We start from the raw sequence: 230,686 nt of genomic DNA on the forward strand, positions 1-230,686 counted from the left end.
TGCGACCACCTCGTCCTCGCGACGGGAACGCCCGTCCTCGACCGCGGGCTCTACTTCGCGAAGCTGAGCGCGCATCGCTCCTACGCCGCCAGCTTCACCGTGACCGACCAGCTGCCACCGCACCAGTACCTGAGCGTCGACGCGCCGTCCCGTTCCATTCGCACCGCGCAGACCGCGGACGGCGTGCAACTGCTCGTCGGAGGCAACGGTCACGGGGTCGGTCGTGAACCGTCGCCTGCGGCACGGGTCGCGGAGCTGACGACGTGGACGAAGCGGTACTGGGCGGGCGCGGAACGGACGCACGTGTGGAGCGCGCAGGACTACGAGACGCCGCACGGAGTGCCGTTCGTCGGGCTGCTGCCGCGCGGTCGTGGGCGCATCTCGATCGCGACCGGCTACGACAAGTGGGGAATGACGAACGGCGTCCAGTGCGCGATCACCCTCGCGGCGCAGATCCTCGACACAGGCCTCCCGGACTGGGCAGCGACCCTCCACCATCGCTTCACGCTCCCGATGGCGATCGCTCGCGGCGTGGGGATGAATGCCGCGGTCGCGAAGCATTACGCGACGGGCTACACCAGGGCCCTCGGTCGTCCGCTCAAGCCGACGCCTCCCCGCGAGGGCTGGGGCACGGTCGGGCGGGTCGGGTTCCGACCGACGGCGGTGTCGACGGTCGACGGCGTCACCTGTCGAGTGTCCGGCGTCTGCCCGCATCTGGGCGCCGTCGTCTCGTGGAACGACCAGGAGCGCAGCTGGGATTGTCCGGCGCACGGGTCGCGTTTCACGGCCGACGGCAAGCTGCTCGAGGGCCCCGCCACCAGCGGCCTCCCCCGGCGGGGCTGACCCGCCGCCCGTCCCGAACGCCCGTGGTGGTTCACAACTCAGGAGCGCTCCGGCGTGTCGCGCCCGGCCGGCGGCGTGTCGGCGCCGACTCGCCGCAGCCGTCCTGAGTTGTGAACAGTGCGAGGGATCCGATGCCGAGCCGCTGCCGGGAAGGACCACACCACCAGGGGAAACATCGTCCCGTGGTGCTACACGAGATAACTCCGTGAGTCGATTCATAAGGAGGCGCGAACGGCGAGGCTTGAAGCACATCAACGAGCTCCGCCACAAACGGAGAAAGGAACACACCATGTCCGCCCAGAACACCCCCGAGACCTCCTCCAGCTCGATCGTCGCCGAAGGGACCGTCACCGCAGCCACCGGCACCGCGACGGACGTCCTCGAACCGACGACCACGGGCGCCGACACCGGAGCGATCACCTCCGACCAGACCACCCAGGTGATCCACCCGCAGCACTTCGACCACCCGGCGTACGGCAACAGCACGTACAACCCGTACAGCCAGCCGGCCGCACCGAGCAAGACGCCTCGCACCGCAGCCGACCGCGACAACACGACGCAGACGCTCGGCATCATCGGCTTCGTCCTCGCCGTTGCCGCGGTCATCACCCCGTCGTTCGTGCTCCTGCCGATCGCATCGCTCGTGCTCGGTATCATCGCCCTCGCCCGCAAGCCGCGCTCGAAGGCCTTCGCCCTCACCGCCGTCATCATCTCCGGCGTGATGCTCCTCGGCGCGATCCTGTTCGGTGTCGGCGCGGTCGCCCTCTTCGGCCTCGCGGCGATCTCCGGCTCCGTCTTCTAACGACTCGGCCACCTTCTAACGACTCAGCCACTTCCCGATCGCAGCACGAGAACGCCGGCCCCGGAACCTTCCGGGGCCGGCGTTCTCGTGTGTCCGGACGCGAGTGCGAAGCAGCTGGGGGCGACGCAGCTGGGTGCGAAGCAGCTGGGGCGAAGAGACGGCGACGCGATGCTGCCGCGCGGTTCCGTTCAGCCGCGAATGGGCAGCGTGACGGTGAAGGTCGTGCCGTCAGGCGTCGATGCGACGTCGAGCGTGCCGTGGTGCGCCTCGACGATCGACAGCGCGATCGCCAGTCCCAGACCGGTGCTCCCCGCGGTGCGCCCGCGGGAGGCGTCGCCGCGCGCGAATCGCTCGAACAGTTCCGGGAGGAGTTCCGACGGGATGCCAGGGCCGTCGTCCACGATCGTCAGGCGGACGGTCGCGGTGACCCCGTCGGCGAACGCCTCGTCGGGGCACTGACCGATGCCCGCCGTCCGGAGCGTCGCGGTGACGGAGCTACCGGCCGGCGTGTGCACGGACGCGTTCGACAGGAGGTTCACGACCAGCTGGTGGAGGCGCTCACGGTCTGCCCGAACGATGACGGCGGAGTCGGGGACGTCCGCGATCCACGTGTGCGACGGCGCCGAGGCGCGCGCATCGCTCACGGCCGTCTCCACGAGATCGCTCAGGTCGACGTCGTCGAGGTGGAGGTCCTGGCCCTCGTCCAGCCGGGCGAGGAGGAGCAGCTCGCTCACGAGCGAACTCATCCGAGTAGCCTCCGACTCGATGCGGGCGAGCGCGTGCTCCGTCATCGGCGGCAGTTGCGCGCTGTCTTGCCGGGTGAGTTCCGCATAGCCCTGGATGGCGGCGAGCGGCGTACGGAGTTCGTGGCTCGCGTCGGTGACGAATCGGCGCATGCGCTTGTCCGTCGCGGCACGGACCGCGAGCGCCGCATCGACGTGTTCGAGGAGCCGATTCAACGCCTCACCGACCTTGCCGATCTCGGTGCGCGGATCGCGATCCGGCTCATGGATGCGCATCGCGATGCCCGTGTCGCCCTTGTCGAGCGGCAGGGTCGACACCTCCACGGCCGTCGCGACGACCCGATCGAGCGGCCGGAGCGCCAACCGGACGACGACGATGGTGCCGGCGATCGTGACCGCGAGAGCGAGCGCGGCGAGGATCGCGATGACGATCGTCTCCTGCAGGACGGCAGCCCGGGCCGTCGCGAGTGAGACTCCCGCGACGAGGACCTCCCCGTTCGGCTTCTCCTGCATCGCCACGCGGTACCCACCCAGACCGGACAGCTCGATGCTCTGCCGTTCGCCCGGCGCCGACACGGCGGCCTCGATCTGCGCAATGACCTCGGGGCTGAGGGCGACGGCATCGGCGTTCGAGAACAGCGCGGAGTCGACGACGACGCCCTCCTCGACGAGCGCGATGATCGTGCCGCGTCCGTGCCCGACGAAGTCGATGAGTTTCTTGCTGAAGCCCTTCCGCGGATCGATCGGCCCGTTGGGGCCCTGGGTGCTCCCGGGCGTGGGGGTCGCCGTGGATGTTGGTGCGGGCACGGTCGTCGGCGTCGGCACGCTGCTGCCCGGCGTCGCGGGATCGGTCGGGCTCGGCGTGCTGCCGGTCGGAACTGGACGTCCACCGGCGCGGTACTTCGCCACGGAGTGGTCGAGGGCGGACAGCGAGCCAGACAACTGGGTGTCCACGACGGCGGTGATCGAAGCGTTAAGCGTGACGATGCTGACGACGCCGACGAGCACCAGGACGACCGCGACGAGACCGCCGATGCTGGCGACGAGCCGTCGGCGGAGCGACCACGGGCGGCGACGGCGAGTCGGCTGCGCCGTGGTCAGCGTGCCCGTGGTCGCCGTGCCGGGTGTCTGGGTCGCGGGCGCTGGTTCTCCGACCGTCCGATGCGCCCGCGCATCGTCAGCGGAATCGCCGCCCGGCGGCATCGCATCGGGTGTCATTCGACGGCCCTGAGCACGTACCCGACGCCACGGACCGTGTGGATCATCGGTGCGCGATCGGCGTCGATCTTGCGGCGCAGGTAGGAGACATAGAGGTCGACGATGCTCGCCTTCCCGGCGAAGTCGTAGTTCCAGACGCGATCGAGAATCTGCGCGCGGCTGAGGACGCGACGCGGATTGTGCATGAAGAATCGCAGGAGCTCGAACTCGGTCGTCGTGAGCGTGATCGGATCGCCGCCGCGACGGACCTCGTAGCTGCTCTCGTCGAGGAAGAGGTCGCCGACCGTGAGTCGGGAGTCCTCCTCGGACACGGTGTGGGCGGCGCGGCGGAGGAGGCCGCGCAGCCTGGCGACGAGCTCCTCCAGGCTGAAGGGCTTCGTCATGTAATCGTCGCCGCCGGCGGTCAGGCCGATGATGCGATCGTCGACCGAGTCCCGCGCCGTGAGGAACAGGGTCGGCGTCGTGTTTCCGAACTGACGCAGCTGGCGGAGGACGTCGAGCCCGTCGATGTCGGGGAGCATGATGTCGAGGACGACCACGTCCGGCCGTTCGTTGCGGTAGAGCTGAAGCGCATCACGACCGGTGCGGGCGACATCGATGACCCAGCCCTCATAGCCGAGGGCGAGCGACACCAGATCGGTGAGCACGGACTCGTCGTCGACCAGGAGGACACGGATCGGCGAACCGTCCGAGCGGTACATCCTGGGCAGCTTCGCGAGCACCGCGCGGCGTCGTCCGGAGTCCACGAGGTGTTCGGGGGTGGACGAAGGCATCCTTCATTATCCGTTGGTGGGCGCGGTCAGACCAGGTGGGGCGACGATTCATGCCGGTCTCATATGTTTGCATGTCGGGTCCATGAGCTCGCGGCCTACGGTTCCGGCATGTCCCCCACGAGGCCGATCCCCCATCCTGATGGTTCCGCCCGCCCCGGCAGTTCGGGTGGTCCAGGTCGTTCCGGCCGTTCGATCCTCGCCATGGCCGCGCTGCGGGCGCTCGTCAGACGGCGGCGCGCGAGCGGTGAGCGGTTGGGGGAACCGTTCGACGCGCCATCGATCAGCACCCCGCGGCTGACGCTGCGACCGCACCGCTTGACCGATGCGCGCCAGTGGTACGTGATCCAGTCCGACCCGTCGGTCGTCGAATACTTGCCGTGGCCGGTGCGGACACGGGCGGAGTCGTTCGAGCACCTCGCCCATCGGACCAGGCACACGCGGTTGTCGCAGGCCGACGACTTCCTGGCACTCGCCGTCGAGTTGGACGGGCGACTCATCGGCGACGTGTCAGCACACCTGCGCGACGTCCATCCGGCACGGCGGTCGGCGGAGATCGGATGGGTGTTCGACCCCGCGTTCAGCGGCCGCGGGTACGCGGCTGAGGCTGCATCGGCGCTCCTCGATCAGTTGTTCGATGTGGTGGGTGCGACGATCGTGCACGCCGTCGTGCATCCGGAGAACGTACGATCGCTGGCGCTCGCCGCGCGGCTCGGCTTCGAGGAGGGCGTCGGGACGGAGCGGGCGGCGGCGAGGCACTCGAGCAGCATCGTGCTCGGGGTGACGGCGGCGGGGCGAGTGGGAGCGGGGCGTGTCGAGCTCAAGCATCTGGAGCGTCGGGCCTCGTAGGGCTGCTCGCACGGCACGAGGAGAACCGCTCGAGAGAAGGACGTTACGCGTGCATTCGTCCTTCTCTCCCGCGGTTCTCCTTCTCTCGCGCGGGCGCTCAGGGGGCCATGTCGAACCGTTGCGCCCGAACGACGCGCAGCGACTCGATCGCGATGAGCCCCAGGTACGCGATCAGCATCACCGGGAGCAGCCACGGGGACACCCACGCAGGCACGTCGATCCATGTCGCGACAGCACTGATCCCGAGGAGGAGCGACGTCGCGATCGCCAAGTGCTCCATCATCCGGATGGTCTCGACGAGCGCCTGCATGGTCGGGCGGGGTCGCGGGGAGAGCTGCGTCGTCGACGTGCTGCTCATGGTCGATGACGCGCCCCTCACGCCTGCGCGAGCGGTGAGCGGGATCGCAGCGGCGGCGATCCAGAGCACGACGAGGACGACCGTGCCGACGACCGCGGGCGTGAGGAAGAGCACGAACGACCTCGGCGCCCAGCGATCTGGCTGGAAGGCGGCGTCGAAGTGCACCGGCATCGGGTCGGGAACGGATGGGTAGAGGAGCACGCCGGTGACGAGGGTCGCGATCATGATCGCGAGTCCGACCAGGAACGGCCAGCGACGCGGGCGAGGGACCGCCGGCTCGCTCGCCGCGTTCGGATCGAGACCTGCCCCGCCATCGCCGGTCGCTGCGGAAGCACCGCCCGGATTCATCGGATTCTGCCCGGTTCCCCAGTTGTTCCCCATCCATCGAACCTAACAAGATCGGCCACCGCATATACGCACCACCTGACGGCTGCGGGTCCTTACGCCGCCATCACACCGCCTGTGCTTGTGTGTTCCACATCGATGTCGTTCGAAGGAGACCGCCGTGCTGCTCGCCCAAGTCCTGCTCCTGATCGGCGCGGTCACGATCGCCTTCACGCCCATCGCCGCAGCGCGTGGAATCCTTCCGATGAACCGGATCATCGGGTTCCGTGTCCCTGCCGTTCTGGCATCGGAAGACACCTGGCGGGAAGGGCATCGTGCGGCGATTCGGTCATCGATGGTCGGCGGCTGCGCACTGCTCGTGGCGGCTCTCGCCTCGTTCGCGATCCCCGAAGTGGGCGCACAGCGCCTCGTCATCCTGACGTCGTGCATCGTGCTCACGGGGACCATGCTGTGGGGCACACGGCAGGCGGTCGTCGCGGCGAAACGGGTCGCTGCCGACGTGGGCTGAGGGCACCGGCTGACGGCGCGCACCGCACGAGGAGAACCGCACGAAAGAAGGACGCTTCGCGTGAAGCGATCCTTCTCTCGTGCGGTTCTCCTTCTCTCGTGCGGCGTCAGAGCGCAAGCAGTGGCGAGCAGGTGGACCGCGACGTACCGTGAGGCATGGGGAAGAGCGGGAAGAGCGGCATGGGCACGCTGCATGTGCTTGCGCGAGCGAACGAGATCTGGATCCGTCTCGTCCTCCCAATCGGTCTCGGCACCTTCTCGGCAGTCGCGTTCGCGACCTATCTGACCCATCCAATGCTGCACGCCGAGGTGCATTCGTGGTTCACCGTCGGGTGGGGAGTGTTGATGCTCGGGTCGATCGCGCTCCTCGCCGTCACCAACTCGAAATGTGCCCGAACGAAGTGGCGCTGGTGGCAGCATCTCGACGGGGACGATGCGTCACCTGCGAGCGAGAGTCACCGGTGTCGTGATTGACTCGGACGATCGAGCGCCCCTCAATCGCCGCGCTCATTCGTCGCCGTCACTCCCGACCATCGCTCCCCCACCGCCACTCCTCCACCGCCCATCACCTGCCACTGCCACTGCCGCCGAAAGGTCCGCCATGCTCCTCGCTCAGATCATCCTCGTGCTGGCGGGGCTGCTCATCATCGTGACGCCCGTCGCGGCCAGCCGTGGCGTGCTGGCGCGCAACAACGTCCTCGGCGTCCGCCTGCCTGCGGTGATGGCGTCGGAGCGCGCATGGGAGGAAGGGCATCGGGCGGCGATCCCTTCATCGATCGTTGGTGGCGCGGCGACGATCGTCGGGGCTGCGCTCGTGTCGTTCGTCGTGACGGAGGAAGGCCGGATGGCGGTGTTCGTCGCGTCGTTCATCATCCTCACGGTGTGTGCGGCGTGGAGCGGCTGGCGGGCGACGAGCGCGGCTCGCCCATTCGCAGCCGAACCGGACGGAGCTGCCGACGGCACGGAGCAGACCGGCCGATGACGATGGTCACCGTCAGAGGGCGCCGGCCCAGTCGGCGATCAAGCGGACACCCGTTGCGAACGCGGGGTCGCTCGGACGGTTGAGGAACGCGTGCTGCGTTCCGGGGAGCAGATGGTAGTCGAGCTCGACTCCGGCCGCCTCGAGCTCGCGTGCGAACTGGTCGCTCGAGGCGCGGATCGAATCGCGGTCGGCGTCGAGCATGAGCGTCCGTGGGAACTCGCCGACGGGATGGCCGCCCGGGAATGCGAACGGGTCCGACATCGCCTCCGGGGTGCCCGCGTAGTTGCGCGTCATGAGGTTGAGGAGCCGCGGCGCATGCGTGTATCGACGACGGCCGGTGGGCCGAACGAGGCCGGCCGGCGGGGCCGGGAAGACCGCATGGAACAGGCCGTAGGCGAAGAAGACGCCTCGCACGGGCTGGCCGTCACCCATCGCGGCGAGGCGGAGGACGGTCGCGGCGGACAGGCACGCGCCCGCGCTCGCACCGCCGAGGATCACGCCGCCGGGGTGTTCGCTCTGGACCTGGCGAACGACGGCGACGACGTCATCGAGCGGGATCGGATACCGGACCGCAGCCGTCGACCGTGCCCCTCCCGCCGATCGGGCCACTCCCGCTGACGCCGTTGCCGATGACGCTCGCGTCCGACGACCGGACGCCACCAGGCCGGGCGGCGGAACGAGTCGATACGCGATGGTGACGACGGAGAAACCGTCGGCGGCGAGCGCGCGGGCGACGGCATCGGATTCGAGGAGGTCGAGCCCTCCGGCGAAGAACCCGCCGCCGTGCACCCAGACGATCGGTGCAGAGGAGGCAGACGGGGTACCCACCGGGGGCGTGTACCGGCGGATGGGCACGGGGCCGTGCGGACCCGCGATCGAGTCGTCGGTCGCGGTGACTGCCGGGCGTGCCATCGGGCCAGACTACGGCTTCACGCGGCGTGATCGCATCGCTGCGGTTGGTTCCGTCCGTACCGTCGCCGCAGCAGAAGTCACCGCCAAGTTTCTTCGGCAGCCGCCGACATCACGCGGACAGCGGCGCCGTCATCTGGACGCGCGGACCGTACTCGTCCAACCGCAGGTCGTCCTCGACCTGGACGAGTTGACGATGGAAGTCCGTGTCCGGCTCCGTCTCGACGAACCCGCAGCTCCGATAGAACGAGGCGTTCCACGGGACGTCGGCGTAGGTGCGGAGGGTGATCGAGGCGTACCCGCGATCGCGCGCTTCCGCCATCGCCGCTGCCACGAGAGCACGACCGTGGCCCTTCCGGCCATGCGCGGGGAGCACGGCGAGCTGTTCGAGATGAGCCAGCCCGTCGAGTTCGAGCACGTGGACGAAACCGATCGCCGGGCCGCCGTCGGACTCCGCTGCGACCAGAAGGAACCCGGGCATCTCGGCACGCTCCTCGCCCGATGCGGCGGGCGGCCAGTCCGTCGCGGCGAACCGGTCGATGAGGAGCGAGTCCGCCTCCGTCTCGATCGCTTCGACGTGCGGGACGTCGGTGTCGTCGGCCGGGCGGATGATCGTTGCCATGCTGCAAGCCTAAGTCGCTGCGCTCGCCCGTGCGTGCCGGCCGTCGCGATTCTGCGGTCTGCGAAATCGCCGTCACGACCGATCCCGGAACCGTAGCGTGAAGGCATGGACCTGAGCCCCGACCTCCTCGAGATCGCCCCGAATCTGCACCGTCTGCGCATCCCGGGCGGCGGGGCGCACCTGCTCAACAGCTATCTCTGGGTGGGGCCGGCCGGCGTGACCCTGTTCGACACGGGATGGGCCGACAGTGCTCCTGTGATCGAAGCGGCGCTGCTCACGCTCGGCCGCTCACGAGACGATGTGGATCGCATCATCCTCAGCCATTTCCACGAGGACCACGCCGGTGCGGCCGCCGAGATCGCCGCTTGGTCCGGCGCGATCGTGCTGGCAGGTGCTGCCGATGCGGCCAGCGTTCGCGGCGAGGTCGATGGGCCGCTCCCCCACTACACGGACGGCGAGCGGGCGATCCACCCGGAGCCGACCGTCGCCCCACGTGCCGCTGCCTGCCGGGTCGATGTCGAGCTCACCGATGGTGACGTGATCGACTTCGCGGGCGGGGCGCACGTGCTGCACGTCCCCGGGCACACGCCTGGAAGCATCGCCCTGCACCTGCCGGCAGTGGACCTGCTGCTCACGGGCGACACCATCGCCGAGTTCCATGGAGACGTGATCCTCGGCGTCTTCAACACGGACCGGTCCCTGGTGTGGCAGGCGGCCGCCAAGCTCGCTGCGACTGGCGCTGGCCGAGCGGGATTCGGCCACGGTGAGGCGGTGCTGAGCGATGCTGCGACGAGGATCGCGCAGGCGAGCGACCCGTTCGCAGCAAAGGAGCTCTAGCCCTATTCCGACAACGGCATATGGAGGTGCGCGAGTCCGCTCTCCGGATGTCAGCACGCGATGCCCGTCGCCCCTGTCCTCCGAGCGCGGGGATCGAGCGTTGGTGAGTGCGTAGCGCGAAGCGCTCGCGTACGCGCAGGTTGCAGCCGTGAGCGCGGGTCTGACCGCACCCGCGCTCGCGGCACAGACCCGCGCTCGAACCGAAAGCGCAGCAGGGGCGGCCTGGACGAGCCTCAGCGCACGAACCATCCGACGACGGCGAGGATCGCGAGCACCGCACCGGCGGCGAGCAGCGTCCGCGGATGCCTGCGACCGAACACGATCACGACTGCGGTGATGATCGTGGTCGCGCACATGGCTGGGAACGCGGCCACCAGCATCGTGAGCCCGAAATCGCCGGAGTCGCTCGGGAAGAAGAGCGGCACCGCGATGGCGAGAACGATGGCGACCGCCAAGGTGAGCAGCGGCGTGACGGCGATGAGGTGGCCACGGGACCATCCCCGACGGGTGAACCACCAGAGCAACGGGTGCAGGACCGCGGCAAACGGCAAGACCGACGCGGCCCACACTGCGAGCATCCACAAAAGATCGAGTCCGAACAGGTTCGCGCCGGCGAAGGCGGAACCGAAGGCGACGACCACAACCCCCGAGGCCACGACGACGAGGGATCCGCTCAGATACAGGACGCCGTCGGTGACGAAGGACCGCACCGCGGAGGGGCGGTCATCTCTCAGGTTTCCGGCACCATCGGAAGCGATGGCCGAACGACCCGAAGTACTCATGCGCTCCAGTATGGCGGGATTCATGGCAGAACCCGGGTGAGCAACCGATTTCTGTCTCGAACGCCGCTCGGCGATCGATACGCTTCGGAGGTGCTCCCTGAAAACCTGCCCATGTTGTCCCTCGTCATCATCGTCTCGATGTGGTTGTTGATCGTCGTCGTGAGCTTGATCGTCCTCTACCTGATCATCCGCGGCGCCGTGCTCTCGGCCCTACGCAAGCACAGCCGCGAAACGGCCGAGGGTCGCGTCGGCTGACGTCGTACTCCTGTTGAGCAACCTCGTACTGGGCAGTGCGATGCGCTCGCGCGAGCGCGGATCCGTACCGCGGGCGCGGCCCGGACCGCACCCTCATTCGCGGCGTGACCCCGCGCTCACCGCTTGCACGTGAAGTCGGCACGGGTGAGGGCGCACGGGTGAGGCCGCGGCGAGCAAGGGACCTTGGTCGGTCGACGAGCGAGGGCCCTTGGTCGGTCGACGAGCGACGGCCGGGGCTCAGTCCCGGCCGCCTCGCAACGACCGGATCCGACGACACGCGACGAGCACGCCGACCACCACGAGCACGAGACCGATCGCGGCCGTCACGACGCCCGCCCAGAACTGGCCGCTGTCCGTGGCGACCAGCATCTTCAACAACCCGACGGCGAGTGCGATCAGCGGAGCGATCACGATGAGCCACTCCCGCATGACGGGCACCGGCCGTTCGATACGAGCAGGCTGGACGACATCGCCCGACACCGAGCCTGGCTGCGGAGCGGTCGAAGCGTTCGGCGCGGGAGAAGCACCGTTCACCGGCTCCTCTGCGGTACCGTCCGCTGAACCATCCATCGCAGGCTCCTGAATCACAGTGCGACCATAACCCGGCCGAGCTGCGCGACCGCTGGGCTTGCGCATCGGCGATCTCGTCCGGAAGGCCTTCCGCGCCAGCTGCGGAACGATGCCACCACGCCACCGCTCGCACGCCGGGGACCGCCTGCGACGCGCGAACCGTCCCGCCGAGTCGCTCTTCGAAGCACCCGCCGCGGGAGTACGCTCGCGTCAGCATCGTCCGCCCAGGCGATCGCCCCGACCCGACAGGACTCCCGATGGCAGGCACCGCTCCGACCTCCGCTCCCACCGGCACACTCGACGGGTGGGCGCGATCCACCTTCACCGGCGGCGGCATCACGCACGACCGATTCGAGAAGGGTTCCGGGCCCGGCGTCGTCCTGATCCCCGAGATCCCGGGCATCACGCCGGAGGTGCTCGGGCTCGCGGAGCATCTCGTCGACGAGGGCTTCACGGTGTCGATGCCGTCGCCGTTCGGAGTGCCAGGCAAGCCGTCGACCGTCGGCTACACGCTGGGAACGGTCGCGAAGATCTGCGTCACGGCGGAGTTCAAGGCGTTCGCGACCGATGCACGCCGCCCGTTCGCCGACTACCTGCGGGCGCTCGCCGTCGATCTCGCCTCGCGAACGCCCGGGCACGGCGTCGGTGTGATCGGGATGTGCTTCACGGGCGGGTTCGCGCTCGCTGCGGCGATGGACGACTCGGTCCTGGCCGCCGTCCTCAGTCAGCCGGCGGCACCGTTCCCGATCAGTCGCGCGCGACGTCTCGACCCGTCGATGTCCACAGCCGAGTTCGACCGGGTGGCCGAGCGCGCGGACGCTGGCTCGGTGTGCGCACTCGGTCTCCGGTTCAGCGAGGACGCGGCCGCGCCCCGCGAGCGTTTCCGGACGATCGCCGACCGGCTGGGCGATGCATTCGAGGTCATCGAGCTGGACTCCTCCCCCGGCAACGCGGGCGGCTTCTCGAAGGGCGCGCACTCCGTCCTGACCGACGAGGTCCGCGAAATCGCCGGCCAACCCGCGTTCGAGGCGCGGGCCCGCACGGTCGCCTTCTTGCGCGAGCGGCTCGTTCCAGCGACGTAACGCTCGCTTCAGCGGAGCTCGAAAAACACCGAGTCGTCCGTCCGCCGAACCTCACGAAATCCGACGTTCAGCAGGACACGCTGCGATGCGATGTTCTCGACAGCCGTGTCGGCTTCGATGATGTGCGCGCCAGTTCTGAATGCTGCGTCTGTCAATGCGCGAAGCGCTTCGGCTGCGAGCCCGCTCCCGCGTACCGACTCGACGAGCCCGTAGCCGAGCTCGGCCCTCCCTTCCTCATCGGGCGGCCCGAAGAATCCGATGCCGCCGATCGAGAGACCTTCAGGGAACGTCTGGATTGCGTAGAGCGTGAAGAAGGGATGAGGGTCCGTGAGGACGGCAAGTCCGCGGAGCGGTCCCAGTTCATCTCCAAGCGGGTACTCGGGGTGCCAACGATCGTGCGCTGCCGGCGTCTGCGCGATGATCCGCTGCGCCTCAACGGGGGTGATCGGATGCAGGATGAGTCGATCGGTCAGGATGTCCACCGTCACAGCATCGCAGTCTTGTCATGAGACTCAGGACCCCTGTACGTGGTTCTCCACAGCTTCCGCCGAATCGACATGGGGAGCGAGCGCGCGGTTAGGCTCGGGAGATGAGTCGAGCACGGAGACGCGTGACAGGGCTGGGGATCGCGATCCTCGGATTCATCGTGGGGCTCGCGGGCCTGTTCTGGTTGCCGTCGCTCATCGGCGTGGTCCCCGCGAACTTCATCGGCAACACCATCGGGCTCCCCGTGATGCTCTTCGGTCTCCTCTTCGCTCGTCAGAAACCGTGGACCGGCGGGCGCATCACCGCCGAACGATTCCGCGCCCTGCTTACGGTGAGCATCGTACTGATAGCGGCCGGCGTCACGGTCTTGGTGATCGCCGAGCCCTTGATTCTGCGCTTCGGCGGCAGCGCGCTCACCGCGATCGGGCTCGGTCTCTGCATCACCGCCGTCTATCGCCGGAACGGCACACGGTATGCCGATGCTGAGGCATCGGCGATGACAGCCTCCCGAGCGGCGGCCTCTCACGCGGACGCAGCCACGGTCGAGAGGTCGAGCCCTCAGCGCTAAGCGCCATTCCCACGCAGAGCTGAAACTTTCACAAAAGGTTCAATATGATACTCAATATGAAAGCGTCAGTTCCGATGATCAGCCCTCTCCTTCGCTCGGACACGCAAGGGCACCTCCTGGCGCAGCTCCTCCTCACCCCCGAGCGGAACCGGACACTCACCGAACTCGCCGCCGCAGTCGGCACGACGATGCCGACCGTCCATCGAGAGGTCGAGCGGTTGATCGAGTCAGGCTTCGCGACGGAGCGTCGATCGGGCCGGAATCGCTACATCAGCGCGAACACGGAGCACCCGCTCTACACGCCTGTGCGACAGATCATCGAGTATGCGTACGGACCTCGCGCCGTCCTCCCGCCTCTCCTTGCGCCGATCGCGGGCGTTGATGAAGCATATGTGTACGGGTCCTGGGCCGCTCGGTTGTCAGGAGAGCCGGGACCAGATCCGGCCGACATCGACGTGCTGGTCATCGGACGCCCTGACCGATCCGCGATCTACGATGCTGCGGCCGAAGCATCCGAGCGCTTGAGCCGAGACGTGAACATCCGATCCGTGAGCCGCGCAGGCTGGGATTCCGAAGCCGACGCCTTCATCCGAACGCTGAAGAGCCGACCGCTCGTCCCGCTCGACCTCGGAGCACTGCGCTCAGCGGGGGCTGCATGATCCGTTGGGAGCAAGGCAGGGCCGAGGTCGACGACCTTCTGACCAACCGACGCCTCGAACGCGCCACGGCGAATCCCGAACACGCCCGACACATTCTGACGCAAGCGCGCCGACACGTGTCATCGGCGTCCGCCCTCCGGGAGAGCGACCTCGAGCTCGCTTTCAGCGCAGCCTACGACGCTGCTCGCAAAGCCCTCACAGCGCTCCTCGCCGCTCAGGGGCTGCGACCAACGTCCGCCGGCGGCCACGTCGCGGTGTACCAGAGCGCGCTTGCCCAGTTCCATCCGCCGATGGGCCGCACGATCAAGCCTTTCGATTGGATGCGTCGAACCCGCAACGACACCGAGGATCCCAGCGCAGACACCCCGACGATTGAGGCGGAAGACCTGGATGAGGCCGTTCTCGCCGCCACTGCGATCCTCGAGCTGTCGGAACGACTCATCGAACAGCTGCCGCCGTACGGTCGGTGACTTCTCCTCCGCTGAAACGCACGCCGCCTCATTCGAGCACGGCGAACGCCTCCAGCTCGACGAGCACATCCGGCTCGAACAGATAGTCGACACCGATGAGCGAGACCGGCGGCAACGGCTGCGGAAGGTCCAGCTCATCAACGACCCGACCGATGCCGGCGACCAACCGCCACCACCGCGACCGACCGCTCGGCCGACGAGACGCCTCAGACGGCGAGACGCCCGCCGTCGACGGGAAGAACCACGCCGTGGATGTGGCTCGCCGCATCAGAGGAGAGGAACACGATCGCGTCCGCAACCTCGGCTGCGAGGCCGACGCGTCCGGCAGGAGCGCCCGCCGCCTGCTGGTCGAGGCCGTCGCCCATCGCCTCGGTGCCCTCGGTCCGGGTCGGTCCGGGGCTCACCGTGTTGACGCGCACACCGCGGGGACCGAACTCGGCCGACCAGGACTTCGTCAACAGCTGCAACGCCGCCTTGCTCGATCCGTAGAGCGACATCTCGGCCATGCCGAAGGTCGCGACCATGGTGGAGAGGTTCACGATCGCGCCGTGACCGCGTTCCGCCATCGCAGGCGCAAGAGCGCCGACCAGGAAGTACGGAGCGCGTACGTTGACGGCCATCACGGCGTCGAAGGTGGACGCGTCGACGGAGGCCGTCGGACCGAACGGGAACACTCCCGCGTTGTTGACGAGGATGTCGACGTGACCGTTGCCGAGGCGACTTGCCTCGGCGGCGAGGGAGCGCACGCTGTCGAGGTCGCTCAGATCGGCGGCGACGAAGTCCGCGGCCCCTCCGGAATCGCGGATCGTCGCCACGACGTCTTGCCCGCGCCCGGCATCGCGACCACTGACGATGACGTGGACGCCGCCCGCCGCGAGCTTGAGCGCCGCCTGTCGACCAATGCCGCTCGTGCTGCCGGTGATCAGGGCGGTCTGGGAGGTGAAATCGTACTGAGCCATGATGAGCTCGTCCTTTCGATTGGAGTGAACACTCCAATGATTGATCGATGAAAATGGAACAGCAACTCCAAAACGACGTAGGCTGGGAACATGACCAACGAGACCGCAGTCGAGCACGTCGAGCTCGCCGTCGGCGGACGCCCCCTGACGGCCAAAGGCCGATCGACCAGGGCCCGGATCGTCGAGGCCGCGTCACGGCTGGTGCTGGAGAACGGCGTCGAGCACACGACCGTCGACGACATCCAGCGCGAAGCCACCGTGAACGCATCGCAGCTCTACCATTACTTCGCGGATAAGAACGAGCTGATCCACGCGGTCATCGATCACCAGACCGAAGGAGTGCTCGCCGTCCACCGACCGGCACTGACGAGCCTCGACGACTTCGAAGGCCTCCAGGCTTGGCGCGAGCTGGTCGTCGGGCTGGTCCGCGGCCAGGAGTGCGTCGGCGGCTGCCCGATCGGGTCGCTCGCGAGCAACCTCGCCGAATCCGATGCCGCGGCGCGGAAAGTTCTGCAGGAGTCGTTCGCCAGATGGGAGGAACTGTTGCGCGACGGACTGTGCGCGATGCGCGACAACGGCACCCTCGGACCGCAAGCGGACCCGGGCACGCTCGCCCTCGCGCTCCTCGCCGCCGTCCAGGGTGGCCTGCTGCTCAGCCAGACGCGGCGCGACACCGTCGCGCTCGAAGCCGCGCTGGACACGGCGATCGCACATCTGCGCACCCTCGCGCCTCAGCTCGGCTGACCGGACTCCGCACGTTCGAGCCGACGACGCTCCCGGATGAGCGACGCGATCCGCTCTCGAAGCTGGATGCGAACGCCCCCTCCGTCGAACGGCACCGCACCTCTCAGCCGAAGCGCCGCCCGGCACGAGCCGGACGGCGTTTCGACTCCACAGAGGAACAGTCCTAGGCGGCAGCCTCCTCGAGCACCTGCTCGGCGCGCTCCGGGCTCCCCTCGGCGAGGCCGCGATCGATGGCCTTGCGAGACGCGAGCCACAGCACGATCCCGACGACGAACACGATCGCCTCGCTCACCGTGAGCGACCAGATGATGCCAGCCAGCCCGAACCACAGGTTGCCGAGGAACACGATCGGGATGAACAGGACGCCCTGCGACATCGACATCACGATCGCCGGAACCGACCGCCCGGCCGCCTGGAAGAACGAGGTGATGAGTCCCGTGAAGCCGTTGACGATCATCGCCACGAGCTGCGCCGTGAGGATCGTGATGCCGATGCCGAGCACCGAGGGATCAGAGGAGAAGGCCGAGAAGACCTGCTCGCGGAAGACGAACACGAGCGTCGAGGAGACGAGCACGATGACGCCGACGGTCAACGCCGATGCGCGCAGCGAGGACATCAGACGGCCACGGTCGCCCTTGCCGTACGAGTAGGCGAGCAGCGGGAGCACACCCAGAGTGACGCCCATCACGAGGAACTCGGGCACCTGAGCGATCCGGACCGCGACGCCCATCGCCGCGAGGGCGCTGTCCCCATAGGCGACGGCGAGGTTGTTGAGCACGAGCGAGGTGACGATGAGGAACGCGGACTGGAACAGTTCGCCGACGCCCACACCGAAGACGGGCTTCAGGACCGTCGGAGAAAGCGTGAACCAGCGGGGCGCGAGGTTGATGTGCTCGCTGTTCCGCTGCAGCCACACCATGAAGTACACGACGACGCCGAGGTTCGCGAGCCCCATCGCGAGTGCCGCGCCGGCGACGCCCCAGTGGAGGACCAGGATGAACAGGATGTCGAGCACGACGTTCAGGATCGTGGACGCGATCAGGCCGATCATCACCTGTCGTGCCGCCCCCTCGGCGCGCACGATCTGTTCGAGACAGAACGCGGCGGCGAGGACGGGGACGAAGGCCAGCATGACACCGACGTACGCGCTCGTCGCGGGCACTGCGGCGGCATCCGCACCGAGCACGGTGACGAGCGGCCCCAGGAAGATCAGGCCGATGACGCCGAGGACGGCACCCGTGATCACCGCGCCCCAGACGGCGAACGACGAGACGTGCTTGATCTCGCCGGCCTTCGCCGGATCGTGTTCCGCCGCACCCAGGAGGCGCGAGATGAGCGCGCCACCACCGACGCCGAAGACGCCGCCGATCGCCATCACGAGACCGAGCAACGGCGTGCCGAAGGTGATCGCGGCGAGCAGGGCGCTGTCGTGCTGCGAGCCGATGAAGCCCGCGTTGATGACGTTGTAGAGGGCGCCGACGATCATCGCGGACGCCATCGGCACACAGAGGTGGATGAGAGCCCGGAAGATCGGTGCTGAGGAGAGGTACCACCGGTTGGTGCCGACGGCATCTGCCTTCGCGGGTACGTCGGCGAGGCCAGCGGACGTATCGGCGAGGCCAGCGGATGGCGCCCCCGCCTCGGCGGGGGAGACTGACGAAGCTGTGGACGTTTCAGAGGTTTCAGGGTTCGAGGTGCTCATGACTGCTCCTTTCCGGGCAGGTTCGAGCGCGCGCCGACGAACGCCGGCACGGCGAGGGGAGGTTCAGGATGCGCGCGGCGTCAGATGCCGGGCGCGGGAGCGGTCATCCGCGAGTCGGTTGTGGCAGGACCGCGGTGACTTTCGTGAGAAGGGCGAGCAGGGTGTCCCGCTCGTCCTGGTCCAACGGGGCGAGGATCGTCTCGTCGGCTGCGGCCATCGCGTCTTCGAAGCCCGCGATGAGTTCGGCGCCTGCAGGTGTGGCGTAAACGCGCTTGCTGCGCTCGTTGCCGCCCTCCGTCCGACGCTCGATGAGGCCTCGTCGTTCGAGTCCCTGCAGGAGGCTCGACACGCTCGCGGCGCTCGTGCGGCTGATCTGCGCGATGTCGCGCTGGATCGCACCGGGATTCTGCACGAGGTAGCCGAGCACGAAGGCCTGCTCGTGGCTGAGGTCGCGTTCGCGAATCCAGTCCTCGCCGGCCTTCCGCTGCGCCCAACCGATCCAGCGGACCAGTTCGAGACTGCTCGTGAAGGTGATCTCCCGTTCGTTCATAATCAGAACTCTAACTGTTTGAGTTCTAACTGTCAACGCTCGAACTGAAAAGTTGTTCATGGATGGGCATGCATGGCCGACTTGCTTCGACCCGTCCCACTTGTATAGTTAACATGTTATTTGATTGACCGGGTTTTCTCCCTCCTGAAGAGCAAGGTGTGCGCCGATGCATAACGACGATTCCGACGTCGAGGGTCGCCTGACCAGATTCGTCAGAGACCGACTCGGAGCCGCGCTCTACCGCGAGCAGATCCCTCTCCGGATCACCGCATGGGAGGTGCCCGGCGAGCCTGTCCCCTTCAGCGAAGCGGTCGCCGCCGACGCTGCTACCGAGTTCGTCCCGTTCACGCTCGACTCCGAATGGGGCAAGCCGTGGGGCACCACGTGGTTCCACCTCACGGGCCAGGTCCCGGCAGCCTGGCGTACTCCGGAAGCCACCGCGGACGAGCACACGAGCACCGAACTCGTGATCGACCTCGGCTTCAATTGGCACCGCGCCGGCTACCAGGCCGAGGGCCTCCTCCACACGGTGGACGGCGTGCCCGTGAAGGCGATCAACCCGCTCAACCACCACTACGGCATCGATCACCTGACAGACGGCCGCCTGGACCTGTACCTCGAAGCCGCCTCCAATCCGGACTTCGACGTGGAGGAGTTCCTCTTCCAGCCGACCGCGATGGGCGACAAGGAGACGGCGGGCGACGCTCCGCTCTACCGGTTCCGCTCAGCGTTCATCGGGCTGCTCGATCGCGAGGTCTGGGAGCTGCAGGCGGACATCCGCGTACTCAGCGGGCTCCTCGGCGAGCTGCCGAAGACCTCCAGTCGGCGCGCGACCATCCTCCGGGCGCTCGAGGACATGCTCAACGCCGTCGACCCGCTCGACCTCCACCACACGGCGAGCGCCGGTCGCGAGCGCCTCGCACCCGTCCTCGCCAAGCGCGCCAACGAGAGTGCGCACACGATCGTCGCCATCGGCCACGCCCACATCGATTCCGCATGGCTGTGGCCCATCCGCGAGACGATCCGGAAGTGCGCGCGCACATTCTCGAACGTCTTGGACCTCATGGACCGCTCCCCCGAGTTCCGCTTCGCCGCGTCCTCGGCCCAGCAGTTCGAGTGGATGAAGCAGTTCCACCCGCACGTCTACGCGCGCATCCGCGAGAAGGTCGCGACGGGCCAGTTCATCCCCGTCGGCGGCATGTGGGTCGAATCCGACACGAACCTGCCGGGCGGCGAAGCACTCGTGCGGCAGTTCCTCTTCGGCCAGCGGTTCTTCACGGAGGAGTTCGGACGGCCGTGCGAGGAGGTGTGGCTGCCGGACTCCTTCGGCTACTCGGGATCGCTCCCGCAGATTGCGATGTCCGCCGGCGCCAGATGGATGCTCACCCAGAAGATGTCCTGGAGCCGCACGAACGACCTCCCGCACCACACCTTCACGTGGGAAGGCATCGACGGCTCGCAGATCTTCACGCACCTGCCACCCGTCGACACCTACGTGGCGGAGCTCACCGCAGCCGAACTCGCGCATGCTGAGGCGAACTTCCGAGAGAAGGGGCGGGCCACGATGTCACTCGTCCCGTTCGGCTACGGTGACGGCGGCGGCGGCCCGACGCGGGAGATGGTGCAGACGGCGAACCGGCTGCGATCACTCGAGGGCTCGCCGACCGTGGAGATCGCCTCCCCGGCCGAGTTCTTCCGCCGCGCGGAGGCGGAGTACCCGAACCCGCCGATCTGGGTCGGCGAGATGTACCTGGAGTCGCACCGGGGCACCTACACGAGCCAGGCTCCGACGAAACGCGGCAACCGCGGGAGCGAGCACCTCCTGCGCGAAGCCGAACTGTGGGCGACGACCGCAACCGTCCGGACCGGCGTCGCGTACCCCGCCGAGGAGCTCGCCGAGCTGTGGAAGACGGTCCTGCTGCTGCAGTTCCACGACATCCTCCCCGGCAGTTCGATCGCCTGGGTGCACCGCGACGCCGAACGCAGTTACGCGTCCATCGCCGAACGGCTGACCGCGATCATCGACCGCTCGCTGCGCACCCTGGTGGGCGACGGCGATGTGCCGATGCTGGCGAACGCTGGGCCGCTCGCGCTCGGCGGGCAGACGGCGGCGACCGTTGGTCCGACCCGGGATGCCGCCGCCGGCCCGACCGCGGTCGGCGCCGCCGTGCCGGAGGTCTCGGTCCTCATCGAGGGCCCGCTCACGATCCTCGACAACGGGCTCGTCCGGGTCGCCGTCGACGAGCAGGGGCTCATCCGCTCACTGCGGACGACGAACGCCGGACGCGGGGCAGAGACCCGCACCGCCCGCCTCGGACGCGAGTCCATCGCGGGCGGCGCGGCCGGCAACCTCCTCCAACTCCACGTCGACACCCCGAACGAGTGGGATGCGTGGGACATCGACCGCCACTACCTCGCCAGCAGCGAGGACCTCACGATGGTCGACGCGATCGAGGTGGATCAGACGACTGACGGGCAACGAATCGTGATCACCCGCTCCTTCGGCGCATCGACCGCCGTGCAGACGATCGGGCTGCGTCGCGGATCACCGGTCGTCGACGTGACCGCGGAGATCGACTGGCATGAACGACAGAAGCTCCTGAAGCTGACGTTCCCGTTCGCCGTCAAAGCCGATCGCGCAGCATCGGAAGTGCAGTTCGGCCACGTCTTCCGGCCGACGCACCAGAACACCTCGTGGCAGTTCGCGCAGTTCGAGACGCCTGCCCACCGCTGGGTGCACGTGGGGGAACCGGGTTTCGGCGTCGCGCTCGCCAACGACGCCACCTACGGGTACGACATCCACCGGCACACCCTCCCGTCGTCGACGTCGAGCACCGTGGTCCGTGCATCGCTCCTGCGCGCGCCCCTCTACCCGGATCCGGAGTCCGATCAAGGCCGGCACTCGTTCGCCTTCACGATCCGACCCGATGCCACGATCGCCGATGCCGTCGCCGACGGGTACGCCCTCAACGTGCCGCTGCGCGCGGTGACGGGGTCGACTGCCGTGGCGCCGCTCGTCACGGTCTCGGAACCGGGGATCGTCGTCGAGTCGGTCAAGCTCGCGGAGGACGGGTCCGGCGATGTCGTCGTGCGGCTCTACGAAGCGCTCGGCGAGAACGGTGCGGCCGTGCTGCGGACGGATGAGCGGCTGGGGCGGCCCTCGGTCGTCGACGTCCTGGAGCGGCCCGTCGATGCTGCGGCGGGGCTCGTCGAGCAGGTGGACGATCGCGATGGACAGGCCGCGGCGACCCGCATCGCCCTCCGCCCGTTCCAACTGCTCACACTGCGATTCCCGTTCGTGAGCGCCGAATGGGGTACTTTATGATGTTAATTACCCGACGAAGCCGATCGTAACCGAGGGAACCTCCAATGCCTCCCAGCGCGCCTCCCAAATACGAGCAGATCAAAGCCGACCTGCGCCTCCAGATCATCCGCGGCGACTACACGCCCGGCCAGCCGTTCGTCACCCAGCAGCAGATCTGCGATGCGTACTCGGTGAGCATGCTGACGGCCGCTCGTGCGCTCAACGAGCTCGAGGTCGAGGGACTGGTCACGCGCCGTCGCGGCAAGGGCACCTTCGTCGCCGAGGCCAAGACGCTCTCGCGCACGCCGGCCGGGCACACGATCCAGTGCGTCGTCCCGAGCCTCACGAGCGGACACGTGTCGAACTTCGTCCGTGGCGTCGAGTCGATGTGCACGGACCGCGGCTACCACCTGCTCCTGTCCGACTCGCACGGTCTCGAGGACCGGCAGTCGCAGGCGCTCGTGCGAGCGAGCATGGGCGGCGTTGACGGCGTCATCATCTACCCCGTCGAGGGTTCGGCGGATCATGAGGCCGTCTCGCAGCTGCGGCGGAGCGCCGTCCCCATCGTCTTCGCCGACCGCTACTGGCCGGAGATCTCGCTCGACGCGGTCCTCCTCGACGACTTCGCGATCGGCTACCAACTCACCCAGGCCCTCATCGCCCGCGGTCACACGCGCATCGGCACCCTCTGGGGCGAGATCACGGCGACCTCCGTTCGTGACCGCCTCTCCGGGCATCTGCAGGCGCTCCGCGAGCACGGCCTGCCGGTCATCGGCGAACTGACCGCGCTCCGGTCCTCCTACCCGGCCGATGCGCGTGCTGGTTCATCGGTCCTCAAGCAGATGTTGAAGGCCAAGCCGACCGCGCTCCTCTGCGCCAACGGCTTCGTCCTCGCGACGGCGATGAACGAGCTGGCCGAGTCCGGCTTGCGCGTCCCGGAGGACATCGAGCTGGCCGGGATGGACGAGGCGGGCCCGTACGACACATTGCCGCTCACGGTCGCTTCCGCATCGCTCCCCTCCTACGAGATGGGCCGTCGTGCGGCCGAGATCCTCCTCGATCGCATCGCACAGGCCGATCCCGACGGCGAGACGGAGCACATCGTCCTCCCCGTCGAGATCCACCTGCACTCCGCCGCAGTGGCGGCCGCGGGCGCGTAGAGCACCTCGCCCGAGGGCCAAGTCCCTCGCACTCGGCGATTCGGTCGTCGCCGACGAACATGGCTGGTTCCGCAACGGGGAGCGGACGCCTGGCAACGAGTCGTTACTAAAGCTTAATATTCTTCGTGATGAGTCCTTCGTAGATTGAGGAGATGAGCGCGCAACGGTGTGCGCCACAACGAAGGGAACATCTCATGTCCTGGAGGAAGCAAGGGACTGGAATCGGCATCGCTGTTGCGCTGACGTCATCGTTGGCACTCGGCGGTGGATCAGCCGCCCTGGCACAGGGAACGGGTGAGGTGGCGTCACCTGAAGCAGCGGCATTGGACGCGCTCAGTCTGCTCCGCGGCGACGGCACGCACGACTCGACAGAGGAGTCGAACAGCTACGTCGACTCGGTGGAGGGACTGGTTGTCCCCACCGGCGACGGCGGGGAACCGCTCCGGGTCGCACCAGCGCAAGCCGGCTCCCCCGCGTTGGACCCCTCCGGCCTGCTGCTCTATGAACAAAGCACATCGTTCTCATACGCCTTCAGCGATGCCGCCCTTGGACGCACTGCTGGCTACTCGATCATGTTCGACGCCACTGCTCCATCGGAGTTTCGGTACGCGATTCGGATCGGCGATACCGATGCATCCTTGGAACTCGCCGAAGACGATTCAGTACACGTGCTCGGCCCAGACGGAACAATGGCGAACATCGTGCTTCCGCCCTGGGCCGTCGACGCGAACGGTCATTCAGTCCCGACGAGCTACAGCGTCGAGGGAAATGTGCTCGTACAACACGTGAATCACGCCGGCGCTGCATATCCGGTCGTCGCCGACCCATCCTTCGGTTGCGACGCTCTCTGGTGCACCGTGCTCCTGAACAAGAGCGAGAATTCTGACGTTGCCGACAACGCGCTCAACGCCGGAATCCTCTGCAGTTTCACTGGAGCGTTCGTGCCGATCTGCGCGGCAATGATCGGTCTTGTCTGGGCGAAGGCGAACGAAGCCCGCAGCTACGGAAAGTGCGCAGGAATTCGGTGGTGGAGAATCAACGGCGCCTTCATGCATCCCGTGATCGAGCACTGTCCGTGAGTCGATCAGAGCACCCGATGTCCTCCTGGCAGACCGAGTTCACTCTGGCTCTCCGTCGTGGTCCGTTCGCCTACACGTATTGGATCGTCGTCTCGTGCTGCGCCGCCGTGGTCATCGGCTCCTTCTGGGCTTCGACCCAGTTCCGGTCCGTCTCGAGTGCGATTGTGTTCGCTGTCATCATCGCGATGAACGTGATTCGCTACTGGATTGCCGTCACGCGGAGCAGACGCTTGGATGTGGCGGACCGGGACGCTGAAGGGCCTGCTTGAACGCGACGCCTACCGGGTCGGCGGCGGAACCCGGCCGAAGTCCAGTTCGATGACCGGGATGAGCACATCGGGGCGACTCCTCGGCAGTTTCAGCACCGTCGAACCCGCCGGCCCGGCGGCGACCTCGTGCGGCGCCGCGTCGTGGACAGCCGGCACGACGTCGTATCGGACCTCCACCCCGTCATGGACGAAGCGCGCGAATTCCAGCGGCGAAGGAAGCCCCGTGAACACGAGGTGCCCCGTCGGCCAATCGAAGATGTGCACGAAGACGCGTCCGTCCCGCTCCGTCACTCGGCATCCCTCCGGCGCCACGATCGAACTGACGCCGGCCCCTCGAATCGAGGACTCGTGCAGCTCCATCCACGCACCCACCTCGTGCAGGAGGTCATTGGCCCGCTTCTCGATGTCCCCTCTGCCCGTCGGCCCCACGTTGAGGAGCAGGTTCCCGCCCTTGGACACGCTGTCGATGAGCAACCGGAGGACCTGACCCGCATCGAGCCAGTTCTGGTAGGTGGGCGCGTACCCCCACGATCCGTTGAGCGTTCGGCAGGCCTCCCAGAGCTGCTTCTCACCGTTCACGATGTCGCCCGTCGGCTGCACTTCCTCCGGCGTGATGAAATCTCCGGAGCCCGCGAGATCGAGGCGATCGTTGATGAGCACGTCAGGGGCGAGCTCGCGGATCCGAGCGAACAGACGCTGAGAGTCCCAGAAGTCGGCTCCCTTGCCCTGCTCGACGACACGGTCGCCCGGGTAGGAGAAGTCGAACCAGAGCACGTCCGGCGCAAAGGTCGTGATGAGTTCTTCGACCTGCCGGTGGAGGTACTCGACGTACTGATCGCCCGGTCGTGGCGCGATGGTCGCACGGTCCTTCCAATCCGGGTGGAATCCGTCGAGCGGGAAGTCCGGGTGATGCCAGTCGAGCAGCGAGTAGTACAGCCCCACCCGCAGTCCCTCCGCACGGCATGCCGTGACGAGTTCGTCGACCAGATCCCGCCCTGCCGGCGAGTGCGGGGCGGAGAACTCGGTGTGCTCCGAATCCCACAGGCAGAAGCCCTCATGATGCTTGCTCGTCAGGACGACGTACTGCATGCCGGCCGCCTTGGCCGCCCGAGCCCACTCCTGGGCGTTGAACCGATCGGCCTCGAAGTGGTCGAAATACGTCCGATACTCGTCGGCGCCGATCGATTCGTAGTTCTGCACCCACTCGTGCCTGCCCGCCACCGAGTAGAGGCCGTAGTGGATGAACATGCCGAAACGCGCGTCGCGGAACCATGTCGTGCGGTCGAGGTCGGTTGCTGTCATGTTGCACATCTCTTTCGATCGGGCCGCACGGCGTCTCTGGCGTCTACGGCGTGTCTGTTGCGGTCAGCGCTACGGGGCTGCGGTCAGCACTGCGGGGTCGGTGATCGCGATCGCCGACACCCCGCGCAGCTCGTTGCCGTCGAGGCGCAGCTCGCGAACGTCGTTGAGCGCGAGGTTCGCCTCGATCTGCCCCGTCGGCACGGCGCGGGATCCTGTCGGCGACGCCATCAGCACATTATTCGTGAAGCTCAGCGATTCGACGTTCTCGGCCTCCAGCACTCGGCCGTGGGCGAGCGTGAAGCGATTGTCCCGCACCTCCAGCCGACCGTAGACCGCGGTCGTCGGCAGACCGATGGCATTGGTGACCTCGAGCACGATGGCGGGGCCGCCCGACTCGATGAACTCGTTGCCCTCGATGATGACCAGCGGGCTGGGGCCCGTCTCGAACCATTCGCCCGCATCCGAACTCAGGAAGACGGACGGCATCGCGGCACGCTCGAACACGTTGTCGGTGATGCGAATCGTTCGTCGACTCGTGGCCAGGACGCACCGGACGGGCGAGTTGCGGAAGACGCTCCCACGGATCTCGACGTCAGGGGTCAGCGTCGTGTTCTCCAACACGATGCGCCCGCCGGCCCTCGCGTGCGACAGGACGGCATCGGGCAACGGCCGCGCGAACCGCAGCACCGTCTCGAGCAGGCTGCCGGTCGAGCCGACACCGCCCCGGCCATCCGGGCCGTCGGCGATCGCCACGACGAGGTCGGTCGCCAACGACTCCTGGGACTCGCCGGAGAGGGCCGCGACGTGGTCTCCCGTCCGGAACTGGGGAAACCCGCCGGTCTCGTCGTGACGGAACGACACTCGCACCGTCGTCTCATCGATCAGCTCGTCGACGACGAGGAACGTGCCGTGGATGTTGATCGGGTCGTCGTGAGGATTGTCGAACAGGCAATCGCTCACGAGCACCCGACCGCCGACGCCCGAGAACTGCAGGAAGTCGGCGAAGCCGGCCGTGTACCGGCCCTCGCTCCGCGGCGCCTCGAACCGGACGCGGTCGACCGTGAGGTCCGAGCTCAACTGGGCGACCAGGCCGAAGCCGTGGAGGTAGCGGACGTCGAGGTCGCGGAACGTCACGTCCTCCGCGTCGATGACGACGATGCCGGGGTGATCACGAGTGGTCTCGCGCATCTGGTAGACGAGCCCCTGGTCGGTCGGCTCGGCCGCCTCCGGGCCGTAGCCGAAGCGGATCCGTCCGTCGCCGAGCTCGGCCACGGACGTGACATCGGTGAAGACCGGATTGTCCGCACGGTACGACCGACCCGCCACCGGATCATGGATCTGCGTGTAGGCGAGTGCGTCCCAGCCGGTCCAGTAGGGCGTTCCGTCGAGACTCGGCGCGGATCGCCACTGGATACGACCGGCGGCGCCCGGAAGCGTGTCGCCGAGGGTGAACGGGTTCGACGCCGGGACCGACAGCACACGGAACACGCGCCCGTTCTCGATCCCGCTCTCGACGACCGTCAGATCGATGACGGTCGGCACGTCGAAGTCGATGCTGAAGCCGTCGATCACAACGCGTGCGCTGTCGAGCACCCCGATCGTCGTCTGACGCCCGGAGAACACGAGCGCAGAGCCGTTGCCCCGCAGTCGGACATCGGTGAGCCCGTCGATGAGCACACCGACCGACTTGAACCGGTGGTCCTGGTCGACCCCGACCGTGTTCGAGACGTACAGCTCGCGGACCTCCGCGCCCTCCGGACGGAAACGATAGGTCCCGGTTGGGAAGTCGACGACGCTCGACACCTGCCGCCGCGCTTCCAGGAGAGCCGCCCGGACGGCGGGCGCCGAGTCGTGCTCTCCGGTCGGATCGGCGCCGAAGTCGAGGACGGAGACGACGGTGGGCTGTGCGGTGGTCGTCATCGTCGACTCGGCTCGCTTTCAGATCTGGATGGTGACAGGTCAATGTGCGGGTGTTCGTGCTATTCACTACCGGTCGCCAGCACGCGCCATACATCTGACGTTACCTGCTCCAGCAGATTCGCGCAGCCGAGCGAAAACCACTAGCTCGGCCATTGTGCCCTCCAAAGCCCCAGAAACGCGGCATTTTCTTGCAGTGGGGCAAGTAGACATCGGATCAATGGGTGGGCGAAATCCCAGAGCTGTGTAATGATGTGCTGACAAACAGTCATAGATGGAGAGGGAGTCACAGATGGCGCTCAACGTTGAGCAAGCGCCCCCGCTCAGGGTCGGCCCGGAGCATCTTCCGACCAAACGCCCCCGACTGAGCGGACGAGCCAGAGCCGCGCGAAGCCTCAGGCGTCACTGGCAGCTGTACCTGCTCATGATCGTGCCCATCGCCTACTTCATCATCTTCAAGTACGTGCCGATGACGAACGCGGTCATCGCGTTCAAGGACTACAACCCCGTCCAGGGCATCTGGGGCAGCCCGTGGGTCGGCTGGAAGCACTTCGAAGCGTTCATCTCGAACCCGGCCTTCTGGCGGCTCCTGCGGAACACCTTCATCCTCGCGGCCTACGTCCTCATCGCGAGCTTCCCGATCCCGATCATCCTCGCCCTCGCGCTCAACGAGGTCAGGCACCGCTTCTTCAAGCGCTCCGTGCAGATGATCACCTACGCGCCCTACTTCATCTCCACCGTCGTCATCATCTCCATGACGATCCTCATCCTCTCCCCGCGCATCGGCCTCCTCAACAAGGGTCTCAACATGTTCGGCATCGCGTCCGTCGACTTCCTCGGCGACGCGGAGTTCTTCCGCAACATCTACGTCGTGACCGACATCTGGCAGACCACCGGGTACTCGGCCGTCATCTACATGGCCGCGCTGGCAGGCGTCGACCAATCACTCTACGAAGCCGCCCGCGTCGACGGCGCCTCCCGCATCCAGAAGATCATCCACGTCGACATCCCGGCGCTCCTCCCGACCGCGACGATCATCATGATCCTCGGCGTCGGCAACATCATGGCGATCGGATTCGAGAAGGCGTTCCTGTTACAGAATCCGCTGAACCTCTCCCAATCGGAGATCATCGCGACCTACGTCTACAAGACCGGCCTCCTGAACGCCGACTTCAGCCTCGCGACCGCCATCGGGTTGTTCAACTCGGTGATCAACCTGTTCCTCCTGCTGATCGTGAACGCCGTGGCGAAACGCGTCACGGGGAACGGGCTCTGGTGAGCGACATGACCAATCTCACGACCAACTCCACCAACGTCCCCGACGAGACGACGACTGCGGCCATCGTCGTCGGCACCGCGCGCGGGCCTCGCGGCACCGGACGGTCGAGGCGCGACATCGCCCGGGCAGAACGCTCCGTCCGCATCAAGGACAACTCCACCGACCGCGTGTTCATGGTTGCGGTCTACATCCTCCTGACGACGTTCCTGCTCGCGGTCCTGCTGCCGATCCTGAACATCGTCGCTTCCTCCCTCAGCAGCCCGGCCGCCGTCTCCTCCGGCCGAGTCCTCTTCTGGCCGGTCGACTTCTCGCTCCGCGGCTACGAGGTCGCCCTGAGCGACCCGCAGGTGCTCACCGGCTTCGCCAACTCCGTCTTCTACACGGTCGCCGGAACCTTCGTGAGCGTGGTCCTCACCGTCGCGATCGCCTATCCGCTGTCCCGCAAGAACCTCTGGGGACGCGGACCAGTCACGGCCGGCATCATCTTCACGATGCTGTTCGCCGGCGGGCTCATCCCCGCCTACCTCGTCGTCCAGTCCCTCGGCATGCTCGACACCAGGTGGGCGATGATCCTCCCGCAGGCGGTCGGCGTATGGCAGGTCATCATCGCCATGGTCTTCTTCCGCAGCTCCATCCCGGAGGAGCTCTTCGAAGCCGCCGAGCTCGACGGCGCCGGAGACCTCAAGGTCCTGTGGCGCATCGTCCTCCCGCTGTCGAAGCCGCTCATCGCCGTGATCGCGCTGATGTACGCAATCACGCAGTGGAATTCGTACTTCGACGCGCTCCTCTACCTCAGGAGTTCCGAGCTGTATCCGCTGCAACTGGTGCTGCGGAACATCCTCATCCTGAACAACTCGGCCGGCGGCGACATCGCGAACCAGATGGAACGCCAGCAGTTGGCCGACCTCCTCAAGTACTCGCTCATCGTCGTCTCCACCGTGCCGATGATGATCGTCTACCCGTTCGTGGCGAAGTTCTTCACGAAGGGCATCATGATCGGCGCCGTCAAGGGCTGATCAGGGCGACGCCGGGCGATTCGCCGGAGCCGTCCCTCCCCGTTCGTCGTTCCACCCGACCCACCCGATCCAACAGATCCACCACCCGCACCACTCCATAGCAATCGACTCAACGAAGAGGAGCACCTCCCATGCGTCCGAAGTTCACCAAGCTCGCCATCGCGGTCGCCGCGCTCGCGGTCACGGCGGTGGCGATGTCCGGCTGTTCGCCAGCGGCATCCGACAACGGCAAGTTCACCGTGTTCGCCCCGCAGGGCGCCGACGGCAAGCTGTCGAACAACGCGTTCACGAAGATCGTCGAAGACAAGTTCGGTCTCGACTTCGACTTCCAGACCACCACGTACGACAACGGTGCGGCGAAGGAGAAGCGTCAGATCTCCCTCGCGAGCGGCGACTACCCCGACGCGTACATGCTCATCTCCTGGGTCGACACCTTCTCGCAGTCGGAGATCCTGAAGTACTCCAAGCAGGGCGTGATCGTCCCCCTCGACGACCTGATCGAGAAATACGCGCCGAACATGTCGAAGGCGCTGGAATCCGACCCGGAGCGCCTCAAGGCGATGACGGCTCCAGACGGTCACATCTACGGCGTCTCCAGCTGGAACGACTGCTACCACTGCTCGTACCCGAACAAGTTGTGGATGAACTCGGCCTGGCTGAAGAAGCTCGGCCTGTCCCAGCCGACCACGACGGAGGAATTGCGGACCGTGCTCCGCGCGTTCAAGACGCAGGACCCGAACGGCAACGGCATCGCCGACGAGATCCCGCTGAGCGGCTCGACCGTGAACTCGATCATCCCCTACCTCATGAGTGCGTTCACCTACGCTCCGATCGGCGGCGACAACAAGCCCGCGCCGATCGTGCTCAAGGACGGCACGGTCTCCATGCAGGCCACGACCGAAGACTGGCGTGCAGGCCTCGAGTACATCCAGTCGCTGTACGCGGAGGGACTCATCGACAACGGTGCGTTCACGCAGAACTCCGATGCGCTCAAGGCGCTCGGCGACAACGCGGACGCCGTCATCGTCGGCGCCGCGACGATGACGCACCCGGCCATCCTCACGAGCCTCGGTCAGGACGACGGCCGCGACAAGCAGTACGACGCCGTCCCGCCGCTAACCGGACCGAAGGGCGTCAAGACCGCGACGTTCCAGTCGTCCATCGATTCCAACGCGACGTTCGTCCTCACGAACAAGTCGACGGAGGAGGAGCGCATCGCCGCCATCAAGATGATCGACTACCTCTACACGCTCGATGGCCAGCTGGCCGGTCAGTTCGGCGCAGAGGGCGTCGGTTGGAACCCGCCGAAGGCCGGCGACGTCGCGCTCGACGAGTCGCTCGAACCGCAGTTCTCGCGCGTCTCCGGCAGCAACCGCAGCGGCGAGGTCGCGTGGGACGCACTCGCGCAGTACTACAGCCCGCAGTCGTTCCGGAACTCCGAGGCCGTCTCGACGGACATCTACGACTCGAACGGCTACGAACGCCGCCTCTTCCAGGCGACCAAGGAGTACGACGGCACGGCGCCGAAGGACGAGGTCTTCCCGTTCAACAGCCTCTGGCCGGACAACGATACGTCCAGTGAGCTCGCGACGCTGCAGACGAACATCGCCAGCTACATCACGCAGGCGAACGCCGAGTTCGTGACCGGACAACGCAACGTCAACGACGATGCCGCGTGGAAGTCCTACGTGAAGGACCTCGACGACCTCGGCATGGCGCGCTACCTCGAGATCTGGCAGACGATGTACGACGCCGGCAAGTAGCACGACGACCCACCGCACGGAACCGCGGGAACGGGACGGCTCATGGAGCACCGTCCTCTTCCCGCGGTTCTCGTCGTTGGGGGGGGTGGTGTGCACCTCTGACTCGCTCACTCCCGAGCGACGACCGGGCGCTCGGAACCAGAACAGCGGGACTGCGGGGCACTTCGACAAGCTCAGCGACCGGGTGAGGGAAGCCGTCCCCGAGCGGGGCAACGAGTCCGGTCCCTGAGCCTGTCGAAGGGTGGAGTCGAGGGCGACGCTCAGCGCGCGGGTGGGGAAACGGGTTGCTCGGCGACCCACGCCTGACCCCACGAGTCCATCTCTCGAACCAGCCCGCGCAGCGTCTGACCCATCGGGGTGAGCGAATACTCCACCCGCGGCGGCACCTCCGCGTAGACCTCCCGGTGCACGAGGCCGTCCTCCTCCAGTTCACGCAGCTGCCGGGTGAGCACGCGGTCGGTTACCTCGCCGACGGCTCGGCGAAGCTCTCCGTAACGCAGCGTCCGGTCCAACAACTCCTGGATGATCGTGAGCTTCCAGCAGCCGCCGATGATGCTCACGGTCGTCTCCACCGAGCAGATCGCGATCGCTGCCGCCGTCTTGTCTCGCATGACACTATCCAATCGGTTAGTACAGGACAAAGATGTGCATACTTATGCTTTTCGTAGCGCCCTGCTTGACTTACGGTACGACGCGGATCCGAGATGAGCAACCCGCTCCTGATCCGCCGGCTCACGAGCTCAGCAGCCGCCGCCCGCCGTCATCGTCTCGATGACACGGCGGTCTTCGGCGTGCCCGGCCCGGCCGAACACACACAACGAAGGAAGAACAGCATGACGAAGCGCGCAACGGTGATCTGGGCGCACCCCCGTACCGATTCGCTCACCGCAACAATCACGTCTGACGTGATCGAGGAACTCACCGCGCAGGGGTTCGACGTCGACGAGGTCGACCTGCACCGGGTGGGATTCGACCCGGTCCTGTGGGAAGCGGACGAGCCCGACCTTGACGACGTGGACAAGCAGTACACGCCCGAGGTCATGGAGCTGGCCGCACGCACGAAGGCGGCCGACGCGCTGGTGTTCGTGTTCCCCGTGTGGTGGTACTCGATCCCCGCCGTCATGAAGGGGTACATCGACCGGGTCTGGAACTACGGCCTGTTCTACGGCGAGGGACGCCGGTCCGGCATCGCCGCTGCCCGATGGATCGGCCTCGCCGGGGAGAGCGCAGAGGCGTTCCGCAAGCGCGAGTACGACGACATGATCGCGCGGAACCTCAACGTCGGCATCGCCGGGCTGTGCGGAGTCGGCGACAGCCGGGTGGTCCTGCTCCACGACACGCTCGGCGAGGGCATCGACGACCTGGACGCCCACTACCTCGCGCTTCGCGAGCAGGCGCGCGGCGTGGCGCGAGAGCTCGCCGTCTCACTCGCCTCTGAAGAGGACGAAGCGCTCAGCCCGATCGGTTCGTGAGCGGTCCCGCGGCATCCGGGCCGCACGGCTGAACGCCGCCCCTCGGACCACGGGTGGGAACCCGCGGCCCGAGGGGCGGCGATCTGCTGGACGCCTCCGTCTACGGCGCGAAGACCACGAGGAGCTGCGGCGCATCCTTCGGATCGGCCGGCGTGAACTCGGCCGGCCGGAAGGCGCGGTACGAGGTCGACGTCGGCACGAGCGTGTCGAGGCGGATCCGGAACGAACTGAGCGACTTGCCGGCCGCGAGGTCCGCCTTCACCCACGCCGTCACATCGACCTGCCGGTGCGTGCCCGTCGACGACGGCGTGCCCGAGATCGGGAACGGAGCCGTCGCGAGCGCAGGACTGGCGAAGTCGGCTGCACTCGGGGCCGCGACTGGCCCGAGGTGCTCGAGCACGATGGGCGCCGCGTTGCCGGACTCGAACTCGGTCAGGTCGAGCACGACCCGCGTGACGTCGCCGGCCCGCGCGGCCGTGAGGTCGAACGAGACGACCGGACGGTACTCCGTGTTGGTCCCGCCGACCCTTGCCGCGTTGCCCACCTGGAGCCGACCGTTGGCGTTGTTCACCTCGGCCGGACCATCTGACCGCGTCGTGGCGTCCTGAGTGGGAACGGACGGGATGGCGACCTGATCCGGGCTCACGAACGCCGTGCCGAGCGGCACCACCGTGCCGCCCACCGTGAACGTGATCGGCAGTTCGACGTCGTACCCGCTGTCGTTCGTGATCGTCACCGGCACCTCGCGCCGCTCATCCGCGGCGAGCGAGACCATCGTCGGATACGCGGACACGGTCACGCCAGGTGCGGTCGGGATGGCGAGCGTGCCCGTCACCGCGTGATCGGTCTGGTTGTGGATCCACACCGAGTGGTGGTTCGCGGTGCCGTCGAACCCGTTCCGGATCACCCGTGACGAGAGGTCGCGGATGATCGTGAGCGGCAGCGGGATCGTCGAGGACACCGTGACGCCGCCCACCTCGAACGAGTACGCCACGGTGAGTTCCTGCCGGTTGCCGATCATGTCGCTCGGGCCGGGGAACATGTCCGAGACGTTGTAGAGACGACCGTCGCCGACCGATGCGGGAACCACGATCGATGTGTCGGGATGGCTTCCCGTGAGCGGCACGTCCGCCGCATCCCAGGTGTCCGGGTACTGCACGGTCCAGTCCACGTCGGTGACGGCCGCGGAGCCCTCGACATCGAAGTACAGCGCGGTCGTCTCGCCCGCCGTGAGCGAGTAGTCCGACGCTCCCGCCGTCACTGCGAGGCCGAACGCCGCCTCGACGAAACCCGCCCAGGCTCGTTGCAGACCCGACGCGTCGACGCCCGTGAGGTTCGTCGCTGCGAGCAGAGCAGGGATGCCTGCGACGATCGGTGCAGCATTCGTCACGGTGTCGGCGGCACGAGTTGCCTCCGAGGCGTCAGCGGCATCGGCGGCCTCAGCAGCAGCACCGACAGGCGTCGCAACAGCGACGAGCGACTGCAGGCCGTCCCGGGCCGCGGCGAGCGCGGTCTGCTCGGGTGAGCCCTCGGTCGCATCCAATCCGGCGAGCGCCGCGAGGATCGCATCGAGCACGGTCTGCGCTTCAGCCACGAGGTTCACGGCACGCGCGGCCGTGGTGGACCCGGCGTCGTTCGTGCCGAACACCCGACCCACTTGGCTCGTGTACGCATCGCCGTCGGCTTTCGTCGGGAGGAAGTAGTGGCCTTCGAACAGTTCGTTCCAGCTGCCGATGATCGACATCTTGAGCGGGTTGCCCGAGGACAGGTTCGTCTGCGGGTGCTCGTCGAGGTACGCCTTCGCCTCACGCAGTGAGTTCCCGAACGCCTCCGGGGTCTTGTCGATCGACCACTTCGGATAGTCGGGATGCACGATGTTGTCCCACCCCTGCGTGATCATCGGGACGTAGTCGACGGCCGGATCCTTGTACTTCGCGTAGTAGTCCCACACGTAGTCGTGGTTGTCGCGGATGAGGTTGTCGTAACTGTTGTCCGCATCGGGCACGCGCTTCATGTCGTGCCAGGCGTAGGCGGTGAAGAAGTCGTAGAGCCCGTCGTAGTCGTGGGCGCTCACGTACTCGCCCGCGAACCCGGGCTGTTGGAGACCGCCGCCGATGAGGACGTCGGGGAATCCTGCGGTCGCGGCTTTCGCCTTGAGCACGTTGACTGCTGCCGTCATCACCGCACGCTCCTGCGGGACCTGGGCGAGCTCGTGCGGATTGAGGTTCGGACGGGTGCCAGTGCTGAAGTCGGTCGTGAACCGTTGCACGTCGTAGATCTCGATGACGGGTTTGCCGTCGATCTTCACGTACGAGGGATCCTGGAACAGCTCCACCCACTTCGTCGTGATCGTGTCCCACTCGGCCGCGCGCACCGTCTCGTACTGCGCCTGCGTCATGTCCTTCGTGCGGAGGGCACCGATGTTGAACGGGCCGCCGTCGATGTAGTTGACCATGAACTGCATGCGCTCCTTCTCGGCCGAGGTGCGGAACAGGTTCATGCCCGTGTGCAGGCCGCCGAGTTCGCCGCCGTCGCCGATCGTGGGGCGCTCGGGGTACCAGTCGAAGACGAAGTAGTCGAGGCCGTTCGCACTGGCATCGACGATTTGCTGATCGATGACGGGCTGCGTGTCGTCGTACCAGCCGTACGTCGGTTCGAGTTCCGGATGGTCCGGGCGCCAGTCGGTCCCGTCGAGGTAATCGAAGTGGAAGTTGTCGCCGCTCCGCCACCCGCTGAAGTAGTTGGCGCCGATGAAGTAGTCATCGCCTGTCGGACCGGGGTGGGCCGCAGGGGTCGTGGTCTCTGCCGCGAGCCCGGTCGCCGCGGAAGCGACTTGCGCTCCTGCGGCGGCGGCCGGGCTGGCGACGGCTGCACTCGCCGTCACCGTGGTCGCCGCGAGGACGGCGATCACTCCGATTGCGAGCGGTGGGGCGAGGGCGGGGAATCTTCGGAACAACGTCATCGTCTGGTCTCCGGTTCGTGTCGCGGCGGCGTGGGGCCGCCGGCCGTACGGCCCCCGCAGCATCGCGGGGGCCGTGCCCACATCGGTGTGGGCCGCCCTCCTCGCAGCGCGAGAGGGCTTTGACAAGTTAAGATGCTAATACCTATACTGACGAGCGACAAGGAAACGATCCGCTGCATTCGACGGTTCGATCCACCCGAGCACGACCGGGCTCCGCACGCCGGAGCGTCACGGTTCACGCTGCACTCGAAGAGGAGAAACAGTGGTTGTTCTGCAGCCCACGGAGGAGGTCGCCTCCGTGCTGGAACGCGTCAGGTCAGCAGGAGACGACACTCCACCAGCCGTCCCCCGCAAGCGACGGATCCCCTGGGGCGTCTACATCGCTCTCGCGCCGCTCGCCCTCACACTCATCGCGTTCCAGTACTTCCCCGCACTCAGCGGCATCTGGCACTCCTTCTGGGACTGGAACCCCGGGTTCACGTCGACGTTCACCGGGTTCGACAACTACATCCGCATGTTCGGCGACAGCCTCTGGTGGCAGTCGTTCGCGAACCTCGGCATCATCTTCGTGTTCAGCGTCGTCTCGTGGATCTTCCCGCTCATCGCCGCGGAACTCCTCGTCTCGCTCAAGAGCCAGCGCGCACAGTTCGTCTACCGGACGCTGCTCATCGTGCCGATGGCGTTCCCCGGCGTCGTGACAGCGCTCGTCTGGTCGTTCCTCTACCAGCCGAACTCGGGCGTCTTCAACGAGATCCTGCGCAGCATCGGCCTCGCCGACCTCGCCCAGAACTGGCTCGGCGACCCCCGCACGGCCCTCCTCGCGCTCCTCTTCATCGGCTTCCCGTTCGTCGCCGGCCTGCCGTTCCTCATCTTCTACTCGACCCTCCAGAACATCCCCAAGGAGATCTTCGAGGCCTGCTCGCTCGACGGCGTGGGCCGCATCCGCCGTTTCTTCACCATCGACGTGCCGCTCATGGCCCGCCAGGTGCAGCTGCTCGTGATCCTCGTCATCATCCAGACGCTGCAGTACGGCTTCGTCGCGTACATCCTGACCCACGGCGGCCCGGACAACGCGACGATGGTCCCCGTCCTCCGCATGATCAACGAGGCCTACGACGGCCAGGCATGGGGCTACGCGGCCGCGCTCTCCACCACCCTCTTCGTCCTCACCGTCGTCCTGAGCGCCATCGTGGCGATCTTCCGTCGCAAGGACTCCACCACCAACATCAAGGGGCTGTGAGCATCGTGACCGCAACCACCATCGAACGCGCCGGATCTGTGCCGGTGCCGCCGCAGTCCACAGCCAGCACCCGCGTGCCGCGCGCCCGCCGCAAGCACACCGGACAGTTCTGGATCTACACGGCCCTGACCGTGCTCGCGACGCTCGGGCTCCTCCCCTACCTCTTCGTCTTCAGCACCTCGCTGAAATCCACGCAGCAGTTCGCGTCCGACTACTGGCTGCCGTCCTGGCCGCTGCACCTCGAGAACTACGCGAAGGCGTGGGGACAGATCCAGCCGTACATGATCACGTCGCTGCTCGTCGCGGCGGCATCGATCGTCGGCATCATCGCCCTCAGCCTCCTCGCGGGCTTCGTCCTCGCCCGCTTCGACTTCCCCGGCCGCACCTTCTTCTTCACGCTGGTCATCGCGCTCATGATGGTGCCGGGCATCGCGAGCCTCATCCCCCTGTTCGTGATGATGCGCGACATGGGCCTGCTCAATACGATCTGGGTGCTCATCATCCCCCACATCGCCGCGGGATCCGTGCTCGGCACCATCCTCATGAAGACGTTCATCGAGGGGATCCCGCAGGAGGTGTTCGATGCTGCGCGGATCGACGGCGCCGGACCCGCCCGCCTGTTCCGCTCGATCATGCTGCCGCTCTCGCTCCCCGTCATCGGCACGGTCTCCCTCATCACGATCATCGGCGTGTGGAACGACTTCTTCTGGCCGCTCCTCACCGTGACGCAGAACGAGCTCAAGACCGTGAGCGTGGGGCTGATCTTCTTCCAGGGGCAGTCCGGGACCGACTTCGGGCCGATGTTCGCCGGCTACCTGCTCGCGAGCCTGCCGCTCCTGCTCCTCTTCACGTTCCTCTCCAAGTACTTCCTCGCGGGGGTGCAGGGCGGGTTGCCCGGGTCGCACTGATCCGGCGTTCGCCACGGCGCTGCATCGCACTGCGCACCACCGCACTGCGCCTCATCGCACCGCCTCGCACCACCTCTCACTTCACCGTCACACCCCATCGCACCACCCAGCATCCACAGCACTCAGCCCAGAAAGGCACACCATGAAACATCGACGTTTCCTCCGAGTGACCCTCGCCGGAGCCATGGCCGCGACGCTCGTCGCCGGCGCGGCCGGTTGCACGAGCCAGCCCGCGGCATCGGGAGACAAGGTGACGATCACCCTCTCCGGACCGAACCAGTGGAACAACGATCCTGCTTCGTTCGGGCCCGCGTGGGAGGACCTCGTGAAGCGGTTCGAGAAGCGCGAACCGAACATCACGGTGAAGACGACGGTCCTGCCGCTCGCGGAGTTCAAGCAGACGCTCGCCACGCAGCTCGCCGCTGGAACTGCGCCCGAGCTGATCTTCGCGCAGACCTCGCACAAGCCCGAGCAGGTGCACTCGCTCGACAAGGAGCTGCAGAAGCCGAACCCGTACGTCGACGGCAACACGAAGTGGATCGACGTCTTCAATCAGGACTACTTCGGTCCCGACGCGACCGCCGCCCGCAACGCAGCGAACAACTACGAGTTCATCCCCTTCAACCTGTACACCTTCGGCATCTACTACAACCAGGACGCCTTCGCGAAGGCCGGCGTGAAGGCAGCGCCCGAGACGCTCGGCGATCTGCTCGACGCCTGCGGGAAGCTCAAGAAGTCCGGCGTCACGCCCCTCGCGTTCGACAACAGCTGGATCTCGCAGAACAGCACCGTGAAGCCGATCATGTCGATGCTCCTCACGAAGTACTTCGACGAGCTGAACCAGTTCGCCGCCGACGGCACTCCCGGAACGGCGACGCAGATCTCGAAGAAGGACTTCGCGAAGGGCATCCTGACGGGCGAGTTCACCACCGAGAACACGCCGGAGATCGCTGCCGGTCTGGAATTGGCCAAGAAGGTCGTCGACGCATGCGCCACGGACAACTGGTCCGGCGTCTCCTCGACCGGAGCAGCCTTCACGGGCGGCCAGGAGTTCCTCGCCGGTGATGCAGCGATGTCGTTCGGCGCGAACTTCTCGGCGACGAACCTCGCCGACGTCGACTGGAAGTGGAGCACGATGCCGTTCCCCACCATCACGAAGCAGGACAGCCCGCTGTCCACCGGTGAGAAGGCGCGCCTCGGTGCGACGATCGGCGGCACCAGCTACATGATCCCGTCCTACATCAAGGGCGCGCAGCTCGACGCGACCATCAAGTTCCTGCAATTCGTCAGCTCCCCCGAAGGCGCCCAGCCGTGGCTCGACAAGACGGGTGGCATCCCATCGCTCGCCGATGCCGCTCCCGCACCCGGCCTCGAAGGCCTCACCTCGGGCGATTGGGCGCTCAGCCCCACCGTCCCGGATCCGCAGTTCATTCCCAAAGCGCAGTCCGGCCAGGGCGTCTACACCGGGTACCTCACCGGCACGAAGACCCTCGACCAGCAGCTGGCCGAGATGAACCAGCAGTGGATCGACACCGCCAAGGAGCTCGCCGTCGACGGTGGGTGGACTGAAGACTGGGCGAAGGGCTGATCACGGCTGTTGCTGTGAGCACCGCCGGCCCGTCGATCATGCGTGATCGACGGGCCGGCGGTGCGCGTGGACGCCGTGCTCGTGTCGGTGTTCCCGGCGCTGGTGCTGGTGTTGGTGCTGGTGTTCCTGTTCCTCGTTCCTGTTCCTGTTCCTGTTCCTCGTGCTTCGTGTGCTTCACCCCGAACCTGATCCCTCCCCGAAAGGCTCGTTATGACCAGCATTGAATCGACCGATGTGCGCGCCGCGGCATCGGCTGCTGCTGCCTCGTCCGCCGCTCCTGCATCGGCATCGCCGGGTGCCGCGGCATCGCATCCCGCTCCCGTGATCACCGAGGGTGGTACGCCCGCCCTGCCGGTGTGGCAGGGGATCCCCGGCGTCGCGCAAACGGCCGACGGCGCGCTCTGGGTCACCTGGTACACGGGCGGGCCGAAGGAGCCGTCGGCGGAGAACGTGGCTGTGCTCGTGCACAGCGTCGACGATGGCGTCACGTGGACGCACGCCTGCACCATCGCTGCGCCCGGTGGTGTGCGCGTGTTCGATCCGAACCTCTGGGTCGATCCCGCAGGGCGCCTCTGGCACCTGTGGAACCAGACCGACGAGTCGATCAACGAGCTCTTCGACGGGGCCGGTGGGGTGTGGGCGCGGCATTCGGTCGAGGCTGTCTCTGCGGGCTCCGGCTCTGCGAGCTCCGGCTCTGCGAGTTCCGGGTCTGCCGGTTCCGGCTCCGCGAGTTCTGTTCCGATGGGAATCGAATGGTCGGTCCCGGCGCGCCTGTCGAACGGTGTCTCGATGAACAAGCCGATCGTGACGGCGGACGGCGACTGGTTGCTCCCCGCGTCGGTCTGGGGTCAGGGCCCGGATCGTGGTCTCGACGAGCCGTCGGACGCGAACGTCTACGCATCGACCGACCGCGGTGAGACCTGGTCGTTCCGTGGTGGTGCGCACGTGCCGGTCGGCATCCGGACGTTCGACGAGCACATGATCGTGGAGCGTCGACCCGGGGAACTGTGGATGGTCATCCGGACGCTCGACGGGCTCGCGGAGTCGTTCTCGCAGGACGGCGGTGCGACGTGGACCCTCGTTCGTCCGAGCGGCTTCAACCCGCACACCTCGAGTCGGGTGTTCTTCTCGCGGCTGCGTGATGGTCGCATCATTCTGGTCCGCAACGATCATGCAACCGAGCGTCACGGCATGCGCATCGACGTCTCATCCGACAACGGTGAGACGTGGTCGACGCTCGGTGTCATCGACTCGCGTGGCACACTCACCTATCCCGATGCGATGGAGCTCGCCGACGGCACGCTCGCCGTCGTCTACGACCGTGAGCGTGGCGCTCTGGGCGAGATCCTGCTGCAGCGCATCCGCCTCGACGGCAGCGCCCCTCTCGCGGACGCCCCACCCACCATCGTCTCCGCCCTCCCCGCCTGACCTCCCGCTCCCCTGCCCCGAACCTCCGTTTTCGTGCAAGAAGTGCCCTCGATACTGGGCGGATTGCACGAAAACGGAGGTTTCGGGGTGGGTGGGAGTTACCGGGCGACCTCGTCGGCGTGGTGCGCGGCGAGGTCGGCGCGGGTTGGCGCGCCCTCCCAATCGCCGACGGTGGAGACGGCACGTTCGCCGAGACGGGCGCCGAGGGCGAGACGATCGGCGATGGACGTGTTCTCGACGAGCGCAGCGAGGTAGCCGCCGACGAACGCGTCGCCGGCGCCGACGGGATCGACGACCGTCACCGGATGGGCTCGCTGCTCGATGAACCCCGTCGGCTCCGTCCACGCGCATGACCCGAGCGCGCCCATCTTGAGCACGACCTCTCGGGGGCCGAGTCGGGCGATCGCGCGGGCGAGCGTCTCTGGGTCGGTGCCGGAGGCGAGGAGCTGCGCTTCGTCGAGTCCCGCGAAGAGCATGTCGACCATCGGGAGCAGTTCGCCGATGACACACGATGCTTCACTATCGGCCCAGAGCGCGCGTCGGTGATTCACGTCGAAGGAGACGAGGATGCCGGCGTTGCGGGCTCGCTCAACGGCGGCGAAGACGACCTCGCGTGCCGTCGGGCTGAGGGCGAGCGTGATGCCGGTGAGGTGCAGGACGGTTGCGCCGTCGAGTGCCGCCGGGCCGAGGTCATCGCTCGACAACTGCGCTCCTGCGGAGTCCCGGCGATGGTACGAGACGCTCCACTGCGAAGCGGATGGTCTCCCTTTCACCATGACGCCGGTCGGATGAGCGGTGAGCGCACGCGCCTGCGTCTCCACGCCTTCCGCACGGAGTTCGCGGAGGATCATCGCGCCGATCGCGTCATCGCCGACGCAGCCGACCCATCGACTCGCGATGCCGAGGCGCGCAAGGGTGATCGCCACGTTCGACTCGGATCCAGCGACCCCGAGCGCGAACTGCTGGCCGCGCATCACCGCGCCCGGGGTTGCAGCGGCGAAGGCGCCCATCGTCTCGCCGGCCGTGACCACGAGAGGGGTCCGTGCGGTTCGCCCGCCGTTCATCGCGAAGCCCTGCTCGTCATTTCGGCGCGGATCGCGCGCAATTCGGCGAGGAGATCCTCCAGCCGGGCCGGTTCGATGCCGAGCCCTCCGCCGATGCCGACCGCAATTGCGCCGGAACGCAGGTAGCTCGCCGCGGTCGCAACCGTGACGCCACCCACGGCGATGAGCGGGATGTGCGGGAGTGGATCGCGAACGAGGGACAGGTAGTCGGGCCCGAACGCTCCGGCGGGGAACACCTTCACGGCGGCGGCACCGTCGTTCCACGACTGCATGATTTCCGATGGCGTCACCGCGCCCGGATAGAAGGCGCGAGCCGTGCCGCGCGTGGACCGGACGACTCGTTTCGCGCGGTTCGGCGAGACGAAGAACTCGGCTCCTGCCGCCGTCGCGGCTTCGAGGATCGCCGGTGTCGTGACCGTGCCCGCGCCGATCTCGACGCCCTCCGGCAGTTCGCGTCGGAGTTCGCGGATCGCGTCGCCTGCTTCGGCGAGCGTGTACGACACCTCGAGCACGCGCACTCCGCCGGCCGCGAGAGCGACCCCGCGCCTCACCGCGTCAGCGACGGTCGTCGACCGGACGATGGCGAGCAACCCGTCCGCGAGCAGTGCGGGGCTGATGGGCGGGCGATCCAGGGCATCCACGGCGACTTCTTCCTCGGCGGCTCGCCCACATCGGCAAGCATTACCAAGTTAACTTACTATGAAGCTGGGCCAGCGTGGCACAAGCTCTCGACCGCCGTAGTGAGGACAGCTTGGAGACCGACATTCGCGAGCGCCCGCCGCTACGCTGAGCATCAAGGGCATCCCACTCATCGAATAGCGACCAACCGCACGACTCATAATCGTGAGGTCGCGGGTTCGAATCCCACTCCTGCTAGCCATCGCGAAATGTCAGACGCTTCGCGGTGCTGGTCCGTGCCCTGCCAGGGACGCTCAAACTCACGCATCTCAACCCCCTTTTTGTGTGGCTCCCAAGGATACCTACCTGTGAGGGAGGGAGCGGCTCGGGACTTCAGGCATACCGCTGACCGGTCCGTGGTGACACCAACCGAACGCAGGACCCCAGGAATCTACCTTGGGTCAGCCGTACTGTGCAGTTCTGTTCATGGCCAGCAGCGTGGGTGTGTGCATGGGACCCGGCCCGCGCGTCGTCCGTCGGCGCGCTCTCACGCCGGCATCCGAAGCGTGATCGGCAAGCTGAACAACCTAAGCGCGCTCGGGTCGTGGTGGCCGAGGGCTTTCACGAGCCCATTGTGTTCACCGTCGGATGTGTAACTGCACGACGTTCCGTTCCAGTGCCCCCTGCGGCATCGAAGAGGATCGCGACTTCATACTGCACGAAGTTTGGGTTTCCTTTCCCGTCACCTGAGATGAGGACGCTGCCGACTTGGATATCGTCGGCGGACGCGAGTAGGTCTTCCAACTCTTCGCCGACGCGGGACTCGAGGCTGTGTGAGGAGGTAAAGAGGGTGGCCTGTCCGGCGTTGTCGTCTCGATCGAACAGGTCGGCGCAGAGTTCGTCCGCGTGCACCTTCCCGACGACGCCCCATTTGGGCGCACGCCCGGCGAAACCGTGTCGCATGGTCACGGCAAGCCAGTTGCCCGCTGAAGCAATGACGTTGCTTCCTGCTGGGAGGTCGCCGGCCTCCGCCAGAGTCACTTCTTCCAGGCCATGTGTGTTGAACATTGTCGTCGCCTTCCTACGTGCGTCAGAGGTGTTGATACCTACAAAGCGCACATGCGGCGATTCTGGGGCGAAGCTGAACTAGCGTGGGACCGGCCCGGGGATACCGTTCTCTATCCAATCGAGCTCTATCTCGCTGAACGCTGCAGCAAAGTGCGGCGTCACACATTCCTTGACCACCGCGTTGTCAGGATGAGCTGACCACTCTGGGCAGGTGATCAGCGCCAGGAACTGCACTGCTGCCGTTTCTGCCGGATTGCCAGGAATTGGGAACGCTGCGAGGAGGCTCTTGCTGAGGACCTTGGACGTAGCGGTTCTGACTAGGACGTCGGTGTCTTCCGGCAATGCAGCATCCAGAGCAACGTCGACAATCTTTTCGCAAGCCAACTGCACGAGATCCTGGCCAAGATCAACGAGGCGGAGGTATCCGATGCACAGCGAACAAATGAAATGCTCTGTGTTGATGAGCCGGACCACTTCATCACGGGTCGCCCTATCGCTGGCCGCATCGAGTAGTTCTTTGTGCAACGAGACGCTGAGCTTGTCGAGCAGTGACTCCAACGGCTCCTTCGCCGTGGCCCACTCGCCAGCAAAGAACCATTCCGCAGTTCGTGAGACAAGGAAGTCCGTCGCTAGAACTGCGAATTCGGGTGTCCCTTCGGCCCTGCGCGCGAGCCTTCTTCTCCGCGCGGTCGCGTCGCGAAGCCGCCTTCTTTCAGGGCCCTCTGAAAACAGCGCTCCGACCCTCGCGCTATGCGGTAGGCCGTGCAGGCGCTTTAGGCAGTCGCACTCGCAATCTTCCCGTGGGGTGGCGATGGAATCTGCGCAGCCGGGTTGGTGTGCCATGGTCTCTCTTTCGTGCGGGAGCATCGTCAGCGTGTGCCGGCGGTCTTCGAGTCGAGGCCCTGGCCAGTCGAGGAAAAATCCTACCGATCGGTATTATTCTAGGGCTTGGCATCCCGCGCACTGGATCGGGTGGGGAATCGGCCGGTTCCGGAGTTATCTCAATTTCACGGCGCGCTTGTGGTTCGCCCCTCAGGAAGCCGAGTCGGGTGTTACGAGGGGATTCGCAATCCAACATTCGTGAGCGTTTGAGCCTCGTAGATGAGTACATCGTTCTCACCTTGAGATTCCATTGCGTCGGCCAGGGAGGGCCGGACTGCGACCGCGCTCTCCCTGTGATCGACCACGACGTGGCGAACGTATGAATCCTTTACGAGTCGCGCGAGTTCAGGGGAGAACCCGTTCTTGAACAGGCAGATCATGTAGGCGTCAGACGTGCCGTACTTCAGTTGCAGGTAGAGATTACTTTCGATGAGTCCTAGGGCGTTCAGGATCTCGATGTATTTCACCAGACGGAAATCGACGAAGTCTTGCTCCTCTTTGACTTTCACGACGGCGAGGTTGACGCGAGCTGCGTGCGATTTTTTCTTCATCCTCACGAACAGCTTTCTGAAGCCATCCGGGCCATAGGTTTCTTCTCCCCATGTTGAGCCGACGTAGACCAGCTCATCGTCGAGCGTCTCCCAATACCCGAGAAAGTGCGCGATGAGTCGTTTGTAGGGCTCGTTCCGCGATCGCCAACTCAGGAGCAGGGTGTAGAACTTCTGTGCGCCTTCCGTGTCGCGAACGCGCACGAGGTCGGCTGCGTCGACCAGGTCAATACCGTCCAAGAAGACACTGCAAATCACCGGGACCACCGCTGACACGTCAGCAATCCTGGAGTTCACCCGCAGCGCGTCAATTCGGCCTTGGATCTCCAGTTCATTCTCAAAAATGTCGAAATCTCTGACTCCGTTTCGAAAACAAAGCCTTCCGACCTCGGTTTGCGCGTGTCGTGGATCGATCAATCCGCTCACACCCGGTTCCATGTTCTCGAGGTACTCGAGTGCAATGTGACGTCGCTCGTCCGAATCGGAGACCGCAAGCAAAGGGTTCTCGGGGTCGTCTTCTACGACCTTGGCGAGGTTCGCAACCTTTGAAAGGTAGTTAGGAACATTCCAGTCTTGGCGGGCATAGCTGCTGGGGACGAGGTAGATCCTCGGCTGCAGAAGGTCTAGATCTTGGCGGGCGACGTCGAAGACTTCACTGAAGCGCCCGACGCGCCCGATCAGATTGCGGAACGCGGACCTTGAAAGATAGCCGAGGCCCCTCTTCGGCGACATCATAATGAGACGATCTGCGGGAGTATTGACCCCTTCGAGAAGGGTTGACGTAGTGACGAGTAGGCGCCCTTCGGTGGCCTTTTCCTCTCGGAAAAGGTTCTCGATGTATTGCCGGAGGACGTCTGGAACCTTTCCGTGGTGAAAGAGCACGCCTGCCCTGATTGCATCTATGAGGCCGTAGCTGGGGTCGATCAGATCTGCGATCGCTTTGATCGCACGAGCTGCCTGAGCGGAGAGTGCGACGCTGCCGTTCACTCTTGCGAGCCGGAGCGCAAGCTCTTGGGCCTCCTTGGGCCGGTTGACGTAGACGAGCGTCCGATGGCCCGACAATGACAGCACCGCGGCGAGCTCGTCCGATGGCACTCGGACGTTGATGGGGATCATCCGATCGAGGAACTGATCGTAGAGCTCCTGCTGACCGCCTAGGGGCGCCATGACGATTCGCTCGGCCTTGACGTGCTCATTTACTGTCTTGCTCTTCGTAGCCGCATCGGCTTGATTCACGTGGTGCAGGTTCTCGGGGGCTGAGATGAAAGGCGTGTAGTACGTCACGGCGAGATCGTCGTTGCGAGATCGCGCTGTGAGAACGGCCTGTGACAATTCGATTGCCCGTGATTCGTCGGGAAGCAGATTGTGCGCTTCATCTACCAGAAGCTGGTTGAGCGCGACTTCAGGCTGCTCAATAAAGAGTCGCTGGAGACGTTCTTGGGTCATCACTGCAATGAACCTGGTCCCACCCGCATAAGCATCTGGATGACTGATCACGCGAACCTTGGAGGCCCGCACGCGATGATCGCTAATCAGTAGCGCGCATGTCTGGGCAATTAGAGCCCGCGAGGGAACAATGATGCACGTTGCGCCATCTAGGTTTGCGACGACCTTCTCAATGAGCATCTCGGACTTCCCATACGAAGTCGGTGCAACGACGATCGCTTGATGTTCCCGAGTGTTGAACGCGCGAAGCTCCATTTGCCCTCGCGTACGAACGATTGTCTTGCCATTCTGCCCAGGCGTCTCGAAGTTCGTTCGATGAGCCGCATAGAACACTTGCGAGAACGACTCGTCAGCAGAGAGCTCCGGGTCTAGCCGCTCAGTCGCCGCCACGATCGGCATCAAGTCGCGTGCCTGCGCGATGGCATGCAGAGGTTCGTAGTCCCGAGTTAGCTCGCCGTATTGAAGAATGATGCGGTAGCCAAGTCGCGAAACAACCTCATCACTGGATCGAGAGAACAGAATCGCGAATCTCAGTAGCTCCGTGAGCTCATCATCCGACAACCGCTCCGCACGGATGAGGGCTTCATAAAGACGCAGAAACTCAGAGTCCTCGAGGTTGGATGCGTGGCGCAGCTTACCAATCGTAAGTTCGACGGGCCTAGGCACGGGCAGCCAGCACGGTTCGGAGGAAGTCCACTACGGTCTCCAATGCTGCCTGCTGAATTACCAGCGCACGCGTCGAGTCGAATCGACCGCTCGTCATGATGGTCTTCACTGCGGCAACAGTTGGGTCCTCCGTGACGACACAGTGATCGAGCTCGTGAAGAACCACGGCAGCAAGCAGAACGTTGGTCGTGATCTTGTTACCTTTGACGATCTGCTTCGAGTCGCTGCGGAGCAGCGCCTTCACCGTGGTCGCCTCGCTAGCGCCGAGGGTCAGTCCCGCGTCAATAATCGCTGTATCCCATCGTGACCGTCGAACATCCCCGTTGAGCTTTCCCGCTATGTCGGCCGCTGCGATTTTGAGGAGAGACTCGGACTTCTCGTCCGCTGACTGTCCATCCACAACCTCTCCAGACTTGACCTCGCCGTACCACAGGGATTGCTTGCTGGACTCGTGAAAGGTCAGATCAAACCCCTTTTTGATGCTGCGCTCTTCCTTGTTGAAGTAGACTGCGGAGCTCGAGAGAGTGGGATGCGCGCCCTCGACCAACACATGCACAACGAGTTCGCCGATCATTCCGATCTTTGTCGTGTGCTCCTTTTTGTCATAGCGCAGCATGAACTCGGTGATCGTGGCCTCGAACGAGTAGTAGTCGGCATCGAGTGCGACTTCCGCGGCGCCGTAACAAAAGGCAGCCAGACGTTTACGCAGTAGCTCTTTCAGTTCGTCCGAGACGTCTTCGAGTATGAGCACGGCGGCATCCCCCGTTGAGACGACGTTGATCCCATCCATGGGGCCCATTATGGTGCTCGGCGCGCGTCAGTCAGCACGGGACGCGTCCTTTCGTGTAGTGGTACCCACAACTGGGTACAGGAATCGTCGCTATCGCTGCGCAGGACGACGTGCAGGAAGGAAAGAGCGGCCCAGAAGTAGAAGGTTGCCTACATCATAAACGGGTCGATTGGTTTTTAAACCAAGCTTGAGCCTGCTTGCCGAGGCTCGAGGAGCGCCTCTGCTTAACTCCCACCGCTGGTGATCGCTCGCGGGCGAGTGCCAGTCAACGCGATCCCACGCTTACGAGCCCACGCGCTCAATCCGCACGATCACCGAGCTCATCGCCCAGTACGCATCAGCCGCGATCCCGTCTTCCTCCATCGTCCAGAAGCCCTGCTGGCCCACTGAACAGTGTCGGATCTCGTGGAGCGGGCGCTCCCTGTCGTTGACGGTTCGCGGCGCGTCGAGTGCGCGGCGCCGCTCGACTGTTCTGCGGTCGAGATCGAAGAGGTAGGACGAGCCGCTGGCGGTGTGGACGAAATACGAGAAGCGCGAAGATGTGTTCCCTTTTCTCGGGTTTCGACACATCACCGGGCCCAAGAAGTGGGCGCCGTTCCAGCGCGCACGGTTCATCGCCCAGCTAATTGACGACGACAAGGACCTTAGCGAGATCGAGGACCTCGTGGGAGACACGGGGCAAACAGTCAAGAAGCTCTACCAGGACTACGTAGTTTTCGAGCAGGTAAAAAAGGATCTCGAACTACCGGAACGCCCAATCCGTGAAAGGTTTTCACTGCTCGAGGTCACCCTCGGACAGCGCTCGATCAAGACGTTTCTCAACATTCCACGCCGGCTCCCAGTCGAGCGAGTCGATGCTCTGGTCCCAGACGACCATCTAGACCAGCTCGAAGAAGTTGTCACTTGGGTCTTCGGATCCGACGAAACCGCCCCTGTCATCTCTGACTCGCGTGCGATCACGAATCGGCTTGCGCCGGTATTGGCCAGCGAGACCGCGACCGCCTACCTTCGAAAGACACGTGATGTTGAAGCCGCCTACGAGTTCAGCGACGGCGAGAAAGCATACCTGCTCAAGCGCGTACAGAGCGCGGAACGTGCCCTCCGCGATGTGGCCAGCTTGATAAGCATCTACCGCACCGATGATGACATCGTCTCGGGTGTCGCCCGTCTTGCTCAGGTCGTTGAGGGCCTCAGCGCGGTGGTAGATGCCGAGTGAACATCAGCCCCGCTTTCCCCGTAGGGTCCGCTCCGAGCGCATCTGAGGTTGCCGATTGGTGTGAATGTGTCGCGCTCCTACAGGGCCGGGACCTGAAACGCGGCGACCTGAAATCGGTGATCTCGCGCGAGGACATTGGAAACCCCGATCTCCTCAAGCAGCAGACTTGGCAAGAACTTCGAAACCGACAGGCTCTGTACGGCGACGGCTGGCCACTCTCGATCACCGAAACGCGGCTGGTTCCGAACCAGGACGCTGACACTGACGTCGTGATGCTGCATGCCTACTTATGCCTCTTGGCTCTCGGCGAGATCGACGCTGAAGACCGGACGCTGTTCGAGGAGCTCATTCGTCACTTGTTAGCCCTCCGCTTGGGTGGCAGCGTGGTGCGAGTCGGACATCCCGCGCGGGAAGGAATGCCTAAGTCCTTTCGGAAGCGAATCAAGGACTATGCCAAGGCGTCCAGCCTCACCAACCTTGAGGTGTTTAACGAACCACTACCCAAGGACAAGGACCTTGGAATGGACGTCGTCGCGTGGCTTCCATCCATCGACAACAGGAGCGGATACCTACATTTCCTTGTGCAATGCGCCACCGGCAAGAACTGGGATGAAAAACTCTCGGATATCAATCTCGACGTGATTGCGTCCCATGTCAAGTGGGCCGTACACCCCGTCCGCGTGTTCTATGTACTCAGCGTAATTTCGGTTCCGCAGCCTCAGTGGATTCGCTACTCGCAACGTGCAGGTTGGATCATGGACCGTCCACGATTGCTCCAACTGTCAGCGGGGTTTGCGATGTCCACCGAGCTTCGAGACGAAGTTGGCGCGCGGCTGGTCGACCTCTGCGCCTGAGCCAGCTGTGCCGGTCCTGTGCCGGTAACTCCGTTGCAACCACCATCAACCAGCCGCGACCAACCATGACGACTTCCGTGGAGTCACGCGGTTAACCGGGGCGAACAGGTGCCCGTCAGCCCACCGCAACTATCTCATAATCGTGAGGTCAACCGGAGACCACATCAGGGCAAAACAAAAGCGGCCCACCGAAGTGGACCGCTTTTCAAAATGTGCGCCCGAAGGGATTCGAACCCCCAACCTTCTGATCCGTAGTCAGATGCTCTATCCGTTGAGCTACGGGCGCATTGCCTCGCGGTTTCGATGTGAACATCAGCTCCGCAGGCCAGAGTAGAGCCTATCGCACGTCGGGCGAGACCGCCAATCGAGCGTTCGCGTCGGGGTGTCGCGGGGCCCTTCGACAGGCCCAGGGACCAGGAAGGAACGCCCTTCGACAAGCTCAGGGACCGGGAAGGAACGCCCTTCGACAAGCTCAGGGACCGGGCTCACGGCGCAACCGACCGCGCCACACGGAACCCGACATCATCGATGCGCAGCCCCGGATAGCTCCCCCGCCGCACCGACGCCCGGCAGCTCCAGTGCTGGTCGTACCACCCGCCACCGCGCATCGCCCGGTACGTGCCGTAGCGATCCGCATCGGCGAAGTCCCAGCACCACTCCCACACGTTCCCCAACATGTCGTGGAGACCCCACACGTTGGGTTCCTTGCCGCCGACCGCATGCACCTGCTCGCCGGAATTCTCCCGATACCAGGCGATCGCATCGAGCTCCCCATACCGTGGCCCATCCGAACCCGCCCGGCACGCTCGCTCCCACTCGGCTTCGGTCGGCAAACGGTACCCGTCCGATGTCGGATCCCACACGATGTCATCGCCATCGCGCGCATAAGCGGCCGCGAAGCCCGCCTGCGTGGACAGCGCGTTGCAGTACTCGATCGCGTCCCTCCACGAGACGCCCTCGACCGGCAACAGGCCACCACGCGTCGACGCCGGCCATGCCCCCGTGACGGCCGCGTACTCCACCTGCGTGACCGGCGTGATCCCGATCTCGAAGGTTGCGACATCGGTGTCCCACGTGCGCCTGCTGCGTGCGTCATGAAGGGTGACGCCGCCTGCGGGAATCGTGACGGTGCGCGGGGCGATGGCGAGGGGCATGGGTGCACCGTACCTGCGGCGGCGAGGCGGGAGGCGATTGTTACGAGGGGCGGTTTGGCGGGTGGCGCGCAGCGATGCACGAGGACGCGACGAGTATGCTGCGGCGCTCGGGCAGGAGGTCGGGTCGGGGTTCAGATTGTTGGAGCGAACCCTTCGACAGGCTCAGGGACCGGAGGCAGGTCGGTCGTAGACCGATTGTCGAAGCGGGCGTCGGATTGACGAACTCGACCCTTCGACAGGCTCAGGGACCGGAGGTGCGGCACGGCCACGGGACTCAACCCGCAGCTCGGGCGGCTAGGCTCGGACGGCCACCCACCGAAAGAGCCCCCGTGACCATCGCCCCACCCGCCGGACCGGTCCGCCTCGGCCCGAACCCCGTGCTCCGCAACGCCGCGTACCTCCTCATCCTCAGCCTGCTCGCCGGCATCGCCCTCGCACTCGTCGTGCAGCCCTTCTACGGGCAGGATTTCGGACGCGTCGTCATCGTCTCGGCCATCCTGTTCGTGGTCATCGTGGTCGTCATCATGGTCCTGGTCGGCCGGGCGTATCCACCGGTCGTCGTCGACTTTGCGGCAGGCACGTGCACGCTCAACGGGACGACCGTTCCGCTCCGCGACGTCACGACCGCATGGCGCAGCCTCCAGCGCGACCCGCTCGCGCTCAACGTGCTGACGCTCACTATCGAGACGTCCGGCGGCGAAGCAGGCCGGCTACCTGTCACCGGCGTCCTGATGCGTGGCATCCGCGAGCAAGACGTCCCGACGCTGGAGCGCTTCATCACGGAGACGTCGATCGCCGACCCCGACGCTGCGACCATCCGATCCGCCGCACTCGCCGCGACTGCTTCGGGCTCCGGTCGTCGCCGCAGTCGCAAGCCACGTCCGCCGCGCATCCCGATGGGCAAGGCTGCGATCATCGCGATGCTGCACGACGCCCCGTCGGTCCTCGAGGCCGATACCAGCTACTCCCCGCGCTAACCCCTCCGCGCTTCTGGCTCATCGGTGGCCAGATGCTGACTGGGGCGTCCACGAACCGCAACAGGCCGCCAACGAGCACATGCGGTGAGGCACGCGCACGCGGCACGGGCCACGCGACACGCGACACGCGGTTCATCGGCGGCCACCTGCGGTCCAGGGCGATCACGAACAACACTTGGACACCGACGAGCGGCCATTGGCACGCGAGGTGAGGCTTCCCGTCGTTCAGACCGCCCGAAAACAACCGGAAGCCTCACCTCGGCGGCCGCCGGGCGCCAGCGACGTCGTCGACGGCGGCCGAACACATCGAACGAAGGGGCTTGTCGCGCACCTAACTTAATGCCTTAAGCTATCGGCATGAGCTCGCGCCCTTCACTGTCGAACGCACCCGCCCTCGAACGCCTCCACGCCAACGCCCTCCACAACCTGCTGGACCTCAACACCGTGGAGACGCCGGACGGCATCCCCTTCATCAGAGCAGGCGGAGGCTATGCGGAACCGTGGACACGCGATGCCTCGATCAACAGCTGGAACGCAGCGAGCCTCCTCTCCCCCGACGTTGCGCGATCCACCCTCGAACTCGTCTGCGACGTCACCGCCGACGGCGAGCGCATCGTCGCCCAGGACGACCAGTGGTGGGACCAGATCGTCTGGATCACGGCCGCCTGGCGCCACGTCCTGCGCACGGGCGACGACGCCTTCGCGCGCGACGCCAGGCACATCGGACAGCGCACCCTCGACCGACTCCACGCAGAACGATTCGACCTCGCGACCGGGCTCTACCGAGGCCCGGCCCTGATGCAGGACGGCATCTCTGGCTACCCGTCACCACCCAACGAGCCGACCATCACGAGCTCTTTCGTCCTCGACTACCCATCCTCCGCGGCACTGTTCTCCTTCTCGACGAACCTCTCCTACGTCCTCGGGATCGAAGCGCTTGCCCGACTGCACGAGTCGGCAGGCGAGCCTTCCACCGAACTCCTCGAACGCGCCGCAGCACTCCGCGCAGCGATCGATTCCGCGTTCTGGAACGAGGACGGACGGACGTACCGGTACCTGTTGTCCGGCGACGACGACGCGTGGCACGAGAACGCACCGCATGTGGAGCTCGCGGGCCTCGCCCTCGCGATCGAATCCCGCCTGTGCTCGCCTGAGCGCGCAGCGCACCTCCTCGAGACGACGCATCGGGAGCCCTACGGCTACGTCAACGTGTGGCCGCACTACACCGATCGCTACTCGGAATCGCACCCGGGCCGGCACAACGCGATCCTCTGGCCGATGGTGATGGGGATGTGGGGCAGCAGCGCGGCGGAAGCCCGCCATCTGCCGACGTTCGATCAGACGCTCACCGACTTCCAAACGCTCGTCGACGGCAGCGACGGCGCGTTCTTCGAGGTCTACAACGCGCGCGACGGAAGCGTGGACGGAGGCTGGCAGATCAGCGAGGTCTGGACGTCGTTGCCGAATCAGACCTGGTCCGCGACGGCGTTCCTCAAGCTCGTCCACGAGGGCCTCTTCGGGCTGCGATTCGAACCGGACGGCCTCCGATTCGAACCGCTCGTCCCGGAACGGTTCGCCGATGCACGACTGCACGACGTCACGTACCGATCCGCTGAGCTCACGGTGACGCTCGTCGGCCACGGCGCGCGTGTCGAGACGATCCGGATCAACGGCGCCGACGTGGATCCCGATGCCGCGATTCATCTGTCGGCGACCGCGATCGGCCCGCAGGACGTCGTCATCACGATGCGCTGACACGTCGGCGTCACAGCACGCGGCGCGGGCCCGTGGCGGTCGTGGGCACCGCGCACCTGCGCCCGACACCCGATCCGTGCGGCGTCCACGACCCCAGACGCTGCATGGTCCTGTTCACAACTCAGGAGCGTTTCGGCGTGTCGGGGCGTGAGGGCGGCGTGTCGGGCCCGACACGCCGAGGGTCTCCTGAGTTGTGAACAGAGCAGAGTCGGGGAGGGCTCGCACTGGCAGGATGTTCAGCGGGCGAAACGCAGGGTAACCAGCTGGAACGACCGGAGGACGAGGTCGATCACGACGGCAGGACCGAGGTCGGGGCCGACGGCAGGACCGATGTCCGGGCCGCCACCAGGACGGAGGTCGGGGCCGACGGCAGGACCGACGTCCGGGCCGACGGCAGGACCGACGTCGGGGCGCACGGCAGGACCGAGGTCGGGGCACACGGCAGGACCGACGTCGGGGCGCACGGCAGGACCGATGTCCGGGCCCACGGCAGGACCGATGTCGGGGCCCGCGGCAGGACCGATGTCCGGGCCCACAGCAGGACCGACGTCGGGGCCGACGGCAGGTGCGGCCGGAACGGGAGCGGCTCCAGGCCCGAGGTCGCGCTCGAGGAGATCGACCTCGGTGACGCGAGACGCGGGGAAACCGGCAGTCACCGTCGTCGACGCACGCGAGCCGAGCGACTCGTAGAGCCGCACGATGACATCGCCGCTCCCGTCCTCCGCGAGCTTGACCGCCTCGACGATCACCGCGGGCGACGAAACACTCACGAGCGGAGCGACGGGTGCGACCGCCCGAACCACCCGAGCGGGAAGGTTGACCCGATAGCCCTCTTCGACGGCGTCGCCGAGCGATGCGCAGGGCCGGACCGTCACGAGCATCCGATGCTCGCCTTGGTCGGCGAACGGGTCGGGGAACGTCGGCCCGCGCAAGAGCGACAGTCTGACCGTCGTCACTGTTCCAGCACGAGCACGAGCACCAGCACCAGCATCAGCATCAGCATCAGCATCAGCACCAGCATCAGCACCAGCACCAGCATCAGCAGCAGCACGAGCACCAGCAGCACCAGCACCAGCACCGGCACCAGCAGCAGCACGGACCTCCGCACCCTGCCCCGCAGCGGGGGCTGACGTGACATCGTGCCCGTACGTCGAGTCGTTGGAGACGGCGACGCCGTACCCCGGCTCGCCGACGTGCACCCAGCGATGCGCGCACACCTCATACCGCGCGGCGTCCCATGAGGTGTTGGTGTGCGTCGGCCGGAACACATGCCCGAACTGCGTCTCCGCGGCGAATTGGCCGGCACGCAGGTCGAACGGGAACGCGAGCTTCAACAGCTTGTGCGTCTCGTGCCACGACACCCGGTTGTCGATCTCGAGCGACGGGCTGCCGGGGCGGAGCGACAGGTGCTGCACGATGCGCGACGCACCGAACGATCGTGTGACCGTCACCGTCGCAGCGCCCTCGACGAGAATCCCTACGACCGACTCGCACGCCACGAGGTCTCGACCGGTGCGCCGGTAGTGCGCGTCGATGTCCCACGCGTCCCACTGGTTCGGGATGTCGCGATGCAGCTGCAAGAGGTTCCCCGGCTGCCCCGCCGGCACCGCGTCCCGCCCGCTCGCGTGGTCGATGAGCGATGCGAGGAGCCCTCGCCGATCGATCCGCGCGCGGACGATGCCGTTGTCGAGCACGAAGCCGTCGGCGTCCTCCTCGATGGTGGCGGCCGGATCGTCCGCGTCGATGCCCGCCTCGGCGAGTGGCCCGATGCCGAGCGAGGGGACACCGGATGCTGCATGCGGCCTCGCGTTCGCGAGCATCACCGTCCGCTGCGCCCCGTCCACCCCGTCCGACCCGCCCGCGCCACCCGGAACACCACCCCCGAGCACTCGCAACGCCTCTGCGATGATCCGCTCCGCCCGTGCCCCGACGGCCGCGTAGTTCCGTTCGGCGTCCTGATGCACCCACGCGATCGAGCTCCCGGGCAGGATGTCGTGGAACTGCTGCAGGAGCACCAGCCGCCAGAGCACGCGCAACTCGTCCTGCGGGTAGACGGCACCGCATCGGACCGCGGCCGTGGCCGCCCACAGCTCGGCTTCCCGCAGCAGGTGCTCGCATCTGCGGTTGCCCTGCTTCGTGCGGGCTTGCGAGGTGAAGATGCCGCGGTGCAGTTCGAGGTACAGCTCGCCCACCCAGACGGGCGGATCCGGGATCTCTGCCTCCGCCCGTTCGAAGAACGCGAGCGGAGAGTCGATCGACACGGCGGGCGAGCCCTCGAGTGATGCCGTCCGTTTCGCCGCCGCGAGCATCTCCCGTGTCGGGCCGCCTCCGCCGTCGCCCCAGCCGAACGGCACGAGCGACACCGTGCCGGTGCCCTTCTCGCGGTAGTTCGCTTGTGCGTGCGCCAGTTCGGTGGCGCTCAGTTCGGAGTTGTACGTGTCGACGGGCGGGAAGTGCGTGAACACCCGTGTGCCGTCGATCCCCTCCCAGAGGAAGGTGTGATGCGGCATCCGGTTGGTGTCGTTCCAGGAGATCTTCTGGGTGAGGAAGTAGCGCGATCCGGACGCGGCGACGATCTGCGGGAGGGCGGCGGAGTAGCCGAAGGAGTCCGGCAACCACACCTCCTGCGTGTCGATGCCGAATGCGTCCAGGAAGAATCGCTTCCCCTCGACGAACTGCCGCGCCATCGCCTCACCGCCCGGCATGTTCGTGTCCGATTCGACCCACATGCCGCCGACCGGGATGAACTGCCCACGGGCGACCGCCGCCTGGATCCTCTCGAACAGCGCCGGGTAGTGCTCCTGCATCCAGGCGAGCTGTTGCGCCGAGGAGCACGCGAACCGGAATGTCGGGTCGGCTTCGGCGAGTGCCAGGACGTTCGAGAACGTGCGGGCGCATTTGCGGATCGTCTCCCGCACGGGCCACAGCCAGGCGGAGTCGATGTGGGCGTGTCCGACGGCGACGATCTGATGCGCACTCGCGTAGGCGGGCTTCGCCAGCGCGGGCTGCAGTGCCTCGCGACCGGCCGCCGCCGTCCCCGCGATGTCGTCGGGATCGACGACGTCGATCATGGCCGCGAGCGCGTTCAGGAGCTCGGCGCGACGCGGCAGCTCGACGGGAAGCGCCCTGGCGAGGCCGAGGAGCGCGACGACGTCCTGCTGCAGTTCCCACACGGTGACGTCGCGGAGCCGGAGCTCCAGACGACGCAGGGTGTACCCCGGCTCCGAGCCCGCCGTCGCGCGGTCACCGAGCGGGGTGGGATCGAAGGTGTACTCGCCGGCGACGTCCGGGTTCGCCGCCGCTTCGATGAGGAGGTCCACTGCCGCCTCGTCGACGGGCACCCAGGCGTTGCGCGGTGAGATGGCCTTGACGATGCGGCCGTCCGGGCGATGCACAAGGCCTTCGGCCTGGAATCCGGGCCGGTCGTCGAACCCGAGATCGACGACGAGTTCGACGGCCGTGCGACCCGACGCGAGCTCGTCGCCGAGCTCACCGCCGAGCCATCGGAGCGGCACCTCGCCGCTGACCCTGATCCACACGGTGTCCCAGGGCGCGCCCCACCGATCGCCGACGGCCATCGCCGAGTACTCGGCGGCGACGGCCATGGCGAACGGCACCGGTTCACCGCCCACCCGCCACTGCGCGAGCCGCACGGGCGCGGTCTCCCGGTCGATGGCGGGCACGAGGAGACGGAGGAACTTCTCGATCCGCCCCTCCACGAACACGGCGTCGTTGTGCACGGCGAACGTCCTTCTCTCCGACCGATGGGATCGGGCGGCCTCACTCTGACGGGTTGCGGCGGGCGGCGGATCGCCCTGGAGGGATCGACCCGAGCGGATCGCTCCGGAGGGATCGACCCGGGGCGATCAGCCCTTCACCGCGCCCGCGATGGCGGAGATGATGTACTTCTGCGCCACGACGAACACGATCACGATCGGGATGAGCGACAGGATGCTCGCCGCGGCGAGCCCCGTCCAGTTCGTCGAGGACTGCCCGATGAACGCGTAGAGCCCGACGGGGATCGTCCGCAGATTCGGCTGCCCCAGCGTGAAGATGAGCGGGAGCAGGAAGTCGTTCCACGAGGAGATGAACGTGAACAGTCCGATCGTCGCAATCATCGGTTTCGAGAGCGGCAGGATCACTCGGAAGAACGTCTGGTTGTAGCCGGCGCCGTCGATCTTCGCGGCCTCTTCGAGCTCGAGCGGGACCGTCCGGAAGAACCCCATGAAGAGGAACGTGGAGAAGATCAGTCCGCTGCCCACCTGCACGACGATCACGGAGAAGAGGCTGTTGAGCAGGCCCAGGCGGGTGATGAGGTCGTAGACCGGGATCATCGTGTAGCCGCTCGGCAGGAAGAAGGTCACGGCGATGACGATGAGGATGATCCGGCGCCCCGGGAACACCGTGCGGGCGAGCGTGTATCCGGCGGCGGCTGAGATGAGGACGACGGAGACCACGGTCACGACGGTGATGAAGAGCGTGTTGAAGAAGTACTGCGAGAAGTTGGCGTCGTTCCAGGCGGCCGTGAAGTTCGCGAGTGCCTGGTCGCCGAACGAGAGACCGGCACCGCCGCTCAGGAACTCGGCGTTGGACCTCGTGGACCCGGCGAGCGCCCACAGCAGCGGGTACACCCAGGCGAACCCGAAGACGAGGAGCACGACGTGCGTCAGGAGACGTCGCAGCCGTCCGGCGCCGCGAGGACTGCGCGTGCGAGCCACCCGTGGGGGCCCTGCGGGGCCGTCAGCACCGGCCGCCCCCACCCCATCGGCGGTCCCGAAAGGCTCTGAGTGCTGGATTGTCTGGACGCTCATGCGGTCGTGACCTCTCCGGTCGGTTGCGCCCGACGGCGCATGCGTCCGAGCACGATGGCTTGGACGGCGGCGATGGCGATCAGGAGGAGGCCGTAGAGGAACGCGGCCGACGAGGCGAGCCCGACGTCGGGAGTCACCGGCACACCGCCGCTGCCGGCGCCGCCGAAGGCCATCTGGTAGATGTACGTGTTCACGACGCTCGTCGCGAAGTAGGGGCCGCCGCCGGTCAACACCTGCACGAGGTCGAAGACCTGCAGGCTGCCGATGATGGCGAGGAAGACGATGATCGGTCCGATCGTCGCGAGTCCGGGGATCGTGATGTGCCGGAACAGTTGGAACCACGACGCCCCATCGATCCGACCGGCTTCGTACAATTCCTCCGGGATGGTCTGCAGCGCCGCGAGGAAGTAGATGAGGTTGTAGCCGAGCGTGTTCCAGATGCCGATGGCGATCACCACGCCGAGCGCGGTCTTCGGGTCCGCGAGGAGGCCGAGTTTGGTGCCGAAGACCTCGCCGAGCCCTTGCCCGAAGTTGGAGATGAGCAGCTGGAAGATGACGCCGATGATGGCCGGTGACATCACGGCCGGGAGGAAGAAGAGGGACCGGTAGAAGGTCGAGAAGCGCAGTTTGCGGTCGTTCAGGACGACCGCGAGGACGAGCGCCAGGAGGAGCTGCACGGGGACGAGCACGGCCGTGTAGATGAGCGAGTGGGTGACGGCTTTCCAGAAGAAGTCGTCGTTCATGACGTTGACGAAGTTCGTCAGCCCGACGAACGCGGACGGCGAACCGATGCCGTCCCACTTGAACACCGTGTAGACGAGCGATGCGCCGATCGGGTACAGGACGAACGCGCCCGTCAACAGGACGAACGGCAGCAGGTACAGGTAGGACCACCGCGCGCGGACGAGCGTGGCGAGCAGCCCGGGGTGGCGCCCCGTCCCGCGCGTGGGCGCGGAGACGGGGGCCGTCGGTGCAGAGGTCAGTTCCCTGGTCACAGTTTCGGGTACTCCGGGATGTCGTAGGCGTAGTCGGTCGTGGGGTCCCAGTCGGCGAAGGTGTAGTCCTTCTTGGAGACCTTGGCGCCGGCGGCGACGGCTTCGGCGATGCCGGCGTCCAGTGCCGCATTGGAGGCGTCGCCGAGGGTGACGAGCGCCCCTTTGACATCGGTGATCTGTTCCGTCAGCACACCGACGATGACGTCGCGGAGCCCCGGGGTGACGCTCGCGGTCTTGACGAGGCGCACGTCGGGGTTGAGGATCGCGGGCGACGGGGCGCGGCGTACGAGGTCGACGAGCGACGCGTACTCGCCGAACTGCTTCGACGAGATCTTCGACGGATCGTTGTTCTCCGGGTGCACGGAGAGGTCGATGTTGTACTTCTGCGTGAACCTGGCACCCGCGTCCTTGCTCGCCCACCAGGAGAGCCAGGAGAATGCGGCGTCGGCGTTCTTCGTGTCGGAGCTGACCCCGAGCATAAAACCGCCGGGCGTCGACTGGAAGTAGCCGGCCTTCTTCTCGGTGGGGCTGATGAGGGTCGTGACGGTGAAGTCGGTGAATCCCGCCTCCACCCACGGGCTGATGACGTAGGAGCCGCCCACGGTCATGCCGTACTTGCCGCTCGCGAAGTTCGCCCTGGACACTTCGTCCGTCGCGGAGAGCGAGTCGGGGCTCAGGTACCCCTTCGTGTTCCACTCGGTGAGGAGGGTGATGAAGTCCTCGTAGGTGCTGTCGGTCCCGAACGTGTACTCGCCGGTCCGGTAGTCGGGCAGGTTGTAGCCGCCCGGGGCCCCGGCGCCGAGGACGAAGGTGTTGACCCAGGCGTTGAAGATCGCTCCGCCGTTGCTGCCGAGGCCGAGGCCGTAGACGCTCCCGTTGCCCTTCTTGCTGATGGCGGCCGCGTACTTCGTGACGTCGTCCCAGGTCTTCGGGATGAGCACGTCACCGCTCCCGTCGACGAGTCCGGCGTCCTTGAAGACCGTGTTGTTGATGTAGAGCTGGAAGCCGGGAGCGGTTGCCGTGACCGGGGCCGTGTAGACCTTGCCGTCGAAGACGTTGACGCCCTCCACGAAGGAGTACTTCGGGAAGGATTTGATCCAGGCGTCGTCGATGTGGCTGTTGAGCGGTGTGAGCCAGTCGCCGGCGACCTGGTCCGGGAGGCTCGGCACGTACGGGAGCATGTAGGTGTCCGGCAGCGTGTTGCTGCGCTGGGCGAGTGCGATGAGGTTCGCGTACTGGTCGAACTGGTTGAGCGTGCGGGTGACGGTGACGCCGGAGTTGGCCTTCTGGAAGAGCGTGATCTCGTTCTTGATCCACGGCTCCTGCGACACCCACCAGTCCCAGTGGGTGAGCTTCGCGGCTCCGCCCGTCGCGGTCGCCGCACCGCCGGAGGGCGCGCACGCTGCGAGCAGTCCCCCGAGGCCGAGGAGTGCCGCACCCGCGACACCGCCGCGGAGCACGGATCGGCGGGAGAGCACGTTGTTCGACACGGAGGCGAGGGCGCCGAAGGCGCTGCCTGGTGATGCGTCGGTTGTGGGCACTGGGTACCTTTCTCATCATTGAGGGGGAAGACGATGTCACATACCAAATCACTTAAGGCATTAAGTTGTCAAGCGATCGTGTGGGAATTCATGTGATCGTTGCCCGCCTGCGACCGCTACCGAGCAGGCGCCGCGGTGCTGCCACGGACGATGAGCTCCGTGTGCGACCCCCGCACGTGCTTCTTCGTCCCCGTCTCGATCGCGTCCAGGAGCGCCCGCGCGGCCAATCGGCCGTACTCCTCGATGTCTCGTCGAAGCACCGTGAGCGGAGGGCGCACGAGCGTCGACTCCGACTCGTCGTCCCACGCGATGACGGACACGTCCTCCGGCACCCGCACACCATGCTCCATCAGCGCGGAGACGAGCTTCACGGCCTCCGCGGAATCCTCGATCACGAGGGCCGTCACGGGCCGCTCCGGATCCCGAACGGCCGCGATGACCTCCTCGACCGTCGTGGCCCCGGCGCTGAACCGCTCGTCGTGCACCAGGCCGTGGTCCTTCATCGCCTTCGCGAACGCCCGACGCCGGATGTCCACGTGCAGGAAGAGCGGGTCGCCGCCGATCCGCACGATGCGGCGATGCCCGAGCCCCACCAGATGATCGACGGCCAGCCCCGTCGCGACCGCGTCGTCCGTCCACACCGACGACAAGGTCGAGCGCCGTCGCGCATCCCCCACGACGACCGCGGGCAGACCGAGCCGTTCGAGTTCCGCGATGCGCGGGTCGTCGAGCAACGGGTTCAGCATGAGGACGCCGTCCACCCGCCGCTCACCCAACCAGCGCTGGTAGACGCCGCACGCGGCATCGACGTCGTCGACCATGTGCATGACGAGGAGCACGTCCTCACGCCGCAACGAGTCCTGCAGACCGACGAGGAAGTGCCCCGTGAACTCGGCGGAGAGCGCCGGCTTGTCCGGGTCGTACTGGTTCACGATGCCGACGGCCGACGAGCGCGCCATGATGAGCGAACGCGCGGCGCTGTTGGGACGCCAATTGGCCGCCGCGGCGATGTCGAGGATGCGTTTCCGCGTCTCGTCGCCGACGCCTTCCCGACCGTTGAGCGCATAGGAGACCGCGCTCGTCGACACATTCGCCAGAGCGGCGATGTCCGCGATGTTCAGGCGCTCGGAGCCACCGGCCTTCCGTGCCGCCGCTGGCCGAACCCGAGGTGAAGCATCCTTCTTGTCCACCGCGTCAGCTTACTTGGCCGCCGAGTTTCCCGGCATCGATGCAACGACCGGTTCTCCGTCGGAGAGGAACGCGATCGTCGCCTGCTCGAACGCCGCGCGTTCGCGGGCCTCCTCCGGGTACGCCACGTGCCCCGCCGTGAGCGGGAACACCTGCTTGGAGTCCGGGAGCGCATCCGCGATCGACCATTGCCCGGCGGGTGGGACGAACGGATCGGAGAGCGCCGGAGCGATGAGCACGGGGACGTCGATGAACCGCGCACAGCTCGCGGCGTCGAAGTACGCGAGCACATCGAGTACGGCCGGGTCGTCGAGCCAGCGCAGGCGGACGGCCTCCCCGCTGCCCTCGCAGGGGATCGTGACCCGCACCGGATGATCCCCGAAGCTCGGGACGTCGACCACGGCCGAACGGATCCGCGGGTCCCAGGCCGTCGCCATGATCCCGATGCCGCCGCCGAAACTGCCGCCGATGAGATCGATGCGTCCGGCCACCCCTGGGACGAGCTCCTCGAGCGCGTCGATCGCGCACCACACGTCCTCGACGCAGCCGCCGTGGATGTACGTCGCGGTGGACTCGATGCCGTGCAGGACGTGCTCCGGCGCGGCCGCCGGGAGAGCAGGCGACAGGCTGAGCTCGCCGAGGCCTCTGGCGCACGGCCAGATCACGGCGGTGCGCGGCAGGTCCGGGTGGATGACGTCCGCCTCGGCCGTGCCGCCGTAGCCGTGGACGCGCACGATCCCGCGATCCACGACGCCGTCCGCCGGCAGGGTGATCCACGCACCGATCGTCACGTCGTCCGTCGAGGTGTACTCGAGCCGCAACCGGCGGACATCCGACGCGACGATCTCATCGGCGAGGATGCGAGGCCCGACCTCCACGGCGGTCGCCCTGCGCAATCGCGTGGTCCAGAACGACGCCAGGTCGGCGGGTGGGCTCGGCGGATCGGTTCGGGGACGGCTGACGGGAAGGTCGGTCATGGTGTTCAAGTCTTGCGGTCCTCCACGGATGAAGCGAATCGGGCTGGGTGTTCCGGCTGGCCGGATGGGTGCGGGCTGATCGGTGTTCGGGCTGGGCGGTGTGCGGGTCAGGCGGCGCGAGGGTCAGGCCTCTGGGCGGCTGCGCGACCGGACGGCGCGCGACCGGGCCGACGAACCGCCGACCCGACCGCACCCGGCCTCCTACGGGACGAGCGCGATGCCCGTGCGAGCCGACAGATCCGTCCACATCGCCGTCATCTGGGTCGGGGACAGCGCTGCCTTGAACGGGAACAGGCCGTAGACGTCACCGCTGAAGTGCACGTTGCGATACCAGCGGAAGTAGCCGATGTTGACGTGGTCGTCGTGCGCCATCGGGATGATCGAATTCGTCGCCGGCGTCGACGCGATCTGCTTGCCGTCGACCCACGAGGTGCGCGCGCCGCCGGCCTGCCACCTGACCGCGTAGATGTGCCACTTCGTCGGATCGGTGCCGAGCGCCTGGGCCACCGTCCCCTCAGCGCTCATCCCCCATCCACCGCTCTCGTTGCCGATGCTGACGTAGTCGGTCAGCACCCAGCTCAGCAGACGCTGCATCCCGGCGACATTCGTCGGCTTCGCCACGAAGAAGGTCGTGAACCCCGTGATGTTCGCGATCGGCGAGACCGCATCCATCCGGCTCTTGTTGAAGCGGAGCACCGGCTGGCCCGCGAGACCGTTGAGGACGAGCTGCGGATAGTCGCTGAGCTGCGTCGGGAGCGGTGCACCCGTCGGCCCGTTCTGATTCTTCTCGCCGACGACCTGCCCGGCGTCGCGCCGAGCGGGCGACTGGTCGAAGATCGTCTTGACCGTGACCGTGCTGCCGCCGGCCCACGCCGTGATGGCCGCGTTGTCGAGGGCGTCAGAGGTCCCCGATGCATACGGGAACGACTGTTCGGTGCCATCGCTCGCTCGCCGGAGCGTGAGGCCGTTGCCGGCGAACGGACTGAAGACGCGCGTCGCCGCGAGCACGTTGAGCAGTGCGGCGTCCGGGATGGCTGAGAAGGCATCGGTCCTCGTTGAGAACCCGACCGGTTCCGGATCGGTGAGGCCAGCGGAGTTCGTCGTCGCGATCGCGTAGCTCGCCACACCGCTCGGGGTGTACGTGAAGGTGCCGAGGCCGTTGAAGCCCGGGGCGAGAGTGATGGACGTCGGCGAGAACGTCCCGCCCGCGCCGCCGTCGTTCGGGGTCACCGTCACGGCGGTGGAGATGAGCCCGCGGTAGTCGACCGTGAACGGCGCAGACGCCGTCCCTGCGGTTCCACGGTTCGGACCGGTGAGCAGGTAGTTCGTCGGCTGCGCACCTCCGGAGTACTTGGTGAGGACCGCCATCTGCACGGTGTCGACCTCGCCCGTCGGTTCAACGCCGAGCGGATAGCTCCGGAAGAAGCCACCAGCGGACCAGTAGGTCACGGGGACGCCGTTCGCCTGCGCGTAGGCGAGCGCGTGATCGAGCGCGATCAGCCAGTTCGGGTGCGTGTTCGGCGCACCCGTCTCACCGATGTGGCCGCGGAATCCGTTCGTCTGCAACCAGTTGACGAATCCGACGAGACGGTTCTTGCCCGTGTCGACATCCAGAACGCCGACCGGCCACTTGAGCAGGTCTCCGGCGGCCACTTCCGTGTCCCAATTGAAGAATCCGCCGGAGGAGTCACGGTCGTAGTACATGTGCGCCGAGTAGATGATGTTGTCGCTCGGGTCGATGATGTTGAGCGATGCGTTGACGGTCGCCCAGGACGCGGATGACGACCAGTGATCTCCTTCGACATAGATCGGCGTCGTCGTGTCCACCAGTCGAATCGCGTCGACGGCAGCCTGCGCCGCAGTCGGCCACGCCGACGGTGACGGCATGTCGTGCGGCTCATTCATCAGGTCGTAGCCGTACACGCCGGTGTGACCGACGAAGACCGTTGCGAGGCGACTCCACACATCCGCGAGCGCACTCGTGGGCGTCTCCGGCATACCGAACGGGATGTTGTTGAAGCGCCCGTAGTTGTGGTTGTCCAGCATGATCGTAATCCCGATGCTGGCCGCGATGTCGGCGACGCTCTGCAGATACCCGAGGTACGCGGTGTCGAGCGGGCCGCCGAGCACGGGCTGCAGACGCTCCCATTTGAACGGGACGCGGACATGGGTCATACCGCGCTTCTGGTAGTGCTCGAGCTGCTTCTGGGTCGGAACGATGTAGTGCGTGTTGACCTCGCCGGGGATCACATCGCCCGTCGATTCCAGACCGGCCGCATTGACCCCCATCGTGAAGTCCCAGGTGTCGAGCGTGTCCGCCCTGGCGAAGGCCGGTCGTTCGACGCCGATGAGGGCGACTGCCGCCGCTGCTCCCGCCACCCCGAGGACGGTCCTGCGGCTGACGCCGCGCACCGGCTCACCGCCGGCCGGTTCCGAGCTGCCCGTATGTGATTCGTGGTTCACGATCTCCTCCTTGAGACGCTGCCGTGCGGATCTCGTCCGCTCCGTCGCAACTCAACCACTTAATGCCTTAAGTAGTCAACCACCCCCTCCCGACGGCCGCCGAGGTGAGGCTTCCCGTCGTTTTGGCAGCCCGAAAACTACCGGAAGCCTCACCTCGGCGGCCTGGGCAGGGTCGGAGGCGGGCGACTACTTGACGCTGCCGGAGGTCAGGCCGGCCACGAGCCAGCGCTGCAGGAAGGCTGCGGCCGCGAAGACGGGGATGACACCGATGAGCGACGCGGCCGCGATCTTCCCGAAGTCCTGGATCCGCTCGCCCAGCATGAGCGACAGGACGACCGGAACGGTCTGCGCATCCGGACCCTGCGTCAGGAACGTCGCGAGGACGAACTCGTTGTAGTTGAGCACCGCGACGATCACACCCACTGCGACGAGACCAGGGGTGAGCAGCGGCGTCACGATGCTGAACAGCACCCGGAACGCACCCGCACCGTCCAACTGCGCGGCCTCATCGAGCTCCACCGGCAGCTTCCGCACGAAGCCCTCCAACAACCACACGGCCACGGCGGTGTTCGCGAACGCGTACACGAGCGTGAGCCCGGCGAGCGTGTTGTTGAGGCCGAGGATGCGCAGGAGCGTGAAGATCGGGATGACGGCGACGATGGGTGGCAAGAGCCACGGGCTGAGGATCGTCCCGGCAAGCGTCTTCCCGCCTGTCCGGTAGCGCACCATCGCCCAGGCCGCCGGAAGGGCGAACGCGAGTGTGAGGACGGCGCCGAGGATCGCCGCGATGAGCGAGTTCACGATGCCACGAGGCAGATTCGACTGCCCGAACGCAGCAGCCCAGTTGCCCCACACGGGGTTGGTCGGGAAGAGGATGCCGGATGCGACGTCGGCACGCGACATCACGGAGACCGAGATCAGGTAGACGATCGGTACCAGCGTGAACACGAGGGCGACGACGAGGAACGCGACCGCGCCGGGCGTGCGACGGGGACGGGTGCGGCGCGGGAGGCGAGTGCGGGAGGAGCGCCCTTCGACAAGCTCAGGGACCGGAGGAATACGCCCTTCGACGGGCTCAGGGACCGGAGTCACAGAGCTGCGGGCCGAACCGGTCGCTGAGCTTGTCGAAGCGTCGAGCCCTTCGACAGGCTCAGGGACCGGGGAGCGCCCTTCGACGAGCTCGGGGGACGGGGAATGCTCAGTCATTGTGGAGCCTCCTCGTGATCGCGACGATCGGCAGCGTCACCACGGTCACGACCACCGCCAGGAGGAGCGTGATCGTCGCCGCCCGCCCCAGGTCGAACTGCTGCAGCGCCGCCTGGTAGATCAGGTAGGACGGGGTCGTCGTGGACGTGCCCGGACCGCCCGACGTCATGATGTAGATGAGGTCGAAGACCTTGAACGCGAGCACCACACGGATGAGGAACGCTGCGGCGACGGTGCCGGCGATCGCGGGGAGCGTGATGTGGCGGAAGAGGCGCCAGCCGTGCGCGCCGTCGAGGTTCGCGGCCTCGGTCACTTCCGGGCTCTGCCCGAGCAGGGCGGCGAAGACGAGGAGGGTGATGAGCGGTGTCCACTCCCAGACGTCCGCGACGGCCACGCCCCCGAGCGCGAACACGGGCGAAGCGAGCACGGAGACCGGTTCACCCGAGTAGCCGAACAGCCCGATGACCGTGTTCAGGAGGCCGCCGGACGGGTTGAAGATGAGCTTCCACAGGATGCCGACGACGACGGGCGGCGTGATGAGCGGCAGCAGGAGGAGCGTGCGGACGAGCGATCCGGCGCGCACGGTCCGGAAGAGCGCCACGGCCACGGCGACGCCGAGGACGACGCTCGCTGCACCGACACCGAGCGCGTAGAGGACGTTGCGGACGAGCGATGCCGTGACATCGCTGTTCGTCAACGCCTCGCTGAAGTTCGCTGTGCCCACCCACGATTGGAAGGGCTTCCCGAGGCTCGACTCGCTGAACGCGGCGAGCGCGATGAAGACGAGCGGGTACACCCCGAGGACGATGAGCGCGAGCACACCAGGGGTGACGAACGCACGATGCGCCCACCGGCCGCCCGACGCGGCCCCGCCGCTCAGCCTCGGACGCGTGCTGCGTCCGGGGCCGGGGCGGGTGCCGCGCGGGTCGACCGCTGGGCGCACCGACGTGGCGAGGCTATTTGCCAAGAACGTCTTCCCACTTCTTCTGCACGGTGTCGAGCGTCTGCTGTGCAGTGCCGCCCTGGCCGGCGAGGAGCTTCGCGAGCTCATCGGTGAGGATCTGGGCGAGTTCCGTGGCGTGCTTGCCCGTCGGCCAGGCGAGTGCGCCATTGAGCGTCGCACGGTTGGCTTCCTGGATGGCCGGGAACTCCTTGCCGTAGGTCTCGTCGTTCAGCGAGGACTCGCGGTTCGGGTCGATGCCGGTGGGCGGGGTGGCCGTGAGGAGCTTGGCGTTGACCTCGCTCGAGGAGGCCCACTTGATGAACGCCTTCGAGAGTTCGGTCTTCTTCGTGTTGGCGGCGATGACCCAGCTGAAGCCGGCGACGAGCGACGCGCGGGAGGTCGTGTTGGAGCCGCCGGTCGGCAGGAAGCTCACGCCCCACTTGCCGGCCACTTCGGAACCGCTCGAGGGGTCCTCGGAGCGGACGCCGAGGTCGGTCCAGTTCTCGATGAAGCCGACCTTGCCCGCGAACCAGGCGCTGTTGCCGGCGCCGAAGTCGGTCTCCGCGGGCGTCGGGAGGGCGTAGGGGTTCACATCCACGAGCGCCTGCGCGGCCTGAACGGCCTCGGGCGAGTTGATGACGGGCTTGCCGTCCTTGTCGAGGAACTCTCCACCGAATCCGGCGAGACGGTTCGCGAACGCGGCGCCGAGGATGAGCGGCGACTTCTGACCGAAGACCGCGGCGCCGTAGACGCCGTTCGCGGACTCGTTCTGCGTGATCAGCTTCGTGTCGGCGAGGTACTCGTCCCAGGTCTTCGGCGGCTCGGTGATGCCGTTCCGCGCGAGGATCTCCTTGTTGTAGAAGAGCACGTGGGTGTCGCCGTCGAAGGGCAGGCCGTAGCGCTTGCCGTCGACGAGGCTGTACGGGTCGTAGATCGCGGGGATGAAGTCCTTGGTGTCGATGTCCTTGTCGGTCTTGATCCAGTCGGTGAGGTCCTGGATGGCGCCGTCAGACGCGAGGTCGCCGAGCGACACGTACCAGGGGGCTGCGACGTCGATCGTGTCTGCGCCGGACTGCTGGTCGAGCGCGAGCTTCGAACCGATCTCGTCATAGGGGACGATGACCGGGTTGATCTTCGCGCCGGTCTTCTTCTCGAACTCCTTCGCGAGCCACTTCGAAGCGCCCTCGTGCGAGGAGATCATCAGGACGGTGAGCTCTTGACCCGTGAAGCTGCCGTCGGCGTTGGCGACGGCATCGGCTCCCGTCGAGCAGCCCGAGAGGGCCACGGCGGTCACGGCGGCGATGGCCGGAATGGTCGTGCGGAGGATGCGGCGCGTGCGCTCGGCGCGGCTCCTGGGGGCGGAACTCGTCATGCTGGGTCTCCTGGGGGATGGATGCATCGGCGGGGCAGCCTGCTGTGCTGCGGTGTTGGGGGTCCTCGGAATGTACGGCCACGGCGGGCCCGACGCCTACTCCCCGCGTCATGAAACGACATGGTGGACGCCAACATGTCGTTACGTTGCAGGCTTCGCGCGCGTGCGCGAACCTCGGTGCTAGCTTCGTGGGCACGACGGCCCTCTCGGTCGTCGTCTGGCGTCTCCCCCGGCTCGCCCGAACGACCATCCCCACCATCCAGGCGGTTTTCCCTGTGACCCAACGCATCATCCTGAACGCCTTCGACATGAGCTGCGTGACCCACCAGGCACCCGGCCTGTGGCGCCACCCGGACACGCAGGCGCACCGGTACAACGACATCGACTACTGGATCGATCTCGCCAAGCTCCTCGAACGCGGCACCTTCGACGCGCTCTTCATCGCCGATGTCGTCGGTATCTACGACGTGTACCGCCACTCGGCCGCGACCGCGCTGACCGACTCGGCGCAGATCCCCGTCGGCGACCCGATCGTCCAGGTGTCCGCGATGGCGAAGGCGACCGAGCACCTCGGCTTCGGCATCACCGTCGCCTCGACCTATGAGCTGCCCTATGCGCTCGCCCGTCGTTTCTCGACCCTCGACCACTTCTCGAACGGCCGCGTCGGCTGGAACGTCGTCACCTCCTACCTGGACTCCGCGGCGAAGAACCTCGGCCTCGGCACGCAGATCGCGCACGACGACCGGTACGGCATCGGCGAAGAGTTCCTCGACGTCACCTACAAGCTGTGGGAGGGATCGTGGGAGGACGACGCGGTCATCATCGACCGTGAGAACGGCGTCTACACGGATCCCACCAAGGTGCACCCCATCAACCACGACGGCGTCCACTTCCAGGTGCCCGGCATCCACCTCTCCGAGCCGAGCCCGCAGCGCACCCCCGTCATCTTCCAGGCCGGCGCATCGCCCCGCGGACGCGAGTTCGCCGCGAAGCACGGCGAAGCGGTGTTCATCAACGGTCTCCAGCCGGAACTCACCCGCCGCGTGACCGACGACATCCGCGACCGCGCCGAGCAGATCGGACGCCCGCGCGAGAGCGTCAAGATCCTCACCCTCGCGACCGTCATCGTCGCCGAGACCGATGAGGCGGCGCAGGCCAAGTACGACGACTACCGCCAGTACGTGAGCCTCGACGGAGCCCTCGCCCTGTACGGCGGCTGGTCCGGCCTCGACCTCTCGCAGTTCGATCCGGACGCGCCGCTCAAGTACATCGACACCGATGCTGCGCGGTCCGCCCTCTCGATCTTCACCCTCGCCGACCCCGACCGGGAGTGGACGCCGCGCGACATCGCCGCGTACGTCGGCATCGGCGGCATCGGTCCGGTCATCATCGGCAGCCCGACGACCGTTGCGGACGAGCTGGAACGCTGGGTGGAGGTCGGCGGCATCGACGGCTTCAACCTCGCCTACGTCGTCACGCCCGGCACGTTCGAAGACGTCGTCGACCTCCTCGTCCCCGAGCTGCGCCGCCGCGGCCGCGTGTGGGACGAGTACCCGGAAGGCACCCTCCGCGGGCGCCTCAACGGCACCGGCTCCCCCGTCATCCCCGAATGGCACCCCGCCCACGAGTACCGCGGCGCGTACATCGGCAAGCCGAGCGCAGCCGACGACACCGCACCGTCCCTGTTCGGCGAGGCGACCGCCTACGCCATCGAAGGAGCATCATGAGCACGACTGACACCACCACTGCCATTCCGGTCCCTGAGGGCGGAGCCCCGGTCCCTGAGGGCGGAGCCCCGGTCCCTGAGGGCGGAGCCCCGGTCCCTGAGGGCGGAGCCCCGGTCCCTGAGGGCGGAGCCCCGGTCCCTGAGCTTGTCGAAGGGGTCGAAGGGGTCGAAGGGGTCGAAGGGCGCACTTCGACAGGCTCAGTGACCGGGACCGGATCAGTGACCGGGACCGGGTCCGCCCGCTCGTACTGGACCGGCCAGGCCGATGCCGCCGAGCTCGCGCACTGGGACGCCGTCGCGACCGAGGTCGCCGCGAAGCTCGCCGTCGACGCGCTCGAACGCGACCGCGCCAACCTCGACCCGACCGCTGAACTCGACCTCCTCCGCGACGCGGGCCTCGTGAACCTCCTCGACCCGGCCGAGTTCGGCGGCGGAGGCGGACACTGGGAGAGTGCGTTCCGCGCGATCCGCATCCTGTCGCGCGCCGACGCATCGGTCGCCCAGGTCCTCGCCTACCACTACATCAACTCGGGCAACATCGGCTTCGCGACCGACCCGGCCAAGCAGGCGGACTGGTACCGGAAGACGATCGACGGCCGGTGGATCTGGGGCGACTCGGTCAACCCGACCGACCCCAACCTCGAGCTCGTCCCCGAGGACGGCGGCTACCGTCTCAACGGCCTCAAGCGCTTCTCGACGGGCGCATCGGCGGGCGACATCGTCCTCGTCAACGCCGTGGTGAAGGGCGGCGACCTCGACGGTCGCTTCCTCTTCTTCGCACTCGACCACGACCGCGCCGGCGTCACCTACCTGGGCGACTGGGATGCACTCGGCCAGCGCCTGTCGGCGAGCGGATCGGTGCGATTCGAGGACGTACGCGTCGAGGAGGCAGACGTCCTCGGCGTCGGCGGAGACGAACCGTTCTCCACGCTGATCACCCCCGGCATCCAGCTCGCCTTCGGCAACCTGTACCTCGGCATCGCAGAGGGTGCGCTCGCGCAGGGAACGGAACTCGTCCGCGCCCGCAAGAACGCCTGGTTCCTGAGCTCGGCGGAGACCTACCGCGACGACCCGTTCGTGCAGCGCGTCGTCGGCGAGTTCGTCGCGAACATCGCCGCCGTCGAAGCACTCGCCGACCGCGTCGGCGCTCGCTTCGACGCCGTCGTCGCCAAGGGGGCGGCCGTGACCGCTGAGGACCGCGGGGCGCTCGCCATCGAGATCGCCAAGCTCAAGGTCGTGTCCAACGAGCTCGGCATCGACGTCTCCAACCGCATCTTCGAGGTGACCGGTTCCAGCTCCGCGAAGGCGAGCGTCGGCCTCGACCTGTACTGGCGGAACGTGCGCACGCACTCCCTCCACGACCCGGTCGACTTCAAGAAGCTCGAGGTCGGCGCCCACCACCTGAACGGCGAATTCCAGCCGATCTCCCTCTACACGTGAGCCTGGGCGAGACGATGACGGACACCAGTACGACGACGGCCTCGGTCCCTGAGCCTGTCGAAGGGCACCACGCCAACACTTCGACAAGCTCAGCGACCGGAACAGTGAACTCAGTGACCACCCCGGTCCCTGAGCCTGTCGAAGGGCGCACTTCGACAAGCTCAGCGACCGGATCAGGAGGCTTAGCGGCAGGATCAGGAGGCTCAGCGGCCGGATCAGGAGGCTCAGCGACCGGGCCCGCCGACGCCTTCACCGCAGCACGCGAGCGTCTCCTCCCGGTCTTCGCGGACATCGCCGCGACGGCCGTCGAACGCGAACAGGAGCACCGCCTCCCCCGCGACGAGGTCCGTGCACTCGCCTCCGCCGGCTTCGGCTCGCTGCGCGTCCCCGCGGAACTCGGCGGCGCAGGCTTGAGCATCGTGCAGCTCGCCGAGCTCCTCATCGAGCTCGCGGCGGCCGATGCGAACCTTCCGCAGATCTTCCGTGGGCACATCGCGTTCGTCGAGGACCAACTCGTCGCCCCGACGAGTGAGTCGCGCGACCGGTGGCTGCGGCGCTTCGTCGACGGCGAGCTCGTCGGCAACGCGTGGAGCGAGATCGGCGCCGGCGCGATCGGCGTCTCCGGCACCGTGGTGTCCAACGCGACGACCGCGGTCGGCGCCATCGACCCGGAACGCCTCGTCATCGCCGGCCGCAAGTTCTATACGACCGGCAGCATCTACGGCGACTGGATCGATGCCACGGCACGCGCCGAGATCGACGGCCTCCCGCCCGTGGACGCGACCGTCCTCGTCAGGGCCGACCAGCCCGGCGTGACCATCCTCGACGACTGGGACGGCTTCGGCCAGCAGCTGACGGGCACCGGGACGCTCATCTTCGACAACGCCGAGGTCGAGCGCGTCGAGCTGCGCGCCTTCGACGACCGGTTCCGCTACCAGACGGCGCTCTACCAGTTGACGCTCGTATCCGTGCTCGCGGGCATCGCGGCTGCCGTCGAACGCGATGCGGGCCAGCAGATCCGCGAACGCACGCGCGTGTACAGCCACGGCCTCGCACCGCTCGCGAAGGACGACGGTCAGATCCAGGCAGTCGTCGGTGAGATCTCGTCCATCGCGTTCGTCGCGAAGCAGACCGTCCTCGGTGTGGCGACCGCGGTCGATGCCGCGGCCGCGCTCGCGGTGGACCCCTCGGTCGAGCGCGACTCGGCCGCAGACCTCGCGGTGAACATCGAAGCGGAGATCCGTTCGGCCCAGGCGCAGGTGCTGCTCTCCGAGCTCGTGCCCCGTGCCGCGACCGTCCTGTTCAACACGCTCGGCGCGTCGGCCGTGAGCCGTTCGAAGGACCTCGACCGGCACTGGCGGAACGCGCGTGTCGTCGCATCGCACAACCCCGTCATCTACAAGGCGCGGATCATCGGCGACTGGTCGATCAACGGCACACCGCCGCCCTACATCTGGCAGATCGGTACGGCGGTCCCCTCGGCCACGTAGTCGTCCGCAGACCTCGTCCAGCCCGCGATTCGTCGTTCGTCGCTGCGCCAGTCCTTCTGGAGCAGCATCGGGCCACGGGTCGCGGGCTGCGTCGTCGGCTGCGTCGTCGGCGGTGTCGTCGGCCGGACGGGTACAGCTCGAGGGCGCAGATCGACAGGCTGCCAGGGCGCCTCGTCAGACCAGCAGGTCAGGGCAGGTCGAGCGATTCGAGTGCACGGAGCTGGCGACGGAGCGCGACCTGTCGGAACGAGGTGTCGATCAGCTCGGCGATGAGCGTCCAGTCCGCGGCGTCGACGTCCTCGTCGCCCACACCGGCGTCGAACGCGAGCTTCCCGGACGGCCCGTCGTAGGGCGGTGACCACACCCGCGGATCGTTCAGCCACGTCTGTCGCTCGAGCGGGTCCGGCGTGAACGTGATGCTGTGCGGGATCTCCATCATCGAGCCGATGCGGACGAAGACCTTGCCGGACGCACCCGCCTTGAACACGGGACGGCCGTGGGAGAAGACCTCGGTGGCCTCCGGGTAGCGCACGGCCATCGCGCGGACCCGTTCGACGAACGGATCGCCCGGCGCGTGCACGATCGGATGTTCCATGCGGACGAAACTACTCCGGCCACGCGGCCCGCGCCATCACCCGTTCGCTCGCTCCGGTCAGGCGGCGTCGGGAGCCGGGGCCGGGGTCTCGACCGGGCAGTGCAGCTGCGTGCGCGGACCGGTGCGGTCGATCTCGTGCTCGGACATGAGGTGCCCGCACAGGGGGCAGTTGGATCCGGACGTCGGCGGCAACGGCTCCTCGCCGTATGGACCGAGCGGCGGCGGACCGATGTACGGCAGCATCTTGGCGTTGGCCCAGTTGTAGAAGCCACCCGCTTCGCGGACGGCCTGTCGGAACGTTTTGCGCTCACTCATATAGTTAGTGTACTAAGCATTTGGGTACGATGGAACCATGACGACCACAGACATCGATCTCCTGAAGCTCGAGAACCAGGTGTGCTTCGCCCTCGCCGTCGCCTCGCGCAGTGTGATCGCGCTGTATCGGCCCATCCTCGAACCCCTCGGCCTCACGCATCCCCAGTACCTCGTGATGCTCGCGCTCTGGGAGGAGAGCCCCCGATCCGTGAAGGGGCTCGGCGAGGCGCTCCAGCTCGAACCGGCGACGCTCTCCCCGCTCCTCAAGCGACTCGAGGCGTCGGGGCTGGTGCGTCGTGTGCGCAGCACGGTCGACGAGCGGCTCCTCGAGATCACCCTCACCGCGGAGGGCGCCGCGCTCCGGGAGCAGGCGGAGGAGATCCCGCCGCGCGTCATGTCCGAGCTCGGGATGTCCGCCGAGGAGCTCGCCCGCATGCGCGAGATGCTGCACTCCGTCATCGCCGCCGCCACCGACTGAGACGGCCTCGCCCCACCCCTGCTCTACCCGGCCGGCCCCGGTCACTGAGCCCCACACCCGGTCACTGAGCCTTTCAACCGGTCGCTGAGCCCCACACCCGGTCACTGAGCCTGTCGAAGTGTCGAGCACAACTCCTTCGATTTCGACACTCCCGATCAGCAGTTCCCCGGAATTCCGGGGTTCCGCCCGACCGCCGTTGTCGAATCGAAGGAGTTATGCGTGATGGGAGGGCGGCGGGGCCGCGGGTCAAGCGCGCTCGTTGTAGCGAGCCGAACCGAACCCGATGATGAAGTAGCCGATGAACGGGATCAGGAACAGCAGGAAGAACGAGAACACGCCGCCCTTGCCGAACTTGCGGCCGATGTCGAACGCGATGACGATCGCGACGATGATGTTCACGATCGGGATGATGTAGAGCAGGATCAACCAACCGGTCCGGCCCGCGATGCGGATGAGGATGAACAGGTTGACGATCGGGATGATCGCGAGGATCCCCGGACGGCCCGCCTTGGAGAAGACGCTCCACAGGGCGATGACGGTGATGACGTAGAACACGAACCCGCCGAAGCCACCCACGTTCTGCAGCTGGGTGATCGAGGTGTCGGACGTGATGTCGGTCGCGAAAGCGGACAACGTGGACATGCTGCTCCAATTCGACCCGGGATCGGCGGGCACAGCGCGAGTCTATTGAACAGGTGGTGGGTGCGGGTGGAGGCACTTCGACGAGCTCAGTGACCGGAACGATCGGTCCCTGAGCCGGTCGGAGGGTGGGGCAGAAGACAGGGCACTTCGACGAGCTCAGTGACAGGGAGGGAGACCGGTCCCTGAGCCGGTCGAAGGTCGAGGTCAGTGGTCGAGGCTCACGCGACGGGCGCCGGCGCCGCCTTTGGGTTGCGGATGCCGATGAACGAGATCACGCCGCCCACGAACATCAGCACGGCCGTCGTCGTCACGACCCTCCCGAACCCGCCCACATCGAGCGCGCCGCCCGTGATCACGCCGACGAACGCGATCGACACGAGCCCGGCGACCCGCGACACCGCGTTGTTCGCAGCCGAGCCAATCCCCGCCTGCGAGGGGTCGATCGATCCGAGGATCCCGCTCGTGAGCGGAGCGACCGTCGCCGCCAGGCCGACACCGACGAGCACGATGCCAGGCAGCAGTTGCGTCCAATAGTTCACGTCCGCCTTCGCCGTGGACATCAGGAGGAAGCCGACGCCGGCGACGATGGGCCCGAACGTCATGAACAGGCGCGGCCCGTGCACCCCCGCGAGTTTCCCGAACCAGGACGACAGCGCGAGCATCACGAGGGTCGGCGGGAGGGTCGCGATGCCTGCCGCGGTCGCTGAGAACCCGGCGGTCTGCTGCACGAACACGGCGATGGCGAAGAAGCCGAGCGAGAGGGCGCCGTAGATGAACGCCGTGGCGATGTTGCCGAAGCCGAAGTTCCGGACGCGGAAGAGCGAGAGCGGCAGCATCGGCTGCTTGTGATGGCCCTCCCACCAGAGGAACGCGGCGAAGGACAGTGCGCCGACGATGAGGGGCACGAGCACGACCGGACTCCCCCACCCGTACCGTTCCTGCTCGATGAGCGCGAAGACCGGCCCACCGAGGCCGACCGCCCCGAGAACGGCCCCGAGGACGTCGATCTTCGGCCGGTTCTCCGGTTCCGGCACCGCGTCCAGCCGGCTCATCAGCCAGATCGTGATGGCAATCGGGATGACGTTGATGCCGAAGATGAGCCGCCAGGACAACGTGTCGACGAGGACGCCGCCGAGGAGCGGGCCGGCGATCATCGCAGTGCCCGTCCAGGCCGTCCAGGTGCCGATCGCCTTCGACTGAGCGACCCCGCTGAAGCAGGAGATGATGATCGCGAGCGAGCTGGGGACGAGGAGCGCCGCCGTCCCGCCCTGCAGGAGCCTGGCGATGATGAGGACTTCCGCGGTGGGCGCGACGGCGCAGAGGATCGACGTGATCCCGAACCCGATGAGCCCGATGCGGAGGATGCGGATGCGGCCGAACGCGTCGGACAGTGAGCCCGCCAGGAGGATGAGCGCGCCGAGGGTGATGAGGTACGCGTCCACGACCCACTGCTGCACGGCGAGTCCGCCGCCGAGCTCCTTCGTCATGGCGGGGAGCGCGACGTTGACGACGGACCCGTCGAGGAAGGCCACGAACGACGCGAGGATGGCGATCACGAGGACGAGGCGTTGCTGACGGGTCATGTGCTTCAGGGTACGCCCGGCCGGCTCCCAGGTGGGCGCCTTCCGGACTTCGTACACTGGAGCGCATGGCTGCCCTGCGCTGTGGAGGACCGTCCCGACGCGGGGACGGTGTCGGAGTTCCGAACGCCGCGAGGGCGGGGATCGAAGCGTTCACCCAGCCGACCCCCTCCGGCCCGTCTGCCCCGTTCCCTCGCTCGACGGGCCGCGTCCGATGAACGGCCTCTGGTGGCTGCCCTCACTCGTCGTGTTCGGCGGGGCCGCCCTCGTCGTGTGGCTCGTCGCCTCGTTCTTCCGGCGGAAGTCGCCGCGCACCCCCACGGCGTCGATCGACGATCTGCACCGCCGCGCCGGCATCGCCCTCGTCCGCACCGACGACCTCATCCGTGAGGCGGAGGACGAGGTCGGATTCGCCGAGGCCGAGTTCGGCCGGGAGGCGTCGCGCGCGTATGCGGCGGCCGTCGCATCGGCCAGATCGTCGATCCGCGAGGCCTTCCAACTGCGGCAGGCGCTCGAGGATGAGATCCCGGACACCGATGCGCAGCGCCGCCAGTGGAATGAGCGGATCACGCAGATCTGCACCGATGTGGAGCGGACGCTCGCCGAACAGGTGCGGGCGTTCAGCGATCGGCGGAGCGTCGAACGATCTGCTCCCGATCGCGTCGACGAGCTGCGCGCCAGGCTCGACGCCGCCGGCGAACGCCTGACCGCCACCGGTCTCTCGCTCGCGAGCCTCGCCTCGCGCATCGCCGCATCGGCCCTCGCCGACGCCTCCGACGTGCGGCGCCAGGCGAAGGAGGCCGCGGACACCGCCGCCGCCGAACTGCAACGCGCGACCGACCGCATCGCCGGGAACCTGCCTGCTGCGGACCCTCTCGACCGCGCCTCCCGAGCCCTGCAGCTCGCGACGACGCGCCTCGACGCCGTCGACCGCTCACTCGGCGGGATCACCGCCGCCGAAGCGGAACTCGGGCCGTTGCGCGATGCCACCCGGCGCGATCTCGCGAGCGCGGCGACCCTGCGCGACGGCGCGAGTCGGCCGGAAACGGTCGATGTCATCGCCCGCGCCATCGAGCGGACGGGACGCATCCTCGCCGAATCGGAGGAGCGCACACTCGCCGCTCCAGGATCCCCGCTCCCCGACCCGATCGCCGATCTCAGCCGCCTGCGGGCCACCGGAGCCGAACTGGATGCCGCGCTCGCGACGGCACGCAGCGCCCAGCAACGCCTCGCGAACGCGAGTGACGCGCTCGCCGGGGCGATGTTCGCAGCGCGCAGCCACCTCGACGTCGCGGCCGACTACATCACGGCCAACCGCTCACGCGTCGGCGCCGATGCGCGCACGCGTCTCGCGGAGGCGACCCGTCAGTTGGAACTCGCGACGGCGACCGCTGCGGACGACCCCGTCGAGGCTCTCGACATCGTGCGCCGGGCGTCGCGCATCGCCCAGGACGCCGATGCGCTCGCCAGGTACGACGCCGGGCCGCGCACGGCCCCGTTCGCGGACTGATCGTCCACGGAAGACACCAACAGCACAACACTTGTTGTAGATGCAACATCCTGGTATGTTAGGTGCCGAAGCCGCACCGATCGACCCGATCCGAGATCGACGACGGCCCGACCCGAACAGGACCCCGTGCGCACGATCATCCGCTCCGCAGCAATCGCCTTCGCGGTGGTGGGCGCATTCGTGGCCACCGTCGCACTCCTCGGCACCGTCCCGAACACACCCCTGGATCCCGAGACGATCGCGCTCATCGCAGCGACCGAGGACGGCGTCATCCGTGCACTCCTCATCGCGGGGATCGCCGTCGCCGCGGTGATCGGCGCCATCACCCTGCTCCGCATCTTCGTGGACCCCACCCCGAAGGCGCAGCGCCTCCGCGCGTGAGGGCGTCGCTCAGTTCGGAAGGATGGCCAAGAGCGCTTCGTCGAACTCCTCCTCCGTCAGCATGCCTGCTCCGCGGAGGACCGCGAGCTGCAAGAGCTGATCGGACACGGAGAGACGTTCCTGGGCCTTCCGCTCGGCGGCGGCCGCTGCCTGTTTGGCCACGAGCGCTTCATATTTCGCCTGAGACTCGACCGTGCGCTCACGCATGCGTTCGAGACGCTCGTTCTGAACCGGACCGGACATCGACGAGTCAACGACCTGCGGACAACGGAGGCACAACTCCACGAAGAACCGCGCAGCTTCCTGATGCGCTTTCGGTCGGAACACCACCTGTGTGCGACCCCGTTCCGTGCGCAGGCCGAGGTTCCCCTCTGCGAGGACGGTTCGTTCGCGGAACCGAAGTGCGATGACGTCGCTGTACGGCACCAAGCGATGAGTCGTACCCAGTGTTACTTTGCCCGAGAACGACGTTGAGACGCATTCGACGCCTTCATCCGTCAGCGTCATCGTGACGCCCACCCCGATCAGTTCCATACGATCCCCTCATCCGATTCCGCGCGCTCACACCCCGTCGAGAGGCGCACCGTCGTCCACTCTACGGAGGAGAACGGTCGCACTCAGCAGGCTCACAGGGCGGTGGGGTAAGTTCTTCTCTGAGTCCCGAAGTCGCAGCCGCTCTCAGCGTGCAGCACCAGGACCGAACGTTCCGCCCCTTCCCCACGGGCACCGTTCGCAGTCATGCTCCACGCCCCTACTCCTGGGCGTTGCAACGACTCGGCTCATCCACGATCCGATCCATCTGAAACGAGCACCATCATGTCCACTTCATTCACTTCATCAGCACCATTCATGACCGACCCGGCCAGCACGACGTCGACGTCGACGCAGACGAGCACCCGCGTGACCCGTCAGCACACGACCGACAAACTGACCTACCGCTTCGGTCTCCGCACGAGCGAACCGGCCACCGGCCGTACCGCGACCGCGACGGCACCACGCCGTCCGGCCGGGAGGACCTCCCGCCGCGCTTAAGCGCAACCACGAACGGCCCCGACGCATGCGCGTCGGGGCCGTTCTGCGTTTCAGCTCGGACGAGTCCGCCCTTCGACAGGCTCAGGGACCGGTCCGGTCGCGGTCGCGGAGCCCAATCACCGGTCATCACAGGTCACAGTCACTAGCCACCGGTCACTGGTCACTGGTCACCGGTCACCGGTCACCGGTCACCGGTCACCGGTCACCGGTCACCGGTCACCGGTCACCGGTCACTGGTCACTGGTCACTGGTCACTGGTCACTGTCACTGAGCCTGTCGAAGTGCGAGCACAACTCCTTCGATTTCAACATCGGCCGATCGCGATTCCGCAGAAATACGGGAGAGTCGCCGCAGCGGCACCTCGAATCGAAGGAGTTATGCGTGATGGGGGCCACTCAGGGGCTGGCTGGATGAGACACCGGACCGAGGACGAGCGGCACGAGGTCCGCGAGATCCGCGATGAGATGCTGCGCGCCGGCGGCGAGGAGCGCCTCAGCGGAGCCGTACCCTCCCGTCACACCCACCGCGAGATACCCGGCCGCAACGGCCGACCGCATGTCGTACGCCGTATCGCCGACGTAGACGGCACGCTCCCGCTCACCGCGGTTGGCCGCGAGCACCCGGACCTTGTCCGACACGGACGACTCGACCAGCCGCCACACCTCCGGCACCGCGAGCGACAGCCGGTCGTGGTCCACGGCAGGAGCGGCGGCCGCGGACACGACGCCCAACCAGACACCCGCCCCGTGCAGAACCTGCAACGTGTCGAGGGCGCCGTCGCGGAGGACGGCATCCTCGGACGCCATCGCCTCGTTCCACTCGGCTTCCGCCGCATTGAGTTCCCCCGCCTGCACACCGAGATCGGTGAACATCTCCGCCATCGGCAGCCGGAAGACCGTGGCGAACGACTCCCGATCCACCGATGCCAGCCCGCGGCGGACGAGCGCGGCGTTGAGCGATGCGCGAGCCCGCTCGTCGTCGATCACGACGGTCCCGTTCCAGTCGAAGAGCACCATCGTGCTCTCCCCGGACAGCACCGGGGAGAGCACAACGGCGTCGACGGCCGTCACGCGGGAACGCCGTCGGCGAGCGGACGGGCGACGGACGGACGGGACGTTGCGGCCACGTCGGTGGGGGCGGCATCGGCAGCACCACCGACACCACCGGCCTCACCGCCACCGCCCGCGCCGGCCAGCACCTCGAGCCCGAGCCCACGCGCATCACTGATCCGTGCACCCGAGGTGGTCGCGTACACGTGGACGTCGGCCGGGTCGCAGCCGACGGTCAGCCGCTCCCCCACGACGGGCCGCTCCGACAGCTCAGCCCGGAACGCGACGGGCGTCCCGTCATCGGTCACGAGCTGCACGACGCGGTCCTTGCCGGTCGGCTCCACGAGCCCGACGACGCCGGACACCGTCCACGCCCCGGGCAGCGGGCGGAGCGCGAGGTGCTCCGGCCTGACGCCGAGCGTGATCGGTTCAACGACCGCCCCCGGCCGCAGCATCCCGAAGGCGGAGATCCCCGAGACGGACGGCAGCAGGTTCATCGGAGGTGAGCCGATGAACGACGCGACGAAGAGGCTCGCCGGCGCCGCGTAGAGCTCGTCGGGCGTGCCGACCTGCTCCAGCCTGCCGTGGTTGATGACGGCGATACGGTCCGCCATCGCCATCGCGTCGAGCTGATCGTGCGTCACGTTGATGCCTGTGGCGCCGACCGAACGGAGCAACGAGGCGATCTCGAGGCGCAGGACCGCGTGGAGCTGCGCGTCGAGACCGGACAGCGGCTCGTCCAGTAGGACGATCCCGCTGCGACGGGCGAGCGCCCTGGCCAGAGCGATCCGCTGCCGCTGCCCGCCGGACATCTCCTTCGGCTTGCGGCCGAGCAACGGCTCGACCTGCATCCGACTCGCGATGTCATGGGCCCGCTCGTCCGCTTCGCGCTTGCCGAGCTTCAGCCCGTGCCGCAGCCCGAGGGTGATGTTCTCGAGTGCGGTCAGGTGGGGGTAGAGGGCGAAGTGCTGGAACACGATCGCCGCATCCCGCTCGTGCGGAGCCACGCCCTCCTGCGGCACACCGCCGAAGGACACCGTGCCCGCGTCCTGGTCCTCGAGTCCCGCGATGATGCGGAGGAGGGTGGACTTCCCGGAACCGGACGGACCGAGGATGGCAACGTTCTCGCCATCGCCGATCGTCAGGTCGATCCCGTCGAGAGCCTGGATCCCTCCGAAGGCCTTGCTGATGCCGGCCAGTTCGACGCTCGCCATGTCGTCCTACTTCCCGACGATCGCGTCGATGCTCGTGACGGCCTGCTTCACGGACGTCGCCGTGTCCTGACCGGACTGCATCTGCTGCGCCATCGTGCGGATCGCGTCGTTTACCTGCGTGACCGACTTGCCGGCGAAGCCGCCCCACGGGGTGAGCTTCTTGTCGTAGCTCCACGCGTAGGTCAGCTGCGGGGTCGCCGCATCGCTCTTGAGGAGCGCCTTGCCCGCATCGGTGTCGACCGGGATGTAGCTGAACGAGGTACCCGATGCGCCCGCGACGGCCTCGGGAGAGAGGAGCTTGCCGACGAGTGCGTTCGCGAAGGCCGCACGGCAGCTGTCCTCGCTCAGGACGATCCAGCCGTTGCCGCCGGCGGGCAGCGCGCCGCCCTTGCCGTTGACGCTCGGGAGGTCGACCGGGGTCCAGTCGAAGCTCGTGCCGATGCCCTTCTGGACGGTCGCGATCACGGAGGTCGTGTAGACGAGGAACGCCGCCTTGCCGCCGATGAACTGCGCCATGGCGTCCTGGTCGCCGACGCCGAGTTCGAGGTTCTTGGCCTTCAGATCGGACCAGATGGAGAGCGCCTTCACGCCGTCCTTCCCGCCGAATCCGGCAGTGCCATCCGCCTTCACGAACGTGCCGCCGGAGCCCTGCACGAACGCCTGGCTGAACCAGTCGGGCAGGCCCTGGGCGGGGATGGAGACCGACGGGGCGCCGGTCTGCTTCGAGACCTTCTCGGCTGCCTTCTCCAGATCGGCGAAGGTGCGGATGTCCTTGGCCTTTCCTGCACCGGCGGCGTCGAGGGCCGTCTGGTTCACCAGGAGAACCGGCGCCGAGATCTGGCCGGGGGCGAGGTAGACCGTCTTGTCGACCGTGCCGGCGTCGAGGAACTGCTTCTGGTACGTCGCGGGGAGCGCCGCGGTGTCGATGGGCGACGGGTGGTACGTGTCCACCCAGAACCGCAGCTGGCCGAGGCCCGTCATGATGAGGTCGGGTCGCTTGCCCACGGCGATGTCGGCGACGATCGTCTTGGTGAGGTCGTCGTAGCTCGTGGTCGCCTGCGGTTCGGCGTTCACAGTGACGCCCGGGTACTCCTTCTGGAGGTTCGCGACGGCGATCGTCATCGCTTCGCTCGCCTGCTTGCCGAAGGTGACGTCGAGGGTGACGTCCTTCGGGTTGCAGCTGTCGATCGCGGCGGCCGTCGCAACGGAGGCGTTGGGGGTCGATGCGGCGGGCGTGGCGCAGCCGGTGAGGGCGATGGCTCCGACGGCGAGGGCGCCGAGCGCTGCCACGAGGCGGGTTCTGGGCATGGGGGTACTCCTTGGGGTGTGGGGTGTGTTGAGGGGTGTTGGGGGCGGGGGTGGGGGTCGGGGCCCTTCGACAGGCTCAGGGACCGGGGTCGGGGCCCTTCGACAGGCTCAGGGACCGGGGTCGGGGCCCTTCGACAGGCTCAGGGACCGGGGTCGGGGCCCTTCGACAAGCTCAGGGATCGGGTGGCCCGGTCACTGAGCCCGTCGAAGTGCGGACAGCATCAGCCGGGGATCTCCGCGCCGCTCATGCCCTGGACGAAGCGGCGTTGGGCGACGAGGAACAGGATGACGACGGGCGCGGTCACGATGACGGCTCCCGCTGCGAGCGCCGAGTAGTCGAAGCCGATGTCGCCCTGCTGGAACACGGCGAGCGCGAGCGGCGGAGTCGCGACGCTCGGGCTCCTCGCGATGAGGAGCGGCCACATGTAGTCGTTCCAGTGGGTGAAGACCGAGAAGACGGAGAACGCTGCGATGCCGGGCGCAGCCATCGGGATGACCACCCGACGAAGGGTCTGCAGGTGGCCGAGCCCGTCCGTGCGCGCCGCCTCCATGAGCGAGTCCGGGATCGACATCATCTGCTGGCGAAGGAGGAAGATGCCGAACGCGCTCGTCATGAATGGGACGACGAGGCCGGGCAGGCTGTCCCCGAGGCCCGCCAGGTTCACGCCGATGAACGTCGGGATGAGCGTCACCTGCGTCGGCACGAGGAGGCAGCCGAGGACGATCGCGAGGGCGATGCCGACGCCGCGCATCTTCACCTTGGCCAGCACGTATGCGGCCGGGATGCAGGTGACGAGCTGGAGCACGAGGATCGACACGGTCACGATGACGCCGTTCAGCACGGCCGGCCCGAGGTTGCCCTGCGTCCAGGCCCTCGCGAAGTTGGCCCAGTCGAGCTTCGAGGGGATGAGCGAGATGCCGTCGAAGAAGACCTCGTCAGCCGGCGCGAGGGCCGTGCGCAGCATCCAGTAGAAGGGGAACAGCGAGACGAGGACGGCCAAGGTGATGAGGACCCAGCGGCCGATCCGGACCGCGGTCGCCGCGGCGGTGGAGGTGACCCGCTGCGGTCGATTCGTCAGCGCGGAGTCGCGGCGTCGCGCATCGGGAAGCCCCCCGCCGGGGAGCTCTGCGCGTCTCGTGCTCGGGGTGGCGGTCACTGCGGTCATTTGGAACCTCCCGAGAGGATGCGACGCTGGAGGATGCCGACGCCCACGAGGACGACGAGCAGGAGGAAGGAGAGCGCGGAGGCCGCGCCGAGGTCGAAGTAGCCGAAGCCGAGCTTCCAGCTCATCGTGAGCACGGTCTCGCTCGAGCCCTGCGGCCCGCCCTGCGTCATGACGTTGATGGTGTCGAACACCTGCACGGAGCCGAGGATGGCGAGGACCGTCGCGAAGACGACCGTCGGTTTCATGATCGGGAGCGTGATGCGGGTGAGCCTCGCGAAGCCGCGGATGCCCTCCGCGCGAGCCGCCTCGATGATCGTCCCCGGGATCGTCGCGAACCCGGCGAGGAAGATCATCATGCTGAACGACGCGCTCCGCCAGACGCCGACGAGCGCGACCGTGAGGAGTGAGGTGTGCGTGTCGCCCAGCCAGTTGACCGCGCCGATCCCCACGATGCCGAGCACCTGGTTCACGAAGCCGCCCTGGTAGGCGAAGAGCCAGCGGAACACGACCGCCATCGCCACGAGGTTCGCGGTCATCGGCAGGAACAGCGCCGTGCGGACGAGTGGGCGGCCACGACCGACCGAGTCCGCCAGGAGGGCGAGCACCAGCCCGATGACGAGACTCGGCACGATCGTGAGCGCCGAATAGACGACCGTGTTCCAGATGGACTGGAGGACGGCCGGGTCGGTGAGCACCCGCTGGAAGTTCGCGAACCCGACCCACGCCCACGGTCCGCCGGCGAGCGGCACCTGGAAGAAGCTGGCGACGAACGACAGCACGGCCGGGGCGATCACGAACACGGTGATGCAGATGCCTGCGGGCAGCAGGAGGAGGATCGGGACGAGCGGTGAACGACCGTTGGGGCGGCGTTTGCGCGTCGCGGCGCCGGCCGGCGCGGTCACGGCACTCATGCGAGGGGTCCCGCGACATCGAGCCCGAGGGCGATCACATTGCCGTCGACGCCCACCGCGATGAGCCGATCGCCCGCGTGGACGAGCCCTGCCGCGATCGAGGAGCCGAGTTGCGCCTGGCCGATGAGCGTCCCGTCGAGGTCGAAGCGGCGGATGACGCCGTCGAGCCCGGGGAGCAGGAGGTGCTCGCCGACGAGGACGGGCGGCGCGATGACCGGGTGCGGGGTCTTCGTGTACGACGCCATCGGGAAGGGCGCATCGCCCGTGACAGGCGCGTCCCAGATCGTCTCTCCCGTCTCACGGTCGAGCATCCGGATGCCGCGACCGGTGACGGTGACGACGTAGCCTGCGTCTGTCACGATGGGGCTCGTCGGGCTGAATCCGCCCTCGTGTGCCGCGGTCCAGACGGTGCGTCCTGTCGCCCGATCGACCCTGGTCGTGTTGCCGAAGGCCGGCATCACCACGCTGTCGGTCCGATCGTCGAAGGTCGCCGTGCCCATGATCAGCAGCTGCTTGAGTTCGAAGAAGTCGGCACTGCGGTCCCCGTTCCCGAAGGTCCACACGGATTCGCCCGTGCGGACGTCGAGGCCGATCGGGTGCTTCGGCGTGGGCCAGAAGCCCATCACGAGGAGGTCGCCGACGATGAGCGGAGCGGAGTGGTTGACGAGGTTGTGGTGCGGAGAGAGGTCGGTGCGGCGCCAGAGGACCTCGCCCGTCGCGATGTCGACGGCACGGACGTCGGACTGGTCGCCGAGGAAGACGCGGCCGTCGGCGACGGTCGGGCTGCCCCAGGCGAACCGGCGCAGCGGATCGCTCGACGGGACCCGCCAGACGACATCGCCGGTCTCCGCGTCGAGGGCGGTCAGGTCGCCGCTCACCTCGGCCGCGATCACGAGGCCACCGGCCGGAACCGGTGTGGTCTTGACCGCCGAGGCCGTCGGCGTGCGCCAGAGGAGCGCGCCCGTCGCGAGGTCGATCGCTTCAACGCTGCCGGCTGCGCGGTCCTCGATCTGGCCGCCGGCGAAGACGACCCCCTGGGCCGCTTCGGTGCCATGGGCCGCTCCGGCGCCCTGCTCTGCTTCGCGCTCCACACCGTGCTCGCCGGCGAGGGCGACCGAGACGCGCTGGCGGTGACCCGCGGCAGCGAGCTCGGCGCGCCACAGGACCGACGCGTCGTCCGAGACGTGCGAGCTCGCCGCGAACGTGGACGTCGTCACATCGCCGAGGGCGCCAGCGACCAGCCCGGTCGTCGACGGGTCGACGAGCGTCTGCGTCACCATCGTGATCTGCGCGCCGTCCCAGGTGACCTTCCGGAACGCGGGCGGCGTGTAGTCGAGGCTCGCGAAGAAGCTCGTCGGCGAGTTCACGTGCAGCGTGCCGTCGACCTCCACGACCCGGCTCGTGTGCCAGTGACCGGAGAACGCCGCCTTCGGCTGCCAGGGCAGCTCCGAGACGATCGATGCCGCCGGTTGGTCGTGGAACAGCAGGATCCACGGGCTGCCCTCTGGCAGCTGGGCCAGGTCGGCACGGACCCACTCGTTCTGCACCTCGTGATCGAGACCCAACTCGTGCGTGTGCCAGTCGAGGGCCACGACGTGGAGACCGGCGACGTCGAAGCTGTACCAGCGCGGTCCGAGGAAGCGCTCGTACAACTCGGGCGTGCCGGTGTTCGTGAGGTAGTTGTTGCGACTCACGGTGCTGCCGTGCGTGCCGTTCATGTGGTCGTGGTTGCCAGGGATGACGTGCACGGGCACGGGGCTCTCGGCGAGCGCGGCGACGTACGCCTCGTACTCGTCGGTGAGACCGTGATCGACGAGGTCGCCCGTGATCATGATGCTCCGCGCGTTCGGGGCGAGCTCACCGAGACGGCCGAGGAAGCCCGTGATCTGGTCGGGGAGGCTGCCCTCGCGGTAGAGGCCGAAGTCGAGCGCGTCCGCGTCGGCGTCGGGGCCCTTCGGGAGGGACATGTGCGTGTCCGTCAGGTGCACGAACTCGTACGGCAGCGGCTGCTCCTCCGGCGTGAGCACGAAGCGGAATTCGGGGGCGGTGGGCGCTCCGGCGGCGTCAGCGGCGTCTTCAATGGCGGCGGTCGCATCGGCGGGTTCGGTCGGGACGCGGAACCACCACGGCGAGGCGGTGAACCCGGTGGGACGGCTGAGGACGATGAACCCGCCCTCCCGATCCTGGCGGGGCAGGTCGAAGCGGCCTTCGGCATCGGTCGTGGTGACGACGGCGCCGGTTGCGACGGTGATGCCGGAGGCTGGTTCTCCGGACGAGTGGACGACGATTCCGTGCACGGTGGGATCCTTCGGGGTGGGTGGTGGGGTGCGGGTAGGCGTGGGGGACCCTTCGACGCGCTCAGGGACCGGGCCCCGGTCGCCGGGCGCTCCAGAAGGCGGTGCCCAGGTCACTGAGTGGCGCCCGGTCACTGAGCTTGTCGAAGTGCGGGGTCAGCCCAGCCGGTCACTGAGCTTGTCGAAGTGCGGGGTCAGCCCAGCCGGTCACTGAGCTTGTCGAAGTGAGGGGTCAGCCCAGCCGGTCACTGAGCTTGTCGAAGTGAGGGGTTCGAGTCGTGGAGGTCGGTCGGGTCAGATGCGGTGCTCGATGAGCACGTCCTCGGTGAGGGCGAGGTGGGCGTCGCTCGTCGCGCTGCGGTGGGACAGCGTGACGAAGATCGCGTCGAGGACGGACAGGTGGACGATGCGGCTCGCCATCGCCTCGACGCGGTAGGCGGTCTCTGCGCTGCCTGCGATGATGCTCAGATCGCTCAGCTCGGTCAGCGGCGAGTGGGAGAAGCTCGTGAGCGAGATCATCGTCGCTCCGGCCAATTTCGCGGCGCGCGCCGTCGCGAGCGTCTCGAACGTCGATCCCGTGTGGCTGATCGCGAAGAACACGTCCTCGGAGGTCAGCATGCGGGCAGAGACGTGCTGGGTGTGGACGTCGGGGGCGAAGGTCGCGTCGATGCCGAGCGTCACCAGGCGGTAGGCAGTGTCGAGGGCGAGCGGAGCCGAGGTGCCGACCGCGCCGAACGCGACCCGACGGGCGACGAGCAGTTTGTCGACGATCCGTTCGATCGCGTCGCCGTCGATCGTGAGCGACGCCTGCGAGACGGCTTGGGCGGTGGCGTCCATGACCTTGTGGACGATGTCGAGCGTGCGGTCGCCCTCGGTGATGTCGCCGAGGATGCGGCGCTCGGTGGGGATCGACTCGCTCGCCAGGGTGATCTTGAGGTCCTGGTAGCCGCGCAGGCCGACGCTCACGCAGAGGCGGACGACGGTCGCCGGCGAGGAGTCTGCGAGGGCGGCGAGCTCGCTGACCGACAGGTGGATGACGCCGAGGGGGTCGCGGAGGATGGCATCGGCGACGCGTCGCTCGGCTGGGCTGAACGAGGTGAGTGCCGCGCGGATGCGTTCGCGGATCGTCGCGCTGCCCACCGTCGTCGCCGTGCTCGCCGGGCTGCTCGACGGGCTGCTCGCCGACCTGCTGGACGTCGCGTTCGGGAGGCCCGTCTCGGCATCGAGTGCCGGGGAGTCGCTCGCGATGGAAGAAGTTTTCGTCACAACCCGAAGCTACGAGCGGAGTGTGAACCTCAGCCTTCCCGAAGATGAACGGCGGATGCTGATTTCATGACGAGCGTCTTCCTGAAACTTGATTTCAGTCGCTCCGCCGACTTCGTCCGCCCCGGTCACTGAGCCTGTCGAACTGCGAGCACAACTCCTTCGATTTCGACATCGGCCGATCGCGATTCCGCAGAAATACGGGAGAGTCACCGCGGCGGCACCTCGAATCGAAGGAGTTATGCGTGATGGAGCCCGTCGAAGAGCGTGAGCTCAGCCGTCGTTGACCTCGGCGCCCTCCGCATCGCGTGCGCCATCGGTATCAGCGTCAGCGTCAGCGTCCACAGCAGCGGCCTCCCCCGCGTCCGGCGCCTCGTCGCGCACCGTCCGCGACCCCTCGCCCACGAGCTTGGAGGTGTCGATGTCGGCGCCCTCCCACTCGAGCTGCTCCTCATCGGAAACCGTCTGATCGTCCTGCCCGTGCTGCGTGTCGCCCATCGTGCGCTCCTCATCGGTGTCGCTGTCGTCGTCGTGGTCGCGGCAGTCCGGCCCATTGCTCCGCGCCGTCCACCACCACGTGCGCCCCACGGTAGTTCGACGGCCCGATGCACCGCGCGGGGTTGACGGATGCCGGATACGGTGGGAGTGATGAGCACTCCAGACCAGACCCCCGAACCCGTTCCGGCCCCGTTCAGCGCGACGTTCGCGGCGGCGATCCCGCCCGTGGACACGCGGGTGACCTACCCGGCCGGCGGTGTCGCATCGGCCGGCGTCGTCCTGCTCGCGCAGGTGGTGGAGGGCCGGCTCCTCGTCGTGCTCGACGAGACCGCCGTCCACCCTGTTGATGCGACGTGGCCGGATCAGCCCGCCGATCACGGCACGCTGACGATCGGCGGCGCGGAGCTGCCGATCGTGGACGCCGTCGTCGGTGCGACGGATGGCGAAACCGTGTTCGTCGGTGCGCACGTTCCCGTGAAGAAGGGGACGGAGGGGTGGGGGTTCCTCGTCGTGCACGTGCTCGAAGCACCGGAACCGACCGCTGCGAACGCCGCTCTCGTTCCCGGCGCCGCCGCCCACGTGAGCGTCGACGCCGAGCTGCGACGCGCCCTGTCGTTCGGGCACACCGCCTGCCACCTCGCATCGCTCGCACTCAACGCGGCACTCGCACCGACGTGGAAGAAGGAGACGGCGCCGGACGCGTTGGGCCGACCCGATTTCGACGGGCTCGCGATCGAGCGTTCTCGCATCGGTCCGTTCGGTTCCGTCGACCGCTATCGCATCGGCAAGTCGTTGCGGCGGAAGGGGTTCGATCCGGCATCGCTCGACGACCCGTCCTCGCTCACCGACCAGGTCGATGCGACCCTCGCCGCCTGGGTGGCGTCCGACGGCGCTGCTCGCATCGACGCCCCGGGTGACACGCTGACCGCACGGCGCACGTGGCACTGCGAGCTGCCCGACGGCATCGCGGAGCTGCCATGCGGCGGGACCCATGTGGACGGGCTCGCGAGCATCGGCACGGTGAGCGTCGCGCTCGAGACCGCGACGGTCGACGGCGCGCTCCTGCTGACCATGCGCACCTCGGTGGTCCCGCGCGGCTGAGCCCGCGCCCTCCGCCTGCCACCCCGTCCCCTCCGTTTTCAGGACGAGGTGGACGCCAAGTGCAGAGTGCGCTCGAAGTGCACCTCGTCCCGAAAACGGCGGATTCAGGGGTCGGGACCGGGCGATGGAGGAGGGCGTCTCGGAGTCGGCTCGCAGACCGCGTGGTCAGGAGGTCGGGGCGAGGTCGTCGATGCGAGCGCGTACGGCCGCATCCATCCGGCGCAGGCTGAACAGCATCGCCTCCGCCGCTTCATCCGGAACCGCCGTGGCCCCGGTCCCGGAAGTGTCGGCGCGAGCGGAGCGGATGGCCCGCCGCAGCTCGATGAGGGCCTGCTCGGACGCGTCGAGGACCTCATCGTCGGCGTCGCGCGCGTCCCAGGCGCGGAGCATTCCGGCAACTCCGCGTGCCGCATCGGCGATCGGCTCGCGCACGCCCACCGGGAACTCGACGGCGACGGGTGCGCTCCACAACGCTGCGGCGACCGTGTCGCCGAGCTCGGTCATCGACATGGCGATGCGACGAAGCGCGGCCACATCGGCGACGTCCTCCGCCACGTCGTACCGTTGCAGCTTGGCTCGCGGGTTGACGCGGCGGCTGTCGTGGGCGTCCCGCACGCGCGACTCCACGGCCTCGACCTCCTGGAGGAGCCCGCGGACCGACGTCAGCCACTGCGGGACCTCCGGCTCGGCTCGCTTCGTGGGCGCCGTCGACTCGTCGCGGGCGGCGGTCGCTTCGCCGTCCGCGGTCACTTCGCCGTCGGCGGACTCGTCGGGTGCCGGTCTCGTCACATCGGCGAGGACGGATTCACTCGGCGTCTCGTCGGCGGGATCGATGCGGGGTGCGTGGCCCCCCTCTGCCCGCGCGCCAGCTCGGTCGGCTCGGACGCCCCGCCCGCTCGCCTTGATGCCGTCCGTCCCGTCGCGTCCCGCCCCGTCGGCATCGCTCATCGCATCGCCGCGGGCAACGGCATCGCCCGGCCAGTCCGTGTGGAGGGTCTCCGCCATCGCATCGAGGTCGTCGGCGATCGTCCGGCGGAGCACGATGATGCCCGCGGCGGACTCGCGCTGATAGAGCGGCGGGACGATCAGCAGGTTGACGCCGAGGCCGACGACCATGCCGAGCGCCATCTGCAGGAGGTAGCCGACCGAGAAGTCGTTGGCGTCCGACCCGCCGATGATGAGGACGAAGAGGGCGGCGATCGGCACGTAATCGCGCCCCGGTCCGAGGCCGGGCAGGCCGGACAGCACGGTGCCGAAGCCGACCGCCGCCGCGACACTCACCCAGCCGGGCACACCGAACGCGATGAGCACCCACGCGATCCCGATGCCGACTGCCAGTCCCGCTGCGGTCTGCAGGCTGGTGCGGACGGACGTCATGAGCGTCGGCGCCATGCTCACGAGCGCGCCGAGCGGGGCGTAGTAGGAGTAGTCGCCGACCTCTCCGGGCAGCAGATGGCCGAGGTTCCAGGCGAGGGTCGCGGCGAGCGCGGTCTTCGCGGCGACGAGCAGCCGCCACGGTCGGAACGCGGGTGCGATCGCCCGCCACACCCGCTTCATGCTCGCGAGGGGTCGCAACTGGCGGGTGCGGACCCCCTCCGACCCGCCATATGCGACCCCTCGCGGGCTCGGACGGGGGTCAGGAGTCGGCGTCCTCGGCGCGGAGGACGGCGGGATCGGCCGGATCGGCGCCTGGGCGGACCGCCGCGTCGTCGAGGATGTCGATGCGCCGGACCCCGTCACCCCTGTCGGTCACGGCGATGCGCGGTGCTGCATCCTCCTCGGTCGCGTTGGGCGCGGTCGTCAACTGATCGTGGCGGGCGGCCGCTTCTTCGGCATCGCTCAGGGGTCGCTCGTCGTGCACGTCTGCTTCGCTCATGCCGCCACGGTACCGTCCGCCCCGCCGCCCGCCCGGGGCTTGACTCCGCCCTTCCCTCGTGAGCCGCCCTGCCCAACCGGGTGTGCACAATTCCGGAACAGGTGTGACAGGAGTGACGACGGAAGCGCTTACCGGGCCGAACAAGCGCTTTCCGGAGCAAGAGTTCCGGAATTGTGCCCTTCGACAGGCTCAGGGACCGGGCGGGAGGGACAGGCGGGCGGGACAGGCGAACGGGCCCATCGTCAGTGCGCGGCGCCGAGCTCCACGAGCAGCACACCACCGACGATGAGCACGACACCGACGCTCATCACCCAGGTCAGCGGCTCCTTGAACAGGATGCGGCTGAGGATCGCGGTGAGCGCGACCCCGCACGCCGCCCACACACCGTACGCGATGCCGACGGGCATCCCTTGCGCGAGCACAACGCCGAGCAGGGTGAACGCCGTGAGATACCCGACCACGATGGGAGCGATCCACCGTTTCCGCTTGAGACCGTTCGACGCGTTGAGCGAGAGCGTCGCCCCGACCTCCGAGATGATCGCGCCCGCGAGCAGGAGCCACGTCATCCGTTCACGCCCGATCCGTCGATGCGCTGTTCAGCGGTTCCGGGCGTCGCTGCGGAGCCGGACCCCGCGGCCCCAGCAGACCCCGCGGCCCCAGCGGACCCCGCGACCCCCGCGGCCCCAGCAGGCTGCGCGGCCTCAGCGGCACGGCGCCGATCCATCGCCCTCTGCGAACCGAATTCGAGCAGCAGCACCCCGCCGATGATGAGGACGATGCCGATGCCGGTCGTCCAGCTGAGCGCGTCGCCGAAGATGAGCGCGCCGAGCACCGCGACGAGTGCGATCCCGGTCGCGGCCCAGGTGCCGTAGGCGACGCCGAGCGGCATCCCGCGGGCGAGGATCGTGGACAGCGACCAGAACGCGCCGAGGTAGCCGATGACGACGGGCACGTACCAGCCCGGGTGCGTGAATCCTGCGGCGGCTCGGAGCGAGAGCGTCGCGATGACCTCGAGGAGGATCGCACTGCCGAGCAGCAGCCAGTTGAGACGCATCCCCCAACGCTAGCGCTGGATCCGACCGTCGATCCCCCTGGACGCCCCGGCCGGGGAAACGGTTCGGGAACACTCCGCGAACGGTCGGTTCCTCTGGTCTCTCGCGGCTACATGACCCCCGCCGCCACGAACGCCTGCTGGATGACTCCGGCGATGTGCTCCGCGTACGCGGGCGTCAGGTGCACGGTGTCGTACTTCGTCGGGAACGTGCCGGCGAACGCGGGACACACGCCGTCGGCGCAGCTGAACGGGAGCGAGCTGATCCAGTGGTCGCCCGATGCGGCAGTCGCGGCCTCCGTCGCCGTCGCGAACGCGCTCCACGCGGCATCGACCGGCACATCGCAGTCCCGAGGACTCGACACGGGCGAGTAGCACTGGCCGAGATCCGCACCGAGCGGCGGTGGGGCGAGGTACACGATGCGGCCGGCGACGTCGTACGAGGCGGCTTCGCGGGCCGTCGCGGCGACGAGGTCGTCGGTCGAGAGCGGCTGCCGGTCCGGCGTCTGCCCGAGCGCGTACGCGTTGGACACGACGACGAGTCGCGGCGCATCGGCGGTGATCAGATCGGTGATGTCCTGCTTCCGCGTCTGGCACGCGTCCATCACGCCGGCGCCGTCGTTCTGCACGGAGACGTCGGTGAAGCGGCACCCGTAGAGGCCGATCGTCGTCACTCGCCACTGCCCCTGGCTGGCTTCGGCGATGGCGCGGAACGCGGGCGCGTAGGCGAGCGCGGTCGAGTCGCCGACCACGAACATGTGGTTGGGCGCGTTGGGGTCGCCCCAGGTGCACCCGCCCGGATCGGGGGTGTCGCCCACTTCGAAGCAGTGGAGCGCGGGGTTGTCGTTCGAGGAGCGGGCGATGGCGTCGTCGAGCGAGGGCGACAGATCGGTGGGCCAGCTGGTCGCGGCGACGGCGGCGGCGAGATCGGCTTGGAGGCGAGCGGAGGCATCGGCGGAGGCGTCGAGCGGCGCGATGGGCGCCTGCCCGGGAAGGGTGACCCGGAGCGGCCCGGCGCCGATCACGACGACGCCCGCGAGGATGACGACCCCGAACGATGCCAGGAGGAACTGCGAGCCGAACCGCCCTCGCCAAGCCGTCCACGCCGCGCGCCGCGCATCGCTCCGTTCGGTCGACGAACCGGCGAACCGCTGCAGCCACGGCGAGCGGTGGAACGGCTGTTCGACGAGCAGGAACGAGAGGACGGAGAGCACGGCGATGAGGCCGAGGACGACGAGTGTCCGAGTGGTCGAGGCGTCCGGGAGGAGCATCGGCACGAAGACGAGCACGGGGAAATGCCACAGGTACAGCGAGTACGAGATCGTCCCGATCCACACGCTGACGGGGTTGGTCAACGGGAAGAGGGTCCGTTGCGCACTCTGGTCGGACGGCTCCGTGCCGTTCGTCCCACCGATGCCGCCGAGGATCACCAGCAGCGTCGCGGCCACGGGCAACGCCGCCCACGGCCCCGGGAACGGTGTCGCATCGCCGATGACGAAGCACGCCACGACGATGCCGGCGAGTCCCGCCCACCCGAGCAGCCCTCGGAGCAGAGCGGGCGTCTTCGCGATCCAGGGCGCCACGATGGCGAGAAGCGCTCCGGCACCGAGCTCCCACGCACGGGAGAGGGTCGAGAAGTAGGCGACGGTCGGCGTCGTCACGGTCTCCCACATCGCGAAACCGAACGATGCGACGACGAGCGCGAGCATCACGGTCCCGAGGACGAACCGTCGTCGGTCGACCGTCCGCGAGAGCTTCACGGCGAGGGCCAGCACAGCCACGAGGATGATCGGCCACACGAGGTAGAACTGCTCCTCAACGGACAACGACCAGAAGTGCTGCAACGGGGAGACGGCGTTCCCCGCTTGGAAGTAGTCCGTGCCTTCCGCCGCGAATCGCCAGTTCGAGACGAACAGGAGCGAGGAGAGGACGTCCCACACGGTCGACATCGCGCGCGGCCGGTTGAAGAGGAGGAAGGCGAGGGCGACCGTCGCGACCAGGACGGTGAGGGCGGCCGGGAAGATGCGACGGATGCGACGGCCGAAGAACGCGACGAGCGAGACGCGGCCGGACCGATCGTGCTCGCGCAGGAGCAGATCCGTGATGAGGAAGCCGGAGACGACGAGGAAGACGTCGACGCCGATGAACCCGCCCGTCGGCCAGAGCAGGACGTGGTTGAGGATAACCGCGATGACGGCGAGCGCTCGCAGGCCCTGGATGTCGCGGCGGAGGACGGTCCGGGGCTTGGGTGCGGGGTGGGCCGATTCAGCGGTCCGGCTGACGGGTGGGTCGGCTCGGTCGGGTCTGTCCGGTCCGTCTGTCAGCTTGGGCCGGGTTGCCGAGCCGACCGCGTCAGGCGTGTGTGCCGGGGTGGGCGCGTTGGGCGCGCCTGCCGGTCCTGCCCGGTTCGGCAGCCTCGCATCGGACGGTCTCGCATCGGGCTGCCGCGCATCGGTCTGTCTCGCGTCGGACGGCTTCACGCCTTCGCCGCGTTCGATCCGATTCCACGTGGCCCCCGGACGCGATGGTCGTGGGCGCGGCGGACGGGGCGGTGTGCCGGATCCGTTCGAATCGGTCATGCGTCTTCCGGTTGTGGTCGTGCGGGTTCAGCGGCGGGTTCGGGTGCGCAACGCGGGGTCGATCCTCCGTGTTCAGGAAAAAGCGCAGGCCGAGCGCACGCTGCACTCGCCTGCGGATCTTCCTGCAACGGAGCCCACGCCGGTCACGCCGGTCAGGAGTAGGAGGAATACCCCGTCGTCGCCGTGCCGACCGCGATGCCGCCGACGAGCAGGACCCAGAAGACGACGAGGAGCGTCCACCCGAGGATGAACAGGCCGTTGAGGATGATGCCGGTGACCGCCATCCCTCGACCGGCGGGCTCGCGCTTCGCCCCGAGGATGCCGAGGACGAGACCGACGAGCGGCAGCACGAAGGTGAAGCCGAGGAACAACGACACGAGACCGATGACCATGCTCGAGAGGCTGAGCCCCTTCGGTTCCGACGGCGCGAAGTACACGGGGGTCGCCTGCACGAAGGTCGGCTGCTGCGGGTAGCCGGCCTGCTGGTACGCAGCCTGCGGGTATCCGGCTTGGCCGTACGGCTGCTGCGCCGCGAGCTGGACGCCTGGCTGTGCCATCGGCTGCCCGTATCCGGCCTGCGCGTATCCGGGCTGCGGGTACCCGGCATGCTGGTAGCCGGCCTGCGGGTACCCCGGCTGCGCATACCCGCCCTGCTGGTACCCGGGCTGCGCCGAGAACTGCTGCGGATACCCCGGCTGCACGGGCGGCTGCTGGTACGACTGCACCTGGTGCGGAGCGGACGGTACCTGCTGCCCGGCGGGGATGTGCGGCTGCGGCGCCGTCTCCGGAGTGGGCGACGACGGCGGTGTCGGAGGTGCGAGCGGCGGGGGCGGTGTGGTGGGCGGGCTCGACGGCGGTGTCGGCGCGTTCGGCTGATCGGGAGTGGGGATTCCCTGGGAGACCTGCGCTCCTGCGGAGTCCTGGTCGGGGTTGCTCATCGAGAGACCTTCCTGCGGTCCGTGCACGGCGGCCCTGGAACGAGGGCCGGTCGGGACCAGCCTAACGAGGCGGGGCGCTGCTCCACCGTTCGCGCTCGCCGTTCGTCCGATCTGCGGGAACCCGTCGCACCGTGCGTCCGTCAGCAGCGCGTCCCACGCGCATCGCGGGCGCCTCGCGTTCGGCGGTGTCGTCTGGAGCGACTACGGTATGTGTGCGGTGGGTGGCACTCCGGAGGCCGTCCGGAACCCTCCGCGAGGGATGAGGTACCCGGTGCCGAACGACGCGATCGCCGAAGAACAGCAGCATCTCGACCGGCTGCACGAGCTGATCCGGGAACAATCGGATGTCGAGGAGCGGCGGTCGGAGGAAGCGCTCCGGTCGTTCGGGGACGACGACGAGGCTACGTTCTCGGAACGCGACGCCCTCGTCAACCACCACCGTCAGCGCATGGTGGAGTTGCGTTCGTCCGGCTATGGTCTGTTGTTCGGGATGCTCGATCGCGAGACCGAGGAGCGCCATCACATCGGCCGCATCGGCCTGCGCGACACGGAGACGGGCGACCAGCTCCTCCTCGACTGGCGCGCGCCCGCATCGCGTCCGTTCTACACGGCGACCCCGCTCCGGCCGGAGGGTCTGCGGATGCGTCGACGCATCAGCACGGCCAACCGCAAGGTCACGGAGGTGCACGACGAGATCCTCGACGCCGAGTTGCTCGATGGCGAGGAGGAGTCCGGCATCGGTGATTCCGGTGCACTGCTCGCGGCGCTCGGACGTGCCCGCACGAAGCACATGTCCGACATCGTCGACACGATCCAGGCCGAACAGGATGCGATCATCCGCGCTCCCCTGCCGGGCACACTGCTCGTCCAGGGCGGCCCAGGCACCGGCAAGACCGCCGTCGCCCTGCACCGCGCCGCCTACCTCCTGTACGAGCACCGCGAACGACTCATGCGGAGCGTCGTGCTCATCGTGGGCCCCAACTCGACGTTCCTCGACTACATCAGCCGCGTGCTGCCGTCGCTCGGCGAGACGAGTGTCGTCCTCGTGACGCCCGCGACGCTCGTCCCCGGCGTCGAGGCGACCGGTGAGGACGCCCTCGACGTCGCCGAGCTCAAGGGCGAACTGCGGATGGTCGAGGTCCTCGATCGCGCGATCGCGACGATGCAGGCGCCCGTCGAGACGCCCATCACCCTCCAGCTCGCAGGCGACGGGCCCCTGCGGATCACGCCAGGCGTGCTGCGCCGCATCCGTGGGTCGATCCGCCGATCCGGCACCCCGCACAACGAAGCCCGTCTCCGCTTCGAGCGTGCGTTCCTGACCCACCTCATCGGCCTCGAAGCCAAGCGCGACGGCTTCGAACCGCGCACGGGCGAGGACGCGGACGAACGCCGGACGGAACTCGTCGAGGAGCCGGACATCGCCGCGCTGCTCGACGAACTGTGGCCGATCCTCGACCCGGCCGATGTCGTGCGCACGCTCTTCTCGTCGGCCGAACTCCTCGAGGCGGCCGCGACGGAGCACACCGATGCGGAACGCGCGCTCCTCCTGCGCGACGCCGACCAGCCGCTCACCCCCGGCGACATCCCGCTCGTCGACGAAGCCGCGGAACTCCTCGGCGAGGACCCGCGCCCGGAACTCCTCCGCCAGCAGCGCGCCGCCTATGAACGGCGCCACGACGTCGAGTACGCCCGCGGCGTCCTCGAGATGCTCGGCGACTTCAGCACCGACGACGAACTCTCCGGCGACGACTACCTGCAGTCCGCCGTCGACCTCGCCGATCGTCAGCAGGTCCTCGACGGCCGAAGCCCGGCCGAGCGCGCCGCATCGGATCGCACGTGGGTCTACGGGCACGTGATCGTCGACGAAGCGCAGGAACTCACGCCGATGATGCTCCGCGCCATCGTGCGCCGATGCCCGTCGCGCTCCATGACCCTCGTCGGCGACATCAACCAGAACAGCACGAGCGCCGACCGCACGAGCTGGGAACACCTCCTCACCGGGCAGGTGCCGCGCTGGACGGAGACCGTCCTCACCGTCAACTACCGGACCCCCGAGCAGATCATGGACCTCGCGGACCCGGTCCGGCTCGCGCTCGATCCCGGATCGCCCGCGCCGGTGTCGATCCGCCGAGGCGATGAGGAACCGGAGTCGCTCGTCGTCGATGCCGCGGAGCTGGTTCCGACGGCGGTCGCGACCGTGCGTCGTCGGCTCGCCGCACACACCGGCATCGTCGGGGTCATCGGGCCCCGTCCGTTGCTCGGGTCGATCGGCGATGCGCTCGGCCTGGGCACTGAGTCGGCGTCGGTCGATCGCGCCCGCGTGTGGATCGGGACGGCGAAGGAGAGCAAGGGGCTCGAGTTCGACACTGTCGTGCTCGTGGAGCCGCATGCGCTCGGCGAGGCCGGTACTCCGGGCGATGGCGGACGCACGGGGCTCTCGCTCCAGTACGTCGCGCTCACCCGCGCCACGCAACGGCTGTCGGTCATCAGCGCCGAGCGAGCCTGATCCGGGCTGATCGAGGCTGATCCTGCGGCGTTGGCCGTCAGCCGCGGGATCGCGGACGCATCGGGATCGGGATCGGGATCGGGATCAGCGCCCGGGATCGAGATCGGGATCGGGGACGCATCGGCATCGGCATCGGCATCGATCCAATCCGGTGCGAGCGTGCGTAGCGAATCACTCGCGGACACCCCTGTCAAGGGGTGCGCCTCCGACCTCGGAGCGCGCCGTGAACGCGCATCGGCGAGCCTCCGGAGTCCGTAGGCTAGGGACCCTGCGACAGAATGCGAGCGCCTTGATGAGAGTCATCAGCTACAACCTCCGCAAGAACCGCGCGAGCGGCGAACTCCTCCAACTGACCGAAGCGTACGACCCCGACGTCCTGTGTCTGCAGGAGGCCGACACGACCCTCCTCCCGGCGGAGGTCGGGCTGCTCCACTTGGCCGACGCGACGAAGCGCAACCGACTCGGCCTCGCCGTGTACTACCGTCGCGATCGGTTCACAGCGACGAGCACGCAGTCGTTCGCGCTCAAGAAGTCGCTGCACGACATGGTGCTCGCGCCCGCGCACGAACGCCTCATCGGCACCCGCCTGACCGACACGGAAGCCGGGCAGGATCTCATCGTCGCGTCGTTCCATGCGGCACCGCTGACGGCGCTCAACTCGCTGCGCCGCAACCAGATCAAGGCGGCGCACGAGCAGCTGCACGCCATGGGCAACGTCCCCACGCTCATGGTCGGCGACTACAACTACCCGATCTTCCAGAACAACCTCAGCACGAAGGTGCAGGAGACGGGTTACGACCTGACGCTCAGCGATCGCCGCACGTACACGCGCTACAAGATGTTCCGTGGGCACTTCGATTTCGCGACGTCCGTCGGGTTGCAGATCGAGAGCGTGCAGACGCTCCCGCGCGGCACCTCAGACCACCTGCCGATCCTGGTGAACGCCGTCTACGGTGACGGTCCTGCGGCGAAGGGTCGCGACGCGGCGCGCTAGTCCCGCGCCGGCTTGCGCTGGCCTGCGCGAGCCCGCCCGCCCGGTCCCTGAGCCTGTCGAAGGGCACAATTCCGGAACTCTCGGCCCGGAAAGCGCTTGTTCCACCTGGATAGCGCTTGCCGCGTCACTCGTGCCCCATCAACTCCGGAATTCCGCCCACTCGGGGTTGCAGAATTCAGGACTCGTTGCAGAATTCAGGACAGACGGGCGGCGTGTCGGCTCGGATGTTCCTGAATTGTGCCGATGTTCCTGAATTGTGCAAGCGCAGTCGTCGGCGTCCGGCGCGAGCGTCGGATCAGATGAGGCTGCGGAGGAATTCCTCGACGCTCACACCACGCTCACGGGCTCGGCGCGACAGACGCGTCCACTCCTCGGTCGTGACGTTGAGCGTGAGGCTCTGCCACTCGGTGATGTCGTCGAACGAGAACAGCGCGTCGTCGTCGTCAGCGGTGCCGAGCTGTGCGTCCGCCTGCACCGGGTCGTCCGCGAGCGTCGCCGATGCGATGTCCAGCACCACGTCGTCCGCGGCGAAGAGCGAGCCGTCCGAACCGGCCGAATGCTCAGTCGCTGCCGAACCACCGGCACCTCCCGCTGGTGCGGCGTCCACGTCGTCCGCCCCGTCCGATGTCAGTGCATCGGCGTCGGGTCCAGCGGCGAATCGCACGGCTGAAGCGGTGTGCTTCGCTGCCTCCGCGGCATCGGCGCCGCCCGGTTCGCCGACCGTCGCCACCCGGCCGGCATCGCCCGTCCAACCGGGACCGGACGGGATGGCGGAGCCGCGTTGGAACGCTTCGGCGACCGCACGCGCACGCGTGTCCGCCGCTTCGTTCAGGACATGGCCGACGTGCCCCTTGACCCACTCGAACCGATACTTCCGGCCAGTGATCGCCTCATCGATCTCCTTGAGGAGGTCCAGGTTGAGGACGGGCTTGCCGTCGCCCTTCTTCCAGCCCTTCTTCTTCCAGCCCGGCATCCATTTGGTGACCGAGTTGATCACGTACTGGCTGTCGCAGAGGATGTGGAGATCGTCGTCGAGGTGCGCTGTGGCGCGGAACAGCTCGAGGACCGCTTTGAGCTCGCCCTGGTTGTTGGTCGCGTGCTTCCAGCCGCCAGCCGCCCAACACTCGTCGTTGACGTACCAGGCCCAGCCTGCGGGGCCCGGGTTGCCGAGGGCGGATCCGTCAGCGGCGGCGGTGATCGTCATATGAGCCTTTCGATGGTGCGGGTCGTCGTCAATCGTATCGACGCCCGCTGACGGCTTCGCGTCCGCGATGCCTCCCTCACCTGAAGTCGCGACCTCCCGGATCCGTCCCCTCAGTTGCACAATTCAGGAACACCGGCAGAATTCAGGACCATCCGGCAGAATTCAGGACCGTCAGGTCCGACACACCGTCAGATCTTCCTGAATTCTGAACGTCTTCCTGAATTCTGCAACCCCCACCGGGACGGGGATGTGCACAATTCCGGAAAAGGTGTGACTGGAGTGACGAGGCAACCGCTATCCAGACCGAACAAGCGCTTTCCGGCCCGAGAGTTCCGGAATTGTGCACATCCGAAGACGACCGAGCAGGTCGCGAACGATGACCGGGACGCCCCCGACACTGCACAACCGGCCACCATCGGCGCAGCATCTCAAGCCACCGGCGCAGAACAGGCTGCCAGCCCCTGAGCAGCACGTCAGCGCGTCAGCACGTCAGCACGTCAGCACGTCAGCACACCTCGTCACGCCGTCAGCGCATCACCGGCCGCGGGTCCGGAAGCGGCAGCTCGCCGGCTCAACACGCGACGCAAGACCGATCGCTCAACGAACGTCCACACCGCACTCGTCACGAGGTACACGGCAGCAGCCAGCGGGGCGATGGCCGCGAACACAACCGTCGCGAACGGCAGCACGCGCATCATCGTCGCCATCCCTGGGACGATCTGCGCTTCGCTCGTCGATGCGGATCCCGCCCAGCGCAGGTTCGCACGGCGTGTGAGTTCGACGGCGGTCGCGAGGACGGCGAGCAACACGATGAATACCCACACATTCACGATCGAGGATCCGATCGCGGCGAACAGGTTCGAGCCGAGCGGCACCCCCGCGAACGTCTGCGTCAAGAGCACGTTCGCGTGGCCTGACAACTGCGGGTGGAGGAACAGCGCGTACACCGCGGACAGGACGGGCGCCTGCGCGAGCGTCGGCAGACATCCCGCCATCGGCGATGCCTTCTCGCGCGCGTACAGGTCCATCAGTTCGCGGTTCATGACTTCCGGTCGCTCAGCGTGACGTTTCCGGATCGCGGCGACGGTCGGAGCGAGGCGGCGCCTGGTCAACTCGGCCTTCACCTGCGAGCGGGCGACGGGCAACAGGAGCAGCCGGACGGCGACGGTCAGCAGCGCGATGGCGAGCACGGGCGCCGCGGATCCGACGAACGGTTCGATGCCCTCGCCGATTCCGGTGACGACGGCGGACAGGCCGTTGAGCACGGCGGCGATGGGTGGAAAAGCGGTGAAATCCATGGTGATCCTTACGGCAGATGGGATGGTGGTCCGTCTGGTCGTCGACGACGATGCCTGGGTGGGTGCGAACGATTCGAACGGCGCCAGCGAGCGCTTGCGACGCCGACGTTCGACAGCGAATGTCACCGACTGGCGATCCAGAACGTGCGCATCGAGGCGAGACCCTCGTCGCAGAGCCCACTGATCAACGTCTGGCGTTCGCACTCACATCGCCTGGTCCCGTGCGGAACGATTGCGCGGGACGCAGGGCGCCGGCGTGCCGATCGGCACGCGAGCAGGGGTCTGACGGCCTAGGCAGCCAGTCCAGGGGCCCGCGAGCGGACGTGCCCGTCGGCATCGGGATCCGCGTATGAGACGAGCACGGGGAGGTCAGCGTCCTCCTCGGGCCGAGCGATGCCAGTGCCGACGATCCAGCCGAGCAGGACCGTGGCGGTGTGCACGATGGCGATCGCCACGGCGACCGCGGCTGCTCCGAGCAGACCGGCCATCACCATCGTGGAGAGGGGGTGGCTGCCGTCGGCGAGCGTCGACCCGATGGCTGCGAACAGCTGGGTGAGGATCGCAATGACGGCGGACATGCTTCGACGGTAGCACCGGGGATGACGGCGCGTCAGGCGCAAGCTGCCTGCGTCAACGGGGATGTGCACAATTCCGGAAAAGATGTGACTGGAGTGACGAGGCAACCGCTCTCCAGACCGAACAAGCGCTTTCCGGCCCGAGAGTTCCGGAATTGTGCACATCCCGGGGACTCACCGCACAAGCCCCGTGGGCAACAGTCATTGTAGAAATCGGTGGATCGACTCGATTACTGGACGGCACGCGCACCCAAGCCCTAGGGTCGAGGGATGTTCGGCAACAGCCTCGGTTTCTACTCGATCTACATGATCGTCTTCGCACTCGTCGCCGTCCTCGCGATCGTGCTCCTCGCCCGCCTGATTCTCGCCGCGACGAAAGCGCTCAATGCTTACACGGCTTGGCGCCGACTCTCGACCGAGCTCTTGATCGCCGACAACGAGACACCGCCCGCGCCATCCACGGAGCCCGCGGCCTGAGCCCGGCCACCGACACACCGACGCCACTCCGACGGCGAAACACCGAACCGCCGTTTGAATTCCCGGCAGAAGTGCGGGTGGTCCGCGAAGCCCCAGCGGTACGCGATCGCCGAGATCGTCACGTCCGCCGCATCGGCATCGGCCAACGTCGCGGCCGCCATGAGCAGCCGTCGCTCACGAATCCAACCGCCGAGCGAGACCCCCATGCGTCCCAGCACCACGTAGACGTACCGCTCCGAGATGCCGTGAGCGACCGCGATGCGCTTCGCGGTGAGTTCTGCCCCGTCGGGGTGGTCGCGCAGATAGGCGAGAAGGCGCTCACCCAGCGCCGTCGAGGTGGCAACGCTCGATGCACGCCCACCGACGCGATCGCGGACCATGGATGCATCGCCCATGTCGGCTCCCGGTCGAGAGATGAAAGGGATGGAACCGTTCGGATGGAACTCGCCTCGGGCGGCGTGGGAGATCGCGCAGACCGAGCGTCGGGCACGCGGACGCGCCGAGCGGTTTCAGCGTAGTGTTCGCAGGCGCGCTCCGGTAGAGCCGTCGTACTGCGATCGACGCGCTTCCGCACCGGCACAGGCCCCTCCGCAGCCGCGCGAGAGTGCGCTCTCGTTCAAGACATCGGGGCGGGGCGGGGCTAGCGTCGGCCACGGCATCGCATCTCGGCCGGTGGGCGGTGCTCCGGGGGCGATGCCGTGGTGGCCGTTCCTCTGCAGATCTCCGGTCTCTCGAGAGGACGATCATGGGATCCCTGACCGATACTGAGTTGGCCGACATCGAACGAGCGAACGCTGGAGGTGGGCAGCCGGTCGTGTTCATCCACGGCCTGTGGTTGCTGTCGAGCAGTTGGGATCGGTGGCGCGAGTTGTTCGCGGACAACGGCTTCCAGACGATCGCACCAGGTTGGCCGGACGATCCCGACAGCGTCGAGGAGGCGCGCAAGGATCCCGATGTGTTCGCCCACAAGATGGTCAAACAGGTCACCGACCACTATCTGGAGGCGATCGAGGCGCTCACGATCGCACCCGCGGTCGTCGGTCATTCCTTCGGCGGGCTGATCGCCCAGAAGATCGCGGGGGAAGGCGTGTCGGCTGTGACGGTCGCGATCGATCCTGCACCGTTCCAGGGCGTGCTCCAGCTGCCGCTGTCCGCACTGAAGTCCGGATCGCCCATCCTCGGGAATCCGGCCAATCTCAATCGGGCGATCTCCCTCACATACGAGCAGTTCGTCTTCGGGTGGGCGAACGCGCTCGACGCGGCCGAGGCGAAGCAACTGTACGAGGAGTACCACGTGCCCGCTTCGGGCGTGCCGTTGTTCCAGGCGGCGACGGCCAACCTGAATCCCTTCGCGGAGACGAAAGTGGATACGAAGAACCCGGAACGCGGTCCGCTGCTGCTCATCTCGGGCGCGACCGACAACACCGTGCCGACGTCCATGGTGGAGGCCGCCTACAAGCTGCAGTCGAAGCATCATCGCGATGACACGGAGCTCGTGACGATCCCGGACCGCGGCCATTCGCTCACGATCGACAGTGGATGGAAGGAAGTCGCGGACACCGCCTTGGAGTTCGTGCAGAGAAACGTCGCGCGGTAGGAGGCGGCCGGTTCGTCGGGTTCGGCGCGAGCGCGAGCGCGGGCCCGTGCCGCGGGCGCGGGTGCGGGTCTGCGCCGCGGGCGCGGGTGCTATCCGGGGCGCTACGGACGACGGAACGTGCTCACGGTCACCGCGATCGTCACATCGGTTCCAGATGTTCCATCGGTTCCATCTGTTCTGCCGATACCGCCAGCATCGGCCGTCCCGCCAGCGAGCGAGGCGAGACGCGCATCGAGCTCGACCGGATCCAGATGATGCGCGCTCGGCCCCATGAGGACCTCGTTCCGGATGTCGTCACGACCGAGGGCGACCGTGTAGTCGAACGCCGTCCGGGCGACGAGCTCGAACCCGGCGAGCTGCGCATCGAGCCGTTCGTCCTTGCGCTCGGCGATCCCGATCATCCCGAGTGCATCGCGCAGCTGCACGAGATGCCCGGGTTGCGGGGTGACGACGACGAGCACCCCGCCCGGGCGGAGCACACGAAGCATCTCGGGGCCATTGCGCGGACCGAAGATGCTCAACACCACATCGGCGCGCGCGGTGCGTACGGGGAACGCGGCCCAGGCATCAGCGGTCCCTGCCGCGGCCCGCGGATGCGATCGCGCAGCACGACGAGCGGCCAACGGCGAGAGGTCGAGGGTCAGCCCGCGGAATCCGGGGTGCCCGTCGAGAACACGACCGAGGTAGTACCCCGTACCGCCCGCGATGTCGACGACCAGCGGATCACCGATTCCCGGACCGACCTCAACGACGGCGGCGGCACCCGCAGCGTCATCGCCGGCACCAGAGCCCCTCCCTACAGCGGCAGCAACATCCGCACCGCCAGACGCAGAAGCAGTGGCGTGAGCAGCACCAGCAGCAGCAGCACCGCCACCGCCCCCGGCAGCAACGGTCTCGACCGCATCGATCGCCGCGCCCACCGCATCGGCGATCGGCTCGTACGCACCGCGCCGCAGGAACGCATCGCGCGCCTCGACCATCGCGGCGGTATCGCCCGTCTTCGGTGTGCGGCCGCCGACGACGAGTGACGCGTACCCCTGCTTCGCGATGTCGAAGGAGTGCTTGGACGGGCATCGCAGCTGTCGATCGGCGAGGGTCAGCGGTTCACCGCAGATCGGGCACGCGAGGACGTCCTCGACGAGGCGGAGTCCGGCCGGAGGCATCGCCTGCCCGCCTGCTCCACCACCGTTCGTCACCTGCCGAGTGTACCGACCGCCCAGGCCGCCGATCGGCGCACGAGTTCCAGGTGTTCCGGCGAGGCGAATGAGCGCTCGTCGTGGCCGAGCGCGTCGTAGACGATGCGGGATGGACCGTGCTCGCGCGCCCAGAGCACCGGATGGCGGACGCCCTCGTGTTCGTGCTCCGCGAGGATCGCGACCTCCCCCGTGCGCTGGATCCGGCTGTAGCGTTCGTCGAACAGGTCGAAATCGGCGAGACCGTCCACGATCGGATGCCGGTCCGCGTGCACCGTGATCTGCGCGGTCCCGATCTCGGGGTGCATCGAGATCTCCGGCAACCAGACGCCTCCGAGCGCACCGGCCCAGACGGGGTAGTCGCGGAGGCTCGCCGATGCCGAATGGAAGGCGAGGACGCCGATGCCGCGTTCGATCGCGGTGGTGAGCGATGCGATGGACGCGGCGGGAGCTCCGACATCGGCCGCGTGCGGGGAACCGTCCGCGTGGTCGCCGTTGTCGCGCCAGGGGTCGCCGGCGAGGACGACGAGCAGGTCGACGTCGGCGAGCCGGCCGAGCGCTCGGTCGACATCGGTGTCCACGCGCGTCTCGAATCCAGCTTCGGCGAGCGTCCGTTCCACCTGGACGGCGTTCGCAGCGAACGGGTGCCACGGGTCCGCGTAGCGCCCCGAGCCGACGACGATGAGTGCTGTTGGCATGTCGATCCTCCTGAGCGACCGAGCCTAACGCACTCCCCCACCCGTTCGGCAAGCGCTTTCCGTATCACATTCTCCACAGGGCGCGGACTTCCCTGATCAACGCGCACGCCGCCGCTAGACTGCCGGGATGGGATCGAGCGGCGGCACGGGAGCACCAACACTGCACGACGTCGCCCGAGAAGCCGGAGTGTCCCTCGCAACCGCGTCACGCGTGCTCAACGGCAGCGCACGCGTCGTCGCAGAGGCGTACCGCGAGCGCGTCACACTCGCAGCGGACCAGCTCGGCTACACCACCAACCTCTCGGCGCAGGCGGTCGCGAAAGGCACCTCCTCCATCGTCTCGCTCGTCGTCCCCGACATCGCTGACCCCTACTTCTCGCAGATCGCGGCGGGCGTCACCGCCGAAGCCGAGGCGGCCGGGCTCGTCGTGAGCGTCTCCGTCACGGGCCGCGATGCAGAACGCGAGCTCCAGGTCATCCGCACCCTCCGCGGCCAGCGGCCCCGCGTGCTCATCCTCGCCGGGTCCCGCCGCACCGAGGACCCCATGCAGGACGCCCTCGCCGCCGAACTCGAGAGCTACACGCGGCTCGGCGGAACCGTCGCGGTGATCGGCTCGAACGATCTCGGCTACGCGACGGCACGCGTCGACAACCGCGCCGCGGCCAGAGAACTCGCCTTGCACGTCGCGGGCCTCGGCTACCGCAGGGTGGCCGCGGTCGTCGGCCCGCAGGTCCTCGTGACCTCGGCCGATCGCCTGGGCGGATTCCAGGACGGCCTCGCTGAACACGGCGCCGCCATCGCCGATGAGCACGTGATCGTGAGCGACTTCTCACGCGACGGCGGCTACGACGGGATGCAGCGATTGCTCGCCGCCGGCATCGATGGCGCCGCCGGCATCGAACTCGTCTTCGCGGCGAGCGATGTCATGGCGATGGGTGTCATGTCGGCCCTCCGCGACGCGGGGATCGAGCCGGGCACGGGCATCGCCGTCTGCGGCTTCGACGACATCCCGACGGTCCGCGACGTCACCCCCGCGCTCACGACCGTGCGCATCCCGCTCGAGCGCCTCGGCCGGACCGCGCTCCGGCTCGCCCTGGGCGACGACTCGGCCACTGCATCGTCCGAGACGCCCTCGCCGGCCCCCGCCACGCTCGACGCGACCAGCGCCCCCGCCACCACTCCGGCTGACCAGGCATCCGACATCGCCTCACTCGATGCAGAGGTCGTCCTCCGAGCGAGCACCCCGCCGCTCTCCCGCTAGCGCCGCGCTCAACTCCTCCCTGCGCCGCCGGAGCGTTCGCCGCGCCGCCTCCACGCAGCCCCTCTCCCCTGCGCCCCTCTTCTCTGCGCCCCTCTCCCCTGCGCCCCTCTCCCCTGCGCCCCTCTCCCCTGCGCCCCGCATCGGTTCACAACTCAGGAGCGCCTCGGCGTGTCGACGCCGACACGCCGCCGCCAGGCCGCGACACGCCGGACCCGTCCTGAGTTGTGAACACACCGCACCGGATGGCGGGCCGATGCTTGCACCCCGACGTCCGTCTCGCCTACACTCGGGTAAACGCTTTCCCGATGATATCCCGGCCACGGGACCCGCATCGGAAGCGACGATCACACGATCACGACCCCGACCGCCTCCGCTCCCGGACCAGCTGCACGAAACAACAGCAGCACCAACCCCAGCACCACTCAGCACCACTCCGGCAGCGCGCACCAGAAGGAATCACTGTGTCAGAGCAGACCATCGGCATCATCATGAACGGCGTCTCCGGACGCATGGGCTACCGTCAGCACCTCGTGCGCTCGATCCTCGCGATCCGCGAGCAGGGCGGCGTGCTCCTCTCGGACGGCAGCCGCGTCCAGCTCGAGCCGATCCTGGTCGGCCGCAACGAGGCGAAGCTCGCCGAACTCGCGAAGAAGCACGACATCGAGCACTACACGACCGACCTCGACGCAGCCCTCGCGGACCCGCGCTGGCAGATCTACGCCGACTTCCTCGTGACGAAGGCCCGCGCCGTCGCCATCAAGAAGGCGATCGCGGCTGGCAAGGCCATCTACACCGAGAAGCCGACGGCGGAGAGCTACGAGGAAGCGCTCGAACTCGCGCGCCTCGCGGAGGAGGCCGGCATCAAGAACGGCGTCGTCCACGACAAGCTGTACCTGCCGGGCCTGCAGAAGCTCAAGCGACTCATCGACTCCGGCTTCTTCGGTCAGATCCTCTCGGTGCGCGGCGAGTTCGGCTACTGGGTCTTCGAGGGCGACTGGCAGCCGGCGCAGCGCCCCAGCTGGAACTACAAGAACGAAGAGGGCGGCGGCATCATCGTCGACATGTTCCCGCACTGGAACTACGTCCTCGAGAACCTGTTCGGCCGCGTCGAGTCGGTGTACGCGAAGGCGTCCACGCACATCCCGAGCCGCGTCGACGAACAGGGCAACCGCTACGACGCGACGGCCGATGACGCCGCCTACGCGATCTTCGAACTCGAGGGCGGCGTCGTCGCTCAGCTCAACTCGAGCTGGACGGTGCGCGTCAACCGCGACGAGCTCGTCGAGTTCCAGGTGGACGGCACGCACGGTTCCGCGGTCGCCGGCCTGTTCGGCTGCAAGATCCAGCCCCGCAACGCCACGCCGAAGCCCGTCTGGAACCCCGACCTCGCCGATGCGCACGACTACGACGGAGACTGGATCGAGGTCCCGACGAACGACGTGTTCGAGAACGGCTTCAAGACGCAGTGGGAGGAGTTCATCCGCCACGTTGCCGAGGACGCTCCGAACCCGTACGACTTCCTGGCCGGCGCCCGCGGCGTCCTCCTCGCGGAGAGCGGTCTGGAGAGCTCGCGCAGCGGTCGTCGCATCGACCTGCCGGCGGTCACGAGCACCGCGGTCACGAGCACCGCGAGCACGAACGGCGAATGACGATGACGGATCTCACCCTGCTCGCGGGGGACGGCGGCACCAGCCGGGTGCCGCTGAACCCCGCACCGGACTTCGCCAAGCCGGCCGGGAAGCTCACGAGCCGTGTCGCGTACGCGGCCGCGCACGTCGTCCCGCGCGTGACCGCCGAGAACGTACCGGGCGCACCCGCCGACATCGACTGGGATGCGACCCTCGCGTTCCGCCACCACGTGTGGTCGTGGGGCCTGGGCGTCGCCGATGCGATGGACACCGCCCAGCGCAACATGGGACTCGATGCTGCGGCGACGCGCGAACTCATCGCCCGCAGCGCTGCAGCGGCGCAGTCGGTCGGCGGCGCGCTCGTCGTCGGCGTCAACACAGACCACCTCGATGAGGAGGTCGTGTCGCTCGATCGCGTGATCGACGCGTACAAGGAGCAGCTGCACTTCACGGAGGACGCCGGAGCCGGCGTGGTCCTGATGGCGAGCCGTCACCTGGCGCGTGCCGCTTCGACCGCCGACGACTACCGCCGCGTGTACCGCGAGGTCCTCGCGGCGGCGAGCACGCCCGTGACCCTGCACTGGCTGGGGGCCGCGTTCGATCCGATCCTCGCCGAGTACTTCGGTTCGGCGGATTCGGCGATCGCGAGCGACACGGTCATCGACATCATCGAAGAGAACCGGAGCAGCGTCGCCGGCATCAAGATGAGCCTGCTCGACGCCGATGCGGAGATCGCTGTCCGGAGGCGGCTCCCGGGGTCCGCGCGCATGTTCACGGGCGACGACTTCAACTACGTCGGCCTCATCGCGGGCGACGGCACGGCCCATTCGGACGCCCTCCTCGGGGCGTTCGCGGCGCTCGCCCCCAACGCGTCGGCCGCCATCCAGGCGCTCGATGCGGGCGACGAAGCGCGCTACCTCGACATCCTCGGTCCCACCGAGGCGCTGTCGCGGCAGATCTTCGCGGCGCCCACCTACTACTACAAGACGGGTGTGGCGTTCATGAGCTGGTTGAACGGACACCAGTCGGCGTTCTCGATGGTGGGCGGCCTGCATGCGGCACGCAGCCTCCCCCACCTGTCGCGCATCGTCGAATTGGCGAACGCGTCGGGCGGACTGGAGCGCCCCGAACTGGCTGCGGCGCGCTGGCACACGCTCCTCAGCGTGAACGGCGTCAGCACGAACGGGGCCGGCTCATGAGCGCGCACCCGCTGCTGTCGCTCAACCAGGCGACGATCAAATACGCGAACCTCGACGAGGCCCTCGCGGCGACGAACGCGGCCGGCATCGCGAGCATCGGGCTGTGGCGCGAGCCAGTCGCCGCGGTGGGGCTCGCGGAGTCGGCGAAGCGCCTGACCGACTCCGGCCTTCGCTTCTCGAGCCTCTGCCGTGGCGGGTTCTTCACCCCGGAGGAGGGTCCGATCAGGCGGACCGCGATCGACGACAACCGCCTGGCGATCGAGGAGACGGCGACCCTGGCCGCAGCGGGGGCGACCGGTTCAGCCGCCGTGCTCGTCCTGGTGGCCGGGGGCATCCCGGCCGGCTCGCGTGACCTCATCGGCGCTCGGGAACGGGTGCGCGATGCGATCGCGGAGCTCGCCCCGGACGCGGAGGCGGCGGGCGTGACGCTCGCCATCGAGCCGCTGCACCCGATGTACGCGTCCGACCGGGCCGTGGTCTCCACGCTCGGTCAGGCGCTCGACATCGCCGAGGAGTTCCCGCTGGGCGTCGTCGGCGCGGTCGTCGACACCTTCCACGTGTGGTGGGATCCGGAGCTGTTCCGGCAGATCGAGCGCGCGGGCATCGGCGGTGGCGGAGGCCGCATCGCGAGCTACCAGGTATGCGATTGGGCGACGCCGCTCGCCGCTGACGTCCTCCTCTCCCGCCACTACCCGGGCGATGGCGTGATCGACTTCGCGCCGATCACGCACGCGGTCCTGCGGGCGGGCTATGTGGGCGACATCGAGGTCGAACTGTTCAACCAGGACATCTGGGATGCGCCGTTCGCTGAGGCCGTGGAGCGCACGGTCGCGGGCTTCGAGGCGGCCGTCGCGCCGCACATCGTCGCGGCCTGAGCCGCCTGAGCTACCCGCCCCTCCCGAGCCCTCCCGTCCCACCCGAGCCCTCCGGGGCCGTCCGAGCCGGGGCCGCGCACCATCGGGTCCGTTCACAACTCAGGAGACCTGCGGCGCGCCGCGCGTCGCACCCGGCGTGTCGACCGCGACACGCCGGGGCGCTCCTGAGTTGTGAACACCCCGAGGAGGCAGGCAGGTGAGCGGTGCGGCCGACGATCAGCGCGGGTGCGCGTACGTGGCGACGGCCTCCTGCCACCCCGACGGGTCGAGCGGCAGAGCCCGCAGCGCAGAGGTGAGCGATGCCGGGACCTCGATATCGAGGAGCTCGACGGTCGCATCGTGATCCTCCGGCGTCCGCATGCCGACGATCGTGCGGTCGATGCGCGGGTCGTCGACCGAGAAGTGCAGCGCCGCGGCCGCGAGCGGGACGTCGTGCTCGGCGCACAGCCGCGCGGCCTCCCCTGCCGCGGCGACGATCGATGCCGGCGCCTCGCCGTACGCATAGCGATCGGTCCGTGGGGGCCACACCGTGAGCAGCCCGCCGCCGTACGGCGAGGCGTTCGAGACGTGCACCCCGAGCGAGGCCGCGAAGGTGAGCAGCTCGTCGGCGCTGCGGTCGACGAGCGTGTACCGGTTGTGGGTCACGAGCGCGCTGAACAGGCCGGTCTCGAGGTAGCGCCGCATGAGTCCGACCGGACCACCCGCGACGCCGAGGACGCCGATGAGCCCCGCATCCCGCGCTTCGACGAGCGCCGCGACCGGACCGTCGTCGGCCATCGCCTCGTCCCAGGCGACGTTCTCGGGGTCGTGGAGGTACAGCATCGGGAAGCGGTCGAGCCCCAGCCGTTCGAGGCTCTCCTCGAGCGACTGCCGCATCCGCCGGCCGCTGAACTCGCCGGTCTCGGAGTCGCGATCGGCCTTCGTCTGCACGAGGAATCCGTCGGGGACGCCGCCGTATTCACGGATCGCGAGTCCCGCCCGCCGTTCGCTCTCGCCGAGCCCGTAGTTGTTCGACAGGTCGAGCGTCCGGACGTGGGGGCTCTCGAAGAGTCGGTGGACGAGATCGATCGATGTCGCGACGGGGACGTCGAGCCCGGGGATGAACGCGCGCCACGTGCCAGCGCCGGCCGCGAGCCTCCCGCCGTCCGGCGTCGAGCGCGCGGACGCGATCGCCGTCGCGGATGCCTGGTCGGACGGCTCCGTTGCCATACCGTGTTCCTCTCGGGGCTCTGATGCTGCTACATTCTCTGGGAATGCGGTTTCCCGATCTGAGGATACTGCCCCATCGACGATGCTGACAAGGAGTGCACATGGACACGGCACCTGCGAACCATGAGCCACGACGGAGGCCACGGGCCGCGTTCGCGCTCCGCGACGGACTCATCCCCCACCTCTTCTCGGAGGCCGACCTCGACCGCCTCGACGAACTGCTCGACATCCTCCCCGGCGGCCCGCTCAGAGTCATCGATCCGGCCGACGAACGCCTCCGCGACATCGAGGTCCTCATCACCGGCTGGGGCTCCCCCGAGCTCACCCCGGAGGCCCTCGACGGAATGCCGTCGCTGCGGGCGATCCTCCACTCCGCCGGCACGGTCAAAGGGCACGTGCATCCGGAGGCCTGGGAGCGCGGCATCGTCGTCACCTCGGCGGCCGATGCGAACGCCTACCCGGTCGCGGAGTACACGCTCGCGATGATACTGCTCGCCGGGAAGGGCGTGCCCGGCATCATCGCCGACTACACCGAGAACCCCGGTATCGATCTCGGCCGCGACTACCCGGGCATCGGGAACTACCGCAAGCGCGTCGGGATCCTCGGCGCCTCCCGTGTGGGCCGCCGAGTGATCGAGCTGCTCGCGCCGTTCGACTTCGACCTCACGGTGAGCGATCCGTTCCTCGCCGACGACGATCCGATCCTCGCGCACGCACGTCGGCTCGAGCTCGACGCGCTCTTCGCCCAGAACGACATCGTGTCGATCCATGCGCCGCTCCTCCCGTCGACGGTCGGCCTCGTGGACCGCCGGTTGCTCGGGCTGCTCCCGGACGGCGCGACGCTCATCAACACGGCCAGGGCTCCGATCGTGGACCAGGACGCGGTGCTCGATGCCGCGGAGGCGGGCCGGCTGACGGCGATCCTCGACGTCACCGATCCGGAACCGCTCCCCGCGGACCACCCGCTCCGCCGCACGAAGAACATCGTCGCGACCCCGCACGTGGCGGGTGCGCTCGGCAACGAATTGCGCCGCTTGGGCGAGTACGTCCTGGCCGAGGTGGAGCACTACGCGGCAGGCGAGCAGCCGGTCCGCCCGGTCGGAATCAACGATCTGGCGGCGATGGCATGATCACGCTTGACATGCGCCCCACGGCTGCCTATTCTCGTCAGCAGGTCGGGAAAGCGCATTCCGAAACCGATTCCCGGAAACGGGATCACTGATCCGACCCCACGAACCTTCGGCGGGCTCGGGCGACGTCCCCCAAACCCCGAGCCCGTCGAACGGCCAACGCCCCACTGGCCGAACGCCCTCACCGGCACCACCCGACACACCCGCTCCACCCGACACCACCCGCCACACCCGCTCCACCCGACACACAGCACCGTCCGGCCCCGGACACCACCACATCAAAGGAGATGCACCATGAGAAGAGCGATCCTGACCGCTGGCGCGATCATCGCATCGGTCACCATGCTCGCCGGTTGTTCCGCCGGCGGCGGCGCAGCGAGCAGCGACTCTGGCCCCGTCAAACTGACCTTCTGGGACTGGGACCCGGGGATGGAGGACATCGTCTCCGTCTGGAACAAGGCCAACCCGGACATCCAGGTCAAGCTCGCCAACCCGGCCGGCGGCGACGAGCTCGTCAGCAAGCTCATCACGGCCCATAAGGCGAAGAACGCGCCCGACATCACCAAGGTCGAGTACCAGTCGCTCCCCGCCCTCGTCTCCAACGGCGTCGCAGCGGACATCAGCGACTACACGGCCGAATCCTCCAAGGACTTCGGCGCCCCGGCGCTCTCGCAGGTCCAGTTCGAAGGCAAGACCTACGGCGTCCCGCAGGACTTCGCGCCGCTCGTCTTCTTCTACCGCCAGGACGTCTTCGACTCCCTCGGCCTCAAGGCGCCGACCACGTGGGACGAGTACGCGGCAGCCGCGGCGACCATCCACGCGGCGGACCCCACCAAGTACATCGGCACGTTCAGCGCCGGCGACCCGGGCTGGTTCGCAGGCCTCACCCAGCAGGCCGGCGCCAACTGGTGGTCCGCCAAGGGCGAGGACTGGACCGTCGACATCAAGGACGCGCCCTCGACGAAGGTCGCCGACTACTGGCGCGGCCTCATCGACCAGGGCGTCGTCAAGGGCGACCCCTTCTGGTCCGCGCAGTGGAACAAGGAGATGGACGACGGAACCCTCGTCGGCTGGATCTCCGGCGCTTGGGCACCCGCGCAGTTCGGCGGCATCGCCCCCAACACGGCCGGCAAGTGGACGATGACCTCGCTCCCCGCCTGGACCGCCGGCGACAAGACGACCGGCATCTGGGGCGGTTCCGCGATCTCCGTCACGACCGACTCCAAACACCCCAAGGAAGCCGCGAAGTTCGTCAACTGGCTGAACACGAGCGATGAGGCCCTCGCCCTCCAGGTCGAGAAGATCAACATCTTCCCGGCCGCGACGAGCGGTCAGAAGCTCGACGCGCTCTCCAAGCCGCCGGCGTTCATGCCGAACCAGCCCGACTACTACAAGACGATCGCCGACATCGCGACGGGCGCCCGCAGCTTCGACATCTGGGGCCCCAACGCGACCGTCACCTTCGGCGCGTACAAGGACGGCTTCGCTGCTGCGATCCAGAACAACACGTCGTTCTCCGATGTGCTCGGCACGATGCAGGACACGACGGTCACCGACATGAAGAAGCTCGGCTTCACCGTCAACAAGTAGCATCAGCCGCAGTTCCCGTGTCGTCCGGGGAGGAAGCCTCGTTCCTCCCCGGGCGGCCGGTCCGGCCCCAAACCTTCGGTCCCTGAGCCTGTCGAAGGGCCAGCACCACCCCGGCAACACAGCCCCACCCGCACCGCCACCCGCCCAGCCCCACCCGCACCGCCACCCGCCCAGCCCCACCCAGCCCCACCCTCAGTCGAGGAGCGACCATGGCAACAACCACCCCCCAGCGAGCGGCGAGCCCCGCACGCGGCGCCACCCGGAGCGCGCCGCCCACTGCTCGCGGCCCCAAACGCAAGCGCCTGTCGAGCCCGGTCTTCCCGATGCTGCTCGTCGCCCCGGCGATCATCCTGCTGGCGCTCTTCACGGTCGCACCCGGCGTCTACGCCCTCGTCCTCAGCCTCATGCAACGCAAGGTCGGCGGCGGGCTCCTCGGCGGCGGCAGCACGAGCGAGGTCTTCGTCGGCTTCGCGAACTACGTCACCGCCCTCGCCGACAGCGAGCTGTGGGGCAGCCTCGGCCGCATGCTCGCCGTCGCCGTCATCGGCGTCCCCGCGACCATCATCCTCGCGCTCCTCTTCGCCCTCTGCCTCGACGCGAACCGGGCCCGCCTCGTCGGCTTCGCCCGCATCGCGATCTTCCTCCCCTACGCGGTCCCCGGCGTCGTCGCCTCGCTCCTCTGGGGCTTCATGTACCTCCCGGCGACGAGCCCGATCGGCGGAGACGTCATCAACTACTTCGGTTCGAGCCAGATCTTCTTCTCCGTCGCGAACATCGCCGTCTGGGGTGTCGTCGGCTTCAACATGGTCATCATGTACACGGCCCTCCGCGGTCTCCCCAAGGAAGTCTTCGACGCGGCCCATGTCGACGGCGCCAACGAGTTCCAGATCGCGCTCCGCATCAAGCTCCCGATGATCAAGCCCGCCGTCATCATGTGCGCGCTGTTCTCGGTCCTCGGCGGCCTCCAGCTGTTCAACGAGCCGATGACGCTCCGCCCGCTCGCCAACGCGATCTCCTCCACCTGGGTGCCGCTCATGAAGGTCTACACGGATGCGTTCGTCAACGACGACATCCACCAGGCGGCGGCCACGTCGATGATCCTCGTCGTCCTCACCATCGGGGCTTCGGTCCTCGTCAACAGCTTCGGCTCGATCCTCGGAAACAGGAAACGATGACCACCTCGACGCTCACCCCTCCCCGCATCGCCCTCGCCCGCGGTGGCAAACGCACCAACGTGTTCGCGACGACCGTCCTCGTCGTCGGAGCCCTGTACTGCATCCTGCCCGTGCTGTGGATCCTCATCGCATCGACCAAGTCGAGCAGCGAACTGTTCTCGACGACCACGTACCTGCCCTCGTTCACGGGCGGCTTCTTCGAGAACATCCAGCAACTGTTGACGTTCCGCGGCGGCATCTTCGGCCGGTGGGCGCTCAACTCCGTCATCTACGCGGTCGGCGGCGGTCTCGCCTCCACGCTCATCGCTGCGGCCGCCGGCTACGCGCTCGGGAAGTACACCTTCCCCGGTTCGAAGCTCGCGTTCCGTGTCATCATCGCCGGCGTCCTGCTCCCGCAGATCATGCTCGCGATCCCGCAGTACCTGATGCTGTCGCAGGTGGGCCTGACGAACAACTACGCGTCGGTCCTGCTCCCGCTGCTCGTCAGCCCGTACGCGATCTACCTGTGCAAGATCTACGCGGAAGCGTCGGTACCGGACGAGATCATGGAGGCCGCCCGCATCGATGGTGCGTCCGAGTGGAAGATCTTCCTCTCGACCGGCCTTCGTCTGATGGCGCCCGCGCTCGTGACCGTGTTCCTGCTGCAGTTCATCGCCATCTGGAACAACTTCCTGCTGCCGTTCATCATGCTCTCCGACGACTCGATGTTCCCACTCACCCTCGGGCTGTACGGGATGCTGCGCTCGAGCGCTTCACAGGCCGCGCTGTACTCGCTCGTGATAACGGGGACGCTCCTCGCGATCGTGCCCGTCGTCATCCTGTTCCTGTCGTTGCAGCGCTTCTGGCGGGTCGACCTGCTCTCGGGCGGCGTCAAGAGCTAGCGCATGGCCCGGCCCCTGAGCCTGGTGTCACCGGTCCCTGAGCCTGTCGAAGGGCCCTCGAACCCTGCACTTCGACAAGCTCAGCGACCGGAATCAGCCGACGCCCCATGGCCCGGTCCCTGAGCCTGTCGAAGGGCCTCAGACGGCGCGGGACCGCTCAGGAGATGACGAGGGTCGCGATGGCGCCCGTCGGCTCCAGTGTGAATCGCAGCGTGCCGATGCCGTTGAACCGGTCGCTCGAGACGCTCAGCCGGAGGATGTGCGCTTCACCGTCGGCCTGGTGTTCGACGAGTTCGAACTGCGCGCCGACGCCGATGTTGTCGGTCCCGTCCCAGGAGGCGATTCCGTCCCGTCCGGTGAACACCCGACCCCAGTCGTCGAGGGTCGCGTCGGGCGCGAAGGCGTCGAGGAACCGTTCGGCGTCGCCGTCGTTCGTGGCGTCGATGAACTCCTGCAGCGCCTCGGGAAGGGCGGGGGACGTGGGCTGATCGGTCATGTCGCTGCTCCAGGGTCGACGGCTGCCCGCCGCCCGGCGGGACCGGTCCCAGTCTGGCGCGTCGATCACCATTCCGACAGGTCCCATCGGCCCGACCCTTTCTGCCGAGGGGGATGGACGGGTCAGCGGGCGCGGTAGCGGAGTCCGTCGAGGAGCAGCGTGACCATCCGATGCGCACGTGCGCCGTCCTGCGAGGCGGGCGGAGGCACGCACAGGTTCGCGACCGCGCCGAGGAGTTCCATCGGGTCGACGTCTGCACGCACGGACCCTGCCGCTTCGGCACGCTCGAGCAGCATCCTGAGCGCCGGGCCGAGACGCTCTTCGAAGTAGAGTGGAAGCGCGTTGAAGGCGGGGTCGCCCGAGTGCAGGGCCGATGCCAGGCCGTGCTTCGTCGCGATGAACTCGGTGTAGCGCTGCAGCCACAGTTCGAGGGCCTCGTCGGGTTCGTGAGCGGCCACGAGGACCGGCGCTGCAGCGGCGCAGTCGTCGATCTCGTGTCGAAAGACGGCGGCGACGAGATCCGATCGCAGCGGGAAGTGGCGGTACAGCGTCGCCGTGCTCGACCGCATCGACGAGATCGTGCCGCCCGGAACGGATGTCAGCCCGCTCGACATGGCGTACAAGACGCCCGCGATCCTGGACGCTGGCCTGCGTCGTCGCCCCGTCGCCTAGCCCGGCTGCCGAGGGGTCGCAAACTGCGGGTGCCACTCCGGTGAACTCGCAGTTTGCGACCCCTCGGCAGCAGTGACCGGAGGGGCTGGGCCGGAGTGAGCACGGCCAGACGGGTGCGCGATGCGGCACGGAGGAGCATGATGAAGCATGGTCAACGGGGAGACGGCGGGATCCGCAGGCACGGGTGCGGCGGACGGGACGCGCACGGGGCACACCGACCGGACCGACGCGGTGGACAGAACTGACGCCACGGACAGAACTGACGCCACGGACATCGCCCGGGCGACGGACGGAATCGGAACGACGGAGACGACCCGCGCGACTGACGCGACCCATGCGCCCGCGCCGGAGCACGGAGTCCAGCTGAGTGCGCTCGTCACCATTCCGGCCGGCGACTTCCGCATGGGCTCGACCGACTTCTACCCCGACGAAGGCCCCGTGCACACCGTCCACGTCGACGCCTTCTCCATCGAACAGCATCCCGTGACCAATCGGCAGTTCGCCGCGTTCGTCGAGGCGACCGGGTACGTCACGGTCGCCGAACGCGCGCTCGACCCGGCAGACTTCCCCGGCGCGGATCCAGCCGATCTCGTCCCCGGCGCGCTCGTCTTCACCCCGACCGCCGGTCCCGTCGACCTCCAGATGTGGCAGCAGTGGTGGCGATGGCAGCCCGGCGCGAACTGGGCCCACCCGCAGGGTCCCGGCTCCGACATCGACGGCCTCGACGACCACCCCGTGGTCCTCGTGTCCTCCGAGGACGCGAGCAGGTACGCGGCATGGGCGGGGCGCCGACTGCCGACGGAAGCCGAGTTCGAATACGCCGCGCGAGGCGGTCTCGACGGCGCCGCGTTCGCGTGGGGCGATGTCGCGAATCCCGACGGCGCCGTCCTCGCGAACTCCTGGCAGGGCCGCTTCCCCTACCTGAACACGGGTGCGGCGGGGTGGGTCGGCACGTCCCCCGTCGGTTCGTTCCCGGTGAACGGTTACGGCATCGCCGACCTCATCGGCAACGTCTGGGAATGGACCACCGACTACTACCTCGACGGAACGACGCGTGCCGACATCCACGCATCCCACGCGCACGGCGACCCGGGCAGCGGCGGCGATACGGCTCACCGCGATGACGGTCCCGGCGATGCGGCGCAGGACGGCCAGAGTCACGATCACGGGCACGGGCATGCCGCTCGGGATCAGGCGATGGGCAGCGATGCGGCGAGCGGCGAGTCCTGCTGCGCTCCCGCTCGTGGTCCACAGACGATCGCGCTCGGTTCCCGTCCCGTCGACCCCTCAGCAACAGCCCCCGCCGCACCCACCGCATCGACACCGCCATCAACAGCAACAGCAACAGCAACAGCAAGGTCGGCGCCCTCGTCCTCCGCCGCGCATGCGGACTCGAGCTGCACATGCGCTCCCGGCTCCGCGAGCGACGCTCGTTGGGCCGTGGCTTCGACGGCACCGGGCGAGCTGCAGCCGCGTCGGGTCCTCAAGGGGGGCTCGCATCTGTGCGCGCCGGAGTACTGCCTTCGTTACCGTCCAGCCGCTCGCTCCGCCCAGTCGATCGACTCGGCGACCACCCACATCGGCTTCCGCTGCGCCCTCTGACCAGCCTGGGCACCCCGCCCAGGCCCTCCCGGGGCCTTTCCGCCCTGCCGGACCACGCGAGGTGAGGCTTCCGGTGGTTCAGGCGGCCCGAAAACGACCGGAAGCCTCACCTCGCCGGCAGACAGGCAGGAGCGGGGGCGCCGGGGAAGAGGTCCGGGTGAACGAGCGCGCTACAGGAGGGGCGGCGTGCTGTCTCGCAGGATGGGACGGGTCGGGACGATGCGACGGGTGAGCTCACCCTCGGCAGCCGTCGCACGATGGATGGCCTCGTCACCGACCTCATCGAGCGGCACGTGCACGGTCGTGAGGCTCGGGACGACGTCACGCAGCGTCGTGAGGTCGTCGAATCCGGCGACACCGATGCGCGCGAGCACACCCTCACCACGCGCACGGAGAGCGGCGAGCGCACCGAGCGCACCCTCGTCGGTCACGGCGAATACGAGGTCGATGTCGTCCAGCACCTCGTCGCTCAGTTCCTCGATCGACGCGCGCGTACCGGCCCAGGTGAAGTCGGGGCTGATCACCCGATCCGGTGGAACGATGACACCGCTCTCCGCGAATCCGGACACGAAACCGTCGACCCGCTGCTGCATCGCGAGGAGGGGGATGTCGCTCGCGAGCACGAGCGGACGACGGTATCCGAGTCCTGCGAGCTGTACGGCGAGGTCGCGCGCACCCTCGAAGTTGTCGAACGCGACGGTCTCGAACGGCATGTCCGCACGGCTGATGAGCACCACCCGACCACCGGTCTCCTCATACCGACGGAGTTCGGCCTCCACCTCTGATCCGGACGGCGCATCGATGTATCCGCTGCCGGCGAGGATGATCGCGCGCGGCTGCTGGCCGCGGAGTTCCCGAACGAGTTCGAGCTCCCGATCGGCACGCCTCCCGCTCACCGCGACGGACACCCGGAGTCCGGCGGCTTCCGCAGCGCGCATGATCGAGCCGGTCATCGCCGAGAAGTAGGGGTCCGCGATCCCGCTGACGATGAGCGCGATGGTGTGCGATGCGCCGCGCGCGACGGCCTGCGCCGCGAGGTTGGGCGTGTACCCCAGTTCGCGCGCGGCTCCGAGGACGAGTTCGCGGTATCGGTCGTCGACTTTGCGGGCCGATCCGTTGACCACCCGCGATGCCGTCGATTGCGACACCCCGGCCCGTCGTGCGACGTCGGAGAGGGTCACTGGCCTGCGCGTACCGGCATCGTTGTCGAGTTCCACGGGAGCAGGATACCGCTTGCCCGCGTGCGTGGACCGCGTCCGGGCGGGCGCGCCATCGGCTCCGCGGCGGAGTGGCGCCCAGGTGGGGCCCGGCCGCTCGGGGCCGGCGGGCGATTCCGTGATCGTGGCTGGCTCGCACATCAGCGCGCCCCTGCCTGGATCAGTGCCACCCGGCGGCGATGGCGAGGACCATCATGCCGAGCGACGCGGCCGTGACCGCCGTTCCCGCAGCGGCCAGCCGGGGTGCTGCCTCCGCACCCCCGACCGCGATTCCGCGAAGCCCGGACCGGAACACGATCCACGCGGCGAAGACTCCCGATGCCACGAGCACGGCACCCGCGGACGGGGTGCCGGTCGCTGCGCCGGTCGCGACCCCGAGCTGTCCGTGATGCCCGCCGCTCCTCGCGGCGGTGAGCAGCGGAACCGCTGTGATCGCCGCCATCGCGAGCAGGTCGACGACCGAATGGACGTTGGCGGGGAGACGACCGAGCCGGACCCGCACCGCGACGACCGCGGCCCAACCGAGGAACACGAGCACCGCCACGCCGGTCCGCGCGACGGAGTGCCCGCCGATCATCGAGAACGCCATGACGGCGAGCATCATCGTGTGCCCGACGATCCAGTGGGCGAGCCGCAAGCGCTCGGAGGGCGATCGGGCGGCTCCGGCCTCACCGGCCTCCACCGCACCAACGAGCACCCCGCCACTCATCGCTACTTGCCGTACCCGTTACTGAGACCCGCGATGTACTGCCGGGAGAACACGGTGAAGAGGATCACGAGCGGCACGGCGCCCAGCGTGAGTGCTGCGAGGAGCGCCGGGTAGTCGTTCTGAAACTGGCCCACGAACTGCTGCACCCCGAGCGTCACCGTCTGGTTGCCCTTGCTCGGCGCGAGGATGAGCGGGAACCAGAGGTCGTTCCAGACCGGCAGCATGGTGATCGAGGCGACGGCCGCGAGGCCCACCTTCACGATCGGGAGGGTGATCCCGAGCGTCCGCAGCTCACCGGCGCCGTCGATGCGCGCCGCTTCCTTCAACTCGGTGGGGACGGAGCGGAAGTACGTCGTCATGAGCGCGATGGCGAGCGGCAACTGCATCGCCGTGTAGACGAGGACGAGCGAGGTGAGCGTGTCCATGAGCCCCCACGCGATCATCGTCTTGAGCAGCGGGACCGTGCCGAGGCGGATCGGGAGCATGATGCCGAGGACGAAGAAGCCGGCGATGAGCGGGCTGATCCGCACCTTGTACTCGACGAGCGCCCAGGCGGCGAGCGTGCCGAGGACGACCGTCAGCACCACGGTCGCGATCGTGACGATGATGCTGTTCTGGTAGTTCAGGAGGATGTTGCCGCGACTGAACACGTTGATGTAGCCCTGCAGGTTGAACGTCTCGGCGTTCGGCAGCGCGAACGGTTCACCGAAGATCCCCTGCGTCGTCTTGAAGGAGTTCATGACCACGATGAGCACTGGCACGGTGGAGCACAACGCCATGATGATGAGGACGACGTGCACGCCGGCGCCGGTCAGGACGTCGACGGGAGCCTTGCGGCGGGGGCGGGTCTCACCGGGTTCGAGCGTCAGCGGGCGGTTCGATGCGGCGCGCGTTCGCGGCTTCGAGAGGGTGGAATTCTGCGTCATCGGAATGTCCTAGAGCTCGTAGGTCTTCAGTCGGCGCTGCAGCACCCAGAAGTACGCGGCGGTCGTGATGAGGATGATGAGGAAGATCACGGAGGCGACGGTGGCCCCGAGATCGAGGTCGGCGACCTGCCCGCTGGACCCGAAGAAGGTGCGGTAGAAGAGGGTGCCGAGGATGTCCGTGCTGTAGTTGGGTCCCGGTGCCGAGCCGTTGAGGGCGTAGACGATGTCGAAGCCGTTGAACGTCCAGATGTAGGTGAGCACGGCGATGAGCCCGAACTGCGGCGCGATGAGCGGGAACTTCATCCGCCAGAAGATCTTCCAGCCGTTCGCACCGTCGATCCGGGCTGCTTCGATGACGTCGGCGGGGATCGCGAGGAGCGCGGTGTACAGGAACACCATCGGGATGCCCACCCACTGCCAGACCGACATGAGCGAGATCGTGGGGAGCGCCGTCGCCTCGGTGCCGAGCAGCGGGAAGTCGACGAGGCCCCACAGCGGGTTGATGATGAGCCGCCAGACGAATCCGACGATGACGACCGAGAGGGTCGCGGGGATGAAGAGGAGCGTCCGGTAGATCCCGACCGACTTCCGGATCACCCCGGAGGTGAGGAGCGCCGCCATGAGGAGGCCGATCGGCAGCTCCACGATGAGGTGGATGAGGAAGAACTGGAGGCTGTTGAGGAGGGCGTTCCAGAATCGTTCGCTCGTCGTCGGGTTGGTGAAGAGCGTCAGGTAGTTCTCGAACCCGACGAACGCGCTCCCTCCGCCGCTCGAGTCGAAGAAGCTCAGGACGATCGAACTGATGAGCGGGTACACCGAGAACGCCACGTAGACGATCAGCGCCGGCAGCACGAACAGTGCGAGGAGGCGGTAGCGGGTGGCGGTGCGGATCATTCCAGAGCTCTCCGTCGTCGAACAGGGGGAGGTGTGGCTCGGCGGTGCGGGGCTGCATCGCCGATGATGCGTGGATGCCGTGACGTGCTCGCGGCGGGCGGAACGCGAGTTGCGGGTGTGTGCGATGCGGATCCGGTGGGCCGCCCGATGAGGGCGGCCCACCGCATCGCTCCGGCTATTTCGCGGCCGGCTTGTACCAGGAGTCGAGCCCCTTCTGGAGCTCGGCCGTGGCGTCCTCGGGCGAGAGGCCCGAGTTGTACATGAGTTACGCGACGCGCCAGATCTCATCGTCGAGCGGCGGCTGGCCGGCGCTCAGGCGGTCGAGGGCGAGGCGTGAGGTGAGCTCGGCACCCTCCTTGAGACCCGCGAACTCCTGGGCCAGCGGGTCGTCGTACGTGACCGGCTCTTTGCCCATCGAGAAGAAGCCGGGCAGTTTGTTCACGTAGAGCTGCTGGAACTCGGGGGTGCCGAGCCAGTTGAGGAACTCGGTCGCCGCCTCCTTCTGCTTGCCCTTGGCGTTCAGGCCGAAGGCCATGTCTGCCATCTCCTGCTGGTAGCGCTGGCCGCCGGCGACCGCGGGCGGTGCGCCGAAGACGCCGACGTCGAGTCCCGTCGAGGTGACCTGGCTGATCTGCCATGATCCGTCGGGGATGATCGCCGCCTTGCCGAGGGTGAAGAGCTGCATCATGTCCTCGTAGGAGATGGACTCGTAGCCCTTCGGCAGGTATTGCTTGAACGCGTCGAACGCCGTGAAGCCCTCCACGAACGCGGGGTCCGTGAGCTTCTGCGTGCCGTCGATCAGGCCGAGGCGCCCCTCCTCGCCCTTCCAGAAGTTGGGGCCGATCTGGTACAGCATGTTGTACGCGAGCTGCCACCCGTCGGCGGTTCCGAGGGCGAGCGGCGCGACCTTGCCATCGGCGTTGATGGCGTCGAGCGTGGACAGGAATTCGGCCTGGGTCGTCGGGACCTTGAGCCCCAGGTCGGAGAAGATCTTCTTGTTGTAGTAGAAACCGGCGAGGACCGATGCGGTGGGGACGCAGTACGGCTTGCCGTCATCGCCCTCCCATGCGGCGAGCGCGGTCTGGTCGAACGACGAGATGGCGTCGATGCCATCGAGCGAGTCGAAGTAGCCCTTCTCGATCCAGGAGCGGTTGACGTCGAAGGGGCGACACATGATGACGTCCGGGCCGGTGCCGCTGTCGATCTGCGACTGGATGGTCGCGTTGTAGTCGTTGGTGTCGACGGGCGCGTATTCGACCTCGATACCGGGGTGGGTCTTCTGGAATTCGGGGATGATGTCGCTCTCCCACATGGCGGCGTCTTCGGTACGCCACGTGCCGACGACGATCTTGACTGAGTCTCCGTTGCCGCCGCCGCTGTCAGCCGAACACCCGGCGAGACCGAGTCCGATGGCTGCAACGGTGAGGACGGCGAACGGCGCGATTTTCGAGCGCATCGAGTGTTCTTCTCTCCGTGATGGTGAACATGAGGTGACGCGTGCCGGCCAGGGGAGCCAGCGTGTCGTGAGTCGACCGGGGCCGACGTGGTGGTCAGCATAACGAGGTCTCTATGCGGTAACAAGAGGTATTTACCAGATCGAAACAAGCTCGGAATGAATCGGCGTGCTTTCGGTGAACTTCTCGCAATAGGTATGACGTGGTCTCATCGGACTGCGTATTCCGTTTTCCCGGCCGACTGGGCCGCGTACCGGAGCGTGATTCCGGTGATTCGGCTGCCGACCAGGCGAGGAGCCGGTGCCGACGTCGCTCCGCCGGTCCCCACAGAATGGTGGACGCGTATTGGTATGTTGTGGTACCTATTGGTTTACATGTGGATGATCATGTGCGGCTGATCGCACCGACGCGATCGATGATTCGGAGGAAGACATGGGAGTGCAGGAATTCGTCGACGGTGGTTCGAGCGCGGTCCTCGCGACCCTGACGAGCGAGGAGATCGACGCGAACCGTCGCATCCTCGACACGGCGGGACTGGTGAGCGATGACACGCACTTCGCGTACGTCGGCCTCCTCGAGCCGGACAAGCGCGTCCTCCTCGCCGACGGCACGGCCCCACGTCACGTGCGGAGCTTCCTCCTCGACCTCTCCACCGGCGCGTCCCACGACGTCGTGACCGACCCTGCCAGCAACGCCGTCGTCTCCGTCAACGAACTCGACCCGGTGGTCGACGGCGCGGTCCCCGTCGTCCTCCGCGAATTCAGCCTCGTCGAGGAGGTCGTCCACAAGGACGAGCGCTGGCTCGCCGCCATGGCCAAGCGCGGCCTCACCGACGTCTCCACCCTGCGCGTCAACCCGCTCTCCGCCGGCGTGCTCGACGAGAGCGAGCAGGGCCGTCGCATCCAGCGCTGCTTCACCTTCGTGCAGCGCACCCCCGACGATCTCGGTTGGGCGCACCCGGTCGACGGAGTGACCGTCATGGTCGACGTCGTGAGCGGCGAAGTGATCGACGTCGTCGACTACGCAGACCTCCCCGTCCCCCAGGAGGACGGCAACTTCCACCTGGCATCCTGGCGAGGACCCGACCGGACCGGCCTCACGCCCATCGAGATCACCCAGCCTCAGGGTCCCAGCTTCACGATCGACGAGCACGGCGTCCTCGACTGGGCCGGCTGGCGCATGCAGGTCGGCTTCGACCAGCGCGAAGGCCTCGTCTTCCACAACATCTCGATCGCCGACGGCGAGGCGCAGCGCCCCGTCCTCTACCGCGCGTCGATCGCCGAGATGGTCGTCCCCTACGGAGACCCGGCGCCGCAGCGCTGGTTCCAGAACTTCTTCGACTGCGGCGAATACCTCCTCGGCGGCTTCGCGAACTCCCTCGAACTCGGGTGCGACTGCGTGGGCGACATCACCTACCTCGATGCGGTCATCGGCGGCAACGACGGCCACACGCACGTCATCCCCCAGGCGATCTGCATCCACGAGGAGGACGCCGGGATCCTCTGGAAGCACTTCGACAACTGGAACGGATCGAGCGACTCCCGCCGCAACCGTCGCCTCGTCGTCAGCTTCTTCGTGACGGTCGGCAACTACGACTACGGCTTCTACTGGTACTTCGGTCTCGACGGCACGATCGAGTTCGAGGTCAAGGCCACGGGCGTCGTCTTCACGTCCTCATACCCGGGCAAGGGATACCCCTTCGCCACCGAGCTCGCTCCCGGCCTCGGCGCCCCGCACCACCAGCACCTCTTCAGCGCCCGCCTCGACACGATGATCGACGGCCTCCCGAACGCCGTCGATGAGCTCGAAGCCGTCCTCGTCCCCCGCGGTTCCGAGAACCCGTCCGGAACCGGCTTCACACAGCGCGTCACCCGTCTCCGCACGGAGTCCGAAGCGCAGCGCCTGGCCGACAACCGGAAGAACCGCGTGTGGTTCGTCGGCAGCACCGAGGCCACGAACCGTCTCGGCCTGCCCACCGGCTGGGTGCTCTTCCCCGAGGGTCAGCCGGTTCTGCTCGCCGACGAGGAGTCGGACATCCACGCCCGCGCGACGTTCACGTCGAAGCACCTGTGGGTCACGCAGTACGAACCGTCCGAGCAGTACCCGGCCGGCGACTTCGTGAACCTGCACCCGGGCGGCGCCGGCATCCCCGAGTGGATCGCGGCGGACCGCGACATCGACGGCCAGGACATCGTCCTCTGGCACACCTTCGGCCTCACGCACTTCCCGCGCCCGGAGGACTGGCCCGTCATGCCCGTCGACACGACCGGATTCGTCTTCAAACCGCACGGCTTCTTCGACCGGAACCCGGCACTCGACATCCCCGCGAACGACCACTGCGCCGTTCCGGCCGGCGGGCACGAGGGTCACGAAGGACACGCGGGCCATGGAGGACACGACCACGGCGGGCACGACCACGGCGGGCACGATGGCCCGCATGACGGGCGCGGCGGGCACGACCACGGGTCCCCGGCACCCGCCGTCGGCACCGAATCCGACGTGCCCGAGGGCCCGCACGACCACCACCAGCACGGTTGATCCCGGCTGCCAGAGAGAAAGACGACCAGTGGACGGTTACATCAGTTGGGCCGCCGCGCGCGCGGCTCAGGCGGACGCCCTCGGTGACGCGATCGTGCGACTTCGCGCGCAGGTGGAACGAGCACAGGGAAACGGCGCCCTGACGGGTCCTGGCCCCGTGTTCCTCGGTGTCGGGGCGAGTCTCGCCGCCACGAGCGCCGCCGTCTGGGAGCTGCGCGCTCGCGGCATCGATGCGTGGCGATTGGGCGCGGGCGACACCCCGCTCCCCCTCCCCCTCAGCGAGCACCCCATCATCGGGATCTCGCAGAGCGGGCGGAGTACGGAGACGATCGCCGCCCTCGATTCGGTTGCGCCTGCGCTGCGTCTGGCGGTCGTGAACAACAGCGCGTCGCCGCTCGCGGAGCTCGTCGACCTCCGCATCGACCTCGGCGACATCCCGGACAGCTACGCGTCGACGATCGGGTACACGGCGACCGTCGTCGCGCTCGCGATGATCGCGGAAGCGTGGGACGGCGGATCGATCGATCCCGGTTGGGCAGCGTTCCCGGACGTCTTCCGGGCGTTCGATGAGCGCCTGATGCTGGAGGTCGAGCACGCGGCGGCGCTCTTCGTCGGAGCACCGAGCAGCGACTTCGTCGGTGGTGGCGCCTCGGCCGGTTCCGCCGAGGCCGGTGCGCTCCTGTTCCGGGAGGTCGCTCGGATCCCCAGCAGTGCGATGAGCACCCGGCAGTACCTCCACGGCGCGATGGAGTCGGCCGGGGCGGGTGTGCACGTCCTGTTCGGCGGTGCGCGGGAGCTGCAGGTGGGACGGATGCTCAGCGCCTCGGGTCATCCCGTCGTCCTCGTCACGACCGAGGCCGATGCCGCTGAGCTCGGGCTCGGGTCTGGTCTCGGGTCGGGTCTCGGTTCTGTCGGCGGCGCCGGTTTCGGCGGTGGCTCCGGTCTCGGCGGTGGCTCCGGTCTCGGCGGCGGCTCCGGTCTCGGCGGCGGCTCCGGTCTCGGCGGCGGCTCCGGTCTCGGCGGCGGTGTCGAGAACGGTTCGATCGCTGTCATCACGCTGCCCGCGGGGTCCGTGCATCAGCGGAGCATCCTCGAGGCGCTCGTCCTGCAGGTGCTCGTCGAGCGGGTCTCCGGTCTGCTCGGTGTGGACATCGAGGAGTTCGTGTTCGAGAATGACGACACGAAGGTTCCGGCTCCGCAGCCCACCACGTGACTGCCTGCCCGGCGGTCGGCCTCGTCGTCCGCCGGGCCTTTCCCTCTCGGCCACTGCCCCTGTCAAAGCACTCCGGTCACTGCCCCTGTCAACGCACTCCGGTCACTGCCCCTGTCGAAGCGCCCCGCTCACTGAGCCTGTCGAGGTGCCCCTGGTTCGCTCATAACTCCTTCAATTCGCGCATCGTCGGTCGACCGATCGCCGGAATCCCGGGGATCCCCGTCGAGCCGTGCCTCGAATTGAAGGAGTTGTGGTGATGCAACGAGCTGCAGAGCCCGGTCGCTGAGCCTGTCGAGGCGTCCCCCTCACCGCCGAGCCATCCCACCGGTCACTGAGCCTGTCGAAGTGCCAGCAACTGTCCGGTATCCCCTGGCAAGATGAGTGTCGCCCACCTTCGACATCCGGGAGCCCTCATGCACGGTCGACGCTCTTCTCTCCGCACCTTCGGCATCGCCGCCGCCGCCCTGACGGGTGCGCTGCTGCTCGCGGGGTGCTCCGGTGCCCCGTTCTCGAGCGACTACGCTGGCGTTCCGACGAACGCTCCGAACGAGTCGTCGAATGATCCTTCGGCGAACACCCCGGTCGCCGTCTGGACGACCGATGGCACGTCCATCGCGCTCACCACGTTCGGCAGTTCGAGCTGTCCTGCCGCTCCGACGAAGGTCGAGGTCGTGAGTGCCACGAAGCTGTCGATGCCGCTCAAGGCGACCGGTGGCGAGGTTTGCACAGCGGATTTCGCACCGCACACGTATGAGATCCCGAAGCCGGATGGCATCGATGCGTCGAAGTCCATCACGATCGACTTCGGTCACACCCTCACGGCCACCCTCGCCCCGGCATCCTGACCGCCGCCTCTCCCACGCTTCTCCCCGCCCCCCCCGGGACCCGTTTGCACAATTCAGGACCATTTTCAGAATTCAGGACTCCCGGGCGGCGCGTCGGTCCAAATCTTCCTGAATTGTGCAAATGTTCCTGAATTCCGGAACTCCTGGGGCGCATGAGGACGGAATGGGCATGCCGACGCTGATCAATCGCTTTCCGGTCCAAGAGTTCCGGAATTGTGCTCAATCAGGGACCGAGGAGGAGACGGCGGAACGGGCGGGACGGCGGGACGGCGGGACGGCGGGACGGCGGGACGGCGGGACGGCGGGACGGACGGGACGGCGGGACAGCGGAACCGGACGGGACGGCGGGACAGCGGAACCGGACGGCGAAGCGATGGGGCTAGCGGGAGCTCCGCGCGAAGAGCGTCCGCAGGCGGTACCGCTCGCCGACGTAGCGGATCGTCGACAGGGCGACGGCACGACCATCGGTTCCATGCGCCACCTGTTGCATGACGAGCAGCGGCTTGCCCGGTTCGAGGCTCAGGTGCGCGGCCGTCGTGTCGTCGGCCTCGCGCGCTTCGATCGTGCTGTCCGCGCGTTCCGGCGAGAAACCGGCCGCGTCGAGCTGCTCGTAGAGCGAGTCGGTCGCGAAGTCGACGTCGGTGAGGTCCGGGAGCATCGACAGCGGTACGACGGAGCTGTCGAGGGCGATGGGGACGTTGTCGAGCATGCGGATGCGATCGAGGCGGAACACGGGCGTGCCCGGGGCGACCGCGAGGGCTTCGCCTTCATCGAGCGTCGCGAAGCCGCTCTCGGCCTTCAACACGACGGAACTCGTGACGAGGCCCATCCGCTTGGCGGTCTCGGAGAACGATTCGAGACTGTTCGGCCACTCCTTGGCGGGGCCAGCGGCAGCGACATACCAACCGCGCCCGTGGGAGGGACTGAGCACCCCTTCGTCGACGAGGTGGAGGAGTGCTTTGCGGAGGGTGACCCGACTGATGCCGAGCTGCTGGCACAGGTCGCGTTCCGGCGGGAGGCGCATGCCGGTCGCGAGCGCGCCCGACTCGATCTCCGCTTTGATCAGGTTGACTGCTTGGATCCACAACGGTTCCGGGTAGTCGGCACGGATCGGTGATGCGGGTGTTGCGTTGGCCTCGACACGGTCCACGTCGTCCCCCTGCTGCTCGGATCGTTCCTGGTATACCACATGAGTACCCTATACGACCACTCGGTGATTCTGCTGATCCTGCCACCCTTTTCAGGAACGTGTCGTCGCGGCGCGTCACATCGGCTCCGCGGTGGAGGATTCCGACAAACGGAACGACGCGGGATGAGCCCGAGAACTGACCGATGCGCGCACATGTCGAGTCCATAGGGCGCGCATATGGAACTGTCAGGGCTCACGACCCGATCCGATGTCCGACGCGCGTAGCGTTGAGGAAGACGGAGGGAGGCGGCATGGTGAAGCGGATCGGACAGCCCAGGACGGTGCTCGGGATCGGCGCGGCTCTTGTTCTCGTGGGCACCCTCGCCGTCGTCGGCGCGAACGCCTCCAGCATCGCCGACGCGGCCTCGTCAGCAGTCGCCTCCACGAGCGCCTCGCCGAGCGCTTCCGCCGGCGCCGGCACAACCACCGGCACTGCCTCCTCGTCGGCCCCGGTCGGCGCCAGCTCCACGACAACCGCAGCGGAGCCGACCGTCGTCGCGATCGGCGATTCGATCATGGACGGCCACGGGACCGATGCGGATCAGGCGTGGCCGATCCTCGTCGCGGCGGACAATGGCTGGTCGATCACGAACCTGTCGAGCGACGGCACGGGCTTCCTGCAGCCGGGCGATGACGGCACGACGTTCGAGGCGCAGGTCCAGCGGGCGGCCGGGCTGGACCCGGACATCGTCATCATCTCGGCGAGCACGAACGATCTCGACCAGGACGCCGACGCCCTCGCGACTGCGACGATGGACACGATGACGTCCCTCCGCGCCGCCCTGCCCAACACGCAGATCATCGCCCTGAGCGCATTCTGGGGCGACACGGCCCCGTCAGATGAGCTCGATCCGATCAACGGGGCGATGCAGTCCGCCGCGCAGGCCGTCGATGCACGTTGGGTAGACATCGGGCAGCCGCTCGCGGACCGCCCGGACCTCATGCAGTCCGACGACGTCCATCCCACCGCGGAGGGCCTCAGCGTGCTCGCCGCTGCGATCGAGGCCGACCTCGATCCCACGGCACAGTCCGGCTCCGCCGCCACCGACGTTGCCGGTGCCGCCCCCGCGAGCTGATCGCTCCGCGACCCGCGACAGGACTTCCCAAGCAGCAGGGCTACATCCCGGAAACGACGAAACCCCCTGCTGAACAGGGGGTTTCGGAGAAGATCCAGTGCGGAGACGGCGGGATTTGAACCCGCGGTCCCCTTGCGAGGACTCCACCTTAGCAGGGTGGTGCACTAGGCCGAACTATGCGACGTCTCCAAGCGTCCGCAGGCGGACGCACGTGGACCATCATAACCGGAGAAAGCCGCAGGGGACGAATCGCACGGCTCCCGCTATGAATCCGGCGAAGCGCGAACCTACTGGTCGTCGAGCGTGCGGCCCTTCGAGCACGTGCGCTGGTCGGCGGTCTGGCCCGTGACGGTCGATGGGAGGACGACTGCCGGCGCAGCGCCCGAGGCGTCCGCGGGCGGCTGAGTGGCGGCTCCCGCATCGGGAGCGGTGCCCTCACCCGGGTCAGTGGGAGGCGCGACGGTCGCGTTCGGATCGGTCACGGCTCCCGTGCCGGTCACGCCGGACAGCTGGATCGCCTGGTCGGCCTTGAGCGCGTCGAACAGGGCGTTCGCGGCACTCGGGATGGGTTCGACGCCGCCCTCGACCGCGGCGTTCGGATACTGCACGAACGCGATGCGGGACAGGTCGACGTCCTTGAGCGTCAACGCGATCGCAGCGATCGTGTCGAGGCTCGTGAGGCTGTCGGAGAGCTGCATGTTCTTCGCAGCAGCCTTGGCGAGCGAGTAGACCGTTCCGGGGTTCGTGAGCGTCTCCGCGCTCTTGACCTTCTGCATCATCGCCGACAGGAACACCTGCTGGTTGCTGATGCGACTGAGGTCGCTGCCGTCGCCGACGCCGTGGCGGGTGCGGAGGAACTGCAGGGCCTCGAAGCCCTCGAGCGAGTGCTCACCGGCCGAGAGGAACGTGCCCGTGTACTCGTCTTCGATGGGATCCGCGACGCACACCGTGACACCGCCGAGCGCCGTCGACATCGCCATCACACCGCTGAACTGCACTTCGGCTGCGAAGGGGATCTCGAGCCCGGTCAGCTTCGACACAGTGAGGGCCGTGCACGCGAGGCCGCCGTAGGAGAGGGAGGTGTTGATCTTCTGCCGCGACATCGAGTCGAACGAGCCGCCCTCGGGATCCGGGCAGGACGGGATGGGCACGAACATGTCGCGCGGGAAGCTGACGACCGTGGCCGACGAGTGGTCCTCGGAGATGTGGAGGAGCATCGTGACGTCATTGAGATTGCCGGTCTCCTCGGTCTCGTCGCCGAAGATCGGGTCCTGGCCGACGCGCGAATCGCTGCCGACGATGAGGAGGTTGACGCCGCCGGGGTACGCACCGATGGCGGGGAGCGGTTGACCGGGAGTCGCGTCGACGAGGGCGACGCCGGGCTTGACGCTCGCAGCGACATCCCACAGCGCGATGGCGCCGACGGTCCCGCCGCTGACAAGGACGACGGCGAGTGTCGATGCAGCGATCTTGAGCGCAGTCAGCCAAGGTCTCGTCCGCTTCAACCGTCCATGACGGGCGATCGTGCTGATCTTGTGCTGCTGTTTCGAGCGCTCGTTCTCGCTCATCGACAACCTTTCATTCTGTTCACCCGGGTGAACTCGATGCGGAGGGCGTGGGATTCGAACCCACGAGACATTTCTGCCCACCAGTTTTCAAGACTGGCTCCATCGGCCGCTCGGACAGCCCTCCCGATGCTTTCAACGCCCGGTATCGGGACACCGGCACGCAATCGAACAACGATCGATTGTATCGGATGGCAACCGAGGAAGCCTGCCACCACTTTCTGGAGGTTCCCTGGATGCAAGCTGGATCGGGTGCCTGTCGATGCAGCCCCTGAGCCTGTCGATCCGGTCCCTGAGCCTGTCGAAGGGTCAGCTCGGCATCACCGTAACTCCTTCAATCCGAGGTCCGGCTCGTTTGAGATCCGCGGAATTCCGGCGATCGGGAGTTCGCCGGTGCGCGAATCGAAGGAGTTGTGCGCACTTCGACAGGCTCAGTGACCGGAGTTCGGCTCAGCGAAGGAGTTGTGCGCGCACTTCGACAGGCTCAGTGACCGGAGTTCAGCTCAGCGACCGGGGCACTTCGACAGGCACAGCGACCGGAACTGGCCGCGCAGGCGACTACTGGTTCTCTTCGGGGCGACCGGCCGTGCAGGTGTTCTGCGCCGCGTTCTGGCCCGTGATCGTCGACGGCAGGTCGACGGTGCCGCCTGCCGTGGCGGGAGGCGCGGCCGGGTCCACCGGGGCGTCCGACGGAGCAGCGGGATCCGCGGCAGGATCGGTCGCGGGATCCGTCGCCGAAGCGTTCGGATCCGTCACCACGTACTTGCCGGCCGCCGTGACGTTGACCGCCTGGTCGTTCTGCAACGCCGTCCACAGCGTGTCCGCGTCGTCGGACGCGACGACGCCGTCACCGGAACTCACCGTCGGTGTCTGCACGAAGGCGACGCGCTCGAGCGGGATGTCCTTGAGCGCGGAGGCGATCGACACCATGACGTCGAGGTTCGCGAGGTTGCTCGACAGCGTGACGTTCTTGAGCGCCGCGCGGGCGATCGAGTACAGCTTCACCGGGTCGGAGAGCGTCTCGCTGCTCTTCAGCGTGCGGACGAGCGAGGAGAGGAAGATCTGCTGGTTGCTGATGCGGCTGAGGTCGCTGCCGTCGCCAACGCCGTGGCGCGAGCGGAGGAAGCCGAGTGCGGCGCCGCCGGAGAGGTCGTGGGTGCCGACGTCGAGCTGGATGCCGCTCCAGGCGTCGGTCAGCGGTTCGGTGATGCAGACGGGGACGCCGCCGACCGCATTCGACATGGAGATGACACCGTCGAAGCCGATCTGCGCGGCGAAGGGGATCGAGAGGCCCGTGATGCCCTCGACCGTGGAGACGGCGCACGCGAGGCCGCCGTCCTTGCCGCCGTACATGAGCGCGGTGTTCATCTTGTCGCGTCCGTCGCCGCCGTTCGCGCAGTCGGCGATGTGCACGTACATGTCGCGGGGGAAGCTCACCACGGTGGCGGACGAGTGGTCCGCGGAGATGTGCATGAGGATCGTGACGTCGTTGAGGTTCTCGTCGCGTTCGCCGTATGCGGCGTTGCCGTCGCCGGAATCGCTGCCGACGAGGAGCAGGTTCACGCCGCCCTCGATCGCGCCGATGTTGGGCGGCGGAGCGCCGGGGGTCTCGTTCGCGAGGTGCACCGTCGGCTTGACGTTCTGGGCGATGTCGAGCGCCGCGACACCGAGGACCGATGCGAAACTCACGCCGATGACGGCCGCGGTCGCAGCGACGAACGTGCCGATGGTGACGAAGGGGCTGGACTTCCGCTGACGACCGTGTCGGACGGCGGCGCGCGATCGGGACGCGTCGGCGTTGCGTGGCATCAGACTCGCTTCCTGTGTCGAACGTCCTCAGGGGGCGACGTGCGTGGAGGTGCGCACGGGAGGTTCGGCGCAGGTAATTCAGACGATACTAGGCAGAAATGCTCCTGAGAAGCTGGGAGAGGCCGTCTTCCGTAACCGCGCCGGTCACTTCGGAGGCGATCGAGAGGACTTCTGCAGGCGCCTGGCCCATGGCCACGCCGCGTCCTTCCGATCCCGCCCAGAGGAGCATGTCGATGTCGTTCCGGCCGTCGCCGACCGCGATCATCTGCGAGCGTTCCATGCCCAACCAGACGCGGACGTGCTCGAGCGCGGTCGCCTTGTTGACGCCCTTGGGAGCGATGTCGAGCCATGCGGTCCAGCCGATCGCGTAGCTGACCTGCTGCAGGCCCATCTGCTCCACGATGCGCAGGAAGTCGGCCTCATCGTGACTCGGGGACACGACGACGACCCGCGTGACCGGGCTCGTGATGAGGTCCTCGAACGGCACCTCTTCCGCCATCTCGAGGTTCCAGTCGGTCATCCCGGCCGTGTAGCGGCGGAAGCCGTCGGGGTACTCGACCATGTAGCTGCCCTCGGCGAGGTGGCTGCGGATGGTGCTGAGCACCTCGGTCGGGTCGAAGACCTCGGTGAAGAAGCGCTCGTAGCCGCCCTCCTCCGCTTCGTTCCGTTTGAGGACGAGCGCTCCGTTCGCGCACACGACGTACTCGGGGGTGAGTCCGAGCTCTTCGAGCACGGGGCGGGTGGTCTCCCAGCTGCGGCCCGTCGCGAGCGTGACGATGTGCCCGAGGGACTCGACCCGACGGATCTCCTCGACGACCGCATCGCTCAGCGTGCCGTCCTCGTGGAGGACCGTGCCGTCGACGTCGAGCGCGACGAGCAGACGGGTGGCAGGATCGGAACCGTCCACGACGGACGCGAGTTGCTGATCGTTCATCGGATCGGCTCGGCCACCGCGAGGCCGCCGAGGTACGGGCGGAGGACCTCGGGGATGATCACGCTGCCGTCCGCCTGCTGGTGTGTCTCGAGGATGGCGACGAGCCAGCGCGTGGTGGCGAGGGTGCCGTTGAGCGTGGCGACAGGTGCCGTCTTGCCCGAGTCCGTGCGGAATCGCGTGTCGAGGCGGCGCGCCTGGTAGGTGGTGCAGTTCGACGTGCTCGTGAGCTCGCGGTACGCGTCCTGCGTCGGCACCCAGGCCTCGACGTCGTACTTGCGTGCTGCGCTCGATCCGAGGTCGCCGGCGGCCGTGTCGATGACGCGGTAGCTGAGGCCGAGCGACTGCAGCATCGTCTCCTGGTAGGACAGCAGGCGCAGGTGCTCCGCTTCCGCGTCCTCCGGCTTGATGTAGACGAACATCTCGAGCTTGTTGAACTGGTGGACCCGGATGATGCCGCGGGTGTCGCGCCCGTACGAGCCGGCTTCCTTGCGGTAGCAGGTGGACCAGCCCGCGTAGCGGAGCGGGCCGCCCTCCAGGTCGAGGATCTCGTCGGAGTGGTAGCCGGCGAGCGCGACCTCGCTCGTGCCCGTGAGGTAGAGGTCTTCGCCCTCGATACGGTACACCTCGTCGTCGTGCTGGCCGAGGAAGCCCGTGCCGGCCATGATCTCCGGACGGACGAGCGTCGGCGTGATGAGCGGGATGAAGCCTTCGGCGAGCGCCTTGTCGAGCGCGTAGTTCATGAGCGCGAGTTCGAGGCGCGCACCGATGCCCCGGAGGAAGTAGAAGCGCGAGCCGCTCACCTTGGTGCCGCGGGCCATGTCGATGCCGCCGTTGAGCTCGCCGAGTTCGAGGTGGTCGCGCGGGGTGAAGTCGAAGGTGGGGCGTTCGCCGACCTCGCGGAGGACCACGAAGTCGTTCTCGCCACCGGCGGGCACGCCGTCGATCACGGGGTTCTGAATGGCTCCGGCGAGCTCCGTGAACCGGGCTTCGGCCTCACCGGCCTGGGCCTGGGCGGCCTTCACCTGGCCGGCGAGCTCCTGCACCTGGGCGACGAGCGCGGCCTTCTCCTCCTTGGGAGCTTTGGCCACCTGCTTGCCGAATGCGTTCTGCTCGGCGCGCAGCTCTTCGAACGCGGTGATGGCTGCGCGACGTGCGGCATCGGCTTCGAGGGCCTGGTCGACGAGTTCGACGGACGAACCCCGGGCCGCCTGAGACTGCCGGATCAGGTCTGGTTCTTCACGGAGGAGTACGGGATCAATCACCCGTCGAGTCTAGCGATCCCGCATGTGAACAGGTCCCGGCTGCCGTACCGTGGACCCCATGACGCAGCCCCAGCATGCCGCCCTCGTGTTCAATCCGGTCAAGGTGGACGCCACGAAGTTGCGCAGCGCGGTCGAGACCGCAGCTCAGGACGCCGGATGGGCGCCTCCCCGCTTCTACGAGACGAGTGTCGACGACCCGGGCATCGGGCAGGCGAAACAGGCCATCGACGACGGCGCCGCCGTTGTGCTCGCGGCGGGTGGCGACGGAACCGTCCGCGCCGTCGCTCAGGGCTTGCGCGGCACCTCCGTCCCCCTCGCGCTCATCCCGTCCGGCACCGGCAACCTCCTCGCCCGCAACCTCAAGCTGCCCCTCGCCGACCAGGCCGCGTCCATCCGGGTCGCGTTCGAGGGCGACACGAAACCCGTCGACATCGGCGTGGTCACGATCGTGCGCGAGGACGGCTCCGAGGAGGAGCAGTGCTTCGTCGTCATGGCGGGCATGGGCATCGACGCGATGATGATCTCCAGCACGAACCCGGAACTCAAGAAGACCGTCGGCTGGCTCGCCTACGTCGAGTCCGGACTGCGGTCCATCATCAAGTCGGAGCCGTTCCGTCTCCACTACCGCCTGCAGGGGCACCGGGAGCATTCGATTCGCGTCAGCTCGATCCTCGTCGGCAACTGCGGGACCCTGCAGGGCGGCATCGAGCTGATGCCGGATGCGGCGATCGACGACGGGATCCTCGACATCGCCGTCCTGCAGCCGAAGGGCGCGCTCGGGTGGCTGCTCGTGTGGCGGAAGGTCAGCTGGGAGAACCGGGTCCTGCGCCGCTCGAGCGTGGGGCGTCGGCTCATCAAGGCGAACGATGCGCGTGGCGGCGGCAACACGGTCACCTATCTGCGGAGCGAGCGGGTGTCGATGCGGGTCGAGGAGCCGCACGACATCGAGCTCGACGGCGACGGCTTCGGCGTCGCGATCGCGGCGCATTTCGACGCCCACGAGGGCGGCCTGCACGTCAAGCTGCCAGCAGACGCCTGAACCGTTCCTGGTCAGCGCGATGCGCTCGCGCGTCCGCGGGTCTGAGCCCTCAGCCTCGCGGGAGGACGTGCTCGGCCAGCAGCTCGCCGAGCACCGGCCCGAACTTGAAGCCGTGGCCGGAGAAGCCGGTCGCGTAGACGATGGGGCCGTGGTGCCCGATCACGAACTCCTCATCCGGGCTCGTGTCGTACACGCAGCTGATGGGCGTGGGCGCAGCTGCATCGACACCGGGGATCCATTCGTCCACGTACCTGACGAGGTCGGCGAGGCGCTCGGGTTCCGCGGTGAAGTCCCGTTCGTCGGGGTCGACGCGTGGGCCCGTCCCGTGCAGGCCGACCTTGACGCCCTCCCCCGGCGTCAGCAGGCCGTAGACGCCCGGCGTCCCGCCTGAACCGACCCCGCTGCCGCTGCGGTAGTGGACGAAGCTCGGCCACGCCGCATCGGATTCGGGGCGACCGCCGACGATCGGGAAGTGCGCCGGCTGCTCCTGCGTGACCACGATCTCGGGGAGCGGCTCCCCCGCATCGGCCAGGAGACCACCGAGGAGCTCCGGCACCCAGGACCCGGCCGCGACGACGAGCGATCGGGCCGTGACGTCACCGTCAGGAGTGCCGATGACGACGGTGCCGCCGTCGAGGCGCACGTCTGAAACGCGGACGCCGAACCGCAACGCCGCGCCCGCCGCTTCGGCGAGATCGAGGAGCGCTTCGATCGCTTCGGCCGATGCGATGCGGCCCGCGCTCGCGTGGTGCAGGACCTCGCGGTCGAACCGAAATCCGGGCCAGCGGGCTTCCGCCTCGGCGACCGCGAGTCGTTCGTAGGCGATGCCGTTGCGGTCGAAGGCGTCGACGATCGCCGTGATCATCTCCGGGTCGCCGTGGTCGACCGCGCCGTTCAGGGTGAGCAGGGACCGGCCCGATGCGGCTTCCAGCGCGTGCCATGCGGCGAGCGCCCGCGTCGTGAGCCGCACGTGGTGGTCATCGGTGTACCCCTGGCGGAAGATACGGGTCGCGCCGTGGGACGAGCCGCGGTCGTGGCCCCGCTCGAACCGTTCGAGGAGGAGGACGTCGCGTCCCGCCTCCGCGAGGGTGCGCGCCGTTGCGGCTCCGACGATCCCGGCGCCCACCACGACGACGTCCTGCACGTGCTCGTTCTCCATGCCCCAATCCTCGCGCATCGGATGATCGCCCCATCCTGTCGCGCCCTGCGCCGCGTCACACCGCGTCACGCCGAGCACGCCGGACGCGCCGGACGCGCCGAGCCTCTCCTCCCCCACCGCGATGCGCTCGCGCGGGCGCGCCCCGACGCCGCGAGCGCGGGCCCTGTCGGACCCGCGCTCGCGCCAGCGCGATGCACTGGAGGGTGGTGAAGCAGACGCTCCCGCTAGATGACGCCCTGGGCGAGCATCGCGTCCGCGACCTTCACGAAGGCGGCCGCGTTCGCGCCCACCACGTAGTCGCCAGGGGCGCCGTAGCGCTCGGCCGCGGTGAACGCCGCGTTGTGCACGCCGCTCATGATCGAGCGCAGGCGCGCTTCGCTGTCGTCGAACGACCACCGCTGGCGCGACGCGTTCTGGCTCATCTCGAGCGCGGACGTCGCGACACCGCCGGCGTTGGCCGCCTTGCCTGGACCGAAGAGCACACCGGCCTCCTGGAAGACGCGGACGGCCTCCGGGGTCGAGGGCATGTTGGCGCCCTCTGCGACCGCTTCGACACCGTTCTTCACGAGCGTGATCGCGTCGCGCTCCTCGAGCTCGTTCTGCGTGGCGCTCGGGAGGGCGATCTGCCCGGGCACGTCCCAGACTCGACCGCCGGCGACGAAGTGCGCACCGGCCTTGCGGTCGGCGTACACGGAGATGCGTGCGCGCTCGACCTCCTTGATCTGCTTGAGGAGGTCGAGGTCGATGCCGTTCTCGTCGACGATGTAGCCGGACGAGTCGGACGCCGTGATCGCCTTGCCGCCGAGCTGGTGGACCTTCTCGATCGCGTAGGTCGCGACGTTGCCGGAGCCGGAGACGATGGCCGTGCGCCCCTCGACCGAACGGCCGGTGACGTTGAGCATCTCGTCGACGAAGAAGACGGCGCCGTAGCCCGTCGCCTCGGTGCGGACCTCTGCTCCGCCCCAGCCGACGCCCTTGCCCGTGAACATGCCGGACTCGTGGCGGTTGGTGATCTTGCGGTACTGGCCGAAGAGGAAGCCGACCTCGCGTGCGCCGACGCCGATGTCACCCGCGGGGACGTCGGTGTGCTCGCCGAGGTGGCGGTAGAGCTCGTTCATGAAGCTCTGGCAGAAGCGCATGACCTCGGCGTCGGACCGGCCGTGCGGATCGAAGTCGCTGCCGCCCTTGCCGCCGCCGATGCCCTGGGCGGTGAGCGCGTTCTTGAAGATCTGCTCGAAGCCGAGGAACTTGATGATCGACAGGTTCACGCTCGGGTGGAAGCGCAGGCCGCCCTTGTACGGGCCGAGGGCCGAGTTGAACTGGACGCGGAAGCCGCGGTTGACGTGCACGCGGTTCTGGTCGTCGGTCCACGGGACCCGGAAGATGACCTGGCGTTCGGGTTCGACGAGGCGTTCGAGGATGCCGGCGTCGACGTATTCGGGGTGTTCCCGCAGGACGGGCGAGATCGATTCGAGGACTTCGTGAAGTGCCTGGTGGAACTCGGGTTCTCCCGAGTTGCGGCGGAGCGCGGTCTCGTAGATGGAGCGGATCGGGTCTTGGAGCGTGGTGGTACCGGTCACGTGGTGCTTTCTCGTCGAACAGCGCGGATCGACACCCCGCGACGACGGGTGGTCGCGGACGAGAGGTCGTCACCGATGCTGGTGGGAGGTTCCTGGGCCGTCGTGCGGCCTCCGTCAGACTGTCACCCTGGCGGGCGCGCCGTCAACACGACTGGCCCGGAACATCCATCACTTGTTGGGTTATTTTCGGGGGTTCCGCGATGCCTGCCGCGGGACGAATTCGGGATGGATCAGGCCGTTTCGCGTTCGACGTCGGCGCGCGGGACGATGGGTACGGCGATGATCGGACACAGCGCGATCACAGCGAACGCGAGCGGGTACCCGACGAGTCCGATGAGCGCGCCGACCGCCGGACCGACGATCGATGCGGCGATGTACTGCCCCGTGTTCTGGACGCCCAGCGCGCGGCCGGACCATCGCGGACCGGACGCTTCCGCGACCGAGGTGAAGGCGAGCCCGTTGTCCGCGACCGCGACCGTCGTCGCGACCACGATCATGACGGCCACGAACGCGTCCCGGTCGAGGAATCCGGCGAGCGCGAGGAGGAGCATCACCGCGGTGCCGGACAAGGCCACCCAGCGGAGCGGGCGCACCCGGCTGCCGACGCGGTCGCTCAGGACGCCGACGAGGATGCGGCCGATCGCACCGACGAACTGCGCCGCGCCGACGAGCACACCGGCGGCGAGCGGCTCCCATCCCAGGCCCGCGACGAGCCAGACGAGGGCGAACGTCGAGAGGGTGAACTGGGGCACGACGAGCAGGATCGACACGGCGTGGATGCGCCAGAGGAACGAGGAGCCCCGGTACGGGTTGTGGTCGACGGGAGGCGGGGCGTCTGTGCTCGTGCCCGTGCCTGCCACCTGCGCACCGGCCCCTGCGACGCGCACCGTGCGCGCCGGCATCGGCGGATTCCGGATGGCGACGGCGCACACGATCGCGAACACGGCGTTGATGACGAGCGGCACGGCGAGCGCCGCGCCCGCCCCGGACCACAGGATCGAGTCCTTCACGGCGTCGCCGGCCCCGGCTGCGGCGATCGTCGGCACGGTCACGGCGGCGATCGTCGCCCCCAACGGCACGGCCATCTGGCGGATGCCCATCGCGAGGCCGCGACGTTCCTTCGCGAACCAGCCGACCACGATCTTCCCGCTGGCCGAGTTAGTGCCGGCCGATGCCATCCCGCCGAGCAGGAGCAGCACACCGACGAGCCAGTAGTCGCCGAGGCTGGAGGCTCCCTCGCCGGCCCCGGCCCCTCCGGCCCGCGCCTGAGCCGCCTCACCGATCGTGACCGCGTCGAGGGCGACGATCGCCGCGACCGTCGCGATGGCCGTCAGGGAGAGGCTCGCCGCGATGACCCACCGCTCGCCGATGCGGTCGGCGAGCGCACCCCACGCGATGAGCGCGAACACCATGCCGAGCGTCGGCGCCGAGGCCAGCAGGCCCGCTTCGGCGAGGGTGAGGCCTCGCTCGGTGTGCAGGAACGGGATGAGGAAGGCGGGCGTGTTGATGAAGACGGTGCCGGCGGCCTGAGCGCCGACGCCGAGCGCGAGCATCGTCCAGGCACGTCCACTCGTGGGTGGTGCGATGGGCGTCGTCGTGACGGCCGCCGTCTCCGTGCTCATGCGTGCTCCTCGTCGCGATTCAGTGGCGCTCACCAGTGATTCGATCACGGTACACCATTTTGGTATACCAAAACGGTGCACCGCTCGACGTAGACTCTCCCTGCACCCGCACACCCTCGTCGATCCTCCGTTTTCAGGGATACCTCGACCTGGAGCGAACCGTGCACTCGACGCTCACTGAATCCTGAACACGGAGACCACCGCACGATGTCGGCACCGTCGCAGACCACCCACCTCTACGAGCGATTCCGCGCGGCAGTCCTCACCCTCGAACTCCTCCCGGGCGAACGACTCACGGAACGCGGCCTCGAAGAGCGCTTCGCCGGATCACGAACACCCGTCCGAGCGGCGCTCATGCGGCTCGAAGCGGAAGGACTCGTGCAGCGGGACGGACGCGGCTGGGTCGTCGCCCCCATCGATCCCGTCGAGATCGGAGCGATCGCGGAGTTCCGCGAGGCCGTCGAATCGCAGGCCGTCCGTCTCGCCGTCGAGCGCGCATCGGACGCCGACCTCGCAGCCCTCGCAGCACTCCTCGACGCCGCCCGCCCGTCACCCGACGAGGAGACCGGCATCCGTGCCGGAGACGAGTTCCACGTGGAACTCGCCTCGCTCTGCGGCAACCCGTTCTTCGTCGACGCCGTCCGCAGCTCGATGACGCGCCTCGCCCGCACACGATGGCTGGAGGTCCGCACCGCCGAATCCCGCGAGCAGGCGTGGCGCGAGCATCGGGAACTCCTCGACGCCTTCCAGGCTCGCGACGCGGATCGCGCGGCGTCGCTCTCCGCGGCCCACGTCCGCGGCACGAATGAGCGCCTGCTCGCCTTCCTCGCCACCGAGCACCGCCGCCTGCGCGGTCACGGCGTCTCCGTCGCGTGAGGCCGCCTGAGCGGCCAGGCCCCGCGGCCCCGCAGCCCTAGCCGCCGAGCAGCCCGCGCAACCACTCCCGTGCTTCGATGAAGACCTCGTCGTTGTACCGCGAGTGGTACGTGACGGCGGTGCGATCCGCGCGCGGGTACGACCCGAGGAAGATCACGTTGGGGCTGAAACGCCGCAGACCGAGGAGCGCGTCGGCGACCCGCTCGTCGTGGATGTGCCCTTCCGCATCGATCACGAAGCGGTAGCGGCCGAGGGCGTCGCCGATGGGACGCGACTCGATGAGGCTGAGGTTCACGCCCCGTGTCGAGAACTGCTCGAGGAGGCCGAGGAGCGAACCGGCGTCATCGTTGGGCAATTCGACGATGAGGCTCGTCTTGTCGGCGCCCGTCCGTTCCGGGAGGTCGAGCGACTTGCTCACGAGGACGAAGCGAGTGACGGCGTTCGGGTTGTCGCCGATGTTCCGGGCGAGCACCTCGAGGTCGTAGTGGTCGACGATGCCGGGCGGGGCGATCGCCGCGTCGGCCGTCGAGGAGCCGTCGAGAAGCGTCGATGCTGCGGCGACGTTGCTCGCAGCCGGGATGTGGCCGTGCTCCGGCAGCTGCGAGTCCATCCACAGGTGGCACTGCGCGTAGGCGACGGGATGCGCGTTGACGACGCGCACGTCCTCCAGTCGCGTGCCCGGTCGGGCGACGAGGACGAAGTTCACGGGCACGAGGTACTCGCCGATGATCCGCACCCCCGGCATCGTCGCGAGGGCGTCCTGCGCGACGGACACGCCGCCCTCGATCGAGTTCTCGATCGCGATGACCGCGGCCGTGCTCCGACCCTCGAGGACGTCGGCGAGCGCCTCGCCGACGTTGTTCACCGGACGCCGGATCTGCCCCTGCGCTTCGACCACCTGAGCGAGCGCGGCCTCGGTGAACGTGCCGCTCGGTCCGAGGTAGCTGTAGCTGCGTGCGGGCTCGGATTCGGGGCTGGCTGACATGCATCCGAGCGTACCGCCAACCCGCCGCAACCCTCCGACGCGCCGTCCACAGGCCTCCATCGGCTCCCGTTCAGGTCACAATCGGCTCCCCGACAGGCAGTTTTGACGAAAAACCAGTACTAAGACGGGACTCCGAGCTATTCAAACGCCCCCAATACCGGCACAATTGATACAAGGGTGTATTGGGCGCTGATGCTCGTGTGGGGACTCGAGATCACGCGGCCCCTCACAGACCCGATCAACCCGAGATTCGCACGCGGTTCCGAAGCCGCGTGAACGCTCCAGCGACCGACCCGACGAGCTGCGACAGGAGAGGAGTGACGTGACGAGTGTTCTCATCGACGCCGCTTCTCCGTTCAACCGCACACTGACGAATTCAACGCTGACGAACTCGACCGACCGGAAGCCGGCCAGGTCTCTGGCGAGCCTCGCCAGAACGGCCGCGAGCCGCCTCGCATCGGGGACGGCGTTCGCGGGTCCGGGATCGCTCGTGGGTGCCGGCACAGGATCGCTCGTCGGCGCGGGCGGCTCAGGCGGCACCGCGTCGAGCATCGCCGCGTCCGGATTCGGAGCATCGGCGCTCATCGGATCCCCTCGAACCGGATCGGCGCCGCCCCGATCACTGAGGCGGCTGTTCACGGGCAGAGCCGGGGCCGTCAAGCTGCTCATCGTCGCGGCAGCACTGACGGCCATCGTGTCCGGACAGCTCGTCGTCACGAGCCTGCCCACCCAGCTGGCCTCCCACATGGCCGGCACGGCGACGACCACAGCCCCAACTCCGTCGACCATCTCCGTCCCCACGATGGACGGCGCAGCATTCGCCACCGCGTACGCCGGCAATCTGAGTGCCGCCGTCAGCACCCTCACCGCGATGTCCGCAGTGCAGGTCGCGACCGTGTGGACCGACCTCCCGTCCACGCTCAAGCGCCTCCTGATGACGACCCACCCCGAGGTCATCGGCAATCTCGAAGGCGTCAGCTACGTGGACCGCGCAACGGCGAACGTGTCCCGTCTCACGGGCCTCCTCCACGCGGCGGAGGCGAGCTACCGGACGATGTCCTCCGCGACCGCGCAGCATGTGTCCGAGGACGCCGAATCCGCGGCCCTCGCGCAGACGGCCTCCCGGATCGACGCCCTGACGCTCCTCGCGGACCGCTACTCCCCGAGGGCGATGGCGTTGCGCGTGCAGCCCGAGTACCTCGTCACCCTCAACGCCGACCAGGCCGGTCCGCCGCGGGTGGCGGTCGCGGTGGGCGATGTCGACACCGCGCGGTACATGACCGTGTTCGTCCCCGGGATGAACAGCAGCGCCCTCGAACTGACCGACTACCTGCGCGGCGTGAAGCGCATCCAGGCCGCATCGCCGGACAGCGCCGTGCTCCTCTGGATCGGCAGCCGCAGCCCGAGCGCCCTCGAGGTCGTCTCGAACGACCGCGCAGAGGCGGGCGCGCCGCTCCTCGCGAAGGTGCTCGGCGGATACGACGCCTACCGGAGCGTCCACAACATCTCCTCGCAGCTGACGGTCCTCGCGCACTCGTACGGGACGGCGACGGCTTCGCTCGCCCTCGCATCGGGTGATTTCAACGTGGACTCGTTCGTCATGATCGGCTCAGCCGGCATCCCGACCTCGGTCACGATCGACGACCTCCACGTGCCGAAGAGCCGCGTGTTCGCCTCGCAGGCCAGCGCCGATGCGCTCGCGAACCTCGGGCAGATGCTCTCCGGCCGCGCCAACCCGACGACCGCCGGTTGGGGTGCGACGACCTTCGGATCGGACGGCACCACCTTGCGCGACGGCGATCACCTGATCTCGGTCGAGGGCCACAACGCGGTCGGCGCGAGCGCTGCGGACGACCGCGGCAAGTACCTCGGTCCCGGCACGGAGAGCCTGTACGCGATCCAGCGCATCGCCATCGGAGAGGCGTACGCCGTTCCGGACGACCGGACGACGGAGGCCGCGGGCAACCCCTCCACCTCCACCTCCACCACCGCCTCCACCGCCAAGTCCCCCTCTGCGTCCCCCTCCAACCCCACCAAGTAATTCCGCCGAGGGGTCGCAAACTGCGGGTACCAGGCGTCGACACCCGCAGCTTGGGGCCCCTCGGCAGAAGGGGACGGGGCGAGGTCGCGCCGGGAACCGCACGGTGCAAGCCCTCCCCCTCGGGGCGGAGTCCTGCCAGACTGGGACCATGAACGATCGTGCGGGAACCCCAGCGACAGCAGCAGACCTCATCGATGTGCAGCAGCTCATCGACGCGTACTACACGCTCCACCCGGACGTCTCCGTCCCGGAGCAGCGGGTCGTGTTCGGCACCTCCGGGCATCGCGGCTCCTCACTCAACACGGCGTTCAACCAGGACCACATCGCTGCGACCACGCAGGCGATCGTCGAGTACCGCGCGAGCCAGGGCATCACCGGCCCCCTCTTCATCGGCTCGGACACGCACGCCCTCAGCGGGCCCGCGCAGACCACGGCGCTCGAAGTCCTCGTCGCGAACGGCGTCCGGGTGCTCGTCGACGAGTTCGACGACTTCGTCCCCACCCCGGCGCTCAGCCACGCCATCCTGAAGTACAACTCGGAGGGCAACGGCGACGAGGCCGACGGCATCGTCGTCACCCCCAGCCACAACCCTCCGGCAGACGGCGGCTTCAAGTACAACCCGCCGCACGGAGGTCCCGCCGACTCCGATGCCACGTCGTGGATCGCAAACCGCGCCAACGAGCTCATCGCAGGCGGCCTCACCGATGTGAAGATGGCGGAGCCGTCCGCCGTCGAGACGTACGACTTCCGCGGCAACTACGTCGAGGACCTGCGGCACATCATCAACCTCGACGCCATCAAGCAGAGCGGCATCCGCATCGGGGCCGATCCGCTCGGTGGCGCGAGCGTTCACTACTGGCAGGCCATCGCAGACCGGTACGAGATCGACCTCACCGTCGTGAACCCGCACGTCGACCCCGCCTGGGGCTTCATGACGCTCGACTGGGACGGCAAGATCCGGATGGACCCGTCGTCGCCGTCGGCCATGGCCGCGCTCGTCGCCCGCCGTGACGAGTTCGACCTGCTCACGGGCAACGACGCCGACGCCGACCGCCACGGCATCGTGACCCCGGACGCCGGGCTCATGAACCCGAACCACTACCTGGCCGTCGCGATCGACTACCTGTACGCGAACCGGCCCGGCTGGCGCGATGACGCCGCCGTCGGCAAGACGCTCGTGTCGTCCTCGGTGATCGATCGCGTCGCGGACTCCCTCGGTCGTCGTCTCTGGGAGGTGCCGGTCGGGTTCAAGTGGTTCGTTCCGGGGCTCGTCGACGGCTCCGTCGGCTTCGGCGGCGAGGAGAGCGCCGGTGCGAGCTTCCTCCGCTTCGACGGCACCGTGTGGACCACTGACAAGGACGGCATCCTCCTCTGCCTGCTGGCGGCCGAGATCCTCGCCGTCACCGGCAAGACGCCGTCCGTCCTCTATCGCGAGCTGACGGAGCGTTTCGGCGACCCGGTCTACGAGCGTGTCGATGCCGCTGCCTCGAAGGAGCAGAAGGCTCGTCTCGGCAAGCTCGACGGCGACGCGATCACTGCGACGGAACTGGCCGGCGAGCCGATCATCGCGAAGCTCAGCCATGCTCCGGGCAACGATGCGGCGATCGGCGGCGTGAAGGTCGTCACCGAGAACGCGTGGTTTGCCGCACGGCCGTCCGGTACCGAGGACGTCTACAAGATCTACGCGGAGTCGTTCCTCGGCGCCGAGCACCTCGCGAAGGTGCAGGCCGAGGCGAAGCTCATCGTCGACGCCGCTCTCGGCGCCTAGCCCGTTTCACAATTCAGGAACATCCGCACAATTCAGGACGATCCAGGGCGACACGCCGCCCGATCGTCCTGAATTGTGCAAACCCTCCTGAATTCTGCAACCAGGTCAGTAGCCGGGTGCAGCAGGAAGCCCGAAGAACTCCTCGAGCGTCGTGACGCCCTGGTTGTGCATCTCGGTCGACAGCGGAACGCCGATGTAGCGGAAGTGCCACGGCTCGTACGTGAACCCGGTCACCTCCACCTTGTCGGCCGGGTAGCGCAACAGGAAGCCGAACCGCCACGCGTTGGCGACGAGCCACTGACCCTCCGGCGTCTCGCCGAAGCAGGCGTTGAGCGAGCAGTTGCCGCTCTCCGGGCCGATGTCCATGGTCCAGCCTGTCTGGTGCTCGCTGTACCCGGGGCGCGCGGTGTCGCCGTCGGCGAAGGCCTGCCCGTTCGCGGCGACGTCGTCGTTGTAGACCTGCACCTGCGTCGAGTAGCTGCGGTACGCACTGTTGGAGGCGAGCGAGAGCCCCGCTTCCGATGACGCGGCCGCGAACATCTGCACGACGGCGGCCGACGCCTCGGCCCGCATGACCGGTTCCCACGTGTGGGCGACGGGGACGTCGACGAGGTCCGGCGGCGTGTAGTCGATCGGGTTCAGCGGACGCTGCTTGTTGAGGACGACCCACGGGCTCGTCGGGTCGTCGAGCGAGAACGCGCTCTTGTCGAACGCAGGCGGGGGTGGCGGCGGGGCAGGCGTGTTCTCAGTGGGCGTCGGCGTCGGGGACGGCGTGACCGTGGCTTTCGGGGTGCTCGTCGCGGCGACCGTGCTGCGGCCAGTGGCGCCGACGACGTTCACCAGGAGGACGACGAGCAGGATCGCGAGGACGCCCGCGGCGACGGAGAGCGCGATGATGCGATTCCTGCGGACGCGGGGCGAAACGCTCCGACGATGGGTCGGCGGATGGTTGACGGTCACGGGAGAAGCCTAACCGCCTCCCCTGGGTGGGCGGCGATGCTGTCCCAGGAGCCGCGTCTTCCGCACCGGCCCCCGCTTCTGCCACACTCCTGGCATGGGGGACGACACACCACGCGGCGATGCTCAGCCGACACCTGACGAGGCCGCGGACAGCACAGCCGATCCGACGACGGAACGGCGCGGTACCCGACCCCATCACCACCGCCATCACCGCGGGATCGTCATCGGCGGCGTGCTCCTCGGCATCGGATTGGTCGTCGGCATCGTGACCTCCGTGACGCCGTGGCCGTCCGCGATGCTCATCCGCGCGGTCTTCGAGCAGGGCGGGACGGCGACCGCGGCGGAGATGCGGCAGTACGTGCCGGAGAGCGGTGTGAACGCCCGCACCGACATCGAGTACGGCGATGCAGGCGCCGACACCTCCCTGGACGTCTTCACCCCAGCGAGCGACACCGGCGCGACGACGGATGCGCCACCTCGCGCCACGATCGTCTGGATCCACGGCGGCGCCTGGATCTCGGGGCAGAAGGAGAACGTCGATCCGTACCTGCGCATCCTCGCATCGCACGGGTACGCGGCGATCGGCCTCAACTACACGGTCGCCCCGGAAGCCGTCTACCCGACCGCCGTCACCCAGTTGAACGACGCCCTCGGCTTCATCACCGAGCACGCGGAGGAGTGGGGCGTCGATCCCGACCGCATCATCCTCGCGGGCGATTCCGCGGGCGCCCAGCTCGCGAGCCAGCTCGCCGTCCTCACGACGAACCCGCAGTACGCGCACCTCATCGGCATCGAACCGCGTTTGGAGCCGAAGCAGCTCATCGCGACGATCCTGAACTGCGGCGTCTTCGACCTGCAGCGCATGGCCGACCTCAACGGGATCGAGGCGTGGGGATTCAAAGTGGCGCTCTGGGGGTACACGGGAACGAAGGACTGGTCGTCCACCTACGCGGGTTCGACGATGTCGACGATCGATTTCGTCACCGCGGACTTCCCGCCCACCTACATCTCGGGCGGAAACGGCGATGCGCTGACCTGGATCGAGTCGGTGCCGATGAGCTCGCGCCTGCAGCAGGCGGGTGTCGACGTGACCGAGCTGTTCTGGTCGGCGAACCATGAACCGAAACTCCCCCACGAGTATCAATTCCACCTCGACCTGCCGGATGCGCAGACCGCCTTGAACGAGACGCTCGCGTTCTTGGAGCGCATCGCAGGGTGACATGCCGGCTGACTCGACCGGCGCTGCACGCCGACCCACCGCTCCCGCACACGGACCATCGACGCACCCACCAGAGCGTCACCCGAAAGCCAACGGATGTTGGTTGCACCACTCGTTGCGACGGGTGTAAGTTTGCACACTACGCAAAATAAGCACATCGTTGTGGCGCCGGGGTGCCGTGCGCCCTGAGCACGAACGAGACCTCATGTCAGCCAGCTCCACCTCGCCTGCTCCGGCCAATGCGCCGATCCTGAGCCACCGGCAGATCCTCTTCATCATCTTCGGCCTCATGGCCGGGATGTTCCTCTCCGCACTCGACCAGACGATCGTCGGAACGTCGATGCGCACCATCGCCGACGACCTCGACGGCATGAGCCTCCAGGCGTGGGTCACCACCGCCTACCTCATCACCTCGACGGTCTCGACGCCCATCTACGGCAAGCTCTCCGACATCTTCGGACGCCGCCCGCTGTTCCTCATCGCGATCTCGATCTTCCTGATCGGTTCGCTCCTCGCCGGCATGTCGGGTTCGATGTACGAACTCGCGATCTTCCGCGCCATCCAGGGCCTCGGCGCCGGTGGTCTGATGGCGCTGCCGCTCACGATCATGGGCGACATGCTCGCGCCCCGCGAGCGAGCCAAGTACCAGGGGTACTTCCTGGCCGTGTTCGGCATCTCGAGCGTCATCGGCCCGCTCGTCGGCGGCCTCTTCGCGGGCAGCCCGGAGATCCTCTTCATCACCGGCTGGCGCTGGGTGTTCCTCATCAACCTGCCGATCGGCATCATCGCGCTGGCGATCGTCCTCAAGTTCCTGCACATCCCGCACACGAAGCGCGCCGTCCGCATCGACTGGTGGGGCGCGGCAACGGTCATCCTGGCCGTCGTCCCGCTGCTCCTCGTGGCCGAGCAGGGCCGCATCTGGGGCTGGGACTCGATCGGTTCCTTCATCTGCTACGCGCTCGGCATCGCCGGCATCGTGCTGTTCATCATCGCTGAGAAGCTCATGGGCGACGACGCACTCATCCCGCTCAAGCTCTTCAAGAACGCCACCTTCCGCGTGGCCACGATCCTCGGCGTCCTCGTCGGTTTCGGCATGTTCGGCGCGATGATGACGGTGCCGCTGTACCTGCAGTTGGTCGACGGCGCGACGCCGACCGAATCCGGCTACCTCATGCTCCCGATGATCCTCGGACTCATGATCTCCTCGATCGTGAGCGGCCAGATCATCGCTCGAACGGGCAAGTACAAGCTGTTCCCGATCGTCGGCACGTTCTTCATGCTGTCCGGGTTCTTCTACTTCACGTTCGCTTCGGTGGACAAGCCCGTGTGGTGGATGATGATCGGCATGCTGCTCGTTGGTCTCGGCCTGGGTCAGCTCATGCAGACGCTCACGATCGCGAGTCAGAACTCGGTCGAGGCGCGGGACATCGGTGTGGCGACGTCGTCCTCCACGTTCTTCCGTCAGATCGGTGGAACGTTGGGCACGGCCGTGATCTTCTCGGTGCTGTACACACGGATCCCCGACACGATCGCCGCCGCGTTCAAGGACACGACGCTGCTCGACAACATGAAGACGGCGCTCGCCGACCCGGCGGTCCTCGCCGACAAGGCGAACAGCGGGATCCTCGAGCTGCTGAAGACCGTGCAGGGCGGCGGTTCCGCGGGCGATGCGCTCGACGGCGACACCTCGTTCCTCGTCGGTGCGAACCACGATCTCGCCGCACCGTTCCTGACGGGCTTCGCGAACGCGACGGTCACCGTGTTCTGGGTGAGCTTCGCGGTCGTCGCGGTCGCGTTCGTCCTGAGCTTCTTCCTGAAGGCGACACCGCTCCGCGCGAAGTCGGCTCTGCAGGAGCGCTCAGACGAACTCGCCGAGGAGAACCGACTCGCCTCGATCGAGGACGACTCCGTCACGGACGGTTCGGACTTCGCGATCGCTGCGCAGCACGCCGCAGATCTGGCCGGTTCGCCGATCGCGCCGGACACTGCGAGCAACCAGGTCATCCGCCCCGACACGAAGTAGTCGGCCGGTTCCTCTCGATGCCGTCGTCGCCTCCTGGCGACGGCGGCATCGTCGTTCGTGCGGACGGCCGCTCGGAACCGACATCGGTCAGGTCTGACTCGAAGACGGCCGCGACCGCCGGCACAGCGATCATGCCGAGCATCGAACGGGGTGGGTTGAGAGGCTGCCACTCGCCTGGTCTGTCACCGATCATCATTCGAGTCTGGAACAGTGCAGGCCCTCGAAACCGAAGCCGGCAGACCTGTGGAAAACTCCATCCCTGGTATCTTCCGTACAGACCGACCATGCACAGGAGCAGTGAGACAGGCCAATGACGACCGAACCCACCACACCCCGCATCGCCATCCCTCCGTTCATCTGGGGCTCCGCCACGGCAGCGGCCCAGGTCGAGGGCGCCGCCCACGAGGACGGCAAGGAAGACTCGATCTGGGACGTCTTCGCACGCGTTCCGGGCGCCGTCGCGAACGGCGACACCCTCGACGTCGCCGTCGACCACTACCACCGCACCGCCACGGACGTCGCGATCATGCGCGAGCTGGGCATCGACGCCTACCGCTTCTCCACGAGCTGGGCGCGCATCAAGCCGGGCGATCGCGAGGTCAACCGGGCAGGCCTCGACTTCTACAGCCGGCTCGTCGACCAGCTGCTCGGCGCCGGCATCCTCCCCTGGTTGACGCTCTACCACTGGGACCTCCCGCAGGCGCTCGAGGACCGCGGCGGCTGGGCGGAGCGCGACACCGCACTGCGCTTCGTCGACTACGCGGAGACCACGTACGCGGCGCTCGGGGACCGCGTCGAACACTGGACCACCTTCAACGAACCGTTCTGCTCGTCGCTCCTCGGCTACCAGGTGGGCGTGCACGCACCCGGCCGCCGCGATCCTCGCGCGGCGCTCGCGGCCATCCACCACCAGCACCTCGCGCACGGACTCGCGACGACCCGACTCCGCGAACTCGGCGCGCAGCACATCGGCATCACCCTCAACCTGACGAACGCGGTCCCCGCCGACCCGGATGACCCCGTCGACCTCGACGCGGCACGACGCCTGGACGGCCTCCAGAACCGCATCTTCCTCGAACCGATCGTGCTCGGCGCCTATCCCGCCGACGTGCTCGAGGACGTCGCCGGCCACGGGCTCGACGAGGTCGTCCAGCCGGGCGACCTCGAGCTCATCGCGGCCCCCATCGATTTCCTGGGCGTCAATCACTACCACGACGACAGCGTGAGCGGGCATCCCGACGACACCGGCTCGGACGGGCACTCGGGCGCGACGGAACGCGAGCTGTCCTCACCGTGGATCGGCTCAGAGTACCTCTCCTTCCCGAGCCGCGGACTCCCCCGCACGGCCATGGACTGGGAGGTGCACCCGGCCGGCCTCCGCACCCTGCTCGTCCGGCTCGGCCGCGAGTATCCGATGCTCCCGCCGCTCTACGTGACGGAGAACGGCGCGGCCTACGACGACGTGGTGGCGGAGGACGGGGCGATCCACGACGTCGATCGCGACGCGTACATCCAGGACCACATCGACCAGGTGGAGCTGGCGGTAGCCGACGGCGCAGACGTGCGCGGGTACTTCGTGTGGTCGCTCCTCGACAACTTCGAGTGGTCCTGGGGCTACGACAAGCGGTTCGGGATCGTCCGGGTGGACGACGACACCCTCGAACGCACGATCAAGGACAGCGGGTTGCACTACGCCCGTCGGATCGCAGCGTCGCGCTGAGCGTGCACGCATCGCCCCCTCAGCTGGTGGATAATTCGACCAGCGCACGGAATGTCGTGCACTCGACGAGGAGGTGATCGGATGGCGCTCTCAGGCGGAGGTCTCCCGACCCTCGAGATGGTCGCGGCACGCGCAGGCGTCTCCCGGGCGACCGTGTCCCGCGTCGTCAACGGCTCCCCGAGCGTGACCGCCGATGTCGTCCGGATCGTGAACGAGGCGATCGCCGAACTCGACTACGTGCCGAATCGGGCCGCGAGATCGCTCGCCTCACGGAAGACGCAGGCCGTCGCGCTCGTCGTCCCGGAGTCCACCGGCCGCGTCTTCGCCGACCCGTTCTTCGCGTCGGTGGTGCAGGGCGTGGCCTTCGAGCTCGCGGAGACGGACTACACGCTCAACCTCCTGATCGCGTCGGAGACCTCCCCCGCGAAGACCCGCCGCTATCTGCTCGGCGGCAACGTGGACGGAGCGCTCATCGTCTCCCACCACGCGGGCGACCACTCGTACACCCGGCTCGACGGACAACTCCCGCTCGTCTTCGGCGGGCGGCCGATGGGCCCCGACGCCGACGGCGTGTACGTCGATGTCGACAATGTGGAAGGCGGGCGTCTCGCGACGCGGTTCCTCCTCGAGTCCGGGCGGCGCACCATCGCGACGATCGCCGGCCGCCAGGACATGTCCGCGGGCGTCGATCGTCTGACCGGCTGGCGCGAGGCGATGACGGAGGCCGGTCTGGACGACGATCTCGTCGAGATCGGCGACTTCTCCCCGGTCGACGGCGCTGAGGCGATGCGACGACTGCTCGCCCTGGACCGACCGATCGACGCCGTGTTCGCAGCCAACGACCAGATGGCGGCGGGTGCTATCGCCGTGATCCGCGATGCGGGACTGCGCATCCCCGACGACATCGCGGTCATCGGGTTCGACGACGACACCTTCGGGGCGACGTCCGCTCCCCCGCTGACGACGATCGATCAGGACCCCGTCCGGCTGGGCGCGACGATGGCTTCCGTCCTCGTGCGGGTCATCGCCGGCGAACCCGTGGACCGGATCACGATCATGCCGACTCGCCTCATCCGGCGGCAGTCGGTCTGAGCCGGTCTGCGTTCTACGGAGCGCCAGCGCTCACGGCTTCGGCGGCGCCAAGCGCTCGGTGATGACGGCGATGGCCTGCGGGTTCTCGTCGACGAGCACGTACCGGCGGCCGAGCTGGCGGGCGACGGCGCCCGTGGTCCCGCTGCCGGCGAAGAAGTCGAGCACCCAGTCGCCTGGACGGGACGACGCCTGGACGATGCGCCGCAGGACCCCCTCCGGTTTCTGTGTCGGGTAGCCGGTCTTCTCGCGACCGGTGGGAGACACGATCGTGTGCCACCACACATCGGTCGGCAGTTTGCCGCGTTCCGCCTTCTCCGGCGTGACGAGGCCGGGCGCCATGTACGGCTCGCGATCGACCGCCGCGTTGTCGAAGTGGTAGCCGGACGGGTCCTTCACGTAGACGAGGATCGTGTCGTGCTTCGTGGGCCAACGGCTCTGCGCTTTCGCCCCGTAGTCGTACGCCCAGATGATCTCGTTGAGGAAGGACTCGCGGCCGAACAGTGCATCGAGGAGGACTTTCGCGTAGTGCGCTTCGCGGTAGTCGAGGTGCAGGTAGAGCGTTCCGTCGTTCGTGAGGACGCGCCATGCCTCGACGAGGCGGGGTTCGAGGAAGCCCCAGTAGTCGTCGAACGCGTCGTCGAAACGACGGAGGTCGCCGCGGATCCGTTCGTACGCCTGGCCTTTGAACCCCGTGACGCGACCGGCCCCAGGGGTCGAACGGACCGAGGTCGACGAGTGTCGGCGCTGCGTCCGGCCGGTGTTGAAGGGCGGGTCGATGTAGATGAGCGTGAACGATTCGTCCGGGAGCTGCTCCAGGACGTGCAGATTGTCGTCCTCAAGGACGAGGTCGGGGCCGTCGGCCGACCACAGGGCAGCGACCGGCTGCTCGGCACTGCTCGTCTGGGACATTCCCTCATTCTCGCAGAGGACGTACGCTGGACCGATGTCCACCGAATTCGCCCACGAGGCAGACGCCCAGCGCTACACGATGCGAATCGACGGCGCGCTCGTCAGCGTGCTCGACTACCGTGTCAACGGCGGGGCGATCTCCTTCAACCACACCTTCACCACGCCGCCGTTCCGCGGCAACGGGTATGCGGGCGAGCTCGTCACCTACGCGGTCGACGACGTGGAGCGGACGACGTCCTTGAAGGTCGTCCCGATGTGCTGGTACGTGGGCGAGTGGTTCGACCAGCACCCCGAGCGTGCGGGCCTGCTGAACCGCGCCGCGACCGCGTGAGTGCTGCGGATGGGGGACCGGGCACCGAGCAGCGAGTGGGTGGGCGATCGGACGAGCGGCCGGATCGGTCTCCTGAGACAGCCGGTTCCCGCGGGCGGAACGTTGTCGCCGCGGTCCTCGCATGCGTTCCACTCGTGTTCGTCCTCGCCACCGCCATCGGATGGTGGAGCGATCTTCCCGCGACGCTTCCTCAGCAGTGGAGCGACGGTGGAGGCAGCGCCACGATGCCCCTGTGGGCGTTCTTCGTCGTCGTGCTGGTTATCGCTGCAGGAACCGCCACAGGCGCACTCTTCACCATCCCGCACAACGCGGCGCCGAACCGCCGGGTGATCTTGTACGCCACCGGGGCTGCGGGCGCCGCAGCAGCCGGCGTCTGGGCCTGCGGCGCGGGCGTCGCTCTCGTCACACCGGCCGGAAGCGTCCCGGACATCGGCGGGTACCCGCTCCTCGCGCTCGCGGTAGGAGGCCTGTTCGGCCTGATTCCGATGCTGCTCGCCACCCGCTGGAATGAACCGGAGGGCGGGCTCTAGCCAGCCGAGCAGGAGCGAGTTCGCCGAGCAGGACGAGCTTGCTCGCCGACAAGGTTTACGCGAAACGGTTGACGAGCACCTTCGTGGACTGCTGGGCGGCACGACGGACCTCGCGGTCGGAGTCGCGCAGCATCGCGTCGAGGATCGGACGAGCGGTCTCGTCACCGACGGCGCCGAGCGCACGGGCACCGGCCGCGCGGACGCGGTCGTGCTCGTCGGTCGTCAGCGGGACGAACGCCGCGACATCGCCGATGCCGTGGGCGACGCAGACACGCGCGCACATCTCACGGACACGCCACGCACGGTTGCCCAGGCCCGCGAGGACGGACGGCGCAGCGCCGTCGTTCCACACGTAGAGGAGCGCGCGGGCACCCCAGAGTTCCGGCCAGTACAGCGCAGGAGCGCCCTCGAGGATGCCTTCGGCGTGGGGGCCGCCGACGGTCCGGAGGAATTCCTCGCCCTCGTAGTTGCCGTCGAGGAGAGAACGTGCGCGATCGGCGACGGCCGACTCGCTCTCGGCGGCTACGGCCGTGCGGAGTCGGTCCTCGATAGAGGCTGGGGCGACGGAATCGGATGCGTTGTTGTGTGCCATGGGTGACCCCAGCCTAGCCCTGCATCACCGATCGGTCATCGGCCGTCCACCTGCCCGTCGATCGGGATCGCTACCCTCTGGCAGCATGAGCCAGCTCGTGACCCACTACACACCGCCGCCGTCGCTCGACGACGTGGCCGGCTACACGGTCGTCGACGAGGACGATGACGACCCCGTCCTGCTCTCCGCCGACGGCACGTACGTCGACACGTGGCGGGAGGGCTACCCGTATGCGGAGCGGATGTCACGCGAGGAGTACGAGGGCGACAAGCGACTCCTCCAGATCGAGCTGCTGAAGCTGCAGAACTGGATCAAGGCGACCGACCGACGTCTCGTCATCGTCTTCGAGGGGCGCGACGCGGCCGGCAAGGGCGGCACGATCAAACGGTTCACGGAGCATCTGAACCCGCGCGGCGCCCGGGTGGTCGCGCTCGAGAAGCCGAGTGCCCGCGAGTCCTCCCAGTGGTACTTCCAGCGGTACGTGCAGCATCTGCCGGCCGCCGGTGAAATGGTCCTGTTCGACCGCTCCTGGTACAACCGCGCCGGTGTCGAACGAGTGATGGGCTTCTGCACGCCGGCCCAGTAAGACGAGTTCATCCGGCAGGCGCCCGCGTTCGAGCGGATGCTCGTCGGCGACGGCATCGACCTCGTGAAGTTCTGGTTCTCGGTGTCCGCAGACGAGCAGCGCACCCGCTTCGCGATCCGCCAAGTGGACCCTGTCCGGCAGTGGAAGCTGTCGCCGATGGACCTCGCATCGCTCGACAAATGGGGCGACTACACGCGGGCGAAGGAGGCGATGCTGGAGGCGACGGACACTGCCGACGCACCGTGGACCGTCGTCAAGAGCAACGACAAGAAGCGTGCGCGACTCGAGGCGATGCGGCACGTGCTGCACCACTTCGACTACGCGAACAAGGACCACGAGATCGTCGGCACGCCAGACACGAAGATCGTCGGCCCCGCCGCGTCCGTCTACGAGCGCGGCGAGCGCTTCGTCTGACCTTCTCGGCCCGCCCGTCCGTCACCTCCCGTCCGGTCGCCTCTGCCGAGGGGCCCCAAAGTGCGGGTGTACGCGTTCAGCACCCGCAGTTTGTGACCCCTCGGCAGAGGAGGAAGAGGAGGAATGCTCAGGGGACGCGGGTGAGCCAGGCGTCGGTCGCGAACTTGGAGGCGACGAGGGCCTCGGCGGTCTCGAGCTCGGCGGGTGTGATCTCGCCGGGGGTCGCGCCGTAGAGCGAGACGAACGTCTCCTTCATCCGGTCGATGATCTCGGCGCGAGACAGTCCCGTCTGGCTGCGGAGCGGATCGACGCGCTTCGCGGCGGACGTCGTCCCCTTGTCGCTCAGTTTCTCGCGGCCGATGCGGAGCACCTTCGCCATGAGCTCGCCGTCCATGTCGTAGCTCATGGTCACGTGATGGAGGACGGCTCCGTTGCCGAGGCGCTTCTGCGCGGCCCCGCCGATCTTGCCCGACGGGCTCGTGATGTCGTTGAGCGGCTGGTAGGTCGCCTCGATGCCGAGCGAACGCAGCGCCTGCAGCACCCAGTCGTCGAGGAACGCGTACGAGTCGGCGAACGTCATGCCGCTCACGAGTTCCGCGGGGACGTAGAGCGAATAGGTGATGATCGCGCCTTTGGCCATGAGCATCGCACCGCCACCGGAGACACGGCGGACGACGTCGAAACCGTACGTCGCCGCGTTGTCGAGATCGACCTCGTTCTTGAGCGACTGGAAGCTGCCGATGACGACGGCGGACTCGTTCCACTCCCAGATGCGGAGCGTCGGTCCGCGACGGCCTTCGCCGACCTCGTTCGTGAGCACCTCGTCGAGCGCGAGGTGGAGGCGAGGCGAGACAGCATCGGAGTGGATGATGCTCCATTCGTAGTCACGCCAGCTGGTCGCCTTCGAGAGGGAACGGCGGATGGCGGTCGCCACGGACTCGGGGGTGAACCCGAGGAGGACGGCGCCCTCCGGCAGCGCTCCGCGGATGGCGGCGGCGATGGCGGTGCCGTCGGTCGTGACGGGGAGCCCGTTGACGGCCGTGTCGATGGCGCCGAGCGCTTCGTCCGGTTCGAGGAAGAAGTCCCCGGCCAGACGGAAGTTCGCGATACGTTCCTCGATCACGTCGAGGTCGACGACGACGAGCTTGCCGCCCGGGACCTTGTACTCACCATGCATGTCCCCAGCCTACGACCAGCCCGCCCCTCGCCGCCCCTGCGGGGCCCGGTCCCTGAGCCTGTCGAAGGGTGGGCGCCCGGCAACAGCACTTCGACAAGCCCAGTGACCGGGGTTGGGGTCAGCGACCGGGGTTGGGGTCAGCGACCGGGGTTGGGGTCAGCGACCGGGGGTGGTCAAGCGACCGGGGGTGGTCAAGCGCGAGGGGCGGTGTGCGCGTCGAGCCAGGCGACGACATCGGCGATGACGTCGTCACGGTTCAACTCGTTGAAGATCTCATGACGCGCCTCGGGATAGATCGTGAGCGTCACATCGGAGAGCTTCGACCGCTTCACATACGCGTCTCGGAGCTTCGTCATGCCGCGAGTGCCGCCGAGGGAGTCGTCGGACCCGCCGATGATGAGCACCGGCAGATCGCGGGGCATCCGTTTGGGGGGTCGGCCGAGGAACGCGAGCGCCTGCTGCGGCTTCCACGCCGGAGTGACGCCGATGTCGAAGTTCCGCTCGTCGGCTGAAAACGCCGCCCACGCGGCGGGATCACGGCTCAGCCATTCGAGCCCCGTCGCATCGGTGCTCTTCCATCGCTTGTTGAGGTCGCCCGTGTTGATGACACCCGGCATCGCGAGTGAGGACCCGGAGAGGATCGCGAGGTCGTAGATCGCGTACTTCGCGATGAGCTTCTGCCCCATGAGCGAGCCCCAACTGTGCGCGAGGAGGACGAGCGGCTTGTCCGCGTACCGAGCGCGCAGGGTCTTGCCGACGGCGGCGAGCGAATCGATCGCACCCCAGGTCGTACGAGGGCCGAGTTTGCCGAGCCCGAGGTGCTCTGCGCCCGTCCGGCCGTGGCCGCGGTGGTCGTCCGCGACGACCGTGTATCCGGCCGCGTTGAGCGCCGCCGCGACGTGCCCGTACCGGAGCGCGTGCTCGCCGACCCCGTGCGCGATGTGCACGACCGCCTTCGCGTCCGGCACTTCCCACGTGTAGAAGTAGACGGTCACGCCGTCCTGGTCCACGATCGAGTCGGTCGTGTAGGCGGCTGCGTCGCCGGGGGCTGCTGCTTGCTCGGTCACACGCCCAGACTAGCCATCCGGCTGCGCCCAGGCGATGGGCTGTCGCCTGATCCGCCGTGTTCAGGAGGAGGTGACGACCGGTTGCGTCCTGCATCCGATGGTGACCTCCTCCTGAAAACGGCGGGAGGGGTGGAGCGTTACGCGGCTCGGCGGCGACGCAGGAGCATCAGACCGAAGCCCGACGCGACGGCGAGCGCGGCGATGCCGAGAGCACCGGCGACGTCCGCACCCGTGTTCGCGAGGTCGGGCGTCGTGGGATCCGGTGTCGTCGGTCCCGTGGTCGGGCTCGGGGTCGGCTCAGGATCTCCGCCGCCCGGCACCTTCGTGACCGTCCAGGTGAACGTCTCCGCATCCGACTCGCCACCGGCAGCCGTCGCGGTCGCGGTGACCTCGTGGACACCTGTGGTCGTCGGTGAGCCGCTGATCAGGCCAGTTGCGGCGTCGAGCGTGAGACCCGCGGGCAGACCCGTGACCGCGTGGGTCACCGCCGAACCGTCAGAAGCGGCCGCTTCGACCTGGACCTCCACTGCGTCACCGACCACGTGTTCCTGGTCATCGATGTCATTCACGACGACCACAACGGGAACCGACGCGTCCGTGACGGTCCAGGTGAAGGTCGCCGAATCCGACTCGCCTCCAGCGGCCGTCGCGGTCACCGTGACCGAGGAGACGCCGGCGGCGGTCGGCGCACCGGAGATCACACCGGTCGCCGCATCGATCGAGAGACCTGTCGGCAGACCCGCGACCGTGTAGCTCAGCGCGGACCCGTCCGACGCGGATGCAACGACCGGCAGATCGACGACGTCGCCCACGACATGCGACTGGTCCGGAATGGCGTCGACGAGGACGATGACCTTGACGGGCACCGACGTGACGGTCCAGGTGAACGTCTTCGACGCGGACTCACCGGTGGGAACTGTGGCGGTCGCCGTGACCGAGAAGACGCCAGCGGTCGTCGGAGAGCCTGAGATCACACCCGTCGTGGTGTCGACGGAGAGACCCGCGGGCAGCCCCGTGGCGGCGTAGCTCAGCGAGGAGCCGTCCGAGGAGGATGCTTCGATCTGGACATCGACGGTGTCGTCCACCACGTTCGACTGGTCGGCGATGTCGTTCACCACGACCACGGTGGGAGCAGCCGGCAGGTCGATCGTCGCGCCGGCGGTCGTCACCGAGCCGAGCCCGTTCGTGAACACGGCACGGTACGCGTCGCCTTCGGCAACGTCAGCCGCGAGGACCACGTGCGAACGATCCGTCGCGCCTTGGACATCGTCCCAGTCCGAGGATCCGGCAGCCTGATGCTGCCACTGCACGGTCGGGGTCTCATCACCCGTGGCGTCGGCCGTGAACGTGACGTCGACCCCGGACTCGACGGTCTGGGACAGCGGGTCGAGCGTCACGACCGGCGCGGTCCCGAAGGTGAAGGCATCGGCGAAGGTGTTGCGATGGCTGTCCGACCAGACGACCTCGACATCGACGACTCCCGATGCGTGCGGCGGTGTGACCGCTTCCACGAGCGCGTCGGAGGGCAGCGTGAACGATGCAGCGGGCACACCGCCGAACTCCACTCCGGTCACCACGGCACGGCCGAAGGAGTGCAGCTCGACGGGCACGTTCGAATCGAGTCCGATCATCGGCCCCAGGCCCCAACCGGTGATGGTGTCCGAATCGCTGAGCGCGAGGTGGAAGGACCCGCCGTGGGAGAGGCGTCTGGTTCCCTCGACATCGATCCGCCCGGGCACGTTCGTGGAGGCGTCGCTCCCGTTGCCGAGTCGGCCGTCGCGTCCGTACCCCCAGGTGTAGACCGATCCGTCGGCCGACAGGGCCGCGGACGTGCGCGAGTGATTCACGATCTCGACGAGGTCGACGCCGTCCGGCACCACGAGCTCGACGGGGTCGGAGTTGTACTGGGGGTTCCCGTTGGGACCGAGCAGCCCGTCGCGGTTGGTGCCCCACCCGTACCAGACTCCGTCGGATCCTTTGGCATACGAGACGTTGCCTCCCACGTCGACCGGTCCGGGGAACGTCACCCCGGCAGGCATCGACATGGGGATGGGCGTCGAGGACGAGGACGGACGTCCGGCTGGATAGCCGAGCTCGCCGTACGTGTTCTCGCCCCAGGCATACAGGGCGCCGGTGTCGAGCGATGCCACGGCATGCTCGACCGTGATGCCGAGCGACGTGACGGGTGCCGGCAGCGCCACCTGCATCGGGACTCTTACCGCGCTCGGCGCCCCCTCTCCGAGCCCGAGCTGTCCGTCCCCGTTGCTCCCCCAAGCCCAGACGTCACCGGTGTCCGTGACGGCGTAGGAGGCCTGCGTCGTCGCAGCGACCTCCACGAAGCGGACCCCCTCGGGAGCGAGCACCGGAACCGGCAACGGCTGGATACTGCCCCAGGTGCCACCGATGCCGAGCTCGCCCAGGCTGTTGCGACCCCACGCCCACAGCGCTCCGTCCTGGTCGATCGCGATGGTGTGCACGAAGCCGCTCGCGATGCTCGTGAACCGGCGTCCTTCCGGGATCGAGACCGCTACCGGAACGTCCGAATCCTCGGTGCTCCCGTTGCCCAACGACCCGTCTCTCCCGAGACCGAAGGCGCTCGCCGTACCGTCCTCGAACAGGATGATGGAGGCGTACCCGGCCGTCACCTGCTTGATGACCTTCTGCGGATGCGTGACGGCGATCTCGACCGCGGTCCCACCCGCGGTCGGTCCGTGGTCCGGGGTGACGGAACCCGCCGCGAGGGCGGTTGACGCCGGAAGGGCGATGGCTGTGATGACGGCGGCGGCGACTGAGGCCGCCGTCCATCTGAGCCGGGGTCTTGGGCTGTGTGAACGCAAAGCGATGCTCCTTGGGAAATTGTGTCGGTGAGTGGCCGGCAGACTCGTCCGGTTCGAGGAACAGACCCCCGGACGACGTGGCGGTGCAATATATTATCAGATGTGATGGCTTGATGCGATGCAAGGATGCACTGGGCATGAAAACCACATATCAATCCAATGTACTTAGCAACGCTAATGAGCTAAGCTAAGGATTCGTGGCGAGAGCGAGCAAGACGATCGCGGAGCAGTCCTCAGACCTCCGCATGGGCACCTTCCGGTTGGCGAGGCGCCTCCGGGCCGAGAAGTCGGTCGACGATCTGAGCGACCCTCAGTTCTCCGTCCTCGGCGGCCTGTACACCCACGGCCCCAACACCCTCGGGGCGCTCGCGGAGCGCGACCGCGTCTCCGCCCCCTCCATGAACCGCACGGTCAACTGCCTCGAGGAGTCCGGGTACGTCACCCGCGAAGCCGACGAGCACGACCGCCGCAAAGTCACCATCTCCCTCACCGAAGCGGGCCACGCCACCGTCACCGAGACCGTCCGGAAACGGGACGCGTGGATCACCCAGCAACTCCGCGCCCTCACGCCGGAGGAGCGCGAAACCCTCGCAGCCGCCGCGATCATCATGCGGAGGCTCGCAACGCAGTAACCCATCCGTTCATCGTCCGACCGCCGCGAGGCTCTCAGACCATCCCAGGAGGCACGCCACCCAGTGAGTGCGATGTTCCGTTCCCTGTCCAGCACCAATTACCGCATCTGGTTCATCGGCGCGCTCGTCTCGAACGTCGGCGCGTGGATGCAGGCCACCACCCAGAACTGGGTCGTCCTCACCGACCTGACGCACAATGACGCCGTCGCCGTGGGCGCGACCATGGCGCTGCAGTTCGGGCCGCAGCTCCTCCTCGTGCCGATCACGGGCCTCATCGCAGACCGCTTCGACAAGCGCAAGGTCCTCATCGCCACCCAGTCGAGTCTCATGCTCCTGGCCCTGGCCCTCGGCGCGCTCCTCATCTTCGGCCACGCCCAGCTGTGGCACATGTACCTCTTCGCGCTCGCGCTCGGCATCATCAACGCGGTCGACGCCCCCGCCCGCCAGACCTTCGTGTCCGAGCTCGTGGACGAGCACAACATGTCCAACGCGGTCGCCCTCAACTCGGCCTCCTTCAACGCGGCGCGCATGATCGGCCCGGCCTTCGCCGGTCTCCTCATCGTCGCGATCGGCTCGGGCTGGGTCTTCATCGTGAACGGCTTCACGTTCCTCGCCGTCATCGGCGCCCTGCTCCTCCTCCGCACGGATCAGCTGCGGCGGGCACCACGCGCCTCCCGGGCTCGCGGTCAGTTCGTGGAGGGCTTCCGGTACGTCCGCGGCCGTCCGGACCTCCTGGTCGTCTTCGTCATCGTGTTCATCATGGGTGCGTTCGGCATGAACTTCCCGATCTTCGCGTCCACGATGGCGGTGGAGTTCGGCAAGGGCGCGGGCGAGTACGGGATCCTGTCCTCCGTCCTCGCGATCGGCTCCCTCACGGGTGCGCTGCTCGCGGCCCAACGGGCGAAAGCGCGCATGCGGATGATCGTCGGAGCGGCAGGTCTCTTCGGCGTCGCAGCCCTCACCGCCGCACTGATGCCGACGTACTGGTCCTTCGCATTCGTCCTGATCTTCGTCGGCTTCTCGACGGTCACCCTCCTCACGACGGCCAACGGCTTCGTGCAGACGAGCACGGAGGCGGCCGTCCGCGGACGTGTGATGGCGCTCTACATGGCGATCCTGATGGGCGGCACCCCCATCGGCGCACCGATCGTCGGCTGGGTGGCGAACACCTTCGGCGCCCGATGGGCGCTCGGACTCGGCGCCCTCGCCGGCTTCGCGGCCTGCGCCATCGGCCTGCTCTACGGCGTCACACGGCACAACCTGAGGCTGCGGACGACACCGGATTCACGATGGCGGCTGCAGTTCATCCACGACGGCGTCGCCCGCCCGGTGGTGCCGGAGGACTTCTCCGAGCAGGTCGCGCTCACATCGCCGATCCCGTTGCCGAAGCGGCCTGCGGCGCCTGACACTCGGGCGGGATCACTCGCCGCGAAGCGCGCTCACTGAGCGAAGGCATCCGACGTCGTCGCTCCCGCTGATTCCTTGGAGGCACCGATCGCGTCGAGCAGGCCGGGGAACCGTTCGTCGAGGTCGTCGCGACGGAGACGGACGCCTCGACGGTTGCCGTAGTCGACGTCGTAGACGAGACCGGACTCGCGGAGCACACGGAAGTGGTGGGTCAGCGTCGACTTCGCGACGGGCAGGCAGAAGGACGCACAACTGCGCTCGATCGTCTGCTCTTCGCGGAGGAGCTCGGTGACGACCTTGAGGCGGAGCGGCTCCGCGAGGGCCGCGAAGATCTTCCCGAGCTCGAGTTCGTCAGCACTCGGCTGACCCTGTTCGTCGACCACGTCCATCCTCTCCATAGGTACGACTTGCGTCGTACCTCAATGTCTGGTGTACTTCGTAGGTACAACGTACACCGTACCTTCGATCTCGTCACGGAAGAGACCGTCACATGACACTCGAAACAACCGCCCTTCCGACCCCCACTGATCTCGCTGCCGCTGCCGCGCACGACGCCTCCGACGCCTCGGCCTTCTGGACGAGCGGCCTCCTCGGCACGCGCGCCGCACAGGCCGCCGCACTCGCCCCCGAGGCCGCCGCCGCGCTCGGCACCGGCATCCACGCCCTCGGCGACGCCGGCGCACGCGCACACCTCCTGGTCGTGCCCGAGCACACCGCGGGCACACCCCTGCCGCTCGTCGTCCTGCTGCACGGTGCCGCCTCGGACCCGGCCCACGTCCTCCCGGTCCTCGAACGCGAGGCGGAGGCCCGCGGCATCGTGCTCCTCGTCCCGAAGTCGACGGGCCTCACCTGGGACGCCGTCCGGAACGGGTTCGGGCCGGACGTCGAACTGCTCGACGACCTCCTCCCCCAGGTCTTCGCGGCCGTTCCGATCGACCAGGACCGCATCACGATCGCCGGCTTCTCCGACGGGGCGACCGCCGCCCTCTCGCTGGGCCTCGCGAACGGCGAACTCTTCACCCGCGTCATCGCGTTCTCCCCCGGCTTCGTCGTCGGCAGCGAACGGAACGGCGAACCGGCGATCTTCGTCTCCCACGGCACCGCGGACTCGGTCCTGCCGATCGACCGCACGAGTCGTCGCATCGTCCCTGCCCTCGAACGGGTGGGCTACGAGCCCGAGTACCACGAGTTCGACGGGTACCACGAGGTGCCCGCGCACATCGCTGCGCTGGCCGCCGACCGGGTCTGAACCGGCGCTGGCGCCAGACCGGGGCCCCGTGTCTGAGCGGTGCCCGGGTCAGCCGCGCCGCGACCGCGCGCGACCGACGATCCACACCACGAACCGCCAGCCGAGCAGGAAGACGCCGAGGACGAACACCGTCACGATGACGAAGCTCAGCTGGACGCCCTGACCGCTGAGGGCGCGCAGCAGCATGCCGACCGCGACCGTCGTGATCCACACGATCGTGCCGGCCCACCGGTTGGACCCCGTGCGGCGCTGTCCGAACACGAGGGCGAGCACGTGCCCGACCGCGAGCCCCGCAGCGAACGGCCACACCGTCTGCAGGAGTCCGAGGATCCCCTCACCGTGGCTCGCCCGCCCGATGAGGACGAAGACGATCACGAGAACGAGGTCCGCCGCGATCGCGAGTGCGAACGATCTGCCGGTCTCGGGGCGGCCTGCGCCGGAAGCCTTCGTCTGCGGCCCGGGGTGGGGCGTGCTGCTCGTCATCCCTCCACCCTAGGCCGCAGACCGGGGTCAGGCCGTCGTGACGCGGAACAGCATCGAGCGGTCGGGATCGAGCGAGGGCGCCTCGACGCCGAGGCCGCCGAGCACCCGCCCTGGCAGCACCACCCCGGTGCGCAGCCAGCCGGGCTGCGCCTCATGGGAGAACGGCGATCCGGGGTGCACGGCTTCGACGCGGTACCTCCGATCGGATTCGAGCCCGGGCAGCGTCACACGACCGGGCGGCCACGTGGACGGCCGTTCCACCACGCTGAACGCGTACAGCGCCTCGCTGCGATCCGTCGCGACCACGCCCTCCAAGCGGAGAGCCGCGTTCGAGAGGTCGGCGTGGACCACCCGGCCGGAGTGGAGCAGGGCCCGGTGCTCGAGGTGGAAGGCGATCCACGCGCCGATCGCCGACCGCTCCTCGTCCGACGATTCCAGCACGTTGATCTCGAGTCCGAAGTGCCCCCAGAGGGCTTTCTCGGCACGGTAGTCGAGCGGGTGCACGCGATGCGTCGTGTGCGATTCCTCGGCACCGAGATGCGTGCCCTGGAGTTCCGGCGGCACGAGCAGACCCGTCCACCGCTGGATCTCGAGCCGCTCGTGCGGGTCGTTGCAATCGCTCGGCCACACCCGATCGGTGTGTTCGAGGACGCCGAGGTCGATCCGCCCGCCGCCGCTCGCGCACGACTCGATCTCGAGGCCCGGATGCTCCGCCTTCAGCGCCGCCATCAACCGGTAGGCCGCGAGCGTCTGCTCACGCACACCGGGTCGCCCGCTCGGCGTGTGCCCCGCATCGAGCAGGTACCGGTTGTGGTCCCACTTGATGTACGCGATCCCGAGCCGCCCGACGAGCTCGGTCACGTGCGCGTGCACGTACTCCCACGCCTCCGGGTGCCCGAGGTCCAGCACGTGCTGGTGACGAGAGGGCAGGCCGATGCCGTGGCCTGCGTCGAAGATCCACTCCGGGTGCGCGCGGCTCAGCTCCGAGTCGACGTTGATCATCTCGGGCTCGAACCAGAGCCCGAAGTCCATGCCGAGCTCACGGACGCGGTCGGCGAGCGGTTCGAGGCCGTCCGGCCAGACGAGCCCGTCGACCGTCCAGTCGCCGAGGGACGTCGTATCGTCGCGCCTCCCGGTGAACCAGCCGTCGTCGACCACGAACCGTTCCACGCCGAGCGCTGCTCCCTGCTCGGCGAGGCGACTGAGGGTGTCGAGGTCGTGGTCGAAGTAGACCGCCTCCCACGTGTTCATGATGACGGGACGCGGCGATCCGGGATGCGAGTCGCGTGAACGCAGGTGGTCGTGGAACCGACCCGCCAGCTCGTCGAGGCCGTCGCCCCAGGAGCCGTACATCCACGGCGTCGTGTACTCGGAACCTTCCGCGATGACGACCTCATCGGAGAGGATGAGCTCGCCGGACACGAGCCGTCGCTCACCGGTTGGCATGCGTTCCGCTGCGAGCACCTGGTTCCCGCTCCACGCGAGGTGCACGGCCCACACGAGTCCGGAACGGAAGCCGAAGCCTGCTTCGCCGGCCGCCAGGAGGAGCGTGTGTTCGAGGCCGGGTTTGCCGCCACGGCTCTCCCGCACCCACTCGCCCACGTGGAACGGCCGCCGTTGCGGCACGCGTTCGAGCGCCCACCGGCCGGTCAGATCGAGGACCTCGGTCGCCGCCGACGGCACGGGGAACGCGAGTTCGAGGGCGTCGAGCCGGTAGTCGGCGCCGTGCTCGTTGACGAACGTCGCACGCTGCCGGACGAGCCCGGATGCGAGGACCTCGATCTCGATGATCAGCCGCAGGCCGTAGGCGTCGTCGACCGCTTCACACCGGAGCGCCGCAGCGCCATCGGCATGCTCGATTCCCTCGCCGTGCTCGCCCGCTGCGACGACGCCGTAGCGGGCGCCGTCGAATCGCGGAGCCCATCGGGTCCCCGCGCTGCCTCCGCGAACGCCCGGCCTGCCCATCCATCCCTCCGCGAGCTGCGGCACGATCGGCACGGGCTGCGGATAGGTCACCGCGCTGTCGCCGATCCCGGGCAGCGCGGAGCGGACGACGTCCGCGAGGGCGGCATCGTCGAGGTCGCCGAGGTCGAAACCCCAGTGCACGATGCGGGGAAGGCGCCGGTCGCCCGTCGCGACGACGACGCTCGTCCCTCCCGCGCGCAGGTGGACGGCTTCGAGCGACGGCTCGCTGGTCTGAGAGTCGGTGGTCACGGCTGGGTTCTCCTCGGTACGGGGCGATGGGTTCGGTGGTTGATTCGTGGCAGGGGATGACGGCGCAGGCGCGCCGTCATCCCCTGCGGCTGCTCCTCGGGCGATCAGCCGCCCAGGATCTGCCTGCTGGCGTCGTCCATCTCGGCGAACACGTCGTCGTCACGCTCGCCGGCGAAGAACGCTTGGAACATCGGTGTGATCGTGGAACCCAGCTCCTGGCCGCTGCGGAACATCGGCGTGGTGAACAGCGTCCCGTCCGCGAACTGATCGGTGTACGGCTTCACGTCGATGCCCTGCTCGAGCATCGCCTTCGCGGTGACGTCCATCGACGCCTGGATCGACGGGAAGAACGTCCCGTCGACGCCCGCAGCGCTCTGGCAGGCCTCGGACCCCATGTACGAGACCCACTTCCACGCGTTCTCGGTGCGGGGACTGCCCTGCCAGATCGAGTTCGCGTTCGAGTTGGTGAGCGATGAGCGCTTGCCGTCTTCACCGAGCACGGACGGTGCGATGCCGACCTTCATGTCCTTCAGCGCGTTGAACGACGGCGCGTACCAGGACCCGCCGACGACCATCGCGACCTTCCCGGATCCGAGCTGTTCCACCGCTCCCTGCGTGAAGTCGCCCTCGTGCGGCGAGAAGCCGCGATCGGCGAGTCCTCGGAAGTAGTTCATCGCGGCGACGAACTCCGGCGCGGAGTAGTCGAACGACGTGGGCCAGTTCGTGTCGGCGCCGAGCGTCCAGCCGGTCGTCGAGAGGAACGAGCCCCAGCTGTCCTGCCCGTTGAGACCGTTCGTGCCGATGGTGCCCGTGCCGTAGACGGCGACCTTCGTCTTGTCGAAGCCGGGCTCGTCACCGCGTACACCGTTCGCGTCGACCGTCAGGTGGGCGACGACCTTGTCGAACGTGCCGCCGTCCTTGGGGTTCCACGTCATCGTGTCGACGGCGTCCTCCGTGAGTCCGGCGGCCGTCAGCTGGTCTGCGTTGTAGAAGAAGCCGATCGTCGCCCAGTCCATCGGGATGCCGTACAGCTTGTCGTCGGAGTACGTCCACGAGTCGATGCCCGTGCCGATGGCGTCGAGGTCGAACTTCGACGAGGCGATCAGGTCGTCGAGCGGCAGGAGCTGTCCCTGGTCGACATATTCCGGGTAGAAGCTCGTGTTGTTCTGGAACGCGTCCGGAGCCGTCCCCGCGACGAAGCCCGTGGTGATCTTCGTCCAGTAGTCGTCCCACGCGTACTGCGAGATGTCGACCTTGACACCCGGATTCGCCTCCTCGAATCCGTCGACGCACTTCGCGTAGGACACGGCCTGCTTGTCGTCCCACGTCCACCACTGCACGGCGCCGCCGGCATCGGAGGATCCGCCTCCACCGCCTCCCGAGCATGCGGCGAGGGGGATGGCGACGGCGACACCGGCGACGAGCGCCAGCACTCTCTTGCGGTTCATTCGATCTCCTGTGATTGAGGCGTGCAGGGAAGGGTGGTGCGGAAGGAAGGGTCGTACAGGGAAGCGGGTGCGATCAGCGGATGCCGGTGAACCCGAGGGAGTTGACGATGCGCTTGCCGAACACCATGAACAGCACGAGCATCGGGAGGGCCGCGAGGAGCGAAGCGGCCATGAGGCCGGCCCAGTCCGGGGCGACCTGCGGCGAGGACTGCTTGAACACAGCGAGCGCGAGCGTGAGCGGTTGCACGTTGCGGTCCCCGGCGATCAGGAGCGGCCAGAAGTAGTCGTTCCAGTAGGTGATGAAGCCGAGGATCGTGAGGGTCACGATCGGTCCGGACGCGGTCGGCATGACCACCTGGAAGAGGATGCGCATCTTGCCGGCGCCGTCGATGACCGCCGCCTCCTCGATCTCGCGGTTGAGCCCGAGGAAGAACTGTCTGAGGAAGAAGATGTTGAACGCGCTGAAGAACGCGCCGGGCAGGATGAGCCCGGCGAAGCTGTTCATGAGCCCGAGGTCCTTGATGAGGACGAAGTTGGGCAGCAGGGTGAGGATGGCCGGCAGCATGAGCGCCGTGAAGAGGATGCCGAACACGAGGTCGCGGCCCTTCCACTGCAGCCGCGAGAACGAGTACGCGGCGAGCGCCGCGAAGAACACCTGGCAGAACGTCGCGATGCCTGCGTAGACCACGGAGTTGCGGAGATAGATCCCGAGGTCGAGTGCGGCACCGGACCCTCCCTCGGCCCGTGCGTCCTCGACCGACGACAGCCCGAGCGCTCGCATGAAGGGGCCGAGCGTGAAGTCGACGGGCAGGAGCGAGGTGGGATGCGTCGTGAGCGCGTGGTTGTTCGAGAGCGCGGTGCGGAGCATCCAGTAGAAGGGGAAGATCGTGATGACGAGGATGATGACGAGGTACAGCCAGGCGAGCATCCGGCCGGGCGACGGCAGTCGCCGGGACCGTCGAAGCGGTGTCCGGGACGGCGCGTCGGCGGGTGCGCCAGCGGAGGTCTCGCGCGGTGCGGTGCTCAGTTCGGTGGTCATGGCGCGCTCCTAGTTCGTGTCCGACTGCGATGCCCGCATGAGGCGCATCTGGGTGAACGAGATGATCATGAGCATCGCGAACAGGGCCAGCGACATCGTGGCCGCATAGCCGAAGTCGAATTGCCCGAATGCTTTGTCGTAGATGTACATCTGCAGGACGTTCGACGCGTTCGCGGGGCCGCCCTTCGTTGTGACCTGCACGATGTCGAACACCTGGAACGCGCTGATGAGCGTCAGGATCGTGACCATCGCCATGATGGGGCGGAGGAGCGGCAGGGTGATGCGGCGGAACATCTGCAGTTCGTTCGCGCCGTCCATCCTCGCGGCTTCGTAGACGTGCTCCGGGATGGTCTGGAGTCCCGCGAAGATGAGGATCGTCGTGTAGCCCATCGACTTCCACACCGTGATGACGGCGAGCGAGGGGATGACCCAGGCCCGGTCGCTGAGGAATTTGACGGTCTCCCCCGTCAGGCCGTTCAGCCACAGATTGACGATGCCGAGCTGCGAGTCCAGCATCCACGACCAGACGACACCGGCGACGACGCTCGAGATGAGGAACGGGAGGATGATGAGCCCGCGCATGATCGTCGACTTCGTCACCCGGTGCAGGATCACGGCGGTCGCGAGGGAGACGCCGAGGCCGATGACGACCGCGAGGACGACGAAGTGCAAGGTCGTCAACAGTGACGCCCAGAACACCTTGTCGCCGAGGAGCTTCTCGTAGTTGGCGAGGCCGATCCAGGTGGGCGGCGTGAGGACGCGGAAGTTCGTGAAGCTCAGGTAGATGCCACGGAGGGTGGGGTAGAGCGCGAAGACGAGGAACCCGGCGATCGCCGGGACGACGAGGAGCCAGCCGAGCTTCCAGTCATTGCGGTTCGCGGCCGAGAGCGGACTCGATGCCCGCCCGTGGCGCTTGGTCCTGATGCGCGGGGCCGGTGGGGTGCCGGCCCCTTCCGGCGGTGCGGCGTCCGCACCACCCGTGCCTGGATGATCGATCATCGTGCTCATGGCGCCTCCTTGCGCTTGCGGTCGATGTGCTGGATGAGGGTGCAGGTCAGTCCACGACGAGCGAATCGAGCTGCGCCCGCAACAGGGCGACGTGCACGTCCTGCATCTGCTGCAGATCCTCGACGAAGAGGAGCATGGTCGGCAGCGACGTCGCGAAGTAGTCGATCTCAGGGACCGTGTCCTCGAGCTCGGCGACGTGAGCCGAGAGGCCCGCGATCAGCTCGGCGGCCAGGTCCTCGCGACCGAGCCTGCGCCAGGCGAGTACGGACCAGTAGGTGCGCTCGGAGTAGGCCAGGGGCGCCATGCGCTGGAAGTCCCCCCGGGCCGAGGCCGCCTCCGTCCACGCCTCGAGCGCCTCCGCCCCGCGTCCCGCGGCATCGAGCGCATCGCCGAGCGTGAGCCAGAGCTCCGAGCAGTTCGCCAGTTCATGACGGGCCTCACCGAGCGAGACCGGGGCGTCGAACGCCTCCTGAACGGCGGCGATGGCGAGCTCCGGTTCTCCTGCGGCGAGATGGTCTCTCGCGATGGCGAGCTGAGCGAGATCCCAGGCGGCGAGGACCACGCCCTCACCGCCCTCCCACGGCTGGAACGCCCGAGAACGGAGGATATCGACCGCGGCACGGCGGTCGGCTGCGCCGCCGGCGATGACGAGCAGCGTCGCGAACTCGGTCGTCAGGTCGTCACGCTGGGCGACGAGGTCAGGCATCGTCCGCAACCGTTCGAGCCGCACGGCGGGGTCGACCGCCGACCGCTTCTGCAGCTGATCGAACTCGTACTGGAGCTTCGCATCCCCTGGAGCCGCGTCGAGTGCGTTCCGGTAGCAGCGCTCGGCCTCATCGGGCTCCCCCGAGACGTTGAACGCGGCGATGCCGAGGTTCCGCCACACGATCGCATCGGAGGGATCGAGGACGACGGCACGTCGCCAGAGCTCGATCGCCTCGGCATACCGCCGCTGTGCGTAGTGCCAATGACCCGACAACGCGAACGCCCGCGCATCCTGCGGTTCGAGATCGATGACCGTGGCGAGGACGTCCGCGTCGTCGAGGCGCCCCGGCAGGGCGTTCGTCGCATCGACCTGCCGGGCCCGAGCACGCGCAGCCTCCGCGTCCGCAGGTCTGCCGAGCGCGAGCAGAGCGTCGGAGCGGTAGTACTCGATGAACGGCGCCGCGTTGTTCCGGCCTGCGTTCGCGGTCGAGCGATGGACGGACGAGGCGAGGTCGAGCAGGCGGAGCGCGTCCGCGTGTTCCCCGATGGACCGGTACTCGAGCGCGAGATCGACGAGCGCTTGCGGGTCGTCCGTGAGGGTGAGCCCCGCGAGATCACGCGACCACTGGTCCAGCGGATCGAGCGCGAGCGTGTCCGCGAGCTGGGTCTCGGCCTCCGTTCTCCGGCCGAGTGCCCGCAGGACGACCGCGCGGATGCCCCGCGCCTGGATGTGATCGACGTCCAGCCGGAGGACCTGCTCCACGAGCCGGAGCGCTTCCGCACGGTCACCGCCCGTCGCGGCGATCCTCGCGAGGAGGATCCACGCGGGGACCCGCCAGGCCGAGTTCCAAGCCGCCTTCGACAACCGGTCGACGGCTTCGGATGGGCGACCGAGCCGATGCAGCACGACGCCGAGCCGGTAGTGGGCTTCACCGTCGGACGGATTCGGGTTGAGCGATGTGGCACGGGCGACGGCCGTCTCCAGGAGGTCCCGTGCCTCCTCGTACCGACCGGAACGGTACAGACGAGCTGCGAGCGCCGTGTTGGAGCGCACATCGCCGGGATCGCGTCGAAGCGCCTCTCGCCAGTACGGTTCCGGCGAACGCGTCGCATGCCGGAACTGCTCGAGGTGGACTCCGGTCAGGTAGAGCTCGTCCGCGGACGCGATGGCCTCCGGCGCCTCCGGTTCACGCGCAGGGTCGGGCAACTCGGTCGGAGCCTCGTCATCGCGTCGCGGCTGCCACCGCAGGAGCACCTGGCCGCCGTGCTCCACCACGAGGGCGACGTCGTGCTCATCGGACACCTCGTCCAGGGTGACCGTCTCCACCAGCGCACGTCCGGGACCGAGGTCGGCGGTCACCGCCCACAGCTCCGCGTCGTCGGCCGCGCGGCGGATCGAGACCAGAACGCCGTCCCGGACGCCCGTCGTCACGACGCCCAGCGACATCGTGGGCCGCCCGGTCTCCGATTCGGCGTGCGATTCGACCTGCGCTCCGGTCTCCGATCCTGCATCCACCCGTTCGAAATGCACGGCGACGTCGAGCGTCGCCTGCTGCACCGTCCCGACTCCCTGGATCGGGAACCAGTACTGGCTGAACGTCTTCGTCTCCCCCGGCGTGAGGAAGGAGAAGTCCGGCTGGTTGTCCGTGTAGACACCGGCCATGAGCTCGACGTATGCGCCGTCGCCGTCGGTCAGGTTGCGGTCCCATGCCCAGCCGAACGGCGCATTGCCCCACGTCCACTGCTTCTTCCCCGGGGAGATGTGGTGGTCCGCCCAGTGGACGAACCCAGCCCCACGCCCGTGGTCGTATCCGCCGAAGAAGTCGTCCTGAGTTCCCAAGCACATGTACGAGGTGGGGACGGGGATGTTGCGGTACCAATCGATGCGGTCGGCGTCCGGGCGATCCGCGCTGACCCGCGACGGGTAATCGATGCCGTAGTAGTCGCCCGTCGCCCTCGGGAACGCGCTCATCGCCCGCTTCGCATGGTCGGCGACGGCGTGCACGTCCGTGGGGAAGAACGATTGGTAGCCGTCGTCGACCCGCGCGGCCACGTTCGCCCACCACAGGAAGGTCTGCGTGTCGTCGGTGCGGTTGAACAGGCGGACCCGCGCCTCGACGACTGCCTTGTCAGGGTGGAGACGAATGCCGTGCATGCCCTTCATCCGGGTGAACGGGTCGAGGTCGGAGCACCACACGGTCACGGCTCCGTCGTCCTCGAACTCGATGAACGAGTCGGTCGGGAGCATCGTCGCCGGCCGGTGGTGCTGCGGCCAGTTGAACTCGACCCCACCGGAGATCCAAGGGCCGAGCACACCGACGAGCGCCGGCTTGATGACGTTGTTGCGGTAGAAGAAGTCGTACCCGTTGGTCTTGTCGTATGCGATGTGGATGCGACCGCCGAGCTCGGGCAGGATGACGAGCCGGATCCACTCGTTCTCGATGTGGATCGCGTCCCAGGCGTGCGGCGTCTTCGTCTGGCTGATGCGCTCGAAGAACGGCATCGGATACACCTGGCCAGACGACCCCTGGTAGACGCGCTTCTCGAGGAAGGCTGGGAACCGGTCTGGGGCTTCGGGGAGATAGCTGTCGATCACGAGCGGTTCGCGCCAAGCGGCGACGGCTCGCGACTGCTGCGACGCCGGGATGGACGGGAGCGTGATCGTGGACTCTGCGGTGAGCATGCGGCCAACACTAGGTTCGGCCCCACACGCCGGGGAATATCAGTTCTCACGACAAATATGGACAAAACGCTGATTCCGTGCGTCAGTTGGTCCATGTATCTCAAGGAAGGGTTCCCCGGGCAACGGTTGCAGGTGATGCCTCACCCACTCGTGCGGATCGTGCTCGATCGACCCGTCACCGGTCGGCTCGTCGTGACCGACTGCGGCGTCTTCCCGCACGCCATCGCGCACCGCAGGAGTCGTCCGCAGGGCAGCCGGCAGGCCATCGTGATCCTCTGCACGGAAGGATCCGGCTGGTGCCGGCTCGACGCGTCGGACGAGATCCATGCGATCGAGGCCGGGCAAGTACTCGTGATCGAGCCCGGTGTCGCGCACGAGTATGGATCGAACCCCGATGACCCGTGGACCATCTGGTGGATGCACGTCGCCGGTTCGGACGTCCCGGAACTGCTCGACGCGATGCGGGTCTCGACGAACAGACCCGTGTTGCGGGTGCGCGACCTGTATCGTTCGACAGCCCTCATCGACGAAGCGCTGACGCGGATGGAGACCGACGAATCGGTCCCGACGCTGCTCGCCGCTTCCGGGGCGGCGTGGCATCTCCTGGCGATGCTCGCCGCCGACCAGGTCGATGCTCCGCAGCGGGAGGATCCCGTCCGCCAGGCGCTCGCCTACCTGCAGGAACGCATCGGCACCCGGACGAGCGTCGCTGAACTCGCATCACTCGCCGGTCTCAGTTCATCGCACTTCGCCGCGCTGTTCTCGCAGGCCACCGGTCACGGGGTCCTGTCGTACCAGAACAGTCTGCGGATGGCGCGGGCGCGCGATCTCCTCGACACGACCTCGCTCGCCGTCTCCGGTGTCGCCCATGCGGTCGGCTACACGGACGCCCTCTACTTCTCTCGACAGTTCCAGAAGCACCACGGCGCATCGCCGAGCGCCTACCGTCGTCAGGCCAAGGGGTGAGCGACGCCGAGTCGAGGACCCGCCGCCGCTCACGCCCCGACGGCATCGATCAGGCGGAGGCGGGCTCCGTCGCGGAGGCGAACGACAGCGCCGCGACCTCGTCCTCGGTCAGCTGCAGCGTCGCTGAGGCCACGAGGTCGGCAAGCTGCGTGAGTGACGTCGCGCTCGCGATGGGGGCGACGACCGTCGGCTGCTGACGGAGCCACGCGAGCGACACGGAGGCGAGCGAGGCGCTGTGGGCGGCGGCGACGTCGTCGAGGACCGACAGGACGCGGCGACCACGGTCGTCGAGGTACGCTCCGGCGCCCTCGGCACGCGGACTGTCGACCGTCACGCCATCGCGGTACTTGCCCGTGAGGAAGCCCTTCGCGAGCGAGAAGTACGGGACGACGGCGAGCGACTCGCGCTCCGCGATCGTCGCCAGTTCGCCTTCGAAGTCGCGCTCCACGAGGTTGTAGTGCGGCTGCAGCGCGACGGCGCGGTGGAGGCCCTTCGCATCGGTGATCTCGAACCACTCGGCGATGCGTGCGGCCGTGTAGTTGGAGATCGCGATGTTGCGGACCTTGCCGGCGTCGACGAGCGCGGACAGCGCCGTGACCGTCTCCTCGAGCGGAACGGTCTCGTCGTCGAAGTGCGCGTAGTAGAGGTCGATGTGGTCGGTGCCGAGGCGCTGCAGGGACGCATCGGCGGCAGCAGCGATGTTGGCGGCGGACAGGCCGGCGAACTGCGGGTGCGTGCTCACCTTCGTGGCGATGACGACGTCATCGCGGTTGCCGCGTGCGTTCACCCACTCGCCGATGATCGTCTCCGACTCACCGCCCGTGTGACCGGGGACCCAGTGCGAGTAGCCGTCGGCCGTGTCGATGAAGTTGCCGCCTGCCGCGGTGTACGCGTCGAGGATCTCGAACGAGGCGTCCCGGTCGGCCGTCCAGCCGAAGACGTTTCCGCCGAGGGCGAGCGGGAAGACGGAGAGGTCCGAGGTGCCGAGTGCGGTGCGGGGTGCTGACATGGATGTTCCTCCAGAGCGTGCGTTGCGGATTGGTTCCACTGAAGCCAAGCACACGCGGTTGTGGGCTATTCCTGTGTGACGGTGAACGTCGCGAAACCTGTGTGCCGCCTGTCGAAGTCCTCACCGAGGGAGGCAAAACGTCCTCCGCCCATCAAACGTCGACTCTGCGACCCGGACACGCCCGGGCTGCAGAATTCGCGGAAGTTCGGTACGTCCTCACTTTGGGGGACAACTTTTGCGGCACCCGGGCGAGGGTGGGCGGAGTCTCCGATCAGTGTTTACGGGACTTTTTGACGGAATTCAAGAATTCTGAAACTCTAGATGGCGAGCATGTGGTCAGGCCCACTGCCCGAAGCCAATCCCCTGGACTGGGTCGTGTTAGCTTCGACCCCACGCACTCCGAGGTGCGTACGGAAGAAGGCCGCAATAGCTCTCGCGAGCGTGGCCTTCCTCACGAAGGGAATGACAATGACCGTCAAGAACTACGAGAAGAGCCCGGCGTTCTTCCGCGCTCCGTCCCAGGTGGTCTTCTTCGAGGAGGAGTTCAACACGCAGGTCGCTGCACAGCGCCTCGCGGCCGACGCGTCGATCGACGCTGAACTCGACGCCATCCTGGCCAAGTGAGTGAGTGGGTGGGGTGGACGAATGAGGTCCGACCCACCCACTTCTCGGAAATGTGGTGGGCGTCATGTTCTTCCTCCCCAAGCACGGTTTCGGTGGCATTCCTGTCCGTGACAGCGCGGAACGCCTGGACGGCGTCAAGGTCGCCTTGTTGGGCGTCGCATCGTCGGCGGGCGCACCGCACGACGGAGCAGAGAATGGTCCGCGATTCCTTCGTGCGGCATCTCGCAGACATACCTGGGGCTACCCCGACGGTGTCGCAGTGCACTGGGAACGACGAGACACTGGCATCCATGCGGTCGACCTCGGCGACCTGCGACCCCAGGGAGTCGCGGAGGATGATCGAGGCTGCGCGCCGCCGGTTCGATCAAGGACGACCCCAATGACAGGGCCCGCCGAATCGACATCGGAGGACGAGAACGCCTCGCCCCACACCGTGCTCGGCCCGCGGACCTTCCTGTCGTTCGCGGGCACGATGTTCGCCATCGATGTCATCAGCGTCGGTTACGGTGCGGTCGACCTCGCGTTTATCGCGCCCTTCGGAATCGTGATGGTAGCCGCCGTCGGGCTAGGCGACCTCGTGACCCTCCTCTACATGGCATTCTTCGCGGGGGTCGTCGACGTCTACGCCGCTCGTCTGGCGCGTGCCGAAGGACGTTCGTCGACGTGGCGGGACTTCCCGCGTCTGATCGGCGCCCTCTTCGCGATCACGGGGCTGTGGACCGTCGTCGGCATAGCCGCTGCGACACTAACGCCGCTGTTGTTCGAGGTCGTCGGTTCGGATCGCTCCGTGGCCGACGTCGCGGCTGGCTACGTCGCCGTCCGCATGGTCGGCGTGCCATTCACCCTGACACTCGCAGCGATCTCGGTGACGCTTCGGATCCTCGGACGTAAACGTGCCTCTATCTGGATGATCGTCATCGGGTTCTTCCTGAACGCTCTGTTCAACGCCGCCCTCATCTACGGACCGGTCTCCTCCTGGACGGAGAACCCCGTTATGTCGGTCGCCGCCGCCACAGTCGTCGCGCAGATCCTGACCGCCGGCGGCGGCGGCATCGTCCTCAGCTGGCATCTGCGCCGCCGTAGGAGCGAATCCGTCGAGGCGGCGGAACATGACACTGGGTTCATCGCGCTCACCGGCTCGATGCTGCGGACGAGCCTCGGTGTGGGCTTGCGACAGATGAACAACTATGCCGCGGCGGTCGTGCCGTTTATGCTCATCTCCCGGCTGGATGTCGGCACGATCGCCGCGGCGGCTGTTGCCACCAAGGTCTGGACACTGTATTGCCGCGTCCCACAAGCCGCTCTCAGCACCGCCGGCGTCTTCATCGCGTACGCGCGGGGCCGGAGTGAGCGCGCGGCGCACGCCGTGGCAAACCGAGGCTTCCGATATGTGATCTGGCCGAGCCTCGCCGCCGCCATGGGAGTCGCGGCATCCGTGCCGCTGCTCGCCCGACTCTTCGGAGGAGACGACACCGACATGGCCCTTGTCTGGATCCTCAGTGGGGCCTATCTCGTCGCGGTACCCGCGTACGTCGTCGAGAATTTCAGCGGTGAGGTCCTCACCCTGGAGCAGCGCGCAGCGTGGCTGTCCGTACCCTCCACCGTCGTCACCTACGCCATCACCATCCCCTTGGCGGCACTGGGCGTCCTCCTCTGGCAATCCGCCGTCGTAGCCGTTCTCAGCGCCGCGGTCGCCTCGCTCCTGCTCTCTTTCGTCTACTGGCGGCGGACGTGCGAACTCGGATACCGGTTCATGAGCAGTGGGGCGCGCGCATGATCGTGCCCGCGCACCGATTCCTCGCGCCCAGTCGCCATGCCGTCGGATGCGTCTGCGGCAAAAGGTGTTGTCAAGCTTGTCGAAGTGCCCCGCCCAACGTCCAGCCCGATCGCTGAGCGTGTCGAAGCGCCCCTCGACACGCTCAGGGAGCGGGCTCGACGGTTAGTTGGGTGTTGGGGGTGCTCCTCGACGGGCTCAGGGGGCGGGCTTGCACTGAAGCCAAGCACATGTCGGCTTCGCCTATTCCTGTGTGACGCCCGACGACCACAAACCTCCGTTTTCGTGCAAGACCGCCGTTTTCGTGGGCACTTCTTGCACGAAAACGGAGGTCTGAGGTGGGCGGGGTCACAGCACCGGCTCCTAAGCTGAACCCATGCCACGAACCAGGCTCTACCGCGACGGGAAACTGCAGCGCGAGGACTTCGACATGAGCGAGGTGTCCGACCTCATCGTCGACGAGAAGAACACCGTCTGGGTCGACTTCGCCTCCCCCACGATCGACGATCTGCGATCGATCGTCGACGAGCTCTCGCTGCACCCCCTCGCCGTCGAGGACGCGATCGCCGAGCACCAGCGAGCGAAGCTCGACCGCTACGAATCGCACCTGTTCCTCAGCGCGTACGCGATCAGCCTGCCCGACGCGGGAGACGACGACGGCACGAAAGCCCCCACGTCGCCATCCGGTCCTGGCCGTCTCGTGAAGCACGAGGTCGATGCGTTCATCACGAAGAACGCTCTCGTCACCGTCCGCAAACACGACGACTTCGACATGACGAAGGTTCTGGAGCGCTGGGACGCGCATCCGAGCATCACGAAGGCCGGAGTCGGTGCGCTGGTCTGGGGTCTGATGGACACCGTCGTCGACACGCACTTCGACACCGTGCAGGAACTCGACGAGCGAGTCGATGCACTCGAGGAGGCGGTCTTCGAGGACCGGCCCAACACCATCGAGATCCAGCGCGACGCGTACACGGCGCACAAGCACCTCGTCACGCTGCGGCGTCTCGCCCTGCCGATGCGCGAGATCACGACCGAGTTCATGCGGGTCGAGGGCGAGTTCGTCGACGACAAGGTGCTGCAGCCGTACTTCCAGGACGTCTACGACCACACGCTCCGGGTGGCCGATTGGACGGATTCGCTCCGTGATCTCGTGTCGACCATCATCGACACGAACCTCACGGCCCAGGGCAACCGGATGAACCTCGTCATGAAGAAGGTCACGAGCTGGGCGGCGATCATCGCGGTCCCCACCCTCGTCACCGGTTTCTACGGCATGAACGTCAAGTATCCGCTCATCAACACCGTGGCCGGATACTGGGTTTCGCTCGGCCTGATGGTCGCCGCTTCCGGCATCCTCTACTGGCAGTTCAAGCGCAACGACTGGCTCTGACGCTCTGTCCCCGGCGGGTCGCGTGCCCGGTCGCTGAGCCTGTCGAAGCGCCCTTCGACAGGCTCAGGGACCGGAGTGGGCAGTCAAAGCGACGCCCTTCGACAGGCTCAGGGACCGGGACGCTCAGGGACCGGGACGCTCAGGGACCGGGACGCTCAGGGAGCGATGCGGAGGACTCGGGCCTCCCACGGGGCGAGTGGCGACGCGATGCCGCGCGCGGCCGCATCCGGCACGTTGCCGATCAGGAGCTCAGCGTCCGCCGACACGAAGGACGCGAGCGCAGCATCGAACTCGGCATCACCGGCACCGGAATCGGTCAGCACGAGCTCCTCACCGGACCAGTTCGCGAGCACGAGCAGCCGGTCGTCGCCGAGCGTGCGCGTGAACGCGTACAGCGTCGGGTGCTCCGGCGCGAGCAACGCGAACTCTCCGAGAGCCACGACGGGCAGCTCGTGCCGCAACGCGATGAGCCGTTGGTAGTACCCGAACACGGAACGTGCACCCGCGGCGCGGTCGGCCTCGACGTTGACCGTCGCGACGTCCGGAGCGACCTCGATCCACGGTTCGCCCTCGGTGAAGCCGGCACCGGGACCGTCCGTCCACTGCACGGGCGTCCGCGCGTTGTCACGACTCCGGAAGCGCAACGACTCGAGCGCCTCCTCCTCGGTCCACCCGTCTGCCAGCGCATCGGCGAACCAGTTGATCGATTCGATGTCGCGATACTGATCCAGCGAGGTGAACTGCACGTTCGCCATCCCGATCTCGTCACCCTGGTAGATGTACGGCGTCCCGCGATGCAGGTGCAGCACGGTCGCGAGGAGCGTCGCCGACTCGAAGCGATGCGCACCGTCATCACCGAACCGGGACAGCGATCGCGGCTGGTCGTGGTTGCCGAAGTAGAGGCTGTTCCAGCCCGCATCGGCGAGACCCGTCTGCCACCGCGACAGCGAGCGCTTGAGCTCGACGAGCGAGAGCGGCACGTTGTCGAACTTCCACTTCGGCCCGTGGTCGAGGCCGACGTGCTCGAACTGGAACACCATGTCGAGCTCGCGCCGTGACGGATCGGTGAAGAGCACGGCGTCGTCGACCGTCACGCCGGGCATCTCGCCGACCGTGATGAACTGCCGCTCACGCCCGGAGAACACCTCACGGTGCATCTCCTGCAGGTGATCGTGGATCTGCGGCCCCATGACCATGTGCGGAGCGCCGGCGACGAGCGACGACGGGTCCTTCGCGATGAGGTTGATGACGTCCATGCGGAAGCCGTCGACTCCGCGATCCAGCCACCAGTTCATCATCGAGTACACGGCGGCGCGCGTCTCGGGGTTGTCCCAGTTGAGGTCCGGCTGCTTGGCCGCGAACATGTGCAGGTAGTACTGGCCGGTCGTCTCGTCGAGCGTCCATGCGGGTCCGCTGAACGCGCTCCGCCACGCGGTCGGCGGGCCGGGGACGCCGTGCTCGTCGACGACCGCGTCACGCCAGACGTACCAGTCGCGCTTCGGATCGTCCTTCGACGACCTGGACGCCTCGAACCACGCGTGTTCGTCGCTCGTGTGGTTCACGACGAGGTCCATCACGAGCTTCATGCCGGCCGCGTGCACCTCTGCGAGGAGCTCGTCGAACTCCTCGAGCGTGCCGAAGAGCGGGTCGATGTCCTGATAGTCGCTGATGTCGTAGCCGTTGTCGGCCTGCGGCGAGCGGTAGATCGGCGACAGCCAGATGACGTCGACGCCCAACTGCTGCAGGTGGTCGAGGCGAGAGCGGATGCCTGCGAGGTCGCCGACCCCGTCGCCGTCGCCGTCCGCGAAACTGCGCGGATAGATCTGGTAGACCACGGCATCGGACCACCATGCGGGGCTGCCGGCGGGGCTGCCGGCGGCCTCCAGGACTGCCGCGGAGCCGGCCGACGGAACGGATGTCTCGGTTGTTTCGATGGTCACTTGACCGATCCTCTCATCACACCGCTCACGACCCACTTCTGAGCGACGATGTAGACCACGAGCAGTGGTGCCAGCGCCATCAGGTAGGAGGCGAATGCGACGGTGTAGTTGGTGTTGAACTGTCCTTGGAAGACGTACTGGGCGAGCGGGAGCGTCTGCGCCGACGGGTCGGACAGGATGACGAGCGGCAGCAGGAAGTCGTTCCACGCCCACACGCAGGTCAGGATGCCGACGGTCGCGTTCATCGGTGCGAGGAGCGGGAACACGACCTTCCAGAACACGCCCCACGTGCCGGCCCCGTCCATCCGCGCCGCCTCCTCCAGCTCGATGGGGATCGAGTTGATGTAGGCGGTGAAGATGAAGATGTTGAAAGAGAGCCCGTAGACCGTGTACAGCAGCACGAGGCCGACGGGGGTGTCGAGTCCCAGGAGCGCGGTCTCCTTGACGACCGGCAGCATGATGATCGGGAACGGCACGAAGATCGCCGCGAGGAAGTAGAAGTACAACCCCTTGAAGAACTTGCGGTGCATGTTGCGGGCGATCGCGTAGGCGACGAGCGAGTTCGTGACGAGCGTCAGGACCACGGCCCCCACGGTGATGAGCGCCGTGTTGAGGAGCGCGCGGGGGAAGTTCGTGAGCTCGTAGGCGTCGGCGAAGTTCTCCCATCGGATGCTCGTCGGCAGCTCGAAGCCCGTGCCGCCCAGCTGGTCGGGGGACTTCAGCGCCGTGATGATCGTGAAGTACAGCGGGATGAGCACCGTGAGCGAGCACACCGCGATGAGGGCGGTGAGCCACCAGTTGGTGCCTCCGTTGCCGCCGCTGAGCGTCGCGAGGACCGGCCGGCGGTTGCGGTGTTCACGGGCGCTGTGATGCGCGGTCGTGACGGAACGGGTTTCTGTGGTGGTCGCGGACATCAGATCGTTGCCTCCCTGCGCTGCAGGAACCGCAGCTGGATGAATGACACCAGGATGATGACGAAGAGGTACACGACCGCGTTCGCCATCTGGTAGCCGTACTCGCCGCCCTGGAATCCGCCGCGGTAGATGACCATCGCGATGGATTCGGTGGACGTGCCGGGGCCGCCGTTCGTCAGGGCCACGATCTGGTCGAAGACCTGCAGGAACGACTTGAACGACAGCACCATGTTGATGGTGAAGTACGCGCCGATGAGCGGGAAGGTGATCGATCGGAACCGCCGCCAGGTCTGCGCGCCGTCGATCGCGGCAGCCTCGTACAGCTCGCCCGGGATCGTCTGGAGGCCGGCCAGGTACAGGATGATGTTGAACGCGGCGGCCTGCCACACGGTCGTGATGACAATGCCGACCCACGCGAACGACGGGTCCGCGAGGAGATTGCCCGCCGGGAGCCCGAGGCCCTCGGCGATCGACGGCAACGAGTTCGCGAACAGGTAGTTGAACACGTACCCGATGATGAGGATCGCGAGCACGTACGGGATGAAGAAGATCCCGCGGAACGCCGTCCGGAACTTGATGTTGGCGTTCAGCCCCAGCGCGATGGCGAGGGCGATGACGTTCACGAGGATCGTGGAGACGATCGCGAAGAAGAACGTGAAGCCGTAGGAGTTGAGGACGCGGCTGTCCTGGAACAGGTTGATGTAGTTGGAGAGGCCGACGAGGCTCCAGTTCCCGTAGCCGGCGTAGTTCGTGAAGCTGAAGAACATGCCGGTGAGCACGGGGATGGTGTGGAGCCCGAAGAAGATCACGACGGCCGGGACGACCATCCAGTAGAAGGCGCGGGGGACGCGTCCTCGGCGGCGGGGGCTCTCCCGTCGCACTCTCGTCGGCGGGGTCGCGGCGTTCGTGGGCGGGAGGTCTGGCTGGGTCGCGGGCGACTGTGCCTGCGGGGCTGTGGCGGTCATCACTTGCCCTCTCGTGCGGTTGCTGATCGGGTGGCGACCTTCGACCATTCGGTGTCGAGGTCGCGGACGAACGTCTTCGGGTCGCCGGTGATCACCATCGACTGGAGGAGGTTCGTGAGGGGGATCGACGCGGGGATCTGGTGGTCGATGAAGCCGATGATCTTCCCCTTCGAGAAGTACGGCTCCAGGCCGGCGAGTGCCGGGTCGGTGTTGGGTGCGGCGTCGACGAGCGGCGAGAAGGTGCTCTGCGTCTTCGAGTACGCCGTGACGACCTCAGGGGACATGAGGTAGTCGAGAAAGCGTTTGGCTTCAGCGGGGTGCTTGGTGCCGCGGCCGATGGAGATGCCGACGTCGACGCCGGAGACGACGATGCGCTTGTCCGGGTCGTTCGTGACGGGGTAGGGGAACGTCGCGATGGGGGCGTCCGGGTCGGTCACGCGGATCGCGGGGATCGCGTAGGAGCCCTGCAGGTACATCGCGGATTTCCCCTTGGCGAACGCCGCGTTGCCCGCGTTGTAGTCGCGGCTGGCGTAGTCCTTCTGGCAGTAGGAGAAGAGTTCGACCTCCTTCTCCATCGCGGGTGTGAAGTCCTTCGTGAAGGACACCTTGCCGCCCGAGACGTTCGCCCCCTCGGCACGGAGGTCGTCGAAGAAGCCCTTCGGCATGAGGGCGCCGCCGATGTTGACGAAGGCCGGTCCGGCGGTCCAGGCGTCCTTCATCGTGCAGTACAGCGGGGCGATGCCCTGGTCCTGGAACGTCTTCGCCGCGGCGATCAGTTCGTCCCACGTGGTCGGCACCTGGACGCCGGCCTGCTGGAAGAGCTCCGGGTTGTAGATGATGCCGGAGGCGTTGCTCGCGAACGGGAGGGAGTTGACCTCCGGCGCCCCGCCCTGCTCGTCGCAGCTGCCGAGCGTCTGCACGATGTTTTGCACGGCCGGGTTCACGGTCTTCGCGACGGGCTCGTCGGACAGGTCCGCGAACACGCACGCTCGGGCGAGTTCGGCGTAGTTGCCGCTCACGTTGAGGGTGAGGACGTCGGGCACCTTGTTCTTCACGAGGAGCGTGCGGATGGCCGTGTCGGCATCGGGGACCGCGTTCTGGATCACCTTGATGTCGGGGTTCTTCGCCTCGAAGTCCGTGATGATCTTGGCGAAGTCCTTGATCGCCTCCGGCTTGAACTGGAAGAAGTCGAGGGTCACGACATCGCTGCCGGCCGAGGTGGAGCAGCCGGTGAGGGCCGCAGCCGCGAGTGCGACGCCGAGGGCGCCGGCGATCGCACGACGACGGACCCGGTGGGGGTGGTGAGTCCGGTTGTGGGGGTGTGTCTGCACGATCGCGCCTCCTTGCGCTGGTGGTCGATCAGTCCGTTGTGGACGGTTCGACCGCGGTGATGTCGATGAGCAGGAGCTGCTCGGGGAAGAGGACGGGGGCTTGCACGCCGGTCGTGCGGAGGGCGCGGCCCGAGAGGGTGACGGGGGTGGTCGCTGCTGCTGCGGCTACTGCGTCGCCTGCTGCGCCTGCTGCCGCCCAGCCCAGGGGCGACTGGCCCGGGCCGCCGAGGACGGCGGTCGGCTCGGCGAGCTCGACTCGGTAGCTGCGCGCGTCGTCGAGGCCGGGGAACGTGATGGGACCGGCCGGGTACGCCGCCGTCGACGCGGTGAGCGCGTAGGTGAAGACGGCAGCCGAGCGATCGTGTGCGACGACGCCGCGGACGTCGATCGCGGGATCCGGGTGGTCGGCGAAGACCGCGCGGCCCGTGTGGAGGAGCTCGCGGTGACGTTTGTGCGCCGTGACCCACGCCGCGACGTCGTCGAGGTCCGCATCGCTCACCGTGCTGAGGTCCCACTCGATGCCGAAGTGACCGGGGAAGGCGACGCCGGCTCGCAGTCCGAGGTCATGGCGTCGACCGGTCGAGTCGGAGTGCGGTCCGCCGATGTGCGCGCCCATGAGCTCGTAGGGGACGAGGAGGTTCGTGTACTTCTGGATCGTGAGTCGCTCGATCGGGTCCACGCAGTCGCTCGTCCAGATGCGGTCGGTGTGCTCCAGGATGCCGAGGTCGACTCGCGCACCGCCCGATGCGCAGCTCTCGATCTCCACGGCCGGGTGCCGCACGACGAGCTCGTCGAACAGCCGGTACAGCGCCGTGACGTTGGCGTGCACGGCGGCGCGCCCGTCGAGCCCGCCCGCTTCGAGCAGATCGCGATTGTGGTCCCACTTGAGGTACGAGATGTCGTTCTCGGTCAGGAGCGCGTCGAGGCGTTCGAGGAGGTAGGCGGAGGCGGCCGGGTTCGAGAGGTCGAGGACCTGCTGTTGGCGGGCGGAGACGGGGAGGCGCTCGCCCTCCCCCGACCTCGCCCGGAGGATCCAGTCGGGGTGCGCACGAGCGAGCTCCGAGTCCGGGTTCACCATCTCCGGCTCGACCCACAGCCCGAACTGCAGGCCGAGGTCGGTCACGTGGTCGATGAGCGGGCGCAGCCCGTCCGGCAGCACGGCTTCGTCGACGAACCAGTCGCCGAGACCGGCGGTGTCGTCGCGGCGACCGAGGAACCAGCCGTCGTCGAGGACGAACCGTTCCGCGCCGACGCGTGCTCCGGCATCGGCGATCGCCTTCAGCCGGTCCAGGTCGAGGTCGAAGTAGACGGCCTCCCAGGTGTTGAGGGTGACGGGACGCGGCGTGGACGGGTGCCGGGGGCGGCTGCGCAGCATCGTGTGGAAACGGCTGGAGAGCGCGGTGAGGCCGTCTCCCCACGAGGCGATGGCATCGGGCGTGCTGTAGCGCTCGCCCGGCGCGAGGCGGATCTCGCCGGCTGCGAGGAGTTCGGCTGCGCGCAGGAAGCTCTGACCCGTGATCGTCCGCTCGACCGACATCCGATGGTTGCCGCTCCACGCGAGGTGGGCGGCGTGGACGAGTCCGCGCTCGAACCCGAAGCCGGGGGTTCCCGCGGCGAGGAGCAGCGTGGCGTCGGCGCCCGGGCGGCCCTTGCGGCTCTCGCGGTCGTAGCGGCCGACGGTGAGGGCGTGGCGCTGCGGCGAGCGTTCCCGGAGGTGCCGGCCCGTCGTGTCGAGGACCTCCGTGGCCGTGTGCGGGAGGGGGAACGCCGCGCCGAGTTCGATGAGGTCGTAGTCGGTCTCGCCGAGGTTCTCGAGGGTGAGCTGCTGGTGGAGGAGACCGGCGCCGTCGATGCGGAGGGAGACGATGACGCGGAGCCGCGCGTCCGGGTCCTCGCCGATCAACGTGACGGAGGCATCGTCCTCGCTCGCGCCATGCTCGATCCCGATCAGCCGGATGTTGGGCGAGAAGTCGCGGCCGCCGCGGCTCCCGACGAGGCCTGGTGTGCCCTGCCAGCCGGCCGACTCCTGCGGGAGGACCGTGAGGCGGGCCGGTTCATCGATCGAGCCGGAGACGCGTTGCGGCCTGGCCGCGACGGCCATCCCGCGCAGTTCGTCCGAACTGAGCGCCCCGAGGGATTCGCCCCAGTGGAGGATCGTCGGCATGCCCGCCGTGGTCGTGTCGAGCACAACACTCGTTCCGCCACGGCTCAGGTGGATCTCGGAGCAGGTGGTGAGGAGCGGGCTGCGTCGATGCATGGAATAGTTCTACGACGAAACGAATAGCCGTGTCAAGGACGAGTTCGAAACCGATTTCGTCCGCAGCGGCCACAAATCGGTGCCAAATGGCCCCTGCGGTAGCGCCGATTCAGTCCGTCATGGAATAATTCCGACCAAGAGGAGGCGCTCAATGACGACGGACACCTTCCCCGATCTCGGGGATTCCAGCCGCGGTCTCGCACGCGAGGTCCTCATCCACGGACCCATCGCCCGCGGCGAACTCGGTCGTCGCCTCGGCCTCTCCCCCGCGAGCCTCACCCGCCTCAGCAAGCCGTTCCTCGACCGCGGACTCTTCGTGGAAGGCCCTGAGCATCTCGACGGCGCCGTAGGCCGACCCGCGAAACCGCTCGACGTCCGCATCGACGCGCAGCGCTTCATCGGCATCAAGCTCACCGGCGATCAAGCGCTCGGCGTCGTGACCGACCTCCGCGCGAACGCCCTCGGAACGGCGATCGCCGACCTCCGGGGCCACGAACCCGCCGACGCGCTCGACGCCATCGGCTCGATCGTCGACGCCCTCAGTTCCGAGATTGAGGACGCCCCGCTCTCCGCGATCGGCGTGAGCATCGGCGGCAAGGTCCTCGACTCCCGCATCGTGACGCGCGCACCGTTCCTCGAGTGGCGCGGCATCGACCTCGGCGGGCTCATCGAAGAGCGCTTCGGCGTGCCGGCGACCGTCGAGAACGACGTCGTGGCGCTCACCGAAGCGGAGCACTGGTTCGGGCGGGCGCGCGGCATCGCGAACTTCGCGGTCATCACGACGGGCGCCGGCGTCGGCTACGGGCTCGTGATCCACGGCCGGCAGGTCACGACGCCGGACACGGGCCTCGGCCTGGGCGGGCACTTCCCGCTCGATCCGACCGGACCACTGTGCGTCGCAGGCCACCGCGGCTGCTCGTCGGCGATGCTCTCGATCCCCGCGATGTGCTCTGCGGCGAGCGTCGGCATCGGGCGAGAGGTCGGCTACGACGAACTGCTGTCGCTCGCCGCGGACGCCGTCGACGATTCCAGACCAACCGTCTCGCCCGCGAGCACGGTTCGTTCAACCGCCGCCACCGCCGTCTACGGCGCACCCGCCGCCGGTCAGGCCGTCGCCGCGCAGGTCGTGCAGGCGTCGGGTAGAGCGCTCGGTCGTCTCATCGCTGCGGCTGCGAACCTGGCGATGGTGAGCACGGTCGTCCTCTCGGGTGAGGGGATCGCGCTCGCGCACGTCGCCGAGGATGCGATGCGTGCCGCTCTCGCCGCGGATCGCGACCCGGATGCGGATCCCGTGGACGTCATCATCGGCGATCCCGACTTCTCCGCCTGGGCCCGTGGTGCCGCCGCGATCGCCATCCAGCGTCAGTTCGCCGCCTGACGCCCCACCCGGCCCCGCCCCGCCCGACCCGCACCCGCGCCCGCCCGCGCCCAGACGCACAGACGCCGAGGTGAGGCTTCCGGTCGTTTCGCATGCAGTCGAACGACCGGAAGCCTCACCTCGGCGGGAGGGGTGACAGGACGGGCGGGAGACTACTCCGTGCCGACGGCCTTGTCAGCGGCGTCGCGAGCACTCTCGATCTGCTCCTCGAACTTGCCGCCCGTGACCTTGTTGGCCGCGCCGGCGACGCCATCGAGCAGCTTGTCGCTGATGTCTTCGGCCTGTTCGCTCTTGAGCGCGTCCTTGACCTTGTTGTCGTTGAGGAATTCCTTGGCCTTGTTCGTGATGTCTTCGATACCCATTCGATGCTCCATCCGTCGGCGCCCTGCTCATTCAGGGCGATGAGCACCATCATTGCGCTCATCGGGCATTCCGTACACCCCCGGGGACGACCGGTTTCCTCATGTTGCACCAACGCTCCCATCCTGGCGGGATACGGCTCCCGCCCTGGCGGGATGCCGGTTCCCATCCTGGCGGGATGCCGGTTCCCGTCCTCCGCACGCCCAGTCCCGCCGGGAGATCTCCCGCACCCGTCGGCGCATTCACTCCCGTGGCTGCGGCATCGATACGCTGGGATCCCGTTCCAGAGGAGGCCCCATGACCTACGTGCTCGACGACTCCGTCGACCGGATCGACCTCGACATGGTCTGGCGAGCCATGTCCACGAGCGTGTACTGGGCGAAATGGCGTGGGCGAGCCGATGTCGAGTCGCAGGTCCGCAGCGCCTGGCGGGTCATCGGCGTGTACGTGGAAGAGACGGGCGAGCAGGTCGGCTTCGCCCGCGCCGTCTCCGATGGACTCGGCTTCGCGTATCTCGCCGACGTGTTCGTCGATCCCGGGCACCGCGGACACGGGCTCGGCAAGCGCATCGTGTCGCGCATGATCGACGAGGGGCCCGGCGCGCACTTCCGCTGGACGCTCTTCACGTCCGACGCGCACGGCCTCTACGAGCAGTTCGGCTTCCAGGTCCCCGATGCGACGGCACTCGTCCGTCCCGCCCCCGCCCTCCCGGATCACCCCGACCAGCTCCCTCGCTGACGACTCGCCTCCCGGCCTGCCCCATCCGGCCCCGCCCCCACCCGTCACCCGTTTCTGCCGAGGGGCCCCAAAGTGCGGGTGCCCGAGCCTCACACCCGCAGTGTGCGACCCCTCGCGGGAAGAGGTGCGGTCAGGGGCGGGCGGCAGCGGCGGCCTGCGCGAGCGCGGTGAACTCGGGGATGCCGAACGCGGTGCCGGCGAGGCCCCATCCACCCTCGGACGCCTCGGTCAGGATCACCCAGGTGCGCGCCGTCTGCGTCGGATCGGCGGCGAACCGCGCGACGATCTCGGTCGCCTCACGGGTGATCTGACGCTGCCCGTCACGGCCGAGCGATCCGGGCGGCGTGATGATCTGCACCCGCACCGTGCGGGCCGACGGGGTATTCGCGGTCGAGATGGCCGATGCCGGAAGCCGGTGGATGAACGCGGCCGTGTTGTCGAGATGGAACGGGCCGGGCGCCGTGACGCCTTCGGCTCGCAGAACGGCGTGGGTGAGTTCGTGGCCAATCGCTTCGTCCGCGTCGGCGGGGAAGAGGTCTGTTGGGGCGTAGACGTCGATCATGGGCATGGCGGGCTCCTGGCGGTGATGCGGATACGAACTATGACGGTCGTCATAGTCGAGATGAGCCGACCATAGACTATGATGACCGTCATAGTCAAGTGGCGATCCGGACCGATGCGGCGAAGCGATCCCGCCCCTCCGCTCGTCCTGATCCCTCAAGACCTCGCGTCCACGCAGCACGCGACACGCAGCACATCCCGCTTCTCCCACCGAAAGGCGCGCCATGGCCGGCACCGTCCGCACCACGATGATCGAAGGCGCCACGCGACTCCTCGCTACCCGTGGCCTGCAGGGGACGTCGTTCTCGGAGGTCCTCGAGCTGACCGGAGCGCCCCGAGGCTCCGTCTACCACCACTTCCCGGACGGCAAGGAGCAGCTCGTCGGTGAAGCGATCGACCTGGCGGGTGCCCGGGCTATCGACGTGCTCGACCAACTCGCCGGGTCGACTCCCGAGGCCGTGGCCGATCGCTTCCTCTCGCTGTGGCGGAGCGTGCTCACGATGTCGGAGCTCCGGGCCGGGTGCGCCGTCCTCGCGGTGACGATCGCGACGGACTCGCCCGAATTGCTCGATCGCACCGCCGCGGTCTTCCGGACCTGGCGCGAGCGGCTGACCGGCCTGCTCGTCGAGGGCGGCGTTCCCGATGCCGAGGCCGCGCGATTCGCCGCGACCCTCATCGCCGCGAGTGAGGGCGCCGTCGTCCTCGCTCGTGCCGAGCAGTCCCTCGTCCCGTTCGACCTGGTCGCCGAGTCCCTCCGCGCCCAGGCAGCAACCCTCCCCGGTTCCTGACCTCGCCCGCCCCGCCCGCCTTCCCTCCCGCCTTCCCTCCCGCCTTCCCTCCCGCCTCCCATCTGCCGAGGGGTCGCAACGTGCGGGTGGCGGAGCCGGTGACCCGCAGTTTGCGACCCCTCGGCAGAAGTGTCGGGGAGGTGAGGGGCGGACGTTAGGGAGTGGGGATCTGCGGGCGGTCTTGGGAGAGGTTGAGGGCGTTGCCGTCTGGATCGGTGATGTGCGCGATGCGCTGACCCCACGGCATGTCGTTCGGTCCACCGCGGACGGTCCCGCCGGCCGCCTCGACGCGGGAGACGACCTCGGCGACGTCCGCGACATCGAATCCCAACAGCATCCGTTGCGGGGCTTCGAGGTCGACGTTCGCGTCCGCGACCAGCCCGAGCGATGACTCGCCGATGCGCAGTCCCAGGTAGAGGACCTCGCCCTTCTCGGGGGTCCGCTGCTCCACTTTCGCTCCGAGCAGGCTCGAGTAGAACCAGTGGAGTCGCGGGATGTCCGCGGTCAGGATCATGGGCAGGATCGAGGGGGCCATCCTCCAATCCAACACCCTCTGCTCGCCAGGGAATAGCCGGGCGGGGCCGAGCGCTGAGGGTGGAGTGAAGAAGAAGATCGGGTTCCTGTCGTTCGGCCACTGGCAAGCGGTGCCCGGATCCCTCGTGCGCACGGGCCGCGACGCCCTCGTCCAGAGCATCGAGCTCGCGGTCGCAGCCGAGGAGATCGGCATCGACGGCGCCTCGGTCCGCGTCCACCACTTCGCCCGCCAGCTCGCATCGCCGTTCCCGCTCCTCGCAGCGATGGCGGCGCGCACCTCACGCATCGAACTCGGCACCGGCGTGATCGACATGCGCTACGAGAATCCGCTCTACATGGCGGAGGAGGCGGCCGCGACCGACCTCATCAGCGACGGCAGGCTCCAGCTCGGCGTGAGCCGGGGATCACCCGAGACGGCCCTCCGCGGCTCGGAGGCGTTCGGGTTCATCCCCGCGGACGGGCAGACCGATGCCGATCTCGCGCGGGCGCACACGGAACTGTTCCGGGCGGCGATCGACGGCGTCGGTCTGGCGGAGGCGAACCCGCAGATGACGGGGACGACGGGCGCGCTCGCCATCCAGCCGCAGTCCCCCGGGCTCGGGGACCGCATCTGGTGGGGTGCCGGAACGCGTGCGACGGCCGTGTGGACGGCCGAGCAGGGCATGAACCTCATGAGTTCAACGCTCCTCACCGAGGACACGGGCGTACCGTTCGACCAGTTGCAGGCCGAGCAGATCACGATGTTCCGGGAGGCGTGGAAGACGGCCGGTCACGAGCGCGAGCCGCGCGTTTCGGTGAGTCGGAGCATCCTGCCGATCATCGATGACGAGACGCGACACTACTTCGGGCTGCGCGCCCAGGCGGATGCACAGGACCAGGTCGGGCACCTCGACGGCGGGCTCGCGCGGTTCGGTCGGAGCTACATCGGCGAGCCCGATGTGATCGCTGCGGAACTCGCGCAGGATGCCGCCGTGCAGGCCGCCGACACGATCCTCGTGACCGTGCCGAATCAGCTCGGCGTGGACTTCAACGCCCGCATCCTCGAGTCGATCCACCGCGACATCCGCGCCTCCCTCGGCTGACAACCGGCTCGCGAGGTGCCACAAACGGCTCGTTGGACCGGGTCCGAACGAGCCATTCGTGACACCTCGCGGGCTGGGAGGTCAGGGTCAGGTCAGGGGATGCGGATGTATTCGGGGTCGCCCCAGATCGACAAACGGTGCTGGACCATCCGACCCCAGTCTGGCGAGTCGTACATGCCGCCGTTGCCGTCGTAGATGCCGATGTGACCTTCCGGCCAGTAGAGCAGGTCGCCCGCGACGGCCTCGGAAGCCGAGATGCGCACGCCGGTCGACGCCTGCGCGCCGGCGCCGCGGGGCAGGTTCACGCCGAACGCCTTGAACACGTACTGGACGTAGCCGTCGCACGAGAAGCTGTCGGACGGGTCGTTGCCGTTGCCGTACGGGACGACGCCGACGAACTCGGCCGCGTAGGCGAGGATCGCAGCACCGGAACGACTGACGGCGGGCGCGGCGAACGTCGCAGTGGACGCGGTGGAACCGCTCGATGACGACGAGGACGACGACGCTTCTGCCTCGGCTGCAGCCTGAGCCGCGGCGGCAGAGGCCGCCGCATCGACGTCGGCCTGCGAGGTCGCCGTGTAGCCGTCACGGACGATCTCCGACGACGCGACGCCGGCGTCCACCTGGTACGAGACGGAGCGCATGGTCGCCGCCGATGGGATGGCTCCGCCGGTCGCGGCATCGACGTCGACCGTCGCTGCGGCGGCGGGCATCGAGACTGACACGAGGAGCCCGGTCGACACGGCCAGCACACCGAGCATCGCGAGCGGACGGCCCGCCTTGCGGGACTTCCGGGCCTTCTTGGCAGGCACCGACGTCTGGGCAGCCGATGCGGGACGTGCGTTCGCCGCACGTCGGGAGGCGGCGGTTCCAGTGGTTCCTGTGGTTCCGGCGATTCCGCCAGCAGGGGAAGCAGCACCGGCGACGGCAACCGCAGAGGCCACAGCACGGACCGGGGACGCGCCGTGCATCGCCCAATCATCTGCGACGACTGCGACGGGGGCCGCGGCTACGCGCTCGGTTGCCGCATCCGCCTGCCCCTGCTCCGCACCGCTCGGCGACGCCCGCTGCTCGGCCTCGCGGCTCGCACGCAACGATCGTCGGGTCACGGCGATGCCGGGGGTGGCATCGGGCAAACCTGCGAGTTCTGCGGTCGCAGCAGCAGCGAACTCGGCGTCTTGGCGCGCCTGTTCGGCATCGCGTCGCTGGGTTCGCGGCGAGACGGCGGCGTGCCGTCCGGTCTGTTCAGGCATGGGGGTACCACCTCGGGTTGGTCTGGTCCGCCGCCCCGAACGGTTCGAGGGGGATCGATTCCGGGGCGGCGAAGCAGCTACCTTACGTCCCCTTGACTGAGAGGAACCTCCGCTTGGAAGCGGCCAAGAACCAGATGGACGCCTCCTGGGAACTCGATTTCTGGCCTGCGGCCGGGTTCCCGACGGACTCCGACCGGCACCAGGTCGTTGTCCTCACCTCGGGCCGTTGTCCTCACCTCGGGCCGGTGCCCGCAGGCGTCGAAGCGCCTCAGTTGTTGTGGTCGTTGGCCGTCGCGTGGGTCGCGTAGCCGGCGCATCCGGCCTCTTCCCAGTGGTAGTCGGCGCCGCCGCCCGTGTCACCCCAGAGCGCCACGGAATATGCATCCCACTGGGCCTCGGTCCAGCCGAGCGCCGCCGGAATGGTCTCGGGCGCGTTCGCGAGGTACGCCTGGTACATCGTCTCGTCGTCCTCCGCGGTGACGAACACTCCGCGCGTGGCGAGGCAGCCGCGTGTGATCGCCTTGTGGTTCGCCCAGTCCAGGCCGTCCCGGTCATGCGGGAGCTCGATCGCCTGCGCCGAGCAACCGGTGACGTCGTTCGCGTAGTCCCCTGTGAGCGCCGCACGGAACGCGGAGTACTCGGCGTCCGAGACGCCTGCGGCCGAGGCGGCGGCCGTCAGTTCGAGCGCGCGCGTGGCCGAGTCGGTGAGCGCGTGCCCGGCGGACGCCGAAGCGGCCACCGCTTCCAGCTCCGCATCGGCGATGGCCACACCGATCGCGTTCGACCAGGTGTAGCCGCGTTGGGCCATGCAGGCGGTCGTCGCGAGTTCGACCGGGCCGGGTGTGAGCGTGAGCGCGGCGGCCCCCACCGGCACGTTCGCGCGGGCGTCGGCAACGGCCTGGACGGCTTCTGGCGAGCTCGATGCCAACGGCGTCGGCGTGGGAGACGACGCCACGGGCGCGGCGGTGCTCGACGCACCCACGCCTGCCCGCACCTCCGGCGGGACCGCCGCGGAGGCGACGCCGATCGCTGCCCCCAGGCCGAGGACGACGGTCAGACTGACCCCTGCCGCGATGAAGATCGTGCGTCGTGCTGCCATGATTCCCCCAAGGTTCCAGCGATGGGTCCACTATAGGAACATAGCTTCCCTTTACGCAAGCTCTGCCCTACACGCCCGCGGTCGACTCCCGGATGACGAGTTCGGGCTGGAACACGATCTGCTCCGGCACGAACGCCTCGCCCTCGGCGGCTTCCCGCAGCAGGAGGTCGACGGCGGTGTGCCCGATGAGCGAGCTCGGCTGGCGGATCGAGGAGAGCGGGACGACGGCGGCGGAGGCGAAGCCGATGTCGTCGTAGCCGATGAGCGCGACGTCCTCCGGCACCCGCACCTCGCCGAGCATCGTGAGGGACTGCAGGACACCCATCGCGAGCAGATCGTTGGCGGCGAACACCGCGTCCGGGAGCGACGATCGAACCGAACCGAGCTCCTCCTGCAGCTGATCGCCGACCGCACGCCCTTCCAGCACGGTCAACGATGCCGTCTCCACGAGCTCGAGCTCCACGTCCCGCCCGGACCGCACGGCCTCCGCGACCGCTTGCCGCGCCCCCGTGAGTCGATCGCCCACCTGGGTGATCGTGAGCGGTCCGCCGATGAAGGCGATGCGCGTCCGCCCGATGTCAATCAGGTGTCGGACGGCGAGATACCCGCCGGCGACATCGTCCACCGACACCGAGGAGAACGTCGTGTCCTCGGTCTGTCGGTCGACGAGCACGGTGGGAGTGCCGCGGTGGCGCAACTGCGCGAGGCGCGGCATCGCATCGCCGAGCGGCGAGATGAGCACTCCGGCGACGCGCTGCTCCTCGAACAGGTCGAGGTAGGCGCCTTCTCGGGAGGGGTTCTCGTCGCTGTTGCCGAGGAGGACGGAGAAGCCCTCGTCGGCTGCACGGTCCTCGGCGCCGCGGGCGACGTCGGTGAAGAACGGGTTGGCCACGTCGAGGACGATGAGGCCGATGCTGCGGCTCCGTCCGGCGCGCAGCTGGCGCGCCGCGTCGTTCCGCACGAACCCGAGTTCATCGATCGCCGCGTGCACTCGTGCGACGGTGTCCTCCGACACCTTCTCCGGCCGGTTGAGCACGTTCGACACGGTTCCGACCGAGACGCCGGCTCGCGCCGCCACGTCCTTGACGCTCGTGGACATGGGCCCCCTTCGTTCAGACCGCCGTCGTCCCCCGACGACCGGAATGCCAGTCCGGCGTGCTCGCCGGATGCGCAATTCTTGCACGGGTTGACACGATTCACGACGCCGTGATGAAACTCACGGCCCCGCAGGAGCACCGCGTTCCGAGGCGACCGGCAGCACCACGATCACGCCGAGTCCGGTGCCTGGGCGGTTGCGCAATTCGATCGTGCCGCCTGCGTTGCGGACGATCGCGGCGACGATCGCGAGACCGAGGCCGGCGCCCTCCCCCGAGGTGCGCGCATCGTCGGCGCGGCTGAAGCGTTCGAGTGCTCGTACTTCGAACGCGGGGTCCATCCCGCCCCCCGTGTCCTCCACGGTCAGGCGGATGGCATCGCCGACCGCTTCGAGGGTCACGGCCAGGCTGCCGGCGAATGCGTCAGCAGCCCCGGCCGACGCCCCGAAACCGGCGAGCGCCTGCAACGCGTTCCCCGTCAGGTTGTCCACCACCCGTCCGAAGTCCTCCGCCCTGATCCCGTACTCCGCCCCCGCGGGAAGCGGCGCCAGTCGGCTGCGGTACGACGTCTCGATCCCCGCACGCCCCTCGCCGATCGCCCTGAACCTGGCCCGGTCGACCGCTTCGACCGCCTCCCGATCCAGATCGATGGCCGATGCCCGTCCGGCAGGCATCCCGGATTCGATGCGGGAGAGCTCGAGGAGCGAGGTGAGGAGCGTGGAGAGGCGTGCCGCGCTCTGTTCCGCGCCGTCGATGTCATCGAGGAGCTGCTCCATCGAGGACGCTTCCGTGCGCGCGAGTTCGAGTTGGGTGCGCAGGATGGCGAGGGGCGTGCGGAGCTCATGGCTGGCGTCCGACACGAGTTGCCGCTCGCGGACCGCGGAGGCGCGGAGTCGTTCGATGAGGTCGTTGAGGGTGGTCGCGAGGCGGGAGATCTCGTCGCCGGACCGACCGACCGGCAGGAGCTCGTCCGTCGACTGGTCGCTCAGCGTCTCCGCGCTCGTGCGCAGGCGGGTGACCGGCACGAGCGAGACGGTCGTGAGGAACCACGCCGCCACTCCGACCCCGAGCGGCACGATCGCGAGCGAACCGACGAGCAGCACCCGCATCTGCACGAGGACGCTCGTCTCCTCGTCGGCGTTCCGTCCGGTGACCACGTGCCAGTTCTCGCCATCCACCGCGACAGGTGTGGAGTAGAGGAGGTAGGTCACCCCGTCGTCATCGATCGTCGTGATGCCCTCGCCACCGATGATCGTGGGCAGGCTCGCGAGGAGCGTCGTCGGCAAACTGAACACGGGCGTCGACCCGTCCGGCGCGACGACGGCGATGAGCGACCCGAGGCTCGGCGACCTGAACCCCTCGACGGGCCGCGTCTGCAGCGCGAACACGTACGAGGAGCCGTTGCTCTGGAGCACTTCGAGAGTGCCGTCGCGCACGATCCGTTCGAGCTGCGCGTTGATGAAGAGGCCCGCGAGCAGGGAGACCACGAGGGCGATGAGGAAGCTGCCGCCGGCGATGCGACCGCGGATGCCGAGGTGTCGGCCCTTCATGTCGGTTCCACGCGCGCACTCCGCGCGCCCACGACGTCAGCGGACGGGGTCATCATCGGGGCTCGTGAGCGTGAAGCCGATGCCGCGCACCGTGACGATCCGCACGTGCGCTCCGGCCTGGTCGAGTTTGCGCCGGAGCCGGCTGATGTACTGGTCGACGACGTTCTGGTCGATGTTGGAGGTCGTGTCCCACACCTCGTCGAGCATCGTGGTGCGGCTCACGGTCTCGCCGACGCGCCCCGCGAGGACGCGGAGGACGTCGAACTCGGTGCTGCTCAGGAGGACGTCCCGCTCCCCCACGCGCGCCTTGTGGCGGTGGAGGTCGACCGTGAGCCGTCCGACCTCGATGCGGGACGCCGCGGTGAGCGCGTCCCGTCGGCGGACCGCGCGGATCCGCGCCGCGAGCTCGGCGAACGCGAACGGTTTGATCATGTAGTCGTCGGCGCCCGCATCGAGCCCGCGGACCCGGTCGTCGACGGCGTCGCGCGCGGTGAGGAGGATGACGGCGAGCGTCGGATCGTGCGCTTTGAGCTCCCGGCAGACGTCGAATCCGGAGATCCCCGGGAGCATGACGTCGACGACGGCCACCTGGAACGCGATCTGCGCGGCGGCCTGCAGCGCGGACGGCCCGTCGGCCGCGACGGTGACCTCGTGGGCGTCGGCCCGCAGGCCCCTCGCGAGCAGTGCGGCCATCTGCCGTTCGTCGTCGACGACCAGGATTCGCATGGGTCCGGGTCCTCCTCCGCCTCGTCGCGCGACACCAGACTACGGTCACCGCCCGGAGAACGCCGAAGCGGGCTTCATGAACGATCCGTCAGGAATGGCCGCCTCGCCTTGACCCCCGGATCGACGCCGCCATAGAGTGCTGACGCTCCCGCACCTTGAATCGATTCACCACCGGTTCGAGCCGCACCTGCCGCGGGAGCACCTCACCGTGGAGGAACGGAATCAATGACGATCGACCAGCCGCTGCCGCAGGATGCGTCGCAGCCGGCCACCCAACCGGCAGGGCCCCCGACGGCCCAGCCAGGCGCGGCCCAGCCGGGCGCAGCCCGGCCAGGCGCAACCCAGCCAGGCGCAGCCCAGCGCCCCACCACCCCTGCGCTCTCCCTCGTGGGCGCGGCGAAGACCTTCGGCCCCGTCGTCGCGCTCGCCGACGGCACCATCCAGATCGACGCGGGCGAGATCCACGCCCTCGTCGGTGAGAACGGCGCCGGCAAGTCCACGCTCGTGAAGATCCTCGCGGGCCTCTACGTCCCGGACGCCGGCGACTTCCAGCTGAGCGGTGCACCCGTCGCGTTCAAGACGGTCGCCGACAGCAAAGCGGCCGGGATCTCGGTCATCTACCAGGAACCGACGCTCTTCCCCGACCTCACGGTCGCCGAGAACATCTTCATCGGCCGCCAGCCCAAGGGCGCGCTCGGCCTCATCAGCACGGGGGCGATGCGCAAGGCGGCCCGCGCGCTGTTCGACCGGCTGGGTGTGCACATCGATCCAGACCGCGTCGCGGAGGGCCTGTCGATCGCCGACCAGCAGATCATCGAGATCGCGAAGGCCATCTCGCTCGACGCCAAGGTCCTCGTCATGGACGAGCCGACCGCGGCGCTCTCCGGCGTCGAGGTCGACCGCCTCTTCCAGGTGGCCCGCAGCCTGCGCGACCGCGGCGCGGCCATCCTCTTCATCTCCCACCGCTTCGACGAGGTCTTCGACCTGTGCGACCGCATCACGGTCATGCGCGACGGCCGGTACATCGCGACGCACACGACCGCGGACACGACCGTCGACGACATCGTGCGCGAGATGGTCGGCCGCGACATCGACGCCCTCTTCCCCAAGCAGGAGACGACGATCGGCGGAGCCGTCCTCGCCGTCAAGGACCTGTCGCGGGCCGGGGTGTTCCGCGACATCTCGTTCGAGGTCCGCTCGGGTGAGATCGTCGCCCTCGCCGGCCTCGTCGGAGCCGGCCGCACCGAAGTGGCACGCGCCGTCTTCGGCATCGACCCCTACGACACGGGCGCCGTCAGCATCAACGGCGCGTCCGTGAAGGGCGGAGACCCGCAGGCCGCGATCGACGCGGGGATGGGCTTCGTCCCGGAGGACCGCCGCAAGCAGGGCCTCGTGATGGACCTGTCGGTCGGCCGCAACGCGACCCTCACCCTCCGCCACCAGCTCGCACGCTTCGGGATCATCTCGGGCAAACGCGAACGGGAGGCCGCCGAGGACTGGACGAAGCGCCTGCAGGTCAAGACCGGCTCGCAGGAGTACGCCGTGTCGACGCTCTCGGGCGGCAACCAGCAGAAGGTCGTCCTCGCGAAGTGGCTCGCCACCGAGCCGAAGTTCCTCATCGTCGACGAACCCACCCGCGGCATCGACGTCGGCACGAAGAGCGAAGTCCACCGGCTGCTCAGCGAACTCGCCGGCCGCGGCATCGCGATCCTCATGATCTCGTCAGAACTGCCCGAAGTGCTCGGCATGGCCGATCGTGTCCTCGTGATGCACGAGGGCCGGATCACGGCCGAACTCGACCGTGCCGATGCGACGCCGGAATCCGTGATGCACGCCGCAACCGGCTCCGCGACCGTCTCCCTGGAGGGCGTGAAATGACCACCACCACCCCGCCCGCGACCGGTGCGAAAGGACCGACCGGCCCCGTCCGCGTCGACCCCGACCGCACCCCCAACGCCTTCGCGTCGATCCTGCGCCTGCGTGAGGTGCCCGTCACGGTCGCCCTCGTCGTCCTCGTGCTCGTCACCTACCTCGCGAACCCGCTGTTCCTCTCCGCCCAGGGCGTCAAGGACCTCCTGCTCAACGCGACGATCATGATCATCCTCGCGGTGGGTCAGGCGCTCGTGATCATCACGCGCAGCGTCGACCTGTCCGTCGGATCGATCCTCGGTCTCGTCGCGTTCTGCACCGGCACCCTCTTCGCGAACGTGCCGGGCATCCCCATCGTCGCCGTGTTCCTCATCGGCATGGTCCTCGGCGCGGTCCTCGGTGCGATCAACGGCGCCCTCGTCACGATCGCGAAGGTGCCGGCCCTCGTCATCACCCTCGGCACGCTTTACATCTACCGCGGCGTCAACAACGCGTGGGCCGGCGGCAAGCAGTACTTCGCCGGCGACCGGCCCGACGCGTTCGGCAACCTCTCCGTCGACACCATCCTCGGCTTCCCCGTCATCACGCTCGTCGCGATCGTCGTGGTCGTCGCCGTCGCGATCTACATGGCCGGCGCACGATCCGGCCGCGACCTGTACGCCATCGGCTCCGACCCCGATGCCGCGAAGCTCTTCGGCATCCCCGTCGCCCGTCGCGTGTTCCTCGCCTTCCTCACGAACGGCGTCCTCGCGGGGCTCGCCGGCGTCCTGTACGCCTCCCGCTTCAACTCGGTGGGCGCGACGACGGGTTCCGGGATGGAGCTCGACGTGGTGGCCGCGGCCGTGGTCGGCGGCGTCGCCATCTTCGGCGGCAGCGGATCGGTCGCGGGAGCCGCGATCGGCGCCGTCCTCCTCACCACGATCACGAGCGCGCTCACGGCCCTGCGCGTCGACAAGTTCTGGCAGCAGGCGATCGTGGGCATCCTCATCCTGGCCGCGATCATCATCGACCGACTCGCGAGCCTCCGAACAGCCAAGAAACTGCGAGTGAGCGAGGCACGCGATGTCTGACCTGAAGACCCCTGAAACAGTGAGAGCCCCCTTCATGAAGGGCTCCGGCCCCCTCTCGACCGACACCACCGGCGTGCTCGTGGCCGAGTCGAAGGGCCGCACGGGCGCCTCGCGCATCCTCCTCGGACGCGACGCGATCATGATCTACGCGCTCGTCGCCGTGGTCCTCATCGCCTGCCTCTCCATCCCGCGCTTCGCGTCCCCCGTCACCGTCGGCTTCCTCCTGCTCGACGTCATCCCGATCCTCCTCATCGCGATGCCGATGACGCTCGTGATCATCACCGGCGAGATCGACCTGTCCGTCGCGAGCACCGCCGGCCTCACGAGCGCCGTGATCGGCGTCCTGTGGGCGAACGGCGGGATGGACATCTGGGTCGTCCTCCTCATCGGCCTGCTCGTGGGAGTGGTCGCCGGAGCGTTCAACGGCTTCCTCATCGCAGTGGTCGGGCTGCCGTCGCTCGCGGTGACGATCGGCACGCTCGCCCTGTTCCGCGGCCTCGCACTCGTCGTCATCGGCGACAACGCGGTCGCGAACTTCCCGCCCGACCTCACCGCCTTCTTCACCTCGAAGATCGGTTCCACGGGCATCCCGACGGTCATGATCGGCGTCCTCGTCGTCGTCCTCCTCTTCGGCGTCCTCCTCCACCTCACCCCCTTCGGCCGCGGCCTGTACGCCCTCGGCTACAGCACGGAGGCCGCGAGCTTCGTCGGAATCAAGGTGGCCAGGGCCAAGTTCTGGCTCTACGTCGGCACCGGTTCCGTCTCCGCCCTCGCCGGCATCTTCTGGACCCTCCGCTACTCGAGCGCCCGCAGCGACAACGCGTCGGGCCTCGAACTCGCCGTCATCGCGGCCGTCCTCCTCGGCGGCGTCTCGATCTTCGGCGGCAAGGGCTCCATCCCCGGGGTCGTCGCGGGTGTGCTCCTCATCGGCACCATCAACTACGCCCTCCGCCTCGGCCGCGTCTCCGACGTCGTCCTCATCATCGTGACCGGCACGCTCCTCATCGCGTCGGTCGTGGCCCCCAGCGTCTTCGACTCCATCAAGACGTGGAATCATCATCGGCGGATCCGCCGCAACTTGCCCCCGGAACCCGTCCGGAGCAGCACGAGCGCCTCGCACCAGGCGTGACCAGAAAGGAAGAACAGACAATGCAGTCGATTCGAACACGCACCACAGGCAAGGGGTTCCGCCGCGCAGGCGCCCTCATCGCCGCAGCCGCCTCCCTCGCACTCATCGCGACCGGGTGCGCAGCGGGCGACGCGGGCTCCGGCAGCAGCGGTGGATCGGGCGGCGACGCCAGCATCACCTTCATCCCCAAGCAGCTCAACAACCCGTACACCGACGTCGTCCTCGGCGGCGGCAAAGACGGCGCCAAGGCTGCAGGTTTCACGGCGACCCAGGTCGTCGGCCCCCTCGAAGCGAGCGCATCCAGCCAGGTGTCCTTCATCAACGCGGAGACCCAGGCCGGCACCAACGTCATCGTGATCGCCGCCAACGACCCCGACGCCGTCTGCCCCGCCCTCAAGGAAGCCCGCGACGGCGGCGCGAAGATCGTCGCCTTCGACTCGGACACCAACAAGGACTGCCGCGACGTCTTCATCTCCCAGGTGGTGGCGAAGGACGTCGCCCTCATCCAGCTGAAGCTCATCTCCGAGCAGATCGGCGGATCGGGTGAGATCGCGATCCTCTCGGCCACCGCGAACGCGACCAACCAGAACGAGTGGATCAAGTACATGGAAGAGGAACTCGCTTCCAACGCCGAGTACAAGGACATCAAGCTCGTCGCGAAGGTCTACGGCGACGACGACGACACGAAGTCGTTCCAGGAGGCCCAGGGCCTGCTGCAGGCGCACCCGAACCTCAAGGGCATCGTCTCGCCCACGACGGTCGGCATCGCCGCCACGGCCCGCTACCTCTCGACCTCGGAGTACAAGGGCAAGGTCGCGCTGACCGGCCTCGGCCTCCCGAACGAGATGCGTCCGTTCGTCAAGGACGGCACCGTCACCGAGTTCGCCCTGTGGGACCCGGCCCAGCTCGGCTACGTCGCGGCGTTCGCCGGCAAGGCCCTCGCGGACGGCACGATCACCGGCAAGGAAGGCGACACCTTCAAGGCCGGCGACCTCGGCGAACGCAAGGTCGGCGCCGACGGCACCGTCATCGTCGGACCGCCCACGCAGTTCAACAAGGACAACATCGACGACTACGACTTCTAGTCGCTCGTCTCATCACTGAACACCCGCCGAGCGGGACGATGCGAGGCCAGGTGCGTTCAGCACCTGGCCTCGTTCCGTGCGTACGCCGCCGGTTCACGATGTCACCGACGGCAAAGCGTTGACCGACAGGTGTCCGGACCGCCAGGCTGGGAGGATGAAGACCCTCGCCCTCCCCCAGACCGACCTCGAAGCATCCAACATCATCCTCGGCCTCATGCGCATCAGCACCCTCGACGACGAGGAGATCCGCACCCTCATCGGAACGGCGCGCGATGCCGGCGTCAACGTGTTCGACCACGCGGACATCTACGGCTCGGAACGCCACCAGTGCGAGCAGCGGTTCGGCGACGCCATCACCTTCACCGCCGCGGAGCGCGAACAGGTGATCGTCCAGTCGAAGGTCGGCATCCGCAAGGGCTTCTTCGACTTCTCCGCCGAGCACATCCTGAAGACGGTCGACGAATCGCTCGCGGCGCTGCAGCTCGACTACCTCGACCTCCTCCTGCTCCACCGTCCCGACACGCTCGTCGAGCCCGACGAGGTCGCCCGCGCCTTCGACGAACTCCACGCGGCCGGGAAGGTGCACCACTTCGGCGTCTCGAACCACACGCCGGGCCAGGTCCAGCTCCTCAAGCGGTCGATCACGCGTCCGCTCGCCGTCAACCAGGTGCAGCTGAGCATCACGCACGCCCCCATCATCGCCTCCGGCATCGCCACGAACATGGTCGGCCTCGACCAGTCGATCGACCGCGACAACGGCATCCTCGACTACAGCCGCCTGAACGACATGACGCTGCAGGCGTGGTCACCGTTCCAGAAGGGCTTCTTCGACGGCGTCTTCCTGGGCGACCGCGAGCACTTCGCTGAACTGAACGACGTCCTCGACGAGCTCGCCGCGAAGTACGGCGTGACGCCGACGGGTGTCGCGACGGCGTGGATCACGCGGCACCCCGCGAACATCCAGGTGGTGCTCGGGACGACGAACCCGGGTCGTGTCCAGGAGTCCGCGGCCGGTTCGGACCTGCCGCTCACGCGCGAGGAGTGGTACCGCCTGTTCACGGCTGCGGGTCACACGCTGCCGTAACGGCTCGCCTCCGCTGCCGCTGCCGCTGTCGTTGGTCCTGTTCACAACTCAGGACGGCCTCGGCGTGTCGCGCCCGACACGCCGTCGGGCCGATCCGACACGCCGGGTCGCTCCTGAGTTGTGAACACGCCGGGCGCGATCGGCAGGAGCGATCTGGGATCGTCGCGCGCCCTACGCCTCGCCGTCCCGACGACGATCGTCGTCGAACTCGGCTTCGAGTCGCTTGAGCCTGCGCTCCTGCTCCGCGAGTTCGATCTCCCGATCGAGGGCGGCCAGCTGCTCCTCGGTGCTGAGCACGGGCGGCCCGCTCGGCGATGCGGATGCGTACCCGCCCTGCGACGACTGCCGCGACGATCGCCTGCGACCGGCCGATCGCCAGTTGACCCCGGAATAGTCGCGCCCGAGCGTGAACCAGACGATGACGCCGATGAGCGGCACGAGGACCACGAGCAGCACCCACATGATCTTCGGCAGGCCCCTGAGCTCGTCGTTGGCCCGACGGATGATGTCGATCAGCGCGGCGATGCTGCCGACGAACAGGACGAAGGACAACACGGCGAGCATGCGGGCAAGTCTAGGGATCGGCCCAACTTCCGGCTAGTGGGCTGTTCACAACTCAGGACGGGCTCGGCGTGTCGACCGCGACACGCCGGCGCGCACACGCGACACGCTGCGGGCGTCCTGAGTTGTGAACGGACAAGGCGCGATGAGGCGACGACGGGATGACCGCTCAGAGCGGGAACGGCACGTCCGGGGCGCGCTTCGCGAGGGCGATGCGGACGGCGTCGACCGCCTCGTCGACGATCGGATCCGCGACGAACGCCTCGGTCGCGCGCAGCCGCCGCACCATGCGCGGCCAGTCCGCGCCCTCCGCGCCGTTCGTCCGAGTCGCGGGCACCCCGGACAGCAGTGCGGCACGGCACAACCACGGGTCGGGGTCGTCGATCCACCGATCGATCGCGACGTCGGCGTGGCCGCGCGGCCCCGGATCGAGCCCGGCGAGCACCGGCCCGACGACATCGGTCGCGAGCGGATCGACGAGCTCTCGGACCCCCGCCGTCCGGATGAAGCCCTCGATCCGCGTCAGGTCGGAGTTCCTGAGGATCGAGACGCGCGTCTGGAGGAGCACGACGGCGGCGAGCCGGCGCTCGAAGACCGGCGTGCGCCAGAGTTCCGAGGCGAGCGCGGTGATCTCGTCGTGCACCATCGACGGGTACTTGTTGCCGAGGTCGCGGATCGCCCCGCGGACGGCCCCGACGGAGGCGCCCGTGAACTCGAGCCTGGGCGCGGGGCGCGAGCCGTCGAGGATCCGCTCGCGCGTCGCATCGGCCCGGTACCAATCGCCTTCACGTTCGAGCACGAGGTCAACGTAGTCGGCGGCATCGGTCACGCCTCTATTCTCCCCGAGGTCGCGGGCGGCCCGGCCTTCAGGACCGCCCGCGCGGCACCGGACGTGGATCGCCGCCGCGAGCTGCAGCGTCAACCGCGAGCTGCAGCGTCAGCCGATTCCTGCAGCGTCAGCCGATCTTCGACACGTGGTAATGGCCGATGAGCCAGGCATCGTCATCACCGCGTTCCCCGCCGCCGCCATCGCCGCGCCGTTCGCCGCCCCCGTCACCGGCCGGCGCTTGCCGCAGCAGGACGACCGTCAGGTGCACGGGGATGACGACCCCTTCCGGCCGCACGAAGTCCACGTCCACGTATGCGATGAGGACATCGTCCGCGAGTTCGCGATGGTCGACGATCGCGAACCGAGGATCGAGCCCGAGCGGCTGCTTGTCGTAGTAGGCGGCGATCCCCGGACGACCGATGACGGGTGCCGGATCGAAGCCCTGGAAGAGAGCGTCGGTCGTGAAGCCTGCAGCGACCGCCTCCGACCGGTGGGCGCGGATGTCGGTCGCCCACCGCTCCAGCACCGCGGTGACGATGCGGTGGCGTTCGGCCGCCGCCCCAGCCTGACGAGCGCTCATCAGCGGCCCGCGCTCTGGCCGCCGTCGACGTGCAGGAATTCGCCCGTCACGAACGACGCCTGCTCGAGGTAGAGGACGCCGTGTACGACTTCGTCCACCTCGCCCACGCGTCCCAGCGGGTGCAGCGGAGCGAGCGCGCGGTACGCCTCCTCGGTCTGCAGCGGCGTCCGGATGATGCCGGGCGAGACGGCGTTCACTCGTATGCCCCTGCCGGCATACTCGATCGCGAGGGACTTCGTCGCAGCCGCGATCCCGCCCTTCGTGATGGATGCGAGGACGGACGGGATGGAGGAGCTGGCCTGCTCGACGAGCGTCGTCGTGATGCTCACGATGTGCCCGGAGCCCTGCTCGACCATGTGCGGGACGACGAGACGCGTGAGCTGGAAGAACCCGCCCAGGTTGGTCTGCAGCATCGCCGCGTAGTCGTCCTGCGTGTAGTCGGTGAACGGCTTGGCGATGAAGATGCCTGCGTTGTTCACGAGGGTGTCGATGCGCCCGAAGCGCTCGATCGCCGTGGCCACGATCCGCTCCGCGACGGCCGGGTCCCCGATGTCGCCCTGGACGGTGACGAGGTCGGTGTCGTCGACGGGGGCGATCGTCCGCGAGGTCGCGACGACCGCGTACCCGAGCTTCCGATAGCCCTCCACGACGCCTGCCCCGATACCCTGCGAACCACCGGTGACGATGGCGACGTTCTGCTGTTCCATGTGCGTGAATCCTTACTAGATGATCGGTCTACTATTACCGTTTCCTGTTATAGCCGACCGGTCGTATAATTGCAACCATGGGACGGACATCAGACGCACGGGAACGCATCCTCGAAGCCGGCGCGCGGCTCTTCGGCCAACGCGCGTACAGCGCCATCGGCGTCTCCGAGATCTGCACGGAGGCCGGCGTGCCGAAGGGCAGCTTCTACTACTTCTTCCCCTCCAAGCAGGCGCTCGTCCTGGCGGTCGTCGACGAGCACTGGGTACAGCAGCGGCACGACTGGACGACGATCCTGGACACCCCGGAACCGCTCATCGACCGCCTGCGCGCGCTCTTCGAGGCGACCGCGCAGGTGCAGCGGGACGCCCTCGTCGGCACGGGGTCGGTCACGGGCTGCATCTTCGGCAACCTCGCGCTCGAGGTCAGCGGCCAAGACGATCCCGTGCGCACCAGGGTGCAGGAGATCTTCGACGAGCAGATCGACCTGATCGAGGACACGATCCGCGGAGCAGCGGGTGAGGGCACGAGTACGATCGCGGGTAATCCGCGCACGACGGCGAAGGCGATCGTCGCCCAGCTCGAGGGGCTCGTCCTGTTCGCCAAGCTCTTCAACGACCCAACACAGCTCGACCAGCTGTGGCAGAACAGCCTCAGCCTGCTGCACCTCGAAGAGCCGGTGAGCTGAGCGATGGAGTGGGCACGCGCACAACCGATTCGGACGGAGCGACTCGAGCTCGAGCCGCTGTCGGTCGACCATGCCGATGCGATGGTCGACGTGCTCGCCTCGCCGTCGCTCCACACCTTCATCGGCGGCGAACCGCCCTCACACGCCGAGCTCGAAGCCCGGTATCGGCGCCAGAGCGTGGGCGCTTCGCCGGACGGTTCACAGGGCTGGTTGAACTGGGTGGTCCGGGAGCGGTCGGGACCGAGCGTGGGCACGGTGCAGGCGACGGTGCGGGCGACGGTGCACACCGCGCCCGGCGGGGACTCGCCGGACGACGAACTCCCGGGCGGCCTGCAGGCAGACGTCGCCTGGGTGATCGGCCCCGCTTCACAGGGGCGCGGCTACGCGACCGAGGCGGCGGCTGCGATGGTCGAATGGTTGGTCGCCAGTGAAGGACGCCCACTCGACGCAGCCGGCATCGGCATCACACGCGTGGTCGCCTTCATCCACCCGGATCATGTCGCGTCCGCCGCGGTCGCCGCGCATCTGGGTCTCGCGCCGACTCCCGAATTGGAGGACGGCGAGATCCGCTGGGTTCGGGACGTCCCGGCCGACCCCGGGGACGGCTCATGAGCACGCTCGCGCAGATCCGCGAGGAGATGATCGCCGACCCGAGCAATGCTTGGGCACGGGAGTTGGGATACGCGCCGATCTACCGGGTCGCCCCCCGGACGCGCGTGCTCGTCATCGGACAGGCACCCGGCCGCAAAGCGCAGGAGAGTGGTGCGCCGTTCACGGATGCGAGCGGCGACACCCTGCGGTCCTGGCTCGGCGTCTCCGCGGAGCAGTTCGCGGCACCGGCGGTCGGCGTGCTGCCGATGGACGCCTTCTATCCGGGGCGAGGGAAGGGCGGCGATCTGCCTCCCCGCCCGGAGTTCGCCACCCTGTGGCATCCGCGGATCCTCGCCGAACTGCCCGATGTGCGGTTGACCGTCCTGGTCGGTCGATACGCGCAGCGCCAGTACCTGGGCCTGCCGTCCTCGGTGTCCTTGACGGAGACGGTGCGTGGATACCGGGATCATCTGCCGCTGTTCCCGATCGTGCATCCGTCGCCCCTGAACTTCCGGTGGCAGGCGAAGAACCCGTGGTTCCAGGCCGAGATCGTGCCGGTGCTGCGCGAGCTCGTCGCTGACGCCCTGCGGCCCTGACGGCGGGCGCTCGCGCCCAGGCACTGACCCCGCCCGGTCACGGGGCCCCGGTCGCTGGGCCGCGGTCGCTGGGCCTGTCGAAGTGCCTCACCCCAGCCCGGTCACTGAGCTTGTCGAAGCGTGTTGCCCTCGCAATGCCGCCGCGCCTCTCACTCCCGGTCACTGAGCGTGTCGAAGAGCGTCGCCCCAGCCCGCTCACTGAGCTTGTCGAAGTGTGGGGTCCACGTGTGCAGAAGTTCTCCACAATCCCTTCGAACGCCTGTTCTAGAACACGGGTCCTTGGTATTCTTGATGAGTTGACATACCTTCGACTCCGGACACGATCGCCGCTCGTCTCACGAGCCTCGGCGAGCAGATCGTCGCGGAAGACGTCTGTATCGCCGCCGCCGAAGCACGCAAGGCCACCCTGTTCGCCGAGGCCGCCCGCCTGTCCGATCTCACCGCGTTGACGCTCGCTCCACCCGGCACGACCCCGGCCCGAGCGAAGGACCTCGCCCGCCTCTCCCTGCACCTGGAACTCTCTGCCATGACGCGGGTTCCGGAGCGCACCATCCAACACCGCATAGCCGAGTCCGAAACCCTCACCGACCACCTCCCCACCACGCTTTCGGCGTTGGCTGCCGGGTCGATCTCCGCAGGGCATGCCCGGGTGATCGTGGAGCAACTCACCGATGTTGCCCCGGCGGATCGTGTCGAGTTCGAGACCCGGATCCTGCCCCTCGCGCAGACCCGCACCGCCGCGCAGCTGAAGCAGCTGGCCCGGCAGATGCGGGAGAAGCTCCACCCGGAAACCATCGGTACCCGGCATCACCGGGCCAGACAGGACCGCCACGTGACTTTGTCCCCGGCACCTGATGGCATGTCGTGGCTGTCGATCCTCACCACGGCGACCATCGCGACCGCCGCCTACAAGCGCCTCGCCGACCTCACCGCCGCCACGCAGCGCCGGGGTGACCCGCGCACGCGTGCGCAGTTGATGGTCGACAACGCCCAGAGCCTCCTCCTCTACGGGATCACCGCGTCCTCCGGCCCTCCAGCCACGGTCGCGGCACCCACGACGCCACCCATGGCCGAGGACGATGAGGTCCCGACCTGGGCGGCACGGTCAGCACCAGCGCGTCCCGTTGCGTCCATGGACGACACGGCGGTCACACCAACACGGAACGTGGCTGTCCTTGACCGTGACGAGCGCCGTCCGAGCGTAGAGCCCGCTCTGGGTATCGGCCCGCTCCCGAGCATCGAGGACATCACGGACGGCATCATCCCCACCGTGCATGTGACGGTCCCGGTGATGACGATCCTTGGCCACGAGCACCAACCAGGTTCCCTCGAAGGCTACGGTCCCATCGACCCCGAGACCGCGGTCAGGCTGAGTGTGCACGCGAAGTCGTTCACCCGGATCCTCACCCACCCTGAGACCGGGACGGTCCTCTCGGTCAGTCGAGAACGATACGTGCCACCCGTCGACATGAAACGAGCCCTCGCGATCCGAGACACGCACTGCCGAGCACCGGGCTGCAACCGCCTCGCGAAAGGGTGCGAACTGGACCATACGGTGCCGTGGTCGGAGGGAGGTGAAACGAACGTGGGCAACCTTGCGCACCTGTGTCCGAAGCATCACCACCTCAAACACGAAACCAATTGGTCCCTCAAGCCGGGCCCGGACGGGGTGCTGCATTGGATCAGTCCGAGTGGTCAGGTGTTCACCACGGAACCGGATCCTCCGGACTGGTACCCCCTCGAACCCCTCCCGGAAGCTGACGGCGACGCACCCGGTCCCTGAGCGCGTCCACCCGGTCCCTGAGTCTCGCCGACCCAGCACCCGGTCACTGAGCTTGTCGAAGTGCGGACGCCCCGGATCCGTGAGCTCAACCCTTCGACAGGCTCAGGGACCGAGGAACAAGCTCAGGGACCGAGGCACACCACAGCGGGTGCGGGGCCGAAGCGCCCGCACCCGCTGGAGCAGAGACGACCCGACCGCCTCAGCTGGGGCGGATAGCAGCGGAACCACCGCCGCCATCCACCCGGATCTGGCCACCCGGATCTGGCTACCCGGCGGAACCGGCGCCACCGCCGGACCTACCGCCGGACCCACCGGCGAAGCCACCACGTCCGTGACCGACACCGACCAGTTCACGACGACGCCGGACCACGAACCAGGCACCGACGGCCACGAGGAGCACGGCGAACGCGAGCGGGAGCATCGGATCGAAGCCGGTCGAAGCGATCACCCCGACGGGAACCGTGACGGTGCCGCCGTTGCCGGGGTTCCCCGGTGTGCCAGAACCGTCTGCCACTGGAGCGAGGACCAGCCGGTGCTCGCCCGACGGGAAGTCGGCTGGAACGTCGGCGATCGTCGCGATGATCCCAGCAGCGTCGGCGGTGACCGTCGCCAGCAGGACCGGATCCGAGTGCAACTCGACCCGGACCGACACTGCGGCGCCGAAGCCGCTCGCCTCGATCAGCAGACGCGATCCACCCGTGACCGACAGGGCCGGAGGCGTCACCGACCGCGTCAACGATACGACCTCGCCACGGTTCCCCGCGCGGTCCACAGCCCGCACCTGCACGGTCTGCGGCTTCGCCTCCTTCGCGACCAGCTGCGAGAGGCCGGTCACCCACGTCGATCCGTCGAGCGAGTACTCGACCGCAGCGATCCCGGAGCCCGCACCACCACCATCAGCACCGGCACCGGCACCGGCACCAGCACCGGCACCAACACCAACACCAACACCAGCCGGACCAGGGTCGGTCGCGACGACGGTCACCCGACCGGCGTCGGACAGCCAGCCCCAGACGGTCGGGGCCGTGGCATCCACGGGAACGGTCAGCGAACCGACGGCACTCAAGTTGCCCTCGACATCGGTCGCCCGATACTCGACGACCGTCCTGCCTTCGGGGAGCGTCACCGGGCCGGTGTACGAGACCCAAGCGGTCCCGTCGGCCGGAGCGGATCCAGCAGCGGAACCGGCGGATGCACCGAACCGGTACTCCACCGAGGCGACCCCGGAACCCGAGTCCTCAGCGGCGAGCGAGAGCGCGGCGCCCGAGCGGTACCAGCCGTTCGCTCCCGGCTTCGAGACGGACGCCGTCACGGTCGGCGGCGTCACATCGGGGATCACGATCGTCCCGCTGATCGACTTCGACAGCTCACGATTGCCAGCGGCATCGACCGAGAAGAAGTCGATCGTGAACGCACCGGCCTGGTCGACGACGACGGACGAACCCTGCCTCCACTCGCCGCCGTTCACGCGGAAGCTCGTCGAAGCGACGCCCGACGTCGCATCGGCGGCGGTGAAGTCGACCGTTCCGCGGTTCTTCGCGACGCCGTCGACGAACCCGTCACCGAGTTTCGCCATCGTCTCCGGAACCACCGTGTCCAGCTTGAGGGCGAGCACCTGCTCCGCCGACACGTTGCCGACGGCATCGGTGGCTCGAGCCCTGACCTCGTGTGAGCCGTCCGTGGTCACGGCCAGCGGCGCGTTCGTCACCGTCCACGGACCGCCGTCGACGGCCGTCTCGATGACGACGTCACCGGCCCGATCGTCCCGAGCAGTCGCCGAGACGGTGACGGGCGATGCCGTGTACCACCCCGTCGCCCGGTTCGGGGTCGACGGATCGGCGCTCAGGACCACCTGCGGCGCCGTCACATCGGCGGGCGCCGGAAGCGTCCACACATCGGCGATCGACGGGTCGTAGAAGGTGTGGTCGTCGAGGTTCTCGAACTTCACCCGCACCGAACCGTCGGTGGCGAGCGAACCGTCGACCACGAACTCGTAGGTCTCCGTTCCCACACCGCCCGTGTGGCTGAACTGGCGCAGCGCGACCTGCACCCCGTCGACGTACACCTTGTACTTCTTCGTCTGCGGCCGGTCGTACGTCTCCGTGGCGCGGATGACGAACGGCTTGCCGGCGACGACGGCCGTGTCGAATTCGAAGTACGAGAAGTTCGTCAGGTGTCCCGCGTAACGCCTCGTGACACCGGCCTCCGAGTTCGTCCCGGACGACGACGACGCGGTCAGGTTGTGCGCCTGCTCGCTTCCGCTCTCGCCGAGGTCGACGTGGTCGTATCCGGTGTTCGGATCGGGGACGGGAGCGAGCGCGACGGTCAGGTTCGCCGAACCGTTCGCGAGCGTCACGTCACCGGCCCGGAATGCGGCGCCGATCGATGCCGTGAGCGATGCCTGCGCAGCGCCGACGGGTACGAAGACGGGCACCGAGACGGTCGCCGACTCCCCCGCCGCGATGAGTACGTCGGCCGTCGGGAGCGGTTTCGTCCAGCCGTCGGGAACGGTCACCTCGAGGTGCCCGGCGACGGGAGCGGAGCCACCGTTCCGGACGATCGCGGTGAGCGTGCTCGACGCTCCGGGAGCCACGGTCGTCGGATCGACGGTGAGGCTCGAGAATTCGACGGGCGAGTCCACGACGACGGTGAACGGGACGACGAGACCGACGTCGGCACCGTTGAACCGGTAGGAGAACACGGCCGATGCCGCAGCTTCTCCAGGTAGGCGATCGGCCGGAACGGTGAAGCCGAGGTCCCCGGCCGCCGTGGCGCCGACGGCGACGCTGTCGGCGAGCTTCAGCGGATCGGTCGGCGTGGGTTTCCAGGCCTCGTCGAGTCCGGCGAGCGCAGCGGTCACCGGTCCGAGCGCCGCACCGGGGGCACCCGAACCACCGGAACCCGCGTTGGTGAGCGTCGCCGTCACCACTGCCGGGAGTCCCGGCTTGACCGCGGAGGCGTCGAGCTTCGCGGTTCCGCTGATCCCGAGGAGCGCGGCGATCGTCTGATCGACGGCCGTCCGCACGGCGCCAGCGGCCGCGACGAGCGCGGCATCACCGAATCCGGCGACCAGTTCGTCGATCGATCCGACCGTCCCGAGCACGTCTGCGAGTCCCTTCGCTGCGTCGACGGCGGAGCCTGCTCCGGCGAGGACGAGCGCGTCCGCGGCCTTCGACCGTCCAGATGCGACGAGTGCGGAGAGCGCTTCGTGCTGCCCGGCCGTGATCGTGCCGGCGGCGAGCGATGCGTCCGCCTGGGTCTGGAGCGCGTCGAATCGATCGAGCACGGCGCCGACAGCACCCGCGGCATCATTCACCTCGAAGGCGTAGTCGCCGGAGCCGACGGTCACGACGACCTCGGCGCCGGACGCACCGGTGGCCTGCTCGATCGATCGCACACCCTCGCGGAGCTTCCCGTCGGCGTCGGTCAGGGGCTTGCCACCCTCGGTCACCGCCCAGCGGTTGTCGGCCGGGACGCGCACGATGCCGGTCGAGCCGACGGGCACGTGCGTGGCGAGCGTGAGTTTCCCGGCGGTGCGCTTCCAATCGACGGAGACGGGACCGAACGGGGTGTCCGTCGTCGCCTTCGCCCAGTCGAGCTGCTTCGTGACCGCGGGAGCGATCGTGATGTCGCGGTACCCCGTGGTCGTGGAGCTCCGGATGCCGGCGGCGTAGTGGTAGAACCAGTCATCGACGGTGCCGAGGAAGTAGTGCCCGCGCGAGCGCGCTTCGAGCGACCAGTGCTCCCACATCGAGGTCCCACCGTTCTCGATCATGTAGCCCCAGCTCGGGTACGCGGTCTGGACGGCGACGTTGTAGGCGAGCTGCTCGTAGCCGTACTCGGTGAGGACCGGGAGGAGGTACTTGCTCCCGAGCGAGCCGGTGTTGAGCTTGTCGCCCTTCGCGGTGACGTCGGCCGCGAGCGATGCCGCGACGCGCTTGGCCGTATCCGCGTCCGGAACCAGCCCGAAGGCGAGCGCGAGCGCATTGTGGGTCTGGCGGTAGCCGCGGTCGCCGACGCCCCGGTACAGGCCGGCTGCGGTGTCGAGGAAGGCAGCGTTGAAGCCGGCCTTGACCACGGCGGCCTGCGCCGCGAAGCCCTCTGCGTCAGCCGTCTTACCGAGCTGCGTCGCCGTCTTCTGCATCGACGTCAGCATCGTGTACAGGTACGCGGTGCCGCTCACCCGGCTGTCCTCCGGGGCGTTGCCGCCGGCCGGGCTGGCCTCCGGGCTCACCCAGTCGCCGAGCCGGTTCTCCGGGACGACGCCTCCGGGCGATCGGCTGAACTCGAGGTCGGTGTACGTCTTCATGTTGTCGTAGTACTTCGCGAGCACCTGGGTGTCGCCACCGTACTGGTACAGCCACCACGGGATCAGGATGAACGCGGAGTGCCACGGCGGGGCGACGCCCCACTGGCCCCACTGCCCGGAGCTCGGAGCGATCACGAGCGGCGCCCCCTTCGCGTCACGCGTGTCGTCGATGTCGCCGATCCACTTCTCGAACAGGTTCTGCGTGTCGAGGTTCATGAGGAACATCTCGGCGCCGACCGCGGCATCGCCCGTCCACCCGTTCTTCTCGAACATGGGGGTGTCGGTGGGGATGCCGTGGATGTTGTTGAGCAGGGTGTCGACGACCGCGCGGTGCGTGCGGTTCATGATGTCGTTGGAGCTCTCGAAGGCCCCGGTCTCCGGCGCGTCGGTGTGGAGGACGTTCGCGGTGAACGCGCTGAGCGGCGGCGGCTGATCACCCGGCCATCCGGTGACCTCGATGTATTGGAAGCCCTTGTAGGAGAAGCGGCCGGCCCACGATTCGGGTGCGCCGGTGCCGGCGAGCGTGAACGTGTCGGTCTGGAATCCGCTCTGGAATCCGCCGTTGTTGGAGAAGTTCGGTCGGCCGTTGTCGAGGAGTTTCTCGCCGTACTGCGCGCGGATCGTCGTCCCGGCCGCGGCCTGCGCCGTGATCTCCACGGTTCCAGCGAGCACACGCGGGAACTTCACGACGTAGACGCCCTTCGCGGGTTCCGTGATGGATTCGGCGCCGAGACGGCTCGTGATGCGGATGGGCTGCTGCTGCTGGTTGATGAGCGCGCCCTTGGGGCCGTTCACCTCGCTCGCCTTCGTCCACACCTCATCATCGAATCCGACGGTGTCGAAGCCCGTCTGCACCCGGCGGGCGTCGTACTGCTCACCGCCGTACAGGTCGTCGTAGAGCGTGGGTCCGTCGGCGAGGGTCCAGCTGTCGTCGGTCACGATCTCGTCGACCGTGCCGTCGACGTACTGGATGCGGAGGATCGCCCGTGCGACCGGTTCGTCGTGCCAGGGGGCGTTCTGCCAGTTCCACACGTTGCCGTTGGTCATGCCGTAGAAGCCGCGGCCGAGGACCATGCCGAGCGCGTTCGCTCCCGGCTGGAGCTGCGAGGTCAGATCGGTGACCGTGTACTGAGCGTGGTCGTCGTAGTCGGTGTAGCCGGGGGTGAGGACCTCGTCGTTCACGGCCTTGCCGTTGAGGCTCATGTCCGCGTATCCACCGGCCGCCAGATAGACCTTGGCCGATGCGACGGAGCCGGTGACCTGGAACTCCTTGCGCAGGAGCGGGGCCGCGGCGGGCGCCGCGCTCGGCGGGTTGACGCCGTTGCCCCACGGGCCGGACTGGTACGCGGCCTGGATCGCGACGGCGGGCCATGCTGCATCGTCGAATGCGGGCGCCTGGAAGCCGGACGGGATCTGCTTGATCGCCTTCCAGCTCGCATCGGTCGTCGTCACGGCGGTCGTGCCGTCGGTGTAGGTCACGCGGGCGGCGAGGAGGAGACCGGCCGGTGAGTTGGGGCCGTTGGTCGTGCGGACGGCGAGGACGTTGCGGCTGCCCGCGAGGTCGACGACGTAGCGTTTCGACGACTGCCACTCGTTCTCCTTGCCCTCCGTCCTGCCGACCGAGGCGCCGTTGACCCACAGCTCGAAGGAGTCGTCGGCGGTCACGACGATCTCGGCGCTCTTCGCGGTCTTCCCGGAAGGCGTGTCGAGGACCTTGCGGAACGCGCGCGGCTCGGCCGGCGCGTAGGGCGCTCCGGCCTCGGGGGTCCAGATCCAGTTCGAGCCGGCGAAGGTGAGCTGGTCGCCCTTCGCGGCGCGGGCACGGCCGATCCACGATGCATCGGCCCAGCTGCTCGACGGCACGTTCCCGGCGGTCTCGGTGAACGACTGCTCGGTCACGAGTCCGGTCGAGAACGTCGACGAGGTGTGGGCGTCGCCCGAGGTCGTCTGCACATCGACCCGCCAAATGTAGTCCGTCGCGGGGTCGAGCGCGGGGCCGGCGTACGCGATCGCGGTCGACGCGTCCGATGCGACGACGCCGCTGTCCCACACGCTCCCGGCGTCGAGCGCGGAGGCACTCGTCGACACTCGCAGGCGGTACGAGGTCTGGCGGACGTCGCGCGCCGTGCTCTCGGTCACCCAGGAGAAGCGGGGCGCCGGGACATCGATGCCGAGGGGCTCCGTCCGGTTCTCCACCTCAGGCGTGGTGATGGTGACGGCAGCTGCAGAGGCGGCGGCGGTGCGCGCTGTACCTTGGGCGGCTGCGGCGGGCAGTGCGGAACCGATGGCGGCACCGCTCGCGATGAGCGCGACGGCGAGAACGGTCCCGACGGTGGCGCTCAGGCGCCGCTGAGTGGTGAGCATGTTCATGGAGCGATCCTGTTTCCTCTGCTGTGGTGCGCTGATCATGAGTGCTGGACGGTGGAGGACTCCGCGGGCGAAGCAAGCCTCGAGCGTCGACGGAGGACGATGAGGACCCCGCCGAGGAGCAGGAGCGCTCCGGCGCCGATCGCCCACGGGAGGACGTTCGCGCCCGTGGAGGAGAGGACGTCGATGGGGACGGTCACGCCGCCGCCGGCACCGCCTCCGCCCGTGCCGCCCTCACCGGGCTCGCCAGGCTCCGCCACGAGTGCGAACACGAGACGGTGCTGACCCTCCGGCAGATCCGCGGGAACGGTTCCCCGCACGGAGACCACGCCGAGTGCGTCGGCCACCGCCGTTCCGAGGAGGACGGGGTCGGAGTGGATCTCGACCCGGACGGTCCGGCCTGCCGGGAACCCGTTCGCCTCGACGATCACCGGGGCGCCACGGAGAACCGGGAGCGCCGGGGGCGTCTGCTGCGGAGTGAGGTCGAGGACGTCGCTCCGGTTGCCCGCGACATCGACCGCGCGGACGGACAACGACTTCGGCGAGGCGTCGACGGCGAGCAGCGCACTGAGGCCCTGCTGCCATGTAGTGCCGTCGAGCGAGTACTCGAGCCGGCCGGGACCCGAGGCGTCCGCGGGCGATCCGCCGTCCTGCGCGAACCCGACCACGGTGCGCGCCGGGGCGAGCCAGCCCCACGCGGTCGGCTTCACGCCGTCCGTGCGGAGCGTCTCCGTCCGGACCTCACTCGTGTTGCCTGCGGTGTCCGTTGCGCGGAACCGGAGCGTCGTCGCGCCCTCGGCGAGCGCGATCGGGTCCGTGTAGTCCCGCCACTCGCCGTCGTCCGTCGCGACCTCGATCGAAGCGATGCCACTGCGCGCGTCTGCGGCCTGCACAGTCGCGGCGGCACCGCCCTGGTACCAGCCGTTCGCGCCGGGATGCGAGACGTCGAGCTGAACGGACGGGGCCATCGTGTCCGCGGGAACCGGGAGCACCCAGGTGTCGGCGATCGACGGGTCGTGACTGCCGAGCCCGTTGAAGCGGAACTGGACGGTCACCTTCCCCGAGGACGTGAGCGTGCCGTCGTCGGGGACGAGGACCTGGTAGGTCTGGGTGCCGGGGCCGCCCGCGCTTCTCTGGTGGAGGCGCTGAGCGACGACGGTACCGTTCACGAGAATGTCGTAGGACTTCACCTGCGCTTGGTCGTACGTCTCGACCGACCGGATGATGAACGGTTCGTTCGGCGTGACGGCGAGCGTCGCCTCGAACCAGGAGCCGACCTTCGTGAGCCCGGAGTACCGGCGAGTGAACCCGGCCTCGCTCGTGGCGCCGCCGTTGCCGGAGGTCTTCACCGCATGGGCGGCCTCAGATGCGTTGTCGCCGAAGTCGACGTGGTCCGTCGCGCGTTCCGACTCACCCGGCGGCGTCGCGAGGGCGAGGTCGAAGCTTGTCCCCGCGGTCGCCATCGTAACGTTTTCAGAAACGAAGCGGACCGTGAGCTGCTGCGCACCAGCATCCACCGAGAGCGGGATCGCGACGGTCACCCGCCCGTCGGCCGATCCGCCTGCTGGCAAGATGACTTCTTCGGACGGCAGCGGGGCCGGCCAGCCGGACGGGCCGTCGACGACGACCCGACCGCGGAGTGCCGTCGGCGAAACGTTCGAGAGCGCCGCTGTCACTTCCGCGTTCTCTGGGAGCGCAGACGGTTGAGTCGTCTGCCCACTTCCGGGGGCAGGGACCGCCGTGATGGCGTCGATCGTCACGGCCGGCAGCACGGTCACGAGGGAGGCGTCCTTCGTGAACCGTTGCACCTCACCGGAGACCGACGCGACGACCGCGACGCTCACCGAGACGGATCCTGGCGCGAGCGCCTGAGGAAGGTCAACGCCGAAGGCGAGTTCGATGCGTTCTCCGGGCAGGACCTCGCCGGTCGAGACGGTTGACGGCGATGCGACGAGTGCCGCCGCCGGCGTTCCCGGCGTCGCGCCCTGCTGCGTGACCGTCAGCTCCGCGGTGAAGCCCGTGACCGGGACCGTGCCTGTGTTCGTGACGCGGACGACACCGTCGATGCGCTCACCCGGGAAGCGATCCGCCGAACCCTGCGGGACAACGTCGACGACGAGTCCGCTGTTGGCGGGGTCGGAGGAGAAGCGGTAGTCACCGGACCCGACGGACAGCGTCACGACGCCGTTCGACTCGGACACGACACTCACCCCGGCCGCCTGGCCGAGCGGCACGCCGCCTTCCGTGACGGCCCAGCGGTTGAGGGCAGGCACCCGCACCGTCGCGGTCGTGTTGACGGGGACGGAGACGTTCAGGTCGAGTCCGGCATCGGTGGTCGTCCACTCGGACACGATCGGGCCGTAGACGGACTCGTATGCGCCGCGCCCGTGGGTCAGTCCGCCGCCGGGGGTCGGTGCCACGTCGAAGGTCTTGTAGCCGGCGCCGGTCGCCTGGATGCCGCCGATGTTCCGGTACATCCAGTCGCCGACGGCGCCGTACGCGTAGTGGTTGAAGGAGTTCATGCCGACGTCACCGAAGCTGCCGTCCGGCTTGAGCGAATCCCAGCGCTCCCACATCGTGGTCGCCCCCGACTTCACCTCGTAGCCCCAGGACGGGAAGGTGTCGTTGTTGAGGAGCTGGTAGGCGAGGTCCTGATGGCCGGTCGCGGTGAGCGCGGGCAGGAGCCACGGCGTGCCGAGGAAGCCCGTCGACAGGTGGTTGTCACGGCTCGCGATCTTCGCGACGTACTTGTCGCCGACGGCCTGCAGCCGATCGGCGGGGACGAGTCCCATGCCGATCGCGATCGCGTATCCGGTCTGGCTGTTGCCCTGCACGGTGCCGTCGTTCGCGACGTATTTGGCGGCGAAGGCCGCGGCGACGCGCTTCGCGAGATCCGCGTAGTGCGCGGCGTCGTCCTTCTTCCCGACGGCCGCCGCCATCTCACTCATCTGGTTCGCGATGTACGCGTAGTATGCCGTGCCGAGGAGGCCGCCATCGGTGGGATCATCGAGGTGCAGCCAGTCTCCGTAGCCGCCGCTCGTGCGGATGAGCGACGGTCCGGTCGAGGATTCGACGAAGTCCATGAACCGCTTCATCATCGGGTAGCTGCGGTCGATGACACCCGTGTCGCCGTAACTGCGCCACAGCGTGTACGGAACCGTCACGCCGGCATCGGACCAGCCGGTTCCGCCGCCGCAGCAATTGCCGAACGGTGCGACACCGGGCAGATCGCCGTTGGAGCCCTGCGCGTCCTCCAGGTCGACGAGCCACTTCGAGAGGAACGCGAGCGTGTCCTGGTTGTAGCTCGCGGTCGGCGCGAACACGTTGATGTCGCCGGTCCAGCCGAGCCGCTCGTCACGAGCAGGCGTGTCCGTCGGGATCGACAGGAAGTTGCCGCGCTGACCCCATGTGATGTTGCTCTGCAACTGGTTGAGCATGTCGCTCGACGTCTCGAGCGAGCCCGTCGAGGCGAGATCGCTGCCCCACACGAGACCGGTGACCTGCTCGATCGACGGCGGTTCGGTCACCCCCGTGATCTCGAGGTAGCGGAAGCCGTGGAAGGTGAACGTCGGCGTGTACTCGGCCGTGCCGGTCGCGGCGAAGGTGTACGTGTCCGTCGCCTTCGCACTGCGGAGATTGGCGGTGTAGAGCGTGCCGTCCGGGTTGAGCATCTCGCCATAGCGGATGGTCGCCTTCGTGTCGACGACACCCGTCAGTTCCAGACGGGCCACGCCGACCATGTTCTGGCCGAGGTCGTAGATCCAGGTTCCTGGAGCCGACTCCGTGCGGCTGATGGGCGTGCGCTCCTCGGTCGTGCGGACGGGTTCGTCGGTCTGAGGTTCGACGAGGGCGGTCGCTTCGGCGCCGCCTGCCGCGATGCCGGCGGCGCTCCACGCGGAGTCGTCGTAGCCGGCGTTCGTCCAACCGATGTGGGCGAGACGTGCGTCGTAGTCCTCACCCATGATGAGGTCTGCCTGCGTGAACGGTCCACTCGTGGTCCGCCAACTGTCGTCCGTGCCGATGACCTGCGTCGTGCCATCGGCATACGTCACGTGCAACTCCGCGATGAGTGACGGGTCGGTGCCCCACTGGTGCGGTCCGAAGCTCGCGATGTGGCCGGCGTACCAGCCATCGCCGAGCATGGCACCGAAGGCGTTGTCGCCCTCCTGCAGCATCGACGTGACGTCGTACGTCTGCGAATCGATGCGCTTGTTGTAGTTGGTCCAGCCGGGAGCGAGGTGCTCGTCGCCGACCTTCTCGCCGTTAAGGGTGAGCTCGTAGACGCCGCGTGCGGCGGCGTGGACGCGGGCGACGGTGATTCCGCCGTGCGCTTCGGCGTCGAGTGAGAGCTCCTTGCGGAGGATGGGGGCCGAAGCCGTGGAACGGTAGATCGCTTCGGTCGGTGCGACGAGCTTCAGGGCGCCATCCACGACCGTTCCTCCAGTAAACGGGTTCGAGCCGTTCTGGAAATCGGCGTCGAGCAGCGTCGTCGCATCGGCCCCGGTCACCCTCACCGAATGGATCGTCGCGTTCTCCGACCCCTCCGTGGCGATGCTCTGCCGGAAACCGACGAATCCGCGCTTCTGGCTCGTGTCCGTGCGGCGGTCGATCTCGGCGCCGTCGATGCTCGCGACGATCTCCGAACCGGTGAACGTCACCGAGAATGTGTGGCGACCCGTCTTCAGCGCATCCGCACTGATGACGGAGGAGATGTCCTTGCTCTCGAGCAGGCTGTAGCGGTCGTCGACCTTCGTGTGCGGACGGTAGCGCGGGGTCCCGTCGGCAACGCTCAACTGGAGCATGTACGCGTTCCGCAGGTCCGTCGCACGGGCGTAGAGGCCGAGCACGAGATTGTCCATCGTGAAGTCGACCGAAACGGTGTAATCGCTCCACTTCGCCAGTTCGACGTTCGCGTCCGGGCCGCCGATCCAGTCAGCCGACCACTCGTCGGAGGACAGGAACGCGGTCTCGAACGATGCCGGAGCGCTCCAGCCGGATTCGCCGCCGGCCGTGCTCCACACCTTCGCCTGCCAGACGTACCGCGTCTGCGAGGTGAGCGCCGGCCCGTCGTAACGGATGCCGAGCTGCGCCGACGATTCGACTTTGCCGGACGACCACACGTCGGCGCTCGGCAGCGCGTCCTCGGTCGACGCGACGCGCACCTCGTACGCCTCCTGGAGCACGCCGCGGTCGGCGGAGGTCGTCTTCCAGCTGAACGTGGGCGCGCTGGTCCCGCCTGCATCGGTCCCGCTTCCGACGGCGATGCCGAGCGGGTCGACGAGGCTGTTGGTGCGGAGCGATCCGACGCTGAGCGGTCCGGCCGCTGCGGTTTCCGTCGCTGCGCTCCGGGCGCTCTTCGGTTCGATCGCCGCTGCCGGCCCCGAGGCGAGGAGCGCTCCGCTCGCGACGACCGTGAAGGCGACGGTGGCCGCGACAGTGCGGCGGAGCGTCACGGAGGTGACGGAACGGCTGAATGCGCGCATGGAGCGCACGAAGGTGTGACGGACAGGCGGTGTGGTCACGGAGGTGATCCAATCGTCGTTGATCAGAGATGCTGCCCGTCTTCCGGATCTGAATCGATTCACGGTCGGGAGCGATCCGACCCTAGTGCTGGGGCGATCCGGCCGACAACAGCGCCGACCAACCCTGACGAAACGTTCAGACACGCCTCTGGCATCGATTTCACCCCCTCCGAGCGGCGCGATGCGCTCGCGGATTGACGAGGTCACGAGCCGGGGTTAGCATTGGTCGATCGGTTATTGAATCGATTCATTCACCACGACACGAGCCGAGAGGGACGCCCGATGACGAGCACCCCACCCCCAGCGGACGACGCTGCAGACATCGATGCCGCGGAACCCGACGTTGTGCAGGAAGACGCGATGCATCGCGTCTGCTTCCAACTGCAGGTCAAGCCGGAGCGTCTCGCGGAGTACCGCGAACGCCATGCAGCCGTCTGGCCCGACATGCTCGCGGCCCTGAAGTCGACCGGGTGGAACAACTACTCGCTCTTCGTGCGCGACGACGGTCTCCTCATCGGCTATTTCGAGACGCCGTCCCTCGAAGCCGCGCAGGCCGGGATGGCCGAGACGGAGGTCAACGGGAGGTGGCAGGCGGAGATGGGCGAGTTCTTCGTCGACCTCGACCTCCCACCGGACGAGGGCTTCCTCCGGCTCACCGAAGTCTTCCACCTCGAGGACCAGCTCGCCGGGCCCTGACGGCGCCGACCTCACCCAGACCTCGAACCGACACCGAAGCAACACCGAACCAGACACCGAACCAGACACAGAGAAGTGACCATGACCAGCTTTGACACCATCACCCCACTGCTCGAGAAGCAGGCCATCGAGCTGCCCTCCTGGGCGTTCGGCAACTCCGGAACGCGCTTCAAGGTGTTCGGCACCCCCGGAACGCCGCGCACTCCGGAGGAGAAGATCGCCGATGCCGCGACCGTCAACGACTACACGGCCCTCGCCCCGAAAGTGGCGCTCCACATCCCGTGGGACCAGGTCGACGACTTCGCGACCCTCCGCACCTTCGCCGAGGACCACGGCGTCGAGCTCGGCACCGTCAACTCGAACACGTTCCAGGACGACGCCTACAAGTTCGGCAGCCTGACGCACGTGGACCCGGCCGTCCGCCAGAAGGCGATCGACCACCACTTCGCGTGCATCGACGTCATGGATGCGACGGGCTCGCAGGACCTCAAGATCTGGCTCGCCGACGGCACCAACTACCCCGGCCAGGGCGACATCCGAGGCCGTCAGGATCGCCTCGCCGAATCGCTCGAGCAGATCTACGCTCGCCTCGGCGACGACCAGCGACTCGTCCTCGAGTACAAGTTCTTCGAGCCCGCTTTCTATCACACGGACGTCCCGGACTGGGGGACGTCGTACGCCCAGGTGACGGCTCTCGGCGACAAGGCCATGGTCTGCCTCGACACCGGCCACCACGCGCCCGGCACGAACATCGAGTTCATCGTCGCGCAGCTCCTTCGCCTCGGGAAGCTCGGCTCGTTCGACTTCAACTCGCGCTTCTACGCCGATGACGACCTCATCGTGGGCGCGGCGGACCCGTTCCAGCTGTTCCGCATCCTGTACGAGGTCGTGCGGGGCGGCGGTCTGGCCGATGACAGCCCGGTCGCGTTCATGCTGGACCAGTGCCACAACGTCGAGGACAAGATTCCCGGCCAGATCCGCTCCGTCCTGAACGTGCAGGAGATGACGGCGCGGGCGCTGCTCGTCGACCGCGATGCGCTCACGGCGGCCCAGAACGCCGGTGACGTGCTCGGCGCGAACGGCATCCTCATGGACGCCTTCTACACCGACGTCCGTCCGGCCCTCGCCGAGTGGCGCGAGTCGCGCGGTCTCCCATCGGCCCCGTTCGCCGCGTACCTCGCGAGCGGCCACCAGCAGCGCATCGCCGAGGAGCGCGTCGGCGGCACCCAGGCCGGCTGGGGCGCGTGAGCAGCGGGATCCCGGACGGGTATGCAGAAACATCGGATGATTCGGTAGCGTTGGGGCATGAGCTTCATCGTCGATGCACACC

The 230,686-nt window shown here is 67.9% G+C and carries 193 protein-coding genes, 3 tRNA genes and 1 pseudogene (2 of these 197 running past the window's edge); 86 read left to right on the forward strand and 111 right to left on the reverse strand.

All coding sequences use genetic code 11. The annotated features are described in order from the left end of the window. Positions 1-843 carry the 3' portion of an FAD-dependent oxidoreductase gene (locus ACQ3HB_RS00535; RefSeq protein WP_430916771.1) on the forward strand. 651 nt of this gene lie to the left of the window's left edge, so 843 of the gene's 1,494 nt are visible here — the last part of the coding sequence; its start codon lies off the left edge, out of view; it ends in the stop codon at positions 841-843. A gap of 289 nt (positions 844-1,132) precedes the next feature. Beyond that, the gene (locus tag ACQ3HB_RS00540) at positions 1,133-1,645 is read left to right on the forward strand and encodes a hypothetical protein (RefSeq protein ID WP_430916772.1); all 513 of its coding nucleotides are present in this window, start codon (positions 1,133-1,135) and stop codon (positions 1,643-1,645) included. 188 nt (positions 1,646-1,833) lie between these two features. On the opposite strand, the gene ACQ3HB_RS00545 is transcribed toward ACQ3HB_RS00540, so the two are convergent. Beyond that, positions 1,834-3,606, reverse strand: a complete 1,773-nt coding sequence (locus ACQ3HB_RS00545) for a sensor histidine kinase (RefSeq protein WP_430916774.1) — start codon at positions 3,604-3,606, stop codon at positions 1,834-1,836. Beyond that, entirely contained in the window at positions 3,603-4,307 is a 705-nt protein-coding gene (locus ACQ3HB_RS00550; RefSeq protein WP_430917742.1) for a response regulator transcription factor, read from the reverse strand. The genes ACQ3HB_RS00545 and ACQ3HB_RS00550 overlap by 4 nt, the downstream gene beginning before the upstream one ends. A gap of 180 nt (positions 4,308-4,487) precedes the next feature. Here ACQ3HB_RS00550 and ACQ3HB_RS00555 point away from each other — a divergent pair, with 180 nt between their 5' ends. Continuing rightward, complete coding sequence (locus ACQ3HB_RS00555) at positions 4,488-5,225, forward strand: GNAT family N-acetyltransferase (RefSeq protein ID WP_430916775.1); 738 nt, start codon at positions 4,488-4,490, stop codon at positions 5,223-5,225. Between the two features lie 97 nt (positions 5,226-5,322). On the opposite strand, the gene ACQ3HB_RS00560 is transcribed toward ACQ3HB_RS00555, so the two are convergent. After that, positions 5,323-5,964: a DUF1648 domain-containing protein gene (locus tag ACQ3HB_RS00560; protein ID WP_430916777.1), complete on the reverse strand. Its 642-nt coding sequence runs from the start codon at positions 5,962-5,964 to the stop codon at positions 5,323-5,325. Between the two features lie 124 nt (positions 5,965-6,088). Here ACQ3HB_RS00560 and ACQ3HB_RS00565 point away from each other — a divergent pair, with 124 nt between their 5' ends. Next, positions 6,089-6,436 (forward strand): SdpI family protein, encoded by a 348-nt coding sequence (locus ACQ3HB_RS00565; protein ID WP_430916779.1) that lies wholly within the window; start codon positions 6,089-6,091, stop codon positions 6,434-6,436. Between the two features lie 600 nt (positions 6,437-7,036). Further along, positions 7,037-7,417 carry an SdpI family protein gene (locus tag ACQ3HB_RS00570; protein ID WP_430916781.1) on the forward strand — a complete coding sequence of 127 codons (381 nt, stop codon included), beginning with the start codon at positions 7,037-7,039 and terminating at the stop codon, positions 7,415-7,417. A gap of 12 nt (positions 7,418-7,429) precedes the next feature. On the opposite strand, the gene ACQ3HB_RS00575 is transcribed toward ACQ3HB_RS00570, so the two are convergent. Both ACQ3HB_RS00575 and ACQ3HB_RS00580 read right to left on the reverse strand, forming a co-directional pair. Next, positions 7,430-8,329 (reverse strand): alpha/beta hydrolase, encoded by a 900-nt coding sequence (locus tag ACQ3HB_RS00575; RefSeq protein ID WP_430916783.1) that lies wholly within the window; start codon positions 8,327-8,329, stop codon positions 7,430-7,432. A 109-nt stretch (positions 8,330-8,438) separates the two neighbouring features. After that, positions 8,439-8,948, reverse strand: coding sequence for a GNAT family N-acetyltransferase (locus ACQ3HB_RS00580; protein ID WP_430916784.1), 510 nt, complete (start codon positions 8,946-8,948; stop codon positions 8,439-8,441). 105 nt (positions 8,949-9,053) lie between these two features. Here ACQ3HB_RS00580 and ACQ3HB_RS00585 point away from each other — a divergent pair, with 105 nt between their 5' ends. Then, positions 9,054-9,785, forward strand: coding sequence for an MBL fold metallo-hydrolase (locus tag ACQ3HB_RS00585; RefSeq protein WP_430916785.1), 732 nt, complete (start codon positions 9,054-9,056; stop codon positions 9,783-9,785). Positions 9,786-10,018: 233 nt separating this feature from the next. Here ACQ3HB_RS00585 and ACQ3HB_RS00590 read toward each other — a convergent pair whose 3' ends face one another. After that, on the reverse strand, positions 10,019-10,567 hold the full coding sequence (locus tag ACQ3HB_RS00590) for a hypothetical protein (protein ID WP_430916786.1): 549 nt from the start codon (positions 10,565-10,567) through the stop codon (positions 10,019-10,021). A 90-nt stretch (positions 10,568-10,657) separates the two neighbouring features. On the opposite strand from ACQ3HB_RS00590, the gene ACQ3HB_RS00595 reads away from it, so the two are divergent. Then, positions 10,658-10,822 carry a hypothetical protein gene (locus ACQ3HB_RS00595; RefSeq protein ID WP_430916787.1) on the forward strand — a complete coding sequence of 55 codons (165 nt, stop codon included), beginning with the start codon at positions 10,658-10,660 and terminating at the stop codon, positions 10,820-10,822. A gap of 237 nt (positions 10,823-11,059) precedes the next feature. On the opposite strand, the gene ACQ3HB_RS00600 is transcribed toward ACQ3HB_RS00595, so the two are convergent. Continuing rightward, positions 11,060-11,392: a hypothetical protein gene (locus ACQ3HB_RS00600; protein ID WP_430916788.1), complete on the reverse strand. Its 333-nt coding sequence runs from the start codon at positions 11,390-11,392 to the stop codon at positions 11,060-11,062. 257 nt (positions 11,393-11,649) lie between these two features. Here ACQ3HB_RS00600 and ACQ3HB_RS00605 point away from each other — a divergent pair, with 257 nt between their 5' ends. Further along, entirely contained in the window at positions 11,650-12,474 is an 825-nt protein-coding gene (locus ACQ3HB_RS00605; RefSeq protein ID WP_430916789.1) for a dienelactone hydrolase family protein, read from the forward strand. An 8-nt stretch (positions 12,475-12,482) separates the two neighbouring features. On the opposite strand, the gene ACQ3HB_RS00610 is transcribed toward ACQ3HB_RS00605, so the two are convergent. Continuing rightward, positions 12,483-12,956: a GNAT family N-acetyltransferase gene (locus ACQ3HB_RS00610; RefSeq protein ID WP_430916791.1), complete on the reverse strand. Its 474-nt coding sequence runs from the start codon at positions 12,954-12,956 to the stop codon at positions 12,483-12,485. Between the two features lie 107 nt (positions 12,957-13,063). Here ACQ3HB_RS00610 and ACQ3HB_RS00615 point away from each other — a divergent pair, with 107 nt between their 5' ends. The 3 genes from ACQ3HB_RS00615 to ACQ3HB_RS00625 are packed head-to-tail and all read left to right on the forward strand — an operon-like array spanning position 13,064 to position 14,657. Beyond that, positions 13,064-13,528 carry a hypothetical protein gene (locus ACQ3HB_RS00615; protein WP_430916792.1) on the forward strand — a complete coding sequence of 155 codons (465 nt, stop codon included), beginning with the start codon at positions 13,064-13,066 and terminating at the stop codon, positions 13,526-13,528. A 56-nt stretch (positions 13,529-13,584) separates the two neighbouring features. Next, positions 13,585-14,187, forward strand: coding sequence for a helix-turn-helix domain-containing protein (locus ACQ3HB_RS00620; protein ID WP_430916794.1), 603 nt, complete (start codon positions 13,585-13,587; stop codon positions 14,185-14,187). Beyond that, the gene (locus ACQ3HB_RS00625; RefSeq protein WP_430916795.1) at positions 14,184-14,657 is read left to right on the forward strand and encodes a HEPN domain-containing protein; all 474 of its coding nucleotides are present in this window, start codon (positions 14,184-14,186) and stop codon (positions 14,655-14,657) included. The genes ACQ3HB_RS00620 and ACQ3HB_RS00625 overlap by 4 nt, the downstream gene beginning before the upstream one ends. Positions 14,658-14,685: 28 nt before the next feature. Here ACQ3HB_RS00625 and ACQ3HB_RS00630 read toward each other — a convergent pair whose 3' ends face one another. Next, complete coding sequence (locus tag ACQ3HB_RS00630; protein ID WP_430917769.1) at positions 14,686-14,925, reverse strand: hypothetical protein; 240 nt, start codon at positions 14,923-14,925, stop codon at positions 14,686-14,688. Then, positions 14,864-15,616: an SDR family NAD(P)-dependent oxidoreductase gene (locus tag ACQ3HB_RS00635; RefSeq protein WP_430916797.1), complete on the reverse strand. Its 753-nt coding sequence runs from the start codon at positions 15,614-15,616 to the stop codon at positions 14,864-14,866. Before ACQ3HB_RS00635 ends, ACQ3HB_RS00630 begins: the two co-directional genes overlap by 62 nt. A 90-nt stretch (positions 15,617-15,706) precedes the next feature. Here ACQ3HB_RS00635 and ACQ3HB_RS00640 point away from each other — a divergent pair, with 90 nt between their 5' ends. Then, positions 15,707-16,360, forward strand: coding sequence for a TetR/AcrR family transcriptional regulator (locus ACQ3HB_RS00640; protein ID WP_430916799.1), 654 nt, complete (start codon positions 15,707-15,709; stop codon positions 16,358-16,360). Positions 16,361-16,523: 163 nt separating this feature from the next. Here ACQ3HB_RS00640 and ACQ3HB_RS00645 read toward each other — a convergent pair whose 3' ends face one another. Further along, positions 16,524-18,062, reverse strand: a complete 1,539-nt coding sequence (locus tag ACQ3HB_RS00645; RefSeq protein WP_430916801.1) for an MATE family efflux transporter — start codon at positions 18,060-18,062, stop codon at positions 16,524-16,526. 103 nt (positions 18,063-18,165) lie between these two features. Next, on the reverse strand, positions 18,166-18,612 hold the full coding sequence (locus ACQ3HB_RS00650) for a MarR family winged helix-turn-helix transcriptional regulator (protein WP_430916803.1): 447 nt from the start codon (positions 18,610-18,612) through the stop codon (positions 18,166-18,168). Positions 18,613-18,778: 166 nt separating this feature from the next. Between ACQ3HB_RS00650 and ACQ3HB_RS00655 the strand changes: the two genes are divergently transcribed. The 3 genes from ACQ3HB_RS00655 to ACQ3HB_RS00665 all read left to right on the forward strand — a co-directional run bounded on the left by ACQ3HB_RS00655 (position 18,779) and on the right by ACQ3HB_RS00665 (position 24,155). Beyond that, entirely contained in the window at positions 18,779-21,937 is a 3,159-nt protein-coding gene (locus ACQ3HB_RS00655; protein ID WP_430916805.1) for an alpha-mannosidase, read from the forward strand. A gap of 44 nt (positions 21,938-21,981) precedes the next feature. After that, on the forward strand, positions 21,982-23,076 hold the full coding sequence (locus ACQ3HB_RS00660; RefSeq protein WP_430916806.1) for a GntR family transcriptional regulator: 1,095 nt from the start codon (positions 21,982-21,984) through the stop codon (positions 23,074-23,076). 194 nt (positions 23,077-23,270) lie between these two features. Then, a complete protein-coding gene (locus ACQ3HB_RS00665) occupies positions 23,271-24,155 on the forward strand; it encodes a hypothetical protein (RefSeq protein ID WP_430916808.1) in 885 nt (294 codons plus the stop codon). 278 nt (positions 24,156-24,433) lie between these two features. On the opposite strand, the gene ACQ3HB_RS00670 is transcribed toward ACQ3HB_RS00665, so the two are convergent. Further along, positions 24,434-25,735, reverse strand: a complete 1,302-nt coding sequence (locus tag ACQ3HB_RS00670; protein WP_430916809.1) for an alpha-L-fucosidase — start codon at positions 25,733-25,735, stop codon at positions 24,434-24,436. A 60-nt stretch (positions 25,736-25,795) separates the two neighbouring features. Then, the gene (locus ACQ3HB_RS00675; RefSeq protein ID WP_430916810.1) at positions 25,796-27,646 is read right to left on the reverse strand and encodes a pectate lyase family protein; all 1,851 of its coding nucleotides are present in this window, start codon (positions 27,644-27,646) and stop codon (positions 25,796-25,798) included. 289 nt (positions 27,647-27,935) lie between these two features. On the opposite strand from ACQ3HB_RS00675, the gene ACQ3HB_RS00680 reads away from it, so the two are divergent. The 3 genes from ACQ3HB_RS00680 (at position 27,936) to ACQ3HB_RS00690 (ending at position 31,701) form a co-directional block, all read left to right on the forward strand. Continuing rightward, complete coding sequence (locus ACQ3HB_RS00680) at positions 27,936-28,922, forward strand: ABC transporter permease (protein ID WP_430916812.1); 987 nt, start codon at positions 27,936-27,938, stop codon at positions 28,920-28,922. A gap of 5 nt (positions 28,923-28,927) precedes the next feature. After that, positions 28,928-29,938, forward strand: coding sequence for a carbohydrate ABC transporter permease (locus tag ACQ3HB_RS00685; protein ID WP_430916814.1), 1,011 nt, complete (start codon positions 28,928-28,930; stop codon positions 29,936-29,938). A gap of 131 nt (positions 29,939-30,069) precedes the next feature. Then, positions 30,070-31,701 carry a type 2 periplasmic-binding domain-containing protein gene (locus ACQ3HB_RS00690; protein WP_430916815.1) on the forward strand — a complete coding sequence of 544 codons (1,632 nt, stop codon included), beginning with the start codon at positions 30,070-30,072 and terminating at the stop codon, positions 31,699-31,701. A gap of 260 nt (positions 31,702-31,961) precedes the next feature. On the opposite strand, the gene ACQ3HB_RS00695 is transcribed toward ACQ3HB_RS00690, so the two are convergent. Beyond that, a complete protein-coding gene (locus ACQ3HB_RS00695) occupies positions 31,962-32,312 on the reverse strand; it encodes a winged helix-turn-helix transcriptional regulator (protein ID WP_430916817.1) in 351 nt (116 codons plus the stop codon). A gap of 222 nt (positions 32,313-32,534) precedes the next feature. Between ACQ3HB_RS00695 and ACQ3HB_RS00700 the strand changes: the two genes are divergently transcribed. Next, the gene (locus tag ACQ3HB_RS00700; RefSeq protein WP_430916819.1) at positions 32,535-33,173 is read left to right on the forward strand and encodes an NAD(P)H oxidoreductase; all 639 of its coding nucleotides are present in this window, start codon (positions 32,535-32,537) and stop codon (positions 33,171-33,173) included. 100 nt (positions 33,174-33,273) lie between these two features. On the opposite strand, the gene ACQ3HB_RS00705 is transcribed toward ACQ3HB_RS00700, so the two are convergent. Next, positions 33,274-36,135 (reverse strand): glycoside hydrolase family 99-like domain-containing protein, encoded by a 2,862-nt coding sequence (locus ACQ3HB_RS00705; RefSeq protein ID WP_430916821.1) that lies wholly within the window; start codon positions 36,133-36,135, stop codon positions 33,274-33,276. Between the two features lie 262 nt (positions 36,136-36,397). Between ACQ3HB_RS00705 and ACQ3HB_RS00710 the strand changes: the two genes are divergently transcribed. From ACQ3HB_RS00710 to ACQ3HB_RS00730, 5 genes are all read left to right on the forward strand, one after another. After that, complete coding sequence (locus ACQ3HB_RS00710; protein ID WP_430916823.1) at positions 36,398-37,375, forward strand: carbohydrate ABC transporter permease; 978 nt, start codon at positions 36,398-36,400, stop codon at positions 37,373-37,375. A 5-nt stretch (positions 37,376-37,380) separates the two neighbouring features. After that, entirely contained in the window at positions 37,381-38,283 is a 903-nt protein-coding gene (locus ACQ3HB_RS00715) for a carbohydrate ABC transporter permease (protein ID WP_430916825.1), read from the forward strand. Positions 38,284-38,425: 142 nt separating this feature from the next. Then, a complete protein-coding gene (locus ACQ3HB_RS00720; RefSeq protein WP_430916827.1) occupies positions 38,426-39,871 on the forward strand; it encodes an ABC transporter substrate-binding protein in 1,446 nt (481 codons plus the stop codon). A gap of 42 nt (positions 39,872-39,913) precedes the next feature. Beyond that, positions 39,914-40,060, forward strand: a complete 147-nt coding sequence (locus tag ACQ3HB_RS00725) for a hypothetical protein (protein WP_430916829.1) — start codon at positions 39,914-39,916, stop codon at positions 40,058-40,060. A 21-nt stretch (positions 40,061-40,081) separates the two neighbouring features. Beyond that, positions 40,082-41,299, forward strand: a complete 1,218-nt coding sequence (locus ACQ3HB_RS00730) for a sialidase family protein (RefSeq protein ID WP_430916831.1) — start codon at positions 40,082-40,084, stop codon at positions 41,297-41,299. A gap of 98 nt (positions 41,300-41,397) precedes the next feature. Here the strand turns inward: ACQ3HB_RS00730 and ACQ3HB_RS00735 are convergent, their stop codons facing one another. The 6 genes from ACQ3HB_RS00735 to ACQ3HB_RS00760 all read right to left on the reverse strand — a co-directional run bounded on the left by ACQ3HB_RS00735 (position 41,398) and on the right by ACQ3HB_RS00760 (position 48,381). After that, the gene (locus tag ACQ3HB_RS00735; protein ID WP_430916832.1) at positions 41,398-42,363 is read right to left on the reverse strand and encodes a sugar kinase; all 966 of its coding nucleotides are present in this window, start codon (positions 42,361-42,363) and stop codon (positions 41,398-41,400) included. Beyond that, positions 42,360-43,004 (reverse strand): bifunctional 4-hydroxy-2-oxoglutarate aldolase/2-dehydro-3-deoxy-phosphogluconate aldolase, encoded by a 645-nt coding sequence (locus ACQ3HB_RS00740; RefSeq protein ID WP_430916834.1) that lies wholly within the window; start codon positions 43,002-43,004, stop codon positions 42,360-42,362. Before ACQ3HB_RS00740 ends, ACQ3HB_RS00735 begins: the two co-directional genes overlap by 4 nt. Before the next feature lie 598 nt (positions 43,005-43,602). Then, on the reverse strand, positions 43,603-44,049 hold the full coding sequence (locus tag ACQ3HB_RS00745; RefSeq protein WP_430916836.1) for a hypothetical protein: 447 nt from the start codon (positions 44,047-44,049) through the stop codon (positions 43,603-43,605). A gap of 78 nt (positions 44,050-44,127) precedes the next feature. Continuing rightward, positions 44,128-44,607: a hypothetical protein gene (locus tag ACQ3HB_RS00750; protein ID WP_430916837.1), complete on the reverse strand. Its 480-nt coding sequence runs from the start codon at positions 44,605-44,607 to the stop codon at positions 44,128-44,130. Between the two features lie 494 nt (positions 44,608-45,101). Further along, positions 45,102-47,591, reverse strand: a complete 2,490-nt coding sequence (locus ACQ3HB_RS00755; protein ID WP_430916839.1) for a DEAD/DEAH box helicase — start codon at positions 47,589-47,591, stop codon at positions 45,102-45,104. Beyond that, positions 47,584-48,381 carry a Hachiman antiphage defense system protein HamA gene (locus ACQ3HB_RS00760; protein ID WP_430916841.1) on the reverse strand — a complete coding sequence of 266 codons (798 nt, stop codon included), beginning with the start codon at positions 48,379-48,381 and terminating at the stop codon, positions 47,584-47,586. The genes ACQ3HB_RS00755 and ACQ3HB_RS00760 overlap by 8 nt, the downstream gene beginning before the upstream one ends. A 511-nt stretch (positions 48,382-48,892) precedes the next feature. Here ACQ3HB_RS00760 and ACQ3HB_RS00765 point away from each other — a divergent pair. Together ACQ3HB_RS00765 and ACQ3HB_RS00770 are read left to right on the forward strand one after the other, a co-directional pair. Further along, the gene (locus ACQ3HB_RS00765; protein WP_430916842.1) at positions 48,893-49,597 is read left to right on the forward strand and encodes a hypothetical protein; all 705 of its coding nucleotides are present in this window, start codon (positions 48,893-48,895) and stop codon (positions 49,595-49,597) included. Continuing rightward, on the forward strand, positions 49,594-50,451 hold the full coding sequence (locus tag ACQ3HB_RS00770; protein ID WP_430916843.1) for a hypothetical protein: 858 nt from the start codon (positions 49,594-49,596) through the stop codon (positions 50,449-50,451). The genes ACQ3HB_RS00765 and ACQ3HB_RS00770 overlap by 4 nt, the downstream gene beginning before the upstream one ends. Positions 50,452-50,664: 213 nt before the next feature. Here ACQ3HB_RS00770 and ACQ3HB_RS00775 read toward each other — a convergent pair. Beyond that, a tRNA-Arg gene (locus tag ACQ3HB_RS00775) sits at positions 50,665-50,737 on the reverse strand. A gap of 199 nt (positions 50,738-50,936) precedes the next feature. After that, positions 50,937-51,605, reverse strand: coding sequence for a formylglycine-generating enzyme family protein (locus ACQ3HB_RS00780; RefSeq protein WP_430916845.1), 669 nt, complete (start codon positions 51,603-51,605; stop codon positions 50,937-50,939). Between the two features lie 329 nt (positions 51,606-51,934). On the opposite strand from ACQ3HB_RS00780, the gene ACQ3HB_RS00785 reads away from it, so the two are divergent. Together ACQ3HB_RS00785 and ACQ3HB_RS00790 are read left to right on the forward strand one after the other, a co-directional pair. Continuing rightward, complete coding sequence (locus tag ACQ3HB_RS00785) at positions 51,935-52,582, forward strand: hypothetical protein (RefSeq protein WP_430916847.1); 648 nt, start codon at positions 51,935-51,937, stop codon at positions 52,580-52,582. A 357-nt stretch (positions 52,583-52,939) separates the two neighbouring features. After that, positions 52,940-54,337 carry a glucosidase family protein gene (locus tag ACQ3HB_RS00790; RefSeq protein WP_430916849.1) on the forward strand — a complete coding sequence of 466 codons (1,398 nt, stop codon included), beginning with the start codon at positions 52,940-52,942 and terminating at the stop codon, positions 54,335-54,337. Positions 54,338-54,573: 236 nt separating this feature from the next. Here ACQ3HB_RS00790 and ACQ3HB_RS00795 read toward each other — a convergent pair whose 3' ends face one another. The 10 genes from ACQ3HB_RS00795 to ACQ3HB_RS00840 form a co-directional block, all read right to left on the reverse strand. Next, entirely contained in the window at positions 54,574-58,077 is a 3,504-nt protein-coding gene (locus tag ACQ3HB_RS00795) for an alpha-mannosidase (protein ID WP_430916851.1), read from the reverse strand. 126 nt (positions 58,078-58,203) lie between these two features. Further along, positions 58,204-59,148: a carbohydrate ABC transporter permease gene (locus ACQ3HB_RS00800; protein ID WP_430916853.1), complete on the reverse strand. Its 945-nt coding sequence runs from the start codon at positions 59,146-59,148 to the stop codon at positions 58,204-58,206. After that, positions 59,145-60,143, reverse strand: coding sequence for a carbohydrate ABC transporter permease (locus ACQ3HB_RS00805; protein WP_430916855.1), 999 nt, complete (start codon positions 60,141-60,143; stop codon positions 59,145-59,147). The genes ACQ3HB_RS00800 and ACQ3HB_RS00805 overlap by 4 nt, the downstream gene beginning before the upstream one ends. Then, positions 60,140-61,684: an ABC transporter substrate-binding protein gene (locus tag ACQ3HB_RS00810; RefSeq protein WP_430916857.1), complete on the reverse strand. Its 1,545-nt coding sequence runs from the start codon at positions 61,682-61,684 to the stop codon at positions 60,140-60,142. Before ACQ3HB_RS00810 ends, ACQ3HB_RS00805 begins: the two co-directional genes overlap by 4 nt. Positions 61,685-61,800: 116 nt before the next feature. Continuing rightward, entirely contained in the window at positions 61,801-62,874 is a 1,074-nt protein-coding gene (locus ACQ3HB_RS00815) for a LacI family DNA-binding transcriptional regulator (protein ID WP_430916859.1), read from the reverse strand. A 9-nt stretch (positions 62,875-62,883) separates the two neighbouring features. Continuing rightward, positions 62,884-63,849 (reverse strand): acetylxylan esterase, encoded by a 966-nt coding sequence (locus ACQ3HB_RS00820; RefSeq protein WP_430916861.1) that lies wholly within the window; start codon positions 63,847-63,849, stop codon positions 62,884-62,886. 201 nt (positions 63,850-64,050) lie between these two features. Further along, the gene (locus tag ACQ3HB_RS00825) at positions 64,051-66,312 is read right to left on the reverse strand and encodes a glycoside hydrolase family 5 protein (RefSeq protein WP_430916863.1); all 2,262 of its coding nucleotides are present in this window, start codon (positions 66,310-66,312) and stop codon (positions 64,051-64,053) included. Between the two features lie 186 nt (positions 66,313-66,498). Further along, the gene (locus tag ACQ3HB_RS00830; protein ID WP_430916865.1) at positions 66,499-67,518 is read right to left on the reverse strand and encodes a carbohydrate ABC transporter permease; all 1,020 of its coding nucleotides are present in this window, start codon (positions 67,516-67,518) and stop codon (positions 66,499-66,501) included. After that, positions 67,511-68,485, reverse strand: a complete 975-nt coding sequence (locus tag ACQ3HB_RS00835) for a carbohydrate ABC transporter permease (protein WP_430916867.1) — start codon at positions 68,483-68,485, stop codon at positions 67,511-67,513. Before ACQ3HB_RS00835 ends, ACQ3HB_RS00830 begins: the two co-directional genes overlap by 8 nt. Next, positions 68,475-69,833 carry an ABC transporter substrate-binding protein gene (locus ACQ3HB_RS00840; RefSeq protein WP_430916869.1) on the reverse strand — a complete coding sequence of 453 codons (1,359 nt, stop codon included), beginning with the start codon at positions 69,831-69,833 and terminating at the stop codon, positions 68,475-68,477. Before ACQ3HB_RS00840 ends, ACQ3HB_RS00835 begins: the two co-directional genes overlap by 11 nt. A 275-nt stretch (positions 69,834-70,108) precedes the next feature. Between ACQ3HB_RS00840 and ACQ3HB_RS00845 the strand changes: the two genes are divergently transcribed. From ACQ3HB_RS00845 to ACQ3HB_RS00855, 3 genes are all read left to right on the forward strand, one after another. Next, positions 70,109-71,560, forward strand: a complete 1,452-nt coding sequence (locus ACQ3HB_RS00845; RefSeq protein ID WP_430916870.1) for an LLM class flavin-dependent oxidoreductase — start codon at positions 70,109-70,111, stop codon at positions 71,558-71,560. Next, the gene (locus ACQ3HB_RS00850; protein ID WP_430916872.1) at positions 71,557-72,999 is read left to right on the forward strand and encodes an acyl-CoA dehydrogenase family protein; all 1,443 of its coding nucleotides are present in this window, start codon (positions 71,557-71,559) and stop codon (positions 72,997-72,999) included. The genes ACQ3HB_RS00845 and ACQ3HB_RS00850 overlap by 4 nt, the downstream gene beginning before the upstream one ends. 113 nt (positions 73,000-73,112) lie before the next feature. Beyond that, a complete protein-coding gene (locus tag ACQ3HB_RS00855; RefSeq protein ID WP_430916873.1) occupies positions 73,113-74,489 on the forward strand; it encodes an acyl-CoA dehydrogenase family protein in 1,377 nt (458 codons plus the stop codon). A 187-nt stretch (positions 74,490-74,676) separates the two neighbouring features. Here ACQ3HB_RS00855 and ACQ3HB_RS00860 read toward each other — a convergent pair whose 3' ends face one another. Together ACQ3HB_RS00860 and ACQ3HB_RS00865 are read right to left on the reverse strand one after the other, a co-directional pair. Beyond that, positions 74,677-75,084, reverse strand: a complete 408-nt coding sequence (locus ACQ3HB_RS00860; RefSeq protein WP_430916874.1) for an MmcQ/YjbR family DNA-binding protein — start codon at positions 75,082-75,084, stop codon at positions 74,677-74,679. Positions 75,085-75,141: 57 nt separating this feature from the next. Next, positions 75,142-75,399, reverse strand: coding sequence for a hypothetical protein (locus ACQ3HB_RS00865; protein WP_430916876.1), 258 nt, complete (start codon positions 75,397-75,399; stop codon positions 75,142-75,144). A 37-nt stretch (positions 75,400-75,436) separates the two neighbouring features. On the opposite strand from ACQ3HB_RS00865, the gene ACQ3HB_RS00870 reads away from it, so the two are divergent. After that, entirely contained in the window at positions 75,437-75,877 is a 441-nt protein-coding gene (locus ACQ3HB_RS00870) for a MarR family winged helix-turn-helix transcriptional regulator (RefSeq protein WP_430916878.1), read from the forward strand. Between the two features lie 246 nt (positions 75,878-76,123). Here ACQ3HB_RS00870 and ACQ3HB_RS00875 read toward each other — a convergent pair whose 3' ends face one another. Together ACQ3HB_RS00875 and ACQ3HB_RS00880 are read right to left on the reverse strand one after the other, a co-directional pair. Continuing rightward, on the reverse strand, positions 76,124-76,519 hold the full coding sequence (locus tag ACQ3HB_RS00875; protein ID WP_430916880.1) for a DUF5684 domain-containing protein: 396 nt from the start codon (positions 76,517-76,519) through the stop codon (positions 76,124-76,126). Between the two features lie 218 nt (positions 76,520-76,737). Then, positions 76,738-78,102 (reverse strand): MFS transporter, encoded by a 1,365-nt coding sequence (locus ACQ3HB_RS00880; RefSeq protein ID WP_430916881.1) that lies wholly within the window; start codon positions 78,100-78,102, stop codon positions 76,738-76,740. Positions 78,103-78,313: 211 nt separating this feature from the next. Between ACQ3HB_RS00880 and ACQ3HB_RS00885 the strand changes: the two genes are divergently transcribed. Continuing rightward, entirely contained in the window at positions 78,314-79,609 is a 1,296-nt protein-coding gene (locus ACQ3HB_RS00885) for a hypothetical protein (RefSeq protein ID WP_430916883.1), read from the forward strand. 126 nt (positions 79,610-79,735) lie between these two features. Further along, positions 79,736-79,990, forward strand: coding sequence for a hypothetical protein (locus ACQ3HB_RS00890; protein ID WP_430916885.1), 255 nt, complete (start codon positions 79,736-79,738; stop codon positions 79,988-79,990). Positions 79,991-79,999: 9 nt separating this feature from the next. On the opposite strand, the gene ACQ3HB_RS00895 is transcribed toward ACQ3HB_RS00890, so the two are convergent. After that, on the reverse strand, positions 80,000-80,524 hold the full coding sequence (locus tag ACQ3HB_RS00895; protein WP_430916886.1) for a hypothetical protein: 525 nt from the start codon (positions 80,522-80,524) through the stop codon (positions 80,000-80,002). Between the two features lie 282 nt (positions 80,525-80,806). Between ACQ3HB_RS00895 and ACQ3HB_RS00900 the strand changes: the two genes are divergently transcribed. Then, positions 80,807-81,022 carry a hypothetical protein gene (locus tag ACQ3HB_RS00900; RefSeq protein WP_430916887.1) on the forward strand — a complete coding sequence of 72 codons (216 nt, stop codon included), beginning with the start codon at positions 80,807-80,809 and terminating at the stop codon, positions 81,020-81,022. 395 nt (positions 81,023-81,417) lie between these two features. Here ACQ3HB_RS00900 and ACQ3HB_RS00905 read toward each other — a convergent pair whose 3' ends face one another. From ACQ3HB_RS00905 to ACQ3HB_RS00940, 8 genes are all read right to left on the reverse strand, one after another. Then, complete coding sequence (locus tag ACQ3HB_RS00905; protein WP_430916889.1) at positions 81,418-82,092, reverse strand: HAD family hydrolase; 675 nt, start codon at positions 82,090-82,092, stop codon at positions 81,418-81,420. Beyond that, positions 82,089-83,285, reverse strand: coding sequence for an ABC transporter ATP-binding protein (locus tag ACQ3HB_RS00910; protein WP_430916890.1), 1,197 nt, complete (start codon positions 83,283-83,285; stop codon positions 82,089-82,091). Before ACQ3HB_RS00910 ends, ACQ3HB_RS00905 begins: the two co-directional genes overlap by 4 nt. Positions 83,286-83,291: 6 nt before the next feature. Further along, positions 83,292-84,593, reverse strand: coding sequence for a type 2 periplasmic-binding domain-containing protein (locus ACQ3HB_RS00915; RefSeq protein ID WP_430916892.1), 1,302 nt, complete (start codon positions 84,591-84,593; stop codon positions 83,292-83,294). Positions 84,594-84,814: 221 nt separating this feature from the next. Beyond that, positions 84,815-85,759 carry a carbohydrate ABC transporter permease gene (locus ACQ3HB_RS00920; protein ID WP_430916894.1) on the reverse strand — a complete coding sequence of 315 codons (945 nt, stop codon included), beginning with the start codon at positions 85,757-85,759 and terminating at the stop codon, positions 84,815-84,817. Next, positions 85,756-86,670, reverse strand: coding sequence for a carbohydrate ABC transporter permease (locus ACQ3HB_RS00925; RefSeq protein WP_430916895.1), 915 nt, complete (start codon positions 86,668-86,670; stop codon positions 85,756-85,758). The genes ACQ3HB_RS00920 and ACQ3HB_RS00925 overlap by 4 nt, the downstream gene beginning before the upstream one ends. Continuing rightward, positions 86,667-88,967: an outer membrane protein assembly factor BamB family protein gene (locus ACQ3HB_RS00930; RefSeq protein ID WP_430916897.1), complete on the reverse strand. Its 2,301-nt coding sequence runs from the start codon at positions 88,965-88,967 to the stop codon at positions 86,667-86,669. Before ACQ3HB_RS00930 ends, ACQ3HB_RS00925 begins: the two co-directional genes overlap by 4 nt. 291 nt (positions 88,968-89,258) lie before the next feature. Next, complete coding sequence (locus tag ACQ3HB_RS00935) at positions 89,259-90,230, reverse strand: MurR/RpiR family transcriptional regulator (RefSeq protein WP_430916898.1); 972 nt, start codon at positions 90,228-90,230, stop codon at positions 89,259-89,261. A 270-nt stretch (positions 90,231-90,500) separates the two neighbouring features. After that, positions 90,501-90,815: a hypothetical protein gene (locus ACQ3HB_RS00940; protein ID WP_430916900.1), complete on the reverse strand. Its 315-nt coding sequence runs from the start codon at positions 90,813-90,815 to the stop codon at positions 90,501-90,503. Between the two features lie 60 nt (positions 90,816-90,875). Between ACQ3HB_RS00940 and ACQ3HB_RS00945 the strand changes: the two genes are divergently transcribed. Next, positions 90,876-91,826 carry an alanyl-tRNA editing protein gene (locus tag ACQ3HB_RS00945; protein ID WP_430916902.1) on the forward strand — a complete coding sequence of 317 codons (951 nt, stop codon included), beginning with the start codon at positions 90,876-90,878 and terminating at the stop codon, positions 91,824-91,826. 165 nt (positions 91,827-91,991) lie between these two features. On the opposite strand, the gene ACQ3HB_RS00950 is transcribed toward ACQ3HB_RS00945, so the two are convergent. The 6 genes from ACQ3HB_RS00950 to ACQ3HB_RS00975 all read right to left on the reverse strand — a co-directional run bounded on the left by ACQ3HB_RS00950 (position 91,992) and on the right by ACQ3HB_RS00975 (position 98,270). Continuing rightward, entirely contained in the window at positions 91,992-93,383 is a 1,392-nt protein-coding gene (locus tag ACQ3HB_RS00950) for a hypothetical protein (protein ID WP_430916903.1), read from the reverse strand. 79 nt (positions 93,384-93,462) lie between these two features. Continuing rightward, a complete protein-coding gene (locus tag ACQ3HB_RS00955) occupies positions 93,463-93,702 on the reverse strand; it encodes a hypothetical protein (protein ID WP_430916905.1) in 240 nt (79 codons plus the stop codon). A gap of 242 nt (positions 93,703-93,944) precedes the next feature. Next, positions 93,945-94,268, reverse strand: a complete 324-nt coding sequence (locus ACQ3HB_RS00960; protein ID WP_430916907.1) for a DMT family transporter — start codon at positions 94,266-94,268, stop codon at positions 93,945-93,947. Next, positions 94,265-94,756 (reverse strand): DMT family transporter, encoded by a 492-nt coding sequence (locus tag ACQ3HB_RS00965; RefSeq protein ID WP_430916908.1) that lies wholly within the window; start codon positions 94,754-94,756, stop codon positions 94,265-94,267. The genes ACQ3HB_RS00960 and ACQ3HB_RS00965 overlap by 4 nt, the downstream gene beginning before the upstream one ends. A gap of 107 nt (positions 94,757-94,863) precedes the next feature. Beyond that, positions 94,864-97,332, reverse strand: a complete 2,469-nt coding sequence (locus tag ACQ3HB_RS00970; protein WP_430916910.1) for an acyltransferase family protein — start codon at positions 97,330-97,332, stop codon at positions 94,864-94,866. A gap of 152 nt (positions 97,333-97,484) precedes the next feature. Then, positions 97,485-98,270 (reverse strand): DUF4190 domain-containing protein, encoded by a 786-nt coding sequence (locus tag ACQ3HB_RS00975; RefSeq protein WP_430916911.1) that lies wholly within the window; start codon positions 98,268-98,270, stop codon positions 97,485-97,487. A gap of 259 nt (positions 98,271-98,529) precedes the next feature. Between ACQ3HB_RS00975 and ACQ3HB_RS00980 the strand changes: the two genes are divergently transcribed. After that, a complete protein-coding gene (locus tag ACQ3HB_RS00980; RefSeq protein ID WP_430916913.1) occupies positions 98,530-100,776 on the forward strand; it encodes a HelD family protein in 2,247 nt (748 codons plus the stop codon). A 292-nt stretch (positions 100,777-101,068) separates the two neighbouring features. Further along, positions 101,069-101,770, forward strand: coding sequence for an endonuclease/exonuclease/phosphatase family protein (locus tag ACQ3HB_RS00985; RefSeq protein WP_430916914.1), 702 nt, complete (start codon positions 101,069-101,071; stop codon positions 101,768-101,770). A gap of 295 nt (positions 101,771-102,065) precedes the next feature. Here the strand turns inward: ACQ3HB_RS00985 and ACQ3HB_RS00990 are convergent, their stop codons facing one another. The 4 genes from ACQ3HB_RS00990 to ACQ3HB_RS01005 all read right to left on the reverse strand — a co-directional run bounded on the left by ACQ3HB_RS00990 (position 102,066) and on the right by ACQ3HB_RS01005 (position 105,719). Beyond that, complete coding sequence (locus ACQ3HB_RS00990; protein ID WP_430916916.1) at positions 102,066-102,974, reverse strand: RNase H family protein; 909 nt, start codon at positions 102,972-102,974, stop codon at positions 102,066-102,068. Positions 102,975-103,492: 518 nt separating this feature from the next. Beyond that, positions 103,493-104,272: a YidC/Oxa1 family membrane protein insertase gene (locus tag ACQ3HB_RS00995; RefSeq protein WP_430916918.1), complete on the reverse strand. Its 780-nt coding sequence runs from the start codon at positions 104,270-104,272 to the stop codon at positions 103,493-103,495. Positions 104,273-104,562: 290 nt separating this feature from the next. Further along, a complete protein-coding gene (locus ACQ3HB_RS01000) occupies positions 104,563-104,850 on the reverse strand; it encodes a DUF6412 domain-containing protein (RefSeq protein ID WP_430916919.1) in 288 nt (95 codons plus the stop codon). Positions 104,851-105,236: 386 nt separating this feature from the next. Continuing rightward, positions 105,237-105,719 (reverse strand): helix-turn-helix transcriptional regulator, encoded by a 483-nt coding sequence (locus ACQ3HB_RS01005; protein WP_430916921.1) that lies wholly within the window; start codon positions 105,717-105,719, stop codon positions 105,237-105,239. A 350-nt stretch (positions 105,720-106,069) separates the two neighbouring features. Between ACQ3HB_RS01005 and ACQ3HB_RS01010 the strand changes: the two genes are divergently transcribed. After that, positions 106,070-106,921, forward strand: coding sequence for an alpha/beta hydrolase (locus ACQ3HB_RS01010; RefSeq protein WP_430916923.1), 852 nt, complete (start codon positions 106,070-106,072; stop codon positions 106,919-106,921). Positions 106,922-107,022: 101 nt separating this feature from the next. On the opposite strand, the gene ACQ3HB_RS01015 is transcribed toward ACQ3HB_RS01010, so the two are convergent. Further along, on the reverse strand, positions 107,023-108,117 hold the full coding sequence (locus tag ACQ3HB_RS01015; protein WP_430916925.1) for a putative RNA methyltransferase: 1,095 nt from the start codon (positions 108,115-108,117) through the stop codon (positions 107,023-107,025). Further along, positions 108,114-108,812: a ThuA domain-containing protein gene (locus ACQ3HB_RS01020; RefSeq protein ID WP_430916927.1), complete on the reverse strand. Its 699-nt coding sequence runs from the start codon at positions 108,810-108,812 to the stop codon at positions 108,114-108,116. The genes ACQ3HB_RS01015 and ACQ3HB_RS01020 overlap by 4 nt, the downstream gene beginning before the upstream one ends. Positions 108,813-108,939: 127 nt before the next feature. On the opposite strand from ACQ3HB_RS01020, the gene ACQ3HB_RS01025 reads away from it, so the two are divergent. The 4 genes from ACQ3HB_RS01025 (at position 108,940) to ACQ3HB_RS01040 (ending at position 113,775) form a co-directional block, all read left to right on the forward strand. Continuing rightward, entirely contained in the window at positions 108,940-110,073 is a 1,134-nt protein-coding gene (locus ACQ3HB_RS01025) for a LacI family DNA-binding transcriptional regulator (protein WP_430916928.1), read from the forward strand. A gap of 488 nt (positions 110,074-110,561) precedes the next feature. After that, complete coding sequence (locus tag ACQ3HB_RS01030; protein WP_430917744.1) at positions 110,562-111,722, forward strand: Gfo/Idh/MocA family protein; 1,161 nt, start codon at positions 110,562-110,564, stop codon at positions 111,720-111,722. 2 nt (positions 111,723-111,724) lie between these two features. After that, complete coding sequence (locus ACQ3HB_RS01035) at positions 111,725-112,900, forward strand: dihydrodipicolinate synthase family protein (RefSeq protein WP_430917746.1); 1,176 nt, start codon at positions 111,725-111,727, stop codon at positions 112,898-112,900. Then, positions 112,897-113,775, forward strand: a complete 879-nt coding sequence (locus ACQ3HB_RS01040) for a sugar phosphate isomerase/epimerase family protein (RefSeq protein WP_430916929.1) — start codon at positions 112,897-112,899, stop codon at positions 113,773-113,775. The genes ACQ3HB_RS01035 and ACQ3HB_RS01040 overlap by 4 nt, the downstream gene beginning before the upstream one ends. Positions 113,776-113,991: 216 nt before the next feature. Here the strand turns inward: ACQ3HB_RS01040 and ACQ3HB_RS01045 are convergent, their stop codons facing one another. After that, positions 113,992-114,984 carry an aldo/keto reductase gene (locus ACQ3HB_RS01045; RefSeq protein ID WP_430916930.1) on the reverse strand — a complete coding sequence of 331 codons (993 nt, stop codon included), beginning with the start codon at positions 114,982-114,984 and terminating at the stop codon, positions 113,992-113,994. Positions 114,985-115,085: 101 nt separating this feature from the next. On the opposite strand from ACQ3HB_RS01045, the gene ACQ3HB_RS01050 reads away from it, so the two are divergent. The 4 genes from ACQ3HB_RS01050 (at position 115,086) to ACQ3HB_RS01065 (ending at position 119,760) form a co-directional block, all read left to right on the forward strand. Continuing rightward, on the forward strand, positions 115,086-116,114 hold the full coding sequence (locus tag ACQ3HB_RS01050) for a hydroxyacid dehydrogenase (RefSeq protein ID WP_430916932.1): 1,029 nt from the start codon (positions 115,086-115,088) through the stop codon (positions 116,112-116,114). Between the two features lie 294 nt (positions 116,115-116,408). Beyond that, positions 116,409-117,704 carry an ABC transporter substrate-binding protein gene (locus ACQ3HB_RS01055; protein ID WP_430916934.1) on the forward strand — a complete coding sequence of 432 codons (1,296 nt, stop codon included), beginning with the start codon at positions 116,409-116,411 and terminating at the stop codon, positions 117,702-117,704. Between the two features lie 209 nt (positions 117,705-117,913). After that, a complete protein-coding gene (locus ACQ3HB_RS01060; protein WP_430916936.1) occupies positions 117,914-118,879 on the forward strand; it encodes a carbohydrate ABC transporter permease in 966 nt (321 codons plus the stop codon). After that, on the forward strand, positions 118,876-119,760 hold the full coding sequence (locus tag ACQ3HB_RS01065) for a carbohydrate ABC transporter permease (RefSeq protein ID WP_430916938.1): 885 nt from the start codon (positions 118,876-118,878) through the stop codon (positions 119,758-119,760). Before ACQ3HB_RS01060 ends, ACQ3HB_RS01065 begins: the two co-directional genes overlap by 4 nt. Before the next feature lie 157 nt (positions 119,761-119,917). On the opposite strand, the gene ACQ3HB_RS01070 is transcribed toward ACQ3HB_RS01065, so the two are convergent. Continuing rightward, on the reverse strand, positions 119,918-120,256 hold the full coding sequence (locus ACQ3HB_RS01070; protein ID WP_430916939.1) for a nuclear transport factor 2 family protein: 339 nt from the start codon (positions 120,254-120,256) through the stop codon (positions 119,918-119,920). A gap of 122 nt (positions 120,257-120,378) precedes the next feature. After that, on the reverse strand, positions 120,379-120,825 hold the full coding sequence (locus tag ACQ3HB_RS01075; protein WP_430916941.1) for a TetR/AcrR family transcriptional regulator: 447 nt from the start codon (positions 120,823-120,825) through the stop codon (positions 120,379-120,381). Positions 120,826-121,075: 250 nt separating this feature from the next. Between ACQ3HB_RS01075 and ACQ3HB_RS01080 the strand changes: the two genes are divergently transcribed. Next, positions 121,076-122,530 carry a formylglycine-generating enzyme family protein gene (locus tag ACQ3HB_RS01080; RefSeq protein WP_430916943.1) on the forward strand — a complete coding sequence of 485 codons (1,455 nt, stop codon included), beginning with the start codon at positions 121,076-121,078 and terminating at the stop codon, positions 122,528-122,530. Between the two features lie 170 nt (positions 122,531-122,700). Here the strand turns inward: ACQ3HB_RS01080 and ACQ3HB_RS01085 are convergent, their stop codons facing one another. The 5 genes from ACQ3HB_RS01085 to ACQ3HB_RS01105 form a co-directional block, all read right to left on the reverse strand. Further along, entirely contained in the window at positions 122,701-123,747 is a 1,047-nt protein-coding gene (locus ACQ3HB_RS01085; protein ID WP_430916945.1) for a LacI family DNA-binding transcriptional regulator, read from the reverse strand. 160 nt (positions 123,748-123,907) lie between these two features. Beyond that, complete coding sequence (locus ACQ3HB_RS01090; protein WP_430916947.1) at positions 123,908-124,456, reverse strand: hypothetical protein; 549 nt, start codon at positions 124,454-124,456, stop codon at positions 123,908-123,910. Positions 124,457-124,458: 2 nt separating this feature from the next. Next, complete coding sequence (locus ACQ3HB_RS01095) at positions 124,459-125,382, reverse strand: carbohydrate ABC transporter permease (RefSeq protein WP_430916949.1); 924 nt, start codon at positions 125,380-125,382, stop codon at positions 124,459-124,461. A 9-nt stretch (positions 125,383-125,391) separates the two neighbouring features. Beyond that, positions 125,392-126,276 carry a carbohydrate ABC transporter permease gene (locus ACQ3HB_RS01100; RefSeq protein WP_430916951.1) on the reverse strand — a complete coding sequence of 295 codons (885 nt, stop codon included), beginning with the start codon at positions 126,274-126,276 and terminating at the stop codon, positions 125,392-125,394. 265 nt (positions 126,277-126,541) lie between these two features. Next, positions 126,542-127,732 carry an ABC transporter substrate-binding protein gene (locus tag ACQ3HB_RS01105; protein WP_430916952.1) on the reverse strand — a complete coding sequence of 397 codons (1,191 nt, stop codon included), beginning with the start codon at positions 127,730-127,732 and terminating at the stop codon, positions 126,542-126,544. Between the two features lie 430 nt (positions 127,733-128,162). Here ACQ3HB_RS01105 and ACQ3HB_RS01110 point away from each other — a divergent pair, with 430 nt between their 5' ends. From ACQ3HB_RS01110 to ACQ3HB_RS01120, 3 genes are all read left to right on the forward strand, one after another. Next, positions 128,163-130,268, forward strand: coding sequence for a primary-amine oxidase (locus ACQ3HB_RS01110; protein ID WP_430916954.1), 2,106 nt, complete (start codon positions 128,163-128,165; stop codon positions 130,266-130,268). A gap of 28 nt (positions 130,269-130,296) precedes the next feature. Further along, on the forward strand, positions 130,297-131,481 hold the full coding sequence (locus ACQ3HB_RS01115; protein WP_430916956.1) for an SIS domain-containing protein: 1,185 nt from the start codon (positions 130,297-130,299) through the stop codon (positions 131,479-131,481). 413 nt (positions 131,482-131,894) lie between these two features. After that, positions 131,895-132,326, forward strand: coding sequence for a hypothetical protein (locus tag ACQ3HB_RS01120; RefSeq protein WP_430916958.1), 432 nt, complete (start codon positions 131,895-131,897; stop codon positions 132,324-132,326). A 379-nt stretch (positions 132,327-132,705) separates the two neighbouring features. On the opposite strand, the gene ACQ3HB_RS01125 is transcribed toward ACQ3HB_RS01120, so the two are convergent. Next, on the reverse strand, positions 132,706-133,515 hold the full coding sequence (locus ACQ3HB_RS01125; RefSeq protein WP_430916960.1) for a GntR family transcriptional regulator: 810 nt from the start codon (positions 133,513-133,515) through the stop codon (positions 132,706-132,708). Positions 133,516-133,766: 251 nt separating this feature from the next. On the opposite strand from ACQ3HB_RS01125, the gene ACQ3HB_RS01130 reads away from it, so the two are divergent. Next, on the forward strand, positions 133,767-134,591 hold the full coding sequence (locus ACQ3HB_RS01130; RefSeq protein WP_430916961.1) for an SGNH/GDSL hydrolase family protein: 825 nt from the start codon (positions 133,767-133,769) through the stop codon (positions 134,589-134,591). 100 nt (positions 134,592-134,691) lie between these two features. On the opposite strand, the gene ACQ3HB_RS01135 is transcribed toward ACQ3HB_RS01130, so the two are convergent. The 6 genes from ACQ3HB_RS01135 to serS form a co-directional block, all read right to left on the reverse strand. After that, positions 134,692-134,780 (reverse strand) — tRNA-Ser (locus tag ACQ3HB_RS01135). Between the two features lie 98 nt (positions 134,781-134,878). Then, positions 134,879-136,159, reverse strand: coding sequence for an LCP family protein (locus ACQ3HB_RS01140; protein WP_430916963.1), 1,281 nt, complete (start codon positions 136,157-136,159; stop codon positions 134,879-134,881). A gap of 39 nt (positions 136,160-136,198) precedes the next feature. Continuing rightward, positions 136,199-136,283: transfer RNA gene (locus ACQ3HB_RS01145), tRNA-Ser, on the reverse strand. 431 nt (positions 136,284-136,714) lie between these two features. Continuing rightward, positions 136,715-137,965, reverse strand: coding sequence for an LCP family protein (locus ACQ3HB_RS01150; protein ID WP_430916965.1), 1,251 nt, complete (start codon positions 137,963-137,965; stop codon positions 136,715-136,717). A gap of 88 nt (positions 137,966-138,053) precedes the next feature. Then, positions 138,054-138,899, reverse strand: a complete 846-nt coding sequence (locus tag ACQ3HB_RS01155; protein ID WP_430916967.1) for an HAD family hydrolase — start codon at positions 138,897-138,899, stop codon at positions 138,054-138,056. After that, the gene (gene serS, locus ACQ3HB_RS01160) at positions 138,896-140,161 is read right to left on the reverse strand and encodes a serine--tRNA ligase (RefSeq protein WP_430916968.1); all 1,266 of its coding nucleotides are present in this window, start codon (positions 140,159-140,161) and stop codon (positions 138,896-138,898) included. Before serS ends, ACQ3HB_RS01155 begins: the two co-directional genes overlap by 4 nt. A 58-nt stretch (positions 140,162-140,219) precedes the next feature. Between serS and ACQ3HB_RS01165 the strand changes: the two genes are divergently transcribed. Continuing rightward, positions 140,220-141,200 (forward strand): diacylglycerol/lipid kinase family protein, encoded by a 981-nt coding sequence (locus ACQ3HB_RS01165; protein WP_430916970.1) that lies wholly within the window; start codon positions 140,220-140,222, stop codon positions 141,198-141,200. 49 nt (positions 141,201-141,249) lie between these two features. On the opposite strand, the gene ACQ3HB_RS01170 is transcribed toward ACQ3HB_RS01165, so the two are convergent. The 3 genes from ACQ3HB_RS01170 to ACQ3HB_RS01180 all read right to left on the reverse strand — a co-directional run bounded on the left by ACQ3HB_RS01170 (position 141,250) and on the right by ACQ3HB_RS01180 (position 145,561). Further along, positions 141,250-142,359: an FAD-dependent oxidoreductase gene (locus tag ACQ3HB_RS01170; protein WP_430916971.1), complete on the reverse strand. Its 1,110-nt coding sequence runs from the start codon at positions 142,357-142,359 to the stop codon at positions 141,250-141,252. Between the two features lie 224 nt (positions 142,360-142,583). After that, positions 142,584-143,939 carry an NADP-specific glutamate dehydrogenase gene (gene gdhA, locus ACQ3HB_RS01175; RefSeq protein WP_430916972.1) on the reverse strand — a complete coding sequence of 452 codons (1,356 nt, stop codon included), beginning with the start codon at positions 143,937-143,939 and terminating at the stop codon, positions 142,584-142,586. A gap of 230 nt (positions 143,940-144,169) precedes the next feature. After that, positions 144,170-145,561, reverse strand: coding sequence for an MFS transporter (locus ACQ3HB_RS01180; RefSeq protein ID WP_430916973.1), 1,392 nt, complete (start codon positions 145,559-145,561; stop codon positions 144,170-144,172). 207 nt (positions 145,562-145,768) lie between these two features. Between ACQ3HB_RS01180 and ACQ3HB_RS01185 the strand changes: the two genes are divergently transcribed. Then, complete coding sequence (locus ACQ3HB_RS01185; RefSeq protein WP_430916975.1) at positions 145,769-146,437, forward strand: GntR family transcriptional regulator; 669 nt, start codon at positions 145,769-145,771, stop codon at positions 146,435-146,437. A gap of 37 nt (positions 146,438-146,474) precedes the next feature. Here ACQ3HB_RS01185 and pheA read toward each other — a convergent pair whose 3' ends face one another. Then, positions 146,475-147,422 (reverse strand): prephenate dehydratase, encoded by a 948-nt coding sequence (gene pheA / locus ACQ3HB_RS01190; RefSeq protein ID WP_430916976.1) that lies wholly within the window; start codon positions 147,420-147,422, stop codon positions 146,475-146,477. A gap of 322 nt (positions 147,423-147,744) precedes the next feature. On the opposite strand from pheA, the gene ACQ3HB_RS01195 reads away from it, so the two are divergent. Together ACQ3HB_RS01195 and pgm are read left to right on the forward strand one after the other, a co-directional pair. Beyond that, positions 147,745-149,463, forward strand: a complete 1,719-nt coding sequence (locus tag ACQ3HB_RS01195) for an alpha/beta hydrolase (RefSeq protein WP_430916978.1) — start codon at positions 147,745-147,747, stop codon at positions 149,461-149,463. 148 nt (positions 149,464-149,611) lie between these two features. After that, positions 149,612-151,231, forward strand: coding sequence for a phosphoglucomutase (alpha-D-glucose-1,6-bisphosphate-dependent) (pgm, locus tag ACQ3HB_RS01200; protein ID WP_430916979.1), 1,620 nt, complete (start codon positions 149,612-149,614; stop codon positions 151,229-151,231). 105 nt (positions 151,232-151,336) lie between these two features. Here the strand turns inward: pgm and ACQ3HB_RS01205 are convergent, their stop codons facing one another. After that, positions 151,337-152,191: a M15 family metallopeptidase gene (locus ACQ3HB_RS01205; protein WP_430916980.1), complete on the reverse strand. Its 855-nt coding sequence runs from the start codon at positions 152,189-152,191 to the stop codon at positions 151,337-151,339. Between the two features lie 94 nt (positions 152,192-152,285). Between ACQ3HB_RS01205 and ACQ3HB_RS01210 the strand changes: the two genes are divergently transcribed. The 4 genes from ACQ3HB_RS01210 (at position 152,286) to ACQ3HB_RS01225 (ending at position 158,245) form a co-directional block, all read left to right on the forward strand. Continuing rightward, complete coding sequence (locus ACQ3HB_RS01210) at positions 152,286-153,410, forward strand: alpha/beta hydrolase (RefSeq protein WP_430916981.1); 1,125 nt, start codon at positions 152,286-152,288, stop codon at positions 153,408-153,410. 205 nt (positions 153,411-153,615) lie between these two features. Then, positions 153,616-155,433: an MDR family MFS transporter gene (locus ACQ3HB_RS01215; protein ID WP_430916983.1), complete on the forward strand. Its 1,818-nt coding sequence runs from the start codon at positions 153,616-153,618 to the stop codon at positions 155,431-155,433. Positions 155,434-155,743: 310 nt separating this feature from the next. Further along, the gene (locus ACQ3HB_RS01220) at positions 155,744-157,153 is read left to right on the forward strand and encodes a GH1 family beta-glucosidase (protein WP_430916984.1); all 1,410 of its coding nucleotides are present in this window, start codon (positions 155,744-155,746) and stop codon (positions 157,151-157,153) included. A gap of 81 nt (positions 157,154-157,234) precedes the next feature. Continuing rightward, on the forward strand, positions 157,235-158,245 hold the full coding sequence (locus tag ACQ3HB_RS01225; RefSeq protein WP_430916985.1) for a LacI family DNA-binding transcriptional regulator: 1,011 nt from the start codon (positions 157,235-157,237) through the stop codon (positions 158,243-158,245). Between the two features lie 30 nt (positions 158,246-158,275). Here ACQ3HB_RS01225 and ACQ3HB_RS01230 read toward each other — a convergent pair whose 3' ends face one another. Beyond that, on the reverse strand, positions 158,276-159,154 hold the full coding sequence (locus tag ACQ3HB_RS01230; RefSeq protein ID WP_430916986.1) for a DNA-methyltransferase: 879 nt from the start codon (positions 159,152-159,154) through the stop codon (positions 158,276-158,278). 34 nt (positions 159,155-159,188) lie between these two features. On the opposite strand from ACQ3HB_RS01230, the gene ACQ3HB_RS01235 reads away from it, so the two are divergent. Together ACQ3HB_RS01235 and ACQ3HB_RS01240 are read left to right on the forward strand one after the other, a co-directional pair. After that, entirely contained in the window at positions 159,189-159,485 is a 297-nt protein-coding gene (locus ACQ3HB_RS01235) for a GNAT family N-acetyltransferase (protein WP_430916987.1), read from the forward strand. Positions 159,486-159,619: 134 nt separating this feature from the next. Beyond that, a complete protein-coding gene (locus ACQ3HB_RS01240) occupies positions 159,620-160,015 on the forward strand; it encodes a hypothetical protein (protein ID WP_430916988.1) in 396 nt (131 codons plus the stop codon). Positions 160,016-160,070: 55 nt separating this feature from the next. On the opposite strand, the gene ACQ3HB_RS01245 is transcribed toward ACQ3HB_RS01240, so the two are convergent. Further along, a complete protein-coding gene (locus ACQ3HB_RS01245) occupies positions 160,071-160,607 on the reverse strand; it encodes a HEAT repeat domain-containing protein (protein WP_430916989.1) in 537 nt (178 codons plus the stop codon). A gap of 85 nt (positions 160,608-160,692) precedes the next feature. Here ACQ3HB_RS01245 and ppk2 point away from each other — a divergent pair. Further along, positions 160,693-161,607, forward strand: a pseudogene (ppk2, locus tag ACQ3HB_RS01250) (polyphosphate kinase 2). Positions 161,608-161,734: 127 nt separating this feature from the next. Here ppk2 and ACQ3HB_RS01255 read toward each other — a convergent pair. From ACQ3HB_RS01255 to ACQ3HB_RS01265, 3 genes are all read right to left on the reverse strand, one after another. After that, positions 161,735-162,784 carry a lipoate-protein ligase LplAB gene (locus ACQ3HB_RS01255; RefSeq protein ID WP_430916991.1) on the reverse strand — a complete coding sequence of 350 codons (1,050 nt, stop codon included), beginning with the start codon at positions 162,782-162,784 and terminating at the stop codon, positions 161,735-161,737. 191 nt (positions 162,785-162,975) lie between these two features. Beyond that, positions 162,976-163,851: an alpha/beta hydrolase gene (locus tag ACQ3HB_RS01260; protein ID WP_430916992.1), complete on the reverse strand. Its 876-nt coding sequence runs from the start codon at positions 163,849-163,851 to the stop codon at positions 162,976-162,978. A 137-nt stretch (positions 163,852-163,988) separates the two neighbouring features. Next, positions 163,989-166,688: an RCC1 domain-containing protein gene (locus ACQ3HB_RS01265; RefSeq protein ID WP_430916993.1), complete on the reverse strand. Its 2,700-nt coding sequence runs from the start codon at positions 166,686-166,688 to the stop codon at positions 163,989-163,991. Positions 166,689-166,885: 197 nt separating this feature from the next. Between ACQ3HB_RS01265 and ACQ3HB_RS01270 the strand changes: the two genes are divergently transcribed. Together ACQ3HB_RS01270 and ACQ3HB_RS01275 are read left to right on the forward strand one after the other, a co-directional pair. Further along, positions 166,886-167,320, forward strand: a complete 435-nt coding sequence (locus tag ACQ3HB_RS01270; RefSeq protein WP_430916995.1) for a MarR family winged helix-turn-helix transcriptional regulator — start codon at positions 166,886-166,888, stop codon at positions 167,318-167,320. A gap of 72 nt (positions 167,321-167,392) precedes the next feature. Continuing rightward, entirely contained in the window at positions 167,393-168,766 is a 1,374-nt protein-coding gene (locus ACQ3HB_RS01275) for an MFS transporter (RefSeq protein WP_430917748.1), read from the forward strand. On the opposite strand, the gene ACQ3HB_RS01280 is transcribed toward ACQ3HB_RS01275, so the two are convergent. Beyond that, positions 168,760-169,110 carry an ArsR/SmtB family transcription factor gene (locus ACQ3HB_RS01280; protein WP_430916997.1) on the reverse strand — a complete coding sequence of 117 codons (351 nt, stop codon included), beginning with the start codon at positions 169,108-169,110 and terminating at the stop codon, positions 168,760-168,762. The genes ACQ3HB_RS01275 and ACQ3HB_RS01280 overlap by 7 nt on opposite strands. Positions 169,111-169,217: 107 nt before the next feature. Between ACQ3HB_RS01280 and ACQ3HB_RS01285 the strand changes: the two genes are divergently transcribed. Next, entirely contained in the window at positions 169,218-169,976 is a 759-nt protein-coding gene (locus ACQ3HB_RS01285) for an alpha/beta hydrolase (RefSeq protein WP_430916999.1), read from the forward strand. Between the two features lie 48 nt (positions 169,977-170,024). Here the strand turns inward: ACQ3HB_RS01285 and ACQ3HB_RS01290 are convergent, their stop codons facing one another. From ACQ3HB_RS01290 to ACQ3HB_RS01315, 6 genes are all read right to left on the reverse strand, one after another. Beyond that, on the reverse strand, positions 170,025-170,459 hold the full coding sequence (locus ACQ3HB_RS01290) for a DUF3054 domain-containing protein (RefSeq protein ID WP_430917001.1): 435 nt from the start codon (positions 170,457-170,459) through the stop codon (positions 170,025-170,027). A gap of 27 nt (positions 170,460-170,486) precedes the next feature. After that, positions 170,487-172,673, reverse strand: a complete 2,187-nt coding sequence (locus ACQ3HB_RS01295; RefSeq protein ID WP_430917003.1) for an alpha-galactosidase — start codon at positions 172,671-172,673, stop codon at positions 170,487-170,489. Positions 172,674-172,777: 104 nt separating this feature from the next. Further along, on the reverse strand, positions 172,778-174,121 hold the full coding sequence (locus ACQ3HB_RS01300) for an ABC transporter substrate-binding protein (RefSeq protein ID WP_430917005.1): 1,344 nt from the start codon (positions 174,119-174,121) through the stop codon (positions 172,778-172,780). Positions 174,122-174,194: 73 nt separating this feature from the next. Further along, entirely contained in the window at positions 174,195-175,160 is a 966-nt protein-coding gene (locus tag ACQ3HB_RS01305) for a carbohydrate ABC transporter permease (protein WP_430917006.1), read from the reverse strand. A gap of 9 nt (positions 175,161-175,169) precedes the next feature. Next, positions 175,170-176,168 (reverse strand): carbohydrate ABC transporter permease, encoded by a 999-nt coding sequence (locus tag ACQ3HB_RS01310; RefSeq protein ID WP_430917008.1) that lies wholly within the window; start codon positions 176,166-176,168, stop codon positions 175,170-175,172. Between the two features lie 46 nt (positions 176,169-176,214). Further along, on the reverse strand, positions 176,215-179,556 hold the full coding sequence (locus tag ACQ3HB_RS01315) for a tetratricopeptide repeat protein (RefSeq protein ID WP_430917010.1): 3,342 nt from the start codon (positions 179,554-179,556) through the stop codon (positions 176,215-176,217). 135 nt (positions 179,557-179,691) lie between these two features. On the opposite strand from ACQ3HB_RS01315, the gene ACQ3HB_RS01320 reads away from it, so the two are divergent. Continuing rightward, positions 179,692-180,522 carry a helix-turn-helix domain-containing protein gene (locus tag ACQ3HB_RS01320; RefSeq protein ID WP_430917012.1) on the forward strand — a complete coding sequence of 277 codons (831 nt, stop codon included), beginning with the start codon at positions 179,692-179,694 and terminating at the stop codon, positions 180,520-180,522. 49 nt (positions 180,523-180,571) lie between these two features. Here ACQ3HB_RS01320 and ACQ3HB_RS01325 read toward each other — a convergent pair whose 3' ends face one another. Next, positions 180,572-181,531: an aldo/keto reductase gene (locus ACQ3HB_RS01325; protein WP_430917013.1), complete on the reverse strand. Its 960-nt coding sequence runs from the start codon at positions 181,529-181,531 to the stop codon at positions 180,572-180,574. A 468-nt stretch (positions 181,532-181,999) separates the two neighbouring features. On the opposite strand from ACQ3HB_RS01325, the gene ACQ3HB_RS01330 reads away from it, so the two are divergent. From ACQ3HB_RS01330 to ACQ3HB_RS01340, 3 genes are all read left to right on the forward strand, one after another. Then, the gene (locus ACQ3HB_RS01330; protein WP_430917015.1) at positions 182,000-182,155 is read left to right on the forward strand and encodes a hypothetical protein; all 156 of its coding nucleotides are present in this window, start codon (positions 182,000-182,002) and stop codon (positions 182,153-182,155) included. Between the two features lie 379 nt (positions 182,156-182,534). Then, positions 182,535-183,932, forward strand: coding sequence for an MATE family efflux transporter (locus tag ACQ3HB_RS01335; protein WP_430917017.1), 1,398 nt, complete (start codon positions 182,535-182,537; stop codon positions 183,930-183,932). Positions 183,933-184,305: 373 nt separating this feature from the next. Next, complete coding sequence (locus tag ACQ3HB_RS01340; protein WP_430917019.1) at positions 184,306-185,322, forward strand: magnesium transporter CorA family protein; 1,017 nt, start codon at positions 184,306-184,308, stop codon at positions 185,320-185,322. Positions 185,323-185,477: 155 nt separating this feature from the next. On the opposite strand, the gene ACQ3HB_RS01345 is transcribed toward ACQ3HB_RS01340, so the two are convergent. From ACQ3HB_RS01345 to ACQ3HB_RS01365, 5 genes are read right to left on the reverse strand one after another with little or no spacing between them, the layout of a single operon-like run. Next, positions 185,478-187,262 (reverse strand): glycoside hydrolase family 13 protein, encoded by a 1,785-nt coding sequence (locus ACQ3HB_RS01345; protein WP_430917021.1) that lies wholly within the window; start codon positions 187,260-187,262, stop codon positions 185,478-185,480. After that, a complete protein-coding gene (locus tag ACQ3HB_RS01350; protein WP_430917022.1) occupies positions 187,259-188,176 on the reverse strand; it encodes a carbohydrate ABC transporter permease in 918 nt (305 codons plus the stop codon). Before ACQ3HB_RS01350 ends, ACQ3HB_RS01345 begins: the two co-directional genes overlap by 4 nt. After that, entirely contained in the window at positions 188,176-189,141 is a 966-nt protein-coding gene (locus tag ACQ3HB_RS01355; protein ID WP_430917024.1) for a carbohydrate ABC transporter permease, read from the reverse strand. Before ACQ3HB_RS01355 ends, ACQ3HB_RS01350 begins: the two co-directional genes overlap by 1 nt. After that, on the reverse strand, positions 189,141-190,472 hold the full coding sequence (locus tag ACQ3HB_RS01360; protein ID WP_430917026.1) for an ABC transporter substrate-binding protein: 1,332 nt from the start codon (positions 190,470-190,472) through the stop codon (positions 189,141-189,143). Before ACQ3HB_RS01360 ends, ACQ3HB_RS01355 begins: the two co-directional genes overlap by 1 nt. Before the next feature lie 28 nt (positions 190,473-190,500). Then, positions 190,501-192,729 carry an alpha-galactosidase gene (locus tag ACQ3HB_RS01365; protein ID WP_430917027.1) on the reverse strand — a complete coding sequence of 743 codons (2,229 nt, stop codon included), beginning with the start codon at positions 192,727-192,729 and terminating at the stop codon, positions 190,501-190,503. Positions 192,730-192,880: 151 nt separating this feature from the next. On the opposite strand from ACQ3HB_RS01365, the gene ACQ3HB_RS01370 reads away from it, so the two are divergent. Next, positions 192,881-194,107, forward strand: a complete 1,227-nt coding sequence (locus ACQ3HB_RS01370) for an ROK family protein (protein ID WP_430917029.1) — start codon at positions 192,881-192,883, stop codon at positions 194,105-194,107. A gap of 152 nt (positions 194,108-194,259) precedes the next feature. Here ACQ3HB_RS01370 and ACQ3HB_RS01375 read toward each other — a convergent pair whose 3' ends face one another. Continuing rightward, a complete protein-coding gene (locus ACQ3HB_RS01375; protein WP_430917030.1) occupies positions 194,260-194,469 on the reverse strand; it encodes an antitoxin in 210 nt (69 codons plus the stop codon). Between the two features lie 295 nt (positions 194,470-194,764). Between ACQ3HB_RS01375 and ACQ3HB_RS01380 the strand changes: the two genes are divergently transcribed. Next, positions 194,765-195,205 (forward strand): GNAT family N-acetyltransferase, encoded by a 441-nt coding sequence (locus ACQ3HB_RS01380; protein ID WP_430917032.1) that lies wholly within the window; start codon positions 194,765-194,767, stop codon positions 195,203-195,205. A 130-nt stretch (positions 195,206-195,335) separates the two neighbouring features. On the opposite strand, the gene ACQ3HB_RS01385 is transcribed toward ACQ3HB_RS01380, so the two are convergent. Then, complete coding sequence (locus ACQ3HB_RS01385; RefSeq protein ID WP_430917034.1) at positions 195,336-195,773, reverse strand: tautomerase family protein; 438 nt, start codon at positions 195,771-195,773, stop codon at positions 195,336-195,338. Between the two features lie 217 nt (positions 195,774-195,990). Here ACQ3HB_RS01385 and ACQ3HB_RS01390 point away from each other — a divergent pair, with 217 nt between their 5' ends. Continuing rightward, a complete protein-coding gene (locus tag ACQ3HB_RS01390; RefSeq protein WP_430917036.1) occupies positions 195,991-196,554 on the forward strand; it encodes a TetR/AcrR family transcriptional regulator in 564 nt (187 codons plus the stop codon). A 154-nt stretch (positions 196,555-196,708) separates the two neighbouring features. On the opposite strand, the gene ACQ3HB_RS01395 is transcribed toward ACQ3HB_RS01390, so the two are convergent. Next, a complete protein-coding gene (locus ACQ3HB_RS01395) occupies positions 196,709-197,089 on the reverse strand; it encodes a VOC family protein (protein WP_430917038.1) in 381 nt (126 codons plus the stop codon). A gap of 64 nt (positions 197,090-197,153) precedes the next feature. On the opposite strand from ACQ3HB_RS01395, the gene ACQ3HB_RS01400 reads away from it, so the two are divergent. Continuing rightward, positions 197,154-198,170: an LLM class flavin-dependent oxidoreductase gene (locus tag ACQ3HB_RS01400; protein WP_430917040.1), complete on the forward strand. Its 1,017-nt coding sequence runs from the start codon at positions 197,154-197,156 to the stop codon at positions 198,168-198,170. Positions 198,171-198,262: 92 nt separating this feature from the next. Here ACQ3HB_RS01400 and ACQ3HB_RS01405 read toward each other — a convergent pair whose 3' ends face one another. The 5 genes from ACQ3HB_RS01405 to ACQ3HB_RS01425 form a co-directional block, all read right to left on the reverse strand. Beyond that, on the reverse strand, positions 198,263-199,423 hold the full coding sequence (locus tag ACQ3HB_RS01405) for a C40 family peptidase (protein ID WP_430917042.1): 1,161 nt from the start codon (positions 199,421-199,423) through the stop codon (positions 198,263-198,265). A gap of 268 nt (positions 199,424-199,691) precedes the next feature. After that, a complete protein-coding gene (locus tag ACQ3HB_RS01410; protein WP_430917043.1) occupies positions 199,692-200,522 on the reverse strand; it encodes a hypothetical protein in 831 nt (276 codons plus the stop codon). A 67-nt stretch (positions 200,523-200,589) separates the two neighbouring features. After that, the gene (locus ACQ3HB_RS01415; protein ID WP_430917045.1) at positions 200,590-201,621 is read right to left on the reverse strand and encodes a LacI family DNA-binding transcriptional regulator; all 1,032 of its coding nucleotides are present in this window, start codon (positions 201,619-201,621) and stop codon (positions 200,590-200,592) included. A gap of 117 nt (positions 201,622-201,738) precedes the next feature. Further along, positions 201,739-203,166, reverse strand: coding sequence for a sensor histidine kinase (locus tag ACQ3HB_RS01420; RefSeq protein WP_430917047.1), 1,428 nt, complete (start codon positions 203,164-203,166; stop codon positions 201,739-201,741). Positions 203,167-203,202: 36 nt separating this feature from the next. Next, positions 203,203-203,892: a response regulator transcription factor gene (locus ACQ3HB_RS01425; RefSeq protein WP_430917049.1), complete on the reverse strand. Its 690-nt coding sequence runs from the start codon at positions 203,890-203,892 to the stop codon at positions 203,203-203,205. Between the two features lie 225 nt (positions 203,893-204,117). On the opposite strand from ACQ3HB_RS01425, the gene ACQ3HB_RS01430 reads away from it, so the two are divergent. The 5 genes from ACQ3HB_RS01430 (at position 204,118) to ACQ3HB_RS01450 (ending at position 210,129) form a co-directional block, all read left to right on the forward strand. Continuing rightward, the gene (locus ACQ3HB_RS01430; RefSeq protein WP_430917051.1) at positions 204,118-205,770 is read left to right on the forward strand and encodes an ATP-binding cassette domain-containing protein; all 1,653 of its coding nucleotides are present in this window, start codon (positions 204,118-204,120) and stop codon (positions 205,768-205,770) included. Then, positions 205,767-206,831 (forward strand): ABC transporter permease, encoded by a 1,065-nt coding sequence (locus tag ACQ3HB_RS01435; protein ID WP_430917053.1) that lies wholly within the window; start codon positions 205,767-205,769, stop codon positions 206,829-206,831. The genes ACQ3HB_RS01430 and ACQ3HB_RS01435 overlap by 4 nt, the downstream gene beginning before the upstream one ends. After that, the gene (locus ACQ3HB_RS01440) at positions 206,824-207,960 is read left to right on the forward strand and encodes an ABC transporter permease (protein WP_430917055.1); all 1,137 of its coding nucleotides are present in this window, start codon (positions 206,824-206,826) and stop codon (positions 207,958-207,960) included. The genes ACQ3HB_RS01435 and ACQ3HB_RS01440 overlap by 8 nt, the downstream gene beginning before the upstream one ends. Positions 207,961-207,980: 20 nt before the next feature. After that, complete coding sequence (rhaS, locus tag ACQ3HB_RS01445; RefSeq protein WP_430917057.1) at positions 207,981-209,045, forward strand: rhamnose ABC transporter substrate-binding protein; 1,065 nt, start codon at positions 207,981-207,983, stop codon at positions 209,043-209,045. 154 nt (positions 209,046-209,199) lie between these two features. Then, a complete protein-coding gene (locus ACQ3HB_RS01450; RefSeq protein ID WP_430917059.1) occupies positions 209,200-210,129 on the forward strand; it encodes an aldo/keto reductase in 930 nt (309 codons plus the stop codon). A 171-nt stretch (positions 210,130-210,300) separates the two neighbouring features. On the opposite strand, the gene ACQ3HB_RS01455 is transcribed toward ACQ3HB_RS01450, so the two are convergent. The 4 genes from ACQ3HB_RS01455 to ACQ3HB_RS01470 all read right to left on the reverse strand — a co-directional run bounded on the left by ACQ3HB_RS01455 (position 210,301) and on the right by ACQ3HB_RS01470 (position 212,806). After that, positions 210,301-210,693: a PLDc N-terminal domain-containing protein gene (locus ACQ3HB_RS01455; RefSeq protein ID WP_430917061.1), complete on the reverse strand. Its 393-nt coding sequence runs from the start codon at positions 210,691-210,693 to the stop codon at positions 210,301-210,303. A 166-nt stretch (positions 210,694-210,859) separates the two neighbouring features. Then, a complete protein-coding gene (locus ACQ3HB_RS01460) occupies positions 210,860-211,519 on the reverse strand; it encodes a DNA alkylation repair protein (protein WP_430917063.1) in 660 nt (219 codons plus the stop codon). Between the two features lie 127 nt (positions 211,520-211,646). After that, positions 211,647-212,099, reverse strand: coding sequence for a Cif family virulence factor (locus ACQ3HB_RS01465; RefSeq protein WP_430917065.1), 453 nt, complete (start codon positions 212,097-212,099; stop codon positions 211,647-211,649). After that, on the reverse strand, positions 212,099-212,806 hold the full coding sequence (locus ACQ3HB_RS01470; protein WP_430917067.1) for an SDR family NAD(P)-dependent oxidoreductase: 708 nt from the start codon (positions 212,804-212,806) through the stop codon (positions 212,099-212,101). The genes ACQ3HB_RS01465 and ACQ3HB_RS01470 overlap by 1 nt, the downstream gene beginning before the upstream one ends. Positions 212,807-212,883: 77 nt before the next feature. Between ACQ3HB_RS01470 and ACQ3HB_RS01475 the strand changes: the two genes are divergently transcribed. The 4 genes from ACQ3HB_RS01475 to ACQ3HB_RS01490 all read left to right on the forward strand — a co-directional run bounded on the left by ACQ3HB_RS01475 (position 212,884) and on the right by ACQ3HB_RS01490 (position 216,462). Beyond that, positions 212,884-213,492 carry a TetR/AcrR family transcriptional regulator gene (locus ACQ3HB_RS01475; protein WP_430917069.1) on the forward strand — a complete coding sequence of 203 codons (609 nt, stop codon included), beginning with the start codon at positions 212,884-212,886 and terminating at the stop codon, positions 213,490-213,492. 3 nt (positions 213,493-213,495) lie between these two features. Then, on the forward strand, positions 213,496-214,104 hold the full coding sequence (locus ACQ3HB_RS01480; protein WP_430917071.1) for a GNAT family N-acetyltransferase: 609 nt from the start codon (positions 213,496-213,498) through the stop codon (positions 214,102-214,104). Beyond that, on the forward strand, positions 214,101-214,679 hold the full coding sequence (locus tag ACQ3HB_RS01485; protein ID WP_430917073.1) for a uracil-DNA glycosylase family protein: 579 nt from the start codon (positions 214,101-214,103) through the stop codon (positions 214,677-214,679). The genes ACQ3HB_RS01480 and ACQ3HB_RS01485 overlap by 4 nt, the downstream gene beginning before the upstream one ends. Before the next feature lie 445 nt (positions 214,680-215,124). Next, positions 215,125-216,462, forward strand: coding sequence for an HNH endonuclease signature motif containing protein (locus ACQ3HB_RS01490; RefSeq protein WP_430917075.1), 1,338 nt, complete (start codon positions 215,125-215,127; stop codon positions 216,460-216,462). Positions 216,463-216,727: 265 nt separating this feature from the next. On the opposite strand, the gene ACQ3HB_RS01495 is transcribed toward ACQ3HB_RS01490, so the two are convergent. Continuing rightward, a complete protein-coding gene (locus ACQ3HB_RS01495) occupies positions 216,728-223,141 on the reverse strand; it encodes a family 78 glycoside hydrolase catalytic domain (RefSeq protein ID WP_430917077.1) in 6,414 nt (2,137 codons plus the stop codon). A 35-nt stretch (positions 223,142-223,176) separates the two neighbouring features. Beyond that, complete coding sequence (locus tag ACQ3HB_RS01500) at positions 223,177-228,660, reverse strand: family 78 glycoside hydrolase catalytic domain (RefSeq protein ID WP_430917079.1); 5,484 nt, start codon at positions 228,658-228,660, stop codon at positions 223,177-223,179. 282 nt (positions 228,661-228,942) lie between these two features. On the opposite strand from ACQ3HB_RS01500, the gene ACQ3HB_RS01505 reads away from it, so the two are divergent. The 3 genes from ACQ3HB_RS01505 to ACQ3HB_RS01515 all read left to right on the forward strand — a co-directional run. Continuing rightward, a complete protein-coding gene (locus ACQ3HB_RS01505; RefSeq protein ID WP_430917081.1) occupies positions 228,943-229,356 on the forward strand; it encodes an L-rhamnose mutarotase in 414 nt (137 codons plus the stop codon). 81 nt (positions 229,357-229,437) lie between these two features. Then, entirely contained in the window at positions 229,438-230,604 is a 1,167-nt protein-coding gene (gene rhaI, locus ACQ3HB_RS01510; protein WP_430917083.1) for an L-rhamnose isomerase, read from the forward strand. Between the two features lie 57 nt (positions 230,605-230,661). Next, positions 230,662-230,686: the 5' portion of an amidohydrolase family protein gene (locus ACQ3HB_RS01515; RefSeq protein WP_430917085.1), read on the forward strand. Its footprint extends 902 nt past the window's final position; the window shows 25 of its 927 coding nt (coding positions 1-25); it begins with the start codon at positions 230,662-230,664; its stop codon lies beyond the right edge, outside the window.

The organism is Plantibacter lichenum, from assembly GCF_050587525.1.
Lineage (GTDB): Bacteria > Actinomycetota > Actinomycetes > Actinomycetales > Microbacteriaceae > Plantibacter.

Bases quoted from the DNA above. Each gene is read 5' to 3' on its own strand.
- ACQ3HB_RS00540 (WP_430916772.1), top strand. From the start codon at position 1,133: ATGTCCGCCCAGAACACCCCCGAGACCTCCTCCAGCTCGATCGTCGCC.
- ACQ3HB_RS00545 (WP_430916774.1), bottom strand. From the start codon at position 3,606: ATGACACCCGATGCGATGCCGCCGGGCGGCGATTCCGCTGACGATGCG.
- ACQ3HB_RS00550 (WP_430917742.1), bottom strand. From the start codon at position 4,307: ATGTACCGCTCGGACGGTTCGCCGATCCGTGTCCTCCTGGTCGACGAC.
- ACQ3HB_RS00555 (WP_430916775.1), top strand. From the start codon at position 4,488: ATGTCCCCCACGAGGCCGATCCCCCATCCTGATGGTTCCGCCCGCCCC.
- ACQ3HB_RS00560 (WP_430916777.1), bottom strand. From the start codon at position 5,964: ATGGGGAACAACTGGGGAACCGGGCAGAATCCGATGAATCCGGGCGGT.
- ACQ3HB_RS00570 (WP_430916781.1), top strand. From the start codon at position 7,037: ATGCTCCTCGCTCAGATCATCCTCGTGCTGGCGGGGCTGCTCATCATC.
- ACQ3HB_RS00575 (WP_430916783.1), bottom strand. From the start codon at position 8,329: ATGGCACGCCCGGCAGTCACCGCGACCGACGACTCGATCGCGGGTCCG.
- ACQ3HB_RS00580 (WP_430916784.1), bottom strand. From the start codon at position 8,948: ATGGCAACGATCATCCGCCCGGCCGACGACACCGACGTCCCGCACGTC.
- ACQ3HB_RS00585 (WP_430916785.1), top strand. From the start codon at position 9,054: ATGGACCTGAGCCCCGACCTCCTCGAGATCGCCCCGAATCTGCACCGT.
- ACQ3HB_RS00590 (WP_430916786.1), bottom strand. From the start codon at position 10,567: ATGAGTACTTCGGGTCGTTCGGCCATCGCTTCCGATGGTGCCGGAAAC.
- ACQ3HB_RS00600 (WP_430916788.1), bottom strand. From the start codon at position 11,392: ATGGATGGTTCAGCGGACGGTACCGCAGAGGAGCCGGTGAACGGTGCT.
- ACQ3HB_RS00605 (WP_430916789.1), top strand. From the start codon at position 11,650: ATGGCAGGCACCGCTCCGACCTCCGCTCCCACCGGCACACTCGACGGG.
- ACQ3HB_RS00615 (WP_430916792.1), top strand. From the start codon at position 13,064: ATGAGTCGAGCACGGAGACGCGTGACAGGGCTGGGGATCGCGATCCTC.
- ACQ3HB_RS00620 (WP_430916794.1), top strand. From the start codon at position 13,585: ATGAAAGCGTCAGTTCCGATGATCAGCCCTCTCCTTCGCTCGGACACG.
- ACQ3HB_RS00625 (WP_430916795.1), top strand. From the start codon at position 14,184: ATGATCCGTTGGGAGCAAGGCAGGGCCGAGGTCGACGACCTTCTGACC.
- ACQ3HB_RS00630 (WP_430917769.1), bottom strand. From the start codon at position 14,925: ATGCGGCGAGCCACATCCACGGCGTGGTTCTTCCCGTCGACGGCGGGC.
- ACQ3HB_RS00635 (WP_430916797.1), bottom strand. From the start codon at position 15,616: ATGGCTCAGTACGATTTCACCTCCCAGACCGCCCTGATCACCGGCAGC.
- ACQ3HB_RS00640 (WP_430916799.1), top strand. From the start codon at position 15,707: ATGACCAACGAGACCGCAGTCGAGCACGTCGAGCTCGCCGTCGGCGGA.
- ACQ3HB_RS00645 (WP_430916801.1), bottom strand. From the start codon at position 18,062: ATGAGCACCTCGAACCCTGAAACCTCTGAAACGTCCACAGCTTCGTCA.
- ACQ3HB_RS00650 (WP_430916803.1), bottom strand. From the start codon at position 18,612: ATGAACGAACGGGAGATCACCTTCACGAGCAGTCTCGAACTGGTCCGC.
- ACQ3HB_RS00655 (WP_430916805.1), top strand. From the start codon at position 18,779: ATGCATAACGACGATTCCGACGTCGAGGGTCGCCTGACCAGATTCGTC.
- ACQ3HB_RS00660 (WP_430916806.1), top strand. From the start codon at position 21,982: ATGCCTCCCAGCGCGCCTCCCAAATACGAGCAGATCAAAGCCGACCTG.
- ACQ3HB_RS00665 (WP_430916808.1), top strand. From the start codon at position 23,271: ATGTCCTGGAGGAAGCAAGGGACTGGAATCGGCATCGCTGTTGCGCTG.
- ACQ3HB_RS00670 (WP_430916809.1), bottom strand. From the start codon at position 25,735: ATGTGCAACATGACAGCAACCGACCTCGACCGCACGACATGGTTCCGC.
- ACQ3HB_RS00675 (WP_430916810.1), bottom strand. From the start codon at position 27,646: ATGACGACCACCGCACAGCCCACCGTCGTCTCCGTCCTCGACTTCGGC.
- ACQ3HB_RS00680 (WP_430916812.1), top strand. From the start codon at position 27,936: ATGGCGCTCAACGTTGAGCAAGCGCCCCCGCTCAGGGTCGGCCCGGAG.
- ACQ3HB_RS00685 (WP_430916814.1), top strand. From the start codon at position 28,928: ATGACCAATCTCACGACCAACTCCACCAACGTCCCCGACGAGACGACG.
- ACQ3HB_RS00690 (WP_430916815.1), top strand. From the start codon at position 30,070: ATGCGTCCGAAGTTCACCAAGCTCGCCATCGCGGTCGCCGCGCTCGCG.
- ACQ3HB_RS00695 (WP_430916817.1), bottom strand. From the start codon at position 32,312: ATGCGAGACAAGACGGCGGCAGCGATCGCGATCTGCTCGGTGGAGACG.
- ACQ3HB_RS00700 (WP_430916819.1), top strand. From the start codon at position 32,535: ATGACGAAGCGCGCAACGGTGATCTGGGCGCACCCCCGTACCGATTCG.
- ACQ3HB_RS00705 (WP_430916821.1), bottom strand. From the start codon at position 36,135: ATGACGTTGTTCCGAAGATTCCCCGCCCTCGCCCCACCGCTCGCAATC.
- ACQ3HB_RS00720 (WP_430916827.1), top strand. From the start codon at position 38,426: ATGAAACATCGACGTTTCCTCCGAGTGACCCTCGCCGGAGCCATGGCC.
- ACQ3HB_RS00730 (WP_430916831.1), top strand. From the start codon at position 40,082: ATGACCAGCATTGAATCGACCGATGTGCGCGCCGCGGCATCGGCTGCT.
- ACQ3HB_RS00735 (WP_430916832.1), bottom strand. From the start codon at position 42,363: ATGAACGGCGGGCGAACCGCACGGACCCCTCTCGTGGTCACGGCCGGC.
- ACQ3HB_RS00745 (WP_430916836.1), bottom strand. From the start codon at position 44,049: ATGTTCAACACACATGGCCTGGAAGAAGTGACTCTGGCGGAGGCCGGC.
- ACQ3HB_RS00760 (WP_430916841.1), bottom strand. From the start codon at position 48,381: ATGGATGGGATCAACGTCGTCTCAACGGGGGATGCCGCCGTGCTCATA.
- ACQ3HB_RS00780 (WP_430916845.1), bottom strand. From the start codon at position 51,605: ATGCCCCTCGCCATCGCCCCGCGCACCGTCACGATTCCCGCAGGCGGC.
- ACQ3HB_RS00790 (WP_430916849.1), top strand. From the start codon at position 52,940: ATGAGCTCGCGCCCTTCACTGTCGAACGCACCCGCCCTCGAACGCCTC.
- ACQ3HB_RS00800 (WP_430916853.1), bottom strand. From the start codon at position 59,148: ATGAGCGTCCAGACAATCCAGCACTCAGAGCCTTTCGGGACCGCCGAT.
- ACQ3HB_RS00820 (WP_430916861.1), bottom strand. From the start codon at position 63,849: ATGACCGACCTTCCCGTCAGCCGTCCCCGAACCGATCCGCCGAGCCCA.
- ACQ3HB_RS00830 (WP_430916865.1), bottom strand. From the start codon at position 67,518: ATGACTGAGCATTCCCCGTCCCCCGAGCTCGTCGAAGGGCGCTCCCCG.
- ACQ3HB_RS00840 (WP_430916869.1), bottom strand. From the start codon at position 69,833: ATGACGAGTTCCGCCCCCAGGAGCCGCGCCGAGCGCACGCGCCGCATC.
- ACQ3HB_RS00850 (WP_430916872.1), top strand. From the start codon at position 71,557: ATGAGCACGACTGACACCACCACTGCCATTCCGGTCCCTGAGGGCGGA.
- ACQ3HB_RS00860 (WP_430916874.1), bottom strand. From the start codon at position 75,084: ATGGAACATCCGATCGTGCACGCGCCGGGCGATCCGTTCGTCGAACGG.
- ACQ3HB_RS00865 (WP_430916876.1), bottom strand. From the start codon at position 75,399: ATGAGTGAGCGCAAAACGTTCCGACAGGCCGTCCGCGAAGCGGGTGGC.
- ACQ3HB_RS00870 (WP_430916878.1), top strand. From the start codon at position 75,437: ATGACGACCACAGACATCGATCTCCTGAAGCTCGAGAACCAGGTGTGC.
- ACQ3HB_RS00875 (WP_430916880.1), bottom strand. From the start codon at position 76,519: ATGTCCACGTTGTCCGCTTTCGCGACCGACATCACGTCCGACACCTCG.
- ACQ3HB_RS00880 (WP_430916881.1), bottom strand. From the start codon at position 78,102: ATGACCCGTCAGCAACGCCTCGTCCTCGTGATCGCCATCCTCGCGTCG.
- ACQ3HB_RS00885 (WP_430916883.1), top strand. From the start codon at position 78,314: ATGAACGGCCTCTGGTGGCTGCCCTCACTCGTCGTGTTCGGCGGGGCC.
- ACQ3HB_RS00895 (WP_430916886.1), bottom strand. From the start codon at position 80,524: ATGGAACTGATCGGGGTGGGCGTCACGATGACGCTGACGGATGAAGGC.
- ACQ3HB_RS00900 (WP_430916887.1), top strand. From the start codon at position 80,807: ATGTCCACTTCATTCACTTCATCAGCACCATTCATGACCGACCCGGCC.
- ACQ3HB_RS00910 (WP_430916890.1), bottom strand. From the start codon at position 83,285: ATGGCGAGCGTCGAACTGGCCGGCATCAGCAAGGCCTTCGGAGGGATC.
- ACQ3HB_RS00915 (WP_430916892.1), bottom strand. From the start codon at position 84,593: ATGCCCAGAACCCGCCTCGTGGCAGCGCTCGGCGCCCTCGCCGTCGGA.
- ACQ3HB_RS00920 (WP_430916894.1), bottom strand. From the start codon at position 85,759: ATGACCGCAGTGACCGCCACCCCGAGCACGAGACGCGCAGAGCTCCCC.
- ACQ3HB_RS00925 (WP_430916895.1), bottom strand. From the start codon at position 86,670: ATGAGTGCCGTGACCGCGCCGGCCGGCGCCGCGACGCGCAAACGCCGC.
- ACQ3HB_RS00945 (WP_430916902.1), top strand. From the start codon at position 90,876: ATGAGCACTCCAGACCAGACCCCCGAACCCGTTCCGGCCCCGTTCAGC.
- ACQ3HB_RS00950 (WP_430916903.1), bottom strand. From the start codon at position 93,383: ATGAAGCGGGTGTGGCGGGCGATCGCACCCGCGTTCCGACCGTGGCGG.
- ACQ3HB_RS00955 (WP_430916905.1), bottom strand. From the start codon at position 93,702: ATGAGCGAAGCAGACGTGCACGACGAGCGACCCCTGAGCGATGCCGAA.
- ACQ3HB_RS00960 (WP_430916907.1), bottom strand. From the start codon at position 94,268: ATGACGTGGCTCCTGCTCGCGGGCGCGATCATCTCGGAGGTCGGGGCG.
- ACQ3HB_RS00965 (WP_430916908.1), bottom strand. From the start codon at position 94,756: ATGCGTCTCAACTGGCTGCTGCTCGGCAGTGCGATCCTCCTCGAGGTC.
- ACQ3HB_RS00970 (WP_430916910.1), bottom strand. From the start codon at position 97,332: ATGACCGATTCGAACGGATCCGGCACACCGCCCCGTCCGCCGCGCCCA.
- ACQ3HB_RS00975 (WP_430916911.1), bottom strand. From the start codon at position 98,270: ATGAGCAACCCCGACCAGGACTCCGCAGGAGCGCAGGTCTCCCAGGGA.
- ACQ3HB_RS00980 (WP_430916913.1), top strand. From the start codon at position 98,530: ATGAGGTACCCGGTGCCGAACGACGCGATCGCCGAAGAACAGCAGCAT.
- ACQ3HB_RS00985 (WP_430916914.1), top strand. From the start codon at position 101,069: ATGAGAGTCATCAGCTACAACCTCCGCAAGAACCGCGCGAGCGGCGAA.
- ACQ3HB_RS00990 (WP_430916916.1), bottom strand. From the start codon at position 102,974: ATGACGATCACCGCCGCCGCTGACGGATCCGCCCTCGGCAACCCGGGC.
- ACQ3HB_RS00995 (WP_430916918.1), bottom strand. From the start codon at position 104,272: ATGGATTTCACCGCTTTTCCACCCATCGCCGCCGTGCTCAACGGCCTG.
- ACQ3HB_RS01000 (WP_430916919.1), bottom strand. From the start codon at position 104,850: ATGTCCGCCGTCATTGCGATCCTCACCCAGCTGTTCGCAGCCATCGGG.
- ACQ3HB_RS01005 (WP_430916921.1), bottom strand. From the start codon at position 105,719: ATGGGCGATGCATCCATGGTCCGCGATCGCGTCGGTGGGCGTGCATCG.
- ACQ3HB_RS01010 (WP_430916923.1), top strand. From the start codon at position 106,070: ATGGGATCCCTGACCGATACTGAGTTGGCCGACATCGAACGAGCGAAC.
- ACQ3HB_RS01020 (WP_430916927.1), bottom strand. From the start codon at position 108,812: ATGCCAACAGCACTCATCGTCGTCGGCTCGGGGCGCTACGCGGACCCG.
- ACQ3HB_RS01025 (WP_430916928.1), top strand. From the start codon at position 108,940: ATGGGATCGAGCGGCGGCACGGGAGCACCAACACTGCACGACGTCGCC.
- ACQ3HB_RS01030 (WP_430917744.1), top strand. From the start codon at position 110,562: ATGAACGGCGTCTCCGGACGCATGGGCTACCGTCAGCACCTCGTGCGC.
- ACQ3HB_RS01035 (WP_430917746.1), top strand. From the start codon at position 111,725: ATGACGGATCTCACCCTGCTCGCGGGGGACGGCGGCACCAGCCGGGTG.
- ACQ3HB_RS01040 (WP_430916929.1), top strand. From the start codon at position 112,897: ATGAGCGCGCACCCGCTGCTGTCGCTCAACCAGGCGACGATCAAATAC.
- ACQ3HB_RS01045 (WP_430916930.1), bottom strand. From the start codon at position 114,984: ATGGCAACGGAGCCGTCCGACCAGGCATCCGCGACGGCGATCGCGTCC.
- ACQ3HB_RS01050 (WP_430916932.1), top strand. From the start codon at position 115,086: ATGGACACGGCACCTGCGAACCATGAGCCACGACGGAGGCCACGGGCC.
- ACQ3HB_RS01055 (WP_430916934.1), top strand. From the start codon at position 116,409: ATGAGAAGAGCGATCCTGACCGCTGGCGCGATCATCGCATCGGTCACC.
- ACQ3HB_RS01060 (WP_430916936.1), top strand. From the start codon at position 117,914: ATGGCAACAACCACCCCCCAGCGAGCGGCGAGCCCCGCACGCGGCGCC.
- ACQ3HB_RS01065 (WP_430916938.1), top strand. From the start codon at position 118,876: ATGACCACCTCGACGCTCACCCCTCCCCGCATCGCCCTCGCCCGCGGT.
- ACQ3HB_RS01070 (WP_430916939.1), bottom strand. From the start codon at position 120,256: ATGACCGATCAGCCCACGTCCCCCGCCCTTCCCGAGGCGCTGCAGGAG.
- ACQ3HB_RS01075 (WP_430916941.1), bottom strand. From the start codon at position 120,825: ATGCGGTCGAGCACGGCGACGCTGTACCGCCACTTCCCGCTGCGATCG.
- ACQ3HB_RS01080 (WP_430916943.1), top strand. From the start codon at position 121,076: ATGGTCAACGGGGAGACGGCGGGATCCGCAGGCACGGGTGCGGCGGAC.
- ACQ3HB_RS01090 (WP_430916947.1), bottom strand. From the start codon at position 124,456: ATGAGTGGCGGGGTGCTCGTTGGTGCGGTGGAGGCCGGTGAGGCCGGA.
- ACQ3HB_RS01095 (WP_430916949.1), bottom strand. From the start codon at position 125,382: ATGACGCAGAATTCCACCCTCTCGAAGCCGCGAACGCGCGCCGCATCG.
- ACQ3HB_RS01100 (WP_430916951.1), bottom strand. From the start codon at position 126,276: ATGATCCGCACCGCCACCCGCTACCGCCTCCTCGCACTGTTCGTGCTG.
- ACQ3HB_RS01105 (WP_430916952.1), bottom strand. From the start codon at position 127,732: ATGCGCTCGAAAATCGCGCCGTTCGCCGTCCTCACCGTTGCAGCCATC.
- ACQ3HB_RS01110 (WP_430916954.1), top strand. From the start codon at position 128,163: ATGGGAGTGCAGGAATTCGTCGACGGTGGTTCGAGCGCGGTCCTCGCG.
- ACQ3HB_RS01120 (WP_430916958.1), top strand. From the start codon at position 131,895: ATGCACGGTCGACGCTCTTCTCTCCGCACCTTCGGCATCGCCGCCGCC.
- ACQ3HB_RS01130 (WP_430916961.1), top strand. From the start codon at position 133,767: ATGGTGAAGCGGATCGGACAGCCCAGGACGGTGCTCGGGATCGGCGCG.
- ACQ3HB_RS01140 (WP_430916963.1), bottom strand. From the start codon at position 136,159: ATGAGCGAGAACGAGCGCTCGAAACAGCAGCACAAGATCAGCACGATC.
- ACQ3HB_RS01150 (WP_430916965.1), bottom strand. From the start codon at position 137,965: ATGCCACGCAACGCCGACGCGTCCCGATCGCGCGCCGCCGTCCGACAC.
- ACQ3HB_RS01155 (WP_430916967.1), bottom strand. From the start codon at position 138,899: ATGAACGATCAGCAACTCGCGTCCGTCGTGGACGGTTCCGATCCTGCC.
- ACQ3HB_RS01165 (WP_430916970.1), top strand. From the start codon at position 140,220: ATGACGCAGCCCCAGCATGCCGCCCTCGTGTTCAATCCGGTCAAGGTG.
- ACQ3HB_RS01170 (WP_430916971.1), bottom strand. From the start codon at position 142,359: ATGGAGAACGAGCACGTGCAGGACGTCGTCGTGGTGGGCGCCGGGATC.
- ACQ3HB_RS01180 (WP_430916973.1), bottom strand. From the start codon at position 145,561: ATGAGCACGGAGACGGCGGCCGTCACGACGACGCCCATCGCACCACCC.
- ACQ3HB_RS01185 (WP_430916975.1), top strand. From the start codon at position 145,769: ATGTCGGCACCGTCGCAGACCACCCACCTCTACGAGCGATTCCGCGCG.
- pheA (WP_430916976.1), bottom strand. From the start codon at position 147,422: ATGTCAGCCAGCCCCGAATCCGAGCCCGCACGCAGCTACAGCTACCTC.
- pgm (WP_430916979.1), top strand. From the start codon at position 149,612: ATGAACGATCGTGCGGGAACCCCAGCGACAGCAGCAGACCTCATCGAT.
- ACQ3HB_RS01210 (WP_430916981.1), top strand. From the start codon at position 152,286: ATGGGGGACGACACACCACGCGGCGATGCTCAGCCGACACCTGACGAG.
- ACQ3HB_RS01215 (WP_430916983.1), top strand. From the start codon at position 153,616: ATGTCAGCCAGCTCCACCTCGCCTGCTCCGGCCAATGCGCCGATCCTG.
- ACQ3HB_RS01220 (WP_430916984.1), top strand. From the start codon at position 155,744: ATGACGACCGAACCCACCACACCCCGCATCGCCATCCCTCCGTTCATC.
- ACQ3HB_RS01225 (WP_430916985.1), top strand. From the start codon at position 157,235: ATGGCGCTCTCAGGCGGAGGTCTCCCGACCCTCGAGATGGTCGCGGCA.
- ACQ3HB_RS01230 (WP_430916986.1), bottom strand. From the start codon at position 159,154: ATGTCCCAGACGAGCAGTGCCGAGCAGCCGGTCGCTGCCCTGTGGTCG.
- ACQ3HB_RS01235 (WP_430916987.1), top strand. From the start codon at position 159,189: ATGTCCACCGAATTCGCCCACGAGGCAGACGCCCAGCGCTACACGATG.
- ACQ3HB_RS01245 (WP_430916989.1), bottom strand. From the start codon at position 160,607: ATGGCACACAACAACGCATCCGATTCCGTCGCCCCAGCCTCTATCGAG.
- ACQ3HB_RS01255 (WP_430916991.1), bottom strand. From the start codon at position 162,784: ATGCATGGTGAGTACAAGGTCCCGGGCGGCAAGCTCGTCGTCGTCGAC.
- ACQ3HB_RS01275 (WP_430917748.1), top strand. From the start codon at position 167,393: ATGTTCCGTTCCCTGTCCAGCACCAATTACCGCATCTGGTTCATCGGC.
- ACQ3HB_RS01285 (WP_430916999.1), top strand. From the start codon at position 169,218: ATGACACTCGAAACAACCGCCCTTCCGACCCCCACTGATCTCGCTGCC.
- ACQ3HB_RS01290 (WP_430917001.1), bottom strand. From the start codon at position 170,459: ATGACGAGCAGCACGCCCCACCCCGGGCCGCAGACGAAGGCTTCCGGC.
- ACQ3HB_RS01300 (WP_430917005.1), bottom strand. From the start codon at position 174,121: ATGAACCGCAAGAGAGTGCTGGCGCTCGTCGCCGGTGTCGCCGTCGCC.
- ACQ3HB_RS01305 (WP_430917006.1), bottom strand. From the start codon at position 175,160: ATGACCACCGAACTGAGCACCGCACCGCGCGAGACCTCCGCTGGCGCA.
- ACQ3HB_RS01310 (WP_430917008.1), bottom strand. From the start codon at position 176,168: ATGAGCACGATGATCGATCATCCAGGCACGGGTGGTGCGGACGCCGCA.
- ACQ3HB_RS01315 (WP_430917010.1), bottom strand. From the start codon at position 179,556: ATGCTCACCGCAGAGTCCACGATCACGCTCCCGTCCATCCCGGCGTCG.
- ACQ3HB_RS01320 (WP_430917012.1), top strand. From the start codon at position 179,692: ATGCCTCACCCACTCGTGCGGATCGTGCTCGATCGACCCGTCACCGGT.
- ACQ3HB_RS01325 (WP_430917013.1), bottom strand. From the start codon at position 181,531: ATGTCAGCACCCCGCACCGCACTCGGCACCTCGGACCTCTCCGTCTTC.
- ACQ3HB_RS01330 (WP_430917015.1), top strand. From the start codon at position 182,000: ATGACCGTCAAGAACTACGAGAAGAGCCCGGCGTTCTTCCGCGCTCCG.
- ACQ3HB_RS01335 (WP_430917017.1), top strand. From the start codon at position 182,535: ATGACAGGGCCCGCCGAATCGACATCGGAGGACGAGAACGCCTCGCCC.
- ACQ3HB_RS01340 (WP_430917019.1), top strand. From the start codon at position 184,306: ATGCCACGAACCAGGCTCTACCGCGACGGGAAACTGCAGCGCGAGGAC.
- ACQ3HB_RS01350 (WP_430917022.1), bottom strand. From the start codon at position 188,176: ATGTCCGCGACCACCACAGAAACCCGTTCCGTCACGACCGCGCATCAC.
- ACQ3HB_RS01355 (WP_430917024.1), bottom strand. From the start codon at position 189,141: ATGACCGCCACAGCCCCGCAGGCACAGTCGCCCGCGACCCAGCCAGAC.
- ACQ3HB_RS01365 (WP_430917027.1), bottom strand. From the start codon at position 192,729: ATGCATCGACGCAGCCCGCTCCTCACCACCTGCTCCGAGATCCACCTG.
- ACQ3HB_RS01370 (WP_430917029.1), top strand. From the start codon at position 192,881: ATGACGACGGACACCTTCCCCGATCTCGGGGATTCCAGCCGCGGTCTC.
- ACQ3HB_RS01375 (WP_430917030.1), bottom strand. From the start codon at position 194,469: ATGGGTATCGAAGACATCACGAACAAGGCCAAGGAATTCCTCAACGAC.
- ACQ3HB_RS01380 (WP_430917032.1), top strand. From the start codon at position 194,765: ATGACCTACGTGCTCGACGACTCCGTCGACCGGATCGACCTCGACATG.
- ACQ3HB_RS01385 (WP_430917034.1), bottom strand. From the start codon at position 195,773: ATGCCCATGATCGACGTCTACGCCCCAACAGACCTCTTCCCCGCCGAC.
- ACQ3HB_RS01390 (WP_430917036.1), top strand. From the start codon at position 195,991: ATGGCCGGCACCGTCCGCACCACGATGATCGAAGGCGCCACGCGACTC.
- ACQ3HB_RS01395 (WP_430917038.1), bottom strand. From the start codon at position 197,089: ATGGCCCCCTCGATCCTGCCCATGATCCTGACCGCGGACATCCCGCGA.
- ACQ3HB_RS01405 (WP_430917042.1), bottom strand. From the start codon at position 199,423: ATGCCTGAACAGACCGGACGGCACGCCGCCGTCTCGCCGCGAACCCAG.
- ACQ3HB_RS01410 (WP_430917043.1), bottom strand. From the start codon at position 200,522: ATGGCAGCACGACGCACGATCTTCATCGCGGCAGGGGTCAGTCTGACC.
- ACQ3HB_RS01415 (WP_430917045.1), bottom strand. From the start codon at position 201,621: ATGTCCACGAGCGTCAAGGACGTGGCGGCGCGAGCCGGCGTCTCGGTC.
- ACQ3HB_RS01420 (WP_430917047.1), bottom strand. From the start codon at position 203,166: ATGAAGGGCCGACACCTCGGCATCCGCGGTCGCATCGCCGGCGGCAGC.
- ACQ3HB_RS01425 (WP_430917049.1), bottom strand. From the start codon at position 203,892: ATGCGAATCCTGGTCGTCGACGACGAACGGCAGATGGCCGCACTGCTC.
- ACQ3HB_RS01430 (WP_430917051.1), top strand. From the start codon at position 204,118: ATGACGATCGACCAGCCGCTGCCGCAGGATGCGTCGCAGCCGGCCACC.
- ACQ3HB_RS01435 (WP_430917053.1), top strand. From the start codon at position 205,767: ATGACCACCACCACCCCGCCCGCGACCGGTGCGAAAGGACCGACCGGC.
- ACQ3HB_RS01440 (WP_430917055.1), top strand. From the start codon at position 206,824: ATGTCTGACCTGAAGACCCCTGAAACAGTGAGAGCCCCCTTCATGAAG.
- rhaS (WP_430917057.1), top strand. From the start codon at position 207,981: ATGCAGTCGATTCGAACACGCACCACAGGCAAGGGGTTCCGCCGCGCA.
- ACQ3HB_RS01450 (WP_430917059.1), top strand. From the start codon at position 209,200: ATGAAGACCCTCGCCCTCCCCCAGACCGACCTCGAAGCATCCAACATC.
- ACQ3HB_RS01455 (WP_430917061.1), bottom strand. From the start codon at position 210,693: ATGCTCGCCGTGTTGTCCTTCGTCCTGTTCGTCGGCAGCATCGCCGCG.
- ACQ3HB_RS01465 (WP_430917065.1), bottom strand. From the start codon at position 212,099: ATGAGCGCTCGTCAGGCTGGGGCGGCGGCCGAACGCCACCGCATCGTC.
- ACQ3HB_RS01470 (WP_430917067.1), bottom strand. From the start codon at position 212,806: ATGGAACAGCAGAACGTCGCCATCGTCACCGGTGGTTCGCAGGGTATC.
- ACQ3HB_RS01475 (WP_430917069.1), top strand. From the start codon at position 212,884: ATGGGACGGACATCAGACGCACGGGAACGCATCCTCGAAGCCGGCGCG.
- ACQ3HB_RS01480 (WP_430917071.1), top strand. From the start codon at position 213,496: ATGGAGTGGGCACGCGCACAACCGATTCGGACGGAGCGACTCGAGCTC.
- ACQ3HB_RS01485 (WP_430917073.1), top strand. From the start codon at position 214,101: ATGAGCACGCTCGCGCAGATCCGCGAGGAGATGATCGCCGACCCGAGC.
- ACQ3HB_RS01495 (WP_430917077.1), bottom strand. From the start codon at position 223,141: ATGAACATGCTCACCACTCAGCGGCGCCTGAGCGCCACCGTCGGGACC.
- ACQ3HB_RS01505 (WP_430917081.1), top strand. From the start codon at position 228,943: ATGACGAGCACCCCACCCCCAGCGGACGACGCTGCAGACATCGATGCC.
- rhaI (WP_430917083.1), top strand. From the start codon at position 229,438: ATGACCAGCTTTGACACCATCACCCCACTGCTCGAGAAGCAGGCCATC.